General features: G+C 55.9%; 212 protein-coding genes, 3 tRNA genes, 1 other RNA gene and 5 pseudogenes (2 of these 221 only partly in view). 112 read left to right on the forward strand and 109 right to left on the reverse strand.

The genetic code is table 11. The annotated features are described in order from the left end of the window. The 4 genes from H7R58_RS00275 to H7R58_RS00290 all read right to left on the reverse strand — a co-directional run. Positions 1–1,048, reverse strand: the 5' portion of a protein-coding gene (locus H7R58_RS00275; protein ID WP_106924842.1) for a carbohydrate porin. 341 nt of this gene lie to the left of the window's left edge; the window shows 1,048 of its 1,389 coding nt (coding positions 1–1,048); the start codon lies at positions 1,046–1,048; its stop codon lies off the left edge, out of view. A 161-nt stretch (positions 1,049–1,209) separates the two neighbouring features. Then, positions 1,210–1,512, reverse strand: a complete 303-nt coding sequence (locus H7R58_RS00280; protein WP_181357968.1) for a PTS lactose/cellobiose transporter subunit IIA — start codon at positions 1,510–1,512, stop codon at positions 1,210–1,212. An 82-nt stretch (positions 1,513–1,594) separates the two neighbouring features. After that, the gene (locus H7R58_RS00285; protein ID WP_182934549.1) at positions 1,595–2,917 is read right to left on the reverse strand and encodes a PTS sugar transporter subunit IIC; all 1,323 of its coding nucleotides are present in this window, start codon (positions 2,915–2,917) and stop codon (positions 1,595–1,597) included. 12 nt (positions 2,918–2,929) lie between these two features. After that, positions 2,930–3,244, reverse strand: a complete 315-nt coding sequence (locus tag H7R58_RS00290) for a PTS sugar transporter subunit IIB (RefSeq protein WP_106924845.1) — start codon at positions 3,242–3,244, stop codon at positions 2,930–2,932. Between the two features lie 296 nt (positions 3,245–3,540). Between H7R58_RS00290 and H7R58_RS00295 the strand changes: the two genes are divergently transcribed. The 3 genes from H7R58_RS00295 to H7R58_RS00305 all read left to right on the forward strand — a co-directional run bounded on the left by H7R58_RS00295 (position 3,541) and on the right by H7R58_RS00305 (position 7,354). Then, positions 3,541–4,491, forward strand: a complete 951-nt coding sequence (locus tag H7R58_RS00295) for a LacI family DNA-binding transcriptional regulator (protein ID WP_106924846.1) — start codon at positions 3,541–3,543, stop codon at positions 4,489–4,491. Between the two features lie 202 nt (positions 4,492–4,693). Beyond that, the gene (locus tag H7R58_RS00300; protein ID WP_182929770.1) at positions 4,694–6,070 is read left to right on the forward strand and encodes an MFS transporter; all 1,377 of its coding nucleotides are present in this window, start codon (positions 4,694–4,696) and stop codon (positions 6,068–6,070) included. A 12-nt stretch (positions 6,071–6,082) separates the two neighbouring features. Continuing rightward, positions 6,083–7,354, forward strand: coding sequence for a gallate dioxygenase (locus H7R58_RS00305; protein WP_182934550.1), 1,272 nt, complete (start codon positions 6,083–6,085; stop codon positions 7,352–7,354). 79 nt (positions 7,355–7,433) lie between these two features. Here the strand turns inward: H7R58_RS00305 and H7R58_RS00310 are convergent, their stop codons facing one another. Next, positions 7,434–8,663, reverse strand: coding sequence for a LysR family transcriptional regulator (locus H7R58_RS00310; RefSeq protein WP_182929771.1), 1,230 nt, complete (start codon positions 8,661–8,663; stop codon positions 7,434–7,436). 132 nt (positions 8,664–8,795) lie between these two features. Here H7R58_RS00310 and galB point away from each other — a divergent pair, with 132 nt between their 5' ends. Genes galB through H7R58_RS00330 form a run of 4 tightly spaced genes read left to right on the forward strand, consistent with a single transcriptional unit; the run spans position 8,796 to position 12,196 of the window. Further along, positions 8,796–9,536 (forward strand): 4-oxalmesaconate hydratase, encoded by a 741-nt coding sequence (gene galB, locus H7R58_RS00315; protein ID WP_106924849.1) that lies wholly within the window; start codon positions 8,796–8,798, stop codon positions 9,534–9,536. Next, positions 9,533–10,246 (forward strand): 4-carboxy-4-hydroxy-2-oxoadipate aldolase/oxaloacetate decarboxylase, encoded by a 714-nt coding sequence (locus tag H7R58_RS00320; RefSeq protein ID WP_106924850.1) that lies wholly within the window; start codon positions 9,533–9,535, stop codon positions 10,244–10,246. Before galB ends, H7R58_RS00320 begins: the two co-directional genes overlap by 4 nt. A 1-nt stretch (position 10,247) precedes the next feature. Beyond that, complete coding sequence (locus H7R58_RS00325) at positions 10,248–11,321, forward strand: 4-oxalomesaconate tautomerase (protein ID WP_182929772.1); 1,074 nt, start codon at positions 10,248–10,250, stop codon at positions 11,319–11,321. 2 nt (positions 11,322–11,323) lie between these two features. Beyond that, positions 11,324–12,196: an NAD(P)-dependent oxidoreductase gene (locus H7R58_RS00330; protein ID WP_182929773.1), complete on the forward strand. Its 873-nt coding sequence runs from the start codon at positions 11,324–11,326 to the stop codon at positions 12,194–12,196. Positions 12,197–12,292: 96 nt separating this feature from the next. On the opposite strand, the gene H7R58_RS00335 is transcribed toward H7R58_RS00330, so the two are convergent. Next, entirely contained in the window at positions 12,293–12,580 is a 288-nt protein-coding gene (locus tag H7R58_RS00335) for a YicS family protein (protein ID WP_182929774.1), read from the reverse strand. A 203-nt stretch (positions 12,581–12,783) separates the two neighbouring features. Here H7R58_RS00335 and H7R58_RS00340 point away from each other — a divergent pair, with 203 nt between their 5' ends. Further along, positions 12,784–13,308 carry an Rpn family recombination-promoting nuclease/putative transposase gene (locus H7R58_RS00340; protein WP_182929775.1) on the forward strand — a complete coding sequence of 175 codons (525 nt, stop codon included), beginning with the start codon at positions 12,784–12,786 and terminating at the stop codon, positions 13,306–13,308. Between the two features lie 37 nt (positions 13,309–13,345). On the opposite strand, the gene H7R58_RS00345 is transcribed toward H7R58_RS00340, so the two are convergent. The 8 genes from H7R58_RS00345 to H7R58_RS00380 all read right to left on the reverse strand — a co-directional run bounded on the left by H7R58_RS00345 (position 13,346) and on the right by H7R58_RS00380 (position 24,567). Further along, positions 13,346–14,248, reverse strand: coding sequence for an EamA family transporter (locus H7R58_RS00345; RefSeq protein ID WP_182929776.1), 903 nt, complete (start codon positions 14,246–14,248; stop codon positions 13,346–13,348). Between the two features lie 90 nt (positions 14,249–14,338). Continuing rightward, on the reverse strand, positions 14,339–15,793 hold the full coding sequence (gene murP / locus H7R58_RS00350; RefSeq protein WP_106924856.1) for a PTS N-acetylmuramic acid transporter subunit IIBC: 1,455 nt from the start codon (positions 15,791–15,793) through the stop codon (positions 14,339–14,341). Positions 15,794–15,807: 14 nt separating this feature from the next. Continuing rightward, the gene (gene murQ / locus H7R58_RS00355) at positions 15,808–16,716 is read right to left on the reverse strand and encodes an N-acetylmuramic acid 6-phosphate etherase (RefSeq protein ID WP_106924857.1); all 909 of its coding nucleotides are present in this window, start codon (positions 16,714–16,716) and stop codon (positions 15,808–15,810) included. A gap of 160 nt (positions 16,717–16,876) precedes the next feature. Next, positions 16,877–18,040: a multidrug effflux MFS transporter gene (locus H7R58_RS00360; protein ID WP_182929777.1), complete on the reverse strand. Its 1,164-nt coding sequence runs from the start codon at positions 18,038–18,040 to the stop codon at positions 16,877–16,879. Positions 18,041–18,259: 219 nt separating this feature from the next. Next, positions 18,260–19,630, reverse strand: coding sequence for an efflux transporter outer membrane subunit (locus H7R58_RS00365; protein ID WP_106924859.1), 1,371 nt, complete (start codon positions 19,628–19,630; stop codon positions 18,260–18,262). A gap of 3 nt (positions 19,631–19,633) precedes the next feature. Further along, on the reverse strand, positions 19,634–22,741 hold the full coding sequence (locus tag H7R58_RS00370; protein WP_182929778.1) for an efflux RND transporter permease subunit: 3,108 nt from the start codon (positions 22,739–22,741) through the stop codon (positions 19,634–19,636). Beyond that, on the reverse strand, positions 22,741–23,862 hold the full coding sequence (locus H7R58_RS00375; protein WP_182929779.1) for an efflux RND transporter periplasmic adaptor subunit: 1,122 nt from the start codon (positions 23,860–23,862) through the stop codon (positions 22,741–22,743). Before H7R58_RS00375 ends, H7R58_RS00370 begins: the two co-directional genes overlap by 1 nt. Before the next feature lie 135 nt (positions 23,863–23,997). Continuing rightward, a complete protein-coding gene (locus H7R58_RS00380) occupies positions 23,998–24,567 on the reverse strand; it encodes a TetR/AcrR family transcriptional regulator (protein WP_106924861.1) in 570 nt (189 codons plus the stop codon). 190 nt (positions 24,568–24,757) lie between these two features. On the opposite strand from H7R58_RS00380, the gene H7R58_RS00385 reads away from it, so the two are divergent. After that, complete coding sequence (locus H7R58_RS00385; RefSeq protein ID WP_182929780.1) at positions 24,758–25,174, forward strand: GNAT family N-acetyltransferase; 417 nt, start codon at positions 24,758–24,760, stop codon at positions 25,172–25,174. Positions 25,175–25,290: 116 nt separating this feature from the next. Here the strand turns inward: H7R58_RS00385 and H7R58_RS00390 are convergent, their stop codons facing one another. Further along, a complete protein-coding gene (locus H7R58_RS00390; RefSeq protein ID WP_106925175.1) occupies positions 25,291–26,805 on the reverse strand; it encodes an MDR family MFS transporter in 1,515 nt (504 codons plus the stop codon). A gap of 79 nt (positions 26,806–26,884) precedes the next feature. Between H7R58_RS00390 and H7R58_RS00395 the strand changes: the two genes are divergently transcribed. Then, entirely contained in the window at positions 26,885–27,556 is a 672-nt protein-coding gene (locus H7R58_RS00395; RefSeq protein WP_182929781.1) for a TetR/AcrR family transcriptional regulator, read from the forward strand. Positions 27,557–27,619: 63 nt separating this feature from the next. Here H7R58_RS00395 and H7R58_RS00400 read toward each other — a convergent pair whose 3' ends face one another. The 4 genes from H7R58_RS00400 to H7R58_RS00415 all read right to left on the reverse strand — a co-directional run bounded on the left by H7R58_RS00400 (position 27,620) and on the right by H7R58_RS00415 (position 34,111). Next, on the reverse strand, positions 27,620–29,017 hold the full coding sequence (locus tag H7R58_RS00400) for a glycoside hydrolase family 1 protein (RefSeq protein WP_106924864.1): 1,398 nt from the start codon (positions 29,015–29,017) through the stop codon (positions 27,620–27,622). A 50-nt stretch (positions 29,018–29,067) separates the two neighbouring features. Then, positions 29,068–31,260, reverse strand: a complete 2,193-nt coding sequence (locus H7R58_RS00405) for a CBM35 domain-containing protein (RefSeq protein ID WP_106924865.1) — start codon at positions 31,258–31,260, stop codon at positions 29,068–29,070. An 11-nt stretch (positions 31,261–31,271) separates the two neighbouring features. Next, on the reverse strand, positions 31,272–32,606 hold the full coding sequence (locus H7R58_RS00410; RefSeq protein WP_106924866.1) for a maltoporin: 1,335 nt from the start codon (positions 32,604–32,606) through the stop codon (positions 31,272–31,274). 245 nt (positions 32,607–32,851) lie between these two features. Beyond that, positions 32,852–34,111, reverse strand: a complete 1,260-nt coding sequence (locus H7R58_RS00415; RefSeq protein WP_106924867.1) for a PTS sugar transporter subunit IIC — start codon at positions 34,109–34,111, stop codon at positions 32,852–32,854. A gap of 176 nt (positions 34,112–34,287) precedes the next feature. Here H7R58_RS00415 and H7R58_RS00420 point away from each other — a divergent pair, with 176 nt between their 5' ends. The 4 genes and pseudogenes from H7R58_RS00420 to H7R58_RS00435 all read left to right on the forward strand — a co-directional run bounded on the left by H7R58_RS00420 (position 34,288) and on the right by H7R58_RS00435 (position 37,329). Beyond that, positions 34,288–34,602 (forward strand): PTS sugar transporter subunit IIB, encoded by a 315-nt coding sequence (locus tag H7R58_RS00420; protein ID WP_106924868.1) that lies wholly within the window; start codon positions 34,288–34,290, stop codon positions 34,600–34,602. A gap of 10 nt (positions 34,603–34,612) precedes the next feature. After that, positions 34,613–35,938 (forward strand): PTS sugar transporter subunit IIC, encoded by a 1,326-nt coding sequence (locus H7R58_RS00425; RefSeq protein ID WP_182929783.1) that lies wholly within the window; start codon positions 34,613–34,615, stop codon positions 35,936–35,938. 24 nt (positions 35,939–35,962) lie between these two features. After that, positions 35,963–36,271: pseudogene (locus H7R58_RS00430) on the forward strand (PTS lactose/cellobiose transporter subunit IIA); the annotation flags it as partial. 95 nt (positions 36,272–36,366) lie between these two features. Continuing rightward, the gene (locus tag H7R58_RS00435) at positions 36,367–37,329 is read left to right on the forward strand and encodes a LacI family DNA-binding transcriptional regulator (protein WP_182929784.1); all 963 of its coding nucleotides are present in this window, start codon (positions 36,367–36,369) and stop codon (positions 37,327–37,329) included. A gap of 101 nt (positions 37,330–37,430) precedes the next feature. Here the strand turns inward: H7R58_RS00435 and H7R58_RS00440 are convergent, their stop codons facing one another. Further along, the gene (locus H7R58_RS00440; protein ID WP_182929785.1) at positions 37,431–37,688 is read right to left on the reverse strand and encodes a hypothetical protein; all 258 of its coding nucleotides are present in this window, start codon (positions 37,686–37,688) and stop codon (positions 37,431–37,433) included. 168 nt (positions 37,689–37,856) lie between these two features. Between H7R58_RS00440 and H7R58_RS00445 the strand changes: the two genes are divergently transcribed. Further along, on the forward strand, positions 37,857–38,846 hold the full coding sequence (locus H7R58_RS00445) for a lysozyme inhibitor LprI family protein (protein ID WP_106924873.1): 990 nt from the start codon (positions 37,857–37,859) through the stop codon (positions 38,844–38,846). Positions 38,847–38,887: 41 nt separating this feature from the next. Here the strand turns inward: H7R58_RS00445 and H7R58_RS00450 are convergent, their stop codons facing one another. The 7 genes from H7R58_RS00450 to H7R58_RS00480 are packed head-to-tail and all read right to left on the reverse strand — an operon-like array spanning position 38,888 to position 45,171. Next, positions 38,888–40,984, reverse strand: coding sequence for a flagellar biosynthesis protein FlhA (locus tag H7R58_RS00450; RefSeq protein ID WP_106924874.1), 2,097 nt, complete (start codon positions 40,982–40,984; stop codon positions 38,888–38,890). Then, positions 40,971–42,104 (reverse strand): flagellar biosynthesis protein FlhB, encoded by a 1,134-nt coding sequence (flhB, locus tag H7R58_RS00455; protein WP_182929786.1) that lies wholly within the window; start codon positions 42,102–42,104, stop codon positions 40,971–40,973. The genes H7R58_RS00450 and flhB overlap by 14 nt, the downstream gene beginning before the upstream one ends. After that, positions 42,104–42,877, reverse strand: coding sequence for a flagellar biosynthetic protein FliR (locus H7R58_RS00460; protein ID WP_106924876.1), 774 nt, complete (start codon positions 42,875–42,877; stop codon positions 42,104–42,106). The genes flhB and H7R58_RS00460 overlap by 1 nt, the downstream gene beginning before the upstream one ends. Positions 42,878–42,883: 6 nt before the next feature. Continuing rightward, complete coding sequence (gene fliQ, locus H7R58_RS00465) at positions 42,884–43,156, reverse strand: flagellar biosynthesis protein FliQ (RefSeq protein ID WP_061280600.1); 273 nt, start codon at positions 43,154–43,156, stop codon at positions 42,884–42,886. A 2-nt stretch (positions 43,157–43,158) separates the two neighbouring features. Continuing rightward, positions 43,159–43,899: a flagellar type III secretion system pore protein FliP gene (gene fliP / locus H7R58_RS00470; RefSeq protein ID WP_106924877.1), complete on the reverse strand. Its 741-nt coding sequence runs from the start codon at positions 43,897–43,899 to the stop codon at positions 43,159–43,161. Then, positions 43,896–44,294: a flagellar motor switch protein FliN gene (gene fliN / locus H7R58_RS00475; protein ID WP_106924878.1), complete on the reverse strand. Its 399-nt coding sequence runs from the start codon at positions 44,292–44,294 to the stop codon at positions 43,896–43,898. The genes fliP and fliN overlap by 4 nt, the downstream gene beginning before the upstream one ends. Then, entirely contained in the window at positions 44,287–45,171 is an 885-nt protein-coding gene (locus H7R58_RS00480; protein ID WP_106924879.1) for a FliM/FliN family flagellar motor switch protein, read from the reverse strand. The genes fliN and H7R58_RS00480 overlap by 8 nt, the downstream gene beginning before the upstream one ends. Before the next feature lie 514 nt (positions 45,172–45,685). Here H7R58_RS00480 and H7R58_RS00485 point away from each other — a divergent pair. The 11 genes from H7R58_RS00485 to H7R58_RS00535 all read left to right on the forward strand — a co-directional run bounded on the left by H7R58_RS00485 (position 45,686) and on the right by H7R58_RS00535 (position 57,309). Next, positions 45,686–46,717 (forward strand): sigma-54 interaction domain-containing protein, encoded by a 1,032-nt coding sequence (locus H7R58_RS00485; protein ID WP_106924880.1) that lies wholly within the window; start codon positions 45,686–45,688, stop codon positions 46,715–46,717. A 19-nt stretch (positions 46,718–46,736) separates the two neighbouring features. Continuing rightward, complete coding sequence (locus H7R58_RS00490; protein WP_182934551.1) at positions 46,737–47,105, forward strand: flagellar hook-basal body complex protein FliE; 369 nt, start codon at positions 46,737–46,739, stop codon at positions 47,103–47,105. A gap of 10 nt (positions 47,106–47,115) precedes the next feature. Beyond that, positions 47,116–48,804, forward strand: a complete 1,689-nt coding sequence (gene fliF, locus H7R58_RS00495; RefSeq protein ID WP_106924882.1) for a flagellar basal-body MS-ring/collar protein FliF — start codon at positions 47,116–47,118, stop codon at positions 48,802–48,804. Then, the gene (locus H7R58_RS00500; protein ID WP_106924883.1) at positions 48,776–49,801 is read left to right on the forward strand and encodes a flagellar motor switch protein FliG; all 1,026 of its coding nucleotides are present in this window, start codon (positions 48,776–48,778) and stop codon (positions 49,799–49,801) included. The genes fliF and H7R58_RS00500 overlap by 29 nt, the downstream gene beginning before the upstream one ends. 3 nt (positions 49,802–49,804) lie before the next feature. Beyond that, positions 49,805–50,554, forward strand: a complete 750-nt coding sequence (gene fliH, locus H7R58_RS00505) for a flagellar assembly protein FliH (RefSeq protein ID WP_106924884.1) — start codon at positions 49,805–49,807, stop codon at positions 50,552–50,554. Continuing rightward, positions 50,541–51,860, forward strand: a complete 1,320-nt coding sequence (gene fliI / locus H7R58_RS00510) for a flagellar protein export ATPase FliI (protein WP_106924885.1) — start codon at positions 50,541–50,543, stop codon at positions 51,858–51,860. The genes fliH and fliI overlap by 14 nt, the downstream gene beginning before the upstream one ends. A 6-nt stretch (positions 51,861–51,866) precedes the next feature. Next, the gene (gene fliJ / locus H7R58_RS00515) at positions 51,867–52,313 is read left to right on the forward strand and encodes a flagellar export protein FliJ (RefSeq protein WP_106924886.1); all 447 of its coding nucleotides are present in this window, start codon (positions 51,867–51,869) and stop codon (positions 52,311–52,313) included. Positions 52,314–52,318: 5 nt separating this feature from the next. Further along, positions 52,319–53,752: a glycosyltransferase family 2 protein gene (locus tag H7R58_RS00520; RefSeq protein ID WP_223878912.1), complete on the forward strand. Its 1,434-nt coding sequence runs from the start codon at positions 52,319–52,321 to the stop codon at positions 53,750–53,752. Next, entirely contained in the window at positions 53,739–54,680 is a 942-nt protein-coding gene (locus H7R58_RS00525) for a hypothetical protein (protein ID WP_106924887.1), read from the forward strand. Before H7R58_RS00520 ends, H7R58_RS00525 begins: the two co-directional genes overlap by 14 nt. 77 nt (positions 54,681–54,757) lie before the next feature. After that, positions 54,758–55,888 carry a capsular polysaccharide export protein, LipB/KpsS family gene (locus H7R58_RS00530; RefSeq protein WP_106924888.1) on the forward strand — a complete coding sequence of 377 codons (1,131 nt, stop codon included), beginning with the start codon at positions 54,758–54,760 and terminating at the stop codon, positions 55,886–55,888. A 20-nt stretch (positions 55,889–55,908) separates the two neighbouring features. After that, on the forward strand, positions 55,909–57,309 hold the full coding sequence (locus H7R58_RS00535) for a hypothetical protein (protein ID WP_106924889.1): 1,401 nt from the start codon (positions 55,909–55,911) through the stop codon (positions 57,307–57,309). 45 nt (positions 57,310–57,354) lie between these two features. Here H7R58_RS00535 and H7R58_RS00540 read toward each other — a convergent pair whose 3' ends face one another. The 3 genes from H7R58_RS00540 to flgA all read right to left on the reverse strand — a co-directional run bounded on the left by H7R58_RS00540 (position 57,355) and on the right by flgA (position 58,988). After that, a complete protein-coding gene (locus H7R58_RS00540) occupies positions 57,355–57,792 on the reverse strand; it encodes a flagellar protein FlgN (protein WP_106924890.1) in 438 nt (145 codons plus the stop codon). Positions 57,793–57,795: 3 nt separating this feature from the next. Beyond that, positions 57,796–58,095 carry a flagellar biosynthesis anti-sigma factor FlgM gene (gene flgM / locus H7R58_RS00545; RefSeq protein WP_223878915.1) on the reverse strand — a complete coding sequence of 100 codons (300 nt, stop codon included), beginning with the start codon at positions 58,093–58,095 and terminating at the stop codon, positions 57,796–57,798. Positions 58,096–58,199: 104 nt separating this feature from the next. Then, the gene (flgA, locus tag H7R58_RS00550; protein ID WP_182929790.1) at positions 58,200–58,988 is read right to left on the reverse strand and encodes a flagellar basal body P-ring formation chaperone FlgA; all 789 of its coding nucleotides are present in this window, start codon (positions 58,986–58,988) and stop codon (positions 58,200–58,202) included. Between the two features lie 78 nt (positions 58,989–59,066). Between flgA and flgB the strand changes: the two genes are divergently transcribed. The 12 genes from flgB to H7R58_RS00610 are packed head-to-tail and all read left to right on the forward strand — an operon-like array spanning position 59,067 to position 68,825. After that, on the forward strand, positions 59,067–59,417 hold the full coding sequence (flgB, locus tag H7R58_RS00555) for a flagellar basal body rod protein FlgB (RefSeq protein ID WP_106924893.1): 351 nt from the start codon (positions 59,067–59,069) through the stop codon (positions 59,415–59,417). 23 nt (positions 59,418–59,440) lie between these two features. Next, entirely contained in the window at positions 59,441–59,866 is a 426-nt protein-coding gene (flgC, locus tag H7R58_RS00560) for a flagellar basal body rod protein FlgC (protein WP_106924894.1), read from the forward strand. Between the two features lie 2 nt (positions 59,867–59,868). After that, a complete protein-coding gene (gene flgD, locus H7R58_RS00565) occupies positions 59,869–60,543 on the forward strand; it encodes a flagellar hook assembly protein FlgD (protein ID WP_106924895.1) in 675 nt (224 codons plus the stop codon). A 34-nt stretch (positions 60,544–60,577) separates the two neighbouring features. Then, positions 60,578–61,780, forward strand: coding sequence for a flagellar hook protein FlgE (flgE, locus tag H7R58_RS00570; protein ID WP_182929791.1), 1,203 nt, complete (start codon positions 60,578–60,580; stop codon positions 61,778–61,780). Between the two features lie 3 nt (positions 61,781–61,783). Continuing rightward, the gene (locus H7R58_RS00575) at positions 61,784–62,515 is read left to right on the forward strand and encodes a flagellar basal body rod protein FlgF (protein WP_106924897.1); all 732 of its coding nucleotides are present in this window, start codon (positions 61,784–61,786) and stop codon (positions 62,513–62,515) included. 22 nt (positions 62,516–62,537) lie between these two features. Further along, a complete protein-coding gene (flgG, locus tag H7R58_RS00580; RefSeq protein ID WP_106924898.1) occupies positions 62,538–63,323 on the forward strand; it encodes a flagellar basal-body rod protein FlgG in 786 nt (261 codons plus the stop codon). Between the two features lie 24 nt (positions 63,324–63,347). Then, a complete protein-coding gene (gene flgH / locus H7R58_RS00585; protein ID WP_106924899.1) occupies positions 63,348–64,013 on the forward strand; it encodes a flagellar basal body L-ring protein FlgH in 666 nt (221 codons plus the stop codon). An 11-nt stretch (positions 64,014–64,024) separates the two neighbouring features. Next, positions 64,025–65,116, forward strand: a complete 1,092-nt coding sequence (locus tag H7R58_RS00590) for a flagellar basal body P-ring protein FlgI (protein ID WP_106924900.1) — start codon at positions 64,025–64,027, stop codon at positions 65,114–65,116. Next, positions 65,116–65,523 (forward strand): rod-binding protein, encoded by a 408-nt coding sequence (locus H7R58_RS00595; RefSeq protein ID WP_182929792.1) that lies wholly within the window; start codon positions 65,116–65,118, stop codon positions 65,521–65,523. The genes H7R58_RS00590 and H7R58_RS00595 overlap by 1 nt, the downstream gene beginning before the upstream one ends. Further along, positions 65,510–66,877 (forward strand): flagellar hook-associated protein FlgK, encoded by a 1,368-nt coding sequence (gene flgK / locus H7R58_RS00600; protein WP_106924902.1) that lies wholly within the window; start codon positions 65,510–65,512, stop codon positions 66,875–66,877. Before H7R58_RS00595 ends, flgK begins: the two co-directional genes overlap by 14 nt. A gap of 22 nt (positions 66,878–66,899) precedes the next feature. After that, positions 66,900–67,811, forward strand: coding sequence for a flagellar hook-associated protein FlgL (gene flgL / locus H7R58_RS00605; protein WP_106924903.1), 912 nt, complete (start codon positions 66,900–66,902; stop codon positions 67,809–67,811). 6 nt (positions 67,812–67,817) lie between these two features. Then, on the forward strand, positions 67,818–68,825 hold the full coding sequence (locus H7R58_RS00610; RefSeq protein WP_182929793.1) for a hypothetical protein: 1,008 nt from the start codon (positions 67,818–67,820) through the stop codon (positions 68,823–68,825). A gap of 149 nt (positions 68,826–68,974) precedes the next feature. Here H7R58_RS00610 and H7R58_RS00615 read toward each other — a convergent pair whose 3' ends face one another. From H7R58_RS00615 to H7R58_RS00625, 3 genes are all read right to left on the reverse strand, one after another. Further along, a complete protein-coding gene (locus tag H7R58_RS00615; RefSeq protein WP_182929794.1) occupies positions 68,975–69,445 on the reverse strand; it encodes a hypothetical protein in 471 nt (156 codons plus the stop codon). Continuing rightward, a complete protein-coding gene (locus H7R58_RS00620; RefSeq protein ID WP_182929795.1) occupies positions 69,417–70,358 on the reverse strand; it encodes a winged helix-turn-helix domain-containing protein in 942 nt (313 codons plus the stop codon). The genes H7R58_RS00615 and H7R58_RS00620 overlap by 29 nt, the downstream gene beginning before the upstream one ends. A gap of 330 nt (positions 70,359–70,688) precedes the next feature. Then, positions 70,689–71,386 (reverse strand): IS1 family transposase gene (locus H7R58_RS00625; RefSeq protein WP_182929052.1). Its coding sequence is split into 2 segments (ribosomal slippage): positions 70,689–71,137 and positions 71,137–71,386, totalling 699 coding nucleotides; the frame shifts between segments, so codons are not numbered across the junction. Between the two features lie 49 nt (positions 71,387–71,435). Here H7R58_RS00625 and H7R58_RS00630 point away from each other — a divergent pair. The 8 genes from H7R58_RS00630 (at position 71,436) to H7R58_RS00660 (ending at position 79,002) form a co-directional block, all read left to right on the forward strand. Next, positions 71,436–71,564 (forward strand): type II toxin-antitoxin system RelB/DinJ family antitoxin, encoded by a 129-nt coding sequence (locus H7R58_RS00630; RefSeq protein WP_182934782.1) that lies wholly within the window; start codon positions 71,436–71,438, stop codon positions 71,562–71,564. A 75-nt stretch (positions 71,565–71,639) separates the two neighbouring features. Further along, positions 71,640–72,560, forward strand: coding sequence for an ABC-three component system protein (locus tag H7R58_RS00635; RefSeq protein WP_182934552.1), 921 nt, complete (start codon positions 71,640–71,642; stop codon positions 72,558–72,560). Then, the gene (locus H7R58_RS25475) at positions 72,557–72,805 is read left to right on the forward strand and encodes an ABC-three component system middle component 6 (protein WP_320108688.1); all 249 of its coding nucleotides are present in this window, start codon (positions 72,557–72,559) and stop codon (positions 72,803–72,805) included. The genes H7R58_RS00635 and H7R58_RS25475 overlap by 4 nt, the downstream gene beginning before the upstream one ends. Next, the gene (locus H7R58_RS00640) at positions 72,802–74,523 is read left to right on the forward strand and encodes an ABC-three component system protein (RefSeq protein ID WP_182934553.1); all 1,722 of its coding nucleotides are present in this window, start codon (positions 72,802–72,804) and stop codon (positions 74,521–74,523) included. The genes H7R58_RS25475 and H7R58_RS00640 overlap by 4 nt, the downstream gene beginning before the upstream one ends. Positions 74,524–74,602: 79 nt before the next feature. Next, a complete protein-coding gene (locus H7R58_RS00645) occupies positions 74,603–75,865 on the forward strand; it encodes a hypothetical protein (RefSeq protein ID WP_182934554.1) in 1,263 nt (420 codons plus the stop codon). Further along, complete coding sequence (locus tag H7R58_RS00650) at positions 75,862–76,908, forward strand: hypothetical protein (RefSeq protein ID WP_182934555.1); 1,047 nt, start codon at positions 75,862–75,864, stop codon at positions 76,906–76,908. Before H7R58_RS00645 ends, H7R58_RS00650 begins: the two co-directional genes overlap by 4 nt. 464 nt (positions 76,909–77,372) lie before the next feature. Next, the gene (locus H7R58_RS00655) at positions 77,373–78,404 is read left to right on the forward strand and encodes an IS630-like element ISEc33 family transposase (protein WP_001395480.1); all 1,032 of its coding nucleotides are present in this window, start codon (positions 77,373–77,375) and stop codon (positions 78,402–78,404) included. 193 nt (positions 78,405–78,597) lie between these two features. Further along, on the forward strand, positions 78,598–79,002 hold the full coding sequence (locus H7R58_RS00660; RefSeq protein WP_182934556.1) for a type II toxin-antitoxin system PemK/MazF family toxin: 405 nt from the start codon (positions 78,598–78,600) through the stop codon (positions 79,000–79,002). Between the two features lie 92 nt (positions 79,003–79,094). Here H7R58_RS00660 and H7R58_RS00665 read toward each other — a convergent pair whose 3' ends face one another. From H7R58_RS00665 to H7R58_RS00680, 4 genes are all read right to left on the reverse strand, one after another. Continuing rightward, positions 79,095–79,949 (reverse strand): DUF3800 domain-containing protein, encoded by an 855-nt coding sequence (locus H7R58_RS00665; RefSeq protein ID WP_182934557.1) that lies wholly within the window; start codon positions 79,947–79,949, stop codon positions 79,095–79,097. Positions 79,950–80,139: 190 nt separating this feature from the next. Further along, a complete protein-coding gene (locus tag H7R58_RS00670) occupies positions 80,140–81,342 on the reverse strand; it encodes a tyrosine-type recombinase/integrase (RefSeq protein ID WP_182934558.1) in 1,203 nt (400 codons plus the stop codon). Positions 81,343–81,642: 300 nt separating this feature from the next. Then, positions 81,643–81,737 (reverse strand) — tRNA-Sec (locus tag H7R58_RS00675). 383 nt (positions 81,738–82,120) lie between these two features. Further along, a tRNA-Sec gene (locus H7R58_RS00680) sits at positions 82,121–82,214 on the reverse strand. A 326-nt stretch (positions 82,215–82,540) separates the two neighbouring features. Between H7R58_RS00680 and yicI the strand changes: the two genes are divergently transcribed. Continuing rightward, positions 82,541–84,859: an alpha-xylosidase gene (yicI, locus tag H7R58_RS00685; protein ID WP_106924928.1), complete on the forward strand. Its 2,319-nt coding sequence runs from the start codon at positions 82,541–82,543 to the stop codon at positions 84,857–84,859. 56 nt (positions 84,860–84,915) lie between these two features. Here yicI and H7R58_RS00690 read toward each other — a convergent pair whose 3' ends face one another. The 3 genes from H7R58_RS00690 to H7R58_RS00700 form a co-directional block, all read right to left on the reverse strand. After that, a complete protein-coding gene (locus H7R58_RS00690) occupies positions 84,916–86,232 on the reverse strand; it encodes an OprD family outer membrane porin (protein WP_182929803.1) in 1,317 nt (438 codons plus the stop codon). Positions 86,233–86,562: 330 nt separating this feature from the next. Continuing rightward, positions 86,563–88,266 (reverse strand): AsmA family protein, encoded by a 1,704-nt coding sequence (locus H7R58_RS00695; RefSeq protein ID WP_182929804.1) that lies wholly within the window; start codon positions 88,264–88,266, stop codon positions 86,563–86,565. Between the two features lie 121 nt (positions 88,267–88,387). After that, positions 88,388–89,779, reverse strand: a complete 1,392-nt coding sequence (locus H7R58_RS00700; protein WP_106924931.1) for a nucleobase:cation symporter-2 family protein — start codon at positions 89,777–89,779, stop codon at positions 88,388–88,390. Positions 89,780–90,061: 282 nt separating this feature from the next. Here H7R58_RS00700 and gltS point away from each other — a divergent pair, with 282 nt between their 5' ends. After that, a complete protein-coding gene (gltS, locus tag H7R58_RS00705; protein WP_106924932.1) occupies positions 90,062–91,264 on the forward strand; it encodes a sodium/glutamate symporter in 1,203 nt (400 codons plus the stop codon). A gap of 84 nt (positions 91,265–91,348) precedes the next feature. On the opposite strand, the gene glpK is transcribed toward gltS, so the two are convergent. Together glpK and H7R58_RS00715 are read right to left on the reverse strand one after the other, a co-directional pair. Further along, positions 91,349–92,857, reverse strand: a complete 1,509-nt coding sequence (gene glpK / locus H7R58_RS00710; protein WP_106924933.1) for a glycerol kinase GlpK — start codon at positions 92,855–92,857, stop codon at positions 91,349–91,351. A 21-nt stretch (positions 92,858–92,878) separates the two neighbouring features. Further along, positions 92,879–93,727 (reverse strand): MIP/aquaporin family protein, encoded by an 849-nt coding sequence (locus tag H7R58_RS00715; protein ID WP_106924934.1) that lies wholly within the window; start codon positions 93,725–93,727, stop codon positions 92,879–92,881. A 420-nt stretch (positions 93,728–94,147) separates the two neighbouring features. Between H7R58_RS00715 and zapB the strand changes: the two genes are divergently transcribed. The 4 genes from zapB (at position 94,148) to H7R58_RS00735 (ending at position 97,883) form a co-directional block, all read left to right on the forward strand. Then, a complete protein-coding gene (zapB, locus tag H7R58_RS00720) occupies positions 94,148–94,393 on the forward strand; it encodes a septal ring assembly protein ZapB (protein ID WP_106924935.1) in 246 nt (81 codons plus the stop codon). A gap of 205 nt (positions 94,394–94,598) precedes the next feature. Then, positions 94,599–95,588 carry a sulfate/thiosulfate ABC transporter substrate-binding protein Sbp gene (gene sbp, locus H7R58_RS00725; RefSeq protein ID WP_182929805.1) on the forward strand — a complete coding sequence of 330 codons (990 nt, stop codon included), beginning with the start codon at positions 94,599–94,601 and terminating at the stop codon, positions 95,586–95,588. Positions 95,589–95,749: 161 nt separating this feature from the next. After that, a complete protein-coding gene (locus H7R58_RS00730) occupies positions 95,750–96,505 on the forward strand; it encodes a CDP-diacylglycerol diphosphatase (RefSeq protein WP_106924937.1) in 756 nt (251 codons plus the stop codon). A gap of 73 nt (positions 96,506–96,578) precedes the next feature. Next, positions 96,579–97,883, forward strand: coding sequence for an SLC13 family permease (locus tag H7R58_RS00735; RefSeq protein ID WP_106924938.1), 1,305 nt, complete (start codon positions 96,579–96,581; stop codon positions 97,881–97,883). Between the two features lie 96 nt (positions 97,884–97,979). On the opposite strand, the gene tpiA is transcribed toward H7R58_RS00735, so the two are convergent. Further along, positions 97,980–98,747: a triose-phosphate isomerase gene (tpiA, locus tag H7R58_RS00740; protein ID WP_106924939.1), complete on the reverse strand. Its 768-nt coding sequence runs from the start codon at positions 98,745–98,747 to the stop codon at positions 97,980–97,982. 108 nt (positions 98,748–98,855) lie between these two features. Continuing rightward, the gene (locus H7R58_RS00745) at positions 98,856–99,452 is read right to left on the reverse strand and encodes a DUF1454 family protein (protein WP_106924940.1); all 597 of its coding nucleotides are present in this window, start codon (positions 99,450–99,452) and stop codon (positions 98,856–98,858) included. Positions 99,453–99,563: 111 nt separating this feature from the next. Between H7R58_RS00745 and H7R58_RS00750 the strand changes: the two genes are divergently transcribed. Next, entirely contained in the window at positions 99,564–99,995 is a 432-nt protein-coding gene (locus H7R58_RS00750) for a DUF805 domain-containing protein (protein WP_106924941.1), read from the forward strand. On the opposite strand, the gene fpr is transcribed toward H7R58_RS00750, so the two are convergent. The 7 genes from fpr to gmk form a co-directional block, all read right to left on the reverse strand. Continuing rightward, entirely contained in the window at positions 99,986–100,732 is a 747-nt protein-coding gene (fpr, locus tag H7R58_RS00755) for a ferredoxin--NADP(+) reductase (protein ID WP_106924942.1), read from the reverse strand. The two genes, H7R58_RS00750 and fpr, sit on opposite strands and share 10 nt — an antisense overlap. A 95-nt stretch (positions 100,733–100,827) precedes the next feature. Next, positions 100,828–101,838: a class II fructose-bisphosphatase gene (gene glpX, locus H7R58_RS00760; protein ID WP_106924943.1), complete on the reverse strand. Its 1,011-nt coding sequence runs from the start codon at positions 101,836–101,838 to the stop codon at positions 100,828–100,830. A gap of 68 nt (positions 101,839–101,906) precedes the next feature. Next, entirely contained in the window at positions 101,907–103,988 is a 2,082-nt protein-coding gene (recG, locus tag H7R58_RS00765; protein WP_106924944.1) for an ATP-dependent DNA helicase RecG, read from the reverse strand. Between the two features lie 5 nt (positions 103,989–103,993). After that, positions 103,994–104,680, reverse strand: coding sequence for a tRNA (guanosine(18)-2'-O)-methyltransferase TrmH (gene trmH / locus H7R58_RS00770; protein WP_106924945.1), 687 nt, complete (start codon positions 104,678–104,680; stop codon positions 103,994–103,996). A gap of 4 nt (positions 104,681–104,684) precedes the next feature. Continuing rightward, positions 104,685–106,799 carry a bifunctional GTP diphosphokinase/guanosine-3',5'-bis pyrophosphate 3'-pyrophosphohydrolase gene (spoT, locus tag H7R58_RS00775; RefSeq protein ID WP_106924946.1) on the reverse strand — a complete coding sequence of 705 codons (2,115 nt, stop codon included), beginning with the start codon at positions 106,797–106,799 and terminating at the stop codon, positions 104,685–104,687. Between the two features lie 18 nt (positions 106,800–106,817). Further along, positions 106,818–107,093 (reverse strand): DNA-directed RNA polymerase subunit omega, encoded by a 276-nt coding sequence (rpoZ, locus tag H7R58_RS00780; RefSeq protein ID WP_000135058.1) that lies wholly within the window; start codon positions 107,091–107,093, stop codon positions 106,818–106,820. Positions 107,094–107,147: 54 nt separating this feature from the next. Beyond that, entirely contained in the window at positions 107,148–107,771 is a 624-nt protein-coding gene (gene gmk, locus H7R58_RS00785; protein ID WP_106924947.1) for a guanylate kinase, read from the reverse strand. A gap of 258 nt (positions 107,772–108,029) precedes the next feature. Between gmk and ligB the strand changes: the two genes are divergently transcribed. Then, complete coding sequence (ligB, locus tag H7R58_RS00790) at positions 108,030–109,706, forward strand: NAD-dependent DNA ligase LigB (RefSeq protein ID WP_182934559.1); 1,677 nt, start codon at positions 108,030–108,032, stop codon at positions 109,704–109,706. Here the strand turns inward: ligB and H7R58_RS00795 are convergent. After that, positions 109,703–110,320 (reverse strand): trimeric intracellular cation channel family protein, encoded by a 618-nt coding sequence (locus H7R58_RS00795; protein ID WP_106924949.1) that lies wholly within the window; start codon positions 110,318–110,320, stop codon positions 109,703–109,705. The two genes, ligB and H7R58_RS00795, sit on opposite strands and share 4 nt — an antisense overlap. Positions 110,321–110,553: 233 nt before the next feature. Continuing rightward, the gene (locus H7R58_RS00800) at positions 110,554–112,287 is read right to left on the reverse strand and encodes a phosphoethanolamine transferase CptA (protein WP_182929806.1); all 1,734 of its coding nucleotides are present in this window, start codon (positions 112,285–112,287) and stop codon (positions 110,554–110,556) included. A gap of 507 nt (positions 112,288–112,794) precedes the next feature. On the opposite strand from H7R58_RS00800, the gene H7R58_RS00805 reads away from it, so the two are divergent. Next, on the forward strand, positions 112,795–113,154 hold the full coding sequence (locus H7R58_RS00805) for a hypothetical protein (protein WP_100126868.1): 360 nt from the start codon (positions 112,795–112,797) through the stop codon (positions 113,152–113,154). On the opposite strand, the gene H7R58_RS00810 is transcribed toward H7R58_RS00805, so the two are convergent. The 16 genes from H7R58_RS00810 to H7R58_RS00880 all read right to left on the reverse strand — a co-directional run bounded on the left by H7R58_RS00810 (position 113,147) and on the right by H7R58_RS00880 (position 125,571). After that, positions 113,147–113,689, reverse strand: coding sequence for a plasmid pRiA4b ORF-3 family protein (locus H7R58_RS00810; protein ID WP_182934560.1), 543 nt, complete (start codon positions 113,687–113,689; stop codon positions 113,147–113,149). The genes H7R58_RS00805 and H7R58_RS00810 overlap by 8 nt on opposite strands. Positions 113,690–113,809: 120 nt before the next feature. Continuing rightward, positions 113,810–113,995 (reverse strand): hypothetical protein, encoded by a 186-nt coding sequence (locus H7R58_RS25225; RefSeq protein WP_045350893.1) that lies wholly within the window; start codon positions 113,993–113,995, stop codon positions 113,810–113,812. A gap of 386 nt (positions 113,996–114,381) precedes the next feature. After that, positions 114,382–114,759: a hypothetical protein gene (locus tag H7R58_RS00815; RefSeq protein WP_060682968.1), complete on the reverse strand. Its 378-nt coding sequence runs from the start codon at positions 114,757–114,759 to the stop codon at positions 114,382–114,384. 417 nt (positions 114,760–115,176) lie between these two features. Next, positions 115,177–115,488 carry a PerC family transcriptional regulator gene (locus H7R58_RS00820; RefSeq protein ID WP_182934561.1) on the reverse strand — a complete coding sequence of 104 codons (312 nt, stop codon included), beginning with the start codon at positions 115,486–115,488 and terminating at the stop codon, positions 115,177–115,179. Positions 115,489–115,499: 11 nt separating this feature from the next. After that, entirely contained in the window at positions 115,500–115,961 is a 462-nt protein-coding gene (locus H7R58_RS00825) for a single-stranded DNA-binding protein (protein ID WP_182934562.1), read from the reverse strand. Continuing rightward, on the reverse strand, positions 115,958–116,260 hold the full coding sequence (locus H7R58_RS00830) for a hypothetical protein (RefSeq protein ID WP_053092046.1): 303 nt from the start codon (positions 116,258–116,260) through the stop codon (positions 115,958–115,960). The genes H7R58_RS00825 and H7R58_RS00830 overlap by 4 nt, the downstream gene beginning before the upstream one ends. Before the next feature lie 317 nt (positions 116,261–116,577). After that, a complete protein-coding gene (locus tag H7R58_RS00835; protein WP_182934563.1) occupies positions 116,578–119,019 on the reverse strand; it encodes a toprim domain-containing protein in 2,442 nt (813 codons plus the stop codon). A gap of 14 nt (positions 119,020–119,033) precedes the next feature. Continuing rightward, positions 119,034–119,660 (reverse strand): hypothetical protein, encoded by a 627-nt coding sequence (locus H7R58_RS00840; protein ID WP_182934564.1) that lies wholly within the window; start codon positions 119,658–119,660, stop codon positions 119,034–119,036. Next, positions 119,657–119,869 (reverse strand): hypothetical protein, encoded by a 213-nt coding sequence (locus H7R58_RS00845; RefSeq protein WP_047026873.1) that lies wholly within the window; start codon positions 119,867–119,869, stop codon positions 119,657–119,659. The genes H7R58_RS00840 and H7R58_RS00845 overlap by 4 nt, the downstream gene beginning before the upstream one ends. After that, positions 119,866–120,648: a host cell division inhibitor Icd-like protein gene (locus H7R58_RS00850; RefSeq protein WP_182934565.1), complete on the reverse strand. Its 783-nt coding sequence runs from the start codon at positions 120,646–120,648 to the stop codon at positions 119,866–119,868. Before H7R58_RS00850 ends, H7R58_RS00845 begins: the two co-directional genes overlap by 4 nt. Further along, positions 120,641–121,483, reverse strand: a complete 843-nt coding sequence (locus H7R58_RS00855) for an antA/AntB antirepressor family protein (protein WP_182934566.1) — start codon at positions 121,481–121,483, stop codon at positions 120,641–120,643. The genes H7R58_RS00850 and H7R58_RS00855 overlap by 8 nt, the downstream gene beginning before the upstream one ends. Before the next feature lie 13 nt (positions 121,484–121,496). Then, positions 121,497–121,931 carry a hypothetical protein gene (locus tag H7R58_RS00860; protein WP_182934567.1) on the reverse strand — a complete coding sequence of 145 codons (435 nt, stop codon included), beginning with the start codon at positions 121,929–121,931 and terminating at the stop codon, positions 121,497–121,499. Then, the gene (locus tag H7R58_RS00865) at positions 121,931–122,149 is read right to left on the reverse strand and encodes a helix-turn-helix transcriptional regulator (protein ID WP_047026876.1); all 219 of its coding nucleotides are present in this window, start codon (positions 122,147–122,149) and stop codon (positions 121,931–121,933) included. The genes H7R58_RS00860 and H7R58_RS00865 overlap by 1 nt, the downstream gene beginning before the upstream one ends. 101 nt (positions 122,150–122,250) lie before the next feature. Continuing rightward, complete coding sequence (locus H7R58_RS00870; RefSeq protein ID WP_227674949.1) at positions 122,251–123,162, reverse strand: hypothetical protein; 912 nt, start codon at positions 123,160–123,162, stop codon at positions 122,251–122,253. A gap of 76 nt (positions 123,163–123,238) precedes the next feature. Beyond that, positions 123,239–124,507 (reverse strand): tyrosine-type recombinase/integrase, encoded by a 1,269-nt coding sequence (locus H7R58_RS00875; RefSeq protein WP_103177712.1) that lies wholly within the window; start codon positions 124,505–124,507, stop codon positions 123,239–123,241. Positions 124,508–124,707: 200 nt separating this feature from the next. Then, the gene (locus H7R58_RS00880; protein ID WP_106924950.1) at positions 124,708–125,571 is read right to left on the reverse strand and encodes a YicC/YloC family endoribonuclease; all 864 of its coding nucleotides are present in this window, start codon (positions 125,569–125,571) and stop codon (positions 124,708–124,710) included. A 230-nt stretch (positions 125,572–125,801) separates the two neighbouring features. Here H7R58_RS00880 and rph point away from each other — a divergent pair, with 230 nt between their 5' ends. Both rph and pyrE read left to right on the forward strand, forming a co-directional pair. Then, positions 125,802–126,518 (forward strand): ribonuclease PH, encoded by a 717-nt coding sequence (gene rph / locus H7R58_RS00885; protein WP_106925181.1) that lies wholly within the window; start codon positions 125,802–125,804, stop codon positions 126,516–126,518. Positions 126,519–126,581: 63 nt separating this feature from the next. Beyond that, positions 126,582–127,223 (forward strand): orotate phosphoribosyltransferase, encoded by a 642-nt coding sequence (gene pyrE / locus H7R58_RS00890; RefSeq protein ID WP_182929819.1) that lies wholly within the window; start codon positions 126,582–126,584, stop codon positions 127,221–127,223. Positions 127,224–127,401: 178 nt separating this feature from the next. Here the strand turns inward: pyrE and slmA are convergent, their stop codons facing one another. The 3 genes from slmA to coaBC form a co-directional block, all read right to left on the reverse strand. Continuing rightward, positions 127,402–127,998 carry a nucleoid occlusion factor SlmA gene (slmA, locus tag H7R58_RS00895; protein ID WP_106924952.1) on the reverse strand — a complete coding sequence of 199 codons (597 nt, stop codon included), beginning with the start codon at positions 127,996–127,998 and terminating at the stop codon, positions 127,402–127,404. Positions 127,999–128,151: 153 nt separating this feature from the next. Further along, positions 128,152–128,610 (reverse strand): dUTP diphosphatase, encoded by a 459-nt coding sequence (gene dut / locus H7R58_RS00900; RefSeq protein WP_035895829.1) that lies wholly within the window; start codon positions 128,608–128,610, stop codon positions 128,152–128,154. Further along, the gene (gene coaBC, locus H7R58_RS00905) at positions 128,588–129,808 is read right to left on the reverse strand and encodes a bifunctional phosphopantothenoylcysteine decarboxylase/phosphopantothenate--cysteine ligase CoaBC (RefSeq protein ID WP_182930577.1); all 1,221 of its coding nucleotides are present in this window, start codon (positions 129,806–129,808) and stop codon (positions 128,588–128,590) included. Before coaBC ends, dut begins: the two co-directional genes overlap by 23 nt. 184 nt (positions 129,809–129,992) lie before the next feature. Here coaBC and radC point away from each other — a divergent pair, with 184 nt between their 5' ends. The 4 genes from radC to mutM all read left to right on the forward strand — a co-directional run bounded on the left by radC (position 129,993) and on the right by mutM (position 132,190). Continuing rightward, a complete protein-coding gene (gene radC, locus H7R58_RS00910) occupies positions 129,993–130,640 on the forward strand; it encodes a RadC family protein (protein ID WP_106924953.1) in 648 nt (215 codons plus the stop codon). A gap of 217 nt (positions 130,641–130,857) precedes the next feature. Further along, a complete protein-coding gene (gene rpmB, locus H7R58_RS00915) occupies positions 130,858–131,094 on the forward strand; it encodes a 50S ribosomal protein L28 (protein ID WP_106924954.1) in 237 nt (78 codons plus the stop codon). A 20-nt stretch (positions 131,095–131,114) separates the two neighbouring features. Beyond that, complete coding sequence (gene rpmG / locus H7R58_RS00920) at positions 131,115–131,282, forward strand: 50S ribosomal protein L33 (RefSeq protein WP_003024094.1); 168 nt, start codon at positions 131,115–131,117, stop codon at positions 131,280–131,282. A 98-nt stretch (positions 131,283–131,380) separates the two neighbouring features. Continuing rightward, positions 131,381–132,190, forward strand: a complete 810-nt coding sequence (gene mutM / locus H7R58_RS00925; RefSeq protein ID WP_106924955.1) for a bifunctional DNA-formamidopyrimidine glycosylase/DNA-(apurinic or apyrimidinic site) lyase — start codon at positions 131,381–131,383, stop codon at positions 132,188–132,190. A 39-nt stretch (positions 132,191–132,229) separates the two neighbouring features. On the opposite strand, the gene coaD is transcribed toward mutM, so the two are convergent. Continuing rightward, positions 132,230–132,709 carry a pantetheine-phosphate adenylyltransferase gene (gene coaD, locus H7R58_RS00930; RefSeq protein WP_106925183.1) on the reverse strand — a complete coding sequence of 160 codons (480 nt, stop codon included), beginning with the start codon at positions 132,707–132,709 and terminating at the stop codon, positions 132,230–132,232. An 8-nt stretch (positions 132,710–132,717) separates the two neighbouring features. Beyond that, positions 132,718–133,995, reverse strand: a complete 1,278-nt coding sequence (gene waaA / locus H7R58_RS00935; protein WP_106924956.1) for a lipid IV(A) 3-deoxy-D-manno-octulosonic acid transferase — start codon at positions 133,993–133,995, stop codon at positions 132,718–132,720. Between the two features lie 387 nt (positions 133,996–134,382). Here waaA and rfaQ point away from each other — a divergent pair, with 387 nt between their 5' ends. The 5 genes from rfaQ (at position 134,383) to waaZ (ending at position 139,262) form a co-directional block, all read left to right on the forward strand. Beyond that, positions 134,383–135,453: a lipopolysaccharide core heptosyltransferase RfaQ gene (gene rfaQ / locus H7R58_RS00940; protein WP_182929820.1), complete on the forward strand. Its 1,071-nt coding sequence runs from the start codon at positions 134,383–134,385 to the stop codon at positions 135,451–135,453. Further along, positions 135,450–136,574, forward strand: coding sequence for a glycosyltransferase family 4 protein (locus H7R58_RS00945; RefSeq protein ID WP_106924958.1), 1,125 nt, complete (start codon positions 135,450–135,452; stop codon positions 136,572–136,574). The genes rfaQ and H7R58_RS00945 overlap by 4 nt, the downstream gene beginning before the upstream one ends. Further along, the gene (gene rfaP, locus H7R58_RS00950; RefSeq protein ID WP_182929821.1) at positions 136,567–137,364 is read left to right on the forward strand and encodes a lipopolysaccharide core heptose(I) kinase RfaP; all 798 of its coding nucleotides are present in this window, start codon (positions 136,567–136,569) and stop codon (positions 137,362–137,364) included. The genes H7R58_RS00945 and rfaP overlap by 8 nt, the downstream gene beginning before the upstream one ends. 15 nt (positions 137,365–137,379) lie before the next feature. Further along, a complete protein-coding gene (waaO, locus tag H7R58_RS00955) occupies positions 137,380–138,402 on the forward strand; it encodes a lipopolysaccharide 3-alpha-galactosyltransferase (protein WP_106924960.1) in 1,023 nt (340 codons plus the stop codon). Positions 138,403–138,479: 77 nt separating this feature from the next. Further along, complete coding sequence (gene waaZ / locus H7R58_RS00960) at positions 138,480–139,262, forward strand: 3-deoxy-D-manno-oct-2-ulosonate III transferase WaaZ (protein ID WP_106924961.1); 783 nt, start codon at positions 138,480–138,482, stop codon at positions 139,260–139,262. A gap of 45 nt (positions 139,263–139,307) precedes the next feature. On the opposite strand, the gene rfaL is transcribed toward waaZ, so the two are convergent. From rfaL to rfaD, 4 genes are read right to left on the reverse strand one after another with little or no spacing between them, the layout of a single operon-like run. Beyond that, the gene (rfaL, locus tag H7R58_RS00965; protein ID WP_182929822.1) at positions 139,308–140,528 is read right to left on the reverse strand and encodes an O-antigen ligase RfaL; all 1,221 of its coding nucleotides are present in this window, start codon (positions 140,526–140,528) and stop codon (positions 139,308–139,310) included. Between the two features lie 9 nt (positions 140,529–140,537). Beyond that, positions 140,538–141,515 (reverse strand): lipopolysaccharide heptosyltransferase RfaC, encoded by a 978-nt coding sequence (gene rfaC, locus H7R58_RS00970; RefSeq protein ID WP_182929823.1) that lies wholly within the window; start codon positions 141,513–141,515, stop codon positions 140,538–140,540. 3 nt (positions 141,516–141,518) lie between these two features. Then, on the reverse strand, positions 141,519–142,565 hold the full coding sequence (gene rfaF / locus H7R58_RS00975) for an ADP-heptose--LPS heptosyltransferase RfaF (protein WP_182929824.1): 1,047 nt from the start codon (positions 142,563–142,565) through the stop codon (positions 141,519–141,521). Positions 142,566–142,574: 9 nt separating this feature from the next. Next, positions 142,575–143,507 (reverse strand): ADP-glyceromanno-heptose 6-epimerase, encoded by a 933-nt coding sequence (rfaD, locus tag H7R58_RS00980; protein ID WP_064541014.1) that lies wholly within the window; start codon positions 143,505–143,507, stop codon positions 142,575–142,577. 216 nt (positions 143,508–143,723) lie between these two features. On the opposite strand from rfaD, the gene kbl reads away from it, so the two are divergent. The 3 genes from kbl to H7R58_RS00995 all read left to right on the forward strand — a co-directional run bounded on the left by kbl (position 143,724) and on the right by H7R58_RS00995 (position 147,151). Then, the gene (kbl, locus tag H7R58_RS00985; protein ID WP_182929825.1) at positions 143,724–144,920 is read left to right on the forward strand and encodes a glycine C-acetyltransferase; all 1,197 of its coding nucleotides are present in this window, start codon (positions 143,724–143,726) and stop codon (positions 144,918–144,920) included. Positions 144,921–144,929: 9 nt separating this feature from the next. Next, on the forward strand, positions 144,930–145,955 hold the full coding sequence (tdh, locus tag H7R58_RS00990; protein WP_106924967.1) for an L-threonine 3-dehydrogenase: 1,026 nt from the start codon (positions 144,930–144,932) through the stop codon (positions 145,953–145,955). A 158-nt stretch (positions 145,956–146,113) separates the two neighbouring features. Beyond that, entirely contained in the window at positions 146,114–147,151 is a 1,038-nt protein-coding gene (locus H7R58_RS00995; protein WP_106924968.1) for a glycosyltransferase, read from the forward strand. On the opposite strand, the gene H7R58_RS01000 is transcribed toward H7R58_RS00995, so the two are convergent. From H7R58_RS01000 to gpmM, 3 genes are read right to left on the reverse strand one after another with little or no spacing between them, the layout of a single operon-like run. After that, complete coding sequence (locus tag H7R58_RS01000; RefSeq protein WP_106924969.1) at positions 147,148–148,080, reverse strand: divergent polysaccharide deacetylase family protein; 933 nt, start codon at positions 148,078–148,080, stop codon at positions 147,148–147,150. The genes H7R58_RS00995 and H7R58_RS01000 overlap by 4 nt on opposite strands. A gap of 3 nt (positions 148,081–148,083) precedes the next feature. Further along, positions 148,084–149,355, reverse strand: a complete 1,272-nt coding sequence (gene envC / locus H7R58_RS01005; RefSeq protein WP_106924970.1) for a murein hydrolase activator EnvC — start codon at positions 149,353–149,355, stop codon at positions 148,084–148,086. A gap of 9 nt (positions 149,356–149,364) precedes the next feature. After that, positions 149,365–150,912 carry a 2,3-bisphosphoglycerate-independent phosphoglycerate mutase gene (gene gpmM / locus H7R58_RS01010; RefSeq protein WP_182929826.1) on the reverse strand — a complete coding sequence of 516 codons (1,548 nt, stop codon included), beginning with the start codon at positions 150,910–150,912 and terminating at the stop codon, positions 149,365–149,367. Between the two features lie 248 nt (positions 150,913–151,160). Between gpmM and H7R58_RS01015 the strand changes: the two genes are divergently transcribed. From H7R58_RS01015 to cysE, 5 genes are all read left to right on the forward strand, one after another. Beyond that, complete coding sequence (locus H7R58_RS01015; protein WP_106924972.1) at positions 151,161–151,592, forward strand: rhodanese-like domain-containing protein; 432 nt, start codon at positions 151,161–151,163, stop codon at positions 151,590–151,592. Positions 151,593–151,622: 30 nt separating this feature from the next. Further along, a complete protein-coding gene (gene grxC / locus H7R58_RS01020) occupies positions 151,623–151,874 on the forward strand; it encodes a glutaredoxin 3 (protein ID WP_106924973.1) in 252 nt (83 codons plus the stop codon). 84 nt (positions 151,875–151,958) lie between these two features. Continuing rightward, positions 151,959–152,426: a protein-export chaperone SecB gene (gene secB, locus H7R58_RS01025; RefSeq protein ID WP_106924974.1), complete on the forward strand. Its 468-nt coding sequence runs from the start codon at positions 151,959–151,961 to the stop codon at positions 152,424–152,426. Continuing rightward, positions 152,426–153,445 carry an NAD(P)H-dependent glycerol-3-phosphate dehydrogenase gene (gene gpsA, locus H7R58_RS01030; RefSeq protein ID WP_106924975.1) on the forward strand — a complete coding sequence of 340 codons (1,020 nt, stop codon included), beginning with the start codon at positions 152,426–152,428 and terminating at the stop codon, positions 153,443–153,445. Before secB ends, gpsA begins: the two co-directional genes overlap by 1 nt. A gap of 77 nt (positions 153,446–153,522) precedes the next feature. Then, complete coding sequence (gene cysE / locus H7R58_RS01035) at positions 153,523–154,344, forward strand: serine O-acetyltransferase (RefSeq protein ID WP_035894708.1); 822 nt, start codon at positions 153,523–153,525, stop codon at positions 154,342–154,344. Positions 154,345–154,402: 58 nt separating this feature from the next. Here cysE and trmL read toward each other — a convergent pair whose 3' ends face one another. The 5 genes from trmL to H7R58_RS01060 form a co-directional block, all read right to left on the reverse strand. After that, the gene (gene trmL / locus H7R58_RS01040; RefSeq protein ID WP_106924976.1) at positions 154,403–154,876 is read right to left on the reverse strand and encodes a tRNA (uridine(34)/cytosine(34)/5-carboxymethylaminomethyluridine(34)-2'-O)-methyltransferase TrmL; all 474 of its coding nucleotides are present in this window, start codon (positions 154,874–154,876) and stop codon (positions 154,403–154,405) included. Between the two features lie 159 nt (positions 154,877–155,035). Then, the gene (gene lldD / locus H7R58_RS01045; protein ID WP_182934568.1) at positions 155,036–156,220 is read right to left on the reverse strand and encodes an FMN-dependent L-lactate dehydrogenase LldD; all 1,185 of its coding nucleotides are present in this window, start codon (positions 156,218–156,220) and stop codon (positions 155,036–155,038) included. Next, positions 156,217–156,993, reverse strand: coding sequence for a transcriptional regulator LldR (gene lldR, locus H7R58_RS01050; protein WP_106924978.1), 777 nt, complete (start codon positions 156,991–156,993; stop codon positions 156,217–156,219). The genes lldD and lldR overlap by 4 nt, the downstream gene beginning before the upstream one ends. Then, positions 156,990–158,645: an L-lactate permease gene (gene lldP, locus H7R58_RS01055; RefSeq protein ID WP_106924979.1), complete on the reverse strand. Its 1,656-nt coding sequence runs from the start codon at positions 158,643–158,645 to the stop codon at positions 156,990–156,992. Before lldP ends, lldR begins: the two co-directional genes overlap by 4 nt. Positions 158,646–158,931: 286 nt before the next feature. Beyond that, on the reverse strand, positions 158,932–159,294 hold the full coding sequence (locus H7R58_RS01060) for a YibL family ribosome-associated protein (RefSeq protein WP_182929828.1): 363 nt from the start codon (positions 159,292–159,294) through the stop codon (positions 158,932–158,934). A 274-nt stretch (positions 159,295–159,568) separates the two neighbouring features. Between H7R58_RS01060 and H7R58_RS01065 the strand changes: the two genes are divergently transcribed. The 5 genes from H7R58_RS01065 (at position 159,569) to yiaY (ending at position 165,167) form a co-directional block, all read left to right on the forward strand. Beyond that, positions 159,569–159,778 carry a hypothetical protein gene (locus H7R58_RS01065; RefSeq protein WP_106924981.1) on the forward strand — a complete coding sequence of 70 codons (210 nt, stop codon included), beginning with the start codon at positions 159,569–159,571 and terminating at the stop codon, positions 159,776–159,778. A gap of 107 nt (positions 159,779–159,885) precedes the next feature. Continuing rightward, a complete protein-coding gene (locus tag H7R58_RS01070) occupies positions 159,886–160,494 on the forward strand; it encodes a glutathione S-transferase (RefSeq protein WP_182929829.1) in 609 nt (202 codons plus the stop codon). Between the two features lie 98 nt (positions 160,495–160,592). Continuing rightward, the gene (gene selA / locus H7R58_RS01075) at positions 160,593–161,984 is read left to right on the forward strand and encodes an L-seryl-tRNA(Sec) selenium transferase (protein WP_182929830.1); all 1,392 of its coding nucleotides are present in this window, start codon (positions 160,593–160,595) and stop codon (positions 161,982–161,984) included. After that, positions 161,981–163,831: a selenocysteine-specific translation elongation factor gene (gene selB, locus H7R58_RS01080; protein WP_182929831.1), complete on the forward strand. Its 1,851-nt coding sequence runs from the start codon at positions 161,981–161,983 to the stop codon at positions 163,829–163,831. The genes selA and selB overlap by 4 nt, the downstream gene beginning before the upstream one ends. A gap of 184 nt (positions 163,832–164,015) precedes the next feature. Further along, positions 164,016–165,167, forward strand: a complete 1,152-nt coding sequence (gene yiaY, locus H7R58_RS01085; protein WP_106924985.1) for an L-threonine dehydrogenase — start codon at positions 164,016–164,018, stop codon at positions 165,165–165,167. A 168-nt stretch (positions 165,168–165,335) separates the two neighbouring features. On the opposite strand, the gene H7R58_RS01090 is transcribed toward yiaY, so the two are convergent. Continuing rightward, positions 165,336–165,668 (reverse strand): hypothetical protein, encoded by a 333-nt coding sequence (locus H7R58_RS01090; protein WP_182929839.1) that lies wholly within the window; start codon positions 165,666–165,668, stop codon positions 165,336–165,338. 122 nt (positions 165,669–165,790) lie between these two features. On the opposite strand from H7R58_RS01090, the pseudogene H7R58_RS01095 reads away from it, so the two are divergent. Beyond that, a pseudogene (locus tag H7R58_RS01095) lies at positions 165,791–165,970 on the forward strand (helix-turn-helix domain-containing protein); the annotation flags it as partial. A 121-nt stretch (positions 165,971–166,091) separates the two neighbouring features. After that, a complete protein-coding gene (locus tag H7R58_RS01100) occupies positions 166,092–166,553 on the forward strand; it encodes a 4Fe-4S dicluster domain-containing protein (protein WP_106924987.1) in 462 nt (153 codons plus the stop codon). Here H7R58_RS01100 and H7R58_RS01105 read toward each other — a convergent pair. The 4 genes from H7R58_RS01105 to H7R58_RS01120 form a co-directional block, all read right to left on the reverse strand. Further along, the gene (locus H7R58_RS01105) at positions 166,545–168,260 is read right to left on the reverse strand and encodes a ShlB/FhaC/HecB family hemolysin secretion/activation protein (protein WP_182929838.1); all 1,716 of its coding nucleotides are present in this window, start codon (positions 168,258–168,260) and stop codon (positions 166,545–166,547) included. The two genes, H7R58_RS01100 and H7R58_RS01105, sit on opposite strands and share 9 nt — an antisense overlap. Positions 168,261–168,365: 105 nt before the next feature. Beyond that, positions 168,366–169,550 carry a collagen-like triple helix repeat-containing protein gene (locus tag H7R58_RS01110; RefSeq protein WP_197974847.1) on the reverse strand — a complete coding sequence of 395 codons (1,185 nt, stop codon included), beginning with the start codon at positions 169,548–169,550 and terminating at the stop codon, positions 168,366–168,368. 361 nt (positions 169,551–169,911) lie between these two features. Beyond that, positions 169,912–171,165 (reverse strand): valine--pyruvate transaminase, encoded by a 1,254-nt coding sequence (gene avtA, locus H7R58_RS01115; protein WP_106924990.1) that lies wholly within the window; start codon positions 171,163–171,165, stop codon positions 169,912–169,914. A gap of 173 nt (positions 171,166–171,338) precedes the next feature. Beyond that, positions 171,339–173,378, reverse strand: coding sequence for an alpha-amylase (locus tag H7R58_RS01120; protein WP_182929837.1), 2,040 nt, complete (start codon positions 173,376–173,378; stop codon positions 171,339–171,341). A gap of 307 nt (positions 173,379–173,685) precedes the next feature. Between H7R58_RS01120 and H7R58_RS01125 the strand changes: the two genes are divergently transcribed. Further along, positions 173,686–174,507 carry a protein bax gene (locus H7R58_RS01125; protein WP_106924992.1) on the forward strand — a complete coding sequence of 274 codons (822 nt, stop codon included), beginning with the start codon at positions 173,686–173,688 and terminating at the stop codon, positions 174,505–174,507. Positions 174,508–174,566: 59 nt separating this feature from the next. Here the strand turns inward: H7R58_RS01125 and xylR are convergent, their stop codons facing one another. From xylR to xylF, 4 genes are all read right to left on the reverse strand, one after another. Continuing rightward, positions 174,567–175,751 (reverse strand): D-xylose utilization transcriptional activator XylR, encoded by a 1,185-nt coding sequence (gene xylR / locus H7R58_RS01130; RefSeq protein WP_106924993.1) that lies wholly within the window; start codon positions 175,749–175,751, stop codon positions 174,567–174,569. A 71-nt stretch (positions 175,752–175,822) separates the two neighbouring features. Then, on the reverse strand, positions 175,823–177,004 hold the full coding sequence (gene xylH / locus H7R58_RS01135; RefSeq protein ID WP_182929836.1) for a xylose ABC transporter permease XylH: 1,182 nt from the start codon (positions 177,002–177,004) through the stop codon (positions 175,823–175,825). Further along, the gene (locus tag H7R58_RS01140; RefSeq protein ID WP_182929835.1) at positions 176,982–178,523 is read right to left on the reverse strand and encodes a xylose ABC transporter ATP-binding protein; all 1,542 of its coding nucleotides are present in this window, start codon (positions 178,521–178,523) and stop codon (positions 176,982–176,984) included. The genes xylH and H7R58_RS01140 overlap by 23 nt, the downstream gene beginning before the upstream one ends. An 83-nt stretch (positions 178,524–178,606) precedes the next feature. Then, positions 178,607–179,599 carry a D-xylose ABC transporter substrate-binding protein gene (gene xylF / locus H7R58_RS01145; protein ID WP_106924996.1) on the reverse strand — a complete coding sequence of 331 codons (993 nt, stop codon included), beginning with the start codon at positions 179,597–179,599 and terminating at the stop codon, positions 178,607–178,609. Between the two features lie 360 nt (positions 179,600–179,959). On the opposite strand from xylF, the gene xylA reads away from it, so the two are divergent. From xylA to H7R58_RS01160, 3 genes are all read left to right on the forward strand, one after another. Beyond that, on the forward strand, positions 179,960–181,282 hold the full coding sequence (gene xylA, locus H7R58_RS01150; protein ID WP_182929834.1) for a xylose isomerase: 1,323 nt from the start codon (positions 179,960–179,962) through the stop codon (positions 181,280–181,282). Positions 181,283–181,360: 78 nt separating this feature from the next. After that, positions 181,361–182,815: a xylulokinase gene (gene xylB, locus H7R58_RS01155; RefSeq protein ID WP_182929833.1), complete on the forward strand. Its 1,455-nt coding sequence runs from the start codon at positions 181,361–181,363 to the stop codon at positions 182,813–182,815. A gap of 140 nt (positions 182,816–182,955) precedes the next feature. After that, the gene (locus H7R58_RS01160; RefSeq protein WP_106924999.1) at positions 182,956–183,297 is read left to right on the forward strand and encodes a hypothetical protein; all 342 of its coding nucleotides are present in this window, start codon (positions 182,956–182,958) and stop codon (positions 183,295–183,297) included. Here H7R58_RS01160 and H7R58_RS01165 read toward each other — a convergent pair. Beyond that, complete coding sequence (locus H7R58_RS01165; protein WP_182929832.1) at positions 183,290–184,285, reverse strand: acyltransferase; 996 nt, start codon at positions 184,283–184,285, stop codon at positions 183,290–183,292. The two genes, H7R58_RS01160 and H7R58_RS01165, sit on opposite strands and share 8 nt — an antisense overlap. Positions 184,286–184,456: 171 nt before the next feature. Here H7R58_RS01165 and H7R58_RS01170 point away from each other — a divergent pair, with 171 nt between their 5' ends. From H7R58_RS01170 to H7R58_RS01200, 7 genes are all read left to right on the forward strand, one after another. Next, a complete protein-coding gene (locus H7R58_RS01170; protein WP_106925185.1) occupies positions 184,457–184,762 on the forward strand; it encodes a YsaB family lipoprotein in 306 nt (101 codons plus the stop codon). A gap of 138 nt (positions 184,763–184,900) precedes the next feature. Further along, positions 184,901–185,812: a glycine--tRNA ligase subunit alpha gene (gene glyQ, locus H7R58_RS01175; RefSeq protein WP_004126458.1), complete on the forward strand. Its 912-nt coding sequence runs from the start codon at positions 184,901–184,903 to the stop codon at positions 185,810–185,812. Positions 185,813–185,821: 9 nt separating this feature from the next. Further along, positions 185,822–187,891, forward strand: coding sequence for a glycine--tRNA ligase subunit beta (glyS, locus tag H7R58_RS01180; protein WP_106925001.1), 2,070 nt, complete (start codon positions 185,822–185,824; stop codon positions 187,889–187,891). Positions 187,892–188,044: 153 nt separating this feature from the next. Next, positions 188,045–188,365 (forward strand): metalloregulator ArsR/SmtB family transcription factor, encoded by a 321-nt coding sequence (locus H7R58_RS01185; protein ID WP_182929840.1) that lies wholly within the window; start codon positions 188,045–188,047, stop codon positions 188,363–188,365. 47 nt (positions 188,366–188,412) lie between these two features. Further along, positions 188,413–189,702, forward strand: coding sequence for an arsenic transporter (locus H7R58_RS01190; RefSeq protein WP_182929841.1), 1,290 nt, complete (start codon positions 188,413–188,415; stop codon positions 189,700–189,702). Between the two features lie 11 nt (positions 189,703–189,713). After that, positions 189,714–190,142, forward strand: a complete 429-nt coding sequence (gene arsC / locus H7R58_RS01195) for a glutaredoxin-dependent arsenate reductase (RefSeq protein WP_182929842.1) — start codon at positions 189,714–189,716, stop codon at positions 190,140–190,142. 290 nt (positions 190,143–190,432) lie between these two features. Then, the gene (locus H7R58_RS01200; RefSeq protein WP_182929843.1) at positions 190,433–192,052 is read left to right on the forward strand and encodes an ABC-F family ATP-binding cassette domain-containing protein; all 1,620 of its coding nucleotides are present in this window, start codon (positions 190,433–190,435) and stop codon (positions 192,050–192,052) included. Positions 192,053–192,105: 53 nt separating this feature from the next. Here H7R58_RS01200 and cspA read toward each other — a convergent pair whose 3' ends face one another. Together cspA and H7R58_RS01210 are read right to left on the reverse strand one after the other, a co-directional pair. Beyond that, positions 192,106–192,318 (reverse strand): transcription antiterminator/RNA stability regulator CspE, encoded by a 213-nt coding sequence (gene cspA, locus H7R58_RS01205; protein WP_035893107.1) that lies wholly within the window; start codon positions 192,316–192,318, stop codon positions 192,106–192,108. A gap of 342 nt (positions 192,319–192,660) precedes the next feature. Continuing rightward, the gene (locus H7R58_RS01210) at positions 192,661–194,034 is read right to left on the reverse strand and encodes an MFS transporter (protein WP_182929844.1); all 1,374 of its coding nucleotides are present in this window, start codon (positions 194,032–194,034) and stop codon (positions 192,661–192,663) included. 417 nt (positions 194,035–194,451) lie between these two features. Between H7R58_RS01210 and H7R58_RS01215 the strand changes: the two genes are divergently transcribed. Beyond that, positions 194,452–195,162 (forward strand): DUF3053 domain-containing protein, encoded by a 711-nt coding sequence (locus H7R58_RS01215; protein WP_182929845.1) that lies wholly within the window; start codon positions 194,452–194,454, stop codon positions 195,160–195,162. A 39-nt stretch (positions 195,163–195,201) separates the two neighbouring features. Here the strand turns inward: H7R58_RS01215 and ghrB are convergent, their stop codons facing one another. The 6 genes from ghrB to H7R58_RS01245 form a co-directional block, all read right to left on the reverse strand. Next, complete coding sequence (gene ghrB, locus H7R58_RS01220) at positions 195,202–196,176, reverse strand: glyoxylate/hydroxypyruvate reductase GhrB (protein WP_106925008.1); 975 nt, start codon at positions 196,174–196,176, stop codon at positions 195,202–195,204. A gap of 23 nt (positions 196,177–196,199) precedes the next feature. Beyond that, complete coding sequence (locus H7R58_RS01225; RefSeq protein WP_182929846.1) at positions 196,200–197,480, reverse strand: MFS transporter; 1,281 nt, start codon at positions 197,478–197,480, stop codon at positions 196,200–196,202. A gap of 71 nt (positions 197,481–197,551) precedes the next feature. After that, a complete protein-coding gene (locus tag H7R58_RS01230) occupies positions 197,552–198,490 on the reverse strand; it encodes a sugar kinase (protein WP_182929847.1) in 939 nt (312 codons plus the stop codon). Positions 198,491–198,493: 3 nt separating this feature from the next. After that, entirely contained in the window at positions 198,494–199,243 is a 750-nt protein-coding gene (locus H7R58_RS01235; RefSeq protein WP_182929848.1) for a sugar phosphate isomerase/epimerase family protein, read from the reverse strand. A 100-nt stretch (positions 199,244–199,343) separates the two neighbouring features. Then, complete coding sequence (locus H7R58_RS01240; protein WP_106925012.1) at positions 199,344–200,360, reverse strand: LacI family DNA-binding transcriptional regulator; 1,017 nt, start codon at positions 200,358–200,360, stop codon at positions 199,344–199,346. Positions 200,361–200,453: 93 nt separating this feature from the next. Further along, on the reverse strand, positions 200,454–201,116 hold the full coding sequence (locus H7R58_RS01245; protein WP_106925013.1) for an OmpA family lipoprotein: 663 nt from the start codon (positions 201,114–201,116) through the stop codon (positions 200,454–200,456). A gap of 157 nt (positions 201,117–201,273) precedes the next feature. On the opposite strand from H7R58_RS01245, the gene H7R58_RS01250 reads away from it, so the two are divergent. Further along, positions 201,274–203,607, forward strand: coding sequence for a molybdopterin guanine dinucleotide-containing S/N-oxide reductase (locus tag H7R58_RS01250; protein WP_182934569.1), 2,334 nt, complete (start codon positions 201,274–201,276; stop codon positions 203,605–203,607). On the opposite strand, the gene H7R58_RS01255 is transcribed toward H7R58_RS01250, so the two are convergent. Together H7R58_RS01255 and tag are read right to left on the reverse strand one after the other, a co-directional pair. After that, positions 203,570–204,016, reverse strand: a complete 447-nt coding sequence (locus H7R58_RS01255; RefSeq protein WP_182929850.1) for an N-acetyltransferase — start codon at positions 204,014–204,016, stop codon at positions 203,570–203,572. The two genes, H7R58_RS01250 and H7R58_RS01255, sit on opposite strands and share 38 nt — an antisense overlap. Then, a complete protein-coding gene (tag, locus tag H7R58_RS01260) occupies positions 203,994–204,575 on the reverse strand; it encodes a DNA-3-methyladenine glycosylase I (RefSeq protein WP_106925016.1) in 582 nt (193 codons plus the stop codon). The genes H7R58_RS01255 and tag overlap by 23 nt, the downstream gene beginning before the upstream one ends. A 155-nt stretch (positions 204,576–204,730) precedes the next feature. Here tag and H7R58_RS01265 point away from each other — a divergent pair, with 155 nt between their 5' ends. The 12 genes and pseudogenes from H7R58_RS01265 (at position 204,731) to dppF (ending at position 216,166) form a co-directional block, all read left to right on the forward strand. Further along, the gene (locus H7R58_RS01265; protein ID WP_182934570.1) at positions 204,731–205,438 is read left to right on the forward strand and encodes an autotransporter outer membrane beta-barrel domain-containing protein; all 708 of its coding nucleotides are present in this window, start codon (positions 204,731–204,733) and stop codon (positions 205,436–205,438) included. A gap of 161 nt (positions 205,439–205,599) precedes the next feature. Further along, entirely contained in the window at positions 205,600–206,802 is a 1,203-nt protein-coding gene (locus H7R58_RS01270) for an L-lactate MFS transporter (RefSeq protein ID WP_106925018.1), read from the forward strand. A gap of 213 nt (positions 206,803–207,015) precedes the next feature. After that, a pseudogene (gene eptB / locus H7R58_RS01275) lies at positions 207,016–208,536 on the forward strand (kdo(2)-lipid A phosphoethanolamine 7''-transferase); the annotation flags it as partial. 53 nt (positions 208,537–208,589) lie between these two features. Continuing rightward, positions 208,590–209,287 (forward strand): IS1 family transposase gene (locus H7R58_RS01280; protein WP_182929052.1). Its coding sequence is split into 2 segments (ribosomal slippage): positions 208,590–208,839 and positions 208,839–209,287, totalling 699 coding nucleotides; the frame shifts between segments, so codons are not numbered across the junction. A 26-nt stretch (positions 209,288–209,313) separates the two neighbouring features. Then, positions 209,314–209,499: pseudogene (locus H7R58_RS01285) on the forward strand (lipid A phosphoethanolamine transferase); the annotation flags it as partial. 80 nt (positions 209,500–209,579) lie between these two features. Continuing rightward, a tRNA-Pro gene (locus H7R58_RS01290) sits at positions 209,580–209,656 on the forward strand. 35 nt (positions 209,657–209,691) lie between these two features. Then, positions 209,692–209,825: non-coding RNA, RtT sRNA (locus tag H7R58_RS01295), on the forward strand. A gap of 650 nt (positions 209,826–210,475) precedes the next feature. Then, the gene (dppA, locus tag H7R58_RS01300; RefSeq protein WP_106925020.1) at positions 210,476–212,083 is read left to right on the forward strand and encodes a dipeptide ABC transporter periplasmic-binding protein DppA; all 1,608 of its coding nucleotides are present in this window, start codon (positions 210,476–210,478) and stop codon (positions 212,081–212,083) included. A 159-nt stretch (positions 212,084–212,242) separates the two neighbouring features. Continuing rightward, on the forward strand, positions 212,243–213,262 hold the full coding sequence (gene dppB, locus H7R58_RS01305) for a dipeptide ABC transporter permease DppB (RefSeq protein WP_064541180.1): 1,020 nt from the start codon (positions 212,243–212,245) through the stop codon (positions 213,260–213,262). A 9-nt stretch (positions 213,263–213,271) separates the two neighbouring features. Next, entirely contained in the window at positions 213,272–214,165 is an 894-nt protein-coding gene (gene dppC / locus H7R58_RS01310; protein WP_106925021.1) for a dipeptide ABC transporter permease DppC, read from the forward strand. Positions 214,166–214,175: 10 nt separating this feature from the next. Then, positions 214,176–215,159 (forward strand): dipeptide ABC transporter ATP-binding protein, encoded by a 984-nt coding sequence (gene dppD, locus H7R58_RS01315; protein WP_182934572.1) that lies wholly within the window; start codon positions 214,176–214,178, stop codon positions 215,157–215,159. Continuing rightward, positions 215,156–216,166 carry a dipeptide ABC transporter ATP-binding subunit DppF gene (dppF, locus tag H7R58_RS01320; protein WP_106925023.1) on the forward strand — a complete coding sequence of 337 codons (1,011 nt, stop codon included), beginning with the start codon at positions 215,156–215,158 and terminating at the stop codon, positions 216,164–216,166. The genes dppD and dppF overlap by 4 nt, the downstream gene beginning before the upstream one ends. 954 nt (positions 216,167–217,120) lie before the next feature. On the opposite strand, the pseudogene bcsG reads toward dppF, so the two are convergent. The 3 genes and pseudogenes from bcsG to bcsE all read right to left on the reverse strand — a co-directional run bounded on the left by bcsG (position 217,121) and on the right by bcsE (position 220,541). After that, positions 217,121–218,795 (reverse strand): annotated as a pseudogene (gene bcsG / locus H7R58_RS01325) (cellulose biosynthesis protein BcsG). Then, on the reverse strand, positions 218,788–218,985 hold the full coding sequence (gene bcsF / locus H7R58_RS01330) for a cellulose biosynthesis protein BcsF (protein WP_106925025.1): 198 nt from the start codon (positions 218,983–218,985) through the stop codon (positions 218,788–218,790). The pseudogene bcsG and the gene bcsF overlap by 8 nt, the downstream one beginning before the upstream one ends. After that, entirely contained in the window at positions 218,982–220,541 is a 1,560-nt protein-coding gene (gene bcsE, locus H7R58_RS01335; RefSeq protein ID WP_182934573.1) for a cellulose biosynthesis protein BcsE, read from the reverse strand. Before bcsE ends, bcsF begins: the two co-directional genes overlap by 4 nt. Before the next feature lie 300 nt (positions 220,542–220,841). Between bcsE and bcsR the strand changes: the two genes are divergently transcribed. The 6 genes in view from bcsR to bcsC are tightly spaced (at most 13 nt apart) and all read left to right on the forward strand, a layout consistent with a single transcriptional unit that may run on beyond the window. Continuing rightward, a complete protein-coding gene (bcsR, locus tag H7R58_RS01340; protein WP_106925027.1) occupies positions 220,842–221,042 on the forward strand; it encodes a cellulose biosynthesis protein BcsR in 201 nt (66 codons plus the stop codon). A 9-nt stretch (positions 221,043–221,051) separates the two neighbouring features. Continuing rightward, positions 221,052–221,804, forward strand: a complete 753-nt coding sequence (gene bcsQ, locus H7R58_RS01345) for a cellulose biosynthesis protein BcsQ (RefSeq protein WP_182929855.1) — start codon at positions 221,052–221,054, stop codon at positions 221,802–221,804. Then, positions 221,801–224,419, forward strand: coding sequence for a UDP-forming cellulose synthase catalytic subunit (bcsA, locus tag H7R58_RS01350; RefSeq protein ID WP_182929856.1), 2,619 nt, complete (start codon positions 221,801–221,803; stop codon positions 224,417–224,419). Before bcsQ ends, bcsA begins: the two co-directional genes overlap by 4 nt. A gap of 13 nt (positions 224,420–224,432) precedes the next feature. Next, on the forward strand, positions 224,433–226,736 hold the full coding sequence (gene bcsB / locus H7R58_RS01355; RefSeq protein WP_182929857.1) for a cellulose biosynthesis cyclic di-GMP-binding regulatory protein BcsB: 2,304 nt from the start codon (positions 224,433–224,435) through the stop codon (positions 226,734–226,736). A 6-nt stretch (positions 226,737–226,742) separates the two neighbouring features. After that, the gene (gene bcsZ, locus H7R58_RS01360) at positions 226,743–227,840 is read left to right on the forward strand and encodes a cellulose synthase complex periplasmic endoglucanase BcsZ (protein ID WP_182934574.1); all 1,098 of its coding nucleotides are present in this window, start codon (positions 226,743–226,745) and stop codon (positions 227,838–227,840) included. Beyond that, positions 227,822–230,686, forward strand: the 5' portion of a protein-coding gene (gene bcsC, locus H7R58_RS01365; RefSeq protein WP_182929858.1) for a cellulose synthase complex outer membrane protein BcsC. It continues 432 nt past the right edge of the window; the window shows 2,865 of its 3,297 coding nt (coding positions 1–2,865); its start codon is at positions 227,822–227,824; the stop codon falls past the right edge of the window. The genes bcsZ and bcsC overlap by 19 nt, the downstream gene beginning before the upstream one ends.

Below are 230,686 nucleotides of genomic sequence, written 5' to 3' on the forward strand. Positions count from 1 at the left end.
GCAGATATTCGACCTGCGCCTGCTGGGTAAACTTATAGTTCCCCTCGAAGCTGGCGTAGATGGCGGTCAGACCGTCGGTTTTGTTGTAAACGCTGTTATCCGCGTTATCGGAGTAGCGCAGGATCACTTTGTTGACGCCGCTGTCGTCACTGTTGGTGTGGCTCAGCAGCAGGCCGCCCTGCCAGGCATCAAGCTGCGCGTCGTTATCCACCGCTTTGGAATCAAAGCCGTAGTTGGCGTACACCTCAACGTCGATTGGCCCGGCTTTGATGTTATGGGTTTTGGTCGTCAACGCGTAGTGGCCGTTATCGCCGGTATCCGAGCTGCCGGTACAGGTAATGCGTGATGGGTTGGTTTCATCGGCCATCACTTCCGGGCTACAGGATTTCACCTGCGATACGGCCGCGACGTCAAACTGCACGCCGCCAATATCAAAGTTTTTCACCCCGGCACCCTGGCCGTCGTGGTTCATCCAGAAGTAATCGTTAATACCCTGCTGCGGACGCTGGTGGAAGTCGCGACCGGCCCAGATATAGGCGTTCGGGTTCGACTCCAGCACGTTGGTGACGCCGACGTAGGCCTTTTTCAGGTTCACCTCGTCGCTCCAGTGATCGAACATCACGTTGATATCCCAGATGGCGCCTTTGCTGCTCTTAAAGGCTTTGGTTATCTGGAATTCACCGCCGTTGCTTTCGTTGCCGAGACGGCCAATCGCCGAGGCGCCGTTGTAGGAGCCGTCGACGCCGACGTATTTCTGATCGCCGGTCTGGAAGTGGGCGCCGTAGCGCGCGTAGCCGCTGAATTTAAGGCCGAACGGGACCGCCATATCCGGCGACTGGGCGGCGGTCTGCGGGTTGGTTTCCAGGTCGACCTTTTTCGCGGCGGCGGCGTCCATTTTGGCCTGGCGGTCGGCCAGCGCTTTATCGACGGCCTTGGCCACAATGGCGTCGATTTGTTCCTGAGTAAATTCTTGCGCCAGGGCTGAAGAAAGCGGGCAAAGTGCGGCCACAACCGCCATGGCTAATGGAAGTTTTTTAACAGTTTTCATGGTTATCTCAAATTAATTAATTATATTTTCAGACAATAACCATCCCGTTTCGGTGCAATATAAAAGACGCCACCAAAACAAGCTGATTTTATTTTTATCTCGTAGAGGTACAGTTAAATAATTATCGTCAGTAATATCTCCGTAGTCAGGATAATTAAAAGTTAACGTTGATAAAGGTGAATAATCTCTTCCGAAAGTTCGCGCGCCAGCAGGGAGTTCATCAGATGATCCTGCGCGTGCACCATAATCAAGGTCATTGGCTGGCGGGCTTCGCCGGCATCCTGCTCAATCAGCTGGGTCTGCATCTGGTGCGCCTGGCGAGCGTAGCCGTCGGCCTCACGCAGCAGGTTTTTGGCTTCCGTTATTTCGCCTTTTCGCGCGGCGTGCAGCGCTTCAAAGCACAGCGATCTGGATTGACCGGCGTTAATGATAATTTCCATTACCGCATCTTCTAACCTAACCATAATAGGTCCCCCTGACTCGTGAAAGTCATCGTGTAATAAAGGGTTAAAGATAAATGATTACGTAATATTAAATATTTCTTATTCAGCTAGCGGTTTCGGCCAGCGGTGCAGTCGATCTTAATTTCTGTTCTTCTGTTTTCATTAATGAACGTTCATAGGCGCGGAGGAACGGTAAATACATTGCCGCCGAAACGAGCATACAAATAATACACATGATGACCGGACTTAACGCCCAGTTCGCGGCCCAGGATGAGCCAATCGGTGCTGGCGTGGTCCACGGCGTCAGAGAAACGACCTGCGCCAGCCAGCCGAGGCGGGTCGCGGTATAGGCAAGAATCGCGTTAACCATAGGAATGCAGACGAACGGAATAAACATCATCGGGTTCATAATAATCGGCGCGCCGAACAGAATCGGTTCGTTGATGTTAAAGAAGCTTGGTACGACGCCCATTTTGCCAATGGTCCGCAGATGCGCGACGCGGCTACGCAACAGCAGGAATGCCAACGGCAGGGTGCAGCCTACGCCGCCAATCAGCAGATAGTGATCCCAGAAACCTTGCAGGTAAACGTGCGGCAGCACGGTGCCAGCGGCCAGCGCGGCCTGGTTGGCGGAAAGGTTGGCCATCCAGAACGGGTTCATGATCCCGGTAACAATCAGCGATCCGTGAATCCCGGCAAACCAGAAGATCTGGCACATCAGTACCGACAGCAGAATCGCCGGCAGGGAGTCAGAGGCGGAAACCAGTGGTGCCAGCACGTGCATAATCGCCTGTGGCAAAATCATGCCGGTCTGCGCTTCGATAAACAGGTTCAGTGGGTGCAGGGTGCCGATGACCACCAGCACGGGAATCAGGATCTCGAACGAGCGCGCCACGCCGGTCGGGACTTCTTTCGGCAGGCGAATCGTGACGTTATGCTGCTTCAGCCAGGCGTACACGCGGGTGGCGTAAATGGCGGTAATCAGCGCGGTGAAGATCCCCTGACCGGAGAGGTACTGGGTGGAAATCTTACCGTCGGCGTACGGCGCGGCCACCAGCAGAAACGCCATAAACGCCAGCAGGCCGGACATCACCGGGTCGAGGTTAAACTGCCGGCCGAGGCTCGCGCCAATCCCCACGGAAATGAAGAACGTCATCACGCCCATGCTGAGGTTAAACGGCAGCATCAGCTGGTCGCGGTACTGCGTGGAGAAGTCGAGCCAGCCACGCGCGAAGCCGTTGGTGGTATCCGGGGAGAACGGCGGGAAAATAAACACCAGCATAAATGAGCCGATGATCATAAACGGCAGCGCGGCGGTAAAGCCGTCGCGAATGGCGATGACGTATTTTTGTTGCCCAAGACGGCCGGCCAACGGGGTAATGGATTGCTCAATCACGGCAACCATTGACTGATAAAGAGAACTCATCTGGAAACCCTTTTAGTGCGTCGCGGAAATCAGCGACAGAGCGTAATCGAGTACCTTGTCACCCCGTTGCATGCCGTAATCCATGGTATCAATCGGCTGGACGGGAATATTCTGGGCGGCGGCCTTATCAGACAGGGTTTTTAACATGTACTTCACCTGCGGGCCCAACAACACCACCTGATACTGCGGGTACTGGATATCAAATTCGGACACGCCGTAGGCATCAATTTTCACCGGCAAGTCCCGTTCTTTCGCGGCTTCCACCATTTTTCTGACCAGCATGCTGGTCGACATTCCGGCGGAGCAGCACAGCATAATTTTGTACATCGATAACCCTCCTCTAAATGTAAAAAGTTGTTGCGAGTTTGATTTGATATGAAACTGAAACCGGTTTCTATTCATAAAAACAGGATCTGTGATAGCCATCAATTTCTCCTGCTTATGAGGCTAATTATTTCGTCCTGGCTCACAAAAATTCGCCGTTTTGCGTTCATATGGACATCATATGGATAATCGGTTTCCATGAAAAAAGAGAAACGGATATACTGGGAGATGGAATCATTTAAGCCGTTGCGGTGCAGTGGTTTTTTGCGGCAGGCAGTACGCTTTTTCAGGGGAGAAAGATGTCTACAATCAACGATGTATCACGTCTGGCCGGGGTATCTAAGGCCACGGTTTCACGTGTGTTGAGCGGTTCACGAGGGGTAAAGGAAGCCAGCCGGCTGGCGGTGCTGCGGGCCGTTGATGAGCTGAACTACCGGCCAAATGTGATTGCCCAATCGCTGCTGAGCCAGTCGACCGGCTGCATTGGCGTTATCTGTGCGATGGAGAATATCAACCAGACGACCGGGTATCTGTATGCGCTGGAAAAACAGTTCAGCCAGCATCAGAAACATTTGCTGCTGCGTTTTGCCAACACGCGTACGGGGGTGATGTCGGCGTTGGACGAGCTCTCCGGCGGCCTGTGTGACGATGTGCTGATTATCGGCGCGCGTTTTCCGCTGGAGATCGAAAGCGACAACGTGGTGTTGATCGACTGCCCGGAGGCCGATACGGCCAACAGCATTCAGTTTGACCACGTGTTTGCGGCGGAAACCGCCTGCAACTACCTCGCCAGCCAGGGACGTCGGCAGATTGCGCTGATTCAACCTCAGAGCTGTGGTTTTGCCGACGACGTGCTGCTGGGCTACAAACACGGGCTGGAGAAAAACTTCCTGCCGTTTAATCGCAACCTGGTGTTTATGGACAGCGTCTCGTCCACCGTAGCGCTGCAAGAGCTGCTGAATAATGCCGGTATCGTCAGCTTTAATGCCCTGCTGGTGGCTGACGATCAAGAGGCGCAGCGGGTTATTCCGCAGCTTATGGCCTTCAACAGGCGGGTGCCGGAGGATGTGATGGTCTTTAGCCTTGCCGGTTCGCTACATCTGCCGGGGATCCCCACCATCCCGGCGATTGAATATTCCATGGACGCTATTGCTGCGCGGATTGTCCACTGGCTGGAAGAGAAAACGCAGACGTCCGTCCACACCGCGTTTCGCGGCGATCTCATTCTCCCGGGCGTTCGCCAGCGCTAACTTTTACCGCCCGCCGCGCTGTCGTCGGCGGGCCATTTCCGGCTCCCTCTTTTTGCCACCCCGCTCACAATATAAAAATAACTCATACCCACCCCCGGATTTTCGAACCAGACAGCGCCGGGCGACTGCCTTAACGTGAGTTGAACGTTCAGCCAATAACACAAACCAGAACATTCATACCTCCCTTTAAGGAAGTGACCCTATGAGTCTCTCTACCGGTGTAGATGTAAAAGCGTGGATTGATGCCCGACCGATCTCGCGCTTTCAGTGGAAAATTCTGTTTCTCTGCTTCGTTATTATTATGCTCGACGGCTACGACGCCGCCGTCATGGGCTTTATTGCGCCTGCGCTGCTGGAAGACTGGGGCATTAGCCGCGCGGCGCTGGGGCCGATTCTCGGTGCGGCGATGTTTGGCGTCGCGCTGGGCGCGCTGATCGCCGGGCCGATGGCCGACCGCTACGGGCGTAAGCGTATTCTGCTGGCCTCGGTGGCCCTGTTTGCCGTCTTCAGCCTGGCGGCGGCGATGGCGCAAACGCCGACTCAGCTGGCGCTGCTGCGCTTTCTTACCGGGCTGGGGCTGGGGGCGGTGATGCCAAACTGTGTGACGCTGGTGGCGGAATACATGCCGGAACGGCGTAAAGGGCTGATGATTACGCTAATGTACAGCGGGTTTAACGTCGGCTCCGGGCTGGGCGGATTTATCGCCGCCGTGCTGTTGTCCCACTACAGCTGGCACTCGGCGCTGATTTTTGGCGGCGCGCTGCCGCTGCTTGTACTGCCATTTATGATGGTGATGCTGCCGGAATCGGCGATGAACATGGTGGCACGGCGGGTGCCCACGGCCGACATTGCCCGCGTGCTGAATCGCCTGGGTGGCCAGTTTGCTGCCAACACGCTGTTTACCCTCAGTACGCCGGAAATTTCCCGTCATGCAAAGGTGATTCAGCTGTTCCGCGGCGGCTACGCGCGCGGCACGGTGGCGCTGTGGTTGACCTACTTTATGGGCCTGTTTGTGATTTATCTGCTGAACGGCTGGCTGCCGACCATTCTGCGCTCTGGCGGGCTGTCATTACAGCAGGCGGCAATCATCACCGGCCTGTTCCAGCTTGGCGGCCCGCTGGGCGGTATTCTGGTCGGTTACCTGATGGATCGTACGTCGGCGAAAGTGGTGATCGCGGCGACCTATTTCCTCGGCTGTCTGTGCCTGCTGTCGCAAGGGCTGATGGACTTTGGCTCTGCGGCGCTGTCGGTGCTGATTTTCATCAGCGGGATGTGTATCAACGGCGCGCAGAACGGCCTGCAGGCTTATTCACCGGCCTATTACCAGACTGAAATTCGCGCGACCGGCGTAAGCTGGATGCACGGTATCGGTCGTACCGGGGCGATTTTAAGCTCCACCTTAGGCGGGGTGATTATGCTGGCGGTGCCGGGGCACTCGTCGATTTTCCTGGTGCTGGCCTTACCGGCCTGTCTGGCGGCGGGCTGCATTCTGTTACACCGCATGAATTCGCGTAACGTGGCGCAAGCGCCGCGTGTGGCGGGCGATGTCGCGTTATCGCAGACCGCCTCTCATCGATAAGTGGAGTCAACCATGGCCAGAATTATTGGCGGAATCGCCGTCTCTCATACCCCGACCATCGGTTTTGCGGTCGATAATCATAAGCAGCACGATGCGGCGTGGGCGCCGATCTTTGAGAGCTTCGAGCCGCTACAACGTTGGCTCGATGAGAAAAAACCGGATGCGCTGGTGTATATCTTTAACGACCACGTGACCGCCTTTTTCTTCGACCACTACTCCACGTTTGCGCTGGGGATTGATAATGAATACGGCGTGGCCGACGAAGGCGGCGGCCCGCGCGGCCTGCCGCCCATCAAAGGCAATGCCGCGCTTTCAAGGCATATCGGCAGCAGCCTGATGGCCGATGAGTTTGATATGTCGTTCTTTATGAACAAAAAGCTCGACCATGGTCTGTTCTCGCCGCTGTCGGCGCTGCTGCCGTGGCAAAGCGGGGAATGGCCGACCAAAGTGGTGCCGCTGCAAATTGGCGTGCTGCAATCCCCGGTGCCGAGCGCGCGGCGTTGCTATAAGCTCGGCCAGGCGCTGCGTCGGGCCATTGAGAGCTTTCCGGAGGATATCAACGTCGCCATTGTGGCGACAGGCGGTCTGTCGCATCAGGTGCACGGCGAACGCTGCGGCTTCAACAACCCGGAATGGGACGCGCAGTTCGTCGATATGTTGGTGAACGACCCGGAATCGCTGGCCGAGATGACGCTGGCGGAGTACGCTGAACTGGGCGGCATGGAAGGGTCGGAGGTCATCATGTGGCTGGTGATGCGCGGTGCGCTATCGGCCAACGTCACGGAAACCTGGCGCGACTACTACCTGCCATCAATGACCGGCATCGCCACTCTGATTCTGGAAAATAATGCGCGTCAGCCGCCGGTGGATACGCTGACGCGGCATCGCCAGCACATGGCGCGCCAACTGGCGGGCGTCGAAAAGCTGCCCGGCACTTACCCGTTCACCCATGAGCGCAGCCTTAACGGGATGCGGCTGAATACCTTCCTGCATAAACTGACGCAGCCCGCGTGGCGCGAGCGCTTCCTGCATGCGCCGCAGGCGTTGTACGACGAGGCGGCGCTGAGTGAGAAAGAACAGCAGCTGCTGACGGCGCGCGACTGGCGAGGCCTGATTCAGTACGGCGCCAGCTTCTTCCTGCTGGAAAAAATGGGCGCGGTGATCGGCGTGTCGAACCTGCATATTTACGCGGCGATGCGCGGGCAAACGCTGGAAGAATTCCAGAAAACCCGTAACCAGCAGGTGACCTACTCGGTGGCGGGTATCCAAACCCCGGCCAACTAGCATTGTGCGGCGTTTATGCCGGGTGGCGGCTGCGGCTTACCCGGCCTGCTTTTTTGTAGGCCTGATAAGCGTAGCGCCATCAGGCGCAGGGGGCCGCTACCCGTTGACGGATAACGTTCACCAGCGCCTGGGTGGCGGGCGAGGGCAGGCTGCCCTCGCGGAAGGTCAGCCCGATTCGCCGTTGCGTATTGGGCAGCTTCACCGGCAGTACGGTCAGCAGATGGTTGTCGATTTCAAATCGCATCTGGCTGGCGGAAACGGCGGCCAGCAGCGGTGAGTCGAGCAGCAACCCGCGCACCATTGCCGCATCGCCGGTTTCCACCACCGGCAGCGGTTGCGGCAGGCCCAGTGCGGTAAACGCTTTGTCCAGCAGGTGCCGCGCCGGGGCGTTACTGCGCGGCAGCACCCACTGCGCGTTGGCCAGCTGGCTGAGCGGATCCGGATGTCTGAGCAATGGGTGATCGTTGCGCACCAGGATCAGCATCTCTTCTTCAAACAGCGCCTCGCAGGTCAGCTCCGGCAGGGCGTCGTGCTGGCGCAGCGCGCCGATAATAAAATCAATATTCCCCGCCCGCATGTCCGACACCAGGGACTCATACGGACTCTCATTGGTCAGGACCCGAATGCCGGGATGCTGCGCCAGAAACGCGCCGATGGCGGCGGGCAGCAATTGCGTGCGGCTAAGCGGAAGCGCCCCAATACGTACATTTCCCACCAGAACGCCGCGTCTTGCCGCCAGATCGTCCCAGATGTGCGCCAGTTCGTTCAACGCACGGCTGATGTTCGGGTACAGCGCATCGGCGGCGGGCGTTGGGCGAACGCCTTCCGGCGTGCGGCGAAACAGCGCAAATCCGGCCCCTTTCTCCAGAATCTTCAGCGCCGCGCTGATCGCGGGCTGCGTGACGCCAAGCTGGCTGGCGACGGTCTGGGTATGATTGATGTGATAGAGCTGGATAAAAATCTCCAGCCGCCGGGTGTTAAACAGCCAGCCGGGATCGGGCAGTTCTTTATGCGGAACGGCGCGCTCTTTTAGCCGGTGCATCAGTGCCGGAATGGCCTGTAAATCGCCTATCGCCCGCAGCGCGCGCGGCAAAATGCATTTGCCGTATTCGGTCAGCACCATGCCGCTGTAATGGCGTTCAAACAGCGTCACGTCAAGCGTCGCTTCCAGATCGCGAATGGCGCGGGTAATGGCCGACTGAGTGCGGAATAAATCGTCGGCGGCGCGGGAGACGCTCCCGCGGCTGGCAACCTGGCAGAAAAATCGCAACTGCATGATATTCATGTCTTTGTTGTGTTTTTTATTCATCGAGCCTGTGGTCGCCTCTTGCCGGGTGATTTGTCATCAACATAAATAAAAATCATAGCCTTCGCAAGTTAACGAATTACCCGCGGCGTTGTGGACATGACAAGCTGGAAAAAAACCAAGAAGGAAGCCCACATGTCTACTCTGATTACCCCAAAAAGCGCCCTTGTCGTCAGTGCTCACTCGGCGGATTTCGTCTGGCGCGCGGGCGGCGCTATTGCACTGCACGCAGAGCAAGGCTACCAGGTGCATATTGTTTGCCTGTCATTCGGCGAGCGCGGCGAGTCTGCGAAGCTGTGGCGCAAGGGCAATATGAACGAAGAGAAAGTGAAGCAGCATCGCCAGCAGGAAGCGCAGGCAGCGGCCGATATACTCGGTGCCAGCGTGGAGTTTTTTGATATTGGCGACTACCCGCTGCGTGCCGACAAAGAGACGCTGTTCCGCCTGGCGGACGTCTATCGCCGCGTGCAGCCGCACTTCGTTCTGACACACTCGATGCACGACCCTTACAACTACGATCACCCGCTGGCCTCCAATCTGGCTCAGGAAGCGCGCATTATCGCCCAGGCCGAAGGCTATCGCCCCGGCGAGCCGGTAGTGGCCGCGCCGCCGGTGTACTGCTTTGAGCCGCATCAGCCGGAGCAGTGCAACTGGAAGCCGGACGTTCTGCTGGATATCACCCGCGTGTGGGAGAAAAAGTACCGCGCTATCCAGTGCATGCAGGGACAAGAACACCTGTGGGAGTACTACACCCGTGTGGCCCTGCAGCGCGGCGTGCAGGCGAAGCGCAATATCGGTATTACCGCCGCGCGTGATATCAGTCATGCGGAAGGTTTCCAGAGCATCTTCCCGCGTGTGACGGGAGATCTGTCATGAGTTTACTTAATAAAAAAGGCCTCGCCATTCGCCATATTCCGCGTACCGACGGCAGCAAACTGCGCCAGTTTGCCGCTGCGGGGGTGGCGACAATTCATGAATCCCACGAACGCCAGGGGCTGATGAACCCGGATATTCGGCCGATTCAGCAGGACGTAAGCCGCGCGGGCAACGCCGTGACGGTGCTGGTGACGCCGGGCGATAACTGGATGTTCCACGTCGCCGTTGAGCTGTGCCAGCCGGGCGATATTCTGGTGGTGGCGCCGACCTCGCCCTGCGGCGACGGTTTTTTCGGCGATCTGCTGGCAACTTCGCTGCAGGCGCGCGGCGTGATTGGCCTGGTGGGCGATATCGGTATTCGCGACTCGCAGACGCTGCGCGAGATGGGCTTTGCGGTATGGTCGCGCCAGGTGTACGCCCAGGGCACGGTGAAAGAGACGCTCGGCTCGGTGAACGTGCCGCTCACCTGCGGCGGGCAACTGGTGACGCCGGGCGATGTGGTGGTGGCGGATGATGACGGTGTGGTGGTGGTGCCGCACGCGCTGGCCGACACGGTGCTGGCAAGAGCACAAAGCCGTATCGCCAATGAAACGGCCAAACGCGATCGGATGCGCAACGGTGAGCTGGGGCTGGATATCTACGCCATGCGCCCGCGGCTGGCGGAAAAAGGGCTACGCTACTTCGACTCGCCCGAAGACGTGAGGGATTAACATGTCTCAGCGCAGAATTCCCTGCTTATGGATGCGCGGCGGCACGTCAAAGGCGGCCTGCTTTCTGGCGTCTGACTTGCCTGCCGACGCGAAACAGCGCGATGCCGTACTGCTGGCGGTGATGGGATCGCCGGACGTCAGGCAGATTGACGGCATTGGCGGCGCCGACCCGCTCACCAGCAAGGTCGCCATTATCCAGCGCTCAATGCGCCCGGACGCCGATGTGGACTATCTTTTTGCCCAGGTGAACGTCGATCGCGCGGTGGTCGACTACGGCCAGAACTGCGGCAATATTCTCGCGGCGGTGGGGCCGTTTGCCATCGAACGCGGGCTGGTGCCGTTAACTGCGCCGGTGACTCAGGTGCGGGTGCATATGGTGAATACCGGGCAAATTGCGGTGGCGGAGGTGCGTTGCTCGGCGGAAGGGGTGGAATACGGCGGCGAAGCGCGCATCGATGGCGTGCCGGGCACCGCCAGCCCCATCATTCTCAACTTCCTGGATATTGCCGGTTCAACCTGCGGCGCGCTGCTGCCGACCGGCAACGTGATTGACCGCTTTGACGGCGTCGACGTCACCTGCATTGATAACGGTATGCCGGTGATCCTGTTACGTGCCAGCGATCTCGGGATATCGGGTTATGAAACCCGCGAGCAGCTTGACGCCAATAACGAACTGAAACAGCGGCTTGAGTCCATCCGCCTTCAGGCCGGGCCGCGCATGAATCTGGGTGATGTGGCCCAGCGCAGCGTACCAAAAATGACGCTCATCGCCGAACCGCGCGACGGTGGGGCCATCACCAGCCGCACCTTTATTCCTCACCGCTGCCATGCGTCGATCGGTGTATTCGGCGCGGTTAGCGTGGCCAGCGCCTGCCTGCTGCAAGGCTCGGTGGCGCAGGGGCTAGCGAAGGTGGCTGACGCGCGTGAATTGATGGTCAGCGTTGAACATCCAACCGGTGAGTTTAGCGTGGCGCTTCAGCGTGGCGATGACGGCGAGCTGGCGGGCTGCGGGCTGCTGCGTACCGCCAGGCTGCTGTTTGCCGGCGACGTATTTATTCCGGCTGCAAAGGAGTGACAATGAGACATATTGCGTTTATCGGTTTTGGCGAAGCGGGGACCATTCTGGCAAGCGAGCTGGCGCATCAGCATCGCGTTGTCGTGTGGGATTGCAAGCTCCGCGGGGGCGACCGTGAGGCCATGCTGGCAAAAGCCGAGCGGGCGGGTGTTCAGGCGGCGGGGTCGCTGGCGGAGGCGCTTGACGGCGCGGCGTGGGTGTTTTCGACCGTCACCGCCGGCGCCGCGCGGGAAGTGGCATTGCACAGTGCGGCACTCATGCAGGCCGGACAATATTTTCTCGACCTTAACTCCGTTGCACCGGATACCAAACGGCAGGCGTCTGAAGCCTTTGCACCCGGTGTTTACGTGGACGTTGCGGTAATGGCCCCCGTCCCCCCGGCGCGGATGAAAACCCCTCTGCTAGTGGGCGGCCCGCAGGCGCAGGCGGTCACCGATGTGCTTAACCAGCTCGGGTTTAACGCCCGCTACGGCGCTGATGCGGTAGGCAGCGTCTCGGCGATCAAAATGTGCCGTAGCGTGATGATTAAAGGGCTGGAGGCGCTGACCACCGAATGCCTGTTTGCTGCGCGAGCCTACGGCGTGGAGGCGGAAGTGCTGGCCTCGTTGCACGCCAGTTTTCCTTCGCTGGGCTGGGACGCTGCGTTTCCGGGCTACCTGATAAGCCGCGTCGCCGAGCACGGCGTGCGTCGTAGTGAAGAGATGGAAGAGGTGGTCAAAACCCTGCGCGATGTGGGCGGTGAAGGGCTGATGAGTCAGTCGACATCCCGCGTTCAGCGGGGGGTGCCGCAACAGATGCAGGCATACGGGCTTGATTATGCCGGGCTTGAGCCGTTCAGCTGGCAGCGGCTGGCGGATACGCTTAAGGGGCGGTGATACATGAGGCAGGCCTGATAAGCGTAGCGCCATCAGGCAATATTACCGCACATTGCCGGATGGCGGCTTCGCCTTATCCGGCCTACGATTTCAAGGTTATTTTGTCGGGCACTGAATGTCTTTAATCGCCTTTTCATAGGCCGCGCGGTCGTTCTTATCCAGCGCCCGCGTTGCGCTCTGCACCGCCGTTTTGTTGACAGCGGAGTCCAGAATCCGGTTGGCAAACTGGGTGTCGCTCAGCCCGGCGTGGGGCGGGCAGTTTTGCTTCACGTCTTTCACCACCTGCTGCTTTTGCTGCTCGAACTTCAGCCCTTCGAGCGGCGAAGCGACTACCGGCAGCGCCAGGCAGGCGGCCAACGAAATCGCGATACGGATTGTCTTCATCTCGGATGTCCTTATGTTGATACGCACCGTTAACTATAGCTGTATCCGTTATTTTGCGCCGCCGCTTCCAGCTACAGGTAGACGTTGCATCCATCCGTCGAAATCCTCCGTGGTGGCTCGCAAAGAGGCGAAAACACGGCGGTGACTCGCCTGTGTCGGGCGTAGAGTGCGTCTATTCGCTTTTTGGGTGACAATGGAACGCCATGACGACGCGCGCAGCTTCAACGCCGCACGATGCGGTTTTTAAACAATTTTTGTGCCACCCGGAAACGGCGCGTGATTTTCTCGCCATGGTTGATATCACCGTGGTGCCGGATGATGAGATTATGCAGCATCGCCGCGTGGCGCTGCTGGAGCTGGTGCAGAAGCATATTCGCCAGCGCGATCTGTTCGCGTTAGTCGACCAGATTGCCCAGCTGCTGGTTACGGGATGTGCTACTGACAGCCAAATGAAAGCGTTGTTTAATTATCTGCTGAGATCGGGAGATGCGGTTCGTTTTCACGAGTTTCTCCAGGCGACGGTTGAATGTGCACCAGAACAGAAGGATAAGATAATGACCATTGCAGATAGGTTGCGGGAAGAGGGGCATTGGGAGGGAGTGCAGCAGGGGGTACGTCAGGAGGCGTTACGCATTGCTCAAACGATGCTGGAAAACGGTATTGACAGCGCCATGGTTCAACTTATCACCGGTCTTTCCGCCGACGAACTGGCTGCTCTTCGTCACTAAATTTTAACCCGATAACCGACGTTATCGGGCCATTTCACTACACCGTTTTCACCCTGCGTCGCGAATCCAGCGAAATCAGCACCACCGAGGATAAAATCAGCAGCGTGCCCAGCCAGTCTGGCAGGGTAAAGCTGATGCCGAGCAGCAGCAGCGATAAAAACGCGCTGCTGAGCGGTTCGGCACAGCTGAGAATGCTGGCTTTCGGCCCGCCGATCATCTGTGCGCCTTTCAGGTACAGGCTGAAGGTGAGAGACGTGCCGATCACCACCAGGTAGAAAAAGGCCAGCAGCAGGTTACCGGTAATCACGATATGGGTGCCCTGACCGGCGTAGAACGGCAGCAGCATTGCGCCGCCGAGCAGCATGCTCCAGCCGACGATCGGCAGCGTACCGTAGCGGGCAATCAGCGTTGAGGGATAGGTGGTGTAGAAGGCGGCGGCAAAGGCGGAAGCAATCCCCCAGAACAGCGCCGCGCCGGAGATAGACAGCGAGGTGGGGTCGCCGTGGGTCACCAGCAGAAAAGTCCCGATTAGCGAGGTGGCGATAGCGGCGAAGACAAACGCGCCCGGTCGTGCCTTACGCACGATGGCAAACCAGGCCACGATGATCGTCGGCGATAAAAATTGCAAAATGGTCGCGGTGGCGGCGTTCGATTTTTCAATCGCCAGCAGGAAGGTCAGCTGCACGGTCATTGCGCCTACCAGCGAAAAAATCAGCAGGCTGAAGGTATCTTTGCGGTTGCGGAAGAGGCGAAAAATACCGTCGCCGTGCAGGAAAGAGAAGGTGAGGAGAATAAAACCGCCGGAGAGCAGGCGGATCATCGTCAGAAACGGCGACCCCATCTGGCTATGTTCCATAATGTACTGCGCGCAAACGCCGGAACTTCCCCACAATATCGCGGCAATTAAGACGTTAAGCATCCCTTTTCTGGTGGCACCCATTTTCCTCAACCCTGTCATCGTATTTTGTTGTGACGGGCATCATAGCATGGTGGAAAGCTTGCCCCCAGCGGCGTGCCGGGGGCAAAAGGGTTAGCTGAGATCGACGTTTTTGCTGCCGAACAGCCAGGTCAGCAGGAAGCCGCCAAGGTAGGCGACGGCGAGGCCCGCGGCGTAAACCGCCATCCCCGCATAGATGCCGCTGTTTGAGGTCATCAACGGGATGGCCACCAGGCCGGACGGACCGAAGACCGTATTCAGGCCAACCGGCAGCCCCATCCAGGCGACAAGGCCAATGAAGAAGCCGCCGCAGGCACCGCCGAGGCAGGCGGTGATAAACGGCTTCATACGCGGCAGCGTCACGCCATAAATCAGCGGTTCGCCCACGCCGAGCAGGCCGGGAATGATCGCTCCTTTAATCTGCGTACGCAGCAGTGAGCCCTGCTTCGCCCGATAGTACAGCGCCAGCGCCGCGCCTACCTGGCCCGCCCCCGCCATGGCCAGAATGGTAAACAGCGAGTTGAAGCCCTGCGCTTCCATCAGCGCAAAATAGACCGGCACAAAGCCCTGATGCACGCCAAACATCACCGCCAACAGGAACAGACCGGCCAGCACCGCAGAGCCGAACGGGTTACCGTTGAGGTGCAGGAACAGCCAGGACATCCCGGTAAACAGATAGCCGCCAATAGGCATAATGACCACGAAGGTAACCGCGCCCATGATCAGTAGCGTCACCGCCGACGTGAGGATCATGTCGAGGTTGGCGGGCATGATGCGGCGCACCTGTTTTTCGACCCAGGCGCCGATAATTGAAGCGATCAGTACGCCGATGATGTTCCCGCGCGGGTCAATGGTGTGGCCGAAGAAGTCGGAGATTCCGGAGTAGAAGCCCACCGCCGCTTTGGGGTCATAGCCCAGAATAAACAGCGCGGCGATAATCGCCCCGTTCACGCCCGAACCGCCGAACGCTTTCTGCGCGTTATAGCCAATCAGAATGCTCAGGAAGGTAAACATGCCCTTACTGAACACTTTCATGTAGCTGATGATATCCACCAGCGTGGCGTTCGGATGCGCGTTCTCCAGTACGAACAGCTGTTCGGCCAGGGTCGCAAAGCCGAGCAGCAGGCCTACGGCAATAAAGCCAGGGATCAGCGGCGTAAAGATGGTGGCAAACTTGGCGAGGAATTTCTGTACGCTGCTGGTTTGCTTACCCTTGAGCTCCTGCTTTTTGGCATTCGCGATATCGGCCAGCGATGCACCAGAGTCAGCTTCATGCGCTGGCGTTTGCGGGGCCTCTTCCAGCATCAGGTTCATCATTTCTGAAGCGGTCTGCGCTTTGCCCGGGCCGAGGATAATCTGGAACTGCTCGTTGCTGACCACCACGCCCATGACGCCTTCGACCTGGCGGATGGCGGCGACGTCAGCATGGTCCTCATTGCGCAGCGTCAGGCGCAGACGGGTCATACAGTTACCCGCCTGCACGACGTTTGGCGCCCCGCCTACCAGGGTGAGAATGCGGGCTATCATCTCTTTATTTATTTTTGCCATTCTACGAACCCTCGTCAGTGGGAGGCGTGTTGAAGCGCTTTGCGGATAAAACCGTTGTTGTCGGCCAGCAGCTTTTTGGCGTCGTCGGCGCTCAGATTCGCCAGCACCATCACGATGGCGGTTTTGCAGTGGCGGCCGCTGGCATCCAGCGCCGTCTGCGCGGTCTGGCGATCGCACTCGGTGGCTTCCATCACGATGGAAATCTGTCGCTCAATCAGCTTGGCGTTGGTGGCCTCTACGTCGACCATCAGGTTGCTGTAGACCTTGCCGCTGCGGATCATCGAACCGGTAGTGATCATATTCAGCACCAGTTTTTGCGCCGTGCCTGCTTTCAGACGGGTCGAGCCGGTCACGACTTCCGGGCCAACAACCGGCGTAATGGCGATGTCGGCGCGCTGCGCCATCTCGCCGTGCGGGTTGCAGCTGACGATAGCGACCAGCGCATTTTGCTGATGCGCGTATTCCATTGCTCCCAGCACGTACGGCGTGCGGCCGCTGGCAGCGATACCGACCAGCACGTCATGCTCGTTAAAGCCCAGCGTACGTAAATCTTCCGCGCCCTGTGCGGCGTTATCTTCAACGTTTTCAACCGCTTTCAAAATGGCGGTGTGGCCACCGGCAATCAGGCCGACAACCTGCTCAGGACGGGTGCCGAAGGTGGGCGGGCATTCGCTGGCGTCAAGAATACCCAGACGGCCAGAGGTGCCAGCGCCGATGTAAATCAGTCGACCGCCGTGACGGAAAGCATTCGCCACGCTATCAACCAGCTGCGCTATCTGCGGAATATACGGGGTGATGGCGTGAGCAACCTGCTGATCTTCGTTGTTAATGACCGTCAGCATCTCTTCAGTGGAGAGGGTGTCAATGTTAGCGCTGTTTGCGTTGCGTCGTTCAGTCAGCAATTTGCTCAAGTCAATACTCATAGGAAACCTCATCATTCACAGTGGCGAGCAGTATAAGGAATTAATTATTCCATTCATGTGAAGGTTATCACGATTAGAGGCACGAGGTAATCATGATTTACAGCGGTGGCTGGGAGTTTTGAGGTAATAAAATTGGAATATTTTATTACCTCTGTGAATTTTAGGGCGCGGTGCGCGGTTTAAGCAGCCCGAAAAACAGCGCAATTGCGTAGGAAATCGCCATCGCGAGACTCATTTTCAGCATGGTTTCACCGCCCAGTCCTGCCAGCGGCGCGGCAATGCCTCCGCAGACGAACATCAGCGTACCCATCAGCGCCGACGCGGTACCCGATTGCGCGCTGCTGACCGCGCTCATGGCTTCCGCACCGGAGACGGTGCTGATCCCGCTCATAAACGACACCGTGAAGAACAGGCCAATCAGCGCCATGACCGGCTGTTGCTGCCAGGCGAGCAGTAGGGTGACCAGCGCGCACAGCACCGCCAATAATAAACCCCGGCGCAGCAGCGTTTCCGCGGCGACGCGACGCGCCAGTTTTGAAAAGATCAGGGCGGCAATAATCAGCCCAATCCCGTTCAGGCCAAACAGCAGGCTGAACTGCATCGCGCTCATGCCGTATTCGCTCTGAATGACGAAGGAAGAGGAGCCAATGTAGGAAAACAGCCCGGCCATCATAAAGGCCTGAATCAGGCAGTAGCGCATAAAGCGGCGGTTTTTGAGAACCGGCGTTCCTTTCGGCTGCGTCGCTGCATCGGGGCCGTTGGCTGGCAGGGTTTCATGCAGTACGACAAGGCTTAAAAGCAGCAGCACCGCGCCGATTCCCGCCATCGTCCAGAACAAAATTCGCCAGTCAAACGCGGTGATAATATAGCCGCCGAGCACCGGCGAAAGCACCGGCGCAATGCCGTTAACGGTCATCAGCAGGGCGAAGAACTGAGTGAGCAGCGTGCCCTGATAGCGGTCGCGGGCGATCGAGCGTGATAGCACTGAACCACCGGCACCGGCGAAGCCCTGCAAAAAGCGCCAGACAATCAGCATATGAATATCGTGGGTGATGGCGCACATAGCCGATGAGAAGATAAACAGCAGCAACGACAGCGCCAGCGGCTTGCGGCGGCCAATGCGGTCGCTGAGCGGGCCAAAGAACAGCTGGCCGAGGCCAAGACCGAGCAGCGCGGCGGTAAGCGAGAGCTGGGTTTGCGTGCCGGTAGCGTTTAGCTGTTCGGTGATTTCCGGCAGCGCCGGGAGATAAAAGTCGGTACACAGTGGGCCAATAGCGGTTAGCAGACCCAGAACCACGACCCAGGAGGGGGAGATGCGCGGCATGAAAGCTCCTTTTATTTTTCATAATCAATGAGGGGAACGGTGCTGGCTGCACCCTCACCCCGGTCCTCTTCCTGGAAGGGAGAGGGGGAAAACCCGCGCCGGTATTTACCTACGACGCCAATCGGTTCCCTCGCCCCTTTGGGGAGAGGGTCTTGTAGGCCTGATAAGCGCAGCGTCATCAGGCATCGCAGGCACATTGCCGGATGGCGGCGAAACGCCTTATCCGGCCTGCACCCCGCCGCCCAGCGACTGCCAGAGCGTAATACGGTTCGCCAGATCCGTTTCCTGTAAGGCAATCAGCGTCTGCTGCGCTGACCACAGGGTGCGCTGCGCCGTCAGCGCGGTCAGGTAATCGCCAACGCCCGCCTGGTAGCGTTTCATCGCCACGTCCAGCGTCTGCTGCTCCGCCGCCACGTATTGCCTCTGCGCATCAAGCTGTTCGCTCAGCGTCTGGCGACGCGCCAGCGCATCCGCTACGTCCTTAAACGCGCTCTGAATCGTTTTTTCGTAGGTGGCGATTAGCCCCTTTTTCTCCGCCTCGGCGTAGCGAAGTTGCGCCAGATTGCTGCCGCCGGTAAACAGCGGCAGCGAAATAGACGGCGCGAAGGACCACACGCTCATGCCGTGGCTAAACAGTGAAGATAGCGCATCGCTGCCTACCCCGGCGCTGGCGGTGAGTGAAATGGTCGGGAAGAAGTTTGCCCGCGCCGCGCCGATATTGGCGTTGGCGCTCTTCAGATTGTGCTCCGCTTCCTGAATATCCGGGCGCGTTAGCAGTACGGACGACGAGACGCCCGCCGGGACCAGTGAAATGGTGTTGGCGGCCAGGCTCTCCAGCGTACCCGGGAGCAAGGCATCCGCTACGGTGGTGCCGGCCAGCAGGTTAATGGCGTTTTTATCCTGCATCACCAGCGTTTGGTAGCTGGCGACGCTGGCGCGCGCCTGCTGATAAACGCTCATCGCCTCACTCACGTCAGTGGCCGCCGCGGTGCCGATTTGCTGCTGACGCTGGACGATTTTCAGCGAGTCGGCGGCGCTTGCCATGGTTTGCTGCGCCAGCGCCAGGTTGCTGTTGTCCGCTGCCAGCGTGACCCACGCGGTGGTGAGCTCGGAAATCATCGTCAGACGGGTGTTCTGCGCGGTGAATTCGCTGGCAAGCCAGGTTTCACGAGCCGCGCGGGACAGACTCTGATTACGACCAAACAGATCCAGCTCGAAGCTGGAGACCGCGCCGTCGGCCTGCGCGGTGGTGCTCACCCCGCTCGCCAGCGTGCGGCTGCGGGTATTGCTGAGTTCGGCGTTAACGGTCGGCATTAACGACGCGCGGGTTTCGCCGTACTGCGCGCGAGCGGCGTCAATATCGGCAATGGCTTTTTGCACATCGCGGTTGCTGCTGAGCGCCTGGCTCACCAGCTTTTGCAGGCGCACATCGTTCACCACCTGCTGCCAGTTACCGACCACGGCGGTCGCTTCACCGTGGCTGCCCGGCAGCGTCGCCGGGATAGGCGCGTCCGGGCGCTGATAGTTGGGGTCCATCGACACGCAGCCCACGCTCAGAAGCGCAATAAATAAAACGGATAAACGGAACATAACTTACTCCAGACGGCTGCGTTTACCGGCGAACAGACGTTTCACCAGCACAAAGAACAGAGGAACAAAGAAAATTGCCAGCAGGGTTGCCGTAAGCGTCCCGCCGATAATCCCGGTACCGATGGCAATACGGCTGTTAGCACCCACACCGGTCGCCACCGCTAGCGGCATGACCCCGGCGATAAACGCCAGCGAGGTCATGATGATCGGACGCAAACGGGTCTGCGCTGCACGCAGCGCAGCGCGGGAAAGCGAATAGCCCTCCGCCACCGCGGCTTCGGCGAACTCGACGATCAGAATGGCGTTTTTCGATGACAGCCCGATGGTGGTTAATAGCGCCACCTGGAAGTAGACATCATTGCTCAGGTCACGCATCCATGCGGCCAGCGCCGCGCCCAGCAGGCCGAGCGGGATAACCATGATGACCGAAATTGGCACCGACCAGCTTTCATACAGCGCCGCCAGGCACAGGAACACCACCAGAATGGAAATGGCATACAGGCTCATCGCCTGGCCGCTGGCCAGTTTTTCCTGCAACGACAGTCCGCTCCAGGCCCAGGTGGAGCCCGCCGGCAGGTTATTGGCCAGGTTTTCCATGGTGGTCATCGCGGTACCGGAACTGGCGCCGGTGGCGTTTTCGCCCTGGATTTCATAGGCCGCCGCGCCGTTGTAGCGCACCAGGCTTTCCGGGCCGTATTCCCAGCGGGTCGTGGCAAAAGCGGAGAACGGCGTCATGCTGTTATCGCTGCCGCGCACGAACCATTTTCCGAGATCGGACGGTGAGGCGCGAGAGTCGCTATCGCCCTGGATATAGACTTTTTTCACGCGTCCGCGGTCGATAAAGTCGTTCACGTAGGTACCACCCCAGGCGCTGGAGAGCGTTGAGGTGACGTCGCTCAGCGACAGCCCCAGCGACACGGCTTTGTTGTTATCGATATCCACCTGTAGCTGTGGTGTTTGCGGCATATCGTTGGCGCGCACGGCGTGCAGAGTGGCATCCTGATTGGCTTGGCCAATCAGCTGATCGCGCATTTTCAGCAGCTCGGCACGGTCGGTGCCGCCGCTGGCCATCAGTTCAAAGGTAAAGCCGTTGCTTTGGCCGAGGCCGTCCACCGACGGTGGCGTCATCGCAAACAGCGTGGCATCGCGAATCGCCCCCAGCTCTTTGGTGGCGCGTAGGGCAATGGCCTGCGCGGTATTTTCCGCGCCTTTACGCTCGGACCAGTTTTTCAGTGAGACGAAGGCCATGCCGGCGTTCTGCCCGCTGCCGCTAAAGCTAAAGCCGTTAACCGTGAAGATAACGTCGGTGTTGGCTTTCTCTTTGTTGAGGAACCAGTCGGTTACCTGCTTGCTGACCTCGGCGGTACGTGAGTTTGTGGCCCCGGCGGGCAGAGTGTACTGCACCATGATCTCGCCCTGGTCTTCCACCGGCAGGAAGCTCCCCGGCAGTTTCCACATCGCCAGCGCCATGCCGCCGCAGATGGCTAAATAGACCACCATAACCAGCCCGGAGCGGCTCAGAGTATTGAGCACCCGGTGCTTGTATTTACGTTCAGTAGAGCCATAAAAGCGGTTAAATGCGCCGAAAAATCCTTTTTTGTGCGGCGGCGTATGTTGCAGGATTGAGCCGCACAGTGCGGGCGTAAGGGTTAACGCCACCACCACGGAGAGCATCATTGCCGAGATAATGGTGACCGAGAACTGACGGTAAATTACCCCAGTGGAACCGCCAAAGAAGGCCATCGGCAGGAACACGGCGGACAGCACCAGCGCAATGGCGACCAGCGCTCCGGAGATTTCGCCCATCGATTTTTCGGTTGCTTCCCGGGCGGGTAGCCCTTCGTCGCGCATAATACGCTCGACGTTTTCTACCACCACGATGGCGTCATCGACCAGCAGCCCTATCGCCAGCACCATGGCGAACAGCGTCAGGGTATTGATTGAGTAACCGAACAGCGCCAGCACGCCAAACGTGCCGAGCAGCACCACCGGCACCGCCAGCGCGGGGATAAGCGTCGCGCGGATGTTTTGCAGGAACAGATACATCACGCAGACCACGAGGAAGATGGCTTCAAACAGCGTTTTCACCACATCTTCGACGGAGATCTTAATAAATTCAGTGCTGTCTTTCGGGTATGCAACATCGTAGCCCTGCGGCATGTTGCGTTTGTACTCGTTGATTTTATCCTTCACCAGCGTCGCGGTGCTCAGGGCGTTAGCCCCCGGCGCTAGCATTACCGCCATACCGGCGGCCGGGTGGCCGTTCAATTTGGCGACAGCGGTGTAGTCTTCGCTGCCCATCTCGACGCGGGCGACGTCACCGACGCGCACCACCGCGCCGTTGGACTGGCTTTTAATGATGATGTCTTTGAACTGGTCGACGGTTTGCAGACGCGACTGCGCGCGCACGGTGGCGGTGAGCTGCTGGGTGTCCGGCGACGGCAGGGCGCCGATTTTACCGGCGGAAACCTGCACGTTCTGCGCTTCAATCGCGCTTTGTACGTCGGACGGCATCAGCGAATAGGAGGCCAGCTTCGCCGGGTCCATCCAGATGCGCATGGCGTATTCCGCGCCGAACACTTGCAGGCTGCCGACGCCGTCGAGACGGGCCATCGGGTCCTGCATATTGCTCACCAGCCAGTCGGCGATGTCGGAGCTGCTGGCTTTATCGGTTTTGTCGTAAACTCCCATGATCAGCAAGAAGTTGCTCTGGGATTTCACCACCGTCACGCCGGACTGCTGCACTTCGCTCGGCAGGCGGGATTCGGCCTGCTGCACTTTGTTCTGCACCTGCACCTGCGCGGTATCCGGGTCGGTACCTTGCTCAAAGGTGACGTTGATGCTTACGGAACCGTCGGAGCTGCTGGTGGAGGTAAAGTAGAGCAGGTTATCCAACCCGGTCAGCTGTTGTTCAATGACCTGGGTGACGCTGTTTTCCAGCGTTTGCGCCGATGCGCCGGTATAGGTGGCGGAGATTTTAATCGACGGCGGCGCGACGTCCGGGTATTGCGCGACCGGCAACGTTTTGATGGCCAGCATCCCGGCCAGCATAATCAGGATGGCGATAACCCAGGCGAAGACCGGGCGACGCACGAAGAAACGGGCAAACATCAGGCGTTTCCTCCGTTAGCTTTCACTTCAACCGGTTTCACCTGCTGGCCGACGGCGACTTTCGCCGTCCCTTCGACGATCAGCTTATCGCCCGCTTTCAGGCCATTGAGCACCAGCCATTTGTCGCCATAGGTGTCGCCGGTTTCCAGCGCACGCTGCTCGACCTTGTTGTCGGCGGTGACCACCAGCGCGGTGGCGTTGCCTTTTGCGTCGCGGGTGACACCCTGCTGTGGCGCCAGAATGGCATCGTTCATGATGCCTTCATCCACTTTGGCTCGTACGAACATACCCGGCAGCAGCTGATGATGCGTATTGGGGAACACGGCGCGCAGGGTCACCGACCCGGTGGATTCGTCGACGGCGACTTCGGTCAGCGCCAGGCGGCCTTTTTCGCCGTAGGTGCTGCCGTCTTCAAGCTGCAGGGTGACGCCGAGCGTATCGCTATTGGCCGCCAGCGACTGCTTACGCAGACGCAGCAGGTCGACGCTGGAGCGGGTAAGATCGACGTACATGGTATCCAGCCCACGAATGGTTGCCAGCGCCGTGGTTTGCTCGGCGGTGACCAGCGCGCCCGGCGTGACGGAGGAGATACCGATGCGCCCGGCAATAGGGGCGCTGACGGTGGTCCAGTTAAGGTTAATGCGCGCGCTCTCGAGCGCCGCTTTTTTGGACTCGACGCTGGCTTTGTCCTGCGCGCAGGTCGACTGCGCGTCGTCGGCGTCCTGGCGTGAAACGCCGTTATCCTTGACCAGTGCCGCATAACGCTGCGCCTTCTGGCAGTCGGCGACAACCAGCGCCTGCGCCTGCTTCAGCGCGGCGGCGGCTTCATTGTAAGCGGCGCGGAAGCTGGCTGGGTCAATCTGGTACAGCGCCTGGCCTGCTTTAACGTCATCGCCCTCATTAAAAAGCCGTTTCTGGATGATACCGGAAACCTGCGGGCGAACTTCCGCGCTGGCGGCGGCGGTCGTGCGTCCGGTCAGCGAGCTGACCACAGAAACGGGCTGGCTTTTTAATGTAACGATGCCGACTTCCTGCGCCGGACGTTCTGGAGAGGCGGTGGGGGCATTATCGCATCCGCTCAGGAGAAATAATGCAGCGATGGTGGTTGTGATGTATTTCATATTTTTCTCAGGGTGAACGACACCCTTCTCGCCCAATAGGGGGGAGAATGACAGGTGCGAAAAAGCCTGCGTCTCCGGAGGTCCGGAAACAACAAAAGGGGGATGAAATATCCCCTGGTTTCTAAATGAAATTAATTATTTTGCAGTGACGAGCATATTAATAATTTCCTGATAGATTTTTTCCATTTCGTCAGAGGCCACCTGTTGGGGGATCTGACGACGATAAATGGTGCCTTCCACCATCACCGCCATGACCTCGACGCAGCAGCGAATACGCGTTTCGCTCAGCGCGGGATAGGCTTTGCGCAGATGCTCGCAGGCGTTGTTAAACATGCGCTCATCGGCCTCTTGCAGCCAGGCGGCAACCTGCGGATTACGGGTGGCTTCAGCGGACATCTCCAGCATCAGCGCATCGTCATCTTCGCTCAGCGTCATGCGCCACGCCAGCATGTGCGGCATCAGATGGGTCTGGGTTTTGCCTTCCATCTCGGCGATGCGGTGGTCGATAATCCGGCGGATCATCTCTTCAATAATGGCATCTTTGTTACTGAAATAACGGTAGATTTGCCCGACGCTGAGCTTCGCTTCAGCGGCAATTTGCGACATGCTGGCAGCGTGAAAACCGCTGTTGCGAAAGCAGCGGCGGGCAGCGGCGATGATATCGTCCTGGCGGGCTTTTTGCCTGGCTTCCAGCTTGCTGGTCATGCGCGTCTCCGTGAGGGTTAAGAGTGAGAATGATCGTTCTCATTTCTGCCCATTATACGTAGCTCGCGCATGATGAGAAGCATTTTCTTCATGCCATTTTTTCTTTTTTAATTGGTACAAAAAATAATGGAGAAAAAAAGAATTTTTTGTGAAATAAATAAGGGAAGACAATAAAAATAATGGAGAAGATATGCCTTTTGTTATTAAAGAAATTATTACGCAGGAAGATAAAGACGAGTTAATCACCGGGCTACGTGCCTATAACCGCCAGTTTATCGATGCCACCGGATGGGGCGATATTTGCGTATACCTGCGCGATGAACAGGAAGTGATGCGCGGCGGCCTGATAGGCCAGCGTAAAGGCGACTGGCTCAGCATCGACTATCTGTGGGTGTGTGACACCGTGCGCGGTGAAGGGGTCGGCAGCGAGATTATCAAGCGTGCAGAGGATCTTGCGCGCGAGAAAGGCTGCAAATATGCGCTGGTGGATACCATTAGCTTCCAGGCGCTGCCGTTTTATCAGAAGCAGGGTTATACGCTGAAAACGACGCTGGACGATTTCCCGCTGACGGGAATGCAGCGCCATTACCTGACGAAAACGCTGTGAGCGTTGCCGGATGGCGCTGCGCTTATCCGGCCTACGGGACGGTGCGGGGGGATGGTGTTTATCCGGTCTACAAAACGGAGTAGGCCGGATAAGGCGTAGCCGCCATCCGGCATCGGCTACTCGCGCCCGGTTTTCAGCGGCGCTTCTTTTAACAACCACGACAGCGCGAAAGCCAGCACCATAATGCAGGCCGCCATCATAAACGCCGCGTGAATCGCCGAACCGAATGCGGTGAGGTAATCCGTGCGAATGGCCTCAGGAAGCTGGTGAATGGCCACCGGGTTCATCCCCGGAGGAATAGCCGCCCCTTCCGGTAACAGGCTGGTCAGCCGTGATTGTAGCACCGAGGTAAACACCGCGCCAAACAGCGCCACGCCAATGGAACCGCCAATCGAGCGGAATAGCGTGACCCCGGAGGTGGCGACGCCGTAGAGGTTCGCGCTGACCGAGTTTTGTACCGCCAGCACCAGCACCTGCATCACCAGCCCAAGACCCATACCCAGCACGGCGGTAAACAGATACAGCTGCCAGGTCGGCGAGGTCAGGGTAATCCGCGTTAGCAACAGCATGCCAATAAAGCCCATCAGCGTGCCAACAATGGGATAGAGGCGATATTTTCCGGTACGGCTAATCGCTCTACCGCTGATAATCGAGGTCAGCAGCAACCCGCCCATCAGCGGAATTAATTGCAGCCCGGCCTCGGTTGGCGTGGCGTTCTTCACCACCTGCAGGTAAAGCGGCAGGAAGGTGATCGAGCCAAACAGCGACATACCGATGATAAAGCCAATCAAGCTGCACAGCAGGAAGCTACGATTGCGGAACAGCGACAGCGGGATTATCGGCTCCCACGCCAGCCGTTCCTCATAAATAAACCCGGCAATGCCGATAAGCCCAAAGGCGAGGATGCACCAGAGCTGCGGGTCGCTCCAGGCGCGAACCGTGCCGCCTTCGGTCGTAAACAGGATGATGCTCACCAGCGCCATCGTCAGGTACAGCGCGCCCAGCCAGTCGATTTCATGCTGGCTGCGTTTGTTGCTGGAGTGGAATACGGCACCGATGACAAACAGCGCGAACAGCCCCAGCGGCAGGTTGATGTAGAAAATCCAGCGCCACGAGGCGTGCTGGACAATAAAGCCGCCAATCAGCGGGCCGATAACCGTCGCCAGGCCAAACACGCCGCCGAATAGCCCCTGATAGCGCCCGCGTTCGGCGGGCGGAATGACGTCGGCCACGGCCGCCATGCTAATGACCATCAGCCCGCCGCCGCCCAGTCCTTGCAGCGCACGCATGAGTACCAACTGGGTCATATTTTGCGCCAGCCCGCACAGTGCGGAGCCCACGAGAAACAGCACGATCGCGATTTGTAGCACCCGCTTGCGGCCAAACAGATCGCCAAACTTGCCGTACAGCGGTACCACAATCGTGGAAGTCAGGATGTAAGCCGTGACCACCCACGACAGCTTGTCGAGGCCGCCCAGCTCGCCGACAATGGTCGGCAGCGCGGTCGAGACAATGGTCTGGTCGAGCGCGGAGAGCAGCATCACCAACAGCAGCGCGCTGAACAGCAAACGGATTGAGGTGACGCCAGTCGGTTGCACGGGCTGTGCGTTCGTCGTTGTATCGGACGCCATCATGTTCTCACTTGAAATTAATTAAATGCATAATTAATATTTATTGAAGATCGTTAAGTGGTCAAGGGATCCCGTTTCTATGCCAGCACAAAAAGACAATCTCAAACCGCGTAAGCCTGGGCGTCCGCGCGGCAGTAAGCCGAATACCGCGAACCGCGAACAGCTTATCAATATTGCGCTGCGTCTGTTTTCTCAGCAGGGCATTGCGCGCACGTCGCTGAACGCGATTGCCCGGGAGGCGGGAGTCACGCCGGCGATGCTGCACTACTACTTCAATTCACGAGAGCAATTGCTCGATGTGATGATCGAAGAGCGGTTTTTGCCGCTACGCGCCAGAATCAGCGGTGTGTTTGGCGATTATCCCGATGAACCGGTGAAGGCGCTGACTGAAATGGTCAGAACGCTGGCGGCCATCGTGGCGCAGTATGAATGGTTTGCCCCGCTGTGGATGCAGGAAGTCATTGGCGAGATGCCGGTGCTGCGCCAGCATTTACACGAGCGTTTTGGTGACGACAAATATCACGCCACGTTGGCGATGGTGAAACGCTGGCAGGCCGAGGGGAAAATCAACCCGCACCTGAGCGCGGAGCTGCTGTTCACCACGCTATTAAGCCTGGTGCTGGTGCCGTTTTCCCGGATGCGTAACGACGAACGATTGGCGAGGCTGACACCAGAGCAAATTGTCAGCAACTCGCTTGCGGTGCTGTTGCAGGGGATTGGCCCGGCGTCGTGTGGTTCGTCGGCCCGATAAGCGGAGCGCCATCGGGCACGATACGGCACATTGCCGGATGGCGGCATAAACGTCTTATCCGGCCTACCTGAGGCTGAACTGGTTACTTTCCGCCAACGCTTTAAACCACAGTCCGTTGCGCTTAATCTGCCGCTCTCCGGTTTCAAGATCGAGACGGTAGAACCCGTAGCGGCGCTTGAACGAATTAAGCCACGACCAGTTGTCGATGAATGTCCACTGATGCACGCCGAAACAGTTTGCCCCGTCGGCGATCGCGCGGTGTAGCTGCACCAGATGCTCTTCCATCAGGCCAATACGGAAACCATCGTCAATCACGCCGTCCGCCTGCACCGGGCCTTCGGATTGCAGATCCATCGCGATACCGATTTCGGCGAGATACCACTTAATATTGCCGTAATTGTCGCGGATATTGGCGGCAATGTCGTAAATTGCCTGCGGGTGAATTTCGTTGTTATCGCGGTACGGATTGAAGCGGCCGTGCGGGTCTACGTAGTTTTCGAAGTAATACTCCGGCGAGAAATAGTCGAGGGTGTACGGCGTTTCGCGCGCCTGTACGCGACGCGGCACGTAGTAGTTCACGCCGAGGAAGTCGATGCGCGAGTCGGTAATCAGCGAAACCTCTTCTTTGCTGGTTTCCGGCAGGCAGTTATGTAGCGCCAGCAGTTCACACAGTTCCTTCGGGAACTGGTGTTTCACCAGTGGGTCGAGGAAGCTGCGGTTGAACAACAAATCGGCGTACCACGCCGCTTTTTTATCTTCCGCTGAGTCGCTGCGGGTATAGGATGGCGTCAGGTTCAGCACCACGCCGATTTCACCCGGCAACTGCTGTTCACGGTAGCATTGCACCGCTTTCGCGTGTGCCAGCATGATGTTGAACGCCACCTGCGCGGCCAGCTTGCCGTCCTTTTTGCATGGGTAGTGGAAGTCGTACAGATAGCCGCCTTCGACCGGCACAATCGGCTCGTTGAAGGTGATCCAGTATTTTATTTTATGGCCGAACAGGCGAAACGCCGTGGCGGCAAAGCGGGCGAACAGATCGGTAACGTGTTTTGACTCGAACCCACCGTAGCGATTTTGCAAACCCTCCGGCATATCAAAATGATAGAGGTTGACCATCGGTTCGATGCCGTTGGCGATCATTTCGTCGAAATAGGCGTTATAGAAGCGTACCGCTTCTGCATTCGGTTCACCGGTTTCCAGATCGTCAATCAGACGGGACCACTGAATGGAGGTGCGAAATGAATTGAAGCCAATATGTTTCATCAACGCGACGTCTTCTTTGTAACGATGCAGCGTATTGCAGACCGTCCCGGGACCAATTTCCCGGTAGAAACGCTCCGGCTGCGCGGCGTGCCAGCTGTCCCAGATAGAACGATGAGGCTTGCCTTCTGCGCCTTCAGTTTGCGGGCCAGAGGCGGCCGCGCCCCAGAAGAAGTGGTTTGGAAACGCATAAGTGGTCATTTAATCTCCTGAAAAATAAAAAACTGCGCCGCTGGCGGCGCAGCAAATCGCTACTCAGCCTTCACCTGAATGGCTTTAATAAAAACATAACCCCAATCACCAGGGAATTTCCCCAGGCTAATGGTGTTTTCACCCTGTTTAAGATGCACCGACAGAGTTAAGCGCTGGCCGTGTTCGTCGGTTTGCGGAAACTCAATCTGAATCGGTTTGTCACTGTTGATTTGCACCGAGTTTTTCTTAGTGCCCCATTTTGCATTGAAGTCGAGGTGCAGCTGGTAATGGCCGTCCCACGGCGCGACAACCTGCCAACTGACTTTATCGCCATCGTTAGCAAAGGGACCGAGGAAGCCATCTTCACCGGTTGTCAGTTCATTTTCCGCGCTCTTGATCACCGTTTTCTGGCTCTGCGAAAGACCCAGTGGCTGGCTGTCAAAATGGCAGAAATCCGCGGGCGCTGGTGCCGTGGCGGTCGTGACGTCAACGGTCATCGTTTTGCTGCTTTTCAGCAGACCATCGTCGGCGGTAAACGTCAGTTGGTAGGTGCCCGGCGTCGGGAACCAGGCGCGCGTAGCGGCCTTATCCGCATGGCAGAAATGCGCGCGTTTTTTACCGGTGCTGGTCCATTTCTCGCTGACCTTGCGTGACGGCAAATTGTCATCCTGCCACTGCGCATTGAGGCTCAGCCCGTTATTTTGCGTAGTGGTTGCCTTGTCGCTAAGCGTAATGACCGGTGCGTGGTTTTTCTGCGTATGGGTGACGCCAATAACATTGGATGGCGTGGACTGTCCCGATTCATTTTTTGCGATAACCCGGTAGTAATAGGTTTTACCAAGCGTGAGCGAGGCATAGTCATCGCTGAACAGATCCATGGTTGCCGGGTTCCATTCCTGCATGCCATCAGAAATATTGTGCCCAACGACGGTCCACGGACCGGTTTTCGACTCCGCGCGTTCTACGTCATAGCTGCGGCCGACGGCGGCACCCATCCAGTTAATGGCGAACGGCGAAGTCGTTGCGCGCAGCTTCGGCGCATCCGGCGCAGGCAATGGGGCCATTTTTTCCTCTCCCGCCATTTGCGCGGCAGCGGTGCGCACCAGGTTAACCACCGCCGTTTCCTGATTCCCATCCCCCTGCGGGAAGCCTGGCAGATGGTAGCTATAGTGGCCGGTGTACTCTTTATGCCAGTAGAAACCGCCGTCGTGACGATGGCCGCGGAAGCCCCATATGAATCCTCCCGCCGCTTTGGCGCCGTTGACCTCGGTATGCACAATTGACTGCATTATGTCGTTCAGTGCTTTGCTATCGAGCAGGCCAAACTCACCGACCAGATACACTTTCTTGCCGCCGATAGCGGTCAGGTCTTTCTTCACCTGATCCGGATGGTTATTACCGGCGTTGGTGTAGTAGTGGTTGCTGACGATATCGACATTGGGATCGTTTACGGAGAACGCGTTGATTTTCTTATAAGTACCGTCAACGACCAGCTGATGCGGCGCGAGTTTTTTAATCCATGCTGCCGTCTGCCTGAGGAATTCTTCATTGGTATCCTCCAGTTCGTTGCCGGTTTCCCAGGCCATAATGGCTTTTTCGTCATAGTAAGGGCGCCCGGTAATGGTGTTGGTCCGGGTAATCACCTGACGAATCACATCGAGATACGCTTTGTAGGTCTGGCTGTCTGTGCGGTAAAAATCTTCCGGTTTTTCATGGTAGAAGGCCGCCAGTTGCTCCCGACCTCCCCACCACCACCAGTGATCGATAAACGGCAAAATCAGTCGCAGACCCTGTTTGTCAGCTTCAGCAATCATGTTGTCGTATACCACCATCGCCTTCTCATTCAGGCGTGGCATACCGTCCGATGTTGTCGGAGCCAGGATGTGCGTTTCGCGCTCGCAGGCTTCATCGCTCTCCTGCTGTACGGAAAGTACATAGACGCGCTGGGCTTTTGCTCCCGTTTGCACGATGGCTTTAATCCAGTTCTCCTGTTCCTCCGGCGTCGGCCATTTAAAGTACTGGCCCCAGCCGCGCGGATCGGCTTTACACACGCCGCGGGCGTCGTTTTCAATACGATGCAGCTCCGGTGCGTGAATGCCGGCGAAGCGGAATTCTTGCTTGCCGTCCATTAGCTGTGCGCCCTGGCGCGTGATAAAGTTTTCAAAGTGCGATTGCTGTGCCGCCATGGCACCCGCGCTGCTTAGCGAGGCAATAACGAACATCAGCAGTGACTTTCTGACGGGCATTTTCATCGTCTCTCTCCTTAGAACCAGACTTCCGCCTGCACGCCAAAGTTCACCGTGTCGGTGTCGCCACTGCGGCTGTATCCACCAGCATCGATAGTGTTGGTATTCCAGTTGTAGTTACCATCGAGCGCGTCGGAAACACCTTTATCCCATTTGGCGTAAGTGACAAAGAAGCGAAGCTGTGGGCGGCTCCAGAAGCCAGAGTCGAAGGTCAGCGTTGGCGCAACGGTGATTTTAGTCAGCCCGCCTTTGCCTTTACCGTTGACGCCCTTGTAGTTGTCATCATCAAGGTACTCATATCCCAGCTCGTACTGCATGGCGAAGTTTTTGGTGATTTGATGATACGGACGAATTCCGGCAACCCAGCTGGTGCGGCCCCAGCCGTTGTCGTCGCTGCTCCACCAGCGGTAGTTTTTATCCTTCTGCAAGTAGGCAAAGGTTGAGACTTCGACGTTCCCCATAGATGCCAGGCTGTCGAGCACGATACGCCATGACTGGGTGTCTTCAAGATTGGCCCAGCCCCAGCCGTTTTTGCCCAGCGAGTCGCCTGCCGCCAGACCGCGTCCATATTGCATCACCAGTTTGGAATAGCCGCCCGTCAGACCCCAGAAACCGTCAAAGTTATAGACGCCGGTTACGCCGTAGCCTTTCTCTGCGGAAGTTGGGTGGTTTTCGTTGCGGTTCATGCGGTGGCCGATCAGCTCAAGATCCAGACCTGTGCCGGCGATCTTTTTAAACCACAGGTTAAGCGAATAGTCGTCCGGGTAGCCCTGATCGCCTTTATCGACAGGGTAGGCTTTGGTTTCATCGGTCGGTGAGAAGGCGTAAACCCCGGCGTCGAAGCGCGCGAAGCCCAAATCCATGTTGTCGAAGCCACCGCCGGTCCCGTTGTACTGAATGTACTCCCAGTCAAACTGGTGGCTGGAGGTGTTGGAGCTGCTGTAACGTTTGCCGCCCCAGAAGGTCATTTCCGGTGCGAAGTCGAGGTTGCTTAGCTCGGCATACCCTTCCCGGAACTGCACGTCGTGGCCATCGTCATCCTGGCAGTTCCAGTCAGAGGTGCATTTGCTCTGGTGAGTGATATTGGCCTGAATTTTTGCCACCGCACCGGAGTCAGACTTCAGGGTAACGGTCGGTATCAACTCAATTTTGGTGTCTTCTTCGTTGCCCAGACGCCATTTCCCGTCCGGCATCAACCCGACGGAATCGACGCGGTTGCCATCCGAGTTTGCCAGGATGCCAGAGCGCATATAGCCGTGGAGCTGAAAGTCATATTTTTCTGCATGTGCCAGACCGCTTGTGGCGATGTTGATCAGTATAGCCAGAGGTATCAATCGGTTAAGTCGTTTCATTGTTCGCTTTTCCCTTTTATTTTTGTACGCAATAGCGCTTTTGTTAATGCGATGGGAAATTTACGGTTCAAAAATGGAAATGTACATCCGTAAACGGAAAGCGCTTTCCATAATTGCCGGATCAAATCACAGATCCGGAGATTGTTCACTTGAAAGCGTGATGTTGATCGACTTTTTCTCTGAGAGCTAAAAAAAAGCCAGCGCTTGCATGGCGCTGGCAAGAGAAAAACTGTGAAAGAGATCGATTAGCGGGATTCAGATTCCGCCAGTTGCCGTTCATAAACGTTGAAAAACGGACGGTATATCATCCACGCATTGAAGAAGGCGAACAGGCACATAAACATATTTTTCCAGCTGCCGTTTGCCGACCAGGCCGCACCCAGCGGTGAAGGCATTGACCAGGGTAGCATTGCCACGGCGCGATCGAGCACGCCAAGGTGTGTCAGATACCAGGCAAGGCAAGCGTTAATCAGTGGAACACCAATAAAGGGTATTAAAAATAGTGGGTTAAGTATGATCGGAAAGCCGAAAAGAATCGGCTCATTAATATTAAATAGCGAGGGGATCAGGCCAATTTTACCTACGCTTTTGAGCTGGCGAGAACGGCTGCGCAGCGCCATAAACACCAGCGGCAGCGTAGAGCCAATACCGCCAATGAGCAGATAAAAATCCCAGAACCCCTGCAGATAAATATGGGGTAGTGGTGTAATTCCATTCGCGAGTGCCTGCTGATTTTCAAACAGATAAGTCATCCAGAATGGATTCATGATGCCGGTGACGATAAGCGCACCGTGGATCCCGACAAACCACAGTACGTTGCAGATAAGCAGGGAGATCAACAGCGCGGTCAGCGTATCGGATGCGATGATCAGTGGACGCAGCGCTTCGCTGATGAGCTCCGGCAAAATCATGCCGGTATTCAGCTTCAGCCCGGCATTCATCACCGTGATGGAGAGCATGATCACAAGCAGCGGCGCCAGCAGCTGAAAGCCGTTGCGGGTCATGATCGGCACTTCATCCGGCAGGCGAATACACCAGCCTTTGCGGTAAAAAAATCGAATCACCTCGACGGAATAAAAACTTGAAACTAAAGCGCTAAATATTCCCATGCCGCCAAGAAACAGGTTGCTGCCGCCGTTATCTTTGAAGCCAATGAACAGCAGAAAAGCCAGGCATCCAGTCAAACCGGACAGCCGCTCCGGGAGCTGATACTGCTTGCCCAAGCTGGCGCTGGCACCGAAGGCGATGATCAGCGCAATCAGGCCGATTGTTAGCTCAAAAGTGGGCAGCAGCATCGGGCGGATGGCCTGATACCAAGCGCCGCTAAGGGCAAACGGCGGGAAGATCAGTGGCACCATCAGGCTGCCTACGATGACAAAGGGCATGGCCAACGCAAAGCTGTCGCGCATGGCGGTAATGTGCTGGCTGCGGGTTAAAAGATTGGCGAAAGGCGTCACGCGTTGCTCAATCAGCGTTACAGCAACATTCATAAACTGAATGTTCATGGCGAACCTTATATCGAACGGAGGTGACGGGATCATCGCCTACATCCCCGCAAAGTGAAAGCCTGCATCCGGTGATCGCGCTCACATTTAATGGATTCATAAATGGAAAGCGCTTTCCGTTTTGTTTCCTCCTGATTATAGTCCGCTCATCGTTATGACTCAGTCAGGAGTTTTCCATGAAGAAAATCATGCTTTGCTGTTCCGCTGGGATGTCTACCAGTCTGCTGGTTAAAAAAATGGTGGAAGAGGCGGGTAAACGCGGTCTGGACGTCGATATCAAGGCTTTTGGCGTGGCTGAATTTGAGCAGCAGGTCGGCCATTATCAGGTCGTGCTGTTGGGGCCGCAGGTGAAGTACATGCAGAAAGATTTACAGCAGAAAGCCAACGCCTACGGCATCAAAGTCGAGCCTATCAACATGATGGATTACGGCATGCAGAAAGGTGGTGCGGTTTTAGATTTTGCCCTGTCATTAATAAATAACAATAACTAAGGGATAAAAAATGAGCTCTCTGTACGCGAAATTAATCAGCGTGATTGAACAGAAAATCACGCCGATGGCCGGAGCCATTGGCCAGCAAAAGTACGTCACGTCTATCCGTGACGGCTTTATCCTCGCACTGCCGTTTATGATCGTCGGTTCATTTATGCTGGTGTTTATCTTTCCGCCGTTCTCGCCGGATACCAGCTGGGGCTTTGCCCGTGCCTGGCTGCAATTTTCACTCGATCACCGTGAAAGTCTGATGCTGCCGTTCAATTTCAGCATGGGCATTATGACGCTATTTATTTCTGTCGGGGTCGCCGCCAGCCTGGCGCGACATCATGAGCTGGACCCGCTGACCTCCGGAATGCTGTCGCTCATGGGCTTTTTGTTGGTGGCTGCGCCGCTGAAAGATGGGCAGATTTCTGTGGCCTATTTTTCCGGTCAGGGCATTTTTACCGCGCTGCTGGTGGCGATTTACACCACCGAGCTGTATGCCTTCCTGCGTCGCCACAACATCACCATTCGCCTGCCGCCCGAAGTCCCTACTGGCGTAGCGCGCTCGTTCGAGATTCTGATCCCCGTGCTGGCGGTGGCGCTGACGCTCCATCCGCTGAACCTGTTTATTGAAGCACAGCTGGGGATGATCATTCCCGAAGCGATCATGTCGCTGGTTAAACCGCTGGTGGCTGCATCGGATACCTTACCGGCGATTCTGCTGTCGGTGCTGGTGTGTCAGATTCTGTGGTTTGCCGGGATTCACGGGGCGCTTATCGTCACCGGCATCATGAACCCGTTCTGGATGGCAAACCTGTCGGTTAACCAGGCCGCGATGGCCGCGGGTACCGCCATTCCGCATATCTACGTGCAGGGCTTCTGGGACCACTATCTGTTGATTGGCGGCGTGGGTTCTACGCTGCCGCTGGCCATTTTGCTGATGCGCAGTAAAGCGGTGCATCTGCGCACCATTGGCCGTATGGGGGTGGTCCCGGGGCTGTTCAATATTAACGAACCGATTCTGTTCGGTGCGCCAATTATTATGAACCCGCTGTTCTTTATTCCGTTTGTACTGGTGCCGATGGTTAACGCCACGCTGGCCTACTTCGCTCTTGATTTCGGGTTGGTTTCCCGCGTGGTGTCGATGACACCGTGGACGACGCCAGCGCCGATTGGCGCCTCGTGGGCCGCTAACTGGTCGTTCAGCCCCATCATTATGTGCCTGATTTGTATGGCAACAGCGGCCGTCATGTACTTTCCGTTCCTGAAGGCTTATGAGAAACAGCTGCTTTCACAGGAAAGTCACGAAAGCGAAACGGCAGGCCGCGTCGGGCAATCTGAAACCGCATAATCCGTTGAGAGAAAAAGTGAGAACGTCATGGAATTAGAAGAGCAGGTAATGGGTATTATCATCAACGCCGGGCAGTCGCGCAGCCTGTGCTACGAAGCGCTTAGCAGCGCCAAAGCCGGCGACTTTGCCGATGCGGATGAAAAGATGCTACAGGCGCAGCATTTTGCTCGTGAGGCGCATCTTGTGCAAACCCAGCTTATTGAAGCCGATGAAGGCGAGGGAAAAACTAAAATGACGTTGGTGATGGTACATGCGCAGGATCATCTGATGACTTCCATCCTGGCAAAAGAGCTGGTTGGCGAGCTGATCGAACTCTACCGCTCCCGCCGCTAAGTCCCTGCCTCCCCGGCCGTTTGTGCCGGGGAGTTGGCGAATACCTGTACGCATTTATGTTACTATAGGGAGAAAACCGTAATACAGACGACACCATGCCTACTATTGATGATGTTTCAAAGTTAGCCAACGTTTCTCGAGCCACCGTTTCGCGCGTGCTGACGGGAACCCGTGGCGTTCGTGAAGAGAGCCGCGAGGCCGTATTACGCGCGGTAGAAGAGCTGAACTACCGCCCCAGTTTTGCCGCACAAAACCTGGCGAGCAATACCTCCAGCTACGTCGGTATGGTGCTGCCTGCCAACGAGGCCGGGTTTAGCGCGACGCTGTTGCCGCAGCTGTCTCAGGCGGTAAAATCGCTGAATAAATCGTTGATGATCCAGTACGTGAACGATGCTGCAGAACAGCAGGCTGCAGTGGAAAGCCTGCAGCATCAGTGCGTTGCCGTGGTAACGCTCACCCGCGGCAGCGGTGACGTTGCCAGTAACGTGATTGCTTTCGACGAGTTTTCTACGAAGGGCAGCGCTGGCCAGGGCTATAACTACGCATTTGCTACGGAAAGCGCCTGCCGTTACGTTCTGGGTAAGGGGCACCGCAATATTGCGCTGTTGATGGACAATGAAAATGATGTCGCCAGCAGACAGATGCTTGATGGCTATCGCAGCGTGTTGCAAAACTACTCCCTGCCGTTTAATCGTCAACTGTTGGTGATGGCCGACAACAACATCGAGCAGGCGCTGCTGACGCTGATTAATAGCTTTACGAAATATACGGCGATTATCGCCAAACGTGACTGCTATGCCGCCGAAGCAATGCGCTTATTACGCGAGTTTAATATTGCCATCCCGCAGGAAGTGTCGTTGGTGAGTCTGGAAGATTCGCCGTTGGCACCGCTACTCTACCCGCCGCTGACATGTATTGCCTATCCCGTTGAGCAGCTGCTTGAGAACTGTGTGCAGCGGATTCGGGCGTTAATTGACGGCCATTCGCTGTTTGTTCCCGAGGGGCGTGCGTTTACCGGTCGTCTGGTCGCCCGTTCGTCGGTTGCGGATATTAGTTAATATGAGTAATACGCGGTGAGTATTATTATTCTCACCGCGTGGCAACAATGAGTTATAAAAATAAAGCCGAAATATTTAATGCGTAAAATCTTAGTTAAATATTAGATCTCGACCTCCTGCGCCATATCATATTCAATTAATGCCCATGCGACCGGCTTGCCCTGGTAATAAGGCATAACATCCCCTCTACGCAGGCTAACAACGGCGGAAATGGTCGGATCGGAAAGCTTCCAGTTGCCGCCCTGCGGGCTGTACTGTCCGCTGTTGCGGTTGATGCCCAGCGGCTTGCGGTCGGTGTTTTCCTGAGACGAGTAAGAAGAAAGTACCGAGAGCGTGTAATGACGATTGTCTATCTTCATAACGTGATAATCCAAAAATGAATACACGTTATACAAAAGCGACAATTTATTGATACAACTTAAAAACGTGGTGAATTATTCATATAGTGAATAAATAATGGCGTTTTATTGCAATAAATTTTTGTTTTAGCCAAAATAAGCGCCCATACTGGTTAAAAAATATTCTAAATGATTAAGCACCTGATTAATTTACTCATTCTTATTACGGCCTGTTTCGCGTCCAGCGCACTGGCGGTGAACTGCCAGCGTGCCAAGACGCCGTTGGAAAATACCATCTGTAATAACGACAACCTGAACTGGCTGGATAACACCATGTCGACCGTCTATCGCGCAATGCTGGTGACGCGGGATGCGCGGCAGGTGCATCAGGAATATGAAACCTGGGAGAAATCGCTGGAGTGGTGTTCGTCCGATGAATGTATCGAGCGCGCCTATTACGCCGGGATCGGTAAAATAGCCGAAGCGCAGCCGGGATTTTCCTGGGAAGGCCGCTGGTGGAACACCAGCGCCGCGAACATGAGCGGCGGCGTGGTGCAGTTCAGCCACAGCGCCGACTGGTCGATTATCGCCGATATTCGTATCTGGGCCGGCTTGAATAAAGATGAGTTTACCGCCGAGGCCCGCAAGATTAACGGCATGGTGCTGATTGAAAGTATGGTCGACAGTAAACAGTGTAAGGTGCTGTTTATTCCGCGTAAAAGCGGGGCGATTCAGGCCTACAGCAACGCGGAGTGGGGCTGTCGTTTATCGCTGCCCAACGGCGCGTTTATCGATGGCCGCTATCTGAAGTCGGAAACCGATCCCCGGCCGAAGGCAACGCTGCTGTCGCTGGAAATATTTACCGATCCGCAGATGGATGCACGCTTCCGTACGTTGGTGGGTGATGACTATCAGCGTTTCGTCGATAGTGCTAATGTCTACATTTATCATGAGGATATAGATAATATTGGTGCCACGGTGCTCTCCATGTGGGTACGCGGCGCAGCGAATACCCGCACGGCGATTATCATGTTTACGAAGAGCAATATCTGGGCGGCGCGGGTTGAGCCGGACGGCAATGGTAAGCTGACGTTCTCGTACTTCAGCACCCAGGGAAACGCCGTGGCAAAAATGCCGCGCACCATCGCTGAGTGGAAGCTGCGCTATATGGAGCAGTAGCCGCTGTTCCGGGGGCGATCGAGGCCCCCGGTTGGGGGCATTTACGCCAGCGTGCCCACCACGTTCAGGTCGGCATCGTCCGGCACTTCATTGTATGACAGCACGTGTAGCCCGCTGGCAAACAGGCGTCCGTAGCGTGAAATGACCGGCCGTAGCTGTGGCGTCACCAGCAGCAGCGGCGGCAGGCTTTTTGCTTTCATCTGCTCATAAATCATCGGCATCGTATTTTGCAACTGGGTCAGAATATTCGGATCGACCGGGAAGCTGTCCAGCGCCACTTTGCCCGCCTGCTGTGCTTGATTAAGCGCCCCCAGCAGCATATTTTCCAGCTGATTATCAATGGTATATGCCGCCAACTGTGGGCGATCGCCGTTGATGTTGTGCACAATGGCGCGGCGCAACGCGTAGCGCACGTCCGAGGTCAGCAGCACCGGATCTTTGGTGACCGCCGCGCTTTCCAGCAGGGTGGAGGCGATGGTGACAATATCCTTCAGCGAGACCTGCTCCAGCAGCAGCTGGCGATAGATACGCAGCAGTTGGCTGTAGTTGAGCGCAGCGTTTAAATCTTCCGCCAGCTTCGGTGCCTGCTGCGCCAGACGGGCGTGCAGATGGGTAATGTCATCATAGTTGAACAGTTCCGGCAGGTGCTCGCGCGCCACTTTGTTGACGTGCGTTGCCACGACGCTGGCGCAGTCCACAACCTGATAGCCCAGGTTTAGCGCCTTAGCCTTCTGGTCCTGATCGATCCAGACAATGGCCATGCCGTAGGCCGGGTCGGTATCCAGTACGCCGTCGATTTCACCGTAGAGCTCGGTACCGGGGATCGCCATCAGTTTGTCCGCGTTCACCTCACCCATCGCCGTGCGGATGCCGTTGATGTGAATAGCATACTGGGCGGGCTTGAGGCGGAAGTTTTCGCGAATGCGAATCTCCGGCAGCAGCACGCCGCACACCTCCGAAATGACCTGACGCACCCCGCGCACGCGTAGCGACAGCGGGCTGCCCTTGGACTCATCGACCATAGTCACCAGCTTGTAGCCGAGGTTCAGGCCAATTGGCTCAACCAGCGGAATGCTGTCCCAGGTAATCGCCGGGTTGGCGTCCGGCGCCAGCGCTTCGCCGATCGCCTCCATGTCCGTTTCCTGCGGTGCGGGCTGAACCGCTTTGCTTTGTCGCCATGCCGCGAACAGCAGCAGCGCGGTAAAGCTCAGGAAGGCGATATGCGGCATACCCGGCACGATCGCGAGGGTGAACATCACGAATGCCGCGGTGTACAGCACCTTCGGCTTGGAGAGCAGCTGGGTTTTGATTTCGTCGCTGACGTCGTTACCTTCGCTGACGCGGGTGACGATGATGGCGGCGGCGGTCGCCAGCAGCAGGGACGGGATCTGGGCGACCAGGCCGTCACCGATGGTTAACAGGACGTACTGGCGGAAGGCGTGGCTGGCATCGAGATCGTATTTAAAGATACCGATACAGATACCGCCAATGACGTTGATGATCAGTACCATAATGCCGGCGATGGCGTCGCCGCGCACGAACTTCGACGCACCGTCCATGGCTCCGTAGAAGTCGGCTTCTTTCGCCACTTCCTGACGGCGGGTACGCGCCTGCTGCTGGTTGATCAGCCCGGCGTTCAGGTCGGCGTCAATCGCCATCTGTTTACCCGGCAGTGCATCCAGCGTGAAGCGAGCCGACACTTCCGAGATACGTTCGGCACCTTTGGTCACCACCACGAAGTTGATGATCATCAGGATGATAAACACCACGAAACCCACAACGAAATCGCCGCCGATCACCACCTGGCCAAAGGCTTCGATAACCTTACCAGCCGCGCCTTCCCCCTGATGACCGTTCAACAGCACCACGCGCGTGGACGCCACGTTCAGCGTCAGACGCATCAGCGTGGTGATCAGCAGCAGCGTCGGGAAGATGGCAAAGTCCAGCGGACGCTGCATATTCACCGAAACCAGCAGCACGATGACCGCCAGTACAATGTTGAAGGTAAACAGGATATCCAGCATCAGCGGTGACAGCGGCAGGATCACCATCGCCAGCACGCAGAGAAGCAGGATAGGCACGGCAATCTGCGCCTTACGGAGCATGCCGAACATGTTGTGCATCTTACTGTTCGCCATTGGCTTTTAATACCTCTTGAGGAATGTCTATATGCCTGTTCAGGCTTGGTTTTTGCTCAGTGCGACCTTCGCGCCACGACTTCAGCTGCATGACGTAGGTCAGGACGTGAGCGATGGCGCGAAACAGCTGCGCCGGAATTTGTTGGTTGACGCGGGTGGTGTAGTACACCGCACGTGCCAGCGGCGGAAACTCCACCACTTCAACGTTGTGGCTGGCGCCCACTTCACGAATCCATAGCGCAACGTCATCAATGCCTTTGGCGACGATATACGGCGCTTCCGCTTTCTGCGGGTCATACTTCAGCGCCACCGCGTAATGGGTTGGGTTGGTGATGATCACATCGGCTTCGGGTACGGTGCGCGAGATTTGCCCCATCGCCATCTGGCGCTGGAGCTGGCGAATACGGCCCTTAATCTGCGGGTTACCGTCGTTATTTTTGTACTCTTCTTTGACTTCCTGCTTGGTCATGCGCATCTTCTTCGTGAACATGAACTTGCTCAACGGCACATCAAGCAGGGCAAAAATAACGATAACGGCGACAAAATAGCTGACAACGTGATGGAAAATACCGAATCCATGGCCGATGGCCTGATACAGATACAGCCGCTGGAGATGGAGGAGGCTGTCCATTTGATCGTGCACCATCGTGTAGATAACGGCGAGGATCGTCGCGCATTTCAGCATCATCTTCCCCACTTCCGTGTAATGGCTGGCGGAGAACATGCGCTTAAGGCCGCTGATGGGGCTGAGCTTCTTAAAGTCGGGTTTAAGTTTTGACGGCGTAAAAATCCAGCCTCCCGGCACCAGGCTGGCAATCATGCAGGCCATGGGAATGGGGATAAGCGTGGCAATAAAGCGCAGCAATACCCACAGGTTCAGCAGTAGAAACTGGTTCAAAACGTTTGGGTTATCGAGGTCTTGCGCCATCGTGCCGACGGCGGCAAACGACTCGCCAATCAGCTGCCGGTAATAGGGTAGAAAAGCGGTCAGGGTGCAGAATGACGCCACTAGCCCAACCGCCATGGTTAAATCTTTTGAACGGGGAATATCCCCTTTCTGCCGCGCCTTGCGCAGCTTCCCGGCGGTGGGTTTTTCGCTTTTATCGCCGCTGGAGGCCATTACTGCACCCTTATGGCGTCGAGTTTCGCCAGAATTTCGTTGGTCAGATTGAGATAGTGGTCAGGAATGTTGGTGACCAGCATCGAAATACACAGCAGGCCAAACAGCATGCTGATTGGGAAGCCGAGGGAAAACAGGTTGAGCGTCGGCGAGACGCGGTTCAGCAGGCCGAAACCGCCCTGTACAATCAGCATCACGAAGGTGGTGGGCAGCGCAATCAGCGTGGCGGAGGCCATGATCCAGCCGAGCCCCTGGCCTATCAGCATCAGCGTTGGCTGGTTAATGGCCTGGCCGATAGGCCAGTAGCTGAAGCCTTTAAACAGAATCGTTACCAGCAGCAGGTGCCCGTCCATGATAAAAAACAGCAGGGCGCAGAAGACGTAGATGATCTGCGAGATAACCGTCGTCGAGCTGCCGTTGACCGGGTCGTTCATCATCGCCATCCCGAGCCCCATGTTCATCGACAGAATATTCCCCGCCGTTTGCAGCGCCACAAATACCAGCTGGAGCGCCATGGCGAAGAAGAATCCCCACAGCAGCTGTTCGCCAATCAGCAGGATTGAGCGTACCGACAGCAGCTCATTGAGCACCACGTTATTGGGCAGCATCGGGGTAATGATGATCGCCAGGGCCATCGCGGTGCCAATTTTAATGCGGCGCGAAAAGACGCGGTTATCCAGCACCGGCACAAAATGCAGGAACGTGAGGATGCGGAAGAATGGCAATACGAGCGCCATTATCGGCGTCCACAGCGTCTGAATATCGATTCCCATTGTGGCTTAACCGACCAGCGCCGCCGCCTGATGGAAAATCTGGACGGTAAAATCGACCAACTGCGTCAACATCCATTTTCCGGCGAAAATCAGCACGCCGAGCGTGACCACCAGGCGCGGCAGGAAGCTCAGCGTCTGTTCGTTAATCTGGGTGGTGGCCTGGAAAATACTCACGCACAGACCCACCAACAGGCTCGGGATAATCGCCACGGCGGAGATCAGCAACACCAGGTGAATGCCGGAGGCCATGATGTCTCCCGCGGTGTCCATATTCATCATCGCTACAATCCTTGTACGCTGGAGGTCAGCGTGCCGACAATCAGCGTCCAGCCGTCGCACAGTACGAACAGCATCAGCTTAAACGGCAATGAGACAATCAGCGGTGACAGCATCATCATCCCCATCGCCATCAGAATACTGGCGACAATCAGGTCGATAACCAGGAACGGGATGTAAATCATAAAGCCAATCTGGAAGGCCGTTTTCAGCTCGCTCAGCAGGTAGGCCGGGGTGACGATGGTCAAATCCTGCTCGCGGGCATCGCCTTCAATGCCGGCAATGGTCATGATTTGCGCCATCGCCTTATTGTTGGTCTGCGCCAGCATGTAGCGCTTCAGCGGCGCTTCGGCGTTAACCAGCGCCTGCTTGAGGGTGATCTGGTCATTCTGGAATGGCTCGATGGCGTCGGCGTAAATGGTGGTCCATACCGGGCGCATCACCAGCAGCGTTAAGGCCAGCGCGATGCCGGTGAGGATCTTGTTCGGCGGACTCTGCTGTAATCCCAGCGCCTGGCGCAGAATCGCCAGCACGATGATAAATCGGGTGAAGCAGGTCATCATCAGCACCATGATCGGCAGCAGGCCGAGCAGGGTCATCAGGATCAGGATTTCAATTTTGACGTTGTAATCCTGCCCGGCGCCGTTTGCCGTGGTGCTAAAAAGCGTGATGTCGCCGTTCGCCGCCAGCACGGGCTGTGCGAACAGCAGGCCAATCAGCAGCAGCGGATAAAACGCGCGGTTCATCGGGTCAGCTCGCCCAGCTCTTTGGCGTTGAATTCGATAATACGCAGGCCGTATTTGTCATTCAGCACCACCACTTCCGCTTTACCGAACGCAATACCGTTGACCTTGATATCCAGCGGTTCGCCGGCCATTTTATCCAGCTCAATGACCGAGTCACTGTTCACCGCCATCAGCTCGGCCAGCGAGATATTGACGGAGGAGACCTCCAGCGTCAGCGTTACCGGGATACGGCTGAACAGCGCCATGCGACGCACGTCAGTCAGCGGCGTATTGCGTGTTTCCGGCTGCAAATCGTGGCGGATATTGCCTTCAACCATCTCATCCTGGGTCATATCGCTGAGGTTCAGGTCGTCCAGATCCAAGGATTGGCTCAGTTCTTGTTGTAAATCACTCATAGGGCTTCTCGATTGTCTTGTCATGGATATCGCATAAGAAAAGCTTGCTGCGATCTTCGGCAATAGTGGCTTCAAAAATCTGCTCTTTACCGATAAATACCGGTAAAGGGTCATTAATGGCGATCGGGATAATGTCGCCGGGCTTGATGTCGGCAACCTGGGCGACGGTCAGGTTGAGGCTGGCAAGGCGGCCGTCGAGCTTCAGCGGCAGGCTGTCGAACAGGCGTTCGATCTGCGCCGGGCTCAGGCTGACGCTTTTTTCTACGCCGCGCGCGCTGTTATCCGGCGCGCGCAGCGCCGCCAGCATCTGGTCAATATGCGGGCTGTCGAGCAGGACGCTAAAGCTGCCGTGGCTGTAGCCTTCCAGAGTGAAGGTAATGCACCAGGCCCACTGATTAATCACCGTGGAATAATCAACTTTAATGTCCAGGTCTTCACCAAATGTCTCTTTGCAAATAATCAGCGAGGTCAGCTCCTGGCCCAGCTTGCTTTTCAGGCGTTCTTCCGTTTTGGTGATCGGTAACGATTCATCCGGCTCAATATGGCTGCTGTCTTTACTCAGACCATAATAATCATGGAGGATGTTCAGTAATAATATTCTGTCGATTACAAAGGCAATATTCCCATAAGGCGTAGAGAATATCTGTGCATTTTTATAATGCTGATCGATAGCAAAGGTCATGGATTCTAACGCGGCATTAACACGTAGCTTCTTCAGAAAATAAATACTCAGGCGCGCGTCCAGAATGTCAAAGCTGTCGTTCATTAATTTCGGCAGCTTATGCCATGGGCGACCAAGTTTGCTGACATCAAGTTTTACCAGGTCAGGGAGACTATCCTGCTGATGAATTCTGATTCGATGTGAAGCTGAGTACATATTTATTCCGGTTTGATAACGTTACCTGATGTGAAAAGAGTGCACCGCGATATTTATTGATCACGGTCACGAATTTTTTTCCTGGAAGCATTTGAGTTTTGAGAAAGTTGTGACGCTTTACATCAACATCGAAGCTTCATCGCGAGGCGAGAACCCGAATGCCTTTTATTCAGGGTGTGAATTAGACCTTTCCTTGACTATTATTGCAAGTATCCATCAGTTATTAATCCATTATTTTTCCGCCTTTGCGTTGATTAATAACTTCTTTAAGTGTATGAAATTAAAAGATTAATGTTTTAATATTCATTAAAAATGAGACAATTCTTAGTCGATGGGTATACTAGGCAACATATTTTCACGGAAGGAATCTTTCCTCGTGATAATACCGCAGTCTTTAATCTTTATTAGCATTATAAAACGCTTTTAATCTTCTATGTAGCAAGGTGATTACAGCGCACGTTTAATAAAGATTTAGCGCGTTATCTTTTTTGTCATTTTTTACTGGTACTCCAAAATGAGCATTATTATTGAACGTGAAGATCGTCATGGGGAAGGCTTTGTCGCCGCATCTCCTGCCAGCGTGGGCGTAATCTCATTAGCTCGACGCGTTGCTAAATATAATGTGTCTGTGCTGGTGACCGGTGAAACAGGAACCGGAAAAGAGTGTGTCGCTAAATATATCCATGAGCATGCCTGCGGCAGTGAAGCCCCGTACGTCGGGGTTAACTGCGCCGCTATTCCAGAGAGTATGCTGGAAGCTGTTTTATTTGGTTATGAAAAGGGTGCGTTTACCGGTGCGGTCGCCAGCGTGGCCGGAAAATTCGAACAGGCGAACGGTGGTACGCTGCTGCTGGACGAAATCGGCGATATGCCGCTGCCGTTACAGGCAAAACTCCTGCGCGTATTACAGGAACAGGAAGTTGAACGTCTGGGAAGCCATAAACGTATTCCGCTGGATATTCGCCTGATTGCTTCTACGAATAAAGACTTACAGCAGGAAATTGCCGAAGGACGATTCCGTCAGGATCTGTTCTACCGTATTTCCGTCGTGCCTATCCATATTACGCCGCTGCGTGAACGTAAGCAGGACATCCTGCCACTGGTGCAGCGTTTTATCGCCAAATACCGTGCCTTCCACAAAGGAGAGGTTCGCCTGAGCGACGATGCGCGCAATGCGCTGTTGGGCTACGACTGGCCGGGCAATGTGCGCGAGCTGGAGAACGTTATCCAGCGCGGCATGATTCTCGGCAACGGCGATGAAATTAAAGCCGCCGACTTTGGGCTGGTAGCGCGCGTGCCGCTACCGGAAACGCCGGCCGTGGGCGTGATGCCCGCTTACCGCGAGCAGGACAGCGGCAGTTCCGCCATCCGTGATGTGAAGCTGCACGGCCGCCTGGCGGAGTACCAGTACATTATCGATCTGCTTAAGCGCCATAAGGGCAATAAATCCAAAACCGCGGAGTTTTTAGGTATTACGCCGCGCGCTCTGCGCTACCGCCTTGCGTCAATGCGTGATGAAGGCATTGATATCGAATGTTATTCCTGAGGCCAGAAAGGAACAAATAATGGATAAGATTGCCGCCGCAGGTATTAACACCGCGCAACAGGCGCTGCTGGAGCGTATGCAGCAGACGGCGATGCTGGCGTCTGCCGGCTCGGCCAGCGCCGCCCAGACGATTGCGCCCGCAAACGGCGCGTTCGCCAGCGCTAACCCGGTCTCTTTCTCCAGCGTGTTAAACAACGCCATCGACAACGTTGACGCCCTGCAGCACAGCGCGGGCGCCAAACAGACCGCCATTGATATGGGTCAGAGCGACGATTTAGCCAGCGCGATGATCGAAAGCCAGAAAGCCAGTGTGGCCTTCTCGGCGATGATGCAGGTGCGCAATAAGCTCAACAGCGCGCTCGACGAAGTGATGAATATTTCGCTGTAAGGTCTGTACCGTGTTAAACAAAATCAAAGCTCGCCTCCCTGCCATCTCTCTGCCCACTGGCGTAAACAATCCTAAGCTGCTGGCGATTGCCGGCGGCGTGGTGCTGGCTATCGCCATCATTGCGTCGCTGTGGAACCGCAATCAGGGCTATGTCGCGCTGTACGGCGCGCAGGAACAGGTGCCCGTTTCCCAGGTTGTGGACGTGCTGGGGGCAGAAAATATTGCCTACCGCATTAACCCTGACAACGGCCAGGTGCTGGTGACCGAAAATAAACTGTCGCAGGCGCGCATGGCGCTGGCGGCAAAGGGCATCAGCGCGGCGACGCCGGACGGCTACGAGCTGATGGACAAAGAAGAAATGCTCGGCAGCAGTCAGTTCATCCAGAACGTGCGCTACAAGCGCAGCCTGGAAGGTGAGCTGGCGAAAAGCATTATGGCGCTGGAGCCGGTAGAGCACGCGCGCGTGCACCTTGGGCTGAGCGAGTCCAGCTCGTTCGTCCTGACGAATAAACCGAATAGCAGCGCCTCGGTCGTGGTGCAGCTGCGTTATGGGCGACAGTTGGATGAACAACAGGTCGCCTCTATTGTACAGCTGGTTTCCGGTTCGGTGCCGGGCATGGCGGCGGGTAGCGTGCGGGTGGTCGATCAGGCGGGTAACCTGCTGTCGGACGGCGTCGCCGGCCCGGATGGCAGTATTGCCGGCAAGCGTCTGGGTGACGACGTTACGCAGCGCATTCGCGAAGATACCAGTAAAAATATCGCCAGCCTGCTGACTTCATTGGTGGGCGCAGGCAACTACCGTATCAGCGTGGCGCCGACCGTAGACCTAAGCCGCGTGGAAGAAACTCAGGAGCGCTTGGGTAAAGATCCGCGCGTCAGCGATGAGCAGCTGAGTCAGGAAAACACCACCAATGAGATGGCGTTTGGCATTCCCGGCTCGCTGAGCAACCGTCCCGTCAACCAGAACCCGCAGGCCGCGGCGGCACAGGCTGCCGGTGCAGCGGCTCCGGCTGCGGCAACGACGGCCGCAAACAACACCAGCGATCCGCGTTCCCTTACCAGCCGTAGCCAGGAGCAGCGCAAGTACGCCTTCGACCGCGATATTCGCCATATCCGTCACCCCGGCTACAAGCTGGAGAAACTGAGCGTGGCCGTGGCGCTGAACCAAACGGCGCCCGCGCTGGCGAATATCGCCCCTGAGCAGTTGACCGCGATTACCCGTCTGGTGGAGAGCGCCGCCGGGATTGATAAACAGCGCGGCGATGCGCTGACGCTGGACGTACTGGCCTTTACCGCCCCGGTGAACGACGGCGCGCTGAGTCAGAAATGGTGGAAAGACCCGGATATGCAGTACTGGGGGCAGAACGGCGGCATTGGCCTGCTGGCGCTGCTGACGCTGCTGTTTGGCGTGCGCCCGCTGGCCCAACGTCTGGGCCGTCGTGAGCGTCTGGTCAATGAGGTTGAGCAGAATGACAAAGACCTGCTGACCGATGAATCTGACGTGGTGCAGGACAGCCTGACCGGGTTGCCGAGCACGGCCTTCAATAACAATGATGATCTGCTGCCGCCGCAAAGTTCCGGCCTGGAAACCAAAGTGGAGTACCTCCAGGTCCTGGCCCAGAGTGAGACTGAGCGCGTAGCGGAAGTTCTGAAACAATGGATTAACAGCAATGACCGAAGCAACAGTAAGTCGGAGTAGCAGTTCGGGTAGCCGTAGCCGCCTGGAGCAGGCGGCCATCCTGCTGATGAGCGTGGGTGAAGAAGCGGCGGCGCAGGTGATGCAGAAGCTGAACCGCGAAGAGGTGGTGCTGCTAAGCGAAACCATGGCGCGTTTGCACGACGTAAAGGTCAACCACGCGCGTCAGGCGATGAACAACTTCTTCTCTGACTATCGCGAGCAGAGCGGCATCAACGGTGCCTCGCGCTACTACCTGCGCAGCATTCTGGAAAAAGCGCTGGGCGGCGAAATCGCCCGCAGCGTGATTAACGGCATTTACGGCGATGAGATCCGCTATCGCATGGCGCGCTTGCAGTGGGTCGATACCCCACAGCTGGCGGCGCTGATTGAGCAGGAGCACCTGCAGCTGCAGGCGGTGTTCCTTGCCTTCCTGCCGCCGGATATTGCCGCCAGCGTGCTGAGCGTGCTGCCGAAAGAGCGTCAGGACGAAATCATCTACCGCATCGCGCGGCTTGATGATGTTAACCGTGACGTCATTGATGAACTGGACCGCCTGATAGACCGCGGCATTGCGGTGCTGTCCGAGCACGGTTCGAAGGTGGCAGGCATTAAGCACGCCGCCAACATCGTCAACCGTATTCCGAGCAATCAGCAGGAGCTACTGGAGCAGCTGCGCGAGCGTGACGAAAGCGTGGTGGATGATTTGCAGGACGAAATGTACGAATTCTACATCCTCAGCCGCCAGACGCCGATGACGCTGCAGCGCCTGATGGATGAGGTGCCTATCGACGAATGGGCTGTTGCGCTCAAGGGCACCGAGCCGGTGCTGCGTCAGGCCATTTTCAACGTTATGCCAAAACGTCAGGTGACGCTGCTGCAAAGCACCACCACCCGTCTGGGGCCGGTGCCGGTCAGCCGTATCGAACAGGTGCGTAAAGAGATCATGCAGACCCTGCGTCAGCTGGTGGAAGAAGGCGAGATTCAGGTTCAGCTGTTCGCCGAGCAGACGGTGGAATAAGCCATGTTCAAAAAACGGAGCTTCCCGCTGTCCGCCGCTCGATCGACCGCCGTCAAGCCGCAGCTGCATCGATTCCCGCCGCTGCGTAAACGCTGGGCGACCCCCGATGCGCCGCTTGAAGACAACGCGGTGGCGGCGCCGGACCCGGCCGAATATCAGCAGCAGCTTGAGGAAGGCTTCCGTGAAGGCGTGAGCCAGGGCTTTGCGCAGGGACGGGAAGAGGGCAAAGAAGACGGTTATCAGGAAGGCGTACGTCTGGGCTTTGAAGACGGGATGCGTAAGGGCCTGGCCGACGGTAAACAGCAGGCTCGTCAGCAGTTCCTGGACGCCGCGGCGCCGTTTGAGCAGATGACCGCCAACGTGCAGCAGTTTCTTGACCGCTACGAACAGCGTCGTCGCGAAGAGCTGATGCAGCTGGTGGAAAAAGTGACGCGGCAGGTGATTCGCTGCGAACTGGCGCTGCATCCGACCCAGCTACTGGCGCTGGTGGAAGAGGCGGTGACCAGCCTGCCGCAGCCGCCTGAGCAGGTTCGCGTCCTGCTGAACGCCGAAGAATTCCGCCGCATCAGTGAAGCGGAGCCGGAAAAGGCCCGCGAATGGGGGCTGACCGCCGATTCGGCGCTGGAACCTGGCGAGTGCCGCGTGGTGACCGATACGACCGAGATGGACGTTGGCTGCCAGCATCGCCTCGATCAGTGCATGTCAGTGCTAAAAGACAACCTGCTGCCGGAAACCGCGCATGAGCAGCCTTGATTTCGAGCAGGCGCTGCGATCGATTGAGCAGATCGATCTGGCGCGCGTTGCCGGGCGTCTGGTGCGGGTAAACGGCATTCTGCTGGAGTGCGTGGGCTGCCGTCTGGCGATTGGCCAGCTGTGCCATGTTGAAAGCATCGAGCAAGAAATGATGGACGCTCAGGTCGTCGGCTTCGACCGTGACGTCACCTACCTGATGCCGTTTAAGCAGCCTTCCGGTCTGATCGCCGGTGCGCGCGTGTTCCCTGCCGGGAAAAGCGAAGGCGTGATGATTGGCGACCAGTGGCTGGGGCGCGTGGTGAACGGTCTGGGCGAACCGCTGGACGACAAAGGCAAGCTGGGCGGCGACACCCTGTTGCCACAGCAGCTACCGCAGGTGCATCCATTAAAACGCCAGCCGGTGGAAGCACCGCTGGACGTTGGCGTACGTGCGATAAACGGCCTGCTGACCATCGGCAAAGGCCAGCGCGTGGGGCTGATGGCGGGCAGCGGCGTAGGGAAAAGCGTACTGCTGGGGATGATTACCCGCTACACCCAGGCTGAAGTGGTCGTGGTCGGGCTGATCGGCGAACGCGGTCGTGAGGTCAAAGAGTTTATTGAGAACGCCCTGCAGGCCGAAGGGCTGGCGAAGTCGGTGATTGTTGCCGCGCCTGCGGACGAATCGCCGCTGATGCGTATTAAGGCCACCGAGCTGTGCCACACCATCGCCAGCTACTACCGCGATAAAGGCAAAGACGTGCTGCTGCTGGTGGATTCATTGACCCGCTACGCCATGGCACAGCGTGAAATTGCGCTGTCGCTCGGCGAGCCGCCGGCCACCAAAGGCTACCCGCCGTCGGCGTTCAGCATGATCCCCCGGCTGGTGGAGAGCGCGGGTAATAGTGAAAGCCGCGGATCGATGACGGCGCTCTATACCGTGCTGGCGGAAGGGGACGATCAGCAGGATCCGATCGTTGACTGCGCGCGCGCGGTACTCGACGGTCATATCGTTCTCTCGCGCCATCTGGCGGAGGCGGGACACTACCCGGCTATCGATATTGGCCAGTCTATCAGCCGCTGTATGAGCCAGGTCACGAGCCGCGATCATCAGCTGGCCGCACGTACGCTCAAGCAGCTGTATGCCGAATACCAGAGTATTAAGCCGTTGATTCCACTCGGCGGTTACGTGGCCGGGGCCGACCCGCTGGCCGACAGGGCCGTGCGGCTCTCGCCGGCGATAACGCAATTCTTACAACAGGAAGTTCAGGACGCAGCGTTAATGGATGCCACCATTAATGACCTGCGCACGCTGGCGCAAGCAGGGTAATGCACGATGAGCAAACTGATTTCTACGCTGGAACAGCTTCACCTGATGCGCACCCGCGCGGTGGACGATCTTAGCGCGAAGCTGGCGTCGCAAAAGCAGGTCTGCCAACGCTTTGAGAAGAATATAGATGCGCTGACCTCGCTGGCCTCCGGGCTGGCGTCGCAGAGCGTGAACAGCGCCGTCATGATGATCAATCAGTCGAAATATAAACATAATATTCAGCGTGTTATCGACTGGCAGAAACAAGAGCAGGCGCTGGCAACGCTTGAAGCCAATAAAATTCAGGGCAACCTGCTGGCTGAGGCAAAGCGCGAGAAAAGCCTTGAGCTGGTGCTGGATGCTAAACGCAGCGACCGCCGGATGGAGCTCAACCGTCGGGAGCAAAAAATGACGGATGCGGTTTCTGCCCAGTGCTGGCTACGCCAGCAGCAGGCCGCGGCACGGCAGCGATAATTGTGATGAAAACCGCGAATAAAACGAACCTGATGTCCGCGCTGATTGCTCGCCAGCAGCGTCCGCGACCGCAGACAACGCCGTTTGTCAGCGTCGTCTGCCCGACCTACAACCGCCGCGAGTTTCTGCCCTATCTGCTCTATATCTGGCAATACCAGGACTATCCGGCGGACCGGCGCGAGCTGATTATTCTCGATGACTCCGCAAGCAGTAATGCCGATCTTGTTGAGATGATGAGCGATCCGGCGACGCCGAACGTGCGCTATATCCACAGCCCGGCGCGCCTGACGCTGGGCAATAAGCGCAATCGGCTCAATGCGCTGGCGAAAGGCGAATACATCATCTGCTTTGATGACGATGACTACTATGCGCCGGATAAAATTTCTTATCAGGTGGCGCAGATGCAGGCCAACCGCGCGCCCTTCTCCGGCAGTGACCAGATCTATATCTGGTATAGCCATCTGGACAAAATTTACCTGACGCACCCGTTCGGCCAATGTCACGCGCTGAACGGCACGTTTGGTTATCACCGTAGTCTGCTGAAAACACACCGCTATGACGATGATGCCAGCCGAGCGGAAGAGGACGGTTTTCTCAAAGGGTTTACGACGCCGGTTCAGCAGCTTGATCCGCAGCGGGCCATCCTGTGCATTTCGCACAGCAGCAATACCTACGACAAAGACTACATCCTGGACACCTCTACGGCCGTGGACCTGACGCTCGATGATTTTGTCAGCGATGCCAATCTGCTGGCGCACTATCGCCGTCTGAGTACCGCGCCGCTTAATGCGCAGGTGAACTGGTCGGTGTTTGAGAAGGTGGCCGTTCTTTACGATCCACTGCAGGCATCAGCGCTGTCCTCACGCTGTGAGGCGCTGCTGGCGCTAGGCGTGCAGGCCGGCCAAATCTGGCCGGTGGCGAAAGTGGCTGATGAACGCCAGACCCACGTTCAGGTCATCGCGCAGGCGAAACGGCAGGGCTGGCGGAACGTGGCGCTACTGGATGCCGAACTGCAGTTCGTCAGGAAGGAAAATGCGGTCAACAACATCAACAAGCTGCTTAATGGCCTGGATCAGCTGGACTGGCAGGTGCTGCTGCTCGGCGGCCGCTATGACAGCTTCCGGCCAACCCAGTCTTTACAAGGGGTGGCGCGAATCTATAACGCAGGCTGCGCGTGCGCCTACGCGGTGAATGCGAATTACTACGACACGCTGCTGGACGCCTATCAGGATAAGACGACACACCCTGCCAGCCTTGATAGCTGCTGGACCACCCTGATGAGCCAGCCATCGCTATGGCTGGGCTTTAGCCCAAGTTTCGCCTTCTTACAGCGTCATTCGGATCCTGCCACCGGCGAACCGATTGACTGCACCCACTGGTTTTTCCGTAAGCATCGGGAAACCGTGCCCGTGAAAGAGAATGAACATGGAACTGATTGAACATTATCACCCTGAATTTGTTTCGCGTTTTGATGCGCGAGAAACGCCCTGCGACTGTCCTGCCTGTCAGCAGGCTGAGGAAGCGTGGCCGCACATTAGCGTGAAGCTGAAAAATCAGCAGCGCGAGACGCTGGATATCGGCTGTGAAACGGCGGCCAAAGAGATGTTGTTCAACCCGGAAGCCTTCATTCTGCACACTGCGCAGGCTGCGCCGCAGAGTGATGATCTGCTGAGCGCGTGGAGCGAGGTGCTTAACCAACAGTGCATCAACCTGGCGGTGCATCCGGCGTTGACGCTGGACGTCAGCCTGTACGCCATTGGCGTGCTGCTGAGCAAAGCGCAGCAGCATCATGACTGCGGGGAAAGCGACCCGGCGCTGCTGGTGAGCCTGGGCGAGCAGCTGGCTACGCTGGCGGAACAAGGCGTACTGGCGCAGCAGTTCGCGATGCTGCCGCCGATCGCGGAAAATCGTATTGCGGCGTTAAAAGCGATGGGCACGATGCGCCTGAATCTGAACCTGCCGATGGTCGAGAAAATGGGGATGACGTTGAAGCTGAGCGAGCTGTCGATCATGCAGCCTGCCCGGCTGGCAGAGCGTCAGCAGATGCTGGATGCGGCCTGGTCCACGCTTACGCTGTTTAATCATCAGCCGCATACTCTGCGCAATATTCTTATTTATCAGCTGTATAGCGATATTTTCCCCGGCGTAGGCTGCACCAATTACGGCGAAGCGCTGCTGGGTCTGGCGCGCCAGTTCTTCCACATCAAAATGCTGTGCGCAATTCGCGCCGAGCAGGGTGAGCTGACCCAGGACGACGTGGCGCTGCTGGTTAGCGCGCTGCGCGGCTGGCAACAGCAGAACCCGCTGACGGCGGAAGAGGGAACCTCTTCCGACTATAGCCTGCTCTGTGGTTTAGCATTGTTGTAATGCCATGCGTCACGATGCCGGGGCATTCCGGCATCTATCGTCCTCGCCTTTGAACGTAACAACCTGATAGGTTCGCCATGGTCATGTTTTTGATTGAGGGGATCAACTACGCTCAGTTCTTCTCTCGTATTGTTAACGCCCTGCCGGAACAGAAGCAAAAAGACGCGATCTTTGTTTCCCGGGATCGGCCGATCTGCGAATTCGTGAAGCATCAGCTTCCTCAGTGTCAGGTTATTCAGATTCCGATTTTCACTTCAGCGCCCGTCGAGGCGGCGTTTCGACAATCCAGTCCTCGGCTGGCCAAACGGCTTGGAAAATCGCTCGAGGAGTGCTTTGAGTATGTTGTGGGTGGCGGTGAACGAGAGGTGTGCTGGCAAGTACTGATGTCATGCTTCGTGTTCATTAGTCAGTTTGACCCCGCAACGATTTCGCGTGTTGTGATGTGCAGTGGCTGCGGAATTGGCGCAAAAGCGGCGAAAGCATTCTGTGAGATGACGTCGATCCCCACGCAGTTTGTAGAGCTGGCGAATCTACCGGACAAGATTTTTGTCGACCCTGAAGGTACCAACGCGCATTCCCGGCTGGCAATGACGCCGGAGATTCTCGATCGTTACCCGGCGGTGGATGAGGGTATGCATCAATCCTGGATGGCGCATTACCATACCTTTAAGTCGCGACCGCCACGCCAGGCTCTGGGAAACGCGCTGGCAGACGTTATTGAGGCAAGTTCTCAGCATAAGGTTCTCAATACCGGGATACCGTATCTTTTTGTTCCGCTCCAGGTTTCAACTGATGCGCAGCTGTGGCTGTATTCCGACTTTAAAAATGAAGATGTGATTCGATATGCGTTACATCTTGCAGAACAAAGGGGCTACCACGTGGTGGTCAAGATTCACCCGGCTGAGCCAAAGCGCGAGGAGGTGCAACATATCGTGCGGCTCCAACAAACGCTGGGCTTTATGTTATCAAATGAACTGACGACTGAACTTATCAAGCAATCTGAAGAGGTTGTGACGATTAACTCGACGGTAGGCCTTGAAGGGTTATTACTGCATAAACCGGTCACGGCGATCGGCCATTGTTTCTATAAAACATTCGATTATGAAAGGTTGAAAAAGTATATCCATCACTACCTTTTTGATGGCGTTGATTTTTTTAGTAATGAACCTATTGCGCGTAATACGGCCATCGCGTTTCTGAACCGTTAATGCCTGGAGTGAATAATACGATGGGGCAAAACCCGGCGATTGCTGATGAACTGGCTTTCCTGATCGAAATTAAAAATCTGGCGTTAACGCTATCCAGAAAAAAGGATGATGCGGTTATTGATGCCATTAAACAATGCGTTCTGCTGTACCAGCACTGTATTCCTGAGGGAAAACCTGCGATTGATTTTATCGAGCAGTTAATTATCACCGCTGAAAAAGAGGCGACTGATAGTGAGATAATCTCTTTTTCAGAATATTTGTCGACCTTCTGGCAATGGATGGTACAACGTCGACCATGGGATTTTGTTTATGTTGGTACTCGGCAAAATGTGGCGCTGATAGAGGGTATTCTGGATAAGGAATCCCTGCGCTGTGCGCGGGTTATCTACACCGATGAGGGCGCGGCGGAAGACTTATTGGCTGTGCCGCCGTTATCTCGTCCAGTACTGCTGGTGGACAATCAGGGTGAGCGCCACGTGGGCAGCGAAAATGGACTTGGGCTTATCAACATTGAAGCGGCGGCTGCATGCGCTGGTCATCTTGACGGTTTTCTCGGCGTTATCCGTCAGCATATTGATATGGTCGGGATCCTCAATAACAATCTGCAAAAGCTGAACAGCCATCCTCAATTTAATAAGGCGATCCTCGGTTCGTCTTTTGCATATTACGGCATGCACGATGCGCTATTGAATAACTCGGTGAATCTATCGATTGCGAGCGGTGATGCAACGTACAATAAAACGTTGGTCGAGCACTGCATTGCTGCGTGCAATGTGCGAGATTTCGTCATCGTGACAGGCTTTTTCGAACTCTTTCATGAGCTCTCAAAAGGGGCCAATAGCTATTTTCATTTGGCTTCCTGTTTTTTTAATGAAAATAGTATTCCGTATGATTACCGTCGACAATCAGCGTATAAACGGTTCGCCTTTCATTACGCGCGTGAACCGATCGTTGATTTGCTCAATATTGATATTGTTGCATGGGCAGCAAAGCGTGAAATTGCGGGGTTACGCCCGCACGTCTCATTAAAACCAGAAAAAAAAATCACTACCACTTCCCATTATAGTCAGGCTCTGGCGCGTCGTGAGGCTGACTATTTTGCCCAGTTTTATGATCGTGAAGGGGTCGCCGAATACAATAAGCTCATCATCCAGCAGATGGTTGAGCAGGTGAGCGTCGCTCAAGGGCATATTTATTTCGTTATTCAGCCCTTTACTCCGCAGTACAACGCATTGTTCCATAAGGAGATGCGGCAGCAGACGAAAGCGTTCCTGAGCGCTATTGCCGATAATGAATCCGTGTTTTTTATCGACATGTCCGAAGATCGGGATTTTGAGCCAGAGGATTATTCCGATGCGCATCACTTGAACTTTCGCGGTGCCAGGAAACTGCTGCGTAAGCTGGAATGGCTTCAGCTTTAGATCTGCATTCGTTGTCTGGCAAGGCGAATTTGCCAGACAACGATCCTACCCCTGCTGGTACAGCCAATTCTCCGGCGCGCTGGCATTCAGCACATTCCCCAGAATCTCCTGCTGCATATTCATCAACGCGCCGTTGTAGTCGTTGGCAATCTGGCAGTCGGCGGCCTGCTGCTGCAGCCCTTGCCAGAGGGCAGAAACGGAAGGCTGATGGGTGACGGGGAGGCGGGCGATCAGCGTTTTCATGCCTTCGGTGTTGGGATCGATGCCCAGACCGTTCAGATGCTGGTAGCGCTGCTGGCTGCTTTTCGACAGCTGCTGGTACAGCGCCATAATCTGCTCGTTAACCGCGTCCAACGACGCGGCGTCGCGTGCCACAATATGGTGGCGCTGCTTCTCAAGAAGGGCGGCCAGGGCGGGGTAGCGCTTGCGGTCCTCGGTCATGTCCTGAATCAGTGCTTTAACGCGCTGGGCTGCGTGAGTCATAAATTACCTCTGAAAATACTTCTGCATTGCGTCAGTCAGCGCATCAACGTTAACGCTGATTTTGCCGCTGCTGATGGCCTCTTTCATTTCGGCCACGCGCGCCATGTCCACTTCCGGCAGCGTGCTCAGCTGGGTTTGTGCATCGCCCAGTACGGGATCGATGGCGGCGCTGCGCGTCACGCTGGAGCCTTCCTGCGCCACGGTGCGGGTTTGTTCCGCGCTGCTGGCTTTATTGATTGCGGTGGTCAGGTTGTACTGTGTCGCGCTAACTTTCATCGCTTCGCCCTCGTTTTGATTGTTTATTGTGGTTGCGTATGAGCCTTGCCCTGCGGAAGCAGGACTTCCTGCGCCGTTGTCAGTAAAGAGCGGCCTGCGGGGCCGGTAACTTAAACGGAAGAGGAAGTTTTTTACTGCCCGCTGGCGTACACCATGTTCACCACGCCGATATCGGCGACGATGGCGCTGACCACGCGCCCGCTGCTCTCATTTTTCACCTTAATCATCTCGCCTTTGCGACCCTTCTTCATGGCTTCACCCATGGTACGGGCCTCCACGCCGTTTTGTGACGCCACCATCATGACCCGCTGGCCGCGGTCAACCAGCGTCGGCGAATCCAACTGGCTGAGCATAATCGGCTGGCGATCGCGCACGCGGCGTTTGACGGTCATCCCGATAACGTCTTCTGGTTTGGTCAGGTAGTCGCCGCGGGTGCTGCTGATGTTGAATTTGCGGATGGCGATACGGTCGGCGGTGATCACCTGGCCGCGATCGAGGGCGCTGTCGGCGACGATGACCGGCAGATAGATATCCGGTTTGACGGTGACGGCAATATCCCAGCCGCTGGCATCGGCGCAGCGGACGTCAAAACGCAGGCGGTTGAGGTCGAGACGGTCGCCGCCGGGCAGAGAAACCGCCGGTTCCTGGCGACAGGTTGCGTACTGCGAGGCTTCCGCAGGAATAAACAGGTTCATCTTCGCCTGATATTCAGGCCACTGACGGCGTTTGGCTTCCTGGCGAACGATGTCGGCCGCGTGGAGCTGGACGGCGACGTAAATTTGCTTGCGGGCGCTGGTGGGGCGTTCGGCGGCGGAGGCGGGCGCACTGCTCGCCAGCGCCAGCAGGAAAAAGCCCGCGAGGAAGCGGAAATCCCGTTTCACACCTGCGCGAAATAAATGAACAAAAATATTATAAATCATGTAGTTAAAACCTTGGCATGAAAATTGCTATACGAAAGCGCAGATCGAGCAGGTTTTAGTTTCACGAGGGTGTGAATTGTGAGTATTACTTTTGACAAAGCATTGGGCGTTCATCCACAGGCTGTAGCACTTCGACTTTCCCGAGCAGAGTTGCTGTCAGCCAATCTGGCAAACGTCGATACCCCCAACTTCCAGGCTAAAGATATTGATTTTGCCTCTGAGATGCAACGCTCGCGGTCGAGTTTTTCTCAGCAGACGTCAGCGCAGGAGATGTATCGCGTGCCCTATCAACCCGCTTCGGACGGGAACACCGTGTCGCTGAACGTTGAGCAGGCAGAGTTTGCGAAGAACACCCAGGACTATCAGATGAGCCTGGCTTTTTTAAACATGAAGTTCACTGGCCTCAAGCAGGCCATTGAAGGTAAGTAAACCAACGCAGGTAACCACGGATTATGGCTTTTTCGGATATCTATCGCGTGTCGGGATCGGCGATGACGGCGCAAACCGTTCGTCTTAACACCATCGCCAGTAACCTCGCTAACGCGGAAACCGCCTCTGCGACCGAAGACGGCACCTATAAAGCGCGCCGCCCGGTTTTTGCAGCGGTTTATAAAAATGATGAGTTGATGCAAAGCCGCGCGCTGACCGGCGCGCGCGTGCAGGTGATGGACGTTATCGAAACCGGCAGTGCGGTACAGCGTTACGAGCCACATAACCCGATGGCCAGCACCGACGGTTACGTCTACTACCCGGACGTCAACGTGGTGGAAGAGATGGCCGACATGATGTCCGCGTCGCGTGGTTTTGAAACCAACGTCGACGTGCTGAACAGCGTTAAAAGTATGCAGCAAAGCCTGCTGCGACTGGGAGAAGCATAACGATGAACGTAGATAGCGCCTACACCGACAGCCGCGCGTCCAGCAGTACGGACGGCGTCGTCAGCAGCAATACCGCTTCCGGCATGAATACCATGTTTATGCAGCTGCTGGTGGCGCAGATCCAGAATCAGGATCCGCTGAACCCCACTGACGGCACCGAGTACGTCAGCCAGCTGGCGCAGCTCACCCAGGTGCAGTCGATGGAAACCATGTCGCAGCTGATGGCCAACAGCTCCGTGCTGATGGACAACCTGCAGACGCTCACCACCGGCAATCTGGTCGGGCAGCACGTGATGGTGCAGACCGGCTCGATTGAAAGCGACGGCGAAACGGTCCTCGACGGCCGTCTGACCCTGGAGCACGCCGCCAACGTGGTGACGGTGATCGTGAAAGACTCTGCCGGCGTGGAGCACAAGATTGAGCTGGGCAAACAGGAAGCGGGCCAGGTGGACTTTACCATCGACCCGGAAGAACTGGGCCTGAGCGAGGGGAAATACACCCTGAGCGTGGTGACCGATACCGGCGAAGAGAACGTGCCGATTGAAGTCGGCGGCGTGGTCAGCAACGTGCGCATTCCGCTCGACGGCAGCTCGACCGTACTGAACATCAACGGTCTGGGCGAGATTGCCTACAACAACATTACCCAGTTTGGCACCACCGCAAAAAATACAGCCTGAAGTGAATCAGGCAGCGAATTAAACAGGAACGATTATGAGCTTTAGTATTGCAACTTCCGGTCTGAATGCCGTTACCGAACAGCTGAACGCTATCTCGAACAACATTGCCAACTCCGGCACCGTGGGCTTTAAGTCCGGTCGCGCTGAGTTTTCCGCGCTGTACGCCGAAAGCCAGCCGCTGGGCGTGGGCGTCTCTGCCGTGACCCAGAGCATCACCAAAGGGGGCAGCATCACCTCTACCGGCACCGCGCTGGATCTGGCGATTAACGGCAACGGTTTCTTTATGGTTCGCGATAGCGCGGGGACGACCGCCTATACCCGTGCGGGCTACTTCGGTACCGATAGCAACGGCAACCTGGTGAATAACCTGGGCATGTACCTTCAGGGCTATCCGGTCGACGCCAGCGGCACGCTGCAGGTGGGTTCCATCAGCAACCTGACCATCAGCAGCGGTTCCATTCCGGCAAAAGCCACCGAGAGCATCGACTTTACCGCCAATATTGATGCGCGAGCGGAAGTCCCGGCCACCTCGCCGTTCGACTATAAAGACAATACCTCCTACAACAACTCCTACACCACGCAGGTTTATGATTCGCTGGGCCGTGAACACACGCTGAACCAGTACTTCGTCAAAACCGGCGAGAACGAATGGCAAGTGCACTACTACATGGACGATCAGCCGGTGACCAGCGGTGGTGTGAATCAGGTGCAAAACCTGACGTTCAACAGCCAGGGTATTCTGACGGACCCGAGCGGCTCGGTTGCCCTGGCCGCCGATATTGCTGGCGCTGACGCGATTACTCTGGACATGAGCTACAGCGGCACCACGCAGTACGGCTCCGACTTCTCGGTCAGTAAAAATAAAGGCGACGGCTATGCCTCCGGCGAGCGTACCGGCCAGGCGATTGACGAAGACGGCAGCGTTTACGCCACCTTCTCCAACGGTGAGCGCCTGCTGCAAGGTCAGCTGGTGCTGGCGAACTTTACCAACCCGAACGGTCTGCAATCGCAGGACGGCACCACCTGGGCGCAAACCGCCAGTTCCGGCACACCGCTGACCGGCACGCCGGGTTCCGGTCTGCTGGGCTCCATCGTGTCCGGCGCGCTGGAATCTTCCAACGTCGACCTGACCTCTGAGCTGGTGGGGCTGATGACCGCCCAGCGCAACTACCAGGCGAACACCAAAGTTATCAGCACCAACGACAGCATGATGAGCGCGCTGTTCCAGGCGGTGTAATCGATGGATCGCCTACTTTTCACCGCGGTCAGCGGCGCCTCGCGCAGCCTGTCGCAGCAGGAGATTCACGCTAACAACCTGGCAAACGTCAATACCCAGGGCTTTCGCAGCGATCTCGATAAGGCGCTGACCCAGCAGGTCAGCGGCGAGGGGTATGCCTCCCGCTATCTGGCGCAGCCTACCCAGGGCGGCGTGGATTTAGCGCCGGGCGCGGTACGGGAAACCGGCCGCGATCTGGACATTGCCGTCAAAGGCGACGGGCTGATTGCGCTGCGCAGCGGCCCGCGTGAGGTCTACACCCGTAACGGCCAGATTGACGTCAACGCCGACGGCGAGTTGTCGGTAAGCGGCCTGCCGCTGGAGGGCGACAATGGCCCTATCGTGCTGCCGCCGTTCTCTTCCGTGTCGATTGCCGAGGATGGGGTCATCACCATTGTCCCGGAAGATGGCGACATTGCCGCGCCGATGGAGGTTGACCGCGTCAAGCTGGTGAATATTCCGGCCAGCCAGCTCAGTAAGAACGACGCCGGTTTTCTGGTCAGCAACGCCGCGTTCACCCCCCGTGATGAAGACGTCACGGTGGCCGCCGGACATCTGGAGGCGGCCAACGTGTCGGCTATCGGTGAGATGGTTTCCAGCATTGCGCTCAACCGTCAGTTCGAAGCGCAGATCAAGATGATGAAGGCTGCAGAAGATTTGGCAACCGCAGGCAACCGCCTGATTCGCGGCACCTAAGAAGACGAATTAAGGAATACAGATGAATCCCGCTTTATGGATTAGTAAAACTGGTTTAGCGGCGCAGGACGCCAAAATGACCGCCATCTCCAACAACCTGGCGAACGTTAACACCACCAGTTTTAAACGCGACCGTGCGATGTTCGCCGATCTGTTCTATCAGAACCAGCGTACGCCGGGCGGCCAGCTCGATCAGAACAACGTCTCCCCGACCGGTATTCAGTACGGTACCGGGGTCAAGATTGTCGGCACCCAGAAAGAGTTCACCGTTGGCAGCATTCAGAACACCGGGCAGAGCCTTGACGTTGCCATTTCCGGACAGGGCTTTTTCCAGGTCGAGACTGCCAACGGCGATATCGCCTATACCCGCGCCGGCAACCTGCAAAAAACGCCGGAAGGCGTGCTGACCAACGCCCAGGGCCTGCCGCTGATCCCGCAGATTGAGCTGCCGGACAACGTCAAAGATATCCAGATTGGCAAAGACGGCACCATTACTGCCACCGTTGCGGGCGAGGCCGATCCGGTTGAGCTGGGCCAGCTAACGCTGGTGAATTTCGTCAATCCGGCCGGCCTGGAAGCCATCGGCGGCAACCTGTATCTCGAAACCGCCGCCAGCGGTGAAGCGGTAGAGGGCGTGCCGGGTGAAGAGGCGTTTGGCCAGCTGGAGCAGGGGTCGCTGGAAGGCTCAAACGTGCAGGTCGTTGAAGAGATGGTCGACATGATCACCGTACAGCGCGCCTATGAAATGAACGCCAAAATGGTCTCTGCCGCAGACGACATGCTGAAGTTTGTCACGCAGTCGATGTAACGGCAGGGCAGTAAAGAGAACGCAATGAAAAAGCAGGTAGTAGTCGTTTTGCTGGCACTGTTGCTGTCGGGCTGTGAAAGCCCGGCATTGCTGGTGCACAAAGACGACGCGGCGTATGCGCCGCCGGAAGATTTTGCCATGCCGGAAACCAAAGTACGCAGCGGCGGCGTCTACAACAGTGGCTATAACTGGTCGCTGATTCAGGATCGCCGCGCCTATCGCGTGGGTGACATTCTGACCGTGAAGCTGGACGAATCCACGCAGGCCAGCAAGCAGGCGCGGACCAACTTCGGCAAGAAGAACGATGTCTCCCTTGGGGTGCCGGAAGCCTTCGGCCACTCGGTCGATAAGCTCTCTGGTTCAGTAGACGGCAACCGTAACTTCAACGGCAGCGCCACGTCGCAGCAGCAAAACAGCCTGCGCGGCGCGATCACCGTGGCGGTCTATAAAGTGCTGCCTAACGGCGTGCTGGCGATTCGCGGTGAAAAGTGGCTCACCCTCAACCAGGGCGACGAGTATATGCGCGTCACCGGGCTGGTGCGCGCTGATGATATTGAGCGCGATAACTCGGTATCGTCGCAGCGCATTGCCAACGCGCGCATCTCCTACGCCGGGCGCGGCGCGTTGAGCGATGCCAACGCCGCTGGCTGGCTGGTGCGCTTCTTCAACCACCCGCTGTTCCCTATCTGACGGAGGCCATAATGTTGAAACGGATCCTCTTTTTGCTGTGTCTTTTCAGCGCGGGCGCCGTGGCGCAGCCGCTGCGTGACGTGGTGGATATCCAGGGCGTACGCGGCAACCAGCTGATTGGCTACAGCCTGGTGGTCGGCCTTGACGGTACCGGTGATAAAAACCAGGTGAAGTTCACCAGTCAATCGGTCACCAATATGCTGCGCCAGTTCGGCGTGCAGCTGCCGGCCAAAATCGATCCGAAGGTGAAGAACGTGGCGGCGGTGGCGATCAGCGCCACGCTACCGCCGGGCTACTCCCTCGGTCAGAGTATTGACGTGACCGTCTCGTCAATCGGCGATGCCAAAAGCCTGCGCGGCGGTACGCTGCTGCTCACCCAACTGCGCGGCGCCGATGGCGAAGTGTACGCGTTAGCGCAGGGGAACGTGGTGGTCGGCGGCGTGAAGGCCGAGGGCAACAGCGGTTCCAGCGTGACGATTAACACCCCGACCGTAGGCCGCGTGCCGAACGGCGGTTCCGTTGAGCGTGAAATCGCCAGTGACTTCCAGCAGGAGCCGATGGTGATGCTTAACCTCAAGCGGCCAAGCTTTAAAACCGCCAACACCGTTGCCGTGGCGCTGAATAACGCCTTTGGCTCGGGCACGGCGACGGCGCAGAGCGCGACCAACGTCGCGGTACGCGCGCCGATGGGCGCCGGTGCGCGCGTCGCCTTTATGTCGGCGCTGGAAGACGTGCAGATTAACGCCGGTAAGCAGCCGCCGCGCGTGGTGTTTAACGCCCGCACCGGCACGGTGGTGATTGGCGATGGCGTGATCGTGCGCGCCGCTGCGGTCTCCCACGGCAACCTGACGGTCACTATTCGCGAGTCTTCCAACGTCAGCCAGCCGAACGCGTTCGGCCAGGGCCAGACGGTGGTCACGCCGGAGAGCGACGTCAGCGTTAATCGCGGTCGCGGCCAGATGGTGACCATTTCTGCCGGTACCAGCCTGCGCAGCATTGTGAATACCTTAAACAGCCTGGGCGCCGCGCCGGATGACACCATGGCCATTTTGCAGGCGCTGCATGAAGCGGGCGCGCTGGATGCTGAACTGGTGGTGATGTAATGCTGGATGCCATTAACCGCCAGACCGCAATTCTGCCCGGCGATATGACCGGGCAGGTAAAGCCGCAGAATCTTGAGCAGGCGGCCGAACAGTTTGAAGCGCTGATGCTGAAATCGATGCTGTCGCAGATGCGTAAAGCCGCTGACGTGCTGGGAGAAGATAACCCGTTTAACAGTAAGCAGCAGCGCATGATGCGTGATTTTTATGATGACAAGATGGCGTCCGAGCTGGCCTCTCAGCGCAGCACCGGTATCGCGCAGATGATCATAAACCAACTAACGCCGCAAACCGCGGTACCGCTTAAGAATGACGCGCAGGTGGCCGCTTTACAGGGGCAACCGCAAGAACTTAATACGCCCGTCGTTCCCGTGACCCGAAGGGCAGGAGTAAGCCATGAGTATGATTAATATCGCCTATAGTGGTCTACAGGCGGCCCAGTTGGGCATGAACGTAACGTCGATGAACACGGCTAACTATCTGACCTCCGGCTATAGCCGTCAGGGCATTATTCAGAGCGCCGTTGGCCCAATGGGCGAAGCCGGCATTTCGCCCGGCAGCGGCGTGCAGGTGGATAGCATTCGCCGTATCTCCAGCCAGTATCTGGTTAATCAGGTGTGGCAGACCAATACCAAGGCCAACTACTACAGCATGGGCAACCAGTATATTGGCGCGCTGGAAAAGGTGATCGGTACGGACTCCACCAGTCTTGGTGCCGGTCTGGATGAATTTGTCAGCGCCATGAGCGCGCTGACGCAGCAGCCGGAGTCTCAGGCGCTGCGCCAGCAGCTGCTGAACCAGGCCAATTCCCTGGCGACCCGCTTCAACAGCATGAACGACTTTATCTCCAGCCAGAAAACGTCAATCGGCACCCAGCGCGGGGCGATGGTCGATCAGATCAACACGCTGAGCGGCGGTATTGCCGACTACAACAAGAAAATTGTTGAGATGGATGCGACCGGCGGCAACAGTAGCGTGCTGCGCGATCAGCGCGATGAGCTGGTGAAACAGCTGAGCTCGCTGGCGGACGTGAAGGTGAGCGACGACAGCAGCGGTTACACCGTGGCGCTGAGCAACGGTCAGCCGCTGGTCAGCGGCAAAACCGCCGGTCAGCTGAGCGTTGGCACGGACGGCAACGGCAACTCAACGCTGACGCTGAAGTTCTCGACCAGCGAATTTTCGCTCAACCCGTCGGCCGGTGGCCAACTGGGCGCGCTTTACGATTACGAAGTGGGCACGCTAAAGCAGATGAGTGACGCCGTTCAGGGGATGGCATCCGCCGTGGCCGACATGTTTAACAATCAGTTGGCTGATGGCTTCGATCTGAATGGGCAGAGCGGTAAACCGCTGTTTACCTTCGATCCGTCAAACCCGGCCGGGATGCTTCAGGTTAACGATCTCTCGCCGGACGAGCTGGCGCTGTCCGGCGATCCGCTGGAGCCGGGTAACGGCGACAACCTTAACGCGCTGATCGAACTGAAAAACGAAAAAACCGATATACCGGGGCTCGGCAATATGAGCCTGAGCGAAGGCGCGGCGGCGATTATTTCCACCATCGGTATTGCCAGCAAACAGAGCCAGACCGAGATGGAAGCGGCGACGTCGGTCAGCGCAGAAGCCCAGACGCAGCGCGACAACCTGAGTGCGGTAAACCAGGATGAAGAGGCGATCAATCTGCAGGTTTATATGCAGGCCTATCAGGCGAACATGAAGGTGATCGCCGCAGGGAACCAGGTCTTCAGCGATCTGCTCGGTATTTTCTAAACGCCATCAGGAGCACTAACCCATGCGTATTAGCGGTCTTAACAATTCTAACGCCATGCTGGCGCAGCTCGGCGTAAACGGCAATCGCGTCGCCAAACTGATGGAACAGCTGTCGACGCAAAAGCGCGTCAACGTCCCGTCAGATGACCCGGTGGCGGCTAGCCGCCTGGTGCAGCTGAGCCGCGAACAGTCGGCAATTAAGCAGTATCAAAGCAATATCACGAGCCTGAGCGGCGCGCTGTCGGTGCAGGAATCGCACATTACGGCAATGAGCAATCAGGTGCTGGCGGTAAGCGATAAGCTCAAGCTGGCGAACAACAGTACGCTGAGCCAGAAAGATCTGGCGAGCTACGGCGCCGAGCTGGAGTCGATGCTGGACTCACTGGTCGCGACAATGAATAGCAAAAATGAGAACGGCAGCTATCTGTTTTCCGGCACCATGACCGGCACGAAGGCCGTTGAGCTGGTGGACGGTCAGTACGTTTTTGGCGGGAACGATCAATCGCGTGAAACTCTGGTGGCCAACGGCGTGGCCATTACGGAAAACACCCATGTTGCGCAGGCATTTTCCGGCGCTGGCGACGATCTCAAGATGCTGAATATGCTGAAAGAGTTGAGCCAGAATATGCAGGATCCGAATATGAACTATGCGGATTATCAGGATGATATTTCGGCGATGATCGGTATGACCCAAACGACCAGCGATAGCCTGGGCGCGCTGTTTACCGATCTTGGCGGCCGTCAGAATCGCCTGACGCTGATTGGCGATGCGCACACCGACGTTAGCCTGTCGAATGCGCAGGTGGAAACCGACCTTAACGCAGCGGACTCGGCCACAACCACCATCAATCTTCAGCTGTACATGACATCAATGCAGATCACCAATAAGGCGTACAGCATGGTCAGCCAGCTTAATCTCTTCAGCATGTTGTAATCGGTTATGCAAGTTGGTTTAAAAACAGCCTCTCTGACCACCTCCGCCCCGGCAAGCGCCGGGCGCGGCGGTATTGACGCTCCGCACAGCGTTGGCCGCGTCAGCGCCCCTGACGCCGTTTCCAGAAGCAGCGCATTTCCCGAGGCGGCGCTGCTTTCGCGCCGTCCGATGCGCTATAACGTGCAGCTCAACCAGCAGCTCACGGCGGTGCAGCAGGCCGATAGCTATCTGGCCAAGACCGAAACGCAGCTGCTTCAGCTACGTCAGTCCACCGCGCGCGGCGGTGACGCCAGCGCGCAGGCTCAGGCGCTGCAAACGCATCTGGCACGCCGAACGCAGCTTTCGGGCGGAACGGTCGATCGGCATATGACGGCGTCGCTGGAGCAGAAAAGTACGGTCAATTTTACCCTGCCGGGCAGCGAAAAACTGCTGAGTCAGTCGGGGGGCGAAACGCTGGTGTTCTCGCTCGGTGGCCGCCAGCGTGAGATGGTGGCCGTTGCCTTGCCGGAAGACGCGACGCCGCGCCAGACGTTGATTAAGCTGAACGTGGGGCTCGGGCGGTTGGGGATTCACGCGACTCAGGCCGGCGGCCAGCTGACCTTCAGCGTTGACGAAAGCCGCTGGGAGCGGGTCAGCCAGCAGCTTACGGTACGTGGTGAGGGCAAACATTATCCGGCGGATGCGTTTACGCTCCTTGCGCCGCAGGCGGAAAGCGCCAGCAGCGACGAGATGCTGGCGCTGTCAACGCGCCGCGAGCGCGAAGGGCAGGTGAAGCTACAGCACACCCTCGACCATATTACCGGGCAGCGAAGTCGTCTGCGTCAGCAGCAAGAACGGGTCAGCGCGCGGATAAACGACATGGCGACGACCTATAGCCCGAAGCAGGCGCTGGAAACCTCGCGCGGCCTCGGTGAGGCGCTGGCGCGCAGCGGCAGCAGCTATACGGCGTTGTCGCAGGCGCTGGCAACGCAGGCCAACGTGCGCCTGGCGACGGTCAAAAACCTGTTGGGATAGGCCCTGGTGCTGGTAGGAGCAGGAACGGGAGTCCGGATAAGGCGTTTACGCCGCCATCCGGCAATCCGCGCGCAGTAGGCCGAACGGTGCTTTGCATATCCGGCCTACGAATTTAGCTTAACTGACGGGTATGATGGGATAGGCCCGCGTTATTTCGGCATCGGGTAGAGGAAAATCGAACCGTTTTGCCCGACCACCAGCGATTGGTTGTTCAGTGAGATCGGCTCCATCCAGTAGTTGGAGTACATCAGTTGGTCGACAAGCCCCTCAATCATGAGCCCCTTTTGCTCCGCGCTGTAGAAGATGGGCGTCAGGTTAAAGTAGATTCTCCCCTGCTTTTTCTGCGTAGGGGTGAATTTACCCTTCAACACGAAACGATTGTCGTCCGGGTTAGTGATGGTTGCCATCAGCACGTTGCGGGTGGTTTTCAGATTGACGTTGTAAACCTCTTTACGCTGCGACATCAGATCGTAAAACCCCATCTGGAAGCCGCCCGTCACTGGCCCGGTGGGGAGTGCGGAGGTTGTCGCCAGCATGCTATACGCCAGACCGCCCAGCGCCGTCAGTGCGATTATCAATACAATCAGCAGATTAACTCGCTTTGCATGTCGCCAGTTCATTGAGCTTTCTCCGGGTCTCGCGCAGGATAAGATCGTTCAGCTGCACCGTATCGGTACGCCAGTGGTAAATCGCCATGGATAGCTGCTTTTTGTCGCAGCCGTTGCTCACCATGAAGCTGTAGTTCAACGATGAGTTATTGCTGTGAAAGTACACGTTCATCGTCGCGGACTGCATTTTTATCTGTTGGTTTAGCGCATACAGCGAGTCCTTGAGCTTGCTGTATAGATTGGTCGACATATAGCTTGGATCGCCTATTGCCTCAACCGCATAGATACGGATATTGCCGTATACCCCGGGCTGAACTTCACGCGCGACCAGACGTTCGCTGTAGCCGCCAAACAGCTGCCAGCAGAAGCCTGCCGTTGCGCTGGCGGTGATCAGCAGCGCCAGCACAAAGAGCATGACGCCATAGCGGCGCTTGTGGGGGACCCGGGGGGCCACCGTCTGCACGGCCGGGGTGTCTTCAACGCCAGCCTCTGTCGGGCTGGATGCGGCGACAGGTTCTTCGGAACCAGAAAGCGGCAGATGTGCGTCCTGCTCATCGACGGCTTCTTCAGGCTCGTTGACCTCATCTTCATCTTTCTCCACGACGCAGCAATACTCGGCCTCAAGCAGATAGCCTTTGCGCGGAATAGTTTTGATAATTCTCTGGTTTTTCCCATCGTCTTCCAGCGCCGTACGCAGCGCGTGGATGGCGTTAGGCAGGCTGTTATTGCCGATGACCCGACGCTCCCAGACCAGGGTCGTCAGCTCTTCGCGGGTGAAGATTTTCCCCGCGCCCTGAACCAGGATATCCAGCAGCTTGAGCTGGTATTCCCCCAGGCGTTTACGTTCCCCGGTGGTTAAATGGAGAATCGAGCCTGAGGCGACGTCAACCAGCCAGTTGTTTACGGAGCAATAGCGTTTATTCATTTATACGTTATGGATTCAACCACTCCAGCCATACCGTGATAATCCTGCGAGTACCTGAAACCCTCAGCGATTATCTGATTGAGTTGATAACTCCATTTAGAATTCTTAATGAATGCCGCGTGCCTGCGGGAGATAAAAGAGGACGTTATTTTCTTCCTGATGAGGTGTCAATATTACCGGTATTGGGAAAATTTTTCGTCCGTAATATACGCCAATAGGAAGGAATAATTTTTTCCTGCGTCCTTTTTACGCGATAAAAGTGTGATGCGCAACAGGCTTTTTAACAATAGTGGCGGCATAAACGGTCACGTATTCAATGTGTAGATCGGCTCATTGCAAGTAGTGCTCACGCTCAATGAATGTACCGATAATTTTGTCATGCATTTCTACTGATTTCGAGTATCCGAGGGTCTTACGATTAAGCCGCTTTAGCCGGTTGCGAAGGTTCAGGTTTTCACGCTCTATCCGTTGTGTATAAAGCTTGCCTGTGATGTGCTTTTCATTCGGTAACATGTCGTAAACGCTGAAGTTATCTGTGCACCAGAAGACAACATTAAAGCCCACTAACAGCTTCAATAACTTACGCAAAGTCTTTTTGCTTCGACGGCCAAAAGCATGGGCAATAATACGTTTGAGGCGAGGCTCCCATGCATACCACAACCAACGCTGCTGCTTCTTGTTGCCCACAAATGACCACATTTCATCAATTTCACAAATCAGCTGGATTTGCAGGTTGTCCAGTGGAAGCGTAGTTACCCGTCGCGGCGAGAGTTTTTTAAGGTGCGCACAACAGCATTAATGCTGATATGTAGCGCTCTTGCAGTATCGCGGATCCCCGAGTTGTTCATCGCAAGGTCAACAATTTGCTCTTTCATGCCGTGCTGGCAGGCACGATAAGCGTAATCAAGCTGGAAAGTTCGGCTACATGACTGACAACGATAGCGCTGGTGCCCGGCAGTGCCCAGACCATGCTTTTTAACCGCATCAATGCGTCCACAGAAGGGACATTTCACGTCAACCTGAGCCATAAATTCTCACCCGTAAATCAGTCATTCTACAGGGTGATCAACGGATTGAATACATGACCCAAAGCAGGAAGCCTCAAACGTACTGGCCGGAATCGGCTTGTCCGTGTCGTATACTATCCTAATACTGTTGTCGCGAATTACGGCTGATAAGGTGCTTACATTTGAGGTCAACCGTTGACAGAATCAGACTGGTATCAAAAGACCATGAGGTATCGCCTAAAAAACTAAGAATATGAGAGTGTGGGTTAAGCTCATGGATCGCATACAGCAGCTCAACTACGAAAAAGACTTCCGTATTGCCTTTTTGGAATCTAAGGGAGACAGCTTTCAACATCTATTCGAAAAACTCATGTCAAAAGCTCATCCAAATGACTTCATGGCGTGTCGCCCGTGGGGGAATGTTGGCGATCGGAAGAATGATGGTTACCTGCCCTCGGCGCGTATCTTGTACCAGAGTTACGCCCCTAATGAATTGACCGCTGCTGAAGCAGTCAAGAAAATCAATGAGGATTTCGATGGAGCCAAAGAGCACTGGGAAGAATATTTCGATGAGTGGACCTTTGTCCACAATGCTCATGATGGCCGTTTAGGTCCCCACATTATCGAAGCGCTGCTGAAGCTGGGTGAGGCTCACTCCCAAATCAAGATCGGCCATTGCGGATATGAGGAAATGCTGGCGAAGTTTCGCCAGTTGAGCTTACAAGATCTTGAATCTTGGTTTGGTCCGTCGCTGACAATGGAAGCAAACGTGAATCTGGGATTTAGTGATCTAGTTGCCGTGCTTACCCACATCAGCATTATGCCCGTGCCTACTTCCAGTGAAGTGAACGATGTGTCGCGCGGAAAGATCGAGGCAAATCTTTTGTCTCAAGCTGTTGCTGATTTTTTGAAAATCGGTATGCAAAAATCAACTCTCGTGGCCCAGTTTTTCAATAACTGGAGGAACCCGGCCTACGGTGAGCAGATCGCGCAGGCGTTCAACAGCCAATACAGGGCGCTGCGTGACCAAGTTCCTCCGCTGCATCCCGATGAGATATTTGGTCGGCTTGAAACTTGGGCCGGAGGCACAGCCAATACTACGCCTACACATAAGGCGGCAGTGCTGGCCGTTATGGCATATTTGTTCGACAAATGCGAAATTTTTGAAGACGCTCAAGCGGTGAGAGCAGTATGATTTTGCCATCCAAGCATCTGCAGCAGGACCGCGCGCTTTTGACTGTTGGCGCGTATGTGTTGACCTATCTTGTGCGGCCGAAGACCGTCTCTGCGCTTTGGGAGGAGTTGAACCGGCATGACGCAAGCGTAGCTGCAATGCCGCGAAAAATCACATACGATTGGTTCCTACTCGCGCTCGATCTCCTTTACGCCATAGGGACTATTGAACTCAAAAGCGGCCTTGTGACACGGAGAACGCCTTGATTCATCACATTTTCAGCACTCTACCCACTTTCAAGATTATTGAAGATCTGAAACCAGGCCTGAATGTCTTGCTTGCTCAGAAAACCGAGGGTGCAAGCAGCAAGCAGACGCGCAATCGCGCAGGTAAAACAAGTTTCATTGAGCTGGTTCATTTCCTGTTAGGTGCCGATGCTGGACCTGAATCGATTTTCCGCACTAAGGAGCTAGTGGATAGCTCCTTTGGAATGGTATTCGACCTGAAGGCGGAGCGCGCCATCGTTGAGCGTAGCGGCGGCACCAAGGCCAAAATTTTCGTGACCGTCCCTCCAGCAGCGAAGGCTAAGTTCTCGGCTACGGAGTGGTGCGCTTTCCTTGGCGAACACATGTTTGGTTTGGGCAGCCTGGAGGCTGCCGGCAGCAAGCCGCCTTCGTTCCGGTCACTATTCGCCTACTTTGTGCGCAGACAGGCTAGCGGTGCCTTCACGACCCCGGAGAAGCAGGCCGCGATGCAGGGCACTGGCGACATGCAGATAGCGCTCATGTTCTTGCTTGGGTTGGACTGGCAGATTGCACGAGATTGGCAAGCTGTTCGCGATCGAGAAAAGACGCTGGAAGAGCTAAAGAAGGCTGCAGGAAATGGTGCATTCGGCTCAATCATTGGCAAGGCGGCAGATTTGCGCACGGAGTTGACTCTGAAAGAAGCTCGCCTCAGGAAGCTTTATGCAGAGATTGATACTTTCCAGGTTCTGCCTGAATACCGGGAGTTGGAAGTCGAAAGTGCTTCCCTGACTCGCCAACTCAACGAATTGGCTAATGCTAACACAATCGATTTTTCGGCCATCAGAGATCTGGAAAGTGCGCTGGCGTCCGAGGTCCCACCTGACCTTGAGGATCTGCAGGCTGTCTATCAAGAAGCCGGCATCGTGCTTCCCGGTCTAGTGAAGCGTCGCTATGAGGACGTAAAGAGCTTCCACGAATCAGTGGTACGCAACCGCAAGGACTACCTGTCCAGCGAGCTGGAAGCCGCAAAGCTGCGCATCGAACTGCGTGATGGTAAGAAAGCGCAGATCGATCAGCGCCGTGGCGAAGTACTGGGCATCCTCAAGAGCCATGGTGCCCTTGAGCAGTTTCTTAAGCTACAAGGAGAGCTAGGGAGACTGGAATCCGAAGTTAAGTTGTTGCGACAGCGCTTTGAAGCAGCCGAGCAGCTTGAAGGCACCAAAAATGAATTGGAGATCGAGCGCCATCGCCTCACTATTCGCTTGCGGCGCGACTTCGCAGAGCAGAAGGATAGATTAGCAGAGGCAATCGTGGCTTTTGAAGAGACCTCGCAACGTCTGTACGAGTCGGCCGGAAGCATGACGGTTGACGAGACGTCCAATGGACCGATGTTCAAGTTTCCGATGCAGGGGCAACGTAGCAAGGGAATCAAGAATATGCAGATTTTCTGCTTTGACATGATGCTTATGCGTCTGTGCGCTAAGCGGCAAATGGGGCCTGGATTCTTGATTCATGACAGCCATTTATTTGACGGCGTCGATGGGCGTCAAGTTATCAGTGCGTTGCGTCTTGGTTCTGAGATTGCGCAGGAGCTAGGTTTCCAGTACATCGTCACGATGAATGAAGACGATGCCTTTAAAGAAACGATTGATGGCTTCGACCTTAACGAATATGTGTTGCAGGAGCGCCTTACCGATGCAACGGAGGAAGGTGGCTTGTTCGGAATTCGATTTGGATAAACTAGTGAACAGTGTGGGTTAGGTTCAATGCCGGCAGCATTTCGCTTGCCGTGCAATATTTGGCTTAAAGAGGAACTAAATGGACAAGAAGACCAAAGGTTCGTGGTTAATTCATCACACTAATAAACTGCAGGGAATAACAAATCAAGCCGGCTATGAGAAGACCTTCCTTGCGGGTAAAGCGGGCATTTTGCTATCTGCAATCTCGTCAAATAACCACTCAACACTGAATAACGATCGCCTGAACGTTCTGGCGCAAGCGGCGAATATCAATACAACCTTCGAACTACCAAAACTCATCGAAGTACTGAAGCAGCAGCAACTGGTTGACACCGCGAATGGTGGTATTGCTGTACTTGGTGTTACAACTGCAAAGACTCTCCAACATACATCAGACATATATGATGCCCTCATGCCAGGTGCATCTGAGGTTGCCTCGATCGCGCTTGCAGAGAAAGCTTCGGTCGAGCCCGTACTATCTGGTCATGTTTCCACGGAATTGGCCGACTTGTATAAGCTTGCAAAACCCGATATTCAACGGCTGATGTCTGATGCTGAACAAATTGGATTTGTGGATGCTGAGGACCTCGGTGCCGGGCAAGCATTATTATTTAACGGGAATCTCTTCCGTCGTGAAACGACCCGAAAAATAAAAACTGTTCTTGACTCGCTTTCATCAGCCGAGCAATCAAAGCTCAATGAGCTTACTGATACATTGAAAAAGCGCGCCTGCGTCGGCACGGATTTCGCAATCCAACTCCTTGGCGAATCTCTTTTTAAGAAGGTTGCAGCCATTGGATTGTTTGATATCAGCGTTGTCAGTAATTTGACCGAGGATGCTGGGTTTCTGACTTTGCCATCCGCGTTTTCAAAGTACAGCAACTCAATGGTCGATGACGCATTTGATCTGGCTAAGGCGTTTGTCAGTTCTGTGACCTATGGGATGACCAAGAGCAGCTATGCCAGGGGGCAGATTCAGATGGTTGACGCGCTATTGAGTGCACTGGTTCGAGGTGAAAGTGTTGGACCGGTGAATGCCATTGCACAGGACTATAAAGTGCTGGAACTGAAGGGGGTCGTTGAAGTTAAGCACGGGACAAAAAAAGGACGAAGCGGCCCAATGCTGAAATTATTGAAAACAGAAGTTGGTGAACTTGCATTACAAGCTATCAGACAAGGGGACGTTAGCGAACATTCTCTGAACTCACTTCCGTCTGCGGCAGTCAGCATATTCAATGGCCCTGAACATAATCGTGAGAAAGTTCGGCGAGCACAAATTAAAGCGAGCCCCAAAGCTACCAATGACATGCTCTCTATTCTTCGCACTGGAGGCGGTATATGAGCAAGGGACAGCAAAATTTGCTCAAAGGCCCCCGTATGGAGGAACTACTGCGAAGTTATTTCCTCAAGGCTGGATACTATGTAGTGCGAGGAGTCCCGTTTGTGTATGAGGGTTTTGACGTTACGGATATTGACCTTTGGCTGTATAGCCGGACGTCATCTGTATCACGTGAAATAACTCTGGTTGACGCCAAAAACAAGAGGACACCGCAAGCGATAGAGCGGATTTTCTGGGTCCAGGGGCTACGCGTTGCGACCAAGGCCACCAACGCTGTAGTCGCAACTACGGACAAGCGCCAGGAAGTGAAGGATTTTGGACGTGAGTTGGGAATTATTGTGCTCGACGGTACCTTCTTAGGCAAGCTTGACAAGTCGGATGAGCCTAACGCGTTGAGGTATTCTGACGAGGAGTTCTTCTCAAAGATTGATGAATACTCTCTTAGCAAACTCGATGGCGACTGGCGCGGACGCATGGTTCATTCTAAGAGCTTACTGGCGAAATCACTTTCGTTTGACAGTTGCAATGAGTGGCTTATGCAGGGAAAATTCTTTGCAGAACAGACGATAACAAAAAGCAACCAGCGTGAGGCTGCTTTGCGTTGCCTCTATATGGTTTGTTCATTCATTGCTATCGCAGTAGATTTCTGCATGAAAGAGATTTCGTTCAATGAGCAATCGGAGCGCAGTGTACTCATTAAGGACGGATTCACCTACGGCTCGAAAGGCAGTGCGGGTCTCAAGAAAATATTGAATGTTTCGATAGGGCTCATAGAGCAGCACGCAAAAGATGGGATCGCTACTTCCAGACAGGTACGATCCAGCATTGAACGGCAACTAGCTGACCTCAACACTGGTATTCTTGGCGAATTCTTTGCAAAGCAGGATGTCGCCAGAACCCTTTTCGCTGTGGCAAAAGAGTTCGAGCAACTAGCGATGAGCCGGGATTTCTCTCCCGATGCTAAGGCAACGCCCGAGCTTCGTAGCATGCTCTATTGTTTGCTTGATTATTGGGAAATTGACCGGGTTATGTTTTCTAGCCCGTAACTCTCCCGTGGCCTTACTTTATAGCCTAACGTTTTGGAGAGAAGACATGAGTAACACTGACCTGCTTCCCGTTGATTAGTACACCCGTGAAATCGTCGCGATGTTCACAGAAATGTACGGTGCCGACGTGTCTCCCACTCTGATCTCTAACGGTGCGTCTGGCTTCGACGGACTTCAGAACGGCGATGATCTGGTGTTCGGAGAATCGGGCTTTACGCATGGCGATCTCCTCAGGGAACATTATCAGTATGTCGGAAGATCTCTAAAAGTGAATGAAGCGGATTGCAGGGATACTTACACTGTTGGATGGCACGTTCGAGCGTGGTGAGTTTATGCACTAACTAACCGCACGCTGACACTCTAAATAGCTGCGCGGAATAGTAGATCACTGAAAGGGAACTCAGCCCGGATTGTGCGATCTGATCAATCGCCAAACCAACCAAAATCACCAACCGGACTGAGCGATGCCGATCATAGTACCAATACCCCGTGGCGAACGACGCCTGATGCAGAAAGCTATTCATAAAACGCGTGATAAAAATCATGCCCGCAGACTCACGGCCATGCTGATGCTTCATCGGGGTGAACGGGTCAGCGATGTTGCCAGAACTCTCTGTTGTGCCCGTTCATCCGTTGGTCGCTGGATTAACTGGTTTACGCACTCAGGTATTGAAGGCCTGAAATCCTTACCCGCAGGGCGCTCCCGACGCTGGCCTTTTGAACATATCTGCACCCTGTTACGTGAGCTGATAAAGCATTCTCCCGGCGATTTTGGTTATCAACGTTCACGCTGGAGCACCGAATTACTGGCAATAAAAATCAATGAGATAACCGGTTGCCAGTTACATGCAGGAACCGTTCGCCGCTGGTTGCCATCTGCGGGGCTTGTATGGCGCAGGGCCGCGCCAACTCTGCGTATCCGTGACCCACATAAAGATGAAAAGATGGCGGTAATCCACAAAGCGCTGGATGAATGCAGCGCAGAGCATCCGGTATTTTATGAAGATGAAGTGGATATCCACCTTAATCCTAAAATCGGTGCGGACTGGCAGTTGCGCGGACAGCAGAAACGGGTAGTGACGCCGGGGCAGAACGAAAAATACTATCTGGCCGGCGCACTGCACAGTGGCACGGGTAAAGTCAGCTACGTGGGCGGCAACAGCAAAAGTTCAGCGCTGTTTATCGCTCTGCTGAAGCACCTGAAAGCCACTTACCGGCGGGCGAAAACAATCACGCTGATCGTTGATAACTACATTATCCATAAAAGCCGCGAAACACAGCGCTGGTTGAAAGCAAATCCCAAGTTCAGGGTAATTTACCAGCCGGTTTACTCGCCGTGGGTGAATCATGTGGAACGGCTATGGCAGGCACTTCATGACACGATAACCCGTAATCATCAGTGCCGCTCAATGTGGCAGTTACTGAAAAAGGTCCGCCATTTTATGGAAACCGCCAGCCCATTCCCCGGAGGAAAACATGGTCAGGCAAAAGTGTAGCGGTATTAGGCGCAGCTATTTAGTAGCATACCTGTACTACTGAGCGACCGGCGACGGCTGGGGGGCGTCCCGAAATGTGAGGCTGCCAAAAGTTGAATGATTACCGCGTAATAATTTGATTATGCGATAATCCTCCTTCAGTACGTGTGTTAAATTAATACAAACGTAAAACTGTAAGGACATTATCGCGAAAATGTTACAGTATCAGCCCAAACCAAATACCATAGTGATGTGCGATTTTACCGGGTTTATTTCTCCAGAGATGGTTAAGAAGAGACCCGTCATTGTTATCAAAAAGAATAAAGAGAATCCCAAGCTCGTTACTATTGTTCCCTTCAGCACGACGGAGCCCCATGACCTCTCTGAGCTGCATGTAGAAGTTGCGGGCCCCTTGGATGGTAAGCAAGCTTGGATTAAATGTGACATGATTACAACAGTTTGCTTAGACCGATTAGATCGAATCAAAATTCATGAAGGTGGAAAGTTCAAATGGATCACAAAGAGTCTGGAAGAACCGACCTTCGACTTGGTTTGTAAAGGTGTTGCTAAGTATCTTGGTTTAGCACATAATAGTACGGTACCCGAAAGGGGCTTGTAAGACTCATACTAGTTATGAGCCAGTATTTACATAGTAGTGATGACAAGCTCGTTAATACTGAATTAGGGACATCTTCCGATGTCCCTTGTCTTTTACAGGACTTTTTTTCTTACTTTGTTATTCCCAAATGCATCGTCCTGCCAACTTGCATCAGATAGACTATTGGTCGGGATAAACTTCCAGATCCTCATTTTATGATGATACCGGTTGCTTATGTCGCCATCAACGCCAGTACTTTCAAACCAGTTAAACGCTTTACTGCCCCGAAACTGAGAGTCGATTCGTCTCAGCATGTCATAGATTTTTTTCCCGAAACCAGATTTCATGATTTGATTTGGGGTTCTTCTTCTTTTTCCTGGTAGCAAATCCCAGTCTGCTTTGTTTCCATAGTAACCAGCAGCACCCATAAGTAAGTCACAGACCTGGAGAGGTACAGATTTTTTACTATTTATAAACTCTACTCTGATATCGACATTCTGTATTTCTAAACCTTCTATAAAGGTTTTTAGCTTTAATTTATGTGCGTGGCTTGAGTGGGTATCAAGCTTGAATGTGAATGTTTTTCTTTCATTGATATAACCAAATCCAAAACAGTGCTTCAAGAACTGATAATATATTTTAAATTGAGAATCGAGCTCTGAAGCGGATTCGCCAATATATCTATATGACCTGTCCATAAACATTTGTCGGTATTTCGTATTTTCACTGGTACAGATAAATCTTTCAATCAAAACCAATAAGTTTTCATAAAATTCAATATGTTGTCGTGATATATTGGACCATTTTATTTCTTTTTTATAATTATGATCTTTTTTCAACTGCACTACTTCAGCTTCAAATCGGTTAAATTCTTCCATTGAAGATAGCATCCCACCAAAAAAACAGTGGTAACGATAAAGTGGTTGCGATTGCGTCCACGCTTCGTCTGCATAGATTACGTATTTCAAAGCACACCTCGTCTGAAAGTGGACTGTTAATAAATTGTTGTTTTGTAGACTAATTCAGGAATTTTACATTCTTTTCTTCAGTTAGTAACGAACTTTTTAGTTGCAAATTTAAGCGATAAAGTACGGGTTGTTTAGCAGGCTGGGCAAAAATAAAAGCATTTACAACAGCTCAGCCCTTGCGGGCTGAGCGTTATGCTAATTTTAATGGAGTTACCTTTCCGGAAGAGAGTTCAACGATATAATCTGCATACCACTGCATCATTTCCCTACGCCCATCCAGATACTGCGCATGGTTGTAAGTCCCACGAATCGCATTCTTATCAACATGCGCAAGCTGAGTCTCGATCCAAGCCGAGTTAAAGCCTTGTTCATGCAGAATTGTACTCATGGTGTGTCTGAAACCGTGCCCTGTGAGTCTTCCCTTATACCCCAGCAATTCAATGACCTGGTTAATGCTTTCCTTACTAATTGGCTTGCGAGGATCGTTCCTACCGATAAAGACCAGTGGGTGGTGTTTTGAGATCGGCTCAAGCTGTTTAAACAGCTCAATGACCTGTTTTGAAAGCGGCACAATATGTGACCGCTTCATCTTCATCACTTCTGCTGGGATCTCCCATAATTTTGTCTCAAAATCGATATCCTCCCAGCGTGCGAAACGCAGTTCTTGCGTGCGAACACCGGTTAACATAATGATCTGAGTGGCAGTCTTAGTGATAATACTGCCGGTATAGCCTGCCAGATCCTTAAGAAAATAAGGAAGTTCATTGGCAGTAAGAAAGGGGAAATGTACTTTTTTCGGTGTAGCTAAAGCACTGGCAAGATCGGGGGCTGGGTTGTATTCAGCCCTACCAGTGACAATTGCATAGCGAAACACCTCACCACAACGCTGGCGGACCTTGCGCATTTTCTCCAGAGCTCCGCGTTTTTCCATTTTACGCAGTGCTTCCAGTAACTCCATTGGTTTGATTTCGGCAATAGGGCGCTTGCCAATGTAGGGAAAAATGTCTTTCTCAAAGGTATCGATGATTTCATCACGATAGCGTAATGACCAGCGATCGGCTTTCGTCTGATGCCACTCGCGAGCAACAGCTTCGAAAGTGTTTTTCAGAGTCATTTGCTGGGCGATTTTTTCCTCTTTCTTTGTTTCACCCGGATCGCCTCCAGCGGCGAGAATTTTTCTGGCTTCGCTGCGTTTTTCGCGCGCGTCAGCCAGTGAAACATCGGGGTATACGCCCATAGAAAGCATCTTTTCTTTACCGACGAAGCGGTACTTCATTCGCCAGTATTTTGAACCATTAGCGTTAATCAGTAGATACATACCACCGCCATCAGCCAGCTTATAGGGCTTTTCTTTTGGCTTCGCGGTTTTCACTTTAACATCGGTTAGAGCCATGACATCCTCCGGCTTTTGATGAGCCTATACTCCTGGGGGGGATTTCTGCCAGTAACTAACCCGATACCCCCAATGCACCCCTTGTATAACAAAGATGTTGTTAAAAGCCGTTGTTATGTATCACATTTTTTCCATTATGGGGGTGCTGATATTTTAAGAGGAAATAACACCCCCTAAAGCACCCCCAAAAACAACTTGATGCGGATTGAAGTCGGTTGATTTCGGGATAAAGGGAAGGCTTGATATATAAGGGATTAAAAGGGAGTTTATTGACTTCGGGAGAGTTCAGTAGAGGCAAACTGGCGGAAGATCACAGGAGTCGAACCTGCCCGGGACCGCTGGCGGCCCCAACTGGATTTGAAGTCCAGCCGCCTCACCGGAGACGACGATCTTCCGCGCCTACATTGCTACATGGAGGCGGGGCGCATTATATCTACTTTCAATCATTTACCACATCCCCCAAGGGCACATTTTTCGCCCTGTTGCCGTTGCGCTCTCTGGCATTCCAGATAAAACCATTATTTTTCCTATGGTTACATTTTTCGTCTGCCGCGCAGCGCGCGCTTTACCGCACGTCTTGCCCGTTGAATGGCGTAAAAAACATCACGATGACCGAATATTTGACCCTCTGGCGGGCATTTAGCCTCGTGTTTATAGACCGCTGGACGCGCAGGCTTACGGCGTAAACGAACCGGGACAGTATCAGTCACAAAGGGCATCGCTAAGAAAGCGTATAGATAAAACGGGGAGATGATTTGGGGGAGATACGCGTGAATTTTGGCGGAGACCGCAGGAGTCGAACCTGCCGGGAGCCGCAGGCGGCTACCACTGGAAATGAAGTCCAATCGTCTCACCGGAGACGACGATCTTCCGCGCCTCGATTGCTACATGGAGGCGGGGCGCATTATAGCTACTTTCAACCGCTTACCACATCTTTACTTACATTTTTCAGCATCTTTTTACTCACCTGCGTGCGTTAGCGTGAGAAATATCTGATAAATCAGTGAGTTACACCTGTACATACTCTTCTCGCCAACCCAGATCACATAAATCAAGAAACGTAATTTGATAACGAGATATCGCAATTCACCTTGCTGAGCGGATGGTTTACAAAAGTGTAACCGGTATCAGCGCGCCGCGAACGGCAGCAATGGCGCGTACCTACAAATCAGAACACAGGCAATTAAGAGGACGAACCATGAAGATCAGTGATGGAAACTGGTTGACCCAGCCGGGTCTGAATTTAATTCATCCTGTTCAGGTGTTTGATGTTGAACAGCAAGGGAATGAAATGGTGGTCTACGTGGCGCCGCGCGACGTCCGCGAGCGCACGTGGCAACTGGATACACCGATGTTTACCCTGCGTTTTTTCTCACCGCAAGAGGGCGTGGTGGGCGTACGCATCGAGCATTTCCAGGGCGTGCTGGATAACGGCCCGCACTACCCGCTGAACGTGCTGAAAGACGTGAAGGTACAGATGCAAAACACCGCCGGGTTTGCCGAGCTGAAAAGCGGCAACCTCAGCGTGCGCGTGACCAAAGGTGAGTTCTGGTCGCTGGATTTCCTGCGCAACGGCGTGCGGATCACCGGCAGCCAGCTGAAAAACAACGGCTATGTGCAGGACAGCAATGACAATCGCAACTACATGTTCGAGCGTCTGGATCTGGGCGTCGGCGAAACCGTGTATGGCCTGGGCGAGCGCTTTACCGCGCTGGTGCGCAACGGCCAGAACGTTGAAACCTGGAATAAAGACGGTGGCACCAGCACCGAACAGTCCTATAAAAACATCCCGTTCTACCTGACCAACCGCGGCTACGGCGTGCTGGTGAATCACCCGGAAAACGTCTCCTTTGAGATTGGCTCAGAGAAGGTGTCCAAAGTGCAGTTCAGCGTCGAAGGCGAGTATCTGGAATACTTTGTCATCGACGGCCCAACCCCGAAAGAGGTGTTGAACCGCTATACCCAGTTCACCGGCCGCCCGGCGCTGCCGCCGGCGTGGTCTTTCGGCCTGTGGCTGACCACCTCGTTCACCACCAACTACGACGAAGCGACGGTCAACAGCTTTATCGATGGTATGGCCGAGCGCAACCTGCCGCTGCACGTCTTCCACTTTGACTGCTTCTGGATGAAGGCCTTCCAGTGGTGCGACTTCGAGTGGGACCCGGTGACCTTCCCGGACCCGAAAGGCATGATTCAGCGCCTGAAAGACAAAGGGCTGAAGGTCTGCGTGTGGATTAACCCGTATATTGGCCAGAAATCGCCAATATTCAAAGAGCTGAAAGAGAAAGGCTATCTGCTCAAGCGCCCGGACGGTTCCGTCTGGCAGTGGGACAAATGGCAGCCGGGGCTGGCGATTTATGACTTCACCAACCCGGAAGCCTGCCGGTGGTATGCCGACAAGCTGAAAGGCCTGGTGGCGATGGGCGTCGACTGCTTTAAAACCGACTTCGGCGAGCGTATCCCGACCGATGTGCGATGGTTCAACGACGCCGACCCGCAGAAAATGCACAACCACTATGCCTATATCTACAACGAACTGGTGTGGAACGTGCTCAAAGAGACCGTCGGTGTGGAAGAGGCTGTGCTGTTCGCCCGTTCCGCTTCCGTGGGCGCGCAACAGTTCCCGGTGCACTGGGGCGGCGACTGCTACGCCAACTACGAATCGATGGCGGAAAGCCTGCGCGGTGGCCTGTCGATTGGCCTGTCCGGTTTCGGTTTCTGGAGCCACGATATTGGCGGCTTCGAAAACACTGCCCCGGCGGATGTCTATAAACGCTGGTGCGCCTTCGGCCTGTTCTCCAGCCACAGCCGCCTGCACGGCAGCAAATCCTATCGTGTGCCGTGGGCGTATGACGAAGAGTCCTGCGATGTGGTGCGCTACTTTACCGAAATGAAGTGCCGCATGATGCCGTACCTGTATCGTCAGGCGGCGCTGGCCAACGAGCAGGGCACGCCAATGCTGCGTGCGATGATGCTGGAGTTCCCGGACGACCCGGCGTGCGATTACCTCGACCGCCAGTACATGCTCGGCGACTCGCTGGCGGTGGCGCCGGTGTTCTCGGAGGCGGGCGACGTGCAGTTCTACCTGCCGGAAGGCCGCTGGACGCACCTGTGGCACAACGACGAAGTGCAGGGCAGCCGCTGGCATAAACAGCAGCATGATTTTATGAGCCTGCCGGTCTATGTGCGCGACAACACCCTGCTGGCGCTGGGTAATAACAGCCAGGTGCCGAACTACGCATGGCATGAAGGCACCGCGTTCCAGCTGTTCCACCTTGAGGACGGGCATGAAGCGGTATGTGAAGTGCCTGCGGCCGATGGCACCGTGGTGTATACGCTGAGCGCGAGACGTCAGGGTAAGGTGATAACGGTGAAAGGCAACGGCAAAGCCAGCGGCTGGACGCTGTGCCTGCGCAATATCCAGCAGGTAGCGGGCGTGCAGGGCGGAAGCCCGGCAGGCAGCGAGCTGGGCGTGGTGGTGACCGCGCAGGGCAATGAGCTGGTGATTACGCTCTAATTCTGTGAGCCCCCTAACCCTCTCCCCGGTGGGGAGAGGGGATTGTTTAGTGCCGGTTAGAAGTCATATTGCAGCGTTAAGCGGTTCTGCCAGAAATCCTTCTCATACAGCGGCGACGTCTGCACGCCGACGAAATCGTTCAGGCTCAGCCCTTTCAGCGCGCCCTGGAAATTCCAGATAAAGTACATCACGTACTCGGACTGGCGCAGGCTGCCGGAATTCACCGTTGGCGTCAGATCCATCCAGGAGTAGCGTGCGCCCAGCGTCAGGTTGTCGTTCGCATTCCAGTTCACGTTGGTGGCATAGGCATCGCCGCTGCCCAGGTCCTGGGTGCTGGTGAAGTACGGCTGTGCAAAGTACGGACCGGATGAACTGTTGTGGGCATAGGGCGTCACCAGCGAGCCGTTACCATAGCTGTCACCGCTGGCGGCAATGTGGTTATAACCCGCCGCCCAGGAGAGTGAAGGCGTAAAGTTCAGCGACAGCTGCGCACCGTAAGAATGGTTGTCTACTTCGCCCGCCAGCGCTTTGCCTTCGCTGGTGCCGCGAATGTATTGCAGCGCCACGTCCGGCGTAAACAGCGCCTGCTGCCACTGGAGGTGGCCTTCGGTGTAGAAGATGTTGGAGAAGTCGGCGTAGCTTTCGTACCACATCTGGCCGGTCAGCTTTTTGTCATCCCACATCAGGTGACGGCCCGCGCCGACGGCCCACATGCCGTTGGTTTCTTCGGTCACGTCGCTGTAGGCGGTGGTGCGCTGAACCTGGTCGCTCCCCCAGCCCTTGTAACGCCAGATTTTGGTGGCGCGCAGGAAGTCGTCGCCGCTACCGTACTGCATATCCAGCGCCTGATAGAGAATTGGCGTGATGCGCCAGTCGTAATCGCCGACAAACGGTAAATCCAGGCGCTGGTTGCCGCCGGTGAGACGAAAATCACCGTAGCGCCAGTTGAGGTAGGCTTCACCGATGTTGGTCTGGTTGTCGCCGATATCGCTGATGACGCGATCTTCCGGCGGGTGGTCGATCCCTCGCAGGAACAGGCCGCTAACGCCAACGTTGAAGCCATACAGCGGGGCCGTTTCATACTTCACGAAGCCGCCGTAGCTCACGGTGTCCTGGTTAAACCCTTTGGCGAAGTACGCATTGTGGGTGGTGTAATACAGCGCACGAACGCTGCCGCTGACTTTACCGCAGCTGAATGCGTCGCTCAGGCTGCTGACGTTGCCTTCGGCATCAAAACAGGCGCTGTCGGGCTTAAAGGAGAGGGCGGCTTCTGCGCTGGCGGGAAGCGCCAGTGCGGCAAGTGCGGCCAGGGCGGTGAGACCACCGGCGAATCGTGATGGTTTGACGGCACCTGCTGCCCGATACGTCTTCATGCTAATACCTTGTCTACAGAGATAAAAAAAGAAAAGTGCGCGTGCGCCGCGGGTTGGTAGACGCGGCGGCAGCGTGCAGGGCTGCGATTATCGTCATCGGGATGGTTGTGATCCAGACCCAAAAGCAAACGTTTGCTTTTCTGTGTTGGCGGTTGACACTGGATTCGTGATTGATGTTGGTTTAACCACGATAAGGGCGATTAAAATAAAGAGGAAAGTGCTATCTATGTGGCTTATTAGCGAAAGATAGCACTGATTGCCGCGCTAGCGCTAAACCGCACTGATTGGATAGTCAATCGTGCAGGGTGGGGACGTTTCCGCCCCCTTAGGTTATGGCGTAACCGGCGCGCCGGCAGCGACCGAAACCACGCCACCCTGCATCTGCTGGGTAACTTCCTGCTTCGCCATATTCACCGCATGCAGCTTTGCGTTCACCGTGGGTTTCAGCGGCGCGTCCGCCTGTACGCTGCCGCTGGCGGTAAGCTGAATATTGCCATCGCCGTCGATAGGCAGCGCAGGCCACCCCCACTGCTGGAGAATATTCAGCGGTACGCCGCGGCCGTTGAGCGTGATACTTGTCTGGCGCTGCGGCTGCTGTGATACCGTGGCGGTGGCTTCCAGAATCCCTTTCTCGGTAAAGGCGCTCAGTTCGCTGATATTCACGTTCGACGCATCGGCGTTCAGCGTCATTGACGGGCGACGCACGTCAATGCGGTTGAAGGTTGCCGCCGCGCCGTTGAGCGTTGCGCTACCGCCCCATACGCCCCACCGGTGGCCCTTCACCAGCTGCAGATTGGCGCCGTAGCCGTCTAACGCGGTCACCTGCCATGGAAAGTCAGGGTCGATATCAATCACCAGGTTGCGGCTGGCGCCAAATTTTTTCAGCGTGACGCTCTCCAGCCACGGCGGCAGCTGTTCCATCCACAGCGTTTTCCAGTTTTCCGGCAGCGTGTACTCCAGCCCGGCGAACACCGCGTCATCCAGCACCAGCGCATTGGCGTTACGGTACCAGTGGCCAGCGCTGCGCACCATGCCGCCCTCCCAGCGTGAGGTAAACTGGCGCAGGTCAATGCCCTGCGGCGAGAATTCGGCGTTGAGGATCGGGTCGAACAGGTGCAGCGAGCCGTAAATGAATTCGCTGGCGTTGAGTGAGATTTTACCGTCGGTGCTCTGCCAGCTGCCCTGGCTGAGCGTCAGGTTGCGCAGGTTCAGGTCGAGGTCGGTCACCGCCCAGTCTGGCCCCTGCAGGCGGGCATCGGTGACGTCGAGGCGGCCAATCTGTAGCGATGGCACGGTGGCCAGGGGAGCAAGGAAGTCGCGCAGCGGTTTATCGCTTTGCATGCGGATGTCGTTGAGGCGCAGATTGTCCACGACCCAGCTGCCGTCGGCGCTACGGCGGGCGTTGCCGGTGAGTGAACCGCGCGCAATATCCGCGCCGACGGTGGTCAGGGTGACTTCGCCGCCGTTAATCTCGCCTTCAATCAGTACCTGGGTGGCGGGCACGCCGTTCAGCGATAGCGAACCGGCGCTCATTTGAATCCGCGCTTTTTTCCCCAGCACGTTACCCGCTTCTGGCGCCCACGGCATCACGCCGCCCGAAACGCGCTGTGCGCTGAGCGCCCAGCCGGTTTCCGGGCTGTTTAGCGCCATATTACTGAGCTGTAGGCGATCGGCGGCAAACGGCAGCGGCGCGGCGGCGGGCGACAGGTTCAGCGTACCGTCCTGTAACAGAATGGTGTCGACGTGCAGCGGATCGGTAATCTGCCGTGAGCTCAGGCCAATATCCACGCTTTTCGCGACCAGCGTGGCGGGTTTACCGTCGCGGCCAAAGGTGACGTTTTGCAGCAGGATGTGCGAAGGGGAGGAGAAGCGGTGATCCATGGCGTCGAACGTCACCTGCCATGCCGTGTTGTCGCTTAGCCACTGGCTGATATGGCGCGCGCCCCAGCGCGTTTGCAGCAGAAAGTAGAAGGCCAGAATCACCAGCAGCAGGGCGATAAGCAGCCAGATAATGAGCTTTCCAAGAAATTTCATGATCTTCCGTCCTGAGAAGGGCACATAAACCTGTTATGCATGATTTATGCGCAATCCTCAAGGCGGGAATCGTATTATTCGATGTCGGCGGCAGTGGGCGTTGCCACTGCCGCGCAGAGGGTTACTCTTTTTCGGCCGGGAAGATCAGGTTCAGGATAATAGCGGTGATACCGCCGGCTGCGATGCCGGAAGAAAGCAGGTTTTTCAGCCAGTCCGGGGCGAACTGCAGGATCTGCGGCTGCTGAGAAACGCCCAGACCCACGGCCAGCGACAGCGCAATAATCAGGATGGCGCGGCGGTTCAGCGGTTCGCGCGAGACAATGCGCACGCCCGACGCGGCGATCGTGCCGAACATCACCAGCGTTGCCCCGCCGAGTACCGGTTCCGGAATGTGCTGCACAAAGCCGCTGACCGCCGGGAACAGGCCGAGGACGATCAGCATCAGCGCCACCACGAAGCCCACATAGCGGCTGGCGACGCCGGTTAGCTGAATCACACCGTTATTCTGGCCAAAGCAGGAGTTCGGGAAGGTATTGAACACCGCAGAGACGCAGGAATTGAGGCCGTTTGCCAGCACGCCGCCCTTCAGGCGTTTCATATAGACCGGGCCTGAGACCGGCTGCTCGGAAACGTCAGAGGTGGCGGTAATGTCGCCGATGGTTTCCAGCGAGGTGATCATAAACACCAGCATCAGCGGCAGCAGCAGGTTCCAGTCGATGCCTAAGCCATAGTACAACGGCGTCGGTACCATAATCAGGCTGGTGTTCGACGGCGTGGTGTTTTCCGGCAGCATGCCGAGGAACCATGCCAGCAGGTAGCCCGCCGCCATGGCGATGACCAGTGAGGCGATGCGCAGGTACGGGTTACGCTGACGGTTAAGCAGAATAATCATGCCCAGCACCACGCCCGCCAGCAGCAGGTTTTTCGGCGCGCCGAAGGTATTGTTGGCCATCGCCGCGTAGCCGCCGCCGATGGAGGTCAGGCCGACCTGAATCAGCGACAGGCCGATAATCATTACCACCACGCCGGAGACCAGCGGCGTAATCACGCGACGTGCCAGATGCAGTACGCGAGATAACACCATCTCTGTACAGCTGGCCAGCATCAGGGTACCGAACAGCGCTGCCATCATGGTTGGCACGTCCGCACCGCCGGTTTTCAGCGCCGTGCCGCCCATAATCAGCGGCGCCACGAAGTTGAAGCTGGTGCCCTGAATCGACAGCAGACCGGAACCCACCGGGCCCCAGGCTTTAATCTGAATGATAGATGCCACACCGGAAGCGAATAACGACATGCTGATAATGTGCTGGGTATCCTGAGCCGGGAGGCCGAGAGCCTGGCAGATCAGCAGCGCTGGGGTGATCACCGCCACAAACATCGCCAGCAGGTGCTGGAGCGCGGCAAACAGGGTTTGCGGAAGCGGCGGACGGTCTTCCAGGCGGTAAATCAGTTCGCTGGTTTGCTTATGCGCAATCGGTTGCGCATTGGCTTGATCGAGTGTGTTAGAGGACATCTCAGAGGCTATCTCGTGGTGGAAAAGTGGCGATTTTAGCCGACTGGTTGGTAAAAGCAAACGGTTGCATTCAGTAACCATGAAAAATTGCGGAAAATAGGCGGACAAAAAGCAGGGCTTAATCGGGTCGCTTAACGAAAATGAGGACAAATCGTACCTTTTTCTATCACTTTCGCGCTTTTCGAGCTTAAACTTTGGGCCGACGTCTCATGAGGAGGCGATCTCGACATCGGAAATTGGTCGCGTATGAATGGATCATGCGTTTAGTAAGGAGCTGTAATTATGTTTCATCTTGATACCTTATCGACGCTCGTTGCCGCAACGCTGGTGTTGCTGCTCGGACGCAAGCTGGTCCAGAGTGTCCCCCTTCTCAAAAAATACACTATCCCCGAGCCCGTTGCGGGCGGCCTGCTGGTCGCGCTCGCGCTGCTGGTATTAAAGCAGAGTATCGGCTGGGAGATTGACTTCGACATGAGCCTGAAGGACCCGCTTATGCTGGCGTTCTTCGCCACCATTGGCCTGAATGCTAATATCGCCAGCCTGCGCGCGGGCGGCAAAGTGCTGGGTACGTTCCTGATCGTGGTGGTCGGGCTGCTGCTGCTGCAAAACGCGCTGGGCATCGGTATGGCGAAGCTGCTGGGGCTGGACCCGCTGATGGGTCTGCTGGCCGGTTCTATTACTCTCTCCGGCGGTCATGGTACCGGCGCGGCGTGGAGTAAACTGTTTATCGAGCGCTACGGGTTTGCCAATGCTACCGAAGTGGCGATGGCCTGTGCCACGTTTGGTCTGGTGCTCGGCGGCCTGATTGGCGGCCCGGTGGCGCGTTATCTGGTGAAGCATTCGTCGTCGCCGAATGGAACGCCGGATGACCAGGCCGTACCGACGGCGTTTGAAAAACCGGACGTCGGGCGCAGCATTACCTCGCTGGTGCTGATTGAAACGATCGCCATGATCGCTATTTGTCTGACGGCAGGTAAAGTCATTGCGCAACTGCTGGCAGGCACGGCGCTGGAGCTGCCAACCTTCGTCTGCGTGCTGTTTGTGGGGGTGATCCTCAGCAACGGGATGGCGCTTTTGGGCTTTTATCGCGTGTTTGAACGCGCGGTTTCGGTGATGGGCAACGTGAGCCTGTCGCTGTTTCTGGCGATGGCGCTGATGAGCCTGAAGCTGTGGGAGCTGGCGTCGCTGGCGCTGCCGATGCTGGTGATTCTGGCCACGCAGGCAATGGCAATGGGGCTGTACGCCATTTTCGTGACCTACCGGATGATGGGCAAAAACTACGATGCGGCGGTGCTGGCCGCGGGGCACTGTGGTTTTGGTTTAGGCGCGACGCCTACGGCGATTGCCAATATGCAGGCTATTACCGAGCGTTTTGGACCGTCGCATACGGCGTTCCTGGTGGTGCCGATGGTCGGCGCGTTCTTTATTGATATCGTCAATGCCCTGGTGATTAAGCTGTATTTGATGCTGCCGATGTTTGCTTAATGTGAAAATGCCGGAGGTCGGCTCCGGCATTTTTTTGCCTGATGGCGCTTCGCTTATCAGGCCTACATACCTCTGCACGTTGTCTTATTCTTCGTGCTCTTCCCACGCCAGCGCGCGTTTCACCGCTTTTTTCCAGCCGCTGTAGCGGAAGTTACGCTCGGTTGTCTCAATGCCCGGGCGGAATTCGCGCTCAATGACCGCTTTCTCCTGCAGCTCATCCAGATTCTGCCAGAAGCCGACCGCCAGGCCAGCAAGGTAGGCCGCGCCCAGCGCCGTGACTTCACGGACTTCCGGGCGTTCTACGCGGGTGCCCAGAATGTCGGACTGGAACTGCATCAGGAAGTTGTTGGCAACCGCACCGCCGTCGACGCGCAGGGCGTGCAGACGAATGCCGGAGTCGGCCTGCATTGCCTCCAGCACGTCACGCGTCTGGTAGGCGATAGACTCCAGCGTCGCGCGGATAATGTGATTCGAGTTCACGCCGCGGGTCAGACCGAAGATGGCACCGCGAGCGTACGGGTCCCAGTACGGTGCGCCGAGGCCGGTAAACGCCGGTACCACGTACACGCCGTTGGTGTCCTTCACTTTGGTGGCGAAGTATTCGGAGTCGAAGGCGTCGCTAATCAGCTTCATCTCGTCGCGCAGCCACTGAATAGAAGCGCCAGCCATAAACACCGCACCTTCCAGCGCGTAGTTCACCTCACCGCGCGGGCCGCAGGCGATGGTGGTTAGCAGGCCGTGGCTGGAAGCCACCGCTTTTTCACCGGTGTTCATCAGCATAAAGCAGCCGGTGCCGTAGGTGTTTTTCGCCATCCCTTCCTTCACGCACAGCTGGCCGAACAGCGCCGCCTGCTGGTCACCGGCAATCCCGGCGATAGGAATACGGGTACCGCCTTTGCCGCCTATGTTGGTCTGGCCGTACACTTCGGATGACTTGCGCACTTCCGGCAGCATGGCGCGCGGAATATCCAGCGCGTCCAGCATTTTGTCATCCCACTCAAGGGTGTTGATGTTGAACAGCATGGTGCGCGAAGCGTTGGTGTAATCGGTAACGTGCACGCGGCCCTGGGTCATTTTCCAGATAAGCCAGGTGTCGACGGTGCCGAACAGCAGTTCGCCGCGTCTTGCGCGCTCGCGGGAGCCTTCAACGTGGTCGAGGATCCACTTCACTTTGGTTCCGGAGAAGTACGGGTCGACCACCAGGCCGGTGGCGCTACGCACGTACTCTTCCATACCGTCGCGCTTGAGCTGCTCGCAGATATCCGCCGTACGGCGGCACTGCCAGACGATGGCGTTGTAAATCGGCTTACCGGTTTCGCGTTCCCACACGACGGTCGTTTCACGCTGGTTGGTAATACCGATAGCGGCAATCTGGTCAGAGCTAATGTCGGCTTTTGCCAGCACTTCGACGAGTGTGGAGCTCTGGGTCGCCCAAATCTCCATAGGGTCATGCTCAACCCAGCCTGGCTTTGGATAAATTTGTTCAAATTCGCGCTGTGAAACACTGATGATATTGGCGTCATGATCCATAACGACGGCGCGGGAGCTGGTGGTGCCCTGGTCGAGCGCAACGATATATTTTTTGTCAGTCATAATGAACGTTCCGTAGTCAGATTACAGCGAAGCATTGTGTTGATTCTGGCTGGAGGCCGCTTTCGGCTCTTCAACCTCGCAGGTGTCGCAGGGCAGGTGACGGCCAATCAGCTTGCGGTAGCTGAATGCGCCCAGCGCCGCGCCCACGATTGGCGCACACAGCGGCACCAGGAAATACGGGATATCTTTGCCGCCGGTGAAGGCGACGTCGCCCCAGCCTGCCAGCCAGGCGAAGGCTTTTGGCCCAATGTCACGCGCCGGGTTCATCGCAAAGCCGGTCAACGGGCCCATGGAGGCGCCGATAACTGCAATCAGCAGGCCAATCAGCAGCGGTGCCAGCGGCCCACGCGGAATACCGTTGCCATCGTCGGTCAGCGCCAGGATAACGCCCATCAGGATAGCGGTAATCACCATTTCTACCGCGAATGCCTGCACAAAATTGATATGCGGGTTTGGATAGGTGGAGAAAATACCCGCCAGCTCAAGGCTTTCTACGCTGCCGCGCACCATATTGTGCGTGTGTTCGAAGTCGATGAAAAGGTTGTAGTACAGACCGTAGACCAGCGCGGCGGCGCAGAAGGCGCCAGCAAACTGGGCAACGATAAACGGCACGACTTTGCGGCCGTCGAAGCAGGCGAACAGCCACAGGGCAATGGTCACTGCCGGATTAAGATGCGCGCCGGAAACCCCAGCGGTCAGGTAGATGGCCATCGCCACGCCCAGACCCCAGATGATACTGATTTCCCACTGGCCGAAGCTCGCACCGGCGACCTTCAGCGCAGCAACACATCCCACGCCGAAAAATATCAACAACCCGGTACCGAGAAACTCTGCGATGCACTGGCCTTTTAAGGTTGATGTCTGGCTCATAATCGGAATCCTGAAGACTAATTGATGATTATTGTGTGCATAAGCGTTCGCGACGCTCATGTTGCCTTGTAGGCATAGTGTTAATTTATCGTTAACGAGCGTAAACGAGAAATATCGAAATTGAAATGTGTGTGTCACGTCAAGAAATGAGCGTTTTCGCGCCAAAAAACGCACAGTTTTGGAACGAAAAGTGTGAGGAAGGGAACATTTCGCTTGTTAAACAGTAAACAATTTAATGAGTATTGATGTCTATGCTCCAGGTCTAGACCGAAAATTGCGGAGAACCGCAATCTACAGGCTCTGGCGCTGGACAGGGGCTACTGGGCTTCATACAATCGACCACAAGCCGTGCGCTTATTTACGTTAAGGCGTCACCGGGGTTCCGGGACGATATCAACGCCTTGCAAGATCAGGAGAGGTATGACGATGTCATTAGAAGTGTTTGAGAAACTGGAAGCGAAAGTTCAGCAGGCGATTGATACCATCACGCTGTTGCAGATGGAAATCGAAGAGCTGAAAGAAAAGAACAACACGCTGGCGCAGGATGTACAGGCTGCACAGCATAGCCGTGAAGAGCTGGAACGTGAAAACAACCAGCTGAAAGAACAGCAGAGCGGCTGGCAGGATCGTCTGCAGGCGCTGCTGGGCCGCATGGAAGAAGTCTGATTCCACCTCTCCCCGGGCGGTTGCTAACTTCCTGGGGAAGCTTTTCCCTTCTGATTTTCCCCCGCTGAGTGATTTCGCGCATCCGCGCTGAGTCCGCTTTCATATATTTCAAAACTGCATAATCAATCTTTTTTTATTCTTTAATCATTGGTTAGATTTCTGGCAGGCTAGCCCCATTACAACACAACAGATAAGAGAGCGGGCGATGAACAAGTGGGGCGTAGGGTTGACTCTTTTGCTGGCTTCCACCAGCGTACTGGCTAAGGATATTCAATTACTGAACGTGTCTTACGATCCGACGCGTGAACTGTATGAGCAATATAACAAGGCGTTCAGCGCGCACTGGAAAAAAGAAACCGGTGATAACGTGCTGATTCGTCAGTCCCACGGTGGCTCCGGTAAGCAGGCGACCTCCGTCATCAACGGTATTGATGCCGACGTGGTGACCCTGGCGCTGGCCTATGACGTTGACGCCATCGCCGAGCGCGGGCGTATTGACAAAAACTGGATCAAACGCCTGCCGGATAACTCTGCGCCGTACACCTCCACCATCGTGTTCCTGGTGCGTAAAGGCAACCCGAAACAGATTCATGACTGGAACGATCTGATCAAACCGGGCGTTTCCGTGATTACCCCGAACCCGAAAAGCTCCGGCGGCGCTCGCTGGAACTACCTGGCGGCCTGGGGCTACGCCCTGCACCACAACAACAACGACCAGGCTAAAGCGCAGGACTTCGTGAAGGCGCTGTATAAGAACGTGGAAGTGCTGGACTCCGGCGCGCGCGGCTCCACCAACACCTTCGTAGAACGCGGCATTGGCGACGTGCTGATTGCGTGGGAAAACGAAGCGCTGCTGGCGACAACCGAGCTGGGTAAAGACAAGTTCGAGATAGTCACCCCGAGCGAGTCGATTCTCGCCGAGCCGACCGTTTCCGTGGTCGACAAAGTGGCGGAGAAAAAAGGCACGACCGCGGTGGCGGAAGCCTACCTGAAGTACCTCTACTCGCCTGAAGGCCAGGAGATTGCGGCGAAGAACTTCTACCGTCCGCGTGACCCGGCGGTGGCGAAGAAGTATGAAAACGCGTTCCCGAAACTGAAGCTGTTTACCATCGACGATGAGTTCGGCGGCTGGACGAAAGCGCAGAAAGAGCATTTCTCCAACGGCGGCACCTTCGACCAAATCAGTAAGCGTTAATCTCGAAAAACGCCCGGCTAATCTGCCGGGCATTTTTTTGTGCCTCGTAGGCCGGATAAGGCGTTTACGCCGCCATTCGGCAATGCACGCCAGACTGCCAATGTTCTGTTGGTCACAAAACTGCGTTACTCTTCCCCCTCGGTTTAACATGGGGAGAACACATGACAAGGTTAAAATACCTGCTGGCCGCGCTGCTGGTGATGGCCATTGCGGCAGGCGCCGGCGGCTGGTACTGGCTGAACGCCGGCAACCCGGACGCCCTACGCCAGATTGTGCTGGAGCAGTGCGTACCCAACCAGCTCGAGCATCAGACCCCGAAGCCGTGCGCTGACGTGAACCCGAAGGGTGGCTACGTGCTGTTTAAAGATCGCAACGGTCCGTTGCAGTATCTGCTGATGCCAACCTACCGTATCAATGGTACTGAAAGCCCGCTGCTGCTTGACCCGCTGACGCCGAACTTTTTCTGGCAAGCGTGGCAGCGTCGTATGATCATGAGCGACAAGCGGGGCGCGGAAGTCCCCGATAGCGCGATCTCTCTGACCATAAACTCCCGTACCGGGCGGACGCAAAACCATTTTCATATCCATATTTCCTGCCTGCGCAAAGACGTTCGTGAGCAGTTAGACGGTGATATCGCCGCCATTAGCAGCCGCTGGCTACCGCTGCCGGGTGGGTTGATGGGGCATGAATATCTGGCGCGTCGCGTCACCGAAAATGAGCTGGCGCAGCGTAGCCCGTTCCTGATGCTGGCGGAAGAAGTACCGGAAGCACGTGATCATATGGGGCGTTTTGCGCTGGCGTTGGTTAAGCAAAGCGATGACTCGCTGTTGCTGCTGGCAACCGAGCGCAACCTGCTGACGCTGAACCGCGCCTCCGCCGAAGAAATCCAGGATCATCGCTGCGAGATTCTGCAATAACCCCACCTAATCTGGCGTTTACCTGTCTGGCCTGTCGTCGTATGCTTGCTGAAAAAAACGACAGGAGACAGGTATGTCGCTCTGGTTTTCTCACCCTCTTTTCCTCCCTTCACTGATCGTTGGCGTGACTATCCTGCTGTGGGCGACGTCGCTGCTGCCGGAGTTTATTACCGCGCTGCTGTTTTTCGCGGCAGCGATGACGGCGAAAATTGCCCCGCCGGACGTTATTTTTGGCGGCTTTGCCTCTTCGGCCTTCTGGCTGGTTTTTAGCGGGTTTGTGCTCGGCATTGCCATCCGCAAGACGGGGCTGGCCGACCGGGCGGCGCGGGCGTTGTCGGCGCGGCTGACGGACTCCTGGCCACTGATGGTCGCGAGCGTCGTGCTGCTGAGCTATGCGCTGGCGTTTGTGATGCCTTCCAATATGGGACGTATCGCGCTGCTGATGCCGATTGTGGCGGCGATGGCGAAACGCGCCGGTATTGAGGACGGTACCCGTGCGTGGTACGGCCTGGCGCTGGCGGTCGGTTTCGGTACTTTCCAGCTTTCGGCCACTATTTTGCCCGCCAACGTACCTAACCTGGTGATGAGCGGGGCGGCGGAAGGGGCCTATGGGATCCACCTGAACTATGTACCTTATCTGCTGCTGCATACTCCGGTGCTGGGCTGGCTGAAAGGCGCGGTGCTGATTGGCCTGATCTGCTGGCTGTTTCCCGGTAAACCGCATCCGCCCCGCGATCTTGACCCACTGCCGCCGATGAGCGGTGAGGAGAAGCGTCTGGCGTGGCTGCTGGCGGTGGTGCTGACGTTGTGGGTGACGGAGAGCTGGCACGGCATTGGGCCCGCCTGGACGGGGCTGGTGGCGGCGGTTGTCACGCTGTTGCCGCGCGTTGGGTTTATTTCCGGCGATGAATTTGCCAGCGGCGTGAATATGCGTACCTGTATTTATGTGGCCGGGATCCTTGGGCTGGCGATCACCGTTACCCAAACGGGAATTGGCGATGAGGTGGGCAATGCGCTGCTGCATATTATGCCGCTGAGTGAGGATGCGCCGTTTACCAGCTTCCTGGCGTTGACCGGCATTACCAGCGCGCTGAACTTTATTATGACCGCCAACGGCGTACCGGCGCTGTATACCACCTTTGCTCAGAGCTTCTCGGATGCCACCGGCTTCCCGCTGCTGAGCGTGATCATGATTCAGGTACTGGGCTACTCGACGCCGCTGCTGCCGTATCAGGCATCACCGATTGTGGTGGCGATGGCGCTAGGGAAAGTGCCCGCGCGCGCGGGGATGTTGCTGTGTCTGGCGCTGGCAGCGGTGAGTTATCTGCTGCTGTTGCCGCTGGACTATGTGTGGTATCAGGTGCTGGGCAAGCTATGAGCATCTGCCGGATGGCGCTGCGCTTATCCGGCCTACAAAAAAACCGGCCATAGGGCCGGTTTATTAAAACCTGGCGCGGTGGCCAGGTTCAAAATCTTACGCGTTTTTCGCCGCTTCTGCCGCTTTAACGATCACCGCGAAAGCGTCTGCTTTCAGGGATGCGCCGCCAACCAGCGCGCCGTCGATGTCCGGCTGGGTGAACAGTTCTGCTGCGTTGCCCGCGTTCACGGAACCGCCGTACTGGATGATAACCTGTTCAGCGATTTTCGCGTCAGCTTTCGCGATGTGGTCACGAATGAATTTGTGAACCGCCTGAGCCTGAGCTGGGGTAGCAGATTTGCCGGTACCGATAGCCCATACCGGTTCGTAAGCAATGACCGCGCCTTCGAAGGCCGCAGCGCCCTGAGTTTTCAGCACAGCGTCGATCTGACGTGCGCACACTTCTTCAGTTTTGCCCGCTTCGTTTTCAGCTTCGGTTTCACCGATGCACAGAACCGGGATCAGACCCTGTTCTTTCAGCACGGCAAATTTCTTCGCGATCAGCTCGTCAGATTCTTTGTGGTAGGTACGACGCTCAGAGTGACCGATGATGATGTAGGTTGCGCCAACATCTTTCAGCATTTCAGCGGAGGTTTCACCGGTGAATGCGCCGGACAGGTTCAGGTCAACGTTTTGCGCGCCCAGGTGGATGTGGCTGCCGGCAGCGGCATGCTTAGCCATATCGATATACATTTCCGGCGGCGCGATAGCCACGCCGCAGCCAGCGACGCCGGCCAGCTCGGTACGCAGGTTAGCAATCAGCTCGTGTACCATGTGGCGGCTGCCGTTCAGTTTCCAGTTACCCATCACTAAAGGATGTCGCATTTCGATTCTCCACGCTTGTCAGCGAATTAAGGAATATGGCCGCCCGTCAGGGCAGCATGGTCTGTGAAACAGTATAGAGATTGATCGCTTTGAAGGCTTTGCTTTTTATCATTTATTGTCCCCTTCAAGATTTTCAGATAGCGCCAGCTTAATCGGTTCAACGGCGAAGGTCAGCCCTTTTTCGCCATTATCTGCGACAACATAGCGCACGGCGCCTTCAGTGCTGGCGAAGTAATGTTTTCCCTTCCCCTGCGATAGCAGCTTTTGCAGTTTTTGCTGGCTTTGCGGTTTGGTTAGCGTCGGGAGGACCGCGCGCATCAGGGCGCTCATGTACTCCAGCGCTTTGTTTTTTGCCGCCTTCTGCTCCGGCCCCTGAATGGGCAGCCAGGTTATCTGGATAGATTTAATCTTCAGGGTGCCGCGCTCCAGCGCCGTTGAGGCGTAGAGGTTTTCATTTATCTTGCTGGCGGCGCGGGTAATCGTGAGCTGGTCCCGGCTGGAGGCAATCGAGCGAAATTCACCGAGCGGCAGGCCGGGGTTCTGCGTGTTGAATTGTTCCCGGAACTGGCTGATGGAGAGGTCAAACGCCGGAGCGCCCGCCAACAGGTATGGGGCAACGGCGGCGGGCTTTTCCGCCGACAGCGAAGCCTGGCTGAAGCTCAGCGTGATGAGCCCTGCCAGACAGAGCGTGATCCAGTGTTTCATGCCAATTGTCCTCTTCTTTGCAGATGACGATTAAAACGGGAACCGCCTCGCTTGTCAAAATGTGCCCACTTCGGGGTAAACTACGCGGCACAACGATAAAGGAAAGGCTACATGACTCTACAGCAATGGTTGTTTTCCATTAAAGGGCGTATTGGGCGCCGCGACTTCTGGATTTGGATTGCCATATGGGCCGTCACGATGGTGGCGCTGTTCAGCCTTGCCGGCGGCGGGCTGGTCGATCTGCAAACGGCGGCATTTATGCTGGTGTGTCTGCTGTGGCCGACAGCGGCGGTGACGATTAAGCGTCTGCACGACCGCGGGAAATCAGGCCTCTGGGCGCTACTGATGGTGCTGGCGTGGATGCTGCTGGCGGGTAATTGGTCAATGCTGCCCGGCGTATGGCAGTGGGGCGTAGGGCGGTTTATTCCTACGCTGATTATCGTCATGATGCTGATAGACCTGGGCGCATTTGTTGGCACCCAGGGCGAAAATAAATACGGTAAAGACACGCAGGCCGTGAAGTACCGCGCCGATCACCAGTAGTGTTCGGCGGTCATGTGGCCCGGCCGACGGCGCAGGTGCTTGGTCATCTGGCGGGTCTCTTTCAGCAGCTGTTGGGTATCGCGCACCATCTGCGGGTTACCGCACAGCATCACATGGCTGGTCTGCGCATTCATCGGTAAACCAACGGCGGCTTCCAGCGCACCGCTTTCAATCAGCGCGGGAACGCGCCCGGTCAGCATCCCCGGCGTTGTTTCGCGGCTGACGACCGTCTGAATGCGTAGCTTTCCGGCATAGCGCTCTGCCAGCGCCCGCATCTGCGGCAGGTAGCTGAGGTCGGCGGCGTAGCGCGCGGCGTGGACCAGCACCAGATTTTTAAAGCGTTCCAGGTCTTTCCCTTCTTCGAGAATCGAGAGGTAGGGGCCAATCGCCGTACCGGTTGCCAGCATCCACAGGGTTTCGCAGTCGGGCACCTCTTCCAGCACGAAAAATCCTGCGGCTTCACTGACGACCTGCACTTCATCACCCGGCTTTAACGCGGCCAGGCGTGGGCTGAGCTTGCCGTCCGGAACGGTGACCAGATAGAACTCAAGATCGGGATTGCTGGGGGCGTTAACGTAAGAGTAGGCGCGTTGTACCCGCTCGCCGTCGATGTCGAGCCCCAGCTTGGCGAACTGTCCGGCGGTAAACGGGTGAACCGGCGCGTGGACGGTAAGGCTAAACAGTGCATCGGTCCAGTTCTGTACTTTAACGACTTTGCCCGTAACCCAATCTGCCATGGCGAATCTCCTCTCATTCTCGTTATCTTATCTTCACCGCGACGAGAGAAGATTTCCAGCCCGAAAAGGCTGGAAAGCTCAATTGATCAAACGGGTTAAAGAATGTGACGCTGGATTTCAGTGTCTTTGCGATCGAGGTAGTGAATCGACTGAATGCGGCGGATGGTGCGGGATTTACCGCGAATCAGCAGCGTCTCGGTGGTGGCGATATTGCCCTTGCGGGTAATGCCGTCCAGCAGGTCACCTTTGGTAATGCCGGTCGCGGAGAAAATCACGTTGTCGCTGCGCGCCATGTCGTCCAGCGTCAGTACGATACCGGCCTCAATGCCCATCGCTTTACAACGCTCCAGTTCGTTTTCACCAATGCGGCGGTTCTCTTCGCTATCGCCTTTGACGTGATGGCGGGCCAGCAGGCGGCCGTGCATGTCGCCGTCCAGTGCGCGAATGACCGCGGCGGAGACAACGCCTTCCGGCGCACCGCCGATACCGTACATCACGTCGACTTCGCTGTCCGGCATGCAGGTCAGAATCGAGGCCGCAACGTCACCGTCCGGAATAGCGAACACGCGCACGCCCAGTTTTTGCAGATCGGCAATCACGCCATCGTGGCGTGGTTTCGCCAGAATGGTGACCGTCAGTTCGCTCAGCGGCTTATCCAGCGCGCGGGCGATATTACGCAGGTTTTCTTCCAACGGTTTGTTGAGGTCGATAGTCCCTTTCGCGCCAGGGCCGACAATCAGCTTTTCCATGTACATGTCCGGCGCGTTGAGGAAGCAGCCTTTATCGCCTACCGCCAGCACCGCCAGCGCGTTGGCCTGACCCATCGCCGTCATGCGGGTGCCTTCGATGGGGTCAACGGCGATATCTACCGCATCGCCGTTCCCGGTACCGACGGACTCGCCGATGTAGAGCATTGGCGCTTCATCGATTTCGCCTTCGCCAATGACGATGGTGCCGTCAATGTTGACCTTGTTGAGCATAATACGCATGGCGTTGACCGCCGCGCCGTCGGCGGTGTTCTTGTCGCCGCGGCCCAGCCATTTATAGCCTGCCAGCGCCGCCGCTTCGGTGACGCGCGAAAATTCGATAGCCAGTTCTCGTCTCATTACAAACTCGTCCAGGGAAGTGAAATTGTGCGAAGTTTAGCACAGCCCTTAACGGGCTGTGGGTATCGCTACGCGTTGGAATAACGTTCGGTTTCCGGCATCCAGCGCTCAATAAGCGCGTTCGCCTGCTGCGGATAACGGTCGTGAATATGGCGTGCCAGGCGCTGAACTTCGGGGATCATCGCCTGATCGCGCAGCAGGTCAGCCACCTTAAATTCGGCATTGCCGGTCTGGCGGGTGCCGAGCAGCTCGCCGGGGCCGCGAATCTCGAGATCCTTCTGGGCGATCACGAAGCCGTCGTTGCTGTCGCGCAACACCTGCAGACGCATTTGCGCGGTTTTCGACAGCGGCGCTTTATACAGCAGTACGCAGTGGGATGCCACCGCACCACGGCCGACGCGGCCACGCAGCTGATGGAGCTGCGCCAGACCCAGGCGCTCCGGGTTTTCAATAATCATCAGGCTGGCGTTGGGGACATCCACGCCCACTTCAATGACGGTGGTGGCAATCAGCAGATGCAGTTCACCTTGCTTGAAGGCCTGCATGACGGCCTGCTTTTCGGCGGGCTTCATGCGCCCGTGGACGAGGCCAATATTCAGCTCCGGCAGCGCCAGCTTCAGCTCTTCGCAGGTGGCTTCCGCCGCCTGGGCTTCCAGTAGATCCGACTCTTCAATTAGCGTACACACCCAGTAGGCCTGGCGGCCTTCGCTGGTGCAGGCGTTGCGTACGCGGTCGATAATGTCATGACGGCGGGTATCCGGGATGGCGACGGTGGTGACCGGCGTTCGGCCAGGCGGTAGCTCATCAATGACTGACGTGTCGAGATCGGCGTAGGCGGTCATTGCCAGCGTACGCGGGATTGGCGTAGCGGTCATGATCAGCTGATGTGGGTGGAAGCCCTGCTGCTGGCCTTTTTCCCACAGCGCCAGACGCTGATGCACGCCGAAGCGGTGCTGTTCATCGATGATGACCAGTGCCAGGCCGTTAAACTGCACCTGTTCCTGGAAAATGGCGTGGGTGCCGACAATCATCTGCACCTGGCCGCTGGAAATGGCCTCCTGCTGTGCCTGACGGGCTTTACCTTTCTGCTTGCCCGCTAACCAGCCGACTTCAATGCCGAGTGGCGCAAACCAGCTGCGGAAGTTATTAGCGTGCTGTTCGGCGAGCAGCTCGGTCGGCGCCATCAGCGCGACCTGCTTGCCGTGGGCAATCGCGCGCAGCGCCGCCAGCGCGGCAACCAGCGTTTTACCGGAGCCGACGTCACCCTGCACCAGGCGCATCATCGGTATATCCAGCGCCATATCGTGTTCAATTTCAGCCGTCACCCGCGCCTGCGCACCGGTAGGCTTAAACGGCAAATTAGCCAGAAACTTATCTTTCAGCTCGCGGCTTGCGCTGAGAGGCTGAGCGTGAAAACGCTGCGCGCCCGCGCGCAAGGCCAGCATGCTGAGATTGTGCGCCAGCAGCTCTTCCAGGATTAAACGCTGCTGCGCCGGGTGTTTACCGGTTTCTAAATCGGCGAGCTGGAGCGTCGGCGGCGGGCGGTGCAGCGTGCGCAGCGCTTCCGGCAGGCTCATCATCCCCTGTGCCAGTTCCGGCGGCAGCAGCTCGCTGATGGCGCAGGTATCGAGTAAATCCAGCGCTTGATCGGTCAGTTTACGCAGCGTGGCCTGTTTGATGCCTTCGGTGGTGGGATAGACCGGCGTTAAGGTCTCCTGTAAATCCGGCGTGCTGAGGTCACCCTGCACCCGATATTCCGGGTGGATCATCTCCGCGCCGTACTTACCGCGCTTCGCTTCGCCGTAGGCCAGCACGCGTCGCCCGGTGGCGAGGCTGTTTTTCATCGCCGCGTTGAAGTTGAAAAAGCGCATCGTCAGGATGCCGGTGCCGTCGCTAATCTGGCAGGTCATCATCCGGCGGCCGCCGAAGGTGATATTGCAGTTCAGGACTTCGCCTTCCACGGTCACGTAGATGCCGGGAAGCAGTTCACCGATAGGATAAAGCTGGGTGCGGTCTTCGTAGCGCAGCGGCAGGTGCAGGAGCAAATCCTGCACCGTGTGCAGGCCAATTTTTGCCAGTCGGCTGCTCTGCGCGGCGCCTACGCCGGTCAACGTGTTGAGCGGAACGGCATCCAGCAGACGGCTTTGCATAGCGGTTACTCCGTGGCCTGCATAGTGGACCACCACGCAGCATCGGCTTCGATTTCGCCCTGCTCGTTAACGTGGGGGTAGGGAAGGCCTTTGCGTTTGGCGACGTTCGCCAGCACCGGATAGCCGCCTTCAAACAGCAGACGCTGCTGCTCTTCGTCAGCCAGCATGCTGTTATCGCGGCTGTACATGCCCGCGTTTTGACGCTGGCGCTGAGCTTCGTAAAGAATGAGGGCGGAGGCGACGGAGACGTTGAGCGACTGCACCATGCCGATCATTGGAATAATGATGTCCTGGTCTGCGAGCGCTAACGCTTCCTGGGTGATACCGGTTTTTTCCTGCCCCATCAGAATACAGGTCGGGCGGGTGTAGTCGATTTCACGGAAATCGACCGATTTGTCTGACAGGTGTGTTGCCAGGATTTGCATGCCCTGGCCCTTTAAATGGCCGACCGCATCGCCAATAGTGGGATGGGTTATCACCTGTACCCAGCTGTTGCTGCCCGCTGCCGATGCCATAGGGCGCATTCGGGTGCTGGGCCAGACCGCGTGAACTTCATGAACGCCTACAGCATCAGCGGTACGGACGATCGCCGAAACATTATGAGGTTTGTGGACCTCTTCCATGCAGACGGTCAGATCGGGCTGACGCCTGGCGAGCATCTCACGGATACGCGCATAACGCTGTAGATTCATAAAGCTAGTTTCGGTTACGGGTGACTTTGATAACGTCCGGCATTACGCGGATTTTGCGCATGATATTCGCCAGATGCACACGGTCGCGCGCGGTCAGGCGGATAAAGGCGCTGTAAACGCGGCCGTCTTTCTCTTCCGTATTCAGGCTCTGAATGTTGGACGTCGCGGTATTGATGGCTGCCGTCAGGTTGGCCAGCGCCCCCTGGTGGTTGAACATATCGACCTTAATTTCGGTGATAAATTCCTGCGCCGTCTCTTTGTCCCACTCGACTGCCATGAACTTCTCAGGTTCTTTCTGATAGCCGCGAATGTTGCGGCACGATTCATGGTGGATAACCAGCCCTTTACCCGGGCTGACGTGGGCGATGATCGGGTCGCCGGGGATAGGACGACAGCATTTGGCAAAGGTGATCAGTACGCCGTCAGCGCCTTTTATTGGCAGATGGGTGTGCCCGGAGGCGCCCGGTGCCGATGGCGTGGCTTCCCCCTGCTGGAGATTTTTCGCCACGACCACGCTCATGGCGTTGCCGAGGCCGATTTCAGCCAGCAGATCGTCAAGGGTGGCAAGACGCATGCGGTCAAGTTCGCGCTGAACATGATCCGGCGGGATTTCCGCAAGCTTACGGCTGCCGCCCAGCGCGTGGTTCAGCAGACGGCGACCCAGGCTGACGGAATCGTCGCGCTTGAGGTTTTTCAGCATCTGGCGAATTTTGGCGCGCGCTTTCGAGCTGACGACAAAGTTGAGCCACGCGGCGTTCGGGCGAGCGCCCGGCGCGGTGATGATTTCTACCGTCTGGCCGCTGGAAAGCGGCTGCGACAGCGGGTAAGGCTGGCGGTCGACGCGCGCGCCGACGCAGGCATGGCCGATATCGGTATGCACGGCGTAGGCAAAGTCCACCGGCGTAGCGCCAGCGGGCAGTTCGACAATACGGCCTTCCGGGGTGAAAACGTAAATCTCATCCGGGAAGAGATCGGATTTAACGCTCTCAATAAATTCAAACGAGCTGCCGGCGCTCTGCTGCAGTTCCAGCAGGCTCTGCATCCAGCGCTGAGCGCGGATTTGCGCGGTAGTGCTGCTTTCGCCGCCATGCTCTTTGTAGGCCCAGTGCGCGGCCACCCCCATCTCTGCCATTTGATCCATGTCTTCGGTACGGATCTGGACTTCAACCGGGACGCCATGCGGCCCAATCATGGAGGTGTGCAGCGATTGATAGCCGTTCGCCTTTGGAATCGCGATGTAGTCTTTTACGCGACCCGGACGCGGCTTATACAGGCTGTGCATCTGGCCCAGCACGCGGTAGCAGGTGTCCAGATCGTTGACAATTACGCGGAACGCGTAAATATCCATGATCGAGTGAAAACGCTGCTCTTTCAGCACCATTTTGCAGTAGATGGAGTACAGATGTTTCTCGCGACCGCTGACGCGACACGGGATGCCCGCTTCCTGCAAACGCCCTTCAATTTCAGAAAGGATCTTCTGAATCATCTCTTTACGGTTACCGCGCGCGGCTTTCACCACTTCTTTGATGACGCGATAACGGTTAGGGTACAGCGCTTCAAAGCCCAGCTCTTCGAGCTCGGTTTTGATGTGGTGGATACCTAAACGGTGCGCCAGCGGGCTGTAGATTTCGAGCGTTTCACGGGCGATGCGGCGACGTTTGTCCGGGCGCAATGAGCCCAACGTGCGCATGTTGTGGGTACGGTCGGCAAGCTTGATGAGGATGACGCGGATATCCTGCACCATCGCCATAATCATTTTGCGAAAGTTTTCGGCCTGCGCCTCTTTCTTATCGCGGAACTTGAGCTTATCAAGTTTAGACACCCCTTCTACCAGTTCAGCAACGCTCTTACCAAAGAGCTGCTCCATGTCCTGGTAGGTGGCAGGGGTATCTTCTATCACGTCGTGCAGCAGGGCGGCCATCAGCGTTTCATAGTCGAGTTTCATCTCGGCCAGAATGCAGGCTACCGCTACCGGGTGCGTGATATAGGGTTCACCGCTTGAACGTGTTTGCCCCTCGTGAGCGTCACGTGCAACGAGATAGGCCTGCCGAAGACGCTTAATCTGGTCTTCCGGCAGGTAGTTTTGAATCAGCTGATTCAGGCTCTCAAACAGATACAAGGGCGACCCGCTATGTAATTAACGACGACCTTCAGCAATAGCGGTAACAGCTTGTAATTCAGCGGCTTCCTGCTCTTGCTGTTCCTGGCGCTCGCGCACGTCGAGGATCTGGTTGTTGATCAGACCTTCTTCGATTTCGCGCAGTGCGATTACGGTGGTTTTATCGTTTTCTTCCGGTACCAGCGGATCTTTGCCGCCTACCTGCATCTGACGAGCGCGACGCGCGGCGACCAGTACCAGGTCAAAACGGTTACCAATTTTCTCTACAGCGTCCTGAACAGTTACGCGTGCCATACTTTAAATGCTCCACAGGTGAAGAAATGACTGGGCATGATACTGAAAGTGGGTTCAGTCTGCCAATAATTTGCTGATTAAAGCGTCATGTCGCTGCTTTTGGCGGCTCATACGCAGACGTTCAGCGCGAAGGATGGTCTTAAAATCACCCAGCGCGGTATCGAAATCATCATTGACGATAAGGTAATCATATTCCGCGTAATGGCTCATTTCTGCAACTGCCTGAGCCATACGTTTTGCGATGACTTCTTCGCTGTCCTGGCCACGGCCACGCAGGCGACGGTCCAGCTCAAGTTTAGACGGCGGCAGAATAAAGATGCTGCGCGCGCCCGGCATGCTTTTACGGATTTGCTGCGCGCCCTGCCAGTCGATGTCGAGGAAGACATCAACGCCGGTCGCCAGTACCTGCTCGATAGCCTGACGCGAGGTGCCGTAATAGTTGCCAAAAACTTCCGCGTGTTCCAGAAACGCACCTTCGCCAATCATCGAACGGAATTCGTCGTGATTAACAAAGAAATAGTGTTCACCGTGCACTTCACCCGGACGCGGCGCGCGCGTGGTATGTGAAACAGAAACCTGGGAGTCGTACAACGGTTGGGTTTTTAATAAAGCCTGAATCAGGCTGGATTTACCCGCGCCACTCGGGGCGGAAACAATATAGAGCGTGCCTTGAGCCATGGTGTGTCTTTTGTATGTGATTATCGAAAGAGAACTTACATACGGGCCTATTATACACGGTGGCGCTGCACGACGTAGCCTTTGTCACACTTTTTGCGCCAGTTTCTTTCATTTTGCGCGTTGCTTTCCTGAATTATCCCTGCGTTGCAGCAATAAACCCATTTTCTCTGAAGCCTGCTCGGAAAACGGCGCACGGACGCTCGCTCCCTGAAAACGGCTGCGCTACAAACGGCGCGTTCGTATCGACGGAGAACACATATGAAGCCATGGATTATGGGTCTGGTTATGCTGTTAATGGGACCGGCGCAGGCCGTCTGTCCCGCCTGGTCGCCCGCGCGAGCCGGGCAGGAAATCGCCCTGCTACAGGGGCAAATTGCGCGCTGGAACGAGGCATACTGGTGGCAAGGCGCCAGTGAGGTAAGCGACGACGTTTACGATCAGCTTGCGGCGCGTCTGGCGCAGTGGCAGCGCTGTTTTGGCGCAGGGCCACCGGAAAGCGGCACGCTATCGCCGTTGAACGGAACGCTGAGACACCCCGTTGCCCATACGGGCGTGCGTAAGCTGGCCGATGAGCGTGCGGTAAAGCAGTGGATGCAGGGTAAAACGGGGCTGTGGGTGCAGCCTAAGGTCGACGGCGTGGCGGTGACGCTGGTTTATCGCGATGGGCTGCTATATCAGGCCATCAGCCGGGGAGACGGTCTGGCGGGTGAGGACTGGACGCCGCAGGCCAGGCGTATCCCATCGTTACCGAAGCGGGTTCAAGGGGCGCTGGCAAACAGCGTTTTACAGGGCGAGATATTTTTACGCGCCGAAGGGCATGTGCAGCAACAAATGGGCGGGATGAACGCGCGCGCGAAGGTCGCCGGTTTGCTGATGCGCCGTGGGCAGGATACGCCACTTTCCATGCTGTCGCTGTTTATCTGGGCGTGGCCAGACGGCCCCACGGCGATGTCCGAGCGCCTGAGGTTGCTGGCCGAGTCCGGATTCGAACTAGCTCAGCGTTATTCTCATCCCCTTGCCCGCGCTCAGGACGCGGTGGACTGGCGTGCACGCTGGGTAACCACGCCGCTGCCGTTCGCTACCGACGGTATTGTACTGCGCACGGACAAAGAGCCGGCCGGCGTTCAATGGCAGCCCACAAAGGGGAGTTGGGTCGCGGCGTGGAAATACTCGCCGGTTGGCCAGGTCGCGCAGGTTAACGGCATCCGCTTTGCCATTGGGCGCAGCGGGAAAGTCTCGGTAGTGGCAACGCTGGAACCGGTGCTGCTGGATGATAAATGGGTACGGAGGGTGAATGTGGGTTCGGTATCGCGCTGGCGAGGCCTCGATTTCACCGTCGGCGATCAACTGCTGGTCAGTCTGGCCGGGCAGGGCATTCCACGGCTGGATCGCGTGGTCTGGCGCGGGCTGGATCGCACCAAACCCGAGCCGCCGACGGGGGAATATCATTCGCTAACCTGTTATTTCCTGACGGACAGCTGCCGAGCGCAGTTTCTCGCTCGCCTGGGCTGGCTGTCTTCTCCACAGGCGCTTAATTTCCCAGGGATGGGCGAGTCGGCATGGCGTCGGCTGATGATAGCGCAGCCGTTCAGCCACCTGTTTTCATGGCTTGAGCTGACGGTTGCGGAGCTCAAGGCGACGCCGGGAATGACGCCGGAACGTGCCGGTATGCTGTGGCACCGTTTTGATATGGCTCGTCGCCAGCCCTTTCGCCAGTGGGTGAGGGCGCTGGGTGTACCGTTGCCTGAGGCGGCGCTCAGGGCGTCTGGCGACGCCTCATGGCGGCAGCTCATCGCGCGGGATGAACTGAGCTGGCAAACGCTACCCGGCGTTGGCTGGGAGAAAGCGCGTAGCCTGGTGGCTTTTCTTCATCATCCCACCATCGTGTCGCTGGCGGCGAAACTGCGTGCGCTGGGCGTAGCGGGGTTTGATTAGTGTGGTTCGTGCCGGTAGTAAAATACCGGTAGGCCAAGACGTAATCTCAGCGCCAGCATACGGGCGGTAAAGCCGAACAGAAGCGTAGAAATCACCACCACGTCGTGGTTGCTGACATAATGCTGTAGCGCCACGTAGAGCACGGCGGCGGCGAAGGAAATGCCCGCATAGAGCTCTTTCTGGAACACCAGCGGGATACGCTTGCAGAACATATCGCGCAGTACGCCACCGAATACGCCGGTAACAACGGCGGCAATCACGGCGATAATCGGGCCTTCGCCCATATCCAGCGCGATTTGCGCCCCAATGATCGAAAAGACAATCAGCCCGACGGCGTCGAGCACCAGGAACAGGCGGCGCAGGTGCGGCATCACTGGCGCGACGATAGTGGTGAGCACCGCGGCGACGGCAACGATGATGATGTATTCAGGGTGTTGTACCCAGCCGAGCGGATAGTGCCCCAGCAGCATATCGCGTACCGACCCGCCGCCCAGAGCGGTGGCTGTGGCAATGATAATGACGCCAAACGTGTCCATGCGGCGACGTCCGGCAGCCAGTGCGCCGGTCATGGCTTCGGCGGTGATGCCAATCAAATAAAGGATATGCAGTAACATAGAGGCTCCCAAAATGAACGAGCGGAGAGTAGCGATTTGTGCGCTTGGTCACGATTGAGATTTTCTAAGGTGAGTTGATTTAGATTAGTAAAACTAATTTATGCTGGCTTAATTGGCGTTGTGGTATGGGGTTTTGTGTTCTTAGATGATGATTTTCATCATTAGAAAATATAAGTCTCCATTACGCCGGCGAGATGAAAAGGCCACTTCTGTTGAAGTGGCCTGAATGAAGATTACTGATTACCGGTTTGCTCGCCGTACGGCAGCTTGTCGTAATCCGTCAACGCTTTCTTGTTGTAAGGGTTGCCAATCCAGCGGGTGCTTTCTACAAATTGCGGGCTGGTCAGCGCGCGGGTTGGATCAAAACCGTCGTAGCTCAGACCGGCCAGATCGGACCAGGTGTGGATCAGCTCTGAACTGCTGTATTTGCGGTTGACGTCCTGTGAGAAATCACGCGGGTGCGCGGCATGCCACTTTTCTGATGTCCACAGCAGGAACGGAATGGTGTACATGTGGCGCGTAGGATCTTGCTCATTACGACCCTGCGTTTTATGCGGCGGCGTGTCGTAAACCTCTTCCCCGTGATCGGAGAAGTACAGCAGGAAGCCGTTTGGATCTGTCGCCTTGTAGTCCTTAATCAGGCTGGAAACGACAAAGTCATTATACAAGTTGGCGTTGTCGTAGTTGTTGTAGGTATCTTGCTGATCCTTACTCAACCCAGCCGGCATGCCGTCAGTTCGACCCGCGAACTTGTTCCAGCTTTCAGGGTAGCGGTACTCGTAGTTAATATGCGTGCCCAGCAGGTGAACGATAATAAACTTCTTCGGTGCCGGGTCGGCCAGTACCTGCTTGAACGGTGCCAGGACGTTGGTATCGTATTCGCGGGCGCTCTGGGTACGCTGCTGGTTCATGTAGAACTGCTGATCCGTCTGCCGTGAGAAGACCGTCAGCATGGTATTGCGCGAGGTCATCGTCTGCTGGTTGGTGATCCAGAAGGTCTTATAGCCCGCTTGTTTCATCAGGTTCATCAGCGACGGTTTAGTCAGGTACAGATCCGGGTTCTGCTCGTTAGCGAAGGTCAGTGCCTGTTGCAGAATCTCAATGGTATAAGGACGAGACGTCACGACGTCATTGAAGACTGTGAAGTTCGGATCTGATTTATGCAGCGCATCCAGCTCCGGCGTGGTTTCACGAGGATAGCCGTAAAGGCTCATATGGCCACGCTGTGTTGATTCGCCAATCACCAATACCAGCGTACGCGGCGCATCGCCGGTGCTGTCTTTTAAATTTTCCAGCGGCGGCAGAGCGTGGTTGTCGTTCAGCAACTGCGTCAGGCTATTCAACTGATGGCGATACTGATAGTAGCCGGTAATAAATTGCCACGGTGCAGCAGGTGCCAGACGCGTTGATACGCCGTCCAGAACGTCGGCAAGGGGCTTATCTTTCATCACGACCCCGTTAACAATGGGGTTCAGAATCAGACCATACACCAGTGCAAAGGAGACCAGCCAGCGCCAGGGCGTTGGGATGTACACCGGGCGCAGACGTGTCCAAAGCAAAATGGCAGCCGCCGTATACACCAGCGCAACCAGCACAATCTTGAGGCTGAAATACTGGCTGAAGAATTCTCCGGCTTCATTGGTGTTGGTTTCAAACATCACAAATAAAACGCTTTGCGAGAACTCCTGCCCATAAATGACGTAATAGCTGATTGCGGCAAGTGATGCGGCCCACAGTACGACGCCAATAACCGCACCAATAAGGCGGGTTTTATTCGGGAAGAGGAATACCGGCGCCAGCCATAACAGGCTAAAGAGAATGGAATCTCTCAGGCCGGTGGAACCGCTGTAGCCTGTGGCATAGATGACAACCTGTAAGGCGGTAGAAAAGAAGCAAAAATACAATACGGCCCAGCCAAGGGCTTTCCAACTGAAAGCTGGCGTACTCTGAGTAGTCGTGAATTGCATAAGTTTAACTTTATTTGCAGTAAAGGCGGCCAGTTTAGCGACCAATGCTTAAGATATAATTAGATCGATATCAGGGCGTAAAAACAGATAAGCCCATTATCTAAAGGGATAAAGGTGCGGCGAAATTATCTGAGCAATACCGTTCTGCAATATCGTATCTTTTCCATAATCGCCCTTCCTGGAAGGGTGGCTCATCATGCAATGACGGTGAAAAAAAAGAAACTACCTGATATAAAAATGCCCGCAACGTGGCGGGCATGGTGTTTCAGTTTAACCGTCTGCTTTTATTCGATATTGAATCTGTTTATTGAGTAGTGGCTTTAAATGCCCATGGTTACTGGATTTCATATAATGCGTTTTCTCAGTAGGTACACCCATGTGTACACGGCATTTTGAGGTGCTGCCTTTTACTGCTCATTTTATGCTCTTATGCTTGCTGTTCTGGCCTCTTATCTTTTGCGCCTTATTGTATGATACCTCTATCCCACAATAAGGAATCAGCCAGCCATGAGAATGACCAGCCGCAAAAAAGAGATACTCAGTTACTTTGAGCCGGATAGCCTCGATTGGGTGACGGGTGAGATTGGCGCTCCTCCGTTCGATGTGTCGGGCGTGGCGTACCTGCTTCACGGCATGGGGTCGTTCGATAAGCGCCACCAGCTCGAATCCACCCGGCGAACTCTTGAAAGCATGGTTGCCGGGGGGCTACTGGAACGTGTGACAGTGTATGAATCGCGGCAGGTAAAGCGTGGCGGTGAAACTAACGCAACGGTCGTGCGCTACGGTTTACCCGGTCAATGTGCCGTTGTGCGCGATAATGGCGGCGCTGATAACGCAATATCAGGCGAATATATGCGGGTCAGTTAAGAGCCTGCAATCTATCGTTGATGCTGCTCAGGTCGTAAACCCGGCGCTCAATATCCAGCATCAGGAAATTGTGGATCTCGGCCTGTTGAGGATTATCAGAATCTCTGGCCTGTAAGAGCAATTCATTGTATCCATGCAAGCCGCCTGAGTTTTCCGCCGGGGTGGTGCCTTTCCCACGCAGGCAGCTAATGGGCTGATTACTCGTATCGTGTGTTTGCTTCTCCAGCACAATGACGCAATCCCACCAGTCGCCAAAGTCATACGTGTAAACCAGCTTGTCACCATCATTCTGGATCGCCGCCCATAGTGGCGTGATTGCCGCATTACCCATGCTTTCATCCTCACCCCATACGCGATACTCGCTACCGGGATCACCTTTACGCCCTTTCTCGAACATATACAGGTGTTCGTCATTCCAGCCAAAAGCCAACTGGATCACCGCGTGAAGTTCACTAAAGGGGATTTGCTCTGGAACCAGCACACGCCGCCATATAGGTGGCTTGCTGTCTCGGATGGTTATCTTTAGCTGGTACATGCAAATCCTGAATAAATGCGAATCGGAAGGATAACGATACTGACGTACTCACAATTCTGTAAAGGTGAATAAAGGAAATTTGCTTAATACGCATAAGTTACATGTGGAATAATCCCATATCTACCTGCGCGGCGCTGGCTTCTTCCACTGGTAGGCAGGTGATCGCATCATTTCGCGGAATTTGTCACGCCGGGCTATATCGGCATTAACTGAGCGTTCTATCTCCCGTTGATCTGCCGGGGTTAGCTGGTGGCCTTCGTGCTCCAGTTTGGCGGTGGTCAATAAAGCTATTTCGCGTGGTGTCATACGTCATACCCATCTGGAAGGATGAAACACGCCCGGATTAAATTTTATTTTTCGCGGGTATAAACATTCGATGAGGCGGGCAGTCCTTAAGGCTCAGGGTTGCAGAGATTTGGCCTCCCCCTCCCGGTGATAGTTTATTGCTTGATGTGGACGGCTTGCTATATTGGCGGCGAATGCAAATTGTCGCAGAAGTCTATCCCGTTCCCTGACGCCCGTGCGGGCGTTTTGCTTTTACAGAGTCAGGCCAATGCCTCTGGCTGCTTTCCCCGTCTTACGCTCAATCACGCCCGTGATTCTGTCCACTACTGGCGCGGGTCTCGCCTCATATGGGCTTTGGTTCTGTCCTGAACAGTCCAGTATTTCAACATCGGTGACTATACGGATTGCTAACATGCGCCGCTTTTTTTAACCCTTCGCAGATCCCGCCTTGCTTGCATTGAAACGGATCTCGCTAAACTCAGCTCAAGCCGTGCGATTCTGTCGGCATGTAGCCCCATGAATCCGTTAATCAATGTCATCTCGCGCCATTCTTCTGTTCCCGGCGTCGGATTATTCGCCAGTAATAGCCCGTATCTCTCAGCCAGCATGAGGTTTCTTGCACGATTTCGCACCAGCGGAGAAAGCGCCTCGCCCCCCTCAAATGGGAAGAATGCCCGCCGACTGCGTTCGCCATGCTTGACGGCATTATTATTGCCCAATGGTGCGCCTGCGCCTTTCCGCTTGCCACCCCATCCCGATCTTGATTGTTGGCTATTTTTTTTCATTTAACGGCTCACTGTGCGCATTTTTGTGCGCAAAAACCTTAACAAACCCTAACAATACCTTAATAAAACTGTATATCTAACTTCCGCCATCTACTGCGAACGGATAGCGCCCAAGCCAGAAATATCAAGCCTCTCCACCATTTTGCGAATGCGCAATTCGCGCTTACAAATTACTGCGAATTCGCAATTTCTGTACGCAATGCCACCGTTAGCATTCGTCAGGTGGTACGCACGTTAAATGCGCAGTTTTGCCGCGTACCTGACTGCGTACTGCGAACCAGTGGCGCGAACCAGAATATTTTGGACAATCTAAATCACATTCTGGCTTCCAGCCCGCAACTGGCGCGGGTTTAGCGCTACGAGGGTTTAAGATCCGTCCAGGACAGTCCAGGATTTACATCCGTTCTGGTGCGAACGTTACTTCGAACCATCGCCCCCGCTGGTGGGCTGTCGTTGCTTCTTACCACCATTTAATCGGAAGGCATTGCCGTTTGGTTGCGCTATCCCCATGCGGTGTTGTGTCTCAGTGACTGCTTTATGCAGATCGCCGTAATCATCGGTTTTCACTGGTGGGCGCTTCACGTTCGTCAGACACGTATCACGGCGCTGCTTTACCCATTCCCGATCATCGTCCTCAGCACAAATCATCATGACTTCCTGCCAGCGTGTAGCTGCCCTGCGATACAGCCCCTTCGCTTCCAGAGCCTCGGCTTTGCTGTCCTTTACCATGCTTTTCTCCCTCAGAATGGCGCTTCATCGTCGAATGGCTGGCGCTGGTCAAAATCATCAGGGGTGTTATATATTTCCCATCCCGGCGCGGGTTGCGTGGTATGGCCTTTGTTGACTTCATTTTTGCTAGCTGACGCGCCACGCTTTCCGCCCGGCCTTGCTGTCCTCGCACTGATCACGCTGTCGGCTACTACCTGATACCCCTGCTGCGTTCCTCCATCCTTGCCCGTCCACTGATTGACCTGCATTGTTCCGGCAACACTGACTAAATCGCCTTTAACGTGTTCTGCCAGTGCGTCGGCCTGTTTGCCGAATGCCACCACGCCCAGCCAGAAAGTAACCTCTCCGCCCTCTACTGCATGGCAGGGGAGTGCCACCGCTAAACGCCCCATTGCCATGCTGGTTCCGCTGTTCGTCGTTCTGGTCTGGGGATCTGCCACCAGCCGCCCGTATGCTGAAATTTGTGCTGTCATAGATATTTCCTCATGTAGTCACTACCTCCGGGGCTAATTTTCATTTCTTCCCTTAAAGGCCACTGCTCCGCCATTGCTGCGGTCGAGTGATTCCCGTCATCACGTCCGGCCTGTGCTGCCGTCCAGTGTGTTGCATATTCTGTAAATCCAATTTCTGCTGGCTGCCTCATCCAGTGGGCGATCATCCTCAAGGTCATTTGCAGGCTTTGGGTGTCGCCCTGTAATGCGCGTTTGTCAGTAAACCCCTTCAATGCTTCACGCTCCTGATAGGTCATTTTCTGGCTGGTTTCTGTATTCATTGCCCACCTTCGTTTTAAGCTACCCCCCATAGAATCTTTTTGGGGGTGTAATATCCCTACCAATCCCTACTAACTGGCTCAGGCCACGAATGGCAAGGCTTTCAGACTGGTAGGCATTCAATTTTGTTGCCCTACATAACCCTACTTATCCCTACTAAATCACTTCAACGGCATTTTACTGCCTGTTTTATTTGGTAGGGATATGTAGGGATAAGTAGGGATAAAAATATATATCCCTACCTAGTTTAAATCCTTGCTACGTCTGGCCTCGTCTCGTTTTTAGTAGGGCAGTAGGGATAAGTGCTGCCGTAAAAGTTTCAATCATCACTCTGCCCGCTCTCCACACCGTAAGCACGGGGAATGAACTCCTCAGCCATCTCGTTATAGCCCACGTTGGTTTGCGCTCTGCCGTTAATGCTTCTCGTCAGGTAGCTGGCTCGGTACTCTTTTGCTGCTGATTTTATGGCGCGTGAAAACTTATTGACGGAAAGCGGTTTACCCAGACCGTGATACTCCATAAACGCCAGGTAAAGATGATAAAGATACGTCCTCGGCTCTGGCTGGCCTGCCCATGTACCTCCGCCCATCATCATGCCTTTGGGTTCGTTCATGAAAAAAAGTGCCGCACACATATCGATAACCGGATCTGTGCCGCGTTTAACGTCTAGCGCCTCCTGAGAATCGCGCTGCTCAAGTAATAGTGACTTTGCTTTGTTCTGGTCGGCAAAGGTGGTTAGCAGGTGGCGGATAATCACCGGGATTTCTCGCCTGATTTTTGCGGTTAAATCCGGGTCTTTGTCTGCGTCTGATACCGGGTTATTAAACGGGAATATCACGCGGCGGCGGGCAATGCCCCCGTTTCGCTCCGTGAATGTCATCGGCTCGTTATTGGTTGCCATAACAACGGCATTAAGCACGGTTGTGAACTGCTTTTCATATTTCCCATCAATCTCTACCGGATCGCCGCCCGTAATGGCCTTAATCCCCGCACCCTCTCCAACATAGCGGGTCTGGTCAGGCATAATAATCAGGCTTTTTCCTACGAACTGCGCCCGTCCCCGTGCGGTGTCCAGCGTCATCATGCTACCGCTGGCGGCGTTGTGTTCACCTGCCAGCGTGGTTGCTATGCTGCTGAATACGGATTTCCCACTGCCGCCCTCGCCAGTTACCTCAATGAATAGCTGCCAGTCGTGACGCTTCGCCAGCACCATAAACAAGGCTGCTTTGATACGCTCGGCCTTAAGATGGTCGCCAGCCGTTGCATGATTCAGCCAACGGGTAAAATTGGGGGCGCTGGTGGAAATATTCTCCCCCGGCGCTGGCGGGGTGTAGGTGATCCCATTGTGGTTCATCAGCCAGTTACCCGGCGAATGGGCGGAAAACGTCTGTGTGGCGAGATCATAAACACCGTTATCAAAACCAATCAGATCCCCGCGCCGCTCACCAATTACCGGGATTTGCAGTTTCATGGTTGCGACAACCGATTTAATCCCCTTTTCGGTGTAGTGGGCTTCGTGCTCGTCGAAAATTGCCACCATAACCCTTTCTAATTCGCTGTCTGGTAGCTTCACCCATACGCCAGACTCATAACAATAAACGCCGCCGCTCTCTGGATTGACTGCCAGCATATCCCAGCCTGAAGACAGTAACCGTGCTTTCTGGCTGGCTGCCATCTGTGAAATATCCCCGGACTCTGCGCTGCGGCGTTTCTTACCGCCCTCAATGGCCTGTAGCTGTGGTTTCACGGCTTCCCCCTGAATCTGGTACATCGAATCGTTAAACGCAGCCGTAGCGACTTCCAGCCCGTTTTGCTGGTGGTGGTCGTTCCAGTCGGCTTTATAGTCTGTCGGCGGCAGCGCCACCCATCCAGCCACGGATAAGGCGGCTTTCTCTGCGGCCTCCCTCCCTGTATTGGTTTCTCCGTTTTGGTGGTAGTCGTTGTCTGCGGCGATAATAATTTGCGCCTTCGGGTGTTTACGGCGCATCACTTCGGCAACGTGGATCAGGTTCCCGGCGTCAATTGCCGCCACTGTGAGCGCGTCAGGCCGCATCTGGTGAACGGACAGGGCGGTAGCCAGCCCCTCAGCAATAATCACCTCCTGCGGCTGTTCCGGTGCGTTTACGGCGTGATATGCCCCGCGCTTTGCCGAACCTGTCAGAAGTCGCTTTTCTCCCTGCGGGGTGATGGTCTGCGCGGCTGTGACTGCGCCGGATTCATCCACCAGCTCCAGCAATAACGAACCATCGGGCATTAGCGGGTAATTGAACCCGGTCAGCCCTTTTGATTGCAGGTAATCAGATTCGCCCTGTGTGACGTTCTGGCGCATTCCGGTATACAGACGGGCAAACGTAGCCCTTCGCTGCTCTGCGTCCTCTGCGGCCTGTTGCTGGCGCTCCTGCTCGCGCTGCTGGCGGTCAGCTTCCAGTTGCTCCCTTCTCTGGCTCGCTGCCGTCTGGTCGGTTTCCGCTGCCCGGTAATCAATACCCAGCACATCAGCGGCAAGCCTCGCCGCCTCCGTGGTGTCGCAGTTGTTAACCCTCTTGATTAAATCCAGCCCGTCGCCCGCGCCGCACTGGTTACAGATAAAGCTGCCGCGCCCGTTATCATCGAACCGGAAGCGATCCGTACCGCCACATGCAGGGCAGGGGGCATGACGGCGTGATGAATCAGGCACGTCGATAGACAGGCCAGCCAGCACATAAGGCCAGTTACCAGCGGCGGCGGTGGTCACTTCGCGGATAAGGTCGATATTACGCATTCGTGTTACCTCCCTCAGTGCGCCGCTGGCATTTCAGGCCAGCCGTTTTCATCCAGATCAGCAATGAATCCATCATGTAGCTCTGCCAGCGTTTCACGTCCGAACGGGGTCAGCTCTCCGCGTTCCGCATCCAGCATGGCGCGGTAGAACACAATGGCGTTCTCTGTTCCTTGCTCAACGCCGTAGCGCTCAATCATTGCGCCCTCGATGTTGTTCGCCATCGCCAGCCGTTCAGCAAACGGGTATACCACAATGCCCGCTGTACCATTGGAGTAAATCGCCACCTGCGATGCTGTGCCGTCAGCCTCAGTGACGGAGGTTGTGCCGTTCTCACGCTTCATTTCGGCAACGAAACAGGCCGCAATCAGCCAGCGCCACATAATGACGTTATGCTGCGCGGTGAAGTCGAACCAGCCACGCGCCCCGCCGTCAGCCACTGCAAAATGCAGGGCAAATCCTTCATCAGGCTTATTGTCATACTGACCCGCATCCAGACGTACTACGGCTTTTTCGTAGTTGATAAGAGCAACATGCTCATACATCCCGGCATCGTTGCGGGTCATGATATTGACGCCGTGTGGTGTGGCTTCGGCGTGGAATAAGCCGGGATTTCCCGATTTAAAGGTCAGTACGTTGCTCATGCTTTATCCATCGCTTTTAAGTCCATGCCAGCCAATTCATCCTCTGCTGAATCCATCAATTCGGGGATACCATCCAGAAGGGAAATGATTGCGCCAATTAAGTTAGCCGTGCCGCTATCGTTTTTATTCGTCGCTTCAAGCCAGAGAGACAGGACTTCCTGCGCCTGTTGGATACGACAGGTTGAATCGGCCAGGGATACTTTGTTCATGCTGCCACCTCCAGACGGATACGGCCTGCAAAGAAACAGACGTGATCCCGCGCCAACGTGCGGCGGGCTTCGCGCTCAGTTTCAGCAGCAATGTGATAGATTTTGGCGGTAATTGTCGGCATATCGCGGCGAACGGCTGCGATTAACCAGATGGATGATGGTTTTTGGGTAGGGGTAGTAGCCAGCATAGCGGCAGCCTCTGTGGAATGATGTATATAATCACCACCAAAGACGCCAATCGCTGGTGGTGAACTGAACGAGGTTGGCGTACCGGCTTCCACAGATACCGGCGCATCTTTCGATGCCCTCGCCCAGCCCACCATTGAAGGATGTAGCCGTGCGACGCACACAAAAAAACCGCATTTAGCGCGGTTGTGCGCTGTGGATAATTGCAGGACGCCAATCCCGGCACCAGATTTTGCTGGTGCGCTATAACCATAAACCGGGTTGGCGATAGTCGGCAAGCCCTTTTTTATGGACTCCAGAAACTCACCTTCGCGCACGCGCGTACTTCTCCGAAAACTCCCGCCAGTAGAATGATTTCCCCCTCGCGTAGTGATGTCAGAAAAACCTTCCTCGCGTGCGCGTACTGGTGCAAAAAGTCCCGTGCGCGTACTGGTCTCGAAACTCTCCTCGTTACCACGACGAGAAAATGAGGAGCTGGCATTAGCTGGCACTGTTATGCCAGCTTTACCCTCATGCGCGTACGCGATCCCGCGCAAGGCATACATCAGGCCAGCCAGGGGAAAGACTTTATTCTGGACGGCGGCATTAAGCATGATTAGCCCCCAGATGTTTAGCTAACCAGCGCTGAGAAAGGCGGATTAGCTCGGCTTTACGCTGGTCATATCCCATACCCATATCAATCAGCGTAATGTTGGTACTCTCCAGGTAGGTGAGGTGTTCCAGTTGCCCGGCGTTCATGCTGTCGCGTGGTTCGCCAGTAATGTTATTCGCCTGCGCCCACTGCTTCGCCGTCATGCCACCCAAAACAATGCGGGCGATCATGTTGCTCTCATTGCTGTAGTGGCGAGCCTGCGTCTGTTTACCCTGCTCTGCGCGGGCGCTTTCCAGTGCTACGCACATCGGTTTAAACAGGCTGGCGGCACCGATACGGGCTTTGAGCTGACGGCGATACTGAGCGGCAATCTCTGGCACGCTGCGCTGTAGGGCTTCTTCACACTGAATAAAGTAACGGCGAACGGCGCGACCTTGTTCGTTTCGCTCAACCATTGCCAGTTCTTTAGCCATTCCCAAAGAAAGGCCATAATCTTTACTGCGACGGTCGCCGCCACGCTTTGTCACCCATCCGGGGCTACGCTGTTCAAAATTTGAACTTTGATTCCTGAAATCTGAGGAATCAAAAACCACGTAATCAGCACTCAGGCTAAAGCCATATTCATCAATGCGTAGTTTTATCCAGGTTGAAAAGTCGTTACCTACTCCAAGCGCTGTATGCAGTGCCTTAGCACTAACAATACTGGCCTCACGCCCGCCAATTTGACCGGAAATAACGGGAACAATAGCGGCAAAGTCATTAGTGCTATATTCGCCCTGGTTAACGCTGGATTGTGGGGCGGCCTCCGAATTGAATCGGCTTTTTTCGATAGTCATGTTTTCGGCTCCGTTATGCGGCGTTAAATGCGTCCGGGTAGAGGTTCAGAATGTCGGCAATATCCTGCTGAGATAGCCCGTGATGTTCATTAATGGCGGCGTTATGGTTCACAAGATGGATCACCTTGAGAACGTCGCCACGGCAGGAAAAGCGGTAGCGCAGGTGTGCGCCGATACCATCCGGGTTTTTCTCGTCGATACGCTCCAGTTGAATATCAAGCTGGCGCTCCAGTTCAGACGCATAATTACGCCCGGATGAAAGACGGCAGTAGCGCAGGATGTCATTTTCTGTCCATCCCTCTACGCCAGTGCGCAGCATATAGACGCGGGCGCGGTGTTTCTTTGGGGTTCGCTTAGGTACTTGTACCGGGCTGGTGGTCGGCGTAATATCAGACGTGCGAATATCTGAGTTAGCCGCCTGCTGTACGGGGCGGTTTTTCTTTTCCATCAGGCCACCTTTCCCCGGCGCTCAGCCAGCCAGTTATTAATCTCTACCGCATCAAAGGCGGTCACATTATCGGTGAGTTTCACTGGGCGCGGCAGCGTGCCGTTCTTAACCCAGCGGTCAATGGTTGGCATGGAAACACCCAGAAGTTCCGGCATACGAAAACGGCGGATGTATCCAGTAGTGGGAAATGCTGATTGCGCTGCGTGGTGTACTGTCATATGTCCCGTAACTCCTGTGATAGCTGTTGTTACGGTATGAGGTTAGCGGCTAAAAAATGAGAGCATAAGGTACAGTAAGCTCACTGTACCCTTACACTAAATTAACTCTGCCCCTTCCCGTTGACTGAGGCTCTTAGATGTTTAAGGATCACATCACCATTGGTAATCATTAATGGTGGAATTTCATCTTTGTGTTCAAGTAAGCAGTCCCGCCATTTTTCAGGACTGACTTCTTTTCTTTCCCCTCGGCAGTCGTCAGGATATTTACTTAGGATATAAATAGCAGCTTTCAATAACCCCTCTCTATTGGAAGCATGTCTCTCAGCTTTTTTATTAACTGGTAGTGGTGAGGTGGATAAAATATTGGGGCTATTTCTTGTTGCAAGATCGGTTTCTGATGTGATTTCCTTGCCGCCATTGCATAGCAATTCAAGCTCATAACTGGTTATATACATATCCTTACTATGAACAGTATACCAGTCATCGAAATAAAATCGTCCAGCAACGTAGCCATCTCTAAACGTTGCGTTTTCGCATCTGGGCACATCAAGAGTATCGATAGTTATATCCCAATCATCCCAATAATCAGATAAATACCTCTCCTCTGCTTCGATGAACTCTTGAGGGATCGCCAGAAAACCACTCCATTTTTCAATAGATTTATTTCCTGAGTTCATATCATATTGCTCTGTAACAGAGAAATAATCTGACTTATAGCTAAATCTTAGGCAGTGTAGATCAGCATTAGGTTCAGGCTTAATATCATATTTTTCTTTTAAGTAATCGACAGGCAATATACTATCAGACTCAACATTAATTAACTTTACTTCCTCGTTCTCATTTTTTGGCGAGCTATCGAATAGAAATTCAATATGAGGCATCTTAATACAAAACTGTAATAAGCCTATTGAAGCAAAATGTATTAAATCAGACACTTCGCACTTAGTGATTTTGGCTACTTTTTCAAGCGAATAATATCTATGCTTTGGTAAGATCATCACGCTACCTTTCACGCTTTGCCTTTCACTTGATTGAGCCAGGCGGTAAGGCTTCCGCTTTTCATCCCGTCGGACTAGGCTCAATCTATTCTTACGATAGCTTATGCGTCTTTATAATAGGCGTCACGTTGTAATCCTCACCCTTCTCCAGTGCCACCAGCAAATCACACCACTGCGCCAGCGCCGCTTTACGCTCATCAAAATACTGGTGACGGTTATAGATACCCTCCACGCCCTTAATACGGTGATTCAGGCAGCGTTCAGCTACCACGGGATCCACACCTAACGCCGCAAGATGGGTGCGGGCAGTGCGCCGGAAGTCATGAATGGTGTAATTCGGTACGTCTGGCATTTCAGCGCGAACCTTTGCCAGCGCAACGGGTAGGGTGCTTTCCTGAATATGGGGAATCATCCGGCTTTGCATCTTTCTGGCTGGCAGCACCCATGCTGTATTACATGAGAATGTGTGAAGCTCACGTAGCCATGCTACGGCTGGTGGGGGGAGTGGTATGTCGATAGCATCGCCGTTTTTGCTGCGTTCTTCGGGTAAGTGCCAGATAGCCCCGTCTAAATCGAACTCCTCCCAGCGGGCGGCGCATAACTCCATCTTACGCACACACAACGTCAGCAGTAGCTTGAAGGTAAGCTCGTTCTGACGGCTGAATCCCTTAGCCATACGCATAGCCTGAAACAGTCGGATTAGTTCGCCACGTGTTAACCAGCGGTCACGGGCAACTTCTTTCCCGCCAGCGTCTGACACCTCAAAGGCTGAACACGGGTTAATCTCCAGCGCGTGCCGTTTGATGCCGTAATCGAAAATGCGGCGCGTCCAGCGTAGAACGTCCGTTGCTATGGTAGGCGCTCCACGGTCAACAATACCTTTCAGCATGTCGTCGATATGGCGCGGCTTCACGTCCTCTACCTTCATGCTGCCAATGCAGGGGTTTATATCTTTGTCGATACGGCGGCGGAGTATATCGGGGTGCTTCCAGCGCGGCAGGATCTGACGCTCAAAGTATTCAGCGGCAAGTTCTGAAACGCGCATGGCGTTTCTCTCTGCTTCCATCTTCGCCAGCGCTTCGGCTTTCCGTTCCTGCTTCTCTCCCGCGACGTCATAACCCAGCGCAACACGCGCCGATAGCTCTTTGGCTGTCTCTCTGGCTTTTGATAGTGATAGCTCAGCATATGAGCCGATCATCATTGCGCGGGGTTTCCCAGCGAATTTATAGCGGAATCGCCAGACGGGGGTCTGGTAGTTTTCGCGGTATGAAAGATAAAGCCCGTTACCGTCAGAGCGCCCCTCGAATCGCTCCCCGGCCTTTATCCATGCGCGGATCTGCATGTCTGTGAGTTTTGGCATTTTGCGAATATCCAAACTATTCCAAACTTTTAATAAGGGGTGTACACCTAGTTGCGTACACCTAACGCCATGGGTACACCTAGGTGTACACCTTAACTATGCGCTTTGTTGCGTCTTTATGATAGCCCATGATAACAAAAAAGCCCGCTGGGTTGCGGGCTTGATGTGATTTATGTGTCTTTGTGAATCTTGCTGATAGCTTACTCGATATTCTGAATCTGTTCGCGCATTTGCTCGATCAACACCTTCAGCTCAATGGCGGAATTTGTGACATCGGCATTGATCGATTTTGATGCCAGGGTGTTCGACTCACGGTTAAATTCCTGCATCATGAAGTCCAGACGGCGACCCACAGCCTCTTTTTTCTTCAGGATATTATAGGTTTCTTTTACATGAGCTTCCAGGCGGTCCAGCTCTTCGGCCACGTCGATACGCTGCGCCATCAGCACCAACTCTTGTTCCAGACGGTTGTTTTCCAGCTGCACCTCTGCGTCTTCCAGCTTGGCGACAAGGCGGTCGCGCTGCCATTGCAGAATTTCCGGCATATGTGCGCGCACTTTCGCTACTTCATCGCTGACGCCTGCGAGGCGCTGCTCAATCAGCGCTTTCAGCGCCTGGCCTTCGGTTTCGCGAGCAACGATAAAGTCGTCCAGCGTCGCATCGAGCGCGGTCAGGATTTCGGCAGCAATGGCGTCCAGATCTTGTTCCTGAGCGGCCATGACGCCCGGCCAGCGCAGAATATCGACCGGATTAATTTCACCTTCGTCGCTTTGCATTTTGACCCAGTTCGCGGCATTAACCAGCTGTTTAGCCAGCGTTTCGTTAAGGATCATCTCGCCCTGCGCGCTCGCATCGGGCTCAAAGCGCAAAGTACACTCTACTTTCCCGCGCGTAAGACGGGTACGCAGGCGCTCGCGCACAACAGGCTCGAGGCTGCGAAACTGTTCCGGCAGACGAAAATAAGTTTCGAGATAACGCTGGTTAACCGAGCGCAGTTCCCAGGCGGCGCTGCCCCACGAGCCCTTGATTTCACGGCGGGCATAGGCGGTCATACTGCGGATCATAGACGTTCCTGTTTCTAAAGGAGAGATGGGGGGATTATAGCCTTCGAGGGCTTATCAGGATAGGAATAAGCACCTTTAATACCCGTGATGCGCCATCCTTTTCACCATTCCTGCACGCTTCGCACGGCTCGCGACCGATGAATTCGTTGCTCCCCTGCTGCCCTGATACAGCGGGAATGATTTTGTGTATAATGCGCAGCCACATTCGTTTCAAGCCGGAGATTTCTATCATGCGTCCAGCAGGTCGTAGTGCCAACCAGGTGCGTCCCGTCACCCTGACCCGTAATTATACAAAACACGCTGAAGGCTCCGTGCTGGTCGAATTTGGTGATACCAAAGTGCTGTGCACCGCCTCGATTGACGAAGGCGTACCGCGTTTCCTGAAAGGCCAGGGCCAGGGTTGGATCACCGCGGAATACGGCATGCTGCCGCGCGCGACTCACACCCGTAACGCCCGCGAAGCGGCAAAAGGCAAGCAGGGCGGCCGCACCATGGAGATTCAGCGCCTGATTGCGCGCGCGCTGCGCGCCGCAGTTGACCTGAAAGCGCTGGGCGAATTCACCATTACGCTGGATTGTGACGTTATTCAGGCCGACGGCGGCACCCGCACCGCGTCCATTACCGGTGCCTGCGTGGCGCTGGCGGATGCGTTGGGTAAACTGGTTGCTGCGGGCAAGCTGAAAACCAATCCGATGAAAGGGATGGTCGCGGCGGTTTCCGTGGGCATTGTGGGTGGTGAAGCGCTGTGTGACCTGGAATACGTCGAAGATTCTGCGGCAGAAACCGACATGAACGTGGTGATGACCGAAGACGGCCGCATTATTGAAGTGCAGGGCACCGCCGAAGGCGAGCCGTTCAGCCACGAAGAGCTACTCACCCTATTGGCCCTCGCCAGAGGGGGAATCGAATCTATTATTGCGACGCAGAAGGCGGCGTTAGAAAACTGATTTTTAAGGGCGACGTAGTCGCCCTTTTTTTTGTCTGAAATAAGTGAGATGAGGAGCGAATCCATGAAACCGTATCAGCGCCAGTTTATTGAGTTTGCGCTTAACAAGCAGGTACTTAAGTTTGGCGAATTTACGCTGAAATCCGGGCGCAAGAGCCCCTATTTCTTCAACGCCGGGCTGTTTAATACCGGGCGCGATCTGGCACTGTTAGGCCGTTTTTATGCCGAAGCGCTGGTGGATTCCGGTATCGAGTTCGATCTGCTGTTTGGACCGGCGTATAAAGGCATTCCGATTGCCACCACGACCGCCGTCGCGCTGGCGGAACACCACGATCGTGATTATCCGTACTGCTTCAATCGTAAAGAGGCCAAAGACCACGGTGAAGGCGGCAATCTGGTGGGCAGCGCGCTGACCGGCCGCGTGATGCTGGTGGATGACGTGATCACCGCCGGGACGGCAATCCGCGAATCGATGGAAATTATTCAGGCTAACGGTGCGCAGCTCGCTGGCGTGCTGATCTCGTTAGATCGTCAGGAACGCGGCCGCGGCGACATTTCAGCCATTCAGGAAGTGGAGCGCGACTATGGCTGTGAGGTCATCTCGATAATCACCCTGAAAGATCTGATTGCTTATCTGGAAGAGAAGCCAGAAATGGCGGCGCATCTGGCGTCCGTGCGCGCCTATCGCGAAGCATACGGCGTGTAAAAAAATAGCCCGGCGCAGGCCGGGCTATTTTTTTGAGACTGATGACAAAGCCCGAAATGCCCGATGGCGCTACGCTTATCGGGCCTACGCGGACTGCCTAACTGATTGAAATCGACATCCTTTGTAGGCCGAATAAGTCGCTTGCGACGCCATCCGGCACTGCGCGGGCCATTTTGCGCTATTGCAGCTGAGCGACAATCAGCGGCCAGCGGGCGTCAAAATCATCCGTGGGCCGGTATTTAAATTCGCTGCGCACAAAGCGCGACAGCATCCCTTCACAGAAGGCCAGCAGCTGGCTTGCCAGCAGCGTTTCATCGGTTTCATAGCCTTCCCCTTCGCGCATTCTCCGCTCGCGCAGTACCTGGCGCAGCTGCGCCTCAATGCGCTCAAAGAGCTGATTAATGCGGCCCTGTAAGCGATCCTGCTCGAACATGAGCGCGTGGCCGGTCAGGATGCGGGTGAGTCCAGGGTTGCGTTCACCGAAGCCCAGAATCAACAGCACAATCAGCCGCAAGCGCGCAGTGGTGTCTTTTTCATCTTTCAGAATCAGGTTGATACGGGTAATCAGGCTATCTTCGATAAACTCGATAAGGCTATCGAACATGCGGGTCTTGCTTGGGAAATGCCGGTATAGCGCCGCTTCGGAAACGCCTACGGAAGCGGCCAGTTTTGCCGTCGTGATGCGCTGGCTACCATCGCTGGACTCCAGCATCAACGCCAGGGATTGAAGTATTTCCTCGCGACGATTCCTTTTCGCAGTTTGCTTTTCTGCCATGTTCTAAAATACCCCTGAAAATAAAACACTTGTCAGGCGAGCATCCACACGGTGACCGCAACCATAACGTGCAGTGTTGTTTTTACATTATGACGCCGTGAGATACGTAAAAAACGGGCGCATCACATCCTGCGTGATGCGCCTGAGGGCGGTTTACTGACGCCCGGAGTGGCCGAAGCCACCTTCGCCACGGTCTGTGGCTTCAAACGATTCGACCAGATTAAACTCGGCCTGTACGACAGGAACAAATACCATTTGCGCGACGCGCTCGCCCGGCTCGATGGTGAAGGTCGTCTGACCGCGGTTCCAGATAGACACCATCAGCTGACCCTGGTAGTCAGAGTCAATAAGCCCCACCAGGTTACCCAGCACGATACCGTGCTTGTGGCCCAGGCCGGAGCGCGGCAGCATTACTGCTGCCAGAGACGGGTCGGCAATGTGAATCGCCAGACCGGTCGGCAGTAAGGTGGTTTCACCCGGCGCCAGCTCTACGGCGTCATCAAGACAGGCGCGCAGGTCGAGGCCTGCTGAGCCAGCGGTGGCATAGGTCGGCAGCGGGAACTGCTGGCCAATACGCGAGTCCAGAATCTTAACGTCGATTTTTTTCATCATAACGGGTAACGATCTCGTCCAATAATAGTTGGCCCAGGAGTGACTTACTGGCGAGCGGTAAACGCTTCTCGCCGTCCTGCCAGAAAAGGTGCAATGCATTGTTATCGCTATTAAAGCCTTGATTTGACTGCGATACATCATTGGCGCAAATCAGATCAAGGTTCTTGCGGCTACGCTTTTGCCGCGCATATTCTTCCACATTATGCGTTTCGGCGGCAAACCCTACGACATAGGGACGATGCTCTTTCAGCGCTGCAACGCCGGCGACGATATCCGGGTTTTTCACCATTTTTATTGTGAATTCATCACCCTGGGTATCTTGTTTCTTAATTTTTTCTTCTGCAATGACCGCCGCACGATAGTCTGCAACGGCGGCACAGCCGATAAAAATCTGCTGCTGCGTAACGGCAGCCTGGACGGCGGCGTTCATCTCTTCAGCCGTTGTCACATCAATACGTTGCACGAAGGCTGGCGTCGGCAGCGACACCGGCCCGCTGACCAGCGTAACGTTCGCCCCGCGTTGGGCGGCGGCTTCGGCAATCGCAAACCCCATCTTGCCGGAGCTGTGGTTGGTGATGTATCGCACCGGGTCCAGCGGCTCGCGAGTCGGGCCGGCGGTAATCATGATATGCAGATGTTGCAGATCTTTGACGGGGGCAAAATGGGCGGCGGCCATGTCGACGATGGTCATCGGGTCGAGCATTCGGCCGGGGCCGATATCACCACAGGCCTGGCTGCCGCTGTCCGGCCCCCAGATAAGCAAATTGCGCGAGGCGAGTACGCTAAGGTTGTGCTGCGTTGCTGCGGCGCGGTACATCTGCTGGTTCATTGCCGGCACTACCGCCACCGGCGATGGCGTGGCAAGGCAGATGGTCGATACCAGGTCGTTCGCCATCCCGACGGCGACGCGGGCAATCAGGTCGGCCGTGGCGGGGGCGAGGATGACGAGGTCCGCCCATTTGCCCAGCTCAATATGGCCCATTGCGGCTTCTGCGGCCGTATCGAGCAGGCTGTCGGAGACCGGGTAGCCGGAAACCGCCTGCAGGCTCAGCGGGGTGATGAAGGCTTTCGCCGCGTCGGTCATGGCAACGCGCACATCTGCGCCGCGTTCGCGCAGGCGACGCACCAGTTCTGGCGTTTTATAAGCAGCAATACCGCCGCTGACGCCAAGAACAATTTTCTTACCGGCCAGGCTCATCATGATTCTTTCCTGTTAGAGGGACACCAGAATTCGCGCATTTTATCACAATCCTGGCGGGGTCGTGCGCTTACGGCAACGACACTTTGCGAGGCGTTACGCAAGGCCGGAATCTGCGCCTCGCCGCGTTGGCCCTGCGATGTCAGGATGAAGGCAGCCCTATTGAAATGGAGAGCTTACGACCATGATGCCGCGCGAGAAAATGCAGCGATACGGTATTGAGACGCTGACGGATGTTGAATTATTAGCGCTTTTTTTACGCACCGGCACGCGTGAAAAAAGCGTCATGCGCTACTCTCATGACCTGCTGCGCCATTTTGGATCGCTGTACGGCCTGCTTTCGGCGTCGGAAAAAGAGATAACGCATATCGATGGTATGGGGATTGCCAAGTATGCTCAGTTGAAGGGCATTGCCGAACTGGCGCGCCGCTACTTTAGCCTGCGCGTGCTGTCAGAGGAGTCGCTGTTGAGCCCGGAGATGACCCGCGAGTTTCTGCAAAGCCAGCTTGCCGACGAAGAACGAGAAATTTTTGTGGTTATCTTCCTCGATAACCAGCATAAGGTGCTCAAGCACTGCCGACTTTTTTCTGGCACCTTGAGCCATGTTGAGGTGCATCCGCGCGAAATTGTACGAGAAGCCATCAAAGTGAACGCGGCGGCGGTGATCCTTGCACATAATCATCCATCGGGTAATGCAGAACCCAGTAAATCAGACAGACTTATTACCGAAAGGGTGGTAAAATGTTGCCAATTCATGGATGTACGTGTGCTGGACCATCTGGTTATTGGCCGCGGTGAATACGTTTCTTTTGCCGAACGCGGCTGGATTTAGCGGATTATTACGCGATCCACCGGGATCTTTGTCTGTTCGGGACTTGAGCATATCGCCGGGTCAGCGTATACTACGCCACCTTTGAGAATCTCGGGTTTGGCATTTGGGCCTGGCAATCGGGGGTTCACTTAGAACCGTCGTGACCGGGCTTTACAGCCTGACGAGGCGCCGATACCCCATACGAAGCTCGAGCTAATTTGATTTTTGGAGAATAGACATGTCCCGAGTCTGCCAAGTTACTGGCAAGCGTCCGGTGACCGGTAACAACCGTTCCCACGCACTGAACGCGACTAAACGCCGTTTCCTGCCGAACCTGCACTCTCACCGTTTCTGGGTTGAGAGCGAGAAGCGTTTTGTCACCCTGCGCGTATCTGCTAAAGGTATGCGTGTAATCGATAAAAAAGGCATCGATTCAGTCCTGGCTGAACTGCGTGCCCGTGGCGAAAAGTACTAAGTACTTAGAGGAAATAAATCATGGCTAAAGGTATTCGTGAGAAAATCAAGCTGGTTTCTTCTGCTGGTACTGGTCACTTCTATACCACCACGAAGAACAAACGTACTAAACCGGAAAAACTGGAACTGAAAAAGTTCGATCCAGTTGTCCGTCAGCACGTTCTGTACAAAGAAGCTAAAATCAAATAATTTTAGTTTCGATGTCACGAAAAACCTCGCTTCGGCGGGGTTTTTTGTTTTCTGCGCGTCCCCATAATAGAAGCATCTGTATTTGTGACGGAGACGCTATGCCTGAATTACCCGAAGTAGAAACCAGCCGCCGGGGTATTGAGCCTCACCTGGTCGGTGCGACCATCCAGTATGCTGTCATTCGCAACGGTCGCCTGCGCTGGCCCGTCTCCGATGAAATCTACCGCCTGAGCGATAAACCCGTACTCAGCGTCCAGCGACGCGCCAAGTACCTGCTGCTGGAGTTGCCTGACGGCTGGATTATTATCCATCTGGGGATGTCGGGGAGCCTGCGAATTTTGACGCACGAGCTACCGGCAGAAAAACACGATCATGTAGACCTGGTGTTGAGTAACGGCAAAGTGCTGCGTTACACCGACCCGCGCCGTTTTGGCGCCTGGCTATGGACGCCGGTGCTGGAAGGCCACAGCGCGCTCGCTCATCTGGGCCCTGAGCCGCTCAGCGACGAATTTAACGCGGGCTACCTGCTGGCGAAGTGCGCGAAGAAGAAAACGGCGATTAAGCCCTGGCTGATGGATAACAAGCTGGTGGTGGGCGTGGGTAATATTTACGCCAGCGAATCGCTGTTTGCCGCACGGATCCATCCTGATCGGCTGGCCTGTTCGTTATCGGCGGAAGAGTGCGAGCGGCTGGTCGCGGCGATCAAAGCCGTGCTGCAACGATCGATTGAGCAGGGCGGAACCACGCTGAAGGATTTCCTGCAAAGCGACGGTAAGCCGGGCTATTTTGCACAGGAGCTACAGGTGTACGGACGGAAAGGCGAGCCGTGTCGGGTGTGCGGTACGCCAATTATTGCCAGTAAACATGCGCAGCGGGCGACGTTTTATTGTCGACAGTGTCAGAAGTAGCGCCCGCCGGGGCGATGCCCGGCCAGCGTTGACGCGTTGTTACTTAAGCTTTTCCATCAGCGCCTGATGCACGTGCTGTGGCAGGAAGTGCGTCACGTCACCGGCGTGGCGCGCGACCTCTTTCACCAGCGACGATGAAATAAACGACCACTCTTTTGACGGCATCAGGAAGACGCTTTCCAGTTCAGGCATCAGGTGGCGGTTCATGTGCGCTAGCTGCATTTCGTATTCAAAGTCGGCCACGGCGCGCAGGCCGCGAATCAGAATATTGGCCTGCTGGCTGCGGGCAAAATTGGCCATCAAATCGCTGAACCCGAGTACCTCGACGTTGCCCAGGTGCGCGGTAGCCTGCTGGGCCAGGGCAACGCGTTCGTTTAAGTCGAACATCGGTTTTTTGCTGGGGCTGGCCGCAATGGCGAGGATCACCCGATCGAACATGCAGGCTGCGCGGGTCACGATATCAAGGTGACCGTTAGTGAAGGGATCGAAAGTGCCCGGATAAATTGCCCGTTTTTGCATAATCATCCTCAATGCGTTTTCGGTGGCAGGTACGGCTCCAGGAGTTGTAGCAAGCGCTGCAGCGCGCCCTGGTTCTGATACAGGACCTCAACGGCATGACGGCCATAGAAACTGCGGTAATCCGCGTCGCCCAGCAAAGAGGAAACCTCTTTTTCAAGGCTTTCGGCATCGGTAACGGTGATAAGACCGCTCGCCTGTTCCAGACGCGCGCAAATGTCTTTGAAGTTAAACGTATGCGGCCCCATCAGCACGGGAATGGCGTGCGCTGCGGCTTCCAGCGGGTTATGGCCGCCGCGTTCGACCAGCGAGCCACCAACGAACGCCAGGTCGGCAATTCCGTACAGCAGCATCAGCTCGCCCATAGTATCGCCAATCACCACCTGCGTCGCGGCGGAAGGGACTTCGCCGGAGGAACGGGTTGTGTAGCTCAGGCCAGCCTGACGGGTGAGATTGATGGCGTCCGGAAAACGTTCCGGATGGCGCGGCACCAGAATCAGCAGCAGATCCGGGTAGTGCTTCAGCAGCGCTTTGTGGGCGGCAATGACGATACTCTCTTCGCCTTCATGCGTGCTGGTGGCAATCCACACCGGCCGGCGCGGTGCCCACTGGCGGCGCAGCGTTACCGCTTTGGCAGCCAGCTGCGGCGTGACGGAAATATCAAACTTCAGGCTGCCAGTGATGGTGACCTGATTATTTTTCGCGCCCAGCGCCACAAAACGCTGGCCGTCTTCTTCATTCTGCGCCGCAATCAGCGTAATACGCTGCAGCAGCGTCCGCACGAATGACCCTAATTTGGCGTACCCGGCAGCCGAGCGCTCGGAAAGGCGCGCGTTGGCGATCACCAGCGGAATATGGCGGCGATGCAGTGCGGCAATCAGGTTTGGCCACAGCTCCGTTTCCATAATCAGCACCAGCTTAGGGTCGATTTTATCGAGGAAACGGTTAAGGGCATCGGGTAAATCGTACGGCAGATAAACGTGCTGCACGTCTTTGCCAAATGCCGACTGGACGCGCTCGGAACCGGTGGGGGTCATCGTGGTCACAGTAATCGGCAAATCGGGGTAACGGTGGCGCAGCGCGCGCACGAGCGGAATGGCCGCCAGCGTTTCACCTACGGAAACGGAGTGCAGCATAATCCCGCCGGGCTTAAGCGGCTGGCGATAAAAACCGTAACGTTCACCCCAGCGTTTTCGGTAGGCCGGAGCCTTACGTCCGCGCACCCAAAGCCGTATCCAGATAAGGGGCTGAATAAGGTAGAGAAGGGCGGTGTAAAGCAGTTCAAGCATAATAAATAGCTGAGTTATGAATGTGCTGTGGATTCTAAGTATTTAACTGAGGCTTTACCATTACTTTTGCTGTTTTTGGTCTAAATTATCCACAGTGCAGGGGCTTGCCGTGGATATCACTGCTTATCACCCTTTTTTATGCTGTTCATTGCGGTTAACGCCTCTGGATATGTGGGGATGAACGTCGCGGAAGTTATCGCGATGGATAAGGTATTACTGCCATGATTTATAAAGAAAAATGACTTTATAAAGGCAAAATGCATCCGGTTCGGATTGCGGCGCAAGAAGTGGTACACTAGCGCGGCAAAAAGCGTGCATTTCCGGTCATTGGCCGTAAGCGCGCTTTGTGCCTGTTTTTAGCGGAAAACCTCAACCAAAGAGTCGCGTGTGGATAAGCCATTTCGAAAAATACTGGTCATTAAAATGCGTTTTCACGGGGATATGTTATTAACGACCCCCGTTATTAGCACGCTGAAGCGCCATTATCCTGAGGCGAAAATCGACGTCCTGTTGTATCAGGATACGATCCCTATTTTGTCTGAAAACCCTGAAATTAACGCGCTGTATGGTATTAAAAACAAGAAAGCAAAAACGACAGAGAAAATTACCAACTTCGTCAGTTTAATCAGAGTACTGCGGTCGAATAAATACGATCTGGTCGTCAATATGACCGACCAATGGATGGTGGCCGTGCTGGTGCGCTTGCTGAATGTCCCGATGAGCATTTCGCAGAATTATCAGCATCGGCAGTCGGCGTTCTGGCGCAACAGTTTTACTCACCTGGCCCCGCAGAAGGGCGAGAATGTCGTGGAAGCGAATCTGTCAGTGCTGGCACCGCTGGGGCTTGATTCGTCTGTTGCCGAAACGACCATGAGCTACAACCCGGCGTGCTGGACGCGCGTGCGCGGCGAGCTGGATAAGGCCGGCGTTGGCGAGCGCTACGTGGTGATCCAACCGACGGCACGGCAGATTTTTAAATGCTGGGAAAATGAGAAGTTCGCAAAGGTGGTAGATGCACTTCATCAGCGCGGCGTTGAGGTGGTGTTGACGTCGGGCCCGAGCGCCGAGGATTTAGCCTGTATCAAGGCGATCGCGCAGGGCTGCGAGCGGCCGCCGGTCACCGCTTTAGCCGGAAAAATGACGTTTCCCGAACTGGGGGCGCTTATCGACCATGCGGCGCTGTTTATCGGCGTTGACTCCGCGCCGGGCCATATTGCGGCGGCGGTAAAAACGCCGTTGATTGCGCTATTTGGTGCCACTAATCATATCTTCTGGCGCCCGTGGTCGGACAATATGATCCAGTTCTGGGCCGGCGACTATCGCCCTATGCCACCGCGTGAGCAGCGTGACCGTAATGAAATGTACCTTTCGGTTATCCCGGCAGAAGATGTGATTGCCGCGATTGATAAAATACTGCCCGCGGGTCACGGCGAGCCTGTAACCGGCGAGGAATTATGATCGTTGCTTTCTGTTTGTATAAGTATTTCCCCTTCGGCGGCCTGCAGCGCGATTTTATGCGCATTGCGCAGACCGTGGCGGCCCGCGGTCATCAGGTGCGCGTATATACGCAATCCTGGGAGGGAGAGTGCCCGCAGGCGTTTGAGCTCATCAAGGTTCCGGTCAAATCCCATACTAACCACGGCCGTAACGCGCAATATTATACGTGGGTGCAAAACCATCTGCGTGAACATCCGGTGAGTAGAGTCGTGGGCTTCAATAAAATGCCCGGTCTGGACGTCTATTACGCCGCCGACGTGTGCTATGCCGAAAAAGTCGCGCAGGAAAAAGGGTTCTTTTATCGCCTGACTTCGCGCTATCGTCACTATGCGGCCTTTGAGCGGGCAACGTTCGAGCACGGCAAAAACACGCAGCTGTTGATGCTGACGGACAAGCAAATTGCCGATTTCCAGAAACACTATCAGACCGAGTCAGCACGCTTTCATATTCTGCCGCCGGGCATCTATCCAGACAGAAAATACAGCCAGCAGATCCCGGACGCCCGTCAGGTGTACCGGCAGAAGAATGGTCTGACCGAGTCGCAAAACGTGCTGTTACAGGTGGGTTCGGACTTCACGCGTAAAGGCGTTGATCGTACGCTGGCCGCGATGGCCTCGCTGCCGGAAAGCGTGCGCCATAACACGCAGCTGTTTATTGTCGGGCAGGACAAACCGGGGAAATTTGCCGCGCAGGCCGAAAAATACGGTATTCAGCGCAATGTGCATTTCTTTTCCGGCCGCAACGACGTGGCGGAGCTGATGGCGGCAGCTGATTTGCTGTTGCATCCGGCCTATCAGGAAGCCGCGGGAATTGTGCTGCTGGAGGCCGTGACGGCCGGCCTGCCGGTATTAACAACCCGCGTATGCGGCTATGCCCACTACATTGCGGACGCCAACTGCGGCGCGGTAATGGATGAGCCTTTCCGCCAGGAAGCCTTAAATGAGGTTCTCCTCAAGGCGTTAACCCAGCCGGCGCTGCGCGCGGCATGGGCGGAAAATGCGCGCAATTATGCCGATACACAAGATTTGTACAGTCTGGCGGACAAAGCGGCAGATATCATAATAGGTGATTTGGATGGTTGAGCTGAATGAACCGCTGGCCACGCTGTGGCGCGGAAAAGATGCCTTTGAGGAAGTGAAACACCTGCAGGGTGAAGTCTTCCGCGAGCTGGAAACGCGCCGTACGCTGCGCTTCGAGCTGGCGGGCGGCAGCTATTTTCTGAAATGGCACCGCGGTACCTCCCTTAAAGAGATCGTGAAGAACCTGATTTCGCTGCGTATGCCGGTGCTGGGTGCCGATCGCGAGTGGAACGCGATTCATCGCCTGCACGACGTGGGGGTTGATACCATGCACGGCGTTGGTTTTGGGGAGAAAGGGCTGAATCCTCTGACCCGCACCTCATTTATCATTACCGAAGACCTGACGCCCACCATCAGCCTTGAGGATTACTGCGCCGACTGGTTAGCGAATCCGCCCGCGCCCGCGCTGAAACGCATGCTGATTAAGCGTGTGGCGACGATGGTGCGAAAAATGCATTTGAGCGGCATTAACCATCGCGACTGCTATATCTGCCATTTTCTGCTGCACCTGCCGTTTAGCGGCGCCGAAGAAACGTTAAAGATTTCGGTGATTGACCTGCACCGTGCGCAAATTCGCGATCGTGTGCCGCGCCGCTGGCGCGATAAAGATCTTATCGGGCTCTATTTTTCGTCAATGAATATCGGGCTGACCCAGCGCGATGTTCTGCGCTTTATGCGGGTGTATTTTGCTAAGCCGCTGAGAGAGGCGCTGCGAGAAGAGCAGGCGCTTCTGGCTAAAACCGAAGAAAAAGCGAATAAAATCAAAGAAAGAACGATCAGAAAGTCGTTGTAAACGCTGAGGCAGAGCATGGCAAATACGTATTTAAATGCGCAGGAGATGATCAAAGAAAGCATCATCTTTGATGAGCGCGAAACGGCAGAGGGCACGTCACCGCTGCCGGTTGCTTACGGGATTGATAAGAACTTTCTTTTTGGCTGCGGCGTCTCGATTGCTTCCGTTCTGCTGCATAACCGCGACAGCGATTTTATTTTCCATGTCTTTATCGACACCGTTCCGGAAGCCGAAAAGCAGCATTTTGCCCAGTTGGCGAAGGACTATAAAACCTGCATTCAGATTCATATTGTCAACTGCGATCGTCTGAAGGCTTTTCCGACCACCAAGAACTGGTCCGTGGCGATGTATTTCCGCTTTATCATCGGCGACTATTTCATCGGTCAGCAGCCGCGCGTGCTGTATCTGGATGCCGATATTGTGTGCCAGGGAAGCATTAAGCCGCTGGCTACGCTGTTATTAGGCGATAGCGTAGCGGGCGTGGTACCGGAACGTGATAAAAAGTGGTGGCGGTCACGCAGCCAGAGTCTGGAATGCCCGGCGATTGAGAACGGTTATTTTAACTCGGGCGTGTTGCTGCTGAATATTCCGGCATGGGCCAGCGAGTCAGTATCCAGCAAGGCTATGTCGCTGCTGTCCGATAAAAACGTGACGCGCAAGCTGAGCTTTATGGATCAGGATATTCTGAACATCATTCTGGCCGGGAAAGTGACTTTTATCGAGGGGAAATACAACACGCAGTTCAGCCTTAACTATGAGCTGAAGACGGCCTTTGTTAACCCCATTAACGATGGCACCGTGTTGATCCACTACGTTGGGCCCACCAAGCCGTGGCATAACTGGGCTAACTACCCCAGCGCAACGCCGTTCCTCAAGGCAAAGGCGGCTTCGCCGTGGCAATCTACGCCGTTGCTCAAGCCGAATAACGCAAACTACGCGCGCTATTGTGCTAAGCATAATTTCAAGAATAATCAGCCTGTTGCTGGCGTTATGAACTACATTTACTATTTTTATCTGCGGCTGGTGAAGTCGCGTTAGGCTACGTAGCGCACGCCTGGCAGGGGTAAATCAGAACATTGGCAGTTGGGTCATAATCCTATTTTGGTGGCAGTCTTATGAGCGGCAAATTGCACGGCATCACAACCGAAGACATTAACGAAATCAAACGTCACAGGACCGCTGAAAGCAGCATTATTTTCCTTTCTGGTCCCTCCTCACTGAAAACGCCATTGAGCCTACTGGCGGCATCAGACGTTATTTCGGTCAACGGTTCGGCCCGCTACCTGCTGGATAACAATATTCAGCCGTTTATTTATGTGCTGACGGATTCGCGTTTTTCTCTGCAGCGTAACGATGATTTCCGCGAGTTTGTGCAAAAGAGTAAATACACCATTGTCAATGGCGAGGTTTACGATAACGCCTCCGCGGAGGATAAGCGCTTCATTGACGATCGCGGTTTCGTGATTCGCTCTTTATATCAGCGGGAGAAAGGCGGCTTCTTTAAGAAACTGAAATTTACGCTGATGGCGAAGCTGGATGAAAACATCCTGATTTCGGTCCCCATGTCGAAAAAGAAACGTCTGGTGGGCTTTAGCCGCGATATCTCTCACGGCTATTGCTCGTGCCATACGGTGGCGTTTGCTGCGCTGCAGGTTGCCTACAGCCTGGGCTATAAGAAAATCGTTCACTCCGGGCTGGATTTAGTGGATACCTGCACGCGTTTTTATGACGAAGAACATAACCCGCAGCCGTCGGAGTTGAGCCGTGATTTAGGTAAAATCCTGCCATTTTATGCCTTTATGCGGGAGAAGGTGCCGGATATTAACGTCTACAACCTCTCTGACAACACCGCCGTCAGCTATGATCTGGTGCCTTTTATTACGCCGGAAGAGGTGTAGCCGGGTCAGAAAAATAAAAAAGGCTGCATTCGCAGCCTTTTTTATTTAGTGCTGTTGGCTTCGCGCCTTCAGCGTGAGCGCAATGCCCAACAGCATCGTCAGGTTCTCTATGCTGACGGTCTCAAAGGCACCGCGGACGAACAGGTTGCCGACCAGGATTAACCCGATCAGGAGCCACGCCTCTTTAATAATACCCTGGCTTGCCCGGTAGCCTTTGACTGCTTCCGTCAGCAGTGAGATCAGCAAATACCAAACGGCAAACAGGCCCAATAAACCACCGGCATACCACATCGACAGCGTCAGGTTGTGCGGCCCGATGGACTGTTTAAAGAACCACTGCGGATAGTCGTGGACCCGGCTGTTATATACCCGGTAGAAGATATCTTCACCGTAGCCGTAGCCCTTTATCGGGTTTTCCATAATCAGATCCAGCGCCGAACCCTGCGTACCGCCGCCGTAGCGGTAGGAGCTGGAGGTTTGCTGCATCTTATGGAACAACAACTTAAAGGCGTCCCGATCTTTCAGATAGCCGGTGACCAGCACGCCACCGAGCAGCACGGCGGCAAGCAGCGGTAGTTTCCATTCTCGCTTAATGACGCACCAGATAAATGCTGGGATTAGGATGGCTAACCAGGTACCACGCTGCAGCGTACCCACAATCATAAAGCCCATCACGCAGGCGATCGCAAAGAACAGTACTCTGGCTTTGGTCGTTTTGAAATTCCAGAGGAATAAAAATGCGGGAGCCATAAAGATTAAAATATCTGAGCGGTACTTATGCGCAAAGTCGGTTAACGGCATAATCCCTTGCTGATATTCGCGGTAGTACTGCCAGCCGTCGGCTATCGCCAGCGGCAGAATGCCGACGATCAGCGAATAAATCAGGGTCCTGGCGACATTCTCTTTACTTTCCTCATGCAGCAGGATGGGGATAAGCAGCGTCATCAGCAGCAGTTTTTCCAGCACGGTATTGGCAAATTTACTCAAGCTGTAGGCCGGATCGACGGAAATTGCCACGGCATAGACACACACGGCCACAAAGCACAGAAGGGCATAGGTCAGGTTATTTTTAAAAATACTTAGCAGCTGTGTTTTTTTCTTAGCTACATAATATAGTGCAGTAATCAGCATTAACCCGGTGACTGCATGCTTATAACGGGTAATATGGTCAAAAAAGTTCATTATAATAAATAATGAAACTAACCCACGATTCCATATGGATTGCCAGCATGCTTCCTTATGCTTAACGGATGCTAAAAAATTCATCAAAATACCCTAAAAAGATGACCAGGACTGTATTTTCCGCAGCTCGTGAAGTACCGCGAGCGCGTCAAGCGTTGTTAAATCTTGTGATGCTGAACAGCACGCCACCTGGTTCTTACCGTATCCCCCAATTAATCCAGGGTCGGTTGGCCCATACAGCGTGATATTTGGGCGATCCAGCGCCGCGGTTAAGTGGCTTAATCCGGTATCCACTGAGACAACAAATTCTGCCCCTGCCAGCTCGTGTGCCACTTTCTCCAGGCTCAGGCGCGGCAGGACTTCTACATAATCAAATCCCTCTGCCAGGCGTTTTGCGCGAGCTTCCTCGTGCGGCGCGCCCCAGGGGAGTTTGATGCGTAGCCCGCTCTCTTTTAACAGGCCAATCAGTTCGCGCCAGTGGCTCTCCGGCCAGTGTTTATCGTCGCGAGTGGTGGCGTGCAGGAAGACGCAGTAAGGCGCTTCTGCTGGCGCAAGCGTTGCCAGAAAATGCTGGGCGATCGCGTAGTCACCCTGCGTATCGGGCTTGGCATAACCGAGGCTTTTGGCAAACAGCTCGCGGGTGCGCTCTACGGCGTGCTGCTGTTTGGCAATAGGGTGACGACGGTTATAGAACAGGCTGGCCAGCGGTTCGCGGGCGCTGCTCCAGTCCATGCCGTGCTTCACGCCGTGCGCCAGCCGGGTGACCAGCGCGGCGCTTTTTACCAGCCCTTGGGCATCGATGATGGCGTCATAATTCACCGCCTGAACGGCGTCGCGAAAGGCTTTGCGCTCGGCCTTGATGGGGGCAGAGAACCACGCTTTACGCCAGCGGCGAATGGCGACCGGAATCACGCGGTCGACGGCATCGTGCCAGGAAGGGATTTGGGCGAAGCCTTCTTCCACGACCCAGTCAAAGCGGATGCCGGGAATGGCGTGCTGCGCGTCGGTTAACGCCGGTAGCGTGTGCAGGACGTCGCCCATCGAAGAGGTTTTGACAATCAACACCCGCATGCGTCAGGCTTCCTCACTCGACAGCAGCGCGTTGAGCTCTTCGCGAACGCGCGCCGGGGTGATATCGATCAGGCTCTGATGATAACCCTGCGCAGAGTCGCCTTTACGCACCTTGTGGTAGCCGGTAATGAGTCGGATGACGCGCGCTTTGTTAGACAACGGCGGCGTAAAGTCCGGGCTGCTGGGGCCGTACAGCGCGACCAGCGGGCGGTTAAGCGCTGCGGCCACGTGCATCAGGCCTGAGTCGTTGGTCACGATCGCCTTACAGGCGGCAATCAGCACCACGGCCTGCTCCAGCTGGGTTTCCCCGGCCAGATTGCGGCACCAGCCTTTTTGTTCGTCGCTCAGCGCGGCGATAATCTCATTACCCGCGTCGTGATCTTTCGCCGAGCCGAACAGGACAATCTGATTGCCTTCGTCAATCAGCTGTTTTGCCAGCGAGGCGTAGTGATAGTGCGGCCAGCGTTTAGCCGGGCCAAACTCGGCGCCGGGACAAAAACCGATCATCGGGCGATCGCCGGAGAGCGAAAATGCGTTACAGGCCAGCGATTTCTCGCCCTCATTCACCTGTAATTGTGGCCACAGCAGCGGCTGTGGCAGATCTTTCGCGCAGCGCATTACGCCTTTGTCATAGGCCAGCGCCACGTAGCGCTCGACCATCAGCGGCCAGGCCGCTTTGTCCAGTACCCGTGCATCGTTCAGCAGGCCATAGCGCATCTCGCCGCGCCAGCCGGTGCGCAGCGGGATGCCGGCAAAGAACGGCACCAGTGCCGATTTAAAGGAGTTAGGCAGAACATAAGCGCGGTCATAGCGCCGTTCGCGCAGGCTATGACCGAGCTTGCGCCGTTCGCCAATTTCCAGCGCGCCGTGCCCGAGCGGCATGGCGATCGCTTCATTGACTTCCGGCATCCGCGATAACAGCGGACGGCACCACGCGGGTGCCATCACGTCGATTATCGCCTGGGGATAGCGCGCCTTGAGCGTGCGATAGAGACTTTGCGACATCATCATGTCGCCCACCCATGACGGGCCGACCACCAGAATTTTCATGCTGACTTCTTACGCGTCGCGGTTCAACCAGGCCATATATTCCGTTACGCCTTCGGCGACGGTCTTGAACGGCTTATCGTAGCCAGCGGCGCGCAGATTCGTCAGGTCGGCCTGAGTAAACGCCTGGTAGCGGCCTTTCAATTTATCCGGGAACGGAATGTACTCAATGCTGCCTTTTTTGTGGAACGCCAGCGTGGCATCTGCCACCGCCTGGAAGGATTCCGCACGGCCGGTACCGAGGTTGAAGATGCCGGATTTACCGTTTTCCCAGAACCACAGGTTTACCGCTGCCACGTCGCCGACGTAGACGAAGTCGCGCTTAAAGCCGTCGCTGCCTTCAAACAGTTTCGGGCTTTCGCCGTTGTTCAACTGAGTGTTCAGGTGGAACGCGACGCTCGCCATGCTGCCTTTATGCCCTTCGCGCGGGCCGTAGACGTTGAAGTAGCGAAAACCGACGATCGGCGAGTTGGCTTCCGGCATGATGCGGCGCACGTACTCGTCAAACAGGAATTTAGAGTAGCCGTAGACGTTCAGCGGTTTTTCAAACTCGCGGGACTCGATGAAGTCGCTGGTACGGCCGCCGTAGGTGGCGGCGGAAGAGGCGTACAGGAACGGAATTTCACGCTCCAGGCAGTAGTGCAGCAGCTCTTTGGAGTACTGATAGTTGTTGTCCATCACGTACTTACCGTCCCACTCGGTGGTGGAGGAGCAGGCGCCTTCATGGAACACGGCTTCAATATCACCGAACTCTTCACCGGCCATAATCTGGATCAGAAAATCTTCTTTATCCATATAGTCGGTGATATCAAGGTCAACCAGGTTCACGAACTTGGTGCCGTCTTTCAGGTTGTCCACTACCAGAATGTCGGTAATGCCTTTGTCATTAAGCGCTTTCACGATGTTGCTGCCGATAAAGCCAGCGCCGCCGGTAACGATAATCATAACTGTAACCTTTGAGATAGGTGGGCCCTGGAGTATCCCGGGCACGAATACCTCTTATCATACCATCACATTTGCCAGCCTTCAGCCTTTCACCGCGTAGCGAGACGGGGGCGCGTGATTTATGCTGCAAATAATTCATTCAGACATGCATCATCTCGTATCAGCGTATAGCTTTGGGTAATATGTGCCAAATTTTACCGAATCTGGAGAGTTGCAATGCGTGGTGATTTCTACAAACAGTTAACCAGCGACCTGGACACCGCTCGTGCGGAAGGGTTGTTTAAAGAAGAACGTATCATCACCTCCGCTCAGCAGGCGGATATCACCGTGGGCGATGGCAGCCACGTTATCAACTTCTGCGCCAACAACTATCTGGGTCTGGCAAACCATCCAGCGCTGATTAACGCCGCGAAAGCGGGTATGGAGAGCCACGGTTTTGGTATGGCGTCGGTGCGTTTCATCTGCGGGACTCAGGACAGCCACAAAGCGCTGGAGAAAAAGCTGGCGAGCTTCCTCGGTATGGAAGATGCCATTCTGTACTCCTCCTGTTTCGATGCCAACGGCGGCCTGTTTGAAACGCTGCTGGGCGCAGAAGATGCGATTATTTCCGATGCGCTGAACCATGCCTCCATCATTGACGGCGTGCGCCTGTGCAAAGCGAAGCGTTTCCGCTATGCCAACAACGATATGGCTGAACTGGAAGAACGCTTGAAAGAAGCGCGCGCGGCCGGTGCTCGTCATGTCCTGATCGCCACCGACGGCGTGTTCTCCATGGACGGCGTGATTGCCAACCTGAAAGGCGTGTGCGATCTGGCGGATAAATACGATGCGCTGGTGATGGTCGATGACTCCCATGCCGTCGGTTTTGTCGGCGAAAACGGCCGTGGCTCCCATGAATACTGCGATGTGATGGGCCGCGTGGATATCATTACCGGTACCCTGGGCAAAGCGCTCGGCGGGGCGTCCGGCGGCTATACCGCCGCGCGTAAAGAAGTGGTGGAGTGGCTGCGTCAGCGCTCGCGCCCTTACCTGTTCTCCAACTCGCTGGCACCCGCAATTGTGGCGGCGTCCATCAAAGTGCTGGAGATGGTCGAGTCTGGCGCGGCGTTGCGCGACCAACTGTGGGCCAACGCTCGCCTGTTCCGTGAAAAAATGACCGCCGCAGGCTTTACGCTGGCGGGTGCCGATCACGCGATTATCCCGGTCATGCTGGGCGACGCGGTGGTGGCGCAAAACTTCGCACGTGAACTGCAAAAAGAAGGCATCTACGTGACCGGGTTCTTCTTCCCGGTGGTACCAAAAGGCCAGGCGCGTATTCGCACCCAGATGTCGGCGGCGCATACGACGGAACAAATTGAACGTGCGGTGGAAGCCTTTACCCGCATTGGTAAACAACTGGGCGTCATTGCCTAAGGGTGTGAGATGAAAGCGTTATCCAAACTGAAAGCGGAAGAAGGGATCTGGATGACCGACGTTCCAGAACCGGAGCTCGGCCATAACGACCTGCTGATTAAGATTCGCAAAACCGCGATTTGCGGCACCGACGTGCATATTTATAACTGGGATGAATGGTCGCAGAAGACCATTCCGGTACCGATGGTCGTTGGGCACGAATACGTTGGCGAAGTTATCGGCATCGGTCAGGAAGTGCGTGGCTTTAAGATCGGTGACCGCGTCTCCGGTGAAGGCCACATCACCTGCGGGCACTGCCGTAACTGTCGCGCAGGTCGTACGCACCTGTGCCGTAACACGATTGGCGTCGGCGTGAACCGTCAGGGCTGCTTTGCGGAACAGCTGGTGATCCCGGCGTTCAACGCCTTCAAAATTCCGGATAATATTTCCGACGATCTGGCCTCCATCTTCGATCCGTTCGGCAACGCGGTACACACCGCGCTGTCCTTCGACCTGGTTGGCGAGGATGTGCTGGTGTCCGGTGCGGGCCCGATCGGCGTCATGGCCGCAGCGGTGGCGAAACACGTCGGCGCGCGTAACGTGGTTATTACCGACGTGAATGAATACCGTCTGGAGCTGGCGCGCAAAATGGGCGTTACCCGCGCGGTTAACGTCGCGAAAGAAAATCTCAACGACGTCATGGCAGAGTTGGGCATGACCGAAGGCTTCGACGTGGGGCTGGAAATGTCCGGCGCGCCGCCAGCCTTCCGCTCAATGCTCGACACCATGAACCACGGTGGGCGCATTGCCATGCTGGGGATCCCTCCGTCGGATATGTCCATCGATTGGACCAAAGTTATCTTTAAGGGGCTGTTTATTAAAGGTATCTATGGTCGTGAAATGTTCGAAACCTGGTACAAGATGGCCGCGCTGATTCAGTCCGGGCTGGATCTGTCCCCGATTATCACCCACCGCTTTGGCATTGATGACTTCCAGAAAGGCTTTGATGCGATGCGTTCCGGCCAGTCCGGTAAAGTCGTATTGAGCTGGGATTAATCGGCTTCACGTAAGTTGTCCCCGGGTATTTATTAGCGTTAAATACCCGGGGATTTTTTTTGCCCTTACGCAGCGCAGTCAGCAATAACTTTCGCTGACCTTTTATGGCTATCTATGTTAAAAATTGCCGTTAATTACACAGTCTGGCAGGATTTTATATGACCTATACCCCCGGTCTCCTGAGCGTCATTATGCCGCTTTACAACACGGGCGAACCGTTCATCGCCTGTATGGATTCGCTGATCGCGCAAACCTGGAAGAACATCGAGATTATCATTGTTAACGATGGGTCGACGGATAACTCAGCGGAGTTGGCGCAGTCTTACGTCGATCGCTACCCGCATGTTCACCTGCTGCATCAGCGTAACGGGGGCGTCTCGGCGGCGCGCAATACCGGCATGAAGGTGGCGAAAGGCGAATACATTGCCTACGTTGACGGCGACGATATTGCCTACCCGGAAATGTACGAAACGCTGATGACGATGGCGCTAAAGGATAACCTGGACGTGGCGCAGTGCAACGCCGACTGGTGTATTGCCGAGACGGGCAAGACCTGGGCTTCAATCCCCGTCGACCGGATTCGTTCTACGGAGGTCATGACCGGGCCGGAATGGCTACGTAAAGGGCTCGCCAGCCGCCGCTGGCGCCATGTCGTGTGGATGGGCGTTTACCGCCATCAGACCATCCGTGATGCGGGGCTGAGCTTTATCCCCGGCCTGCATCACCAGGATATCATCTGGTCGACCGAGTTTATGTTTAACGCCAAACGCGCGCGTTATACGGAAGTGCCGTTGTATAAATACTTCCTGCACGGCGCGTCCGTCAGCCGCCTGCCGCGCACCGGGCTGAAGAACCTTATCTACCAGCGCCATTACATCAAAATTACCCGTCTGCTCGACAAGATGAACCGCGACTACGCCGGGCGTATTCCGATTTATCCTGAGTTTAAGCAGCAGGTGATTTACGAAGCGCTGCGCGTCTGCCACTGCATTCGTAAAGAACCGGACCAAAAGATTCGCGAGCGGATGATTGCCGAAGCGGAAGTCTCCGGCATGTTTAAACGGATGGTAAGCAATATTTGCAGCGTGAAGCTGGCGTATCAGGTCATGCTGTGGGCCATTCGCTTCAATAAGTGGCGCGATAAATCGCTGACGCCACGCCGTCTGGCCCATCTGACGTTAGATCTGAAAGACTAACCGTTCTGCCACCCCTGCCACTGCAGCTGCATATACTGCACCAGCGTGCTGTGGGTGATGCTCTCGCTTAACACGTTGAAGAAGCGGCTGGCGTAGACCGGCTCCAGCGGTTTCTTCGGCTTGCAGAGCTTCACGCCGCGGAACGGATTGCGCGGTGACGTCGGCTCAACGGAGGACGGCATTCCCCGGTTTGGCGTAGAGGTATCAGTCTGCGGTTCATTGAGCAGGCTGCTCGGGCGGACCAGCGTAATATCCGGCGGCAGGCTATAAACCATTTGCTGCAGCACGCGCACGGTGGTGGGATGCGGGTGGCCGATAGCAATGGCCGAACCGTTGCGGCGCGCCAGATCGATAGCCCGGTTAAACTGGCGGCGAATATCCGCTTCGTTCTGGGTATCGTCGAGGAACACTCTGCGTTTAATCACCTTCACGCCGGTGCCGTTGGCGGCGCGCATGGCCTGGCTGTTGCCGATGGTCATGCTGTCGAGGAAGTAAAGGTTGTAGCGGCTGAGCGCCTGCATCACTTTCTGCATGCCGAACAGGCTGGAGGTCATGGCGCTGCCCATATGGTTGTTCAGGCCCACGGCGTACGGCACTTTCTCTACCGCTTCACGGATAATGCGCTCGATCTCATCGCTGCTCATATCCGGGCGCAGCGTGTCTTTTTCCAGCGGCTGCTTGCTGATGGGGGCCATCGGCAGGTGAATCAGCACCTCGTGCCCTGCGTTATGGGCCTTGGTGGCCATTTCACGGGCGTGAGGCGCGTTAGGGAGCACCGCAACGGAAATCGTGGACGGCATCGCCAGCACTTGATTTTCCTGCTGTGGGCGATAACCGAAGTCATCGATAACAATAGCGAGCTTACCGGCATAGCCTGGTGCGGTTAATGCCAGCGCACCAAGTAGTACAACCTGACGAAATTGAAGCAAAACTTATCTTCCCAACCACGGCAGTGGATTGACCGCCTGACCCTGGCGGCGAATTTCGAAATAGAGCGATGGTCGGCCCTGACCGCCGCTGTTGCCCACCAGGGCGATGGGCTGCCCGGCGCGGACCTGAGTGCCGACGCTGACCAGCGCGCTCTGGTTATAACCGTAAAGGCTCATATCACCTTTACCGTGCTCGACGACCACCACGAGACCATAGCCCTGTAGCCAGTCGGCCAGGATGACGCGCCCATCGGCAATGGCTTTGACTTCGGTCCCTTCCGAGGCGCTGATGACCATCCCCTTCCAACGTAGCTCACCTTGCAGCTGTTCGCCATAGCGATGCAGCGTCGTCCCGCGAACCGGCCAGTACGCCTGGCCGCGCGGTGCGCCCAGGCCGCCGGTGCGCGCCATCAGCGAGCGTTCGCTTTCGGAAGGTTTATAGGTGGTGCCTTTACGGGTGGCCTCCTGCTGGCGGTTGCGCACCGCGTCAGCCTCTTTGGCTTCGCGTTCGGCGCGGGCTTTCGCAGCGGCTTCGGCACGGGCAATGCTGTTGCGCAGGCGGGATTCGTTGGCCCGCAGCTCGCTGAGCTGCTGCTGGCCCTGCTGAATCGAAGATTCCAGCCCGGAGATTGTTTTCTGACGTTCATTGCGCGCCGCTTCGAGCTTAGCCTGCTGCGCCTTTTGCTCATAAAGCAGCGTTTGCTGCTGGCTCTGCTTCTCTTCCAGCTCGGATTTTTGCGCTGCGACGTCTTCGCGCGTTTGTTTGAGTTCGGCGATAGTTTCCTGGCGCGCCTGGTTCAGGTAGCCAAAATAGGCCTGAAGGCGCTGGCCGCGCTGGCTCTCTTCGCCGCTGAGAATGAGCTGAATACCGGTATGTTCGCCCTGACGAAACGCGGCATCGAGCTGGGCTGCGAGGTTACGCTCCTGCATGGCGCGCTGTTTTTCCAGCTTCGCAATATTGGCGTTCATCTCGGCGATTTGCGCGTTAAGCTGCGCCAGCGAGTTCTGCGTTTCGCGCAGTTGGCGCGCGGCGGCGGCAATGGCCTGTTCCTGCGCTTTGAGCTGGGCGAGAAGGGTAGCGCGCTGCTGCTGCTGCTGACGTACCGCGCGCTCTTTGGCGGCGATATCGGCCTGAATAGATTGCAGCTGCGAGCGGTCGTCCGCATGGGCGGATGCCGCGCACAGCAATACGCCAGCGCTGAGTGCGCTGGCGTACAACGTGGACCGAAGCGTTGCCCCGGCCCATTTAATGGAATAAATCGCCTTTCCCCTCATGGGGAAGGATTATTCCACGATGAACAGCGGCTTACCAGTCATCTGTTGCGGGATTTCCATGCCCATCAGCGACAGCATGGTCGGCGCGAGGTCGGAAAGCTTGCCGCCTTCCACCGCTTTGACGGTTTTGTCGCCAACGTAGATCAGCGGAACCGGCAGGCTGGTGTGTGCGGTGTGTGCCTGGCCGGTAGCCGGATCGCGCATCTGCTCAGCGTTGCCGTGGTCAGCGGTAACCAGCAGCTGGCCGCCGACTTTCTCGACCGCACGAGTCACTTCATCCAGGCAGTGGTCCAGCGCTTCAACCGCTTTCACCGCAGCTTCCATCACGCCGGTATGGCCAACCATATCGCCGTTCGGGTAGTTACAGATGATGGTATCGTACTTACCGCTTTCGATAGCGGCAACCAGCTTCTCGGTCAGCTCAGCGGAGCTCATTTCCGGCTGCAGGTCGTAGGTCGCCACTTTCGGGGAGTTGATCAGGATGCGATCTTCGCCTTTGAACGGCTCTTCTACGCCGCCGTTAAAGAAGAAGGTCACGTGTGCATATTTTTCAGTTTCGGAGATGCGCAGCTGCGTTTTGTCATGCTTCGCCATCCACTCACCGAAAGTATTTTCCAGGGAGGCTGGTGGATAAGCGCACGGTGCTTTGATGTCTGCTGCGTATTCGGTCAGCATGATGAAATCGCCCAGCTTCACTTCTTTGTGGCGTTTGAATCCGTCGAAGTCAGCGTTCACGAACGCGCGGGTGATTTCACGCGCACGGTCAGCACGGAAGTTCATGAAGATCAGCGCATCGCCGTCTTCCATTGCGGCATCGGCCTGGCCGACTGCACGGATAACGGTGGCTTTGACGAATTCATCGTTTTCATCGCGAGCATAGGCTGCTTCTAATGCGGCAACCGCGGTGTCAGCCTGGAACTCGCCTTTGGCTTCAACCAGCAGGTTGTAAGCTTGTTCAACGCGATCCCAACGGTTATCACGGTCCATCGCATAGTAACGACCGATGATGGAGGCCACACGGCCTTTGCCCAGTGCGGCAAATTTCTCTTCAAATTTCTGCAGGGAGCCATTGGCGCTGCGCGGTGGGGTGTCGCGACCGTCGAGGAACGCGTGCAGGTAGATTTTTTCTGCACCGCGTTCAGCGGCCAGCTCTACCATTGCCATGATGTGATCTTCGTGGCTGTGAACGCCACCGGCGGACAGCAGGCCCATGATGTGTACCGCTTTACCGGCGGCAACCGCTTTGTCTACCGCGCCGGACAGCACCGGGTTAGCGAAGAACTGGCGATCTTTGATTTCCACGTCAAGACGGGTCAGGTCCTGATACACGATACGACCTGCGCCCAGGTTAACGTGACCCACTTCGGAGTTACCCATCTGACCGTCCGGCAGGCCCACTTCGAGGCCAGATGCGTGAATCAGGGTGTGCGGACGTTTTGCCCACAGCGCATCCATTACCGGGGTTTTTGCACTGAAAATAGCGTTATCCTGCTGCTCTTCGCGGTAGCCGTAGCCATCCAGGATCACCAGTACCATAGGTTTTTTAGAAACCGACATTGCGACAACCTCATGCTCTAAAGACAGAAAATTTGCGTAATTTTACTACAGCTGAATCGATAAAATAACAATGAGAGATCAAAGAAAGCGGGGAGATGCACGAGGAAATACGCACATTTTCGCCCTTTTTTCCGTGGCACTCCGCAGAAAACGCATTACATCGCGCGCGCTGGCTGTATTTGCGCCACGCCGCAGGTATACTCCTTCCCTGGTTTTTAAACATTACACGTCGGGAGCTGTTACCCCCCATGCAAGAGATTATGCAATTTGTTGGTCGTCACCCTGTCCTGAGCATCGCGTGGATCGCGCTGCTGGCGGCCGTGCTGTTCACCACCTTTAAAGGGCTGATGTCTAAAGTTAAGGTCATCAACCGTGGCGAAGCGACGCGCCTGATTAACAAAGAAGACGCCGTGGTCGTTGACCTGCGCCAGCGCGACGATTTCCGTAAAGGCCACATTGCCGGTTCTGTGAATCTGCTGGCGAGCGAAATCAAAGCCAACAACGTCGGCGAGCTGGAAAAGCACAAAGACAAACCGATTATCGTTGCCGATGGCTCCGGTATGCAGGCGAGCGAGTCTGCCAACGCGCTGCTGAAAGCGGGTTTTGAAAAAGTTTTCGTACTGAAAGAAGGTATTGCTGGCTGGAGCGGTGAAAACCTGCCGCTGGTTCGCGGCAAATAAGATTTCTCGGGTAAAGTCAGGAGAGCTGTCATGGCGAAGATTGAGATTTACACCAAAGCGACGTGCCCTTATTGCCACCGTGCAAAAGCGCTGCTGTCTGAAAAAGGCGTCACCTTCCAGGAACTGCCTATCGACGGCAACGCGGAAAAGCGTGAAGAGATGATTCAGCGCAGCGGCCGCACCACGGTGCCGCAGATTTTTATTGATGCACAGCACATTGGCGGCTGCGACGACTTGTATGCGCTTGATGCGCGTGGTGGACTTGATCCCCTGCTGCGCTAATGCTTTGCGAAGCGTTCACGCCTGACTTCGGCGGGCGTGAAGCGTACCGCTTTTTTTAAGGACAACACGAAAGGGTTTTTACACATGTCAGAACAAAACAACGCAGAAATGGCTTTCCAGATTCAGCGCATCTACACCAAAGACGTTTCCTTCGAAGCGCCGAATGCACCGCATGTTTTCCAGAAAGATTGGCAGCCAGAGGTTAAACTTGATCTTGATACCGCTTCCAACCAGCTGGCTGAAGGCGTGTATGAAGTGGTGCTGCGTGTCACCGTAACGGCGACGCTGGGCGAAGAAACTGCGTTCCTGTGCGAAACTCAGCAGGCGGGTATCTTCTCTATCGAAGGTATCGAAGGAACCCAGATGGCTCATTGCCTGGGTGCCTACTGCCCGAACATCCTGTTCCCGTATGCGCGTGAATGCATCACCAGCCTGGTTTCCCGTGGGACCTTCCCACAGCTGAACCTTGCGCCGGTTAACTTTGATGCGCTGTTCATGAACTATCTGCAACAGCAGTCTGGCGAAGGTGCAGAACAACATCAGGATGCCTGATGAACGCACTTAATGCTTCAATGACTGTGATCGGTGCCGGCTCGTACGGCACCGCTCTTGCCATCACCGTGGCAAGAAACGGCCACCCGGTTGTACTGTGGGGCCACGATCCCAAGCATGTCGCAACCTTGCAGCACGATCGCTGCAACGCGGCATTCCTTCCCGACGTTCCGTTCCCCGATACGCTGCACCTGGAAAGCGACCTTGCGACCGCGCTGGCTGCCAGCCGCGATATTCTGGTGGTGGTGCCAAGCCACGTGTTCGGCGACGTACTTCGTCAGATGAAACCGTTGCTTCGTCCTGATGCGCGCCTGGTCTGGGCGACAAAAGGGCTGGAAGCAGAAACCGGTCGTCTGTTGCAGGATGTGGCGCGCGAAGCGCTGGGTGATGAAATCCCGCTGGCGGTGATCTCTGGCCCGACGTTCGCTAAAGAACTGGCGGCAGGTCTGCCAACGGCGATTTCACTGGCGGCCACCGACCCGACCTTTGCCGACGATTTACAGCAGCTGCTGCACTGTGGCAAAAGTTTCCGCGTCTATAGCAACCCGGATTTTATCGGCGTCCAGTTGGGCGGTGCGGTGAAAAACGTAATTGCGATTGGCGCGGGTATCTCCGACGGCATCGGCTTTGGCGCGAACGCGCGTACGGCGCTGATTACCCGTGGGTTGACCGAAATGTCACGCCTGGGCGTGGCGCTGGGCGCTGACCCGGTGACCTTTATGGGCATGGCGGGGCTGGGAGACTTAGTGCTGACCTGTACCGACAACCAGTCGCGTAACCGTCGTTTCGGTATGGCGCTGGGGAAAGGGGCGCAGGTGCAGGAAGCGCAGGACGCTATTGGCCAGGTGGTCGAGGGTTACCGTAATACCAAAGAAGTCCGCGAGTTGGCGCACCGTGTAGGTGTCGAAATGCCAATAACCGAGGAAATTTATCAGGTATTATATTGCGGAAAAAGTGCGCGCGAGGCAGCATTGACCTTGTTAGGTCGTGCACGCAAGGATGAGCATAGCGGCAACTAATCGCAGGAAACCTTTGTCATCCCGACGATCCGGCTAGCAGAGACTGGCCGATCGTTCCAATACGTCTGGAGTATGCAATGTCGTGTGAAGAACTGGAAATTGTCTGGAACAACATTAAAGCGGAAGCCAGGGCTCTGGCCGACTGTGAGCCAATGCTCGCCAGTTTCTATCACGCCACGCTACTCAAACATGAAAATCTTGGCAGCGCATTAAGCTATATGCTGGCGAATAAGCTGGCTTCACCCATTATGCCTGCTATCGCTATTCGTGAAGTGGTGGAAGAAGCCTACGCCGCCGATCCGGAAATGATCGCCTCCGCCGCCTGTGATATTCAGGCCGTTCGCACCCGCGACCCGGCGGTCGACAAATATTCAACCCCGTTGCTGTATCTGAAAGGCTTCCACGCGTTACAAGCCTATCGCATCGGCCATTGGCTGTGGGGGCAAGGGCGTCGCGCGCTGGCGATTTTCCTGCAAAACCAGGTGTCGGTATCGTTCCAGGTGGACATCCACCCGGCGGCGAAGATTGGCCGCGGCATCATGCTTGACCACGCGACCGGCATCGTGGTGGGCGAAACGGCGGTCATTGAAAACGATGTCTCCATCCTGCAATCCGTCACCCTGGGGGGGACCGGGAAAACCAGCGGCGACCGTCACCCGAAAATTCGCGAAGGCGTCATGATTGGCGCGGGTGCTAAAATTCTCGGCAACATCGAAGTGGGGCGCGGCGCGAAGATTGGCGCGGGCTCCGTGGTTTTACAACCCGTTCCGCCGCATACCACGGCTGCAGGTGTTCCGGCGCGCATCGTCGGCAAGCCGGAGTCAGATAAACCGGCGATGGATATGGACCAGCACTTTAACGGTATCAATCACGGATTTGAGTACGGCGACGGGATTTAACGGCATTCACGTTGCCAGACGTAGGCCGGATAAGGCGGAGCCGCCATCCGGCAATCTATCAGCTCCGTAATACCGCGCCCGGGTACCCCAACTGGCGCCATGCTTCATACACCACCACCGACACCGCGTTCGACAGGTTCATGCTGCGGCTGTCCGGCATCATAGGAATACGAATTTTTTGCTCGGGCGGCAGCGCGTCCAGAATGGTCGCGGGCAGCCCGCGCGTTTCTGGGCCAAACATCAGAAAATCACCGTCCTGATAGCTCACCGCACTGTGTGCAGGCGTGCCTTTGGTCGTGAGGGCAAACAGCCGCTGCGGTTTGGCGCTTTCGAGAAACGCCGCATAGTCGGCATGGCGCTGAACGGCGGTAAACTCATGGTAATCCAGCCCGGCGCGACGCAGGCGCTTATCGTCCCAGGCAAAGCCCATTGGTTCGATGATATGGAGATTGAAACCGGTATTGGCGCACAGGCGGATGATATTGCCGGTATTGGGTGGGATTTCTGGTTCGAATAAAACGATGTTAAGCATGCTGCCCCCTTGGATTGCGGGGGGCAGGATAGCAGAAAACGCAGTCACCCTCATCCTGTAGGACTGATAAGCGTAGCGCCATCAGGCAATATTGAGCACGTTGCCGGATGGCGGCGTAAACGCCTTATCCGGCCTACATTGCTGAACAGCCAGAGCGTGCTACGCCGCGTCGCCGCGCTGAATCGCACGGAACGTCTGCGCCACGTCCGCCTGCTGCACCAGCGAATCACCGCTAATATCCTTAATGGTTTTCGCTCCGGTCAGCGTCATCGCCACCTTCATCTCTTTCTCAACCAGATTCAGCAGGTTAGCCACACCCGCCTGGCCGTGTGTCGCCAGTGCATACAGATACGCGCGCCCCAGCAGCACGCTGTCGGCGCCCAGCGCAATCATGCGCACCACGTCCAGACCGTTACGGATGCCGCTATCGGCAAGGATCGTAATATCGCCTTTCACCGCATCGGCAATCGCCGGCAGCGCGCGGGCGGAGGAGAGCACACCATCGAGTTGGCGGCCGCCGTGGTTGGAAACCACAATCCCGTCGGCGCCAAAGCGCACCGCGTCCCGCGCATCCTCTGGATCGAGGATCCCTTTGATCACCATCGGGCCATCCCAGAACTCACGGATCCACTCGAGGTCTTTCCACGAAATAGACGGATCGAAGTTATTCGCCAGCCAGCCGATGTAATCTTCTAACCCGGTTGGTTTACCGAGGTAGGTGGAGATATTGCCCAGGTCGTGCGGACGACCATTCAGGCCCACATCCCACGCCCACTGCGGATGGGTGGCGGCCTGCCAGTAGCGGCGCATCGCAGCGTTCGGGCCGCTCATACCGGAGTGGGCATCGCGGTAGCGCGCGCCCGGCGTCGGCATATCAACGGTAAAGACCAGCGTTGAGCAGCCCGCCGCTTTGGCGCGCTCCAGCGCGTTGCGCATAAAGCCGCGATCGCGCAGGACGTACAGCTGGAACCACATCGGGCGCTTAATGGTCGGTGCGACCTCTTCAATCGGGCAGACTGACACGGTGGAAAGGGTAAACGGAATACCTTTAGCATCGGCGGCGGCGGCGGCCTGCACCTCACCGCGACGGGCGTACATGCCGCACAGCCCAACCGGCGCCAGCGCCACCGGCATCGACAGCTGCTCTTTAAACAACGTGGTTTCCAGGCTCAGGTCAGACATATTCTTCAGCACGCGCTGGCGCAGGGCCGCGTCGGACAGGTCTTCTACGTTACGGCGCAGGGTGTGCTCGGCGTAGGCGCCGCCGTCGATGTAGTGGAACAGAAACGGCGGCAGAATGCGCTGGGCAGCAGCGCGATAGTCACTCGCGGCGGAAATAATCATGCTTTTTTCTCCCTGGAAATATCAGTGTGGTCGTCGGGCAGGCGGGTGATCCGCGCCTGGCGGGCCAGGTCTTCGTCAAAACGTTTAATCGTGGTGTGGACAAACCCGAGATGCGCCATCATTGCCTGGCGAGCGCCTTCAGCGTCACCGTGGGTAATGGCGTTGAGGATGGCCAGATGCTGTTCGGTCAATTTCGCAAACACCGGCGGCACCAGATACATGCGTTCGCGGCTCTGGATAACCGAAGATTGCAGCAGATCGAAAAATCCGCGCATGGTTTGCAGCAGCACCACGTTGTGGGATGCCTCGGCAATGGCCAGGTGGAAACGCACGTCGGCCTGTGAGGCAAGGTCCGGGTCGTCGCTCTGGGTGGCTTCAAAGCAGAGGCGGATTTTTTCTTTGTCGGCATCGGTGGCGCGCATCGCGGCGTACCACGCGGTGCTGGCTTCGATGGCGTGGCGAGCTTCCAGAATATCGAAGCTGTAGCCCGGATCATCGGCCAGCAGCGTTCTCAGCGGCTGGACAATATTTTGTTCGGACCAGCCCTCATGCTGCCAGCGCACGAAGGTGCCGCCGCCGCGGCGGCTCAGGAGCAAACCTTCGCTAACCAATTTCGCCAGCGCTTCGCGCAGTGAGTTGCGCGACACGCCGAGCTGGCTTGCCAGCTTGCGTTCGGCGGGCAATCGCATGCCCGCCTCCAGCTGTTGTTCTTCAATCAGCGCCCGCACGCGGCAGGCGACATCGTCTGACAGACGTTTGGGCAGTGTTATCACGGAATCATCCAGGTTAAGACATAAGCCTGCAGCGTGGTGATGACGCCCACCATACAGGTGAAAATCAGGCTGTGTTTGACCGTAAAGCGGAACAGATCGGACTCTTTACCCACCAGGCCCACCGCCGCACAGGCAATTGCGATGGACTGTGGTGAAATCATCTTGCCGGTGACGCCGCCGGTCGTATTCGCGGCAACCAGCAGCACGTCCGATACCCCAATCTGCTGCGCGGCGGTGGCCTGAAGCGCGGCGAACAGGGCGTTGGAAGAGGTGTCTGAACCGGTCAGGAACACGCCAAGCCAACCCAGGAACGGTGAGAAGAAGGTAAAGGCATGGCCGGTATGCGCCAGCGCCAGTGCCAGCGTCGATGACAGGCCGGAATAGTTCGAGATAAAAGCGAACGCCAACACCATACCGATGGAGTAAATCGGTAACGCCAGCTCTTTCAGCGTGGAGCCGAAGGTGCTGATGGCATCTTTTGGCTTCATGCGCAGCCAGACAATAGACAGCAGGGCGGCAAACAGAATTGCGGTGCCGGTGGCAGAAAGCCAGTCGAACTTATACACCGCCGCGTAGGCGGTCGCCTGGCTAACAACCGGTGGCATGCGCGCAACCATTTTGTCGAGGAACGGTACCGAGATGTTGATCACCAGATCGTACATTGCGCCGCCCGGGGCGAATAACGCTTTAAACGGCGGAATGCTCCACAGCGTAACGGTCGCGGTCAGGAACAGGAACGGTGACCAGGCGCGGATAACCTGGCCGGCGGTATAACCGGTGCGTGCCAGATTCATATCGACCTGTGACGCGCCCATGTCGGCAAAGCGGAAAATGCGTACCGGCTGCCAGCGCTTGAGGAACAGCGTCAGGCACACCAGCGACACCAGCGAGGAGATGATGTCCGGCAGCTCTGGGCCGAGGAAGTTGGAGCTGAGGTACTGGGCGATAGCGAACGATCCTCCCGCCACCATAACCGCAGGCCAGGTCTCTTTGATACCGCGCCAGCCGTCCATAATCGCCATGATCCAGAACAGCACGATAATGGTCAGGAACGGTAGCTGGCGGCCGACCATCTGGCCAATGTGGAAGCTGTCCAGCCCGGTAACCTGACCGGCAACCAGAATCGGAATACCCATCGCGCCAAAGGCGACCGGCGCGGTGTTGACAATCAGACATAGCCCTGCGGCATACAGTGGGTTAAAGCCCAGGCCGACCAACAGCGCTGCGGTAATCGCCACCGGTGCGCCGAAGCCCGCCGCCCCTTCGAGGAAGGCCCCGAAGGAGAAACCGACAATCAGCATCTGCAAACGCTGGTCCGGGGTGATCGAAAGAATCGACGCACGAATAATATCGAACTGCCCGGTTTTCACCGAAATTTTGTAGACGAAAACGGCAGCGATAATAATCCAGGCAATCGGCCACAGGCCGTAGAAGAAGCCGTAAACCACCGACGCCAGCGCGCGATCGACGGGCATCTTATAGAACAGCAGCGCGACGCCCAGGGCGATAGCGACTGTCCAGCTAGCCGCCACATAGCCTTTCAGCTTGAGTTTAATCAGCGCGAAGAAGAAGAACAGGATCGGGAGCGATGCGATCAGGCTCGATAGCCAGATATTCCCGGCCGGATCGTAGTTTTGTTGCCAGAGGCTCATGCAGGTCTCCAGGGGGCCATACGCGCTGCTCGGCGGTGAGTCTGTGCTCATCTCTGCGTCACAGTTTGTGTAAAATTGGCCCTGCCAATAGGGTGGTGTAGGGTTAATGACAATGAATGGTTAACTAAATGTTATGCGTTAGCAATGCGAATGTGATGTTTAATGATGGAATTGTGAACCAATAGCAATTTGGTTGTGAAATTGGTTGGGCCAATTCAGAGGGGTAGCAATGGAAGGCGTAGAACAAAACCTTCCCCCGGGCGGGAGAAGGTTCAGGGGGGTCGCATCAGAATTCGCTCTTTGCGAACCCGGTCATGACCTGCAGACCCATTTCACGGCCTAGCGCCGTCATTGGGTGAACAACAACCAGACCGCGCACGCTTTTCTTCAGCTTGCCCATGTCGGCCTGTTCTTTTTTCGTGATAGGGCGGCTGAAACCCATTTTGACCAGCTTCTGCGCTTCTTTGCTCAGCTTCTGGGTATGGACTTCGCGCAGGCGCGCGATTTCAGCTTCGAGCTTAGCTTTTTCTGCTTCCAGCTCGGCATATTTTTCTGCGCTTTCAACCAGAGACAGGGCTGCCTGCTGGTGGCGAATAGCGTCGAGCAGGTCGCTCAGGCGCTTAATTTCATTTTTTTCGATTTCTTTCATCTTGCTGATATCTGATAACAAAATAGGCGTAATAGCTTCTAGTATGCGCGTTGTCGCTCATTTCTGGTAGTTAATTATACAAAATGCGGTAGTTTCTTTGCGTGACAATACGTTTATTATTTTCATAATAATTTGATTGTTATGATTATTTTTGTAATTTCTCCTCCAGGCCACATTTTCTAAAATTTCTACGCAAAATGCGCACGTTTTCCTCAACGGGCTTTTGATTAAGTATCCATTCTTATAAGAGGGTTTTTAAGAGAAGGAGCGCACGATGAGAAAGATCGGAGAAAATGTTCCACAACTTATTGATAAAGCAGTGGACTTTATGGCTTCAAGCCAGGCGTTCATGGAGTATCTGAACAAACGGTCGCGTTCGGATCGGGTTCCTACCGATATCCCCGAAGAAAAAGCGGAGATGTTTCTCGAAAGACTGGCGTACTACCGTCAGCTGTACAGGCCCGTGGAGACTTTGCATAAATAGTCTGTCTGCTCTTTATTTTATCCCGATCGCTCAATGGATAAAAACCAGAGGGCGAATGCGGCTGCCTGAGCCATACTGATAGCTTTGTTGGCGCAAAGGAGTTGAACATGAAACTGGTTGGCAGCTACACGAGTCCATTTGTCCGAAAAATCTCGATCCTCTTACTGGAAAAGGGGATCGCCTTCGAATTTATCAACGAGCAGCCCTATAACGCTGAAAACGGCGTGGCGCAATTTAACCCGTTAGGGAAAGTGCCTGCGCTAGTCACCGATAGCGGAGAATGCTGGTTCGATTCGCCGATTATTGCTCAGTACATTGAGCAACTGAATATTGCACCGGAAATGGTGCCGAACGATCCCCATGAAGCGTTAAAGGTACGCCAGATGGAAGCGCTGGCCGACGGCATGATGGACGCCGGCCTGGCCTCGGTGCGTGAGCTCGCCCGTCCGGCAGCGCAGCAGTCGGAAGCGGAAGTCCTGCGCCAGCGCGAAAAAATTGCCCGCAGCCTTGACGCGCTGGAAGGCTATTTAGCCGACGGCACGCTGAAGGCTGACACCCTCAATCTGGCGACCATCGCCATTGCCTGCGCGATTGGCTACCTGAACTTTCGCCGCATTGCGCCAGGTTGGTGTGTCGATCGCCCACGTCTGGTGAAGCTGGCCGAAACGCTGTTCCTGCGCGAGAGCTTTGCGCGCACCGAACCGCCAAAGGCTTGATTGAACGCTATAACGCCTAACCGCAGTCCGTTGTACAATCCCTTCCCATGACTCCCTCTCCCGTCGGGAGGGGTAACATTTAACCGTCAGGCCTATTCATGACTACCGATACCCGTTCGCTTTACAGCCAGCTTCCCGCAACCGATCGCTTGCTTCGCGAGCCTACGTTTGCGCGTTTACTTGATGCCCATGGCCACACTCAGGTGGTAGAACAGCTCCGCCAGATGCTGGACGATGCGCGGCTTAGCATCCGTGAGCAGCAGGCGCTGCCGGCCTGGAGCGAGGACTGGGCGCAGGAGACGGCACAGCGGCTGGCGCGCGATGCGCAAAGCGCGCTGCGCCCGGTCATCAACCTGACGGGCACCGTGCTGCACACCAACCTGGGCCGTGCACAGCAGGCAACGTCGGCTGTGAATGCCGTCGCCCAGGTTATGCGCGATCCGGTGACGCTGGAGTACGACCTGGACGGCGCCGGGCGCGGCCACCGGGATCGGGCGTTAGCCGACCTGCTGTGCCGTTTAACCGGCGCGGAAGATGCCTGTATCGTCAATAATAACGCCGCCGCGGTGCTGCTGATGTTGGCGGCGACGGCGGCCGGAAAAGAAGTGGTGGTGTCGCGTGGCGAGCTGGTGGAAATTGGCGGCGCGTTCCGTATCCCTGACGTGATGCGCCAGGCCGGCTGCGTGCTGCACGAAGTGGGCACCACCAACCGCACCCATGCCAAAGACTACCGCCAGGCGGTAAATGACAATACCGCGCTGTTAATGAAGGTGCACACCAGCAACTACAGCATTGAAGGGTTTACCAAATCGGTAGAAGAAGCCGAGCTGGCGGAAATGGGTCACGAGCTGGGCGTGCCGGTGGTGGCAGATTTGGGCAGCGGTTCGCTGGTCGATCTGAGCCGCTACGGGCTGCCAAAAGAACCGATGCCGCAGGAGATGATTGCCGCCGGCGTCAGCCTCGTGAGCTTCTCCGGCGATAAGCTGCTGGGGGGCCCGCAGGCGGGAATCATCGTCGGCAAAAAAACGCTGATAGCCCAGCTGCAGCAGCACCCGCTCAAGCGTGCGCTGCGCGCGGATAAAATGACGCTGGCGGCGCTTGAAGCCACTCTGCGTCTGTATTTGCACCCGGAAAAACTGGCGGCAGAGCTACCGACGCTGCGCTTGCTTAGCCGCCACGTTGAAGAGATCAACCAACAGGCGCAGCGTCTGCGTACCCCGCTAGCCGAGCGCTACGACGCGGAATTCGCCGTTCAGGTCATGCCGTGTATGTCGCAGATTGGCAGCGGCTCGCTGCCCGCCGAAAGCCTGCCCAGCGCGGCCATTGCTTTTACGCCGCTCGATGGGCGCGGCAGTCGCCTTGAGGCGCTGGCAAACCGCTGGCGCAGCCTGCCGGTACCGGTCATTGGCAGGATTTATGACGGACGCCTGTGGCTGGATTTACGCTGCCTTGAAGATGAACCCCGTTTCCTGGAGATGTTGCTGAAATGATTATTGCCACCGCCGGTCACGTTGACCACGGCAAAACCACGCTGCTACAGGCGATTACCGGCATTAACGCCGACCGCCTGCCGGAAGAGAAATCACGCGGCATGACTATCGATCTCGGCTACGCCTACTGGCCGCAGCCGGACGGCCGCGTGCTGGGTTTTATCGATGTGCCTGGGCATGAAAAATTTCTTTCGAATATGCTGGCGGGCGTGGGGGGGATCGATCACGCCCTGCTGGTGGTGGCATGTGACGATGGCGTGATGGCGCAAACCCGTGAACATCTGGCGATTCTTCAACTGACGGGCAAGCCCACGCTGACGGTGGCATTAACTAAAGTCGATCGCGTCGATGCTGCGCGTATTGCTGAAGTTCGCCGCCAAATTACCGATGTTCTTCGTGAATATGCTTTTGAGCCGGCGACGTTATTTGAAACGGCGGCAACCGAGGGCAAGGGCATTGAGGCCCTGCGCGAACACCTGCGCCAGCTCGCCGCCCGCGAGCATCCTGAGCACCAGCGTTTTCGTCTGGCCATCGACCGCGCGTTTACCGTAAAAGGGGCGGGCCTGGTGGTTACCGGGACGGCGCTGTCGGGCGATGTGCGCGTGGGCGATACCCTATGGTTGACCGGAATGGGTACGCCGATGCGCGTACGCGGTCTGCACGCCCAGAATCAGCCGGTTGAGCACGCGCATGGCGGGCAGCGTATTGCCCTGAATATTGTCGGTGCAGCGGAAAAGGGCGATATCAGCCGCGGCGATTGGCTGCTGACAGAAGCGCCGCCGGAGGCCGTTGAGCGGGTGATTGTTGAGCTACAAAGCCATGTGCCGCTGAGCCAATGGCAGCCGCTGCATATTCACCATGCGGCCAGCCATATTACCGGGCGTGTATCGTTGCTGGAAAATAACCTCGCTGAACTGGTGCTCGATACACCGCTGTGGCTGGCGGATAACGATCGTCTGGTGCTACGCGATATTTCGGCGAAGGTTACGCTGGCCGGAGCGCGGGTGGTGACGCTCAATTCACCGCGCCGTGGCAAGCGCAAGCCGGAGTACCTGGCATGGATTGCGGCGCTTGCGCTGGCAGAAAACGACGCGCAGGCGCTGGCGGTGCACCTCGCGCGTGATGCGGTAAAGCTGCGTGAATTTGGCTGGGCGCGCCAGCTTAGTGCCCAGGGGCTGGAAGCGCTGATTGCTCAGCCAGGTTTCATCCTGGCCGGTGACAGCCTGTTGGATGCCCCGCTGGCCGCGCGCTGGCAGCGTAAGCTGCTGGACGCGCTGGCGCAGTACCACGAGCAGCACAAAGATGAACCTGGCCCGGGTCGTGAACGTCTGCGCCGTATCGCGCTGCCGATGGAAGATGAAGCGCTGGTCCTCACGTTAATTGAGCAGATGCGTGCCAGCGGAACCATCGCCAGCCACCACGGCTGGCTGCACCTGCCGGAACATAAGGCCGGTTTTACCGACGAGCAGCAGGTTATCTGGCTGAAAGCCGCGCCGCTGTTTGGCGACGAGCCCTGGTGGGTGCGCGATTTGGCGACGCAGACCGGTACGGATGAAAACACCATGCGCAGCGTTTTACGTCAGGCTGCGCAGCAGGGGATGATTACCGCCATTGTGAAAGATCGCTACTATCGTAACGATCGCATTGTGGCGTTTGCTAACATGATTCGCGATCTCCATCTGGAAAAAGGCTCCACCTGCGCGGCGGACTTCCGCGATAAATTGAACGTTGGCCGCAAGCTGGCGATTCAGATTCTGGAATATTTCAACCGAATTGGTTTTACGCGCCGTCGCGGTAACGATCATTTATTACGTGATGCGTTGCTGTTCCCGGATAATAAAAACTAACAATTTATTTAGAAAAAATATTAAATAAAATACAAAAATATATTAATCACCACAAATCGCGGCATAAACAATGAGATGCCGCGATTTTTATTTTATTTAAGGTCTGAAATGCTAACTTGATCGTGTTTTTGCAGAGGTTATTACTATAGCCTCTGGGGCCTGCTTATTAAATAAAGGAACTATCATGGCTGCATCTACTTTCTTCATTCCATCAGTGAATGTTATCGGTAATGGCGCGTTAAATGACGCAATGAATACCATGAAGGAATATGGCTTTCGCCGTGCTCTGATTGTCACTGATGCAGTCCTGAATAAGCTGGGTGTCGCTGGCGATATCCAGAAGCGTTTGCAGGAATATGACATCCATAGCGTGGTATTTGACGGTACGCACCCAAACCCGACCACCGTTAACGTCGAAGACGGCCTGGAAATGCTGCGCGCGAATGACTGCGATTGCGTCGTTTCGCTGGGCGGCGGTTCCCCGCACGACTGCGCAAAAGGGATTGCCCTGGTGGCTGCCAATGGCGGTGATATCCGCGACTACGAGGGCGTTGACCGCTCTGCCAAACCGCAGCTGCCGATGATCGCTATCAACACCACGGCAGGTACGGCGTCTGAAATGACCCGATTCTGCATTATTACCGACGTCACTCGTCACATTAAAATGGCCATCGTCGACAAGCACGTTACGCCGATCCTGTCCGTTAACGATTCTTCCCTGATGGAAGGTATGCCGAAAGGGCTGACTGCTGCTACCGGGATGGATGCGCTGACCCACGCCATTGAAGCCTACGTGTCTATTGCCGCGACGCCGATTACCGATGCCTGTGCGCTGAAAGCCATTACCATGATTGTCGATAATCTGCCGACGGCGGTAGAACACGGTAGCAACGGCGAAGCGCGTGAAGCGATGGCCTACGCACAGTTCCTGGCCGGCATGGCGTTTAACAATGCGTCGCTGGGCTATGTTCACGCGATGGCGCACCAGCTCGGCGGCTTCTACGATCTGCCGCACGGCGTATGCAACGCGGTTCTGCTGCCGCACGTACAGGTGTTCAACAGCAAGGTGGCTGCGGCGCGCCTGCGTGACTGCGCTCAGGCGATGCATATCGACGTCAGCGCGATGAGCAACGAGCAGGGCGCACAGGCGTGTATCGATGCGATCCGCAAACTGGCGCGTCAGGTAAACATTCCGGCTGGCCTGCGCGACCTGAACGTGAAAGAAGAAGATATTCCGGTGCTGGCGACCAACGCGCTGAAAGATGCGTGCGGATTCACTAACCCTGTCCAGGCGACGCACGACGAAATCATGGCGATTTTCCGCGCCGCGATGTAATTCATCCTCTGCACGAAAAAAAGCAGAACGCGTGCGTTCTGCTTTTTTGTTTCCGGGAATGCCGTTGTGCAGAGAGCCGGATGGCGGCTTCGCCTTATCAGGCCTACAGTGTGTGCCCGGTAGGCCTGATAAGCGCAGCGCCATCAGGCACCGCACATGGCATGACAATTATTCTTCGCGGTTATCACCGGCTGGCACAATGCGCAGCGTGAGCTTGCGAAACTGCCCGTAAATCCATAACCCGAGCCAGGTCAGGCTGCCGATAATACCGGTAACTACCAGCGCCAGAAGCAAAAATAGCAGCGGGCTGAGTATCAGTGCGGAGAAGCCGTGAACGATTTCCCCGTTCCAGCGCAGGGTGAACACCGTAATACCAATGGCGCTCAGAATACCATTGAGTACACCGAGGGGGACCAGCGAACAAAGCAGGCCCAGAAGGTGAATTTTAAAAACACTGCCTGCGCTGATTTTATGCAGCGTCAGATTTTGAAATTCGTCCATGGGGTCATCTTGATGGTTTTATCGTAAGGGCGAATATAGTTTATCTGGCGGTGAAGCGATAGCTGGGGCTGGTCTGGAATCAGACCAGCCGATTGATTTTTTGCCGGTCTGCCTGGTAAGCGCAGCGCCATCAGGCGGCAGAGAAGCTGCTGAGTAACCTTACGCGTTCGCTTAAGGAAGTGGCCGAACAGTGCGGGTTTGCTGATGTCGGGTATTTCCGCCAGGTTTTTCGCAAACACACCGGCTTGACGCCCGAAGCGTGGAAACGGCGCTATTGCAAAGAGCATATTCATTCTGCCTGAGGCAAAGAGACAAAGCATGTTAGGTCGATGACAAAAATGGCGCATCTCAGCTGTTTGATCAAAGCATGAACGCCCCCCACTCTGGCACTCTTAGCGTTTATCAACCATCACGGAGTGGGAAATGAACCCGTTTATTGTCGCCGATTCTTTAAAATGCATCGGCTGCCGTACCTGTGAAGTTGCCTGCGTGGTGGCACATCAAGATCAGCAGGCGTGTCATACCGTCTCGCGTGAAGCCTTTTTGCCGCGCATTCGAGTGGTGAAGGGGGATTCGTTTTCAACGGCGGTAGCCTGCCATCAGTGCGAAGATGCGCCGTGCAGCAACGTTTGCCCGACGGGGGCGATCGTGCGAGAAGGCGAGACGATCGCCGTCGATCAGTCGCGCTGTATTGGCTGCAAAAGCTGTATGCTGGCATGTCCGTTCGGGGCGATGAACGTCACGATGCAGCAGGCCAGGCCGCGGGCGATTAAGTGTGACTTGTGTCGTCACCGCGAAGAAGGGCCTGCCTGCGTGGCCGCCTGCCCTACGGCGGCGCTGGCCTGTGTCGATGTCGGCCAGCGTACCGCGGCGAAATTAATGTAGATTGTTGAAGTTCCAGCTGAAGGTCAGGCTGTAGCGCCATTCCCGGTTGTGCGTGTCGGTGGGTTTATCTCCGACCGGACGCGCGGCTTCGACCGTCACGCTGTAGTGCTTGTTATCACCGACCATGACCCCGGTCGCCACGGATGCCAGCCGCTGGTGGGGGTAGCCCGGCGCGTTGAACCAGGTTTGCGCGGTATCGGCAAGGACGTAAGGCTGCACGGTGGCAAGCCAGGTGCTCTCTTTACGCTGATGCAAATAACGCAGCTCAACCTGCCCGCCGTAGCCGTAGTCGCCGCTGGCTTCGCCATCCTGATAACCACGACCAAAACGTTGGGCGCCGAAACTGACGCGCTCTGGCTCCGGTAAATCATTGTCCGACCAATCGCCTTCCATTGACGTCGAAAGTCGCCATGTATCGGTGATCATCCATGCTGCATCAATATTGCTTTTCCAGAGGGTAAACGACAGGTCATTACCATAGACGGGCGCCGCATCGGACATCGAGGAGGCGTTAATACCCTGACGCAGGGTCAGCTTGCCGTTGATGCTGGCCCGATCGAAGGCCTGAAAGCCGTTCATCCCGAACTCAAGCGCCGGATAACGCACATGCGACTTTTGCGTCACGCTGTATACCGTTTGATCGCCGACGATAGCGCGAATGTGGTTATCGTTACGCCGGTCGGTATAGTCCATGCCACCGTTAATATTGAACTGCTGTTTTCCGGTCAGGAGCACCGGATAGCTGAACATTGCGCCGCCGTTGTACTGCGTGGTCTCCTGGCGTGAGTCAAAATACCCGCCAGGGAAATTCAGCAGGCGCGTGTAGTCGCGTGGATTATCGCGATAAAAGCTGCCCTTCAACTGCATCATCAGCCCTTCATCCGTCAGGAACTGCTGATAGTTCAGCCCCAGATAGGATTTGCGCGTCGAGCTGTCGAGAGGCACCAGGGTTGCGACGCCAAACTGATCGCCGTAGCTGGTCAGGTTGCTGAGTGAACCGGTGACAAACGCCATATTCTGGCTACGACGGGTGTCGATCGTAGATGAAATATCCCAGATATGCGGCTGGAAGCTTTTCGCCTGCATTGCCGCCGCACCGTAGATATTCTGCGGCAGCTGGGCGTTGGCATCGACGGTGACGCCCGGGGTGCGCGTCATCAGCTGGGTGTAGCGATCGAAGGTGGCCTGCGACAGTGGCTTTTCCGCCATAATTTTTGCCGCCAGCCGTTTTAACCGTTCGGCAATATTCGGATTATTGCTCTGGATATCACTGTGGGCGACATAGCCCTCCACCAGAACAATCTTGAGCGTCCCGTCCTGGAAGTTATTATCCGGTAGCCAGGCATAAGACAAGGGGTAACCGTCCGCACGATAGCGTAACGTAATATCATTAACCAGGCCGGTTAGCGTTTTTAATGGCACCTGCTTGTGTGCGTAGGGTACAAAAGGACGCAGCAGGTCTTTTAAGGGATAAACGGTGCCACCAATAAACTGAATATGATCAACTTTAATTAACGTTTCGGGCGTTAATTTATTTTTGGGGACACTTACGCTTAAACTTGGTGCGGCATTTACAGGGGTTTGCGTCGTACTGCTATGCTCTGCTTTTGCTGGGTTATTTGGGTCGATCAATGCGGGTAATGTGTCTGCTCGTGCAATATTAAGCAGAACAACCCCCGACAGCGCATAAAATAGGGTAGTTTTCATGACGCGTTCCTTGTGTATTTTATTGTGCAAGGATGATTATTGTTATTCTGCACGAAAATCGTGCCCCCATTGCGGGGGCACGGAAGGCATTAATCAATATATAGCTTATTTTTTTGTCGTTAACCCGGTAAGCAGCCCGGTGATACCACCCAGCGGGTTACTCGTCGTCGTTGCCCCGCTGCTGGTGCTTCCGCTGGCGGTGGCCGTCGTGGAGGAGCTGACGTTCAGGCTACCCGTCAGCGAACTGACCGTCGCCCCCAGCGAGGCATTGGCCAGCAGTCCACCGCCGCTGCTGCCGGTACTGCTGCCGCTGCCGGTAGTCGCGGTGGCCGGTTTCACCAGACCGCCCGCATCGGTGACGATGTTACCGACGCTCGAGACCACCTGGCCTACGCCGCTCAGCGCTGGCGTTGTGGTGCCAACCTGGGTTCCGACGCCGCTGACGGCACCGCCGACCTGAGCCAGCAGACCGTTAACCGGCGTGCCTAATCCGGTCGCGGTGCCCACGCCCTGGGCAACGCCCTGTACGCCGGACAGCGTGTTATTCACCACGGAGGTCACGCCGGTTGTTGCGGCGGTGACGCCCGGGCTTTGCAGGGTGCTGGTCAATCCGGTTCCGGTGCCGCTAACGAGTTGTCCTGCGCTGTTAACGACGTTGCCGACAACGCCAGTCACCCCAGCAACGGGAGTGCCCGAGGTGCTGGTGGCCAGACCGCTACCGACGCTAGACACCGTGTTGCCCAGTACGGTTACGGTGCTGGTGGTTCCCTGCAGCGTCGTTCCCAGACCATTGGTATTGGAGGCATTGCCAAGGCCGTTGGTGACGCCGGTTCCCAGCGTATCGACGGCGTTACCCACGCCGCTAACCGTTGTTGAAATCGTCGAGGTGACCGGGTTGTTGCCGGTGGTGGTCGCCAACTGGCTGCCCAGACCGCTCAGCGTGTCGCCCACTCCGGAAACCGCGCTACCTGTGTCACCGATGATGCTGTTAACTGAATTCTGCGCGGTGGTGCCGCCACCGGTTCCACCGCCTGTGCCGCCGCCCGTTCCGCCACCGGTACCACCACCTGTGCCGCCGCCCGTTCCGCCGCCGGTACCACCACCGGTGCCGCCGCCAGAGCCACTGCCGTCACTGCCACTACCGTCGCCGCCCGAACCGCTGCCTTGGGTCGTGCCATTTTTGGCCGTTGAATGAGAGCCCCCGCCGCTTCCGCTACAGGCAGAGAGAGAGAATGCAATAAGAACCGCCACAGCAATAACGCTTAAGTGGCTAACGTTTTTAGAGTCCATGATCATACTCCACCAGTTAAAACGCCGAGTGCGTATTAGTCAGTGTAAGTTCAAAATTACGCCTTGCATGTGGCGTTTCTTTTCATACGAAAGGATGAATTAATCTGATTTAATTTAAGGATAAACAAAGTCTGCTATGTAAAATAATATGTTCTTAGGAAACATATCGTTACTTTGTTTTTAACATGTTAAGCAGCATTAAATAATCAATTGAGATATGTAGCGGTAATGAAATGAGGGGATAAATTGGGACTAATCCGATCGGTTGAATAAGGTGGGGTGAATGCTTTGTTATTTTAAATAACATAGAGAGGCTGTTGGCTATATTAGCCCCTGAAATCAGAGGCTAATATATCATATATTACTGATGTTCCCGCCAGGCTATTTCAATTTCCTCGGCGAGGATTTTTACCCCGGCTTCAATTTTGTCCGGCTCCGGCACATAGTTCATGCGCATGCACTGGTGCGTATGTTCCCAGGGCTTATCCAATCCAGGGAAGAATACATCACCAGGGACCATCAGCACGCCGCGCTTTTTCAGGCGCTGATAGAGCGTTTCCGTCGTAATGGGCAGATCTTTAAACCACAGCCACAGGAAAATAGCGCCTTCCGGTTTGTGAATAAGGCAGCGCTCCTCCGGCAAATAGCGGCGGATCGTGGCGATCGTTTCCTGCACGCGCTGGTAGTAGAAAGGCTTAATGACCGTTTCTGACAGGCGCAGCAGATCGCGGCGTTTAATCATTTCACACATGATGGCTGGCCCAATCCCGCCTGGGGCGAGGCTGATGATGCCGTTCATATTGCTGATGGCAGTGATGATTTTCTCATCGGCAATAATGATGCCGCAGCGGCTGCCCGGCAGGCCTAATTTCGACAAGCTCATGCACAGTACGATGTTCGAATTCCACAGCGGCGTTGCCTGGCTGAAGATAATCCCCGGGAAAGGCACGCCGTAGGCGTTGTCGATGATAAGCGGCACGCCGTGCTGTTGAGCCAGCGTGTCTAACTGCTTCAGCTCGTCATCGGTGATGACGTTACCCGTCGGGTTGGTGGGGCGTGAGACGCAGATCATGCCGGTATCTTCGCCGATTGGCAGATTTTCGAAATCGACGTGGTACTTAAACTGGCCCTCTGGCAGGCGCTCAATTTGCGGGCGGGTGGAAACGAAAAGATCATCTTCGAGGCCCGCGTCGGCGTAACCGATATACTCCGGAGTGAGGGGGAAAAGGACCTTTCGAGTCGTACCGTCGGCGCAGCGGCCGGCGAACAGATTGAACAAGTAGAAAAATGCGCTTTGGCTGCCATTTGTCAGTGCAATATTCTGTGGGCCAATATCCCAACCTAATTCTTCGCGCAGCATCTCGGCGAGTACAACGAGTAGCTCATTTTTCCCCTGCGGACCATCGTAATTGCATAGCGCTTCAGCCGCTTTGCCGTTTTCCAGCATATCCGCCAGCAGATTATTGAAGTAGGCGTTCATCTCTGGAATCTGTGCCGGGTTGCCGCCGCCTAGCATGATTGCGCCTGGGGTGCGTAAACCGTCGTTGAGGTCCTCCATCAGGCGTGTAATGCCTGAATGGCGGGTGAATTTGTCGCCGAAAAGTGAAAATGTCATAGCCGATTTTCTATTGCTCATTCTGTGAAGTAGGTAACGATAACGCCACTCACGATGGGGTGCAAATGGGCTTTTGAGGGTGGGCTCAGTCGAAAAATTGAGAAAGTAGCGGATTTCTGGTTTTTTATTCTGCAAAGGCCCGCGCTCAAGCCGCGGGCCTGGAAGCATATAAATTAGCGGTTACCAGCCCAGATCACCATGACCTTGTCTTCACCGTGTACGCGAACAAAACCGTACCCGTCAGTCAGGCTGAGCGTTGTTTGCTGACCTTCGCCAATGGCCGAATGACGTGCGCGGAACTGTCCCAGTTTCTGCCAGTGTGCGACCGTATCGGCAGATTTACCTGCGACGTCCTGCCAGTTCATTGACGATCGCGTACCCTGGAGCGGGTCGGAGCCGGTGGGGCCAAACGGGCGCTCGGACTCATCGCCGTAGAAGATTTGCACCGCGCCCGGTGCGAGCAGCAGCAGCTCGGCGGCGTTACCGCCTTTCTCCCGGAACAGACGGGTATCGTGCGATGAGAGGTAGCTCAGGACGTTAAACTGCTGCAGCTTGTCGGCCATTTGCTGCCAGGTCTGGTCGATATTCGCCAGGCAGGCGCTGGCTTTCGCGGCCTGCTCCTGGTAATCAAAGTTGATCATGGCGTCGAAGCCGTGGCGATAGTAGTCGCTTTGCATCACGCCGTGGCCCCACGCTTCGCCGGTCATCCAGAACGGCGCGTCGTCCATGGCTTTCTGCGGGTTGGCCTTTTTCCACGCTGCCAGCGCGTCCACCGACTGCGATTTAAGCTGCTGCCAGGCGGCAAGCTCAACGTGTTTGGCGGTATCAACGCGGAAACCGTCAATGCCGTAGTCGCGTACCCATTGGCTGAGCCAGTGGGTGAGGTAGTCACGCGGCGTAAAGCCGTCGATGGCGCGAGCCGCGGTATCCGGCTTATGGTGATAGAAGTTCGGTAGCCCACTGGGCACGGTGGATTCCGTTTTCAGGTCAGGTAAAAAGGCCAGCGACAGGGTTAAGTCATCGAAACCGGGGTTGTCATAGTCGCCAATATCGGTGCGGATCCACGCTTTACCCCACCATTTCTCCCATGCGGCTTTATCGCTGAAGTTGATGTAATCATTAAAACTGTGCCAGCTCTGCCCCGGACCGGGTCGCCAATCGGTCCAGCGCGATCCCAGCGTTTTCGTCAGTTCATCGCCTTTCAGATACAGCGCGCCGAACTGATACGTCTGCATGTCGGCGAGGGTGGCGTAGCCGGTGTGGTTCATCACAACGTCGAACAGAATGCGGATGCCGCGTTGATGAGCTCCGTCAACCAGCGCGCGCAGATCGTCTTCGTTTCCCATATTGGCATCCAGGCGGGTCCAGTCCTGGGTGTAGTAACCGTGGTACGCATAGTGCGGGAAATCGCCCTTAGTACCGCCGCCGACCCAGCCGTGAATTTGTTCCAGCGGCGAGCTTATCCACAGCGCGTTCACACCCAGCTGTTGCAGGTAGTCGAGCTTGCTGGTGAGGCCTTTCAGGTCGCCGCCGTGGAAGGTGCCAATTTCCTGCATCCCATCTTTGTGGCGACCGTAGCTGTTGTCGTTGCTCGGATCGCCGTTGACGTAGCGGTCGGTCAGGACGAAGTAAACGGTGGCGTTGTGCCAGCTAAACGGTGCGCTGGCGGTGACGTCGGCGCTCTCCAGCAGCAGCAGGCCATTGCTGTTATCCGCTGGCTGTAGGGTTATTTTGCCCTGCGTCACGACAGCGGTCTGTCCGCTGTAAAAGTCACGCACGCGGCTGCCTTCGGCGAAGGTACTGCCGACATCAAGCGTCAGCGGCTTGCCATCCCAGCGCGGGCATTGGCGCGCGCTGACCTTTACGCTGGCGTTATCCGGCGCGCTTTCGACGGCAATCGTCAGCGTCGGCGTGCCCGAACGGGTATCAATCTCGAGCGTGTAGTTGCCGTCGCGGAATAAGCGCCACTGTGGCGCATCGCCCTGGCAGGGTTCAAGCGACAGCATCTGATTCAGACGAATCGCCGTGGCCGGTTGCCAGCACTGTTGGTCAAGATTCAACCTTAACGGGCGAGTACCCTTTGTGAGCATTTTCTGACTGCTGAATTTTCCCGTGCCATCGGCGGCAAAAGCGGGGAAATCCTGCGTCGTCCAGCCGGCGGCGCTGGCAAAGGCGGGGAGCATGAGTAGCGGTATCAGGGCGGCGTGCTTCATAGCGTTATCCTATGTCAGAACGTTTTTTCCTAGTGTGCCAGCGGCTTATCACACTGTGCTCCTCCTGGAGGAAGGAGGAGGGCAAGGGCTGAGTGATGGCGGTCAAAATATGAACTAAAATGAGATGCGTCCGGCATTTTGTCGGCGTAGTTTGTCTTATGCTGAATCGCGTCCGTTTGTGCGTTTAGGAATCGGACTATTTCTCAGGCGTGCGTTGGCGGGCTATTTTTGCTATAATTTGAGATTAAGCTCTCAATTTTATGAAATAAGAAGGCGTTGGAATGATGACATCCGACCAGGAGACCTAATGATATCGACTCCCATTCGACGATATGGGGCAGCGATACTTATGTTACTCATCTGTACTTTTTCAGGTGGGGTGTTCGCAAAAACACACACGGTAACAAAGCATCAAAAAGCCTCGGTAACAAAGACAAGTCATAGTAAGGCCAGCAGTAAACAAGAGTATTCTCGCAATAGTGTAAAGAGCAGTTCACTTCCTGATTTGCGAAAATACCCTTCCGGAACCCCAAGGAAAAGAGCGTTTCTCCGGACGGTAATGCCTTATATCACGAGTCAAAATGCTGCTATCACGGCGGATCGTAACTGGCTGGTATCAAAACAGTACGAAGGCCGCTGGTCGCCGTCTGAACGCGCGCGTCTGAAAGATATCGCCGCACGTTACAAAGTCAGCTGGAACGGCAATACCCGTAAGGTGCCGTGGAACGCGCTGCTTGAACGTGTCGATATTATTCCAGGCAGCATGGTCGCCACCATGGCGGCTGCAGAGAGCGGCTGGGGTACGTCCAAGCTGGCTCGCGCGAATAACAACCTGTTCGGCATGAAGTGCGGTAAGGGCTGTAAAAACGGCACGGGCTCGGTGAATGGTTATACCAAGTTCGACTCCGTGAAAGAATCCGTTCAGGCCTATGCCACGAACCTGAATACGCACCCGGCCTATGCCTCGTTCCGTAAGTCTCGCGCCCAGCTGCGTAAGACGGATCAGGAAGTGACCGCGACGGCGATGATTCACAAGCTGAAGGGCTATTCGACCAAAGGTTCGAGCTATAACGACTATCTGTTCGCTATGTATCAGGATAACCAGCGTCTGATTGCGGCACACATGTAATTAGCGCTGAAGATAAAAAGGCCTTCCATTGGAAGGCCTTTTTGCTTTGTGGGCGGTGATTATGCCGGAATCAGCGTTTCGCTATGCTGCTCGCGATACTCTTTTGGCGTGGTGTCATACTCTTTTTTGAATACCGAATAGAAATACTGCAACGACGGGTAACCGCACATCTGCGAGATTTCATTGATCGACAACGAGGTAGAAACCAGCAGGCTACGCGCCTTTTCCAGCTTCTCGCTATGAATGACCGCGTGGATGGTTTCGCCCACTTCTTCTTTAAAACGTTTCTCCAGGTTTGACCGGGAGATCCCCACAGCATCCAGCACCTGTTCGACCTTAATGCCTTTACAAGCGTTGTTACGGATGTAGTGCATAGCCTGAATCACGGCCGGGTCGTTCAGCGAACGGTAGTCGGTTGAGCGTCGCGCCATGACCCGCATCGGCGGCACCAGCACCCGCTGCAAAGGCAGCACCTCGTTATCGAGCAAACGCTGCATCAGCTTGGCGGCCTGATAACCCATTTGCCGCGCGCCCTGCGCCACCGAAGACAGCGCCACGCGCGACAGGTAGCGGGTCAGCTCTTCGTTATCAATACCGATGACGCACAGCTTCTCCGGCACGGGAATATGCAGGTGTTCACAGGCTTGTAGGATATGCCGGGCGCGGGAATCGGTAACCGCAATAATCCCGGTTTGCGGCGGCAGCGTTTGCAGCCAGTCGGCCAGACGATTCTGCGCGTGCTGCCAGTTCTCCGGCGCGGTTTCCTGACCCTGGTAGATCACGCCGCGGTACTTCTCTTTGGCAACAATCTGACTGAAGGCGTATTCCCGCTCTTCGGCCCAGCGTTTGCCGCTGGCCGCCGGCAGGCCGTAGAAAGCGAAGCGGTGAACGCCTTTCTCTTTAAGATGCAAAAAAGCGCTTTCAACCAGCGCAGAGTTATCGGTCGCAATGTAGTGAACGGGTGGGTACTGTTCCTGACGGTGATAGGAGCCGCCAACGCCGACGATAGGCACCTTAACGTCGGTCAGCAGCGCTTCAATAGTGGGGTCGTCGTAGTCGGCGATCACGCCGTCGCCCAGCCACTCTTTGATATTTTCGATACGCGCGCGAAAATCTTCCTCTATGAAGATGTCCCACTCTGACTGTGACGCCTGTAAATATTCGCCGACGCCTTCAACCACCTGGCGGTCAAAGGCTTTGTTGGCGTTAAATAACAGCGTCACGCGGTGACGTTTTCCAAACATGGTTCAGGGTTCCTCGTGAATCATGAGAGGGTGCCGCCGGCCACTGAATCGGCGACACCACGGCCAGGCCATTACGCGCGCCGCTTGGTGGCGGAATCCATCCAGACGGCAAGCAATAAAATCGCACCTTTGACGATATATTGCCAGAAAGTGGGCACGTCCATCATACTCATTCCGTTATCCAGCGACGCCATAATAAATGCCCCCATTACCGCCCCGGCGACGCTGCCGACGCCGCCCGCCAGGCTGGTGCCGCCAATCACGCAAGCGGCAATCGCATCCAGCTCGGCAATGTTTCCCGCCGATGGCGATCCGGCACCGAGGCGCGAGCTAAGAATCAGCCCGGCAATCGCCACCATCAGGCCGTTAATGGCAAAGACCGCCAGCTTGTTACGTTCGACGTTAATCCCGGAAAGGCGCGCCGCCTCAATATTGCCGCCGATGGCGTAAATACGGCGGCCGAATGCGGTACGGGTGGCCATAAACATACCGCCCAGCAGCAGCAGCGTTAACAGCAGCACCGGCGTTGGGACGCCACGATAGTCGTTGAGCAACCAGATAGCGCCCAGTACGATCACGGCGGTCAGCGCCTGACGTCCTACCACGCCGCCAGAGGCAGGCGTCGCTAGCCCCAGCGCCTGGCGACGCGTGCGCCCGCGCCACTGCCAGGCAATAAACGCCATCAGCCCGACGGCGCCGAAGGTAAAGCCGATGCCATCCGGCAGATAGCTTTGACCAATTTGCGACATTGCCGCGCTGGTCGGTGACACGGTGGTGCCGTTGGTGATGCCAATCAGGATCCCACGGAATGCCAGCATGCCCGCAAGGGTCACGATAAACGACGGCACTTTGCGATAGGCCACCCACCAACCGTTCCAGGCACCCAGCACCAGCCCCATGGCCAGCGTGACGATGATAGTCAGCGGCAGCGGCCATCCGAGCCAGACGTCAAAAATTGCCGCCGCGCCGCCCAGCAGGCCCATCATTGAGCCAACGGAAAGGTCAATTTCGGCCGAGATAATGACGAACACCATCCCGACGGCGAGAATGCCGGTAATCGCGGTTTGACGCAGCAGGTTGGAGACGTTACGCGCGCTCAGGTAGGCGCCGTCGGTGGTCCAGGTAAAAAACAGCATGATCGCGACAATTGCCGCGATCATCACGAAAACCTGTAAATTCAACGATGTTAGCCGCAGTGCCGGGGCCGTTGCCGGGGCGGCCAGTTTCATTTCAGACGGATTGTGTTTCGACATGGCGTTCGCTCCTTAAGGCGGCTTCCATCACGTTTTCCTGAGTCAGGTTATGGTTCACCAGGTTGGCTTTGAGTTTCCCTTCATGCATGACCAGCACTCTGTCGCTGAGCCCCAGTACTTCCGGAAGTTCCGACGAGATGACGATCACCGCGATGCCCTGTTGTACCAGCTGATTGATAAGCTTATAGATTTCGTATTTTGCACCGATGTCGATACCGCGCGTGGGTTCATCAAGAATCAGAATGCGCGGATTCAGCAGCAGGCAGCGTGCCAGAATGGCCTTCTGCTGGTTACCGCCGCTTAGCCGCCCGATAGCCAGCTCTGGCGATGACGTTTTGACCTTCAGACGCTCAATCGATTGCAGGATGCACTGCTGCTCTTTGGCATCGTCAAGGTTGCTGAGCGCGCCGCTGAAATCATCGAGTGCGGCCAGCGTGATGTTCTTGCCAACCGCCATGACCGGCACGATCCCGTCCTTTTTCCGGTCTTCCGGCACCATGGCAATGCCGTGGCCAATGGCCTGCTGGCAGGTGCGGATATCGACCTGTTTGCCGTCAATAAAAATGCGCCCTTCCCAGCGCCCGCGCCAGACGCCGAACAGACACTGGACCGCCTCGGTGCGCCCGGCGCCGACCAGCCCGGCGATGCCGAGAATTTCGCCGCGCTTCAGGCTGAAAGAGACGTCGTTAACGCGCTTAATGTGGCGGTTGACTGGGTGCCATGCGGTCAGGTGCTCAACGCGGAGGATCTCATCGCCTGCGGCGTGTGGTTCGCTGGGGTACAGTGCCGTCAGCTCGCGGCCTACCATCATGGTAATGATGTCGTCTTCGGTCATGTTGGTCGCATCGCGGGTGCCAATATGCTGGCCGTCGCGGATGACGCAAATGGTGTCGGATATGGCCTTCACTTCATTGAGCTTGTGCGAGATATAAATGCAGGCAATGCCGTGGTGCTGCAGGTCGCGGATGATATCCAGCAGTATGGCGGTCTCTTGCTCGGTCAGCGAGGCGGTGGGCTCATCAAGGATGAGCAGGCGGACCTGCTTGTTCAGCGCCTTGGCGATTTCGACCAGCTGCTGCTGCCCGAGACCTAAATCACCGACGCGAGTGTCGGGGGAAATGGCCAGGTTGACCTGGGCCAGCAGCTTTTCACAGCGCAGGGTCATGGTGTCGTAATCCAGCACGCCGCGGCGGCTGATTTCCGCACCAAGAAAGATGTTTTCCAGCACGGTCAGATGCTTAACCAGAGCCAGCTCCTGGTGAATAATCGCAATACCCTTGCGCTCGGTATCGCGAATATGCGTAGGCTGCAGCGTCTCACCGGCGAAAATAATTTCGCCGTCATAGCTACCGTGCGGGTAAATACCGCAAAGAACTTTCATCAACGTCGATTTACCGGAGCCGTTTTCCCCACACAGGGAAACAACTTCGCCTGGGTTTAATCTCAGGCTGACATTATCGATAGCCTTAACGACCCCGAATGCTTTGGTAATGCTCTTCATTTCGAGTAAATACGGCATAGGTACTTGTGCTCCACGTAAGCCTGGCTACCGGAGATTTCCGGCGGCTACGCTGCCCCGGCGATGTGGCCGGGGCATACTATTCAGAGTTCACTTTTCTTATGGAAACCGTCCTTCACGACGGTGTCATCAATGTTGGTTTTATTGACTTCGATAGGGGTTAACAGGCGTGACGGCACGTCCTTCAGGCCGTTATTCAGGGTGGCGTCAGCTTTGGGCTGCTGGCCGTTGCCCAGCTCGACGGCGATCTCTGCGGCGCTGTTCGCCAGCAGGGTAATCGGTTTGTACACGGTCATGGTCTGCGTGCCGTTGATGATGCGCTTCACGCCCGCCAGGTCAGCATCCTGGCCGGAAATGGCCACTTTGCCCTGTAAACCCTGGGCGCTTAAGGCTTGAATCGCGCCGCCTGCGGTGGCGTCGTTCGAGGCGACCACGGCGTCAATTTTGTTATTGTTGGCGGTGAGGGCATTTTCCATAATCTTCAGCGCGTTTTCCGGCAGCCAGCCGTCAACCCATTGATCGCCTACAACTTTAATTTTGCCTTCATCAATATACGGTTTTAATACTTTCATCTGGCCGGCGCGGAACAGCTTGGCGTTATTATCTACCGGCGAGCCGCCCATCAAGAAATAGTTACCCTGAGGGACCTGATTGACCAGACTTTGGGCCTGCATTTCGCCGACTTTTTCGTTATCGAAAGAAATATAAAAATCGATATCGGCATTATTAATCATACGGTCATAGGCCAGAACTTTAATACCTTCTTGTTTGGCTTCTTTAATAACGTTACTCAGCACCTGGCCGTTATAGGGAATAATAACAAGAACATCTACACCGCGGTTGATCATATTTTCAATCTGCGACATTTGCGTTTCTTCGTTGCCGTTGGCCGACTGCACGAAAACCTGTGCGCCGAGCTGTTCGGCTTTTTTAACAAAGATGTCGCGGTCTTTCTGCCAGCGCTCAAGGCGCAGGTCGTCAATAGCCATACCGATCTTAACTTCTTTAGCGCTGCTCGCCATGCTGGTGAGAAGCAGCGAGGCGCAGAGCGTGAGGCAAAGGTTCTTTATCTTCATAATCGTAGTGCCTTCTGTAGGGATAGGGTAATGAGATTGGCGATAAAAGAAACAGCAATGACTAAACACGCAGCAAATTTTTAACATGTAAACGGCGGCTGGCAATTACAGATTTTTATCTTCCTATTACGATATTTGGTTTAATTGCTAATTTTTGACCGCGATCTGATTTTAAATTTATGGCGTGAAAAAATTACCGACATAAAACGGGACGCACCGCATTTTATTTTGCGAGCCAGCGCACATTTGTGGATTCTCTTAATAGCAGTGTGAAATAACGTAATTGAGCCGCGGTGATTCAGAATTCAGTATGACCAGACGAATTAATCCCTCGCCGCCTGTCAGATTATGGAGTCCATTATGCAAGCTTATTTCGACCAACTGGATCGCGTTCGTTTCGAAGGCCCGAAAACTGAAAACCCGCTGGCTTTCCGCCACTACAACCCGGACGAACTGGTGCTGGGGAAACGCATGGAAGACCATCTGCGCTTTGCCGCCTGCTACTGGCATACGTTCTGCTGGAACGGCGCGGACATGTTTGGTATTGGTTCATTCGACCGCCCGTGGCAGCAGCCAGGCGAAGCGATTGAGCGTGCGAAACGTAAAGCTGATGTCGCATTTGAATTTTTCCACAAGCTGAACGTGCCTTACTACTGTTTCCATGACATCGATGTTTCTCCGGAAGGCGCCAACCTGAAAGAGTACCTGAACAACTTTGCGCAGATGGTTGATGTGCTGGCGGAAAAACAGCAGCAGAGCGGCGTGAAGCTGCTGTGGGGCACCGCCAACTGCTTTACTCACCCACGTTACGGTGCGGGCGCGGCAACTAACCCTGACCCGGAAGTGTTTACCATGGCGGCCACGCAGGTATTCACCGCCATGAATGCGACCCATAAACTGGGCGGTGAAAACTACGTGCTGTGGGGCGGTCGTGAAGGCTATGAAACCCTGCTGAATACCGACCTGCGCCAGGAGCGCGAGCAGATTGGCCGCTTCATGCAGATGGTGGTTGAGCACAAACATAAAATTGGCTTCCAGGGCACGCTGCTGATCGAACCGAAACCGCAGGAACCGACCAAACATCAGTATGACTACGATGCCTCAACGGTGTACGGCTTCCTGAAACAGTTCGGTCTGGAAAAAGAGATCAAACTGAATATTGAGGCTAACCACGCGACGCTGGCGGGCCACTCGTTCCATCATGAAATTGCCACCGCGATTGCGCTGGGTCTGTTTGGCTCCGTGGATGCCAACCGCGGCGACCCGCAGCTGGGCTGGGATACCGACCAGTTCCCTAACAGCGTCGAGGAAAATGCGCTGGTGATGTATGAAATCCTCAAAGCGGGGGGTTTCACCACCGGCGGCCTGAATTTTGATGCAAAAGTCCGTCGTCAGAGCACGGATAAATATGACCTGTTCTATGGTCACATTGGTGCAATGGACACGATGGCACTGTCGCTGAAAGTGGCGGCGCGCATGATTGAAGGCGGTGAGCTGGATAAACGCGTGGCAAAACGCTATGCAGGCTGGAACGGCGAGCTGGGCCAGCAGATTCTGAAAGGTCAGATGTCGCTGCAGGATCTGGCGAAGTATGCTGAGCAGAATCAGCTGGCGCCGCAGCATCAGAGCGCTCATCAGGAGCTGCTGGAAGGGCTGGTAAATCACTACCTGTTCGACAAGTAAGCCTGGCGTCTTGCAGTATAAACAATGCCCGGAAGCGTAAGCTTGCCGGGCATCGTACCCCCTAAAGGAGCAGTTGCGATGTATATCGGCATAGATCTCGGAACGTCTGGCGTAAAGGCAATTTTGCTTGATGAGCAGGGCCGCGTGCTGGCCTCGCAAACGGAAAAACTGACGGTTTCTCGTCCGCACCCGCTGTGGTCGGAACAAGATCCAGAGCACTGGTGGCAGGCGACGGATCGCGCCATGAAAGGGCTCGGCCAGCAGCATAGCTTGCAGGGCGTGAAGGCCCTGGGCATTGCCGGGCAGATGCACGGCGCCACGCTGTTGGACAAGCAGCAGCGTGTGCTGCGCCCGGCAATTTTGTGGAACGATGGCCGCTGTGCTGAAGAGTGCCAACGGCTGGAGGCGCAGGTGCCCACTTCGCGTCAGATTACCGGCAACCTGATGATGCCGGGCTTTACCGCGCCGAAACTGCTGTGGGTGCAGCGCCATGAAGCGGAGACATTCCGTCAGGTCGATAAAGTCCTGCTGCCAAAAGATTATCTGCGTCTGCGGATGACCGGCGATTTCGCCAGCGATATGTCAGACGCGGCGGGTACGATGTGGATGGACGTGGCGAAGCGCGACTGGAGCGACGAGATGCTCGCCGCCTGTCAGCTGACGCGCGATAACATGCCCGCCTTGTTTGAGGGCTGCGAGGTGACCGGACAACTGCTGGCGTCGGTCGCCAGCGCCTGGAATATGCCGACGGTGCCGGTGGTGGCCGGCGGCGGCGATAATGCAGCTGGCGCGGTAGGCGTTGGGATGGCGGATGCAGGCCAGGCAATGCTGTCGCTGGGCACCTCCGGCGTCTATTTTGCCGTCAGCGAAGGGTTTCTCAGCAAGCCGGAGAGCGCGGTGCATAGCTTCTGTCACGCGTTACCGGGGCGTTGGCACCTGATGTCGGTGATGCTCAGCGCGGCATCCTGCCTGGACTGGGCGGCGAAACTCACCGGGCTGGGAACGGTGCCTGCATTGATCGCGGCGGCGGAAAGCGCCAACGCCAGCGCCGAACCGGTCTGGTTCCTGCCTTATCTTTCTGGTGAACGCACGCCGCACAATAACCCGCAGGCGAAGGGCGTGTTCTTTGGCCTGACCCATCAGCATGGCCCGGCCGAGCTGGCGCGCGCGGTACTGGAAGGCGTTGGTTTTGCGCTGGCTGACGGTATGGGCGTCGTGCATGCCTGCGGCGTTGAGCCTGACCGCATTACGCTTATCGGTGGCGGCGCGCGCAGCGCCTACTGGCGACAAATGCTGGCGGATATCTGCGGTAAGCCGCTTGATTATCGAACCGGCGGTGACGTTGGCCCGGCGCTGGGCGCCGCGCGTCTGGCACAGCTGGCCGTTCACCGCGATCGCCCCTATGCCGATCTGCTGCCGCAGCTGGCGTTGGAGCAGGAGCATCGCCCGAATGCCGAACGTTTCACGCAATATGCGCCGCAGCGCGAGACATTCCGTCAGATTTATCAGCACTTACTGCCGCTCATGTCCTGACGTTATCCCGCATCCGCGCCGGCCAGGTGTGGATGCGGCCCACCTTGATGTATTCCGAAACTGCCGCTTTTGCCGTGTTGCCTTGATGTTAAAAACTGGCGGCAAGGGATAATGGCGGTGTTGATATAAGGAGATGCATCATGCGAACTATCTTTACATCGCCTCGCCTGGCCCTGAACGGCGGCATTCTGTTATATCTGGCTTGTCTCTGGCGCGGCTGCCCGCAGCTGGACGATCGGGCCTATTTCCTGGCGATGCTGATCCTCGGGTTTTTTGCCGTTGTGGCCCACCGGCAAGCCGCGCAAGCGCGCTTTGCTGCGCTGTGCCGGATGGTGCTGCTGCTCGCCTGTGGGCTGCTGCTGGTCGGCGTCTGGAATATGCCGCTGGCGCTGATACACAAAGCGCCGATCGTGACGGCATGGTTTGCCTGTATGTACGGCGCGGCGATGTGGCCGCAGCCGAATCTGCCGTCACCTAGCTGACCAGTCTGCGTCTATCAGCGCGCTGTAGCGCCATCGAGAGCAGCAGGCTTGTGACCAGCGTGAGCGTAAATACCCATAGAATATCCAGCGCTGGCCAGCTTTTGAGATCGAGATTCCAGGCGCGCAGCAGGTAAATGATAAAGGCGTGAAAACCGTAAATACCTAAAGAATGGCGGGAAATAAGCGCCAGACCCGGCAATACGCGATGATTCAGCGTGTTTTTAACCACCACGAACAGCGCCGTCGCGCAGATAAAGACCATTGGGCCACAGTACACGTACCAGGTGTCACCAAAGTTGCCGCGCCACTGTAGCTCGTGCAGCGTACCGCGAGAAATTATCCATGCGCCCGCGGCAAACAGCAGCCCACAGATCCACGTCAGGCTTTTTCGGTTCGTTTCCATCATACCCAGCGCCCGGCCCAGCAGGCCGTAAAGCACGTAATAAAATGTGTCGCCGTTGATATACAGATTCACCGGTAGCCAGGTTGCGCCGTCAGCCTTCAGCGGCGGCATATTCGGGTTTGCGACAATCCCCAGAACGACCATCAGCGCCAGCAGCATTTTGCCGCTAACGGCTTTCACACCAATCAGCGGTGACACCAGATAAATGACGATGATGGCGAAGAAGAACCACAGATGATAGAACGCCGGTTTTTGCAGCAGGTTCCTCAGCGAAGCTTCGACGTTGATTGGGGTAAAGGCGGTAATAAATAACAGGGCGATAGCGCTGTAAAACAGCAGGCACAGCGCAATACGCAGAAAATGGCGCGGCTGCGCGCTGCGTGGGCCAAAAAAAAGGTAGCCGGATATCATAAAAAAGAGCGGAACGCTGACGCGAGAGGCGGAGTTCAGGACGTTAGCGAAATCCCAACTGAGCGGGCTGATGTCGTGCGGATGGGTAATAAACCAGGTGGTGGTGTGGATCATCACCACCATCAGGCAGGCAATGCCGCGTAAGTTATCAATCCAGCTAATTTTTTCTTGCATCAGATGCCCTATTTTCCGCTATATATAAATCAGACCCGCCGCTTCTGGCGCTATTTCACTGGATAATTCTGAGTTTTGCACCCTGCACTTGTGGCGCTGCGGAGAGATTCGCACAATGCGGTGGTGTGAAAGGGTACAGCCTAAAATAACAGCCCGGTAAGATAAATAATGATGATGATGAAGTCTCTCCCTCTTGTGCTGGCGTTTATTCTGCTGGCAGGGTGTTCGTCGGTCGAGCCGCCGGTGGCCCAAAAAACGCAGAGTGCAAAAATCAATCCTGCGCGTTCGCTCACTATGGAGCAACTCTGCAAGGACAACGCCGCGGCGCGCTATAATACGGCGGCGCAGAAAATTGACGTGACCGGGTTTGAACGTTTTCAGGGCAGCTATGAGCTGCGTGGCTACACGGCGCGCAATGAAAGCTTTGTCTGCTCCTTTGATGCAGACGGCGGCTTTTTACACCTGTCAATGCGCTAAAACAGGCCCCGGATCGGCAAAATCCGGCCTGTTTTCCCCAATTTTCCCTAAACAACCCCGTTTCATACTGTATATCTCGCAGCCAGCGGGTATACTGACTCCTTCCTTTAAATCCACACGTATCCAGCACGAAATCATATGCAAAAGTTTGATACCAGGACCTTCCAGGGCCTGATCCTGACCTTACAGGATTACTGGGCTCGTCAGGGCTGCACCATTGTTCAACCACTGGACATGGAAGTTGGCGCGGGCACCTCTCACCCAATGACCTGCCTGCGTGCGTTGGGGCCGGAGCCGATGGCGACCGCCTACGTGCAGCCGTCCCGCCGTCCAACCGACGGCCGCTATGGCGAAAACCCGAACCGTTTACAGCACTACTATCAGTTCCAGGTCGTGATTAAACCGTCTCCGGATAACATCCAGGAGCTGTACCTCGGGTCTCTGAAAGAGCTGGGTATGGATCCGACCATCCACGACATTCGCTTCGTGGAAGACAACTGGGAGAACCCGACGCTGGGTGCCTGGGGTCTGGGTTGGGAAGTGTGGCTGAACGGTATGGAAGTGACGCAGTTCACCTACTTCCAGCAGGTCGGCGGCCTTGAGTGCAAACCGGTCACCGGTGAAATCACCTATGGTCTGGAACGTCTGGCCATGTACATTCAGGGCGTAGACAGCGTTTACGACCTGGTCTGGAGCGACGGCCCGCTGGGTAAAACCACCTACGGCGACGTGTTCCATCAGAATGAAGTGGAGCAATCCACCTACAACTTCGAATACGCAGACGTCGACTTCCTGTTCTCCTGCTTCGAGCAGTATGAGAAAGAAGCCCAGCAGCTGCTGGCGCTGGAAAACCCGCTGCCGCTGCCTGCCTACGAGCGTATTCTTAAGGCTGCCCATAGCTTTAACCTGCTGGATGCGCGTAAAGCCATCTCCGTCACCGAGCGTCAGCGCTACATCCTGCGCATTCGCACCCTGACCAAAGCAGTGGCAGAAGCTTACTACGCTTCCCGTGAAGCCCTTGGCTTCCCGATGTGCAACAAGAATAAATAAGAGGCGGCCATGTCTGAGAATACTTTTCTGGTGGAAATCGGCACTGAAGAGTTGCCACCAAAAGCGCTGCGCAACCTGGCGGAATCTTTCGCGGCAAACGTGACCGCAGAGCTCGATAACGCGGGCCTCGCGCACGGTAAAGTTGAATGGTTTGCTGCCCCGCGCCGTCTGGCGCTGAAAGTGGCAAATCTCGCGGCCGCGCAGGCGGATCGTGAAGTTGAAAAACGCGGCCCGGCGATTGCCCAGGCGTTCGACGCCGAAGGCAAACCGAGCAAAGCGGCTGAGGGCTGGGCGCGCGGCTGCGGTATCACCGTCGATCAGGCCGAACGTCTGACCACTGACAAAGGCGAATGGCTGCTGTATCGCGCACACGTGAAGGGCGAAAGCACCGAAGCGCTGCTGCCGAACATGATTGCCAACTCGCTTTCTAAGCTGCCGATCCCGAAACTGATGCGCTGGGGCGCGAACGACGTGCACTTTGTGCGTCCGGTTCACACCGTAACCCTGCTGCTGGGTGAGAAAGTCGTTCCTGCGACCATCCTTGGCATTCAGTCTGACCGCGTGATTCGCGGCCATCGCTTTATGGGCGAGCCGGAGTTCACTATCGACAATGCCGATCAGTACCCGCAGATTCTGCTGGAACGCGGCATGGTGGTGGCTGACTACGAAGCGCGTAAGGCCAAAATTAAAGCCGATGCGGAAGAAGCAGCGCGTAAGATTGGCGGCATTGCCGATCTGAGCGAAAGCCTGCTGGAAGAAGTCACCTCGCTGGTTGAATGGCCGGTGGTACTGACTGCGAAGTTTGAAGAGAAATTCCTTGCGGTGCCGGCGGAAGCGCTGGTGTACACCATGAAGGGCGACCAGAAGTACTTCCCGGTTTACGACAACGCGGGCAAGCTGCTGCCGAACTTTATCTTCGTGGCCAACATCGAATCGAAAGATCCGACCCAGATCATCTCCGGTAACGAGAAAGTGGTTCGCCCACGTCTGGCCGACGCCGAGTTCTTCTTCAATACCGACCGTAAAAAACGTCTGGAAGATCACCTGCCACGTCTGCAAACCGTGCTGTTCCAGCAACAGCTGGGCACGCTGCGCGACAAAACTGACCGTATTCAGGCGCTGGCGGGCTGGATTGCCGGTCAGATTGGCGCTGATGTGAACCACGCAACCCGCGCTGGCCTGCTGTCTAAGTGCGACCTGATGACCAACATGGTCTTCGAGTTCACCGACACTCAGGGCGTGATGGGGATGCACTACGCGCGCCATGATGGCGAAGCGGAAGATGTTGCGGTCGCGCTGAACGAGCAGTATCAGCCGCGCTTTGCCGGTGACGATCTGCCGTCTAACCCGGTAGCGTGCGCGCTGGCGATTGCCGATAAGATGGACACCCTGGCGGGTATCTTTGGTATCGGTCAACATCCGAAAGGCGATAAAGACCCGTTCGCGCTGCGTCGTGCCGCGCTGGGCGTGCTGCGTATCATCGTTGAGAAGAACCTGAACCTGGATCTGCAAACGCTGACCGAAGAAGCGGTGCGTCTGTACGGCGACAAGCTGACCAACGCGAAAGTGGTGGATGACGTTATCGACTTCATGCTCGGCCGTTTCCGCGCGTGGTATCAGGATGAAGGTTACACCGTCGATACCATCCAGGCGGTGCTGGCGCGCCGTCCGACGCGTCCGGCAGACTTCGATGCCCGTATGAAAGCGGTGTCCCACTTCCGTACCCTGGAAGAAGCGTCTGCGCTGGCAGCGGCTAACAAGCGCGTGTCTAACATCCTGGCGAAATCTGACGAAACGCTGAACGATATTGTTCATGCTTCCGTGCTGAAAGAAGCGGCAGAAATTAAGCTGGCGGGCAACCTCGTCGTTCTGCGCGATAAGCTGCAGCCGTACTTCGCCGAAGGTCGCTATCAGGATGCGCTGATTGAACTGGCCTCGCTGCGCGAGCCGGTGGATGAGTTCTTCGAGAACGTCATGGTGAACGCAGAAGATAAAGACGTGCGTATCAACCGTCTGACTCTGCTGTCGAAACTGCGCGAGCTGTTCCTGCAGGTAGCAGATATTTCCCTGCTGCAGTAAGCGAAACGCGGTAAATAAAAGACCTGCCCTCGGGCAGGTTTTTTTTATGGTGCAGAGGTATACCCGGTCCTTTTTTGTGTTCGCAAATAGACACTTTTGTAATTAACATATCTGTATTAACATATATGTGTGGTGACGATAACGGAGTCAGCTATGCTACAACCGGTTCAACTTTTCAAAATCCTGGCGGATGAAACCCGTCTTGCGATCCTTATGCAACTGAGAGAGTCGGGCGAGCTGTGCGTTTGTGATATCTGCGGTGCCACCTCGGAATCACAGCCGAAAATTTCCCGGCATATGGCGATTTTACGCGGGGCTGGGTTAGTTATGGACCGTCGGGACGGAAAATGGGTTTATTACCGATTGTCTCCGCATATGCCTGCCTGGGCGGCAGACGTCATCTCAACCGCCTGGCAGTGCCTGCGTGAAGACGTACGTAAACGACGGGTGACGTCGGATTGTTCTTCCTGCTAAGGCTGAATAGTACATATATATATAATCATATGTTAATGGGGTGTGAAATGTTGTTGGCAGGGAGTCTGTTTCTACTGACGCTGGTGCTGGTCATCTGGCAGCCAAAAGGGCTGAGCATTGGCTGGAGCGCAAGCATTGGGACGGTCCTCGCGCTGGCGACGGGCGTGATTCATATCGACGATATTCCCGTTGTCTGGAACATTGTGTGGAACGCTACGGCGACATTTATTGCCGTCATCATGATCAGCCTGTTGCTCGATGAGTGCGGTTTCTTTGAATGGGCCGCGCTGCACGTCTCGCGCTGGGGTAAGGGGCGCGGGCGTTTGTTGTTTACCTGGATAGTCTTACTCGGCGCGGCCGTCGCGGCGCTGTTTGCGAACGACGGCGCGGCGCTGATTCTAACGCCTATCGTGATTGCCATGCTGCTTGCACTAGGCTTCAGCCAGGGTACGACGCTGGCTTTTGTGATGGCCGCGGGGTTCATTGCGGATACGGCCAGCCTGCCGCTGATCGTCTCTAACCTGGTGAATATCGTCTCGGCTGATTTCTTTGGCCTGGGTTTCACCCGGTACGCTTCCGTGATGGTGCCCGTGGATATCGCGGCGATTGTTGCCACGCTGGGGATGCTGCATTGGTTCTTCCGCCGGGACATCCCCAGGACCTACGACGTTGCTTTGCTGAAGACGCCGGCCAGCGCGATTAAAGATCCCGCGACGTTTAAGATGGGCTGGGTGGTGCTGCTGTGTCTGCTCGCTGGGTTCTTTATTCTGGAACCGATGGGGATTCCCATCAGCGCAATTGCCGCCGTAGGCGCCGCGGCGTTGTTTATCGTCGCGAAGCGCGGCCACGCGATTAATACCGGAAAGGTATTGCGTGGGGCGCCGTGGCAGATTGTCATTTTCTCGCTCGGCATGTATCTGGTGGTTTATGGGCTGCGTAATGCGGGGCTTACGGAGTGGCTGTCTGGGGTGCTGAACGTACTGGCCGAGCATGGCCTATGGGCCGCCACGCTGGGAACCGGCTTTATTACGGCATTTCTGTCGTCAATGATGAACAATATGCCGACGGTGTTGATTGGTGCGCTGTCGATTGATGGCAGCGCCGCGACCGGCGTCATCAAAGAAGCCATGGTCTATGCCAACGTTATTGGCTGCGATCTGGGGCCGAAGATTACCCCGATTGGCAGCCTGGCTACGCTGCTGTGGCTGCACGTACTGGCGCAGAAAAACATGAAGATTACCTGGGGATATTACTTCCGTACGGGCATCATCATGACGCTGCCGGTGCTCTTTGTCACCCTGGTCGCACTGGCGCTGCGGCTCTCCGTCACTTTGTAATGAGATACTGTATGAGCATGATTACTGTCTATCATAACCCCGCCTGCGGCACGTCGCGGAATACGCTGGAGATGATCCGCAACAGCGGCAATGAGCCGAAGATTGTTTATTATCTCGACACGCCGCCCTCCCGCGATGAGTTGGTTAAGCTGATTGCCGATATGGGGATAACGGTACGCGCGCTGCTGCGCCAGAATGTGGAACCCTATGAACAACTCGGCCTGGCTGAAGATCGGTTTACCGATGAACAATTGATCGGTTATATGCTTGAACATCCGATCCTGATCAACCGCCCGATTGTCGTGACGCCGCTGGGCACCCGACTGTGCCGCCCTTCTGAGGTTGTGCTGGAGATCTTACCTGAGCCGCAGCAGGGCGCGTTCACCAAAGAAGATGGTGAACAGGTGGTCGATGAATCGGGAAAAAGAGTGAAACCCTGATTCGCTTTACCCGGGCAGCATCTTGCTAAAAAGAACCTGCTATCAACGGGTTGCTTCATCAAGCCCGCGCTTGTCAGGCCTTGTCGCTTTGAGGCCTGGCGTTGCGCCAGGCATAAAATGCGTAAAAAATAGCCTTGAAATACGCCCAACAATGCGTTTATGCTTTGCCGCGACGAACCCCTCGTCTTACTGAGGCACACTGAAAATGGACAAACACACCTGCTGAATTCGAATCCTTGCTGGGCGCTTGCCGCACGCAGGGGAACTATTGATTTCATTCAGGAGTGCTTATGGCCCATTGTGCGCTATCCCCCGCTTTTATTTTGCATCAGGTCACCTGTCAGTTTGCGACGGGCGATACCCTTTTTGGCCCACTGAACGTCTCGCTGGCCCCCTCGCAGTGCGGTCTTGTCGGACGTAACGGCGTGGGTAAAACCCGCCTGCTACGCCTGCTGGCGGGGAAAGACCGTCCTTCTTCTGGTCATATTGAACCACTTTCCTCCTGTGCGTATGTGGCGCAGCAGCATGCGGTGTCCGCAGAGATGACGCTGGCAATGTTGCTTGGCTATGAGGCGATTTTTTCCGCTTTACAGCGTCTCGCTGCAGGCCACGCGCTGGCTGATGATATTGAATGCCTGGACGGTTATTGGGAACTGCCTGAGCGATTAAACGCAGCGTTTCTGGCCGCAGGGCTGGGCGAGTTTGACCCCGCGCGGCCAGCGCTTTCTCTGAGCGGCGGAGAACGGGTGAAAGCGTTGCTCTGCGCCGCGTTTGCCTCCGATGCGGCGTATTTGCTGCTGGATGAGCCGACTAACCATCTTGATAGCGGCGGGCGCGAATGGCTTTATCGGCAGCTGGAAAGCTGGCGAGGCGGGGCGCTGATTGCCAGCCACGATCGCGAGCTGCTCGGGCGGATGCCGCGTATTCTCGAGCTGACCCCCTCAGCGCTACGTAGCTACGGTGGCAGCTATGCGGATTATCAGCAGCAGCGCGATGCCGAGCAGTCCGCGGCACGGGCCGCGCTCTGCCATGCTGCAACTGAACGACGCCGCGTCCGGACGCGGATGCAAAAGGAACATGACGATTGTCAGCGGCGCTCGGCTAAAACATTAAGGACCGTCGATAGCCTGAACATCGCCTCTTTTGAGCGTGTGAAGTACAAAGGCGCGGCGCGCGAGCGGCCAGGGACGCTGCTCACTCAGCACCGGGAGCAAAACGCGACGCTAAATCATGCGGTAGCACAGGCGCGGGAACGCGTGGAAGAAGATGTGCCCATCCTGTTTACCTTGCCAGGAGGCCGTATCGCGGCGGGCAAGCAGATATGGGTGGCTGAGCAGCTGTGTTTAGCGCATTCGTCGGCGTTCCCGCTCACCTTGCGGTTGGATGGCCCGATGCGAGTGGCGCTGCGCGGCCCGAATGGCTGCGGCAAAACGACGCTGCTGAAAACGCTGATGGGCATTGAATCACCGCTCTGCGGTGAATGCCGATTGTCGGTCAGCGCGGCCTGGCTCGATCAACATCTTACGCAGCTGGATTTATCGCAATCGGTGATGGGGCATTTGAGGGCAGGCGATTCGCCGTTAGTGGAGGGGGAGCTGCGTACCCGCCTGGCCCAGCTTCGGCTCGACGCCGATAAGGTCAATCTACCGCTGGCGGCATTGAGCGGCGGTGAACGCTTAAAAGCCGCGCTGGCCTGCGTGCTGTGGCGTCGGGAACCGGCGCAACTGTTATTGCTGGACGAGCCGACCAACCATCTCGATCTGGCATCTGTTCAGGCAATTGAAGCGGCGCTAGTCGGATTTCCCGGCGCGATGCTGGTGGTGTCGCACGATGAGGCGTTTTTACAGGCGTTGAAGTTGACGCATAGTCTGACGTGGCAGGAGAACGGCTGGATTTTTAAGGCGTTATAAATAAAAAAATCCCCGCCGTAAGGCAGGGATTTCGAATTTTTAGCGGCGTGAACTTACAGAGAAGTTACGTTGCCAGCTGCCGGGCCTTTAGCGCCGTTTTCGATGGTGAAGGAAACTTTCTGACCTTCGTCCAGGGATTTGTAGCCATCGTTCTGGATAGCAGAGAAGTGTACGAACACGTCTTTAGAACCATCGTCAGGAGTGATGAAGCCGAAGCCTTTGTCAGCGTTGAACCATTTTACGATACCAGTCATTTTACCGGACATAGAAATTACCTTTAAAAATTAATTGAGCCTTACGGCGATATGGCATGCTTTACAGAATTTAAAGCGTAAAGGAAATGTCGCTACGAGGGGTACCAATGGATAACCTTGAAGGGAACTGCTTTACTCAACTGCTTTGTGGTCTGTATGTCAAACCGTGGAATCATTAACGCATACTTCCGGGCTCAAAAGCAAACGTTATCTGTGCCCATCCGGCTATGCAACGGGTGCGCCTACGGTGGTAATTTTGTTTAATATCATGATATATAAATAAAATTTAAGGAAATCTCTGCTTTGTAAAAAAGCGTCATAGCGCCCCGGCAGCGGGCCTGCCGGGGCGTGGCATTACACTTTTTGTGCCGCTTTTGGCAGCGACGACGGGCCGCTGGCACCCTGAAGCGGCTGCCGTTTACTCGCCGCGTGCTTGATCATCAGCGCAATAGCTGACAGCACGGCAGGAATAGCCAGCAGCGCGAAAATGGTCTTAAAGGAGAGCTCGGCCTGCATCAGGAAAGCGCCGCTGAAGGCGCCGAGAATCCCGCCGAAGCGACCCAGGCCCAGCATCCAGGCAACGCCGGTGGCGCGCCCTTGAGTCGGGTAAAAACCGGCGGCCAACGCCGGCATGGACGACTGTGCGCCGTTCATGATGGTGCCGGCGATAAACACCATTACGCCCATTAATACCAGACTGCTGGTTGAGAAGCCCACCAGGCAGACAAAGACGCCGGTCAGCAAATAGCCCACCGCCACCACTTTATTCGGGTTAATTTTGTCCATCAGCGCGCCGAGCACCAGTACGCCAATGCCGCCGCCCAGCGGGAAGAGGGCGGTAATAACCGAAGCCTGGCTCAACGTTGCGCCGGTTTCGCGAATCAACAGCGGCAGCCAGCTGGTCAGCAGATAGAAGATCAACAGGCCCATAAAGTAGGTCAGGCACAGCATAATGGTGCCCACCAGATAGCGTGGCGAGAAGATGACGCCCAGCGCCGACTGCTCTTTGACCTGACCCGTTTCCTGCAATACAAAGTGCGTGTTATCCGGCAGAGGGGCGATGTGGCGTAAAATCCGCGCAATCTGTTGCTGAGATTTGTTCTTCACCGCCAGATAGCGAGCGGACTCCGGCAGCAGGAAGATCAGCGCCACGGCCAGCGCCAGCGGCATCACGCCGCCAAGAATCAGCACGCTTTGCCAGCCGTAGTGCGGAATCAGCCATGCTGAAACAAAGCCGCCCATTGATGAACCAATGGGGAACCCGACGAACATCAGGTTTACCAGCAGCGCGCGGCGGCGCTCCGGAGCATATTCACTCATCAGCGTGGCGGCGTTCGGCATCGCGGCGCCGAGCCCCAGGCCCGTTAAGAAGCGCAGGACGGTCAGCTGCGTCAGCGATGTGGCGAAGGCCGTGATCAGGCTGAAGCCGCCAAAGACCAGAATTGACAGGACCAGCACCTTTTTGCGGCCAATGCGGTCGGCCATTGGGCCTGCGGTTAATGCGCCCACTGCAAGGCCGACCAGCGCGGCGCTCATCACGGGGCCGAGATCGGATTTTTGTACCCCCCATTCCTGGATCAAATCGGAGGCGATAAAACCAATAATGGCGGTATCAAATCCATCCATAGCGACGGTCACAAAGCACAGCACCAGAATCATCCACTGGTACTTTGAGAAGGGATGGCGGTTGATAAAAGCCTGAATATCCGTTGTTGTCTGTGTTGTCATGCGGTAATTCCTGCTAAGCGAGGCGAGAGAGCGGGATTTATCCTCTTGTCTCTCTCACGGGTATTGAGGTTTTGGGCGATTATCGAACGTATTGTCGTTAATCGTTCATTCAATCAAATCATTTAGCGGGCCTTCCCACAACGTGCCGCCGGGCGGAAGTGTGCGATTATCGTTCGCTCCGTTTTTGTTGCCGCGATGATTTAGCTAAAAAAAGATGAATATCATTACGTTAGTTCCTCTTTTCTTGCATGATCGCATTGCGATAAATGTGATGGATGCAACACCTTGTTAACATTTCAACGGAAGCGCGGCAGAACGTATGAAAAAGGTATCTTGCGGCGCGGCTCTGGACTATCCTTGTCAGCGTTAGGCACGCGTGTGCCGGTTTGCGCTTTTTTTGGCTGAAGGAGTAAGAAAATGGCGACAGGAAAGTCCTGCTCTCGCTGGTTTGCGCCTGTTGCGGCGTTATTGATGGTTGTTAGCCTGAGTGGGTGTTTTGATAAGGAAGGCGATCAGCGTAAAGCATTCGTCGATTTCCTGCAGAATACGGTAATGCGCGGCGGTGAACGCCTGCCAACACTGACGGCTGACCAGAAAAAACAGTTCGGGCCGTTTGTTTCCGACTACGCCGTCATTTATGGCTATTCACAGCAGGTGAGCCAGGCAATGGACGCGGGTCTGCGTCCGGTGGTGGATAGCGTTAACGCCATTCGCGTACCGCAGGATTACATGACCCAGCGCGAGCCGCTGCGTCAGGCAAATGGTTCGCTGGGCGTACTGAGCCAGCAGCTGCAAAATGCCAAAATGCAGGCAGATGCTGCGCACGCCGCGCTGAAGCAGGCAGACGATCTGAAGCCGGTCTTCGACCAGGTTTACAGCAAAGTGGTTACCGGCCCGGCCGACGCGCTGCAGCCGCTGATCCCAGCCGCGCAGGTGTTCACACAGCAGCTGGTGCAGGTGGGTGATTTTGTGGCTCAGCAAGGCACTCAGGTGAGCTTTGTGGCCAACGGCATTCAGTTCCCGACCTCACAGCAGGCAAGCCAGTACAATGCGCTGATTGGCCCGCTGGCCGCACAGCATCAGGCCTTTAGCCAGGCGTGGATGGCGGCGGTTAACGCGACCAAATAAGCCATAATGGCAGCCCGGCACCCGCCGGGCTGTTTTGTTTTATCCCGCAACCTGCGGATTCACGCAGTTCTTCTCTACCTTCCCTTGCAGCGCATCAATCAGGTTATCCACCGCACAGGCCGCCATGTTGTAGCGGGTTTCATGCGTCGCGGACCCGATATGCGGCAGCGCAACAACGTTCGGCAGCTTCAACAGCGGGGAGCTGGCAGGCAGCGGCTCCTGCTCGAAGACATCCAGCCCTGCGGCATGAATGTCACCGTTACGCAGCGCGGAGATAAGCGCTTTCTCGTCCACCACCGGGCCGCGGCCGGCGTTGATAAAGATGGCTGAAGACTTCATGCGCGCAAACTGCTCGGCGCCGAACAGGTGGTACGTTTCGTCGGTCAGCGGCAGGATCAGGCAGACAAAATCCGCTTCATCCAGCAGCGTGTTCAGGTCGCAGTAGCGGGCGTTAAACCGCTCTTCCGCCTGCTCGTGACGACGGCGCGCGTTGTAGAGAATCGGCATGTTGAAACCAAAGTGGGCGCGCTGGGCGAGCGCCATGCCGATGCGGCCCATGCCGATAATACCCAGCGTTTTATGATGCACGTCGGTGCCAAACCAGTCCGGACCGATGCTTTTTGTCCACTCGCCGGCCTTCACGCGCTCCGCCACTTCAACCACGCGGCGGGCGGTACTGAGCACCAGCGCCATGAGCGTATCGGCCACGGTTTCCGTCAGCACCGTCGGCGTGTGCATCAGCAGCACCCGGCGAGCGTTCAGGGCCTCGACGTCAAAGTTATCGTAACCCACGGAGATGGTGGACGTTGCGCGAAGCTTGGGCATTTTCTCCAGCAAGGCGGTATTGACGGCTTCGCTAGAGCCCAGCAAACCTTCCGCGTTGGCGAAAGCCTCCGCATGCTGCGCGACCGTTTCCGGGCGCAGGTTCGGTACCTGGGTGACCGTAAAATGTTCTGCCAGGCGATGCTGTAAATCGTCAGGTAGCGCTTTATAGAGAATAATAGACGGCTTCATGCGAATCTCCGTAAGTTAAAAGTTTAAGCGTGGCGTGCGCCAACGGGCAGCGGCTGATGATTAGCAGGCTTAACAATAAGAGTTAGCCATACTGAGGCGAAAAGCGCCACCCCCATAAAAATGTATGATGCAGACGGGCTGCCGGTGGCACCGTTGAGATAGCCAACGAACCAGGAACCGAAGAACGAGCCCAGCGCCCCCATGCTGTTGATTAGCGCCATCGCGCCCCCCGCGACGTTGCGCGGCAGCATCTCCGGAATGATGGCGAAGAACGGGCCATACGGGGCGTACATGGCCGCGCCAGCGATCACCAGCAGGCTATAAGAGATCCAGAAATGGTTTGCGCCAACGGCCCAGGAGCCAATAAACGCAAAGCCAGCGATCAGCAGCAGCGGCCAGACGAACAGTCGACGATTTTGCAGTTTGTCGGATGCCCAGGACACCAGAATCATCGCTATCGTCGCGGCGAGGTAAGGTACGGAAGAGAGCCAGCCGACCTCAACCATACCCAGGTTTGCGCCGCCGCTGCGGATGATTGACGGCAGCCACAGTACAAAACCATATACGCCGATGCTCCAGGCAAAGTACTGCATGCAAAGCAGAACCACGTTGCGTGAGCGGAAGGCTTCACCGTAGTTGCGTACCGCTTTAATACCCTGTTGTTCTTGTTCCAGCTGGGCCTGCAGTGCCGCTTTTTCCGATGCGTTCAGCCAGCCGACCTGCGATGGTTTGTCTTTGACCAGCACCCACCAGCAGAAGGCCCAGATAATGGCCGGGAAGCCCTCGATAATAAACATCTCGCGCCAGCCGAGCGCCTGAATCAGATAGCCTGACACCACCGACATCCACAGTACGGTGACGGGGTTCCCGAGGATCAGGAAGGTGTTGGCCCGCGAACGTTCGGATTTGGTAAACCAGTTGCTGATGTAAATCAGCATTGCGGGCATAACGGCGGCTTCCACGACGCCCAGAACAAAGCGAATCGCCGCCAGCGCCGGAATGTTGGTCACCATGCCGGTGAGCGAAGCGCAAACGCCCCATAAAATCAGGCAGGTAAAGATCAGTTTGCGTACGCTGCGGCGTTCGGCATAGATAGCGCCGGGGATTTGAAAGAAGAAGTAGCCGAGGAAGAAGAGGGCGCCCAGCAGGGAAGAGATCCCTTTGGTGATGCCGAGATCTTCGGTAATTCCGGCTGCGGAGGCGAAACTGAAGTTCGCGCGGTCAAGGTACGCCAGGCTGTACGTGATAAACACGATCGGCATGATGTACCACCAACGTTTTGCTGCGTTTGTTGAGCTGTTCATAGGCCTGCCTCTATTGTCGCTTCGCCGCCGCTGCATGTAGGGTACAGGGGGGCTGTTATCGTAACGTGACGTTATTCGCCTAACGCTTCACGGGTGGGTAAACCTTCGCTGTCGCCCTGAACCTGAATCGCCAGTGCGCCAATTTTGTTGCCGCGAGCCACGGCCTGATGCAGCGTGCGCCCCTCGAGCAACGCGCTGACCACGCCAACGGCAAAACCGTCGCCAGCGCCAACGGTGTCAACCACGTTGTCGACTTTGACGGGGGCTACGTGACCCTGCTCGCCGTCGGCGGTTTTATACCAGGCTCCGTCGGCGCCGGTTTTAATGACGACGGCCTTCACGCCGCGGTGGAGATAGAAATCGGCAATACCTTCCGGGGTTTGTTTCCCGGTCAGGATCATGCCCTCTTTCAATCCCGGTAGAACCCAGTCGGCCTGGAAGGCCAGCTGGTTGAGTTTTTCGACCATCTCTGCTTCGCTCTTCCATAGCACCGGGCGCAGATTTGGGTCGAAGGAGAGGGTCTTACCCTGAGCCTTCATCGTGCGCGCAGCGTGGTCGAGCAGCGCATAGGAACTGGCAGAAAGGGCCGCCGCCACGCCGCTGAGGTGCAGATGGCGAGCGCTGGCGAAGTAGGTTTCGTTGTAGTCCTCAACCGACAGGTAGCTTGCCGCCGAGCCTTTACGGAAATACTCTACAATGGGATCGGTTCCATTTTCGACTTTGGATTTAAGCTGAAAGCCGGTGGCGTGCTGTCTGTCGACGGTCACGGCGCAGGCATCAATGCCTTCTTTGTGCAGACTATTGAGTACAAAGCGGCCAAAACTGTCGTTGCCCACGCGGCTGACCCAGCCTACCTTCAGCCCAAGGCGCGCCAGCCCGGTGGCGACGTTAAGTTCGGCCCCGGCAACGCGCTTAATAAACTGTTCAATGTCCTCTAAATCGCCGGTCTGCCTGGCGACAAACATGGCCATCGCTTCGCCGATGGTGATGACATCCAGAGAAGGGTTCATCGCTTACTCCTTACGTAACAATTCAACATAGCGGCGCGTCACGGCGGTCAGATTGTCCCCTTCCAGCGGGAACTCAATACCGCGCGGCACGTCGATGGGTAACTGATTCAGTAACGCCAGCCAGCGGGCATCGGCGGTATCGGGCGGTACGGCCCGGTAGCTGTCGCGGTGCGCGATCGCAGCCTTGACGTGGATATAGCCGACTGACGGCGCCAGCTGTTCAGCGGCGGCTTCCGGGGAATCGCCGACCCACAGCCAGTTACCCATATCAAACGTGAGCTGCACTGGCAGCTTCTGGGTGTGGCAAGCGGCGCTAAAGCGCTGCATTGGCGGCAGCCGTCCGCAGGGGGTTTGATCGTTTTCTACCACCAGTTTCATGCCGCTGCTCTCCAGCCAGTCGCGCAGCGTGCTGAGCTGCCATGTGTGGCTAAAGTGGCCGAGCGATACTTTCAGCCACTGTGCGCGCAGCGTTGTGGCTTCGCGCAGTAATTCCGGAAGCTGGGGGTTGAGCGTACCGTCGGCCATAAACAGCGCTTCGGGCGCGGAATAGCAGGCGGTCAGGTTGGATGAGGCGATGGCGGCGGCCAGGGCAGGGAGTGATTGAAGCTCGGCGGAGGTCAACAGTTCGCGACGGATTTCAACGCCGTCGGCCCCGGCATCGGCGATGACCGGCAGCATTGCCCCTTGTCCACCGGCCGCGCGGACGGCGTCATGGCCATACGCGGCGGTCACCACCATAATTTTTCTTTGCATAGGTACTCCGAATTTAACGCTATGTCTAATACGCTAAATGGAATCGGTTCCAAAGAAAATCATGCTGTGTTGAATTTATGATCTCTATCACGAAGGAAGATTAACGTGCAGTCGATCCGCGAACGATCAGTTCACCGGAAAAAACCTGCTCATGAATAGCATCTGCGCCACCTTCAATGCGGCGCACGACCTGTTCGACGGCGGCATAGCCTATTTGCCAGGTGGGCTGCTTGAGGGTGGTAATGCCGACGCCCGCCAGCTCTGCCCACTCCAGCTCATCAAACCCCAGCAGGCCGATATCGCTGCCCCAGTTCAGGCCGATGCGTTTTAGCGAGCGGGCCACCTGAAGCGTGAGCGCGCCGTTGGCGGATATCACGGCTTTACGCATGCCGCGGTGCTGCTGGTGGAACTGACGCAGGGTGTTATCCAACTGTGCGTTCTCGGCAAGCGGCACTTCGGCGTTTTCTGCCACGACGCCTGGGTAGCGGGCCAGCGTTGCCCGGAAGGCGCTGAGTCGTTCGCGGCGGGTATTGACGGTGCCCAGCGGTTCGCTGAGAAACAGCAGGGCTTCAAAGCCTTGCTCAATCAGGTGTTCAGTGGCGGTTGTGGCGGCCTGGGCGTTATCCAGCCCGACGACGTCGCAGGCAAAATCAGGAATTTTACGGTCGATAAGCACCATGGGCAGCGCGGACTGTTGCAGGCGCTGTAGCCCTTCTTCACGCATGCCGACGGCATTCACGACGATCCCCTCGACCTGGTAGCTGCGCAGCAGATCAAGATAATGCAGCTCCTGGTTAACCTCGTTATTGGTATTACACACCAGCGGGGTGAATCCCTTTTCACGGCAGGCGGCTTCAATACCGCTGAGCACGTTGACGGAATAAGGGTTGGTAATGTCGGCGATAATCAGGCCAATCAGGCGGGTGCGGCCGCGCTTCAGGCTGCGAGCCATCAGGCTGGGGCGATAGTCGAGCTCGGCAATCGCCGCTTCAATACGTGCCAGCAGCGCGTCGGAAAGCAGGTGCTTTTCGCCATTGAGGTAGCGGGAAATGCTGGTTTTGCCGGTTTTCGCGGCTTTCGCCACATCGCTGATGGTCGGTCGCGCTGATTTTGCCATGAGTGTTCTCTCGCCTGAAAGTGACAACACCTTAGCGCGAAAATCTGGCTAATCAAGCATTTTGCCGAGCGGCATGGCCGCCCGGCAATGGCATTACTGCATCGGGCTTAGGGTAATTTCCACGCGACGGTTCTGCGCTTTACCCTCTTCGGTACTGTTGCTGGCGATAGGGTTCGCCGGGCCCATACCGGAGGTGCGTACGCGTGTAGCGGCTACGCCCTGGGTAATCAGCGAGCTGGCCACCGAATCGGCGCGCTGCTGAGACAGCTTCATGTTGAGCTGCTGGCTGCCGGTGCTGTCGGTATAGCCGATGACGTTGACCGCCGTTTTCTCGTACTCTTTCAGCACCATCGCCACGCCAACCAGCGTGTTGGCACCCGCCGGTTTCAGGGTGGCGGAAGCGCTGTCGAAGGTGACGTTGTTCGGCATATTCAGCACGATATTGTCACCGTTACGGGTGACGCTGACGCCGGTCCCCTGCATTTTTTCGCGTAGCTTCGCTTCCTGCACGTCCATGTAGTAACCCACGCCGCCGCCGAGCGCAGCGCCTGCTGCCGCGCCAATCAGTGCGCCTTTACCGCGATCTTTCTTCGACGACGAAAGGGCGCCGACACCTGCGCCGACCAGTGAACCAATGCCCGCGCCGATGCCGGATTTACCCGCTTCGCGCTCGCCGGTGTAAGGGTTGGTGGTACAGCCTGAGATTGCCAGCGCGCCGCTGACGATGGCAGCAATCGCAAATACACGTTTTTTCATCTTAATTCCTTAATGACGTTCTTATTTTTCGCCACAGCGACCGTGGCGCGTCATTATGACGTGCGAAATAGACGAAAATTCTTGGGAACTCTCTGAAATTTGTAAGTAACATTGAACGGCGCAATATATAACCGACGCCACCTGCAGGAGCGCTCATTTGTCTACGCCATCTTCTCCCTATACCGTTTTAACCGCTGCCCACTGGGGCCCGATTCTTGTCGACACCGACGGCGAGCAGGTGCTCGCCTCACGCGGTGCGCTACAGACTTCGTTTACCAACTCGCTGCAAAGCGTGGTACGCGACCAGGTGCACAGCAAAACCCGCGTGCGTTATCCGATGGTACGTAAGGGTTTTCTCGCCTCGCCGGAGAGTCCGCAGGGCATACGCGGGCAGGATGAGTTTGTTCGGGTCAGTTGGGATGACGCGCTGGCATTGATCGATCGCCAGCACCGCCGTATTCGCGAAAGTTACGGGCCGGCGTCGATTTTTGCCGGATCATACGGCTGGCGTTCCAACGGAGTGTTGCATAAGGCGGCGACGCTGCTGCAGCGTTATATGAGCCTGGCTGGCGGCTACACCGGCCATCTGGGAGACTACTCCACCGGCGCAGCACAGGCGATCATGCCGCATGTGGTCGGTGGCAATGAGGTCTATCAACAGCAAACCAGCTGGCCGATGGTGCTCGAACATACCGATGTGGTGGTGCTTTGGAGCGCCAACCCAATGAATACGCTGAAAATTGCCTGGAATGCTTCCGACGAGCAGGGGCTGCCCTATTTTGAACACCTGCGGCACAGCGGTAAACGCCTGATCTGCATCGATCCGATGCGATCGGAAACCGTCGCCTTTTTCGGTGAATCGATGGAGTGGATTGCGCCGCATATGGGCACGGACGTGGCGCTGATGCTGGGCATCGCCCATACGCTTTTGACCAATAACTGGCACGATGCCGAGTTTTTATCGCGGTGTACCACCGGTTTCCCGACGTTTGCCGATTATTTGCTGGGTCAAAAAGACGGTGAGGCGAAGTCCGCCGAGTGGGCGGCAGCGATTTGCGGCGTTAGCGCGGATAAAATTCGCGAACTAGCGGATATTTTTCATAAAAATACCACGATGTTGATGTCCGGTTGGGGAATGCAGCGCCAGCAGTTTGGCGAACAGAAGCACTGGATGCTGGTGACGCTCGCCGCCATGCTGGGCCAGATTGGTACGCCGGGCGGTGGCTTTGGCCTCTCTTATCACTTTGCAAACGGCGGCAACCCGACACGGCGCGCGGCGGTGCTGGCATCGATGCAGGGCACCGTGAAAGGCGGCGTTGATGCCGTCGATAAAATCCCGGTGGCGCGTATCGTCGAGGCGCTGGAAAACCCCGGCGCGCCGTATCAGCATAACGGCATGGATCGCCACTTCCCGGATATCCGCTTTGTCTGGTGGGCGGGCGGCGCTAACTTTACCCATCATCAGGATACCAACCGGCTGATTCGCGCCTGGCAGAAGCCCGAGCTGGTGGTGATATCCGAATGCAACTGGACGGCGGCGGCCCGACATGCCGATATCGTGCTGCCGGCGACGACCTCGTTCGAACGCAACGATTTGACCATGACCGGAGATTACAGCAACCAGCATCTGGTACCGATGAAGCGTGTGGTGGCACCGCGTGATGAAGCGCGAGACGATTTTGAGGTTTTTGCCGAACTGAGCGAGCGCTGGGAACCGGGCGGCCGGGCGCGCTTTACCGAAGGCAAGAATGATTTGCAGTGGCTGGAAACGTTCTACAACATCGCCGGGCAGCGCGGTGCACCCATGGGGGTAACGTTGCCGTCGTTTGAGCGCTTCTGGCAGGATAATGAACTGATTGAAATGCCGGAAAACGCGCAGAATGCCGCCTTTGTGCGCTTTAGCGATTTCCGCGCCGATCCGCTGGCTAACCCGCTGAAAACGCCGAGCGGGAAAATCGAAATTTACTCTGAGCGTATTGCTAGCTTCCAGTACTCCGACTGTCCGCCGCACCCAATGTGGCTGGCACCGGATGAATGGCACGGTAACGCGCAGCCTGGGCAGCTACAGCTGTTGTCGGCGCATCCGGCGCACCGCCTGCACAGTCAGCTTAATCATACTTCCCTGCGTGAACGTTACGCGGTGGCCGGGCGCGAGCCGATTACGCTGCATCCACAGGATGCGCAGGCGCGGCAGATTCGCGATGGCGACCTGGTGCGCGTGTGGAACGCCCGTGGCCAGGTGCTGGCGGGGGCTGCGGTGAGTGAAGACATCAAACCCGGCGTCATCTGCCTGCACGAAGGGGCGTGGCCCGACTTCGCGCCGGAGGCGGGCGGCATTTGTAAGAATGGGGCGGTTAACGTGCTGACGAAAGACATCCCCAGCTCACGGCTGGGGAACGGCTGCGCAGGGAATACCGCGCTGGCGTGGATTGAGAAATATGATGGCCCGGCGCTTACGCTAACGGCGTTTGATCCGCCTGCCAACGCATGATCCACGTGGGATGTCGGGTCTCATCCTGCCAGGCGCTGTCTTCAATACGAAAACCCTGCGCGTGGTAGAAATTCACCGCCCGACCGTTTTTCTGGTACACCTCAAGACTGAGGTCGGAGAAGCGCTGCTTGACGACATCGAGCAGCGCCCGGCCGATTCCCCGATGGATGGCATCCGGGGCAACGAACAGCGCGCCGACAAAACGCGACTCCATCACGCTGATAAACCCTTGTAAGCGAGGCCCCTCTTCCCACACCCAGGTTTCGGCTGCGGGAAGGTAGGTATCGCGCACAAGGCTTAAACTCTCCTGCCAGTACTGCGCATGGATAAACGGGTGCGCAAAGGTGGTGCTGTCCAGCCACAGCGTGAGCAAGGGATCGAACTGGTCAGTGTTCCATTTTCTGATCATGCTGAACTCCAGGATGGCAGAAGCAGACGGTCACGTGATCGTTGACCAGCCCGCAGGCTTGCATAAAGGAATAACAGATGGTGGTGCCAACAAATTTAAAACCGCGTTTTTTCAGCGCTTTTGATAGCGCATCTGACGCCGGCGTTGAGGTGGCGATTTCGCCAAGCGTCGCCGCCTGAGTAACGATGGGCGCGTTATCGACAAACGACCACACGAAGTCGTTAAAGGATTCACCGTGAGCTTCCATCGCCAGGAAGGCGCGCGCGTTGCCGATAATGGCCTGAATTTTTCCCCGATGGCGAATGATACCGGCGTCCAGTACCAATCGTTCGACGTCCTCTTCGCTCATGGCGGCCACTTTTACCGGGTCGAAATCGTGGAAGGCGCGACGATAGTTTTCGCGCTTTTTCAGCACGGTTATCCAGGAAAGCCCGGCCTGCTGGCCTTCCAGGCAAATCATCTCGAACAGTTTTTGATTGTCTCTTTGCGGGACGCCCCACTCGTTATCGTGATACGCAATATAAAGCGGATCCTGGCTTACCCAACCACAGCGCTGCATGTGCTTCTCCCTTTTTGTCATTCACGCATGTCTGATAATAAAACTCTGTACTGCTCTTGACGTCGCTCATAAAGCGACAATAGTTAATACAGGGCGCTTTATCCCTAAAAACATAACAATAACTGCCAAAACTGGCTCTTTTCTGGAGTCACTTAATGAATAATAAGAAATGCAATGGCCTTTGGCGATGTGCTGCGCCAGCGTCGGTTTTCGTGTGGATGTTACTATCACCACATGCGAATGCCTGGCAACAGGAATATATCGTGACTGATGCGAAAAGTAATACTGCGGCGCGCTATACATGGGATAGCGATCACCAACCGCGGTACGATGACATTCTGGCTGAGCGTATTGAAGCCGTGCAAACCGGCGCGGGGTTGAATATGAACCTTCCGGATACGACGCCGCTGAATGCGACCAAAACCATGAGCGTTGGCTGGAATTTTCCGCTGACCGAGAGCATGACCACCGGGCCGGTTGTGACGTGGCACTATGACGGATCGCCGGGCTATATGTGGAATGAGTTTGGCGATACGGCGAATGCCGGTAGCCAGACCGATCCGCTCTGGCATGCGAGCGTCAGTACGCTCGGGTGGCGCGTTGATTCGCACCCGTGGCTGGGCATTCGCCCGTGGGCCCAGATCAGCTACAACCAGCAGTTTGGCGAGAATCAGTGGAAAGCGCAGTCCGGCCTCAATCGGATGCCCACGACGACGCAGGACGGTAACTGGGTTGATGTGACCGTCGGGGCCGACATGTTACTGAACTCACATCTGGCGGCCTATGCGGCGTTGTCGCAGGCGGACAATATGGCGGCGGGGGCGAATTATCTTTATACCATGGGCGTTAGCGCGCGCTTTTAAACACGCGATATATTCAGTGGAGTAATTGTTTTTTCAATGTCATTCATTCCGCTGCTGATGCATTTTATTCCGCTCTGAATGCATTTCATGCCTTTTTGGACCTGCGAAAATGCTAACTTCGTTATCGTTAGCAGCAGTTAATTCAAGAAGGCATCTTCATCATGAACGCTGCAACCCAAAATCACACCCGCTGGCTGACATTGCTCGGCACCATTATTACTCAGTTTGCCTTAGGTTCCGTTTATACCTGGAGCCTGTTTAACAGCGCGTTGTCCAGCAAGCTGGACGCGTCGGTCAGCCAGGTGGCATTTTCTTTCGGTTTGCTAAGCCTGGGTCTGGCGCTGTCCTCTTCCGTTGCCGGTAAACTGCAAGAACGCTTTGGCGTGAAGAATGTCACCATTGCTTCCGGCATCCTGTTAGGCGTGGGCTTCTTCCTGACTGCCCATGCGAACAGCCTGATGATGCTGTGGCTCAGCGCAGGGATCATTGTTGGCCTGGCGGACGGTGCAGGTTATCTGCTCACGCTCTCCAACTGCGTGAAATGGTTCCCGGAACGTAAAGGGTTAATTTCCGCCTTTGCTATCGGTGCGTATGGTCTGGGTAGCCTCGGATTTAAATTTATCGATAGCCACCTGCTGGCAACCGTCGGCCTGGAAAATACCTTTATGATTTGGGGCGCGATTGTGCTGGTGATGATTGTCTTCGGCGCGATGCTGATGAAAGATGCGCCAAATCAGGAAGTGAAAAGCAGCAATGGCGTGGTGGCGAACGACTTTACGCTGGCTGAGTCCATGCGTAAACCACAGTACTGGATGCTGGCAGTTATGTTCCTGACCGCCTGCATGAGCGGCCTGTATGTCATTGGCGTAGCGAAAGATATTGCTCAGGGTATGGTTCATCTGGATTTGGCGACTGCGGCAAATGCTGTCACCGTCATCTCTATTGCTAACCTCAGCGGTCGTCTGGTGCTGGGTATCCTGTCCGATAAAATCGCACGAATTCGCGTGATTACTATCGGTCAGATTATCTCGCTGGTGGGCATGGCGGCGCTGCTATTCGCTCCGCTCAATGAAGTGACTTTCTTCGCCGCTATCGCCTGTGTCGCCTTTAACTTCGGCGGGACTATCACCGTATTCCCATCGCTGGTGAGCGAGTTCTTCGGCCTGAACAATCTGGCGAAAAACTACGGCGTGATTTACTTAGGCTTCGGTATCGGCAGCATCTGCGGTTCGCTGATTGCTTCCCTGTTCGGCGGCTTCTACGTGACCTTCTGCGTGATTTTCGCTCTGCTGATTATCTCGTTGGCGCTGTCCACCACCATTCGTCAGCCGCGAACCGAAATGTTGCATCAGGCCCACGCCTAATCGTATTGCCCTCCTCAATAAAATGATTCAGGCCAAATATTTTTGTAAATATTTGGCCTGATCACATTCGTAGCGAATACTTTTCCCCTTTCCTGTTGTCTACTTAGCGCGCTTGCAAATGCGGCCCGGTGGGTATGACGCATATTATTAACTGGCTTACTAATTCTGTGATTTGTAACTGGTTTTTTTTCCCCTTTTTCCAGGGTTTTTCGAATGAGATATATCAAAGCGATGTCCCAGCAGAAGCTGAGCCTTCTGCTGGCAGTGTACATCGGCTGGTTTATGAACTATTCCGTGTTGGTTCGCCGTTTTGGCGGCTACCTTGCGGACTTTAATGTCGAGAAAGGGATTTCTATCGTCATTGAGCTGGTCGGCACGCTGCTAGTGACGTTCTTTTTACTGCGCCTGCTGTCGCTCGGTGGACGCCGGATGTGGAAAGTGCTGGCAACGGCCGTTGTGCTAATCTCCTCCGGTGCCAGCTACTACATGACCAACCTTAATGTCGTGATTGGCTATGGCATTATTGCTTCGGTTATGACCACCGATATCGATCTTTCCAAAGAGGTGGTGGGCTGGCATTTTATTTCCTGGCTGGTGCTGACCAGCATCGTACCGCTGGTGTTTATTTGGTTTAACCAGGCGCGTGACACGCTGCTCTATCAGCTTATGACGCGGGGGCAGCGTTTACGCGGCGTCGGTATTGTGCTGGTGACGGCACTGCTGGTATGGGGCCCTATTCGCTTGATGGAGTCGCATCTGAAAGATACTGAGCGGCTGTCACAGGTGGATATGCCGAGCTATGGCGGCGTACTGGCTAACTCTTATCTGCCGAGCAACTGGGTTTCTGCGCTGAGCCTGTACGGCTGGACGCAGGTCGATGAGTCCCTTGATACTAACGAGCTTATCGATCCGGCGAAAAAGTTTACCTATGTTGCGCCGAAAGATATTGATGACACCTATCTGGTGTTTGTCATCGGCGAAACGACCCGTTGGGATCATATGAGCCTGTTTGGCTATGGGCGAGATACCACGCCGGGGCTGGCAAAGGAAAAAAATCTGGTGGCGTTCCGCGGCTACTCCTGCGACACCGCTACCAAGCTCTCGTTGCGCTGTATGTTCGTCCGTCAGGGCGGGGCCAGCGATAACCCGCAGCGGACGCTGAAAGAGCAGAACGTGTTTGCAGTACTCCATCAGCTAGGCTTTACCGGCGATCTCCTGGCCATGCAGAGCGAGCTGTGGTTCTACAGCAACACCATGGCGAATAACATCGCCTACCGTGAGCAAATCGGTGCCGAACCGCGTAACCGTGGTAAGGCAGTGGATGACATGCTGCTGGCGGACGAAATGAAAAACGTGCTGACGCGCACCGGTGTTGATGGTAAACATCTGATTATTATCCACACGAAGGGGTCGCACTTTAACTACACTCAGCGCTACCCGCGCAGCTTTGCGAAGTGGACGCCGGAGTGCGTGAACGTGGACGATAAGTGCAGCAAAGCGGAGCTGATTAACTCGTACGATAACTCGATCACCTACGTTGACCATTTCCTGGTGAACATTTTCGATCAGCTGCGCGATAAGAAGGCGATCGTCTTCTATGCCGCAGACCACGGCGAGTCGATTAACAACCACGAGCGTCTGCACGGCACGCCGCGTAAGATGGCTCCGCCGGAGCAGTTCCGTGTCCCGATGCTGGTCTGGATGTCTGATAAGTATCTGGAAAATCAGGGTCATGTATTCAATCCGTTGATCACCCTGTAGAATGACTGATTTACGGGTGAGAATTTATGGCTCAGGTTGACGTGAAATGTCCCTTCTGTGGACGCATTGATGCGGTTAAAAAGCATGGTCTGGGCACTGCCGGGCACCAGCGCTATCGTTGTCAGTCATGTAGCCGAACTTTCCAGCTTGATTACGCTTATCGTGCCTGCCAGCACGGCATGAAAGAGCAAATTGTTGACCTTGCGATGAACAACTCGGGGATCCGCGATACTGCAAGAGCGCTACATATCAGCATTAATGCTGTTGTGCGCACCTTAAAAAACTCTCGCCGCGACGGGTAACTACGCTTCCACTGGACAACCTGCAAATCCAGCTGATTTGTGAAATTGATGAAATGTGGTCATTTGTGGGCAACAAGAAGCAGCAGCGTTGGTTGTGGTATGCATGGGAGCCTCGCCTCAAACGTATTATTGCCCATGCTTTTGGCCGTCGAAGCAAAAAGACTTTGCGTAAGTTATTGAAGCTGTTAGTGGGCTTTAATGTTGTCTTCTGGTGCACAGATAACTTCAGCGTTTACGACATGTTACCGAATGAAAAGCACATCACAGGCAAGCTTTATACACAACGGATAGAGCGTGAAAACCTGAACCTTCGCAACCGGCTAAAGCGGCTTAATCGTAAGACCCTCGGATACTCGAAATCAGTAGAAATGCATGACAAAATTATCGGTACATTCATTGAGCGTGAGCACTACTTGCAATGAGCCGATCTACACATTGAATACGTGACCAAAATCAGGACCATGCGAAGTCATTCGCTTACCTGCAACAGCAGGCGGCAATGAAACAGCCGAAGCGCCACGTTGAGCTTTATGACACTATCATGGGCTGTCTGGGGTACACTTCCCCGGATGGCGGTATCAACGAGCGTAATAACTGGTGTCATGTCCCCGAGGCGAAAAAATCGGCGCAGTGATGGCTTTCTGGCCGAACGAAGGGCTTTTGTAAAATAAGGGATTGACGAGGGCGGGGCGCAGCAGTAAGATGCGCCGCATTCGGTGATTGGCGCAGCCTGGTAGCGCACTTCGTTCGGGACGAAGGGGTCGGAGGTTCGAATCCTCTATCACCGACCAAATTAGAAAAAGCCGCTCAATGAGCGGCTTTTTTGCATCTGTAGCCCGGACAGAGGATGAGAATCTCCGGGGGTAAGAGGTTCGACCCGAGCGCAGCGAGAGAACGTTGCGTCAGCAACGGCCCGCAGGGCGAGCCACGAAGTGGCGAGTTATCCTCTATCACCGACCAAATTAGAAAAAGCCGCTCAATGAGCGGCTTTTTTGCATCTGTAGTCTGTAGGCCGGATAAGGCATTCATGCCGCCATCCGGCAACAACCTCCCATTCGGCCCGCTCTTCGCCGCAAACTCTTAACCTGTTTGTTCACAATTCTGTGACATATTCCATTGTATTTTTATATGCATAGCGGGATCTTTTTTCACGCTGCTTATGGGTAACCTCAGCATTTTCACCTGTGCGTTTTAACGTTCGCGGCATTAATCGCTCAGATAATCAGCATATCGAAAGAAATTTTTCTCATTATGGCTAATTGTTAATCACTGAATGTTGCAAATTATTAAGTGGATAACTCTGCCTTATTGCCCGTAGCATAAATTTCTCTGCTGAAAATAGCGCTTCGGGGTTTTTTTAATCTTTGCCCATCCATTCTCACCTTCAATACAAATCCCGGTTAACTGTATTGACGTTTTCACATTCTGTTGACAGATTGTAGGGCATGAGGGGCATTTCATGGAGAATCCGCGCTGCAACTCAGATGTTCCAGTGAAAGGAATCCCGCCTCTACTACGCATCGACCAAGCCGGGTAAAAAATAAATAAGGCCAGGCGGTGTAACCCAATGCAAAGGGTAAAAACAACACATATCACATTGGAGCAGAATAATGAGTATTTCCTTGAAGAAGTCAGGGATGCTGAAGCTGGGCCTCAGCCTGGTCGCGATGACCGTTGCTGCCAGCGTACAGGCCAAAACCCTGGTTTATTGTTCAGAAGGCTCGCCGGAAGGCTTTAACCCACAGCTCTTTACGTCTGGTACCACCTATGATGCCAGCTCCGTACCTATTTATAACCGTCTGGTTGAATTCAAAACCGGTACCACGGAAATCGTCCCGGGTCTGGCTGAGAAATGGGACATCAGCCCGGACGGCAAAACCTATACCTTCCACCTGCGTCAGGGCGTGAAGTGGCAGGACAATAAAGACTTTAAACCGACGCGTGATATGAACGCCGACGATATCGTCTTCTCCTTCGACCGTCAGAAAAACGCACAAAACCCGTACCACAAAGTCTCTGGCGGCAGCTATGAATACTTCGAAGGTATGGGCCTGCAAGACCTGATTAGCGAAGTGAAAAAAGTCGACGATAACACCGTCCAGTTCGTGCTGACTCGCCCGGAAGCGCCGTTCCTGGCTGACCTGGCGATGGACTTCGCGTCTATTCTGTCCAAAGAATATGCTGACAACATGCTGAAAGCCGGCACGCCGGAGAAAGTTGACCTGAACCCAATCGGTACCGGTCCATTCCAGCTGCAGCAATACCAGAAAGACTCGCGTATTCTGTACAAAGCGTTCCCGGGCTACTGGGGCACCAAGCCGCAGATCGACCGTCTGGTCTTCTCCATCACGCCTGACGCGTCCGTGCGTTATGCCAAGCTGCAGAAGAACGAGTGCCAGGTGATGCCGTACCCGAACCCGGCCGACATCGCGCGCATGAAAGAAGACAAGAGCATCAACCTGATGGAACAGGCTGGCCTGAACGTGGGTTACCTCTCCTTCAACACCGAGAAAAAACCGTTTGATGACGTGAAAGTGCGCCAGGCGCTGACCTACGCGGTCAACAAAGAAGCGATCATCAAGGCCGTTTATCAGGGCGCTGGCGTAGCCGCGAAAAACCTGATCCCGCCAACCATGTGGGGCTATAACGACGACGTCAAAGACTACAGCTACGATCCGGAAAAAGCCAAGGCGCTGCTGAAAGAAGCGGGTCAGGATAAAGGCTTCACCGTTGAGCTGTGGGCGATGCCGGTACAGCGTCCGTACAACCCGAACGCGCGCCGTATGGCGGAGATGATTCAGGCTGACTGGGCGAAGATCGGCGTGCAGGCCAAAATCGTCACCTACGAGTGGGGCGAATACCTCAAGCGCGCGAAAGCGGGCGAACACCAGGCCGTGATGATGGGCTGGACCGGCGACAACGGGGATCCGGATAACTTCTTCGCGACGCTGTTCAGCTGCGCGGCAGCGAAAGACGGCTCTAACTACTCTCGCTGGTGCTACAAGCCGTTTGAAGACCTGATTCAGCCGGCACGTGCGACCGACAACCACGAGAAACGCGTTGAACTGTACAAGCAGGCGCAGGTGGTGATGCACGATCAGGCTCCGGCGCTGATCATTGCACACTCCACCGTATACGAGCCGGTGCGTAAAGAAGTCAAAGGCTATGTGGTTGACCCGTTAGGTAAGCACCACTTCGACAACGTATCTATCGAATAATAAAGACGACGCCTTAACAGGCAGCGCATGCTTCCTGCCCCCCTTGGGGTGGGAAGCCGCGCCGTATCTGCGCCTCTCGCGTTTGGCGAGGGCGGCAGATTTGTGAGCAATACAGACGGCCTGTGACCAGGCGGGACGTCATTAGAGAGAATCAGGGTTATGTTGCAGTTCATCCTCAAACGGTTGGGTCTGGTGATCCCAACGTTTATCGGTATCACCCTCCTTACGTTTGCCTTCGTGCATATGATCCCCGGCGATCCGGTGATGATTATGGCCGGCGAGCGTGGTATTTCCCCTGAGCGCCATGCCCAGCTTCTGGCCGAACTCGGCCTGGATAAGCCGATGTGGCAACAGTACCTCCACTATATCTGGGGCGTACTGCACGGTGACTTAGGCATTTCATTAAAGAGCCGACTCCCGGTGTGGGATGAGTTCGTGCCGCGCTTTAAAGCGACGCTGGAACTCGGTATTTGCGCCATGATTTTCGCCGTCGCCGTGGGGATTCCGGTGGGCGTACTGGCTGCGGTTAAACGCGGCTCTATCTTCGATCACACCGCCGTTGGCCTTGCGCTGACCGGCTATTCCATGCCGATTTTCTGGTGGGGCATGATGCTGATTATGCTGGTGTCGGTTCACTGGAACCTGACGCCGGTATCCGGGCGCGTGAGTGACATGGTGTTTCTCGACGACTCAAACCCTTTGACCGGCTTTATGCTGATTGATACCGCCATCTGGGGGGAAGAGGGCAACTTTATCGACGCGCTGGCGCATATGATTCTGCCCGCCATCGTGCTGGGGACCATTCCGCTGGCGGTGATCGTGCGTATGACGCGCTCCTCGATGCTGGAAGTGCTGGGCGAAGACTACATCCGTACCGCGCGCGCCAAAGGGCTGACCCGCATGCGTGTGATTATCGTCCACGCGCTGCGCAATGCCATGCTGCCGGTTGTCACCGTTATCGGTCTGCAGGTCGGCACGCTGCTGGCAGGCGCAATTTTGACGGAAACCATCTTCTCCTGGCCGGGTCTGGGTCGCTGGCTGATTGATGCCTTGCAGCGCCGTGACTATCCGGTAGTGCAGGGCGGCGTGCTGCTGGTGGCGACGATGATTATTCTCGTCAACCTGCTGGTAGACCTGCTGTACGGCGTGGTGAACCCGCGCATTCGTCATAAGAAGTAAGGGGCCGTCATGTCACAAGTTACTGAGAATAAAGCACCGGTGCCGATGACCCCGTTACAGGAATTCTGGCACTACTTTAAACGCAATAAGGGCGCGGTCGTTGGCCTGGTGTACGTGGTCATCGTGCTGTTTATTGCCATTTTCGCCAACTGGATTGCGCCGTATAACCCGGCGGATCAGTTCCGCGATACGCTGCTAGCGCCACCTGCATGGCAGGAGGGCGGCTCGTGGGCACACTTATTTGGTACCGATGATGTGGGGCGTGACGTACTGTCGCGGCTGATGTACGGCGCGCGCCTGTCGCTGCTGGTCGGGTGCCTGGTGGTTGTCCTGTCGCTGATCATGGGGGTCGTTCTTGGGCTGGTTGCCGGTTATTTCGGCGGGCTGGTCGATAACATCATTATGCGCGTCGTCGACATCATGCTGGCGCTGCCAAGCCTGCTGCTGGCGCTGGTGCTGGTGGCCATCTTCGGCCCATCAATTGGTAACGCCGCGCTGGCGTTGACGTTTGTGGCCCTGCCGCACTACGTTCGCTTAACCCGTGCTGCCGTGCTGGTGGAAGTGAACCGCGACTACGTTACGGCCTCACGCGTCGCGGGCGCTGGCGCAATGCGCCAGATGTTCGTCAATATTTTCCCGAACTGCCTTGCGCCGCTGATTGTTCAGGCCTCGCTCGGTTTCTCTAACGCCATTCTCGATATGGCTGCCCTCGGCTTCCTGGGGATGGGCGCACAGCCGCCCACGCCGGAATGGGGCACCATGCTCTCTGACGTTCTGCAGTTTGCGCAAAGCGCCTGGTGGGTCGTGACCTTCCCGGGGCTGGCAATCCTGCTGACGGTGCTGGCATTTAACCTGATGGGTGACGGTCTGCGTGACGCGCTCGATCCCAAACTGAAGCAGTAAGAGGTTCGAGATGGCGTTATTAAATGTAGATAAATTATCGGTGCACTTCGGCGATGAAGGCACACCGTTTAAGGCCGTGGATCGCGTGAGCTATAGCGTGAGCCAGGGGGAAGTGGTCGGTATCGTCGGTGAGTCCGGCTCCGGTAAATCAGTCAGCTCGCTGGCGATTATGGGGCTGATTGATTACCCGGGCCGCGTAATGGCGGAAAGCCTGCAGTTCAACGGCCAGGATCTGAAACGAATCTCTGAGAAGGAGCGTCGTAACCTGGTCGGTGCCGAAGTGGCGATGATCTTCCAGGATCCGATGACCAGCCTGAACCCGTGCTACACCGTCGGCTTCCAGATTATGGAAGCCATCAAGGTGCACCAGGGCGGTAATAAGAAAACCCGCCGTCAGCGGGCGATTGATCTGCTCAACCAGGTCGGTATTCCGGATCCGGCCTCGCGTCTGGACGTTTATCCGCACCAGCTTTCCGGTGGGATGAGCCAGCGCGTGATGATCGCGATGGCGATCGCTTGCCGTCCGAAGCTGCTGATTGCCGATGAACCGACGACCGCGCTGGACGTCACCATCCAGGCGCAGATCATCGAGCTGCTGCTTGAATTGCAGCAAAAAGAGAATATGGCGCTGATCCTGATTACTCACGATCTGGCGCTGGTGGCCGAAGCGGCGCACAAAATTATCGTCATGTATGCCGGTCAGGTGGTGGAGACGGGCGCCGCCAGCGATATCTTCCGCGCGCCGCGCCATCCGTATACTCAGGCCTTGCTGCGCGCGCTGACGGAGTTTGCTCAGGACAAAGCGCGTCTGGCTTCCCTGCCGGGCGTGGTGCCGGGTAAGTACGACCGCCCGAATGGCTGTCTGCTCAACCCGCGCTGCCCGTATGCCACGGAAAAATGCCGCAGCGTAGAGCCTGAGCTGAACACCGTTGACGGTGCTCGCCAGTCGAAATGTCACTATCCACTCGATGATGCCGGGAGGCCCACACTATGAGTACGCACGAGGCCACCTCGCAGCAGCCGCTGCTGCAAGCCATTGACTTGAAAAAACACTACCCGGTGAAGAAGGGCATGTTTGCCCCGGAACGGCTGGTGAAGGCGCTGGACGGCGTCTCCTTTACCCTCGAACGCGGTAAAACGCTGGCGGTGGTGGGGGAATCCGGCTGTGGTAAATCCACTCTGGGTCGCCTGTTAACGATGATTGAAGTGCCGACCGGCGGTGAGCTGTATTACCAGGGGCAGGACTTGCTCAAGCACGACCCGCATGCGCAAAAGCTGCGCCGGCAGAAGATCCAGATTGTGTTCCAGAATCCGTACGGTTCCCTGAACCCGCGTAAAAAAGTGGGACAGATTCTGGAAGAGCCGCTGTTGATTAACACCCCGCTCAGCAAAGAGCAGCGTCGTGAAAAAGCGCTGGCGATGATGGCGAAGGTGGGTCTGAAAACCGAGCACTACGATCGCTATCCGCATATGTTCTCCGGCGGTCAGCGCCAGCGTATTGCTATCGCCCGCGGTCTGATGCTGGATCCGGATGTGGTGATTGCCGATGAACCGGTGTCCGCACTCGACGTTTCCGTGCGCGCGCAGGTGCTGAACCTGATGATGGATTTGCAGCAGGATCTGGGGCTGTCCTATGTTTTTATCTCCCACGACCTGTCGGTGGTAGAGCATATTGCTGATGAAGTCATGGTGATGTACCTGGGCCGCTGCGTGGAGAAGGGGAGTAAGGATCAGATCTTCAATAATCCACAGCACCCGTACACCCAGGCGCTGTTGTCGGCAACGCCGCGTCTGAATCCGGACGAACGTCGTGAGCGCATTAAACTCACCGGCGAGCTGCCAAGCCCGCTTAACCCGCCGCCGGGCTGCGCGTTTAACGCCCGCTGCCGCCGCCGATTTGGGCCATGTACACAGCTCCAGCCGCAGTTGAAAGATTATGGCGGTCAGCTGGTGGCGTGTTTCGCCGTCGATCAGGATGAAAATCCGGAAAAAAGCCTCTAACTTGCTATAGACGCAGTATCAGGGCCGCAGGGGTAAAACTCTGCGGCCTTTTTCGTTTTCGGGCGCAATTCTGAAAGTGAGCGGGTGGCGACGAGCGACGGGACGGTTTGCAGTAGTATCGGACATAAGCCGGGTCTTCCCGGTGAGGCGCAATGTTGCGGGGGCTTGATCCCCGGCGGCATACGTTGCTGGAAAGAGAAAGCCCCCGCACGTTGACGGGTATAAACCGGCAGCATAACGAGGGCCATTCACTTGCTAGACAACAAGAGGATAGCCGCGAACCGTTGCCATTGCAATGCAGACGGTTATATGACGCTCAATGAGGCGTTATTACTTGCGGTAGTGACGTCCATCGTCGGCCCGATTGTGGTCGCGCTGGTTCGTTATTTCTTCAAGTTCTAACCTGACGGGGCGTTATGGCTGCTGTAATGGCAACATGCGCCCGAACCGGGCCGCAGGGGTAAAACTCTGCGGCCTTTTTCGTTCTCGGGCGCAATTCTGAAAGTGAGCGGGTGGCGGCGAGCGACGGGACGGTTTGCAGTAGTATCGGACGTAAGCCGGGCCTTCCCGGTGAGGCGCAATGTTGCGGGGGCTTGATCCCCGGCGGCATATGTTGCTGGAAAGAGAAAGCCCCCGCACGTTGTTTGGTTTTAACCTGGCAACTTACGAGGGCATCCACATCTCTTCACAAAGACAGGATAGCCGCGAACCGTTGCCATTGCAACGCAGGCGGTTATATGACGCTCAATGAGGCGTTAGCACTTGCGGTGGTGACTTCCATCGTCGGCCCACTGGTAGTGGCGCTGATTCGTCACTTCTTCAAGTTCTAACCTGACGGGGCGTAGTGGCTGCCGCAGTAGCAACATGCGCCCGAACCGGGCCGCAGGGGAAACTCTGCGGCCTTTTTCGTGAGGTGCATCGGCCGGGGGTACATCACTTGACCGGGCCATGTGGTTATTGCGGGTACGGCACCCAGGCACCGCCGTTCAGGCGAACGTACGGTTTACCCTGGTATTGCACTACGACCGCGTTGGAGTTCTCCGAAACGGCGGCGGTTTGCGGCAGATTGCTAGTGAATGCCGACCAATCGACGCTGTCTTCGGTGAAGATTTTGCCGTCTACCGCACGGGCTACCAGCTCGGAAATGGCGAGATAGCTGCTTGGTTGGCTGATGTCGATAGCGGTTCCCTGATGTGGGGCCTTCATGCCAAAGAACTTGATGGCGGCCGGGACGTGAGTAATCGACGGGCTCGGAATATCGCGCAGACCGGAAACCTGCATTTTATCGCCCTGTAGCGCAGCGCCGTGTTCTGGCACGACCACCACCATCACTTTACGACCCGATTTCTCCAGTTCGGTAAAGAAGGCATCCAACTCGTCAAACAGCTTCTGCCCGCGAGCCTTATAGTCGGCCGTTTTGCTCTGCCCCGGGTAGTGGTTACCGTCGTGCAGCGGCAGAATATTATAGAAGGTCGCAGAGCGTCCGCCTGGTTTGATATCCGGCGACTGCATCCAACGGTTGAGAACCGCCAGGTCGTCGTACACCGGCGAGCCGTCGAAGGACAGTAGGTTGACCGGCAGTTTGCTCTGATCCATCAGCGGGCTCTGCATACCGCCATTTTCACGCACTTCCTTGAGGAAATCGCCGAATACGCCGTTGTGATCCAGCATCAGATGCTGCGTGAAGCCCAGCTTCGACAGATTATCGAACAGGTAGCACTGATTGCCCGCAGGCTGATACAGGCTGGTGTGCGACGGCTGGCCGCAGCAGGCGAATCGCCGCCGGACCGCTGTAGGACGTTGCGGAGTTAAAGTTGCTAAAGCGAATATCAAAGTGCGACCACAGCGGGTGCTGCATCAGGGCCGCGGCTTCGAGGTCAGAGTTTGCCAGTGAGCAGATGTTGATCACCAGTAGGTCAAACGGCTGGGCATCTTCGGGCAGTTGTGCCGGGAAGGCCGTCGCGCGTTTGCTTTCCGACGCATAAAAACTATTGAGCCAGGCGTTGAGATTGTCAGACGTCGGCGCTGCCGTTTGTGCTGGGATATCGGCGCTGGTTGCCGCGCTGCTGGCCGCAGCGGCCGGGGCGGAACCGGCGGGAGCCGCGGAGGCGGAGGCGCTGCTGCTGCTTTCCCCGGTCGGCCACAAGCTAAAGGACGGGCCTACCAGGGTGCTCAGGTTAATCCATACCATGGCGGCAACCACGAAGACCGTTATGCGGATCCATTGATTGAGGAATAGCCACGCCACCAGCAGCACAAAGAATGCGCCAACCATCTGCCAGTTAATAAAGCGGGTGATCAGGTCCCAGATATAGTCAGCGCTGAAGCCCGCAATCTGCGAGCCCTGGCTCATAATGCTTTCCGGCCCCGGCAGCCAGGTATCGTGCCAGAACAGCGCAATACCGATCGGGATGGCAATCCACTGCCGCCAGCGGTGCAGCCGGCTATTGGGCAGTGGGAACAGCAGGAAGGCCATAAAAACCAGGTTCTGCATGGCGTGAAAATTGAGGTATCCCGCCCACAGCAGGCCAAACTTGACCAGGAAATAGAAGTTCCAGCCGGACAGACCCCGCCAGTAGTGCCAGGATGAGGACGGTGTAGCGGCGGCGTTTTGCGTCGATTTAGTCATTTTTTGATTTTGCCCTGACGGCCAGATCGCGGCGTAATACGCCTACCGGCTTAACATAACGGGGTTTAAGAAACAGCAAACGGAAGGTGTTTTCAATACGATGTTGATGATGGCGCACCAGGTACCCCAGCGGGAAAAAGAACAGCGCGCATAGCACAACCAGTTGAACAATATCGCTTATCGACATCATGACGATTTCTCTTCGGTATCGGCGGACAAACGATGAGGTTCTGGGTAGCGTCGCCAGCTATTACCTTCGTAGGTCGCGTTAATCACATTTTTGGGTTTCGGCGCTAAATCAAGCGGCTGGGTCCACCGTTCCGGCGTGACCTCACGCATCATCAGTAACTCGGAGGCAATCTGCTTATCTTCAAACCAAATCATACGGTTCGAGAAGATATCGCCGGTAGGCAGCGGGAAAATATGGTTCAGCGCCGTATCAAGATCGTTGACCCGACAGAAGGGTAAAAACATCACCAGCCGCCGGTCGGCAATGGTCACGATATCGCCCATGCGGTGAGGCCGGCACAGGGTCAGCACCTGTTCGACGCGCAGCCCTGGCGCAGGACGCAGCGCGACCATCACACCTTTGCTGTCCGCGGGCAGCAGCGTGTTATTAATCACCTTCTGTACCGAATCGCAGAATACATCCCACTTCTGATAGCCCTTAAGCTTCAGCGGCTCCGTATTGGCCAATAAGGTGGTGAGGTCTTCGGGAACGTGACGATTGAACTGCTGTGTTTGCACGCTTTCAATTAACGTCAGGCTCCGCGACAGCGGCGCGCTGGCAGAAATGACCAGGTTAGCGCCGCAGCTGAGCAGCAGACGTTCGTCGGTAGCGCGCAGGCTTGGCGTGGTTTCACGGGTGATGATTTTTAATGCGCTGCCGCGTTGGCGACGGAGGGTATGAATATAATGGGCAAGCTGTTCCACCTGGCTATTCTGGCGGAGTGAGAATATGACCGTGGCGGCCTGCGCCGTGCGCGCAGCATTAAATACCGCGTCGTTGGTATCGAATAACGTCCAGTGTTCAGAAAGCGCTGGCGCCCCTTCAAGAATATCGATGTTACTCAATACTTGTTTTTCATCGCTGCGCGGTTGAACGTTTGCGACCTCGTCTTGCGCTAAATGCCAGCCGTTGTCATTCTGTTTAATTAAAAGCTGTTGACGAGCGCTAACGCCTTTTTCATTCGCCCAATAAGATATATCCAGAAGTTGACTATCACCCTGGTAACGTAAATTCGCAAGTCCGGAAAGAGATCCGTATCCCCCTAACAAAAGCGAAGTCAGAGCGTCCGCATTGTTGCCGGGGTTTAGAACTAAGAGAGTGCAATGGTAGTATTTAGCCCATCGTTGAGATTTGTTTATCCAATCGATGAGTTTTTCACCTGATATATCCTCCCAGGCATTGTGAGAGCATAAAAGTATAACGAAATAATCTTTTGGTTCGAGCGTACAGAGCAAATCGCGGCGCATAAAGTCTAGACCATTCTGGCTATTATGCATGGCGAAAAGCGAAATTTTTTTCGGGCCAGCATTTTCCTTTAACGCTATGAGCTCGTTAGGATTTTCTCCCATACTCACCACGGCGACTTTGGCCGAGTCGGCCTGTGCGCTGAGCGTCTGGTTCAGCAGACTCACGGCATCTTCATGGCGGTCAGTATTCACCCACCACACGCCACCCGCAGGCATATGACTCACTTCATCCCACAGTGACTGGATACCAATAGAAAATATGGGGTTCATCGTGTCCCTCTTATCGACGAAAATCCTGAGTATAAGTTTACTAGTGTCATCGCTAGAATAAACCTAATATTGAAATTAAATAGCATCAGATTTAGCATGTATACTCTAAATAATTCGAGTTATCGTCAGGCGATAAGTGAGTAAATCCCCTGAAAATTGCATAACTATGTGGCTGGAATGAGTAAAAACGGACGGGCTCATCTGCCATCTGAAGTATGATCAGTATAAACGAATTTCATGGAAAGGTTGCCATTCAACAGATGTGGTGCGTTCGTACTTTGATTTCAGAGGGAGTAAACAATGCCAGATAACGAAACGACGACATCCGTTGATTCGGAGCTCGGATATACTTTCCAGAACGATTTTCTCGCGCTTAGCCGGGCTTTCTCTCTACCTAATATAGATTACACTGATATTTCCCAGCGTGAAAAATTAGCTGCGGCGTTTAAGCGTTGGCCGCTGCTATCAGAGTTTGCAGAACAAAAAGCCGAACAAAAATAAGGAAGCCTCATGGCTATTCTGGGATTACAGGGCGTGCGAGGTGGTGTAGGCACAACGTCAATCACGGCGGCCCTGGCGTGGTCATTGCAACTGCTCGGGGAGTCGGTGCTGGTCATTGACGCTTGCCCTGATAATATGCTGCGCCTGTCATTCAACGACGATATCGCTCGTGAAAGCGGCTGGGCGCGTGCGACGCTGGACGGCCAGGACTGGCGGGATGCTGCGCTGCGCTATACCGCGCAAATCGACATACTGCCGTTTGGCAAACTGCGCGCGGGAGAGCAGCAGCATATTGCGGCGCTGGGCGAAACGCTGGCTATCGTGACGACGCTTGCGCAAACGCTGGAGCGTGAAGGGCGCTATCAGTGGATCCTGATTGACCTGCCGTACGGATTCTATCCGTGGATGCCTGCGCTGGTTGAAGCCTGTCACTATACGCTGACCGTCGTCAAGCCTGATGCCAACTGTCATATTCGTCTGCATCAGCAGGTGTTTCCGCAGAATACGCACATTCTTATCAATGACCTGCGCGTTAACAGCCAGCTACAGGAAGACCTCTACCAGGTGTGGCTACAAACGCAGCGTCATCTGTTACCTATCGTGGTTCATCGCGACGAAGCGATGGCTGAGAGCCTGGCGAGCAAGCAGCCGCTGGGTGAGTATCGTCACGACTCGCTTGCTGCCGAAGAGATGATTACCCTCGCGAACTGGTGTTTGATGCACTATGCCGGCCATCGCCCTGCGCAAGAGAGCGAATCATGATTCGCCTTGGCCGCGTGATTTTTGCTCCGCCGGTCTATGCGCGTCTGCGTGAGCGTTACGTCGGCTATCGGCGCGCCGGTGCGTCCTGGCTTGCCGCAACGCTGGCCTGTTGGTGGACGGGCCTGGCGTGGATTTTCCTGCCGCTGGAGAACCCGTGCTGGCAGGCATTGAGCGCGCGACAGGACGAACTGTTCCCGCATATTAATTTTGCGCGCCCGCGGCCGTTAGATCCGCTGCGCTTTATGCTACAGGCATTCTGGCTTATTGCCAGTAAACCGCCGCAGACGCGTAAACCCATCAGCTGGCGGCCATTCGCGAGCGTAGGACGCCTGCGCGAGCGTTACAACCAGTGGGCGGATGCGCTTCCTGGCCGCGTCAATGCGCAAACCGACCATCTGGACCATAAAAAGGAGCTGGCGCACCTCAATCCGAAGCTGCGCCAGTTTATTCTCGGCGTCGTGGTCGGGCTGTCGCTGCTGCTGGCGCTGGTATGCATTACCCAACCGTTTAACCCACTGTCTCAGTTTATTTTCCTGTTGCTGCTGTGGGGCGTGGCGCTGCTGGTACGCCGCATTCCCGGTCGTTTCTCCGCGCTGATGCTGATTGTGCTATCGCTGACGGTTTCCTGCCGCTATATCTGGTGGCGCTATACGTCTACGCTGAACTGGAACGATCCGGTGAGCCTGGTGTGCGGACTGATTCTGCTGTTTGCGGAAACCTATGCCTGGATTGTGCTGGTGCTGGGCTATTTCCAGGTTGTCTGGCCGCTGAACCGCCACCCGGTGCCGCTGCCGAAAGACATGAACGCATGGCCGACCGTCGATATTTTTGTCCCGACCTACAACGAAGATTTGAACGTGGTGAAAAATACCGTTTACGCGTCGTTGGGCATCGACTGGCCGAAAGACAAAGTGAAAATCTGGATCCTCGACGATGGCGCGCGTGAGGAGTTTCGTCAGTTCGCCAAAGATGTTGGCGTTGAATACGTCGCGCGTGCCACGCATGAACATGCAAAAGCCGGGAACATCAACAATGCGCTGAAGCTGGCGAAAGGTGAGTTTGTCTCTATCTTCGACTGTGACCACGTGCCGACGCGCTCGTTCCTGCAAATGACCATGGGCTGGTTCCTGAAGGACAAAAAGCTGGCGATGATGCAGACGCCGCACCACTTCTTCTCGCCGGATCCGTTCGAGCGTAACCTGGGGCGCTTCCGTAAAACGCCGAACGAAGGCACGTTGTTCTATGGCCTGGTCCAGGACGGTAACGACATGTGGGACGCCACCTTCTTCTGCGGCTCCTGTGCGGTTATTCGTCGTAAACCGCTGGATGAAATCGGCGGTATCGCCGTCGAGACGGTCACCGAAGATGCGCACACCTCGCTGCGCCTGCACCGCCTTGGCTACACCTCCGCCTATATGCGTCTACCGCAGGCGGCGGGGCTGGCGACGGAGAGCCTGTCGGCGCATATCGGCCAGCGAATCCGCTGGGCGCGCGGAATGGTGCAGATTTTCCGCCTCGATAACCCGCTGTTGGGCAAAGGACTGAAGCTGCCGCAGCGGCTTTGCTACCTTAATGCGATGTTCCACTTCTTATCGGGAGTGCCACGGCTGATCTTCCTGACCGCACCGCTGGCCTTCCTGCTGCTGCACGCCTACATCATCTATGCGCCTGCGCTGATGATCGCCCTGTTCGTGCTGCCGCACATGATTCACGCCAGTCTGACCAACTCGAAAATTCAGGGCAAATACCGCCACTCGTTCTGGAGTGAAATCTATGAAACGGTGCTGGCGTGGTATATCGCGCCCCCCACCATGGTGGCGCTGTTCAACCCGCATAAAGGTAAATTCAACGTTACCGCCAAGGGTGGGCTGGTGGAGGAAGAGTACGTCGACTGGGTTATCTCGCGGCCGTATATCTTCCTCGTGTTGCTAAACCTGGTCGGCGTGGCGTTTGGTATCTGGCGCTATATGTATGGCCCGGAGAACGAGGTTCTCACCGTGTGGATCAGCCTGATATGGGTGTTCTATAACCTGATTATTCTTGGCGGCGCGGTGGCCGTGTCGGTGGAAAGTAAACAGGTTCGCCGCTCACATCGCGTGGAGATCAAAATGCCGGGCGCGATTGCTCGCGAAGATGGTCACCTGTTCTCCTGTACGGTGCACGACTTCTCTGACGGTGGCGTAGGCATTCGCATTAACGGCGACGCGCAGGTGCTGGAAGAGCAGAAGGTGAATCTGCTGCTTAAACGCGGCCAGCAGGAATACGTCTTCCCAACGCAGGTCGTGCGCGTACTGGGCAGCGAAGTCGGGCTTAAGCTGCTGCCGATGAGCACGCGTCAGCATATTGATTTTGTACAGTGTACCTTTGCGCGCGCGGATACGTGGGCGCTGTGGCAGGACAGCTTCCCGGAAGACAAACCGCTGGAAAGTTTGTTCGATATTCTGAAGTTAGGCTTCCGTGGTTACCGTCATCTGGCCGAGTTTGCGCCGCCGGTGGCGAAGGAAATTTTCCGGTCGCTCACCTTGCTGGTGGCGTGGGTGGCCTCGTTTGTACCGCGTCGTCCGGAACGTGAGGCGGCTCTCGAGCACCCGCTATCGGCTTTGGCTCAACAATAATGATGATTATGCGATGAAAAGAAACCTTTCCTGGATTTGTGCAGTGGCGATGGGCATGGGCAGTTTACTGCCGCTCACGACGTATTCAGCACCGACGACTGATGTGTCGGTTGCGCCGTCCGTTCAGCAGGATGCGGCGGCTCCAGTAGCCGATACGGCACCCGTCGTCGTGCAAGATGCGCCGACTCGTGACGTTAAGCTGTCTTTCGCTCAGATCGCGCCGCCGCCGGGAAGTATGGTGCTGCGCGGTGCTAACCCGGATGGCGGAATCGAGTTTGGCATGCGCAGCGACGAAGTGGTGTCGAAGGCGCTGCTCAATCTGATTTACACGCCGTCGCCGTCGCTGCTGCCGGTCACCTCGCAGCTGAAGGTTTATCTGAACGATGAGCTGATGGATGTGCTGCCGGTTACCAAAGAGCAGCTGGGCAAAAAGGTCACGGCGCAGATTGCCGTCGATCCGCTTTACATCACCGATTTTAACCGCGTGCGCCTCGAGTTTATTGGCCACTATCGCGACGTGTGTGAAAACCCGGCAAACACGACCGTCTGGCTGGACGTCGGGCGCAGCAGTTCGCTGGACTTAACCTATCAGTCGCTGAAGGTTCGCAACGATCTGTCGCATTTCCCGGTGCCGTTCTTTGACGCCCGCGATAATCGTACGCTGGATCTGCCGATGGTCTTCGCCGCATCGCCTGACCTGCAGCAACAGCAGGCTGCGGGGGTTATTGCCTCCTGGTTCGGCGCGAAAGCCGGCTGGCGCGGTCAGAGCTTCCCGGTGCTGTACAACACGCTGCCGGAGCGCAGCGCGATCGTCTTTGCCACGAACGATCGTCGCCCGGATTTCCTGCGCGATCATCCGGCGGTGAAGGCGCCGACGATCGAAATGATCGACCATCCGAACAATCCGTACCTGAAGCTGCTGGTGGTCTTCGGGCGTGATGATAAAGACCTGCTGAAAGCGGCGCAGGGGATTGCGTCAGGCAACATTTTGTTCCGTGGCAATAGCGTGACGGTGGACGATGTGAAGCCGCTGCAGCCGCGCGTGCCTTACGATGCGCCGAACTGGGTGCGCACCGACCGTCCGGTGACCTTTGGCGAGCTGAAAACCTACGAACAGCAGCTTCAGTCCAGCGGTCTGGAGCCTGCATCTATCAACCTGTCGCTGAATCTGCCGCCGGATCTGTATCTGCTGCGCAGCACCGGCATCGATATGGATCTGAAGTACCGTTACACCATGCCGCCGGTCAAAGACAGCTCGCGCATGGATATCAGCCTCAACAACCAGTTCTTACAGTCGTTTAACCTGGACAGCACTCAGGACGTCAACAAACTGTTGCTGCGTCTGCCTATTCTGCAGGGTTTGCTGGACGGTAAAAACGACGTCAGCATTCCGGCGCTGCGTCTGGGGGCCATGAACCAGCTGCGCTTTGACTTCCAGTATATGAACCCGATGCCTGGCGGCTCGGTCGATAACTGCGTGACCTTCCAGCCGGTGCTGAATCATGTGGTTATCGGCGACGACTCCACCATTGACTTCTCCCAGTACTATCACTTCCTGCCGATGCCGGATCTGCGTACTTTTGCTAACGCGGGCTTCCCGTTCACTCGTATGGCTGACCTGTCTGATACGGTGATTGTGATGCCGAAGACGCCGTCTGAAGCGCAGGTTAGCACCTTGCTGAATACCGTTGGCGTGATTGGCGGCCAGACCGGTCTCGCCGGGACCGGCATGACCATCGTGGATGACGGCAGCCAGATTAAGGATAAAGACGCCGACCTGCTGCTGATTGGCTCTATTCCGCAGCAGCTGAAGGATGACAAACACGTTGACCTGCTGGTGAACGCCACCCAGAGCTGGGTGAAAACGCCGGTGCGCCACAACGATCTGCCGAGCATCTACCTGGATGCGGATGACCGCCAGCCAAGCGTGAAGACGGGGATTACATCCGACGGTCCAATGGCGGCCATCGTCGGCTTTGAATCACCGTATTACAAACAGCGCAGCGTCGTCGCGCTGCTGGCCGACAGCAGCAGCGGCTACAGCCTGCTGAACAGCGCGCTCAACGACAGCGGCAAACGAGCGGCGATGTTCGGTTCGGTGTCGGTGATTCGTGAATCGGGCGTCAGCAGCCTGCGCGTGGGCGATATTTACTATGTAGGGCACCTGCCGTGGTTTGAACGCGTTTGGTTCGCGCTCTCCAACCATCCGGTGCTGCTGGCTATCTTTGCGGCGATCAGCATTGTGCTGCTGGCATGGGTACTGTGGCGTCTGCTGCGTATCATCAGCCGTCGTCGTCTGGATCCAGAAGACGAGTAAGCCACAATGAAAATACTGAGCTGGATCGTTCTGCTGTGCGCCCTGGGCGGCCAGGCGCAGGCCGCCTGCGGTTGGCCTGCCTGGGAGCAGTTTAAAAAGGATTACGTTAGCGCGGAAGGGCGCGTGATCGATCCCAGCGATGCGCGCAAAATCACGACCTCGGAAGGGCAAAGCTACGCGCTGTTCTTTGCGCTGGCGGCGAACGATCGGCAGATGTTCGCCACCCTGCTGAGCTGGACGCAGAATAACCTCGCGCAGGGTTCGCTGCGCGAGCGACTTCCGGCCTGGCTGTGGGGTAAAAAGAGCAATGAGGAATGGACGGTGCTGGACAGCAACTCTGCCTCTGACTCTGATGTCTGGATTGCCTGGACGCTGCTGGAAGCCGGTCGGCTGTGGAAAAACGACGACTATACGGCTACCGGCAAAGCGCTGCTGGCGAAGATTGCCGACGACGAAGTGGTGAAGGTGCCTGGGCTGGGGCTGATGCTGCTGCCCGGCCGCGTCGGCTTTGCCGAAGAGACGCGCTGGCGCTTTAACCCAAGCTACCTCCCGCCGCAGCTGGCGCAGTACTTCAGCCGCTTCGGCGCGCCGTGGACGACGCTGCGCGATACTAACCTCAAACTGCTGCTCGACACCGCGCCGAAAGGCTTTTCCCCGGATTGGGTGAGCTACGAAAAAGGGAAGGGCTGGCAGCTGAAAGACGCGAATATTATCGGCAGCTATGATGCCATTCGCGTCTACCTGTGGGTGGGCATGATGCACGATGCCGATCCGCAAAAAGCGCGCCTGCTTAAACGCTTTAACGCCATGGCGGCGCAGACCGCCAAACAGGGGCTCCCGCCGGAAAAAGTGGCGATCGCCACGGGCAAAGTGACCGGCGATGGCCCGGTGGGCTTTTCGGCTTCCCTTCTGCCGTTCTTACAAGATCGTGACGTCCAGGCCGCTCAGCGCCAGCGCGTTGCCGACCATTTTCCCAGCGCGGATGCTTATTACAGTTATGTTCTGACCCTCTTTGGTCAGGGCTGGGATCAACATCGTTTTCGCTTCAGCGCCCGCGGCGAACTCCTACCTGATTGGGGCCAGGAATGCGCAAATTCACACTAAGTTTACTCACATTCTCTCTGGGTCTGTCGCTGGTGCAGCCGGCCTTCGCGGATACGTCGGCAGAAGAGCAGTTGCTCAACCAGGTGCGCCTGGGGGAAGCCAGTAAGCGCGACGATTTGGTCCAGCAGTCGCTGTATCGTCTGGAGCTGATTAACCCCAATAATCCGAAGGTGCTGGCGGCTCGCCTGCGCTACATGCTGCGTCAGGGCGATACCGCTGGCGCGCAGCAGCAGCTGAAAAAACTGGGGCAGGTGGCGCCAGATTCGGCTGAATATAACGCTTCGCGCGCAGAAATTGGCCTCAATACGGATGCCGGGCGCCAGGCGCTACAGCAGGCGCGTTTGTTGGCGACCACCGGCCACGTGCCGGAAGCGCTGGCCGAATATGAGAAAGCATTCAACGGCCCGCCGCCGGACGGCGACTATGCCGTTGAGTACTGGACCGCGGTGGTGAAGCTGCCCGCGCGCCACAATGAGGCGCTCAAACATCTGCAGACGCTGAACCAGAAAAACCCGGGAAACGTTGGCCTGCAAATGACGCTGGCAAATACGCTGCTGGGCGATAACCAGCGCGACGCGGCGTTTGCGGTGCTGGAACAGATGGCGAAATCGGCGGGCGGCCGCGGGCCGGCAGGCGATATCTGGTTTAAAGCTATCAAAGCTCAGCCCGCCAGCCCGTCAAGCGTACAGGCGCTTCAGCGCTATCTGTTGATTTTTACCAGCGGCGAATCGGCGGACAGCGCACGGGCGCTGCTGGCGGAGCAGCAAAAACAGCTGGCGGACCCGGTTTTCCTCGCGAAAGCCAAAGAGGCCGAAGCCGAGGCGAACAAACCGCAAACCTGGCAACTGTACTGGCCGCTGATTCGTAAAGGCGATGCGGCGTTGAAGGCCAACAACCTGGCGCAGGCAGAGGGCTTCTATCAGCAGGCGCGTAAGCTGGATGCGACCGACAGCTATGCGGTGCTGGGGCTGGGCGATGTGGCGATGGCGCGTAAGGACAGCGCCAGCGCGGAGCGCTACTACCAGCAGGCGCTGCGTCTCGATCGCGGCAACAGCAGCGCGGTACGTGGTCTGGCTAATATCTATCGCGCCCAGTCACCGGAGAAAGCCACCGCCTTTATCAACGGACTCTCGGCCAGCCAGCGTCGTAGTATTGATGATATTGAGCGCAGCCTGACCAACGATCGCCTTTCGCAGCAGGCGGAAGCGCTGGAAAACAGCGGGCAGTGGGCGCAGGCGGCGGCGCTACAGCGTCAGCGTCTGGCGCTGTCGCCTGACGATGTGTGGATCACCTATCGTCTCTCACGCGATTTGGTGAGCGCGGGGCAGCGCGGCGAAGCCGACCGTCTGATGCTCAACCTGGCGCGTAAAAAACCGACCGATGCCGATCAGGTCTACGCCAACGGACTGTATCTTTCCGGAAACGGTCAGGACCAGGCAGCGCTAACGCATCTGGCCGCGCTGCCGTCATCGCAGTGGACCGACAACATTCGCGAGCTGGATCAGCGCTTGCGCAGCGACCAGATGCTGGCGCAGGCGAACCGCCTGCGTGACGGCGGACAGGAGGCGCAGGCGATTGCGCTGCTGAAACAACAGCCGGAATCTGCGCGCATTCATTCGACGTTGGCCGACTGGGCGCAGCAGCGGGGCGACCGCGCCACCGCGCTTGCTGAATACAACGCGGTGCTGGCAAAAGATCCGCATGATGAAGATGCGCATCTGGGGCTGGCCGAAGTCTATGCCGCTGATGGCAACCGTCTGGCGGCGCGTCAACAGCTTGCGGAAGTCCCCGCGGAAGGGCAGCGTTCGCTCAATACCCAGCGCCGTATCGCGCTGGTGAACGCGCAACTGGGTGACACCGCTACGGCGCAGAAAATGCTGACGGCGATAGTGCCGCAGGCCAAAGCACAGCCGCCGTCGATGGAAAGCGCTATGGTGCTGCGCGATGCGGCACGCTATCAGGCGCAGGACGGTAACCCGCAGCAGGCGCTGGAAACGTATAAAGATGCGATGGTAGCAACGGGCATTACGCCAACGCGCCCGCAGGATAACGACACCTTTACGCGTCTGACGCGCAACGATGAGAAAGATGACTGGCTCAAGCGCGGCGTGCGTAGCGACGCCGCCGATCTGTACCGTCAGCAGGATCTCAACGTGACTCTGGAGCACGATTACTGGGGCTCCAAGGGCACCGGCGGCTATTCGGACCTGAAAGCGCACACCACCATGCTTCAGGTCGATGCGCCGTTGGCCGATGGCCGCATGTTCTTCCGTTCCGATCTGGTGAATATGGATGCCGGCAGCTTCTCGACCGACAAAAATGGCTACCACAAAGAACAGTGGGGGACCTGTGATTTGGCCCGCTGTAATGGCTCGGCCAATCAGAGCGACAGCGGGGCCAGCGTGGCCGTGGGCTGGAAAAATGACACCTGGAACGCCGACATTGGCACCACGCCGATTGGCTTTAACGTGGTGGATATCGTCGGTAGCCTGAGTTACAGCAACGATCTGGGCCCGTTTGGCTATACGCTGAACGCGCATCGTCGCCCGGTCTCCAGCTCGCTGCTGGCCTTCGGCGGGCAAAAAGATAACAGCAGCGGCGACCATCCCGGCACCACCTGGGGCGGGGTACGCGCTAACGGCGGTGGCGTCAGTCTGAGCTACGATAAAGGCGAAGCCAACGGCGTGTGGGCCTCGCTAAGCGGCGACCAGTTAACCGGCAAGAACGTTGCCGACAACTGGCGCGTGCGCTGGATGACCGGCTATTACTACAAGGTCATTAATGAGAATAACCGTCGGGTGACCGTTGGGCTGAACAATATGATTTGGCACTACCAGAAGGATCTG

Origin of the sequence: Klebsiella sp. WP4-W18-ESBL-05 (genome assembly GCF_014169075.1) — a bacterium.
In the GTDB taxonomy this organism is placed as follows: Bacteria; Pseudomonadota; Gammaproteobacteria; order Enterobacterales; family Enterobacteriaceae; genus Kluyvera; species Kluyvera ascorbata_B.

Coding starts and splice junctions, on each gene's coding strand:
- H7R58_RS00280 (WP_181357968.1), bottom strand. CDS start 1,512: ATGGTTAGGTTAGAAGATGCGGTAATGGAAATTATCATTAACGCCGGT.
- H7R58_RS00285 (WP_182934549.1), bottom strand. CDS start 2,917: ATGAGTTCTCTTTATCAGTCAATGGTTGCCGTGATTGAGCAATCCATT.
- H7R58_RS00290 (WP_106924845.1), bottom strand. CDS start 3,244: ATGTACAAAATTATGCTGTGCTGCTCCGCCGGAATGTCGACCAGCATG.
- H7R58_RS00295 (WP_106924846.1), top strand. CDS start 3,541: ATGTCTACAATCAACGATGTATCACGTCTGGCCGGGGTATCTAAGGCC.
- H7R58_RS00300 (WP_182929770.1), top strand. CDS start 4,694: ATGAGTCTCTCTACCGGTGTAGATGTAAAAGCGTGGATTGATGCCCGA.
- H7R58_RS00305 (WP_182934550.1), top strand. CDS start 6,083: ATGGCCAGAATTATTGGCGGAATCGCCGTCTCTCATACCCCGACCATC.
- H7R58_RS00310 (WP_182929771.1), bottom strand. CDS start 8,663: ATGAATAAAAAACACAACAAAGACATGAATATCATGCAGTTGCGATTT.
- galB (WP_106924849.1), top strand. CDS start 8,796: ATGTCTACTCTGATTACCCCAAAAAGCGCCCTTGTCGTCAGTGCTCAC.
- H7R58_RS00320 (WP_106924850.1), top strand. CDS start 9,533: ATGAGTTTACTTAATAAAAAAGGCCTCGCCATTCGCCATATTCCGCGT.
- H7R58_RS00325 (WP_182929772.1), top strand. CDS start 10,248: ATGTCTCAGCGCAGAATTCCCTGCTTATGGATGCGCGGCGGCACGTCA.
- H7R58_RS00330 (WP_182929773.1), top strand. CDS start 11,324: ATGAGACATATTGCGTTTATCGGTTTTGGCGAAGCGGGGACCATTCTG.
- H7R58_RS00335 (WP_182929774.1), bottom strand. CDS start 12,580: ATGAAGACAATCCGTATCGCGATTTCGTTGGCCGCCTGCCTGGCGCTG.
- H7R58_RS00340 (WP_182929775.1), top strand. CDS start 12,784: ATGACGACGCGCGCAGCTTCAACGCCGCACGATGCGGTTTTTAAACAA.
- H7R58_RS00345 (WP_182929776.1), bottom strand. CDS start 14,248: ATGGGTGCCACCAGAAAAGGGATGCTTAACGTCTTAATTGCCGCGATA.
- murP (WP_106924856.1), bottom strand. CDS start 15,793: ATGGCAAAAATAAATAAAGAGATGATAGCCCGCATTCTCACCCTGGTA.
- murQ (WP_106924857.1), bottom strand. CDS start 16,716: ATGAGTATTGACTTGAGCAAATTGCTGACTGAACGACGCAACGCAAAC.
- H7R58_RS00360 (WP_182929777.1), bottom strand. CDS start 18,040: ATGCCGCGCATCTCCCCCTCCTGGGTCGTGGTTCTGGGTCTGCTAACC.
- H7R58_RS00365 (WP_106924859.1), bottom strand. CDS start 19,630: ATGTTCCGTTTATCCGTTTTATTTATTGCGCTTCTGAGCGTGGGCTGC.
- H7R58_RS00370 (WP_182929778.1), bottom strand. CDS start 22,741: ATGTTTGCCCGTTTCTTCGTGCGTCGCCCGGTCTTCGCCTGGGTTATC.
- H7R58_RS00375 (WP_182929779.1), bottom strand. CDS start 23,862: ATGAAATACATCACAACCACCATCGCTGCATTATTTCTCCTGAGCGGA.
- H7R58_RS00380 (WP_106924861.1), bottom strand. CDS start 24,567: ATGACCAGCAAGCTGGAAGCCAGGCAAAAAGCCCGCCAGGACGATATC.
- H7R58_RS00385 (WP_182929780.1), top strand. CDS start 24,758: ATGCCTTTTGTTATTAAAGAAATTATTACGCAGGAAGATAAAGACGAG.
- H7R58_RS00390 (WP_106925175.1), bottom strand. CDS start 26,805: ATGGCGTCCGATACAACGACGAACGCACAGCCCGTGCAACCGACTGGC.
- H7R58_RS00395 (WP_182929781.1), top strand. CDS start 26,885: ATGCCAGCACAAAAAGACAATCTCAAACCGCGTAAGCCTGGGCGTCCG.
- H7R58_RS00400 (WP_106924864.1), bottom strand. CDS start 29,017: ATGACCACTTATGCGTTTCCAAACCACTTCTTCTGGGGCGCGGCCGCC.
- H7R58_RS00405 (WP_106924865.1), bottom strand. CDS start 31,260: ATGAAAATGCCCGTCAGAAAGTCACTGCTGATGTTCGTTATTGCCTCG.
- H7R58_RS00410 (WP_106924866.1), bottom strand. CDS start 32,606: ATGAAACGACTTAACCGATTGATACCTCTGGCTATACTGATCAACATC.
- H7R58_RS00415 (WP_106924867.1), bottom strand. CDS start 34,111: ATGAACATTCAGTTTATGAATGTTGCTGTAACGCTGATTGAGCAACGC.
- H7R58_RS00420 (WP_106924868.1), top strand. CDS start 34,288: ATGAAGAAAATCATGCTTTGCTGTTCCGCTGGGATGTCTACCAGTCTG.
- H7R58_RS00425 (WP_182929783.1), top strand. CDS start 34,613: ATGAGCTCTCTGTACGCGAAATTAATCAGCGTGATTGAACAGAAAATC.
- H7R58_RS00435 (WP_182929784.1), top strand. CDS start 36,367: ATGCCTACTATTGATGATGTTTCAAAGTTAGCCAACGTTTCTCGAGCC.
- H7R58_RS00440 (WP_182929785.1), bottom strand. CDS start 37,688: ATGAAGATAGACAATCGTCATTACACGCTCTCGGTACTTTCTTCTTAC.
- H7R58_RS00445 (WP_106924873.1), top strand. CDS start 37,857: ATGATTAAGCACCTGATTAATTTACTCATTCTTATTACGGCCTGTTTC.
- H7R58_RS00450 (WP_106924874.1), bottom strand. CDS start 40,984: ATGGCGAACAGTAAGATGCACAACATGTTCGGCATGCTCCGTAAGGCG.
- flhB (WP_182929786.1), bottom strand. CDS start 42,104: ATGGCCTCCAGCGGCGATAAAAGCGAAAAACCCACCGCCGGGAAGCTG.
- H7R58_RS00460 (WP_106924876.1), bottom strand. CDS start 42,877: ATGGGAATCGATATTCAGACGCTGTGGACGCCGATAATGGCGCTCGTA.
- fliQ (WP_061280600.1), bottom strand. CDS start 43,156: ATGATGAATATGGACACCGCGGGAGACATCATGGCCTCCGGCATTCAC.
- fliP (WP_106924877.1), bottom strand. CDS start 43,899: ATGAACCGCGCGTTTTATCCGCTGCTGCTGATTGGCCTGCTGTTCGCA.
- fliN (WP_106924878.1), bottom strand. CDS start 44,294: ATGAGTGATTTACAACAAGAACTGAGCCAATCCTTGGATCTGGACGAC.
- H7R58_RS00480 (WP_106924879.1), bottom strand. CDS start 45,171: ATGTACTCAGCTTCACATCGAATCAGAATTCATCAGCAGGATAGTCTC.
- H7R58_RS00485 (WP_106924880.1), top strand. CDS start 45,686: ATGAGCATTATTATTGAACGTGAAGATCGTCATGGGGAAGGCTTTGTC.
- H7R58_RS00490 (WP_182934551.1), top strand. CDS start 46,737: ATGGATAAGATTGCCGCCGCAGGTATTAACACCGCGCAACAGGCGCTG.
- H7R58_RS00500 (WP_106924883.1), top strand. CDS start 48,776: ATGACCGAAGCAACAGTAAGTCGGAGTAGCAGTTCGGGTAGCCGTAGC.
- fliH (WP_106924884.1), top strand. CDS start 49,805: ATGTTCAAAAAACGGAGCTTCCCGCTGTCCGCCGCTCGATCGACCGCC.
- fliI (WP_106924885.1), top strand. CDS start 50,541: ATGAGCAGCCTTGATTTCGAGCAGGCGCTGCGATCGATTGAGCAGATC.
- fliJ (WP_106924886.1), top strand. CDS start 51,867: ATGAGCAAACTGATTTCTACGCTGGAACAGCTTCACCTGATGCGCACC.
- H7R58_RS00520 (WP_223878912.1), top strand. CDS start 52,319: ATGAAAACCGCGAATAAAACGAACCTGATGTCCGCGCTGATTGCTCGC.
- H7R58_RS00525 (WP_106924887.1), top strand. CDS start 53,739: ATGGAACTGATTGAACATTATCACCCTGAATTTGTTTCGCGTTTTGAT.
- H7R58_RS00530 (WP_106924888.1), top strand. CDS start 54,758: ATGGTCATGTTTTTGATTGAGGGGATCAACTACGCTCAGTTCTTCTCT.
- H7R58_RS00535 (WP_106924889.1), top strand. CDS start 55,909: ATGGGGCAAAACCCGGCGATTGCTGATGAACTGGCTTTCCTGATCGAA.
- H7R58_RS00540 (WP_106924890.1), bottom strand. CDS start 57,792: ATGACTCACGCAGCCCAGCGCGTTAAAGCACTGATTCAGGACATGACC.
- flgA (WP_182929790.1), bottom strand. CDS start 58,988: ATGATTTATAATATTTTTGTTCATTTATTTCGCGCAGGTGTGAAACGG.
- flgC (WP_106924894.1), top strand. CDS start 59,441: ATGGCTTTTTCGGATATCTATCGCGTGTCGGGATCGGCGATGACGGCG.
- flgD (WP_106924895.1), top strand. CDS start 59,869: ATGAACGTAGATAGCGCCTACACCGACAGCCGCGCGTCCAGCAGTACG.
- flgE (WP_182929791.1), top strand. CDS start 60,578: ATGAGCTTTAGTATTGCAACTTCCGGTCTGAATGCCGTTACCGAACAG.
- H7R58_RS00575 (WP_106924897.1), top strand. CDS start 61,784: ATGGATCGCCTACTTTTCACCGCGGTCAGCGGCGCCTCGCGCAGCCTG.
- flgG (WP_106924898.1), top strand. CDS start 62,538: ATGAATCCCGCTTTATGGATTAGTAAAACTGGTTTAGCGGCGCAGGAC.
- flgH (WP_106924899.1), top strand. CDS start 63,348: ATGAAAAAGCAGGTAGTAGTCGTTTTGCTGGCACTGTTGCTGTCGGGC.
- H7R58_RS00590 (WP_106924900.1), top strand. CDS start 64,025: ATGTTGAAACGGATCCTCTTTTTGCTGTGTCTTTTCAGCGCGGGCGCC.
- H7R58_RS00595 (WP_182929792.1), top strand. CDS start 65,116: ATGCTGGATGCCATTAACCGCCAGACCGCAATTCTGCCCGGCGATATG.
- flgK (WP_106924902.1), top strand. CDS start 65,510: ATGAGTATGATTAATATCGCCTATAGTGGTCTACAGGCGGCCCAGTTG.
- flgL (WP_106924903.1), top strand. CDS start 66,900: ATGCGTATTAGCGGTCTTAACAATTCTAACGCCATGCTGGCGCAGCTC.
- H7R58_RS00610 (WP_182929793.1), top strand. CDS start 67,818: ATGCAAGTTGGTTTAAAAACAGCCTCTCTGACCACCTCCGCCCCGGCA.
- H7R58_RS00615 (WP_182929794.1), bottom strand. CDS start 69,445: ATGAACTGGCGACATGCAAAGCGAGTTAATCTGCTGATTGTATTGATA.
- H7R58_RS00620 (WP_182929795.1), bottom strand. CDS start 70,358: ATGAATAAACGCTATTGCTCCGTAAACAACTGGCTGGTTGACGTCGCC.
- H7R58_RS00635 (WP_182934552.1), top strand. CDS start 71,640: ATGGATCGCATACAGCAGCTCAACTACGAAAAAGACTTCCGTATTGCC.
- H7R58_RS25475 (WP_320108688.1), top strand. CDS start 72,557: ATGATTTTGCCATCCAAGCATCTGCAGCAGGACCGCGCGCTTTTGACT.
- H7R58_RS00645 (WP_182934554.1), top strand. CDS start 74,603: ATGGACAAGAAGACCAAAGGTTCGTGGTTAATTCATCACACTAATAAA.
- H7R58_RS00650 (WP_182934555.1), top strand. CDS start 75,862: ATGAGCAAGGGACAGCAAAATTTGCTCAAAGGCCCCCGTATGGAGGAA.
- H7R58_RS00655 (WP_001395480.1), top strand. CDS start 77,373: ATGCCGATCATAGTACCAATACCCCGTGGCGAACGACGCCTGATGCAG.
- H7R58_RS00660 (WP_182934556.1), top strand. CDS start 78,598: ATGTTACAGTATCAGCCCAAACCAAATACCATAGTGATGTGCGATTTT.
- H7R58_RS00670 (WP_182934558.1), bottom strand. CDS start 81,342: ATGGCTCTAACCGATGTTAAAGTGAAAACCGCGAAGCCAAAAGAAAAG.
- yicI (WP_106924928.1), top strand. CDS start 82,541: ATGAAGATCAGTGATGGAAACTGGTTGACCCAGCCGGGTCTGAATTTA.
- H7R58_RS00690 (WP_182929803.1), bottom strand. CDS start 86,232: ATGAAGACGTATCGGGCAGCAGGTGCCGTCAAACCATCACGATTCGCC.
- H7R58_RS00695 (WP_182929804.1), bottom strand. CDS start 88,266: ATGAAATTTCTTGGAAAGCTCATTATCTGGCTGCTTATCGCCCTGCTG.
- H7R58_RS00700 (WP_106924931.1), bottom strand. CDS start 89,779: ATGTCCTCTAACACACTCGATCAAGCCAATGCGCAACCGATTGCGCAT.
- gltS (WP_106924932.1), top strand. CDS start 90,062: ATGTTTCATCTTGATACCTTATCGACGCTCGTTGCCGCAACGCTGGTG.
- glpK (WP_106924933.1), bottom strand. CDS start 92,857: ATGACTGACAAAAAATATATCGTTGCGCTCGACCAGGGCACCACCAGC.
- H7R58_RS00715 (WP_106924934.1), bottom strand. CDS start 93,727: ATGAGCCAGACATCAACCTTAAAAGGCCAGTGCATCGCAGAGTTTCTC.
- zapB (WP_106924935.1), top strand. CDS start 94,148: ATGACGATGTCATTAGAAGTGTTTGAGAAACTGGAAGCGAAAGTTCAG.
- sbp (WP_182929805.1), top strand. CDS start 94,599: ATGAACAAGTGGGGCGTAGGGTTGACTCTTTTGCTGGCTTCCACCAGC.
- H7R58_RS00730 (WP_106924937.1), top strand. CDS start 95,750: ATGACAAGGTTAAAATACCTGCTGGCCGCGCTGCTGGTGATGGCCATT.
- H7R58_RS00735 (WP_106924938.1), top strand. CDS start 96,579: ATGTCGCTCTGGTTTTCTCACCCTCTTTTCCTCCCTTCACTGATCGTT.
- tpiA (WP_106924939.1), bottom strand. CDS start 98,747: ATGCGACATCCTTTAGTGATGGGTAACTGGAAACTGAACGGCAGCCGC.
- H7R58_RS00745 (WP_106924940.1), bottom strand. CDS start 99,452: ATGAAACACTGGATCACGCTCTGTCTGGCAGGGCTCATCACGCTGAGC.
- H7R58_RS00750 (WP_106924941.1), top strand. CDS start 99,564: ATGACTCTACAGCAATGGTTGTTTTCCATTAAAGGGCGTATTGGGCGC.
- fpr (WP_106924942.1), bottom strand. CDS start 100,732: ATGGCAGATTGGGTTACGGGCAAAGTCGTTAAAGTACAGAACTGGACC.
- glpX (WP_106924943.1), bottom strand. CDS start 101,838: ATGAGACGAGAACTGGCTATCGAATTTTCGCGCGTCACCGAAGCGGCG.
- recG (WP_106924944.1), bottom strand. CDS start 103,988: ATGCAAAGCCGTCTGCTGGATGCCGTTCCGCTCAACACGTTGACCGGC.
- trmH (WP_106924945.1), bottom strand. CDS start 104,680: ATGAATCTACAGCGTTATGCGCGTATCCGTGAGATGCTCGCCAGGCGT.
- rpoZ (WP_000135058.1), bottom strand. CDS start 107,093: ATGGCACGCGTAACTGTTCAGGACGCTGTAGAGAAAATTGGTAACCGT.
- gmk (WP_106924947.1), bottom strand. CDS start 107,771: ATGGCTCAAGGCACGCTCTATATTGTTTCCGCCCCGAGTGGCGCGGGT.
- ligB (WP_182934559.1), top strand. CDS start 108,030: ATGAAGCCATGGATTATGGGTCTGGTTATGCTGTTAATGGGACCGGCG.
- H7R58_RS00795 (WP_106924949.1), bottom strand. CDS start 110,320: ATGTTACTGCATATCCTTTATTTGATTGGCATCACCGCCGAAGCCATG.
- H7R58_RS00800 (WP_182929806.1), bottom strand. CDS start 112,287: ATGCAATTCACGACTACTCAGAGTACGCCAGCTTTCAGTTGGAAAGCC.
- H7R58_RS00805 (WP_100126868.1), top strand. CDS start 112,795: ATGAGAATGACCAGCCGCAAAAAAGAGATACTCAGTTACTTTGAGCCG.
- H7R58_RS00810 (WP_182934560.1), bottom strand. CDS start 113,689: ATGTACCAGCTAAAGATAACCATCCGAGACAGCAAGCCACCTATATGG.
- H7R58_RS25225 (WP_045350893.1), bottom strand. CDS start 113,995: ATGACACCACGCGAAATAGCTTTATTGACCACCGCCAAACTGGAGCAC.
- H7R58_RS00815 (WP_060682968.1), bottom strand. CDS start 114,759: ATGAAAAAAAATAGCCAACAATCAAGATCGGGATGGGGTGGCAAGCGG.
- H7R58_RS00820 (WP_182934561.1), bottom strand. CDS start 115,488: ATGGTAAAGGACAGCAAAGCCGAGGCTCTGGAAGCGAAGGGGCTGTAT.
- H7R58_RS00825 (WP_182934562.1), bottom strand. CDS start 115,961: ATGACAGCACAAATTTCAGCATACGGGCGGCTGGTGGCAGATCCCCAG.
- H7R58_RS00830 (WP_053092046.1), bottom strand. CDS start 116,260: ATGAATACAGAAACCAGCCAGAAAATGACCTATCAGGAGCGTGAAGCA.
- H7R58_RS00835 (WP_182934563.1), bottom strand. CDS start 119,019: ATGCGTAATATCGACCTTATCCGCGAAGTGACCACCGCCGCCGCTGGT.
- H7R58_RS00840 (WP_182934564.1), bottom strand. CDS start 119,660: ATGAGCAACGTACTGACCTTTAAATCGGGAAATCCCGGCTTATTCCAC.
- H7R58_RS00845 (WP_047026873.1), bottom strand. CDS start 119,869: ATGAACAAAGTATCCCTGGCCGATTCAACCTGTCGTATCCAACAGGCG.
- H7R58_RS00850 (WP_182934565.1), bottom strand. CDS start 120,648: ATGCTTAATGCCGCCGTCCAGAATAAAGTCTTTCCCCTGGCTGGCCTG.
- H7R58_RS00855 (WP_182934566.1), bottom strand. CDS start 121,483: ATGACTATCGAAAAAAGCCGATTCAATTCGGAGGCCGCCCCACAATCC.
- H7R58_RS00860 (WP_182934567.1), bottom strand. CDS start 121,931: ATGGAAAAGAAAAACCGCCCCGTACAGCAGGCGGCTAACTCAGATATT.
- H7R58_RS00865 (WP_047026876.1), bottom strand. CDS start 122,149: ATGACAGTACACCACGCAGCGCAATCAGCATTTCCCACTACTGGATAC.
- H7R58_RS00875 (WP_103177712.1), bottom strand. CDS start 124,507: ATGCCAAAACTCACAGACATGCAGATCCGCGCATGGATAAAGGCCGGG.
- H7R58_RS00880 (WP_106924950.1), bottom strand. CDS start 125,571: ATGATCCGCAGTATGACCGCCTATGCCCGCCGTGAAATCAAGGGCTCG.
- rph (WP_106925181.1), top strand. CDS start 125,802: ATGCGTCCAGCAGGTCGTAGTGCCAACCAGGTGCGTCCCGTCACCCTG.
- pyrE (WP_182929819.1), top strand. CDS start 126,582: ATGAAACCGTATCAGCGCCAGTTTATTGAGTTTGCGCTTAACAAGCAG.
- slmA (WP_106924952.1), bottom strand. CDS start 127,998: ATGGCAGAAAAGCAAACTGCGAAAAGGAATCGTCGCGAGGAAATACTT.
- dut (WP_035895829.1), bottom strand. CDS start 128,610: ATGATGAAAAAAATCGACGTTAAGATTCTGGACTCGCGTATTGGCCAG.
- coaBC (WP_182930577.1), bottom strand. CDS start 129,808: ATGAGCCTGGCCGGTAAGAAAATTGTTCTTGGCGTCAGCGGCGGTATT.
- radC (WP_106924953.1), top strand. CDS start 129,993: ATGATGCCGCGCGAGAAAATGCAGCGATACGGTATTGAGACGCTGACG.
- rpmB (WP_106924954.1), top strand. CDS start 130,858: ATGTCCCGAGTCTGCCAAGTTACTGGCAAGCGTCCGGTGACCGGTAAC.
- rpmG (WP_003024094.1), top strand. CDS start 131,115: ATGGCTAAAGGTATTCGTGAGAAAATCAAGCTGGTTTCTTCTGCTGGT.
- mutM (WP_106924955.1), top strand. CDS start 131,381: ATGCCTGAATTACCCGAAGTAGAAACCAGCCGCCGGGGTATTGAGCCT.
- coaD (WP_106925183.1), bottom strand. CDS start 132,709: ATGCAAAAACGGGCAATTTATCCGGGCACTTTCGATCCCTTCACTAAC.
- waaA (WP_106924956.1), bottom strand. CDS start 133,995: ATGCTTGAACTGCTTTACACCGCCCTTCTCTACCTTATTCAGCCCCTT.
- H7R58_RS00945 (WP_106924958.1), top strand. CDS start 135,450: ATGATCGTTGCTTTCTGTTTGTATAAGTATTTCCCCTTCGGCGGCCTG.
- rfaP (WP_182929821.1), top strand. CDS start 136,567: ATGGTTGAGCTGAATGAACCGCTGGCCACGCTGTGGCGCGGAAAAGAT.
- waaO (WP_106924960.1), top strand. CDS start 137,380: ATGGCAAATACGTATTTAAATGCGCAGGAGATGATCAAAGAAAGCATC.
- waaZ (WP_106924961.1), top strand. CDS start 138,480: ATGAGCGGCAAATTGCACGGCATCACAACCGAAGACATTAACGAAATC.
- rfaL (WP_182929822.1), bottom strand. CDS start 140,528: ATGAATTTTTTAGCATCCGTTAAGCATAAGGAAGCATGCTGGCAATCC.
- rfaC (WP_182929823.1), bottom strand. CDS start 141,515: ATGCGGGTGTTGATTGTCAAAACCTCTTCGATGGGCGACGTCCTGCAC.
- rfaF (WP_182929824.1), bottom strand. CDS start 142,565: ATGAAAATTCTGGTGGTCGGCCCGTCATGGGTGGGCGACATGATGATG.
- rfaD (WP_064541014.1), bottom strand. CDS start 143,507: ATGATTATCGTTACCGGCGGCGCTGGCTTTATCGGCAGCAACATCGTG.
- kbl (WP_182929825.1), top strand. CDS start 143,724: ATGCGTGGTGATTTCTACAAACAGTTAACCAGCGACCTGGACACCGCT.
- tdh (WP_106924967.1), top strand. CDS start 144,930: ATGAAAGCGTTATCCAAACTGAAAGCGGAAGAAGGGATCTGGATGACC.
- H7R58_RS00995 (WP_106924968.1), top strand. CDS start 146,114: ATGACCTATACCCCCGGTCTCCTGAGCGTCATTATGCCGCTTTACAAC.
- envC (WP_106924970.1), bottom strand. CDS start 149,355: ATGAGGGGAAAGGCGATTTATTCCATTAAATGGGCCGGGGCAACGCTT.
- gpmM (WP_182929826.1), bottom strand. CDS start 150,912: ATGTCGGTTTCTAAAAAACCTATGGTACTGGTGATCCTGGATGGCTAC.
- H7R58_RS01015 (WP_106924972.1), top strand. CDS start 151,161: ATGCAAGAGATTATGCAATTTGTTGGTCGTCACCCTGTCCTGAGCATC.
- grxC (WP_106924973.1), top strand. CDS start 151,623: ATGGCGAAGATTGAGATTTACACCAAAGCGACGTGCCCTTATTGCCAC.
- secB (WP_106924974.1), top strand. CDS start 151,959: ATGTCAGAACAAAACAACGCAGAAATGGCTTTCCAGATTCAGCGCATC.
- gpsA (WP_106924975.1), top strand. CDS start 152,426: ATGAACGCACTTAATGCTTCAATGACTGTGATCGGTGCCGGCTCGTAC.
- cysE (WP_035894708.1), top strand. CDS start 153,523: ATGTCGTGTGAAGAACTGGAAATTGTCTGGAACAACATTAAAGCGGAA.
- trmL (WP_106924976.1), bottom strand. CDS start 154,876: ATGCTTAACATCGTTTTATTCGAACCAGAAATCCCACCCAATACCGGC.
- lldD (WP_182934568.1), bottom strand. CDS start 156,220: ATGATTATTTCCGCCGCGAGTGACTATCGCGCTGCTGCCCAGCGCATT.
- lldP (WP_106924979.1), bottom strand. CDS start 158,645: ATGAGCCTCTGGCAACAAAACTACGATCCGGCCGGGAATATCTGGCTA.
- H7R58_RS01060 (WP_182929828.1), bottom strand. CDS start 159,294: ATGAAAGAAATCGAAAAAAATGAAATTAAGCGCCTGAGCGACCTGCTC.
- H7R58_RS01065 (WP_106924981.1), top strand. CDS start 159,569: ATGAGAAAGATCGGAGAAAATGTTCCACAACTTATTGATAAAGCAGTG.
- H7R58_RS01070 (WP_182929829.1), top strand. CDS start 159,886: ATGAAACTGGTTGGCAGCTACACGAGTCCATTTGTCCGAAAAATCTCG.
- selA (WP_182929830.1), top strand. CDS start 160,593: ATGACTACCGATACCCGTTCGCTTTACAGCCAGCTTCCCGCAACCGAT.
- selB (WP_182929831.1), top strand. CDS start 161,981: ATGATTATTGCCACCGCCGGTCACGTTGACCACGGCAAAACCACGCTG.
- yiaY (WP_106924985.1), top strand. CDS start 164,016: ATGGCTGCATCTACTTTCTTCATTCCATCAGTGAATGTTATCGGTAAT.
- H7R58_RS01090 (WP_182929839.1), bottom strand. CDS start 165,668: ATGGACGAATTTCAAAATCTGACGCTGCATAAAATCAGCGCAGGCAGT.
- H7R58_RS01100 (WP_106924987.1), top strand. CDS start 166,092: ATGAACCCGTTTATTGTCGCCGATTCTTTAAAATGCATCGGCTGCCGT.
- H7R58_RS01105 (WP_182929838.1), bottom strand. CDS start 168,260: ATGAAAACTACCCTATTTTATGCGCTGTCGGGGGTTGTTCTGCTTAAT.
- H7R58_RS01110 (WP_197974847.1), bottom strand. CDS start 169,550: ATGGACTCTAAAAACGTTAGCCACTTAAGCGTTATTGCTGTGGCGGTT.
- avtA (WP_106924990.1), bottom strand. CDS start 171,165: ATGACATTTTCACTTTTCGGCGACAAATTCACCCGCCATTCAGGCATT.
- H7R58_RS01120 (WP_182929837.1), bottom strand. CDS start 173,378: ATGAAGCACGCCGCCCTGATACCGCTACTCATGCTCCCCGCCTTTGCC.
- H7R58_RS01125 (WP_106924992.1), top strand. CDS start 173,686: ATGATATCGACTCCCATTCGACGATATGGGGCAGCGATACTTATGTTA.
- xylR (WP_106924993.1), bottom strand. CDS start 175,751: ATGTTTGGAAAACGTCACCGCGTGACGCTGTTATTTAACGCCAACAAA.
- xylH (WP_182929836.1), bottom strand. CDS start 177,004: ATGTCGAAACACAATCCGTCTGAAATGAAACTGGCCGCCCCGGCAACG.
- H7R58_RS01140 (WP_182929835.1), bottom strand. CDS start 178,523: ATGCCGTATTTACTCGAAATGAAGAGCATTACCAAAGCATTCGGGGTC.
- xylF (WP_106924996.1), bottom strand. CDS start 179,599: ATGAAGATAAAGAACCTTTGCCTCACGCTCTGCGCCTCGCTGCTTCTC.
- xylA (WP_182929834.1), top strand. CDS start 179,960: ATGCAAGCTTATTTCGACCAACTGGATCGCGTTCGTTTCGAAGGCCCG.
- xylB (WP_182929833.1), top strand. CDS start 181,361: ATGTATATCGGCATAGATCTCGGAACGTCTGGCGTAAAGGCAATTTTG.
- H7R58_RS01160 (WP_106924999.1), top strand. CDS start 182,956: ATGCGAACTATCTTTACATCGCCTCGCCTGGCCCTGAACGGCGGCATT.
- H7R58_RS01165 (WP_182929832.1), bottom strand. CDS start 184,285: ATGCAAGAAAAAATTAGCTGGATTGATAACTTACGCGGCATTGCCTGC.
- H7R58_RS01170 (WP_106925185.1), top strand. CDS start 184,457: ATGATGATGAAGTCTCTCCCTCTTGTGCTGGCGTTTATTCTGCTGGCA.
- glyQ (WP_004126458.1), top strand. CDS start 184,901: ATGCAAAAGTTTGATACCAGGACCTTCCAGGGCCTGATCCTGACCTTA.
- glyS (WP_106925001.1), top strand. CDS start 185,822: ATGTCTGAGAATACTTTTCTGGTGGAAATCGGCACTGAAGAGTTGCCA.
- H7R58_RS01185 (WP_182929840.1), top strand. CDS start 188,045: ATGCTACAACCGGTTCAACTTTTCAAAATCCTGGCGGATGAAACCCGT.
- H7R58_RS01190 (WP_182929841.1), top strand. CDS start 188,413: ATGTTGTTGGCAGGGAGTCTGTTTCTACTGACGCTGGTGCTGGTCATC.
- arsC (WP_182929842.1), top strand. CDS start 189,714: ATGAGCATGATTACTGTCTATCATAACCCCGCCTGCGGCACGTCGCGG.
- H7R58_RS01200 (WP_182929843.1), top strand. CDS start 190,433: ATGGCCCATTGTGCGCTATCCCCCGCTTTTATTTTGCATCAGGTCACC.
- cspA (WP_035893107.1), bottom strand. CDS start 192,318: ATGTCCGGTAAAATGACTGGTATCGTAAAATGGTTCAACGCTGACAAA.
- H7R58_RS01210 (WP_182929844.1), bottom strand. CDS start 194,034: ATGACAACACAGACAACAACGGATATTCAGGCTTTTATCAACCGCCAT.
- H7R58_RS01215 (WP_182929845.1), top strand. CDS start 194,452: ATGGCGACAGGAAAGTCCTGCTCTCGCTGGTTTGCGCCTGTTGCGGCG.
- ghrB (WP_106925008.1), bottom strand. CDS start 196,176: ATGAAGCCGTCTATTATTCTCTATAAAGCGCTACCTGACGATTTACAG.
- H7R58_RS01225 (WP_182929846.1), bottom strand. CDS start 197,480: ATGAACAGCTCAACAAACGCAGCAAAACGTTGGTGGTACATCATGCCG.
- H7R58_RS01230 (WP_182929847.1), bottom strand. CDS start 198,490: ATGAACCCTTCTCTGGATGTCATCACCATCGGCGAAGCGATGGCCATG.
- H7R58_RS01235 (WP_182929848.1), bottom strand. CDS start 199,243: ATGCAAAGAAAAATTATGGTGGTGACCGCCGCGTATGGCCATGACGCC.
- H7R58_RS01240 (WP_106925012.1), bottom strand. CDS start 200,360: ATGGCAAAATCAGCGCGACCGACCATCAGCGATGTGGCGAAAGCCGCG.
- H7R58_RS01245 (WP_106925013.1), bottom strand. CDS start 201,116: ATGAAAAAACGTGTATTTGCGATTGCTGCCATCGTCAGCGGCGCGCTG.
- H7R58_RS01255 (WP_182929850.1), bottom strand. CDS start 204,016: ATGATCAGAAAATGGAACACTGACCAGTTCGATCCCTTGCTCACGCTG.
- tag (WP_106925016.1), bottom strand. CDS start 204,575: ATGCAGCGCTGTGGTTGGGTAAGCCAGGATCCGCTTTATATTGCGTAT.
- H7R58_RS01265 (WP_182934570.1), top strand. CDS start 204,731: ATGAATAATAAGAAATGCAATGGCCTTTGGCGATGTGCTGCGCCAGCG.
- H7R58_RS01270 (WP_106925018.1), top strand. CDS start 205,600: ATGAACGCTGCAACCCAAAATCACACCCGCTGGCTGACATTGCTCGGC.
- dppA (WP_106925020.1), top strand. CDS start 210,476: ATGAGTATTTCCTTGAAGAAGTCAGGGATGCTGAAGCTGGGCCTCAGC.
- dppB (WP_064541180.1), top strand. CDS start 212,243: ATGTTGCAGTTCATCCTCAAACGGTTGGGTCTGGTGATCCCAACGTTT.
- dppC (WP_106925021.1), top strand. CDS start 213,272: ATGTCACAAGTTACTGAGAATAAAGCACCGGTGCCGATGACCCCGTTA.
- dppD (WP_182934572.1), top strand. CDS start 214,176: ATGGCGTTATTAAATGTAGATAAATTATCGGTGCACTTCGGCGATGAA.
- dppF (WP_106925023.1), top strand. CDS start 215,156: ATGAGTACGCACGAGGCCACCTCGCAGCAGCCGCTGCTGCAAGCCATT.
- bcsF (WP_106925025.1), bottom strand. CDS start 218,985: ATGATGTCGATAAGCGATATTGTTCAACTGGTTGTGCTATGCGCGCTG.
- bcsE (WP_182934573.1), bottom strand. CDS start 220,541: ATGAACCCCATATTTTCTATTGGTATCCAGTCACTGTGGGATGAAGTG.
- bcsR (WP_106925027.1), top strand. CDS start 220,842: ATGCCAGATAACGAAACGACGACATCCGTTGATTCGGAGCTCGGATAT.
- bcsQ (WP_182929855.1), top strand. CDS start 221,052: ATGGCTATTCTGGGATTACAGGGCGTGCGAGGTGGTGTAGGCACAACG.
- bcsA (WP_182929856.1), top strand. CDS start 221,801: ATGATTCGCCTTGGCCGCGTGATTTTTGCTCCGCCGGTCTATGCGCGT.
- bcsB (WP_182929857.1), top strand. CDS start 224,433: ATGAAAAGAAACCTTTCCTGGATTTGTGCAGTGGCGATGGGCATGGGC.
- bcsZ (WP_182934574.1), top strand. CDS start 226,743: ATGAAAATACTGAGCTGGATCGTTCTGCTGTGCGCCCTGGGCGGCCAG.